This is a genomic window from Streptomyces cacaoi, from assembly GCF_006539165.1.
GTDB lineage: Bacteria > Actinomycetota > Actinomycetes > Streptomycetales > Streptomycetaceae > Streptomyces > Streptomyces cacaoi.
In genome coordinates this window covers 166,967-397,652 of record NZ_BJMM01000003.1, presented here as the reverse complement: position 1 = coordinate 397,652, position 230,686 = coordinate 166,967, and the positions used below count along the sequence as shown (strand labels likewise).

Genomic DNA, 230,686 nt, shown 5'->3' with positions numbered 1-230,686 from the left:
CGGGGAGGCCGACTCCGGGCCCTCCGGAGTGCCGGTCTCCCCGGCGAAAGCGGCGTACGCGGTGGACAGTTCGCGGCTGAAGATGTCGAGCGAGTCCCGGTCGAAGAGGATGTGGTGCACGGTGAGGCCGAGGATGTGCCGGTGCTCGCCCAGCCGTGCCAGCCAGGGCTTCAGCAGGGGCCCGGCGGCCAGGTCGAAGGCGGTGTCGGCGTAGCGTTCGGCGAGCCGGGCCGCCGCGGCCTCTGCGTCCTCTGCGTCCTGCGTGTTCGTCAGATCGTGCACGGCGGGCGGGATGTCGGCGGCGGAGAAGGCCGTCCGCAGCAGCGGTTCGCCCTCGGCGGTGGTGGTGACCCGGCTGCGCAGGATCTCGTGCCGCTCGACGACGAGGGCGAGGGCCCGCTCCAGGGCGGCGGTGTCCAGCGGGCCGTCGAGCCGGTAGGCGGCCGAGACGTTGTAGGCCAGATTGCCGGCGCCGAGCCGGTCGATGAACCACAGCCGGTGCTGGGCGGGGGCGAGCGGCACCGGGCCCGTGGCGGGCTGCGCCGATGCGGCCGGGCCGGTGGCGCCTGCGGTGGCCCGGGCAGTCGCCGCCCGGGCCGCGAGGCGCCTTCTGAGAAGTTCCCGCCCGGCGTCGGACAAGTTCTCAGCGGAAGCGTCCACCACAGCCAGAAACCCCCCGGTAAAGAGGACACGAAGGAGTACCGCTCAGGTATCGGCACTCCCGGTACGGCCAAAAAACTACTACGTTCGACGAAGCCCGGGCAAGGGCTTGAACAGGGGGTCGACCACGACGCGGTGAATGGTTATGCTCCTGCCTTCGGAGGTGGTCGGAATGGATATACCGGAGGAGCGCGAAAAGGATGGCGCGCCGGCTTTCCAGGTCGTCGTCAACCACGAGGAACAGTACTCGATCTGGCCCGTCGGGCGGGACGTTCCCGCAGGCTGGAGCGGTGTCGGCGTCGAGGGGGACAAGGAGTCCTGCCTGGCGCACATCGAGCGGGTGTGGACGGACATCACCCCGCTGAGCGTCCGCCGGCAGCTTTCGGAAAGCGCGTCCTAATTCGCCGCGCGGGCACGAATTCTTCACCGGAGAGCCCTCGGGCAATCCCCGGAAAAACCCTCCGGGGGCCGCCGTGCACCGCACGGCGGCCCTCCTTTTGTGAACATCCGGTGACCCGTCGGCCGGGAACCCGCACTAATTGTTCAGTTCGCGCGCGATTTCCTCCTCGGTCATTTCGGCAATCTCGGCGGCCGCCTGCCGCTCGATTTCGGCGCACTGGTCGGCGACGGTCCGGTGGTCGAAGACCGCGCGGACCGGGAAGGCGACACCGAGGGACTCCCTGACCCGGGCGGCGAGCCGGGAGGCCGTCATGGAGGTACCGCCCGCGGTGAAGAAGTCGGTGCTCACGCCGAGCGGCACGCCGGGGAAGACCTCCTGCCACAGCAGGAGCACCTCCTTCTCCAGGGGCCCGCGCGGCGCGAGCGGCGCCGCCGCGGTCTCCTGCGGGGCGGGCAGCCGGGCCCGGTCGACCTTTCCGCTGGCGGTCAGCGGCAGCGCGTCGAGCACCACGAAGGCCGCGGGCACCAGAGGGGACGGCAGCCGGGCACGCAGCTCGTCGCGCAGACCGTCCGCCGTGGGCGCCTGCCCGGCGGGCACGACGTACCCGGCGAGCAGGGCGCCGCCGGCCGGGCTGCGCGCCACCGTGACGACGGCCTCCCGTACGCCGTGGCAGCGCAGCAGCGCCTGCTCCACCTCGCCGGGTTCGATGCGGTAGCCGTTCACCTTGAGCTGGGCGTCCCGCCGGCCCAGGAAGTCGAGGGTGCCGTCGTCCCGCCGGCGGACGAGGTCGCCCGTGCGGTACATCCGCTCGCCGGGGTGCGGGGCGAACGGGTCCGGCACGAAGTGACCGGCCGTGAGCGCGGGCCGGCCGGCGTAGCCGCGGGCGAGGCCCGCACCGGCCAGCCACAGTTCGCCGGGGGCGCCGGGCGGCACCAACTGGAGGCCGTCGTCGAGCACATAGGCGCGGACACCGTCGATCGGACGGCCGATGGTGTTGTCGTGCCAGGGCGGGCCCAGGGCGTCGGTCGCGGTCGCCACCACGGTGTTCTCGGTCGGCCCGTAGTGGTTGTGCACCCCGATGCCGGGGGCGTCGTCCGGCCGGGGCCGGAAGAGGTCGCCGCCGGTCAGCAGCGCGGTCAGCGCGGTCCGGGTGCCCAGCGGGTGCCGGATCAGCTGCTCGGCGAGCGGCGTCGGCGCGAAGGCGGCGTCGGCCCCCGTGTCCGCGAGGTGCCGCACCAGCGCCTCGGGGTCGCGCACCACCGCGTCGGGGCAGATCTCCAGCCGGGCGCCGCCGGCCAGCGCCGGCCAGATCTCCCAGGCCGCGGCGTCGAACGAGACCCCGGCGACCTGGGCCACGACGGAGGCCCCCGGGCGCACCGGGTACCGCCGGTGGTGCCAGGCGGTCAGATGCGCGAGCCCGGCGTGCGTGACGGCGACCGCCTTGGGCCTGCCGGTGGACCCCGAGGTGTAGACGAGGTAGGCGAGATGCCCGGGCGCCGGGCCGGGAGGCGCCGGCTGCGTCCCGGCCGTCGCGGCCCCCTCCGCCACGGCCGTGGCGACGTCCAGCACCGGGGGCACCGCGCCGTCCCCCGGTACCGGCCGGCCGTCGGCGCCGGGCAGCCGTGGCCGGGTCGCGGCGTCGGTCAGGACGAGGCGGGCGCCGGAGTCGTCGAGCAGATAGGCGAGGCGCTCCGGCGGCTGCTCGGGGTCGATCAGCAGATAGCAGGATCCGGCCAGGACGGCGCCCAGCGCGGCGCACACCAGTTCCGCGCCGCGCGGCAGGCACACGGCGACGACGTCCTCCGGACCGCAGCCGCGCGCGGCCAGCAGCCGGGCCACCGCGCCCGCACGCTCGGCGAGCCGGGCGTAGGTCAGCCGCGTCACCCCGTCGGTGACGGCAGGGGCCGTGGGGTGTTCGGCGGCCCGGCGGGCGAAGAGCGCGGCCACGGTTCCCGCGGCGCCCGCGGCCTCCTGGGCCGGTCCCGTGCCCTGCCGGAGCACGGCCGCCTGTTCCGGCCCGTCGAGCAGCGGCAGCGCGGCCAGCGGGGTGTCCGGGGAGCGGGCGGCGGAGCCGAGCAACTGCGCGTAGTGGCGCAGGAACGTCCGCATCCGGGCCTCGTCGAACAGGTCGGTCGCGTACAGCAGCCGGCCGTGCAACTCCTCGCCCGCGGGCCGCAGATGCAGCTCCGTGTCGAAGCGGGTGACGGTCTCCGGGTACTCCACGGGCGCCACGTCGGCCCCGTCGAGGCGCAGCGGGCGCTCCGCCAGCGTCTCGTCGGTGATGTCGAACCAGTGCTGGACCAGCGGGGTGCGATCGAGGCCGCGGGCAGCCCCCAGCGCTTCGACGAGCATGTCGAAGGGCAGCTCCTGGTGGTCCATGGCGTCCCACACCTCGTCCCGGACGCGCTCGGTGAGTTCGCCGAGGGTGGGCCGGCCGCGCAGGTCGCCGGGGAGCGCGACGGTGTGGGTGAAGAAGCCGATGGCCTCCTCGGTGCCCGGCTCCGTGCGGCCGGCGAACGGCACCCCGCACAGCATCCGCCGGGTGCCCGCGTACCGTCCGAGCAGCTCCTGGTACCCGGCGAGCGCGACGGCGAACAGCGAGGCCCGGCGCTCCGCGGCGAGACGGCGCAGCGCCTCGGTGGTGGCGGCCGGGAGGGTGAAGTCGAGCTGGGCGCCCCGGCCCGTCGGCTGGGCGGGGCGGGGCCGGTCGGACGGCAGGGAGAGCACGGTGGGCACGTCGGCGAGCCGGCCGAGCCAGTGTTCCAGCAGCCGGTCGCGCTCCGGTCCGCGCAGTGCAGCGCGCTCTTCCCCGATGTATCCGAAGGGGTCGGCCGGCGGCTCGGGGAGCGCCGCGGGCCGCGCGTGGAGCCGGGCGGTGTAGGCCGCCGACAGCTCGCGCTCGAACACCGGCCGGGACAGCCCGTCGAAGGCCACATGGTGCACATGGACGTGGAGGAGCCAGGCGGCCGGGGCGAGCCGCAGCAGCACGGCACGCAGCGGCGGTCCGGCGGCCAGGTCGAGCGGGGTGCCGAGCAGGGTGCGCACCGACTCCTGTGCGGCGCGCTCGGGTTCGGGCCCGCCGGACAGATCGCGCCGCTCCAGGCGTAGGGCGTCGGCGGGTCCGACGACGGCGTAGGGCTCCCCGCCGTCGGAGCCGAACCGGCAGCGCAGCACGGGGTGGCGCCGTGCGACCTCGCGGAGCGCCGCTTCCAGGGCGGCGCCGTCCAGCTCGCCGGTGATCCGGTAGGTGAGCGGAGTGAGGTAGCCGACCTGTCCCGGCAGCAACTGGTCGAGGAACCACAGGCGTTCCTGGGCGAAGGAGAGCGGATGCCGCTGCCCGTGCTCCTCGGTCATGCCCGGCCCTCCCCCGCGCCGTCGCCCGCGCGCGCCGCGCGGACCGCGCGTACCTCCTCGGCCAGTTGGGCGGGCGTGGCGCGTTCGAAGACGGCCCGCAGCGGCAGTTGGACGCCGCAGGCGGTGCGCAGCCGGTGCACGAGCTGGGTGATCAGCAGGGAGTGGCCGCCCAGCCGGAAGAAGCTGTCCTCGACGCCGACCTTCTCCTTGCCGAGCACGTCGCAGAAGACCTCGGCGATGGCGGCCTCGTCCTCGTCCCGCGGGGCGAGGAAGCGCGGGCGCGCGGTGTCCACGGCGGGCAGCCGCTTGCGGTCGACCTTGCCGGTGGAGGTGAGCGGCAGTTCCGGCAGCGGGACGTACGCCTGCGGAACCATGTACGGGGGCAGCAGCCGGGCGAGGTGGTCGCGCAGCTCGTCGGCCTGCGGCGGGGTGCCGCCCGCGCTGGCCGTGTAGGCGGCGAGCATCGCCTCCTCCCCCTCCCCCGTCTTGAGGACGACGGCCTGGGAGATGTCCTCGCGTGCCCGCAGCAGCGACTCGATCTCGCCGGGTTCGATGCGGTAGCCGTGCAGCTTGATCTGGAAGTCGGCGCGGCCGAGGTACTCCAGGACGCCGTCGGTGCGCCACCGTCCGCGGTCGCCGGTGCGGTACATCCGGCTGCCGGGTGCCTTGGTGTACGGGTCGGGCAGGAAGGCGCGGGCGGTCTGCGCGGGGTCGCCGAGGTAGCCGCGGGCCGGCGGGCCGCCGCCCACGTAGATCTCGCCGGGCACGCCGGGCGGCACCGGCCGCAGACCGGCGTCCAGCACATAGATCCGCGCGTCGACGACGGGCCGGCCCACCGGGGGCCGCTCGGGCCACTCCTGTACGGGGGCCGTCAGCCGGGGCGCGGTGACGACGTTCAGCTCCGTCGAGCCGTAGTGGTTGTCCAGCAGGACGCCGGGCAGCCGGTCGCACAGCGCCCGGACGGCGGGGGTGACGACCTGCTGGTCGCCGGTGGTGATCAGCTCCCGCAACGTGCCGCAGCTGCCCGGGTGTTCGGCGGCGTGCGCCGCGAGCCGGTCCAGCGCGAGCACCGGCAGCAGGACCTTGTCGACCCGGTGCCGGTCGACGACCTCGGCGAGTGCGGGGATGTCGTGCCGCTGGTGCTCGGTGGCGACGACCGCGCAGCCGCCCAGCCACCAGGTGGACAGCAGCTCCAGGAAGCCGACGTCGGAGTTGAGCGGGAAGAACTGGAGGGCGACGGGGCGTTCGGCGTACCGGTCGCGGCACCAGTCGAGCAGGGTGATCTGTGGCCCGGCGTGCATGGCGATGCCCTTGGGGCGGCCGGTGGAGCCGGAGGTGTACAGCACGTACATCAGGTTGTGCGGCCCCGAGCCCGGCGCCGGTCCCGCGTCCGGACCGGCCGTGGTTCCGGCCGGGGCCTCCGGCCCGGTGGCGCCGTCCGCCGTGCCGGGCCCGCTGTCGGCCGGGGTGTCGGCCATGCCGGTCTCGGCGGGCAGCGCGTCGACGCCCGGCCCCCAGCCGTCCTCCGGCAGCGTGTCCTGGACGGACTTCTCCGTCACCACCAGCCGCACACCGGCGTCGGCGAGCAGTGCGCGGGTGCGCTCCAGCGGCTGGTCGGGGTCGACGGGCAGACAGGCGGCGCCCGCCTTGAGCACCCCGAGCACGGCGACGGACTGGGTGACCGAGCGCCGCAGCGCGATACCGACGAGCGTCTCGGGGCCGGCCCCGGCCGCGCGCAGCCGGTGCGCCAGCCGGCCGGCCGCCCGGTCGAGCTGCCGGTAGCTGAGGCTCCGCGGCCCGCAGACGACGGCGGGGGCCTCGGGGGTGCGGGCGGCCCACTCGGTGAACCCGTCCACGGGGGTGCGCGACGGGCCGACGGGTGCGGTGGCTGCGTCCTGAGCAGGGGTCATGCGTGGTCTCCGCGGGGTCGGGTGGGCGGACGGTGAGGGCCGGGTACGGCCGGCGGCGGCCTGGCCGGCACGGTGTTCAGTGCGCCGGGCGGAAGGTGACGGGAAGAGCGCGCGGGCCGCGCAGTGTGGGGCCGTAGGTCCACACGACGCGGTCGGCGGGAACGGCGAGGGTCAGATCCCGCAGCCGGGCGAAGAGTGCGGGCAGCGCGACCTCTCCCTCCAGCCGGGCCAGATGGGCGCCCAGGCACAGATGGGCGCCGTGTCCGAAGGCGAGGTTCGAGCGCACCGGACGGTCCACCCGGAACTCCTCCGGCTCGGGGACGAACTCCGGGTCGCGGTTGGCGGCGGCCAGGGACAGCACCACCGTGTCGCCCCGGGCGATGTGCTCGCCGGCCAGCTCCAGGTCCTCGGTGGCGTAGCGGTGGACGGAGCTCTGCACGGGCGAGTCGTAACGCAGGATCTCGTTGACGACACCGGCCCAGGCGACCTCGCCGGCGAGCACGGCCCGCAGCTGGCCGGGATGCTGGAGCAGCCGGTGGACGGCGGCGCCGAGGAACTGCACGGTCGTCATGTGGCCGGCGCCGAGCACGGAGAGGATCATCGCGGCCAGCTCGTCCTCGTCCCGCAGCTGTCCCGTCTCCAGACCCCGCACCAGGGTGGCGCCGACGGCCTCGGGGTGGCGGCGCATACGGACGGCCAACCGCCGGGTGTAGTCCAGCAGTTCCCCGAGCGCGCCGAGGTCGGGCGGGTCGGTGAGGCTGGCCTTGTGGAACAGCTCCACACAGCGGGCGGGCGCTTCGCGTTCGTCCTCCGGTATGCCGAGCACCTCGTGGATGACGGCGACGGGGACGGGCAGCGAGAACGACTCCACCAGGTCGCAGCGGCCCTCCCCGGCGACCGCCTCCAGCGCCTCGTCGGTGACGCGCTCGACCATGGGCCGCATGGCGCTCACCGCTCCCGCGCTGAACGCGCCGGCCACCAGACGGCGCAGCCGGGTGTGTTCGGGCCGGTCGAGGTCGAGCAGCCCGCGTGCCGGGTCCCACTGTCCGCTGCCGAAGGGCGCCGGCGGATCGGCCGAGTTGCGGTCGTCGTTGCTCAGCCGGGCGTCGGCCAGCCCCGCCCGCACCAGCGGGTAGGACGTCACCAGCCAGGTGCGGCCCGAGCGGTGCGGCGCGTAGATCTCGCTGACGGGCGCGTTCTCGCGCAGCCAGGCGTAGTTGGCGTACGGGTCGGGGTCCCCGGCGTCGTCGGGGTGGGGGGACGCGTGGGCGAGGCTGTCGGCGCCGCTGCCGCCGGCGGTCGTCATGCGTGCTCCTCGATACCGGCCGCCGGGTTCGGCGCGGCCTCCGGTTGTTCGGTCATGGTGCCGGCGAGGGCCGTGCGCAGCGCCTCGGGCGCCTGGAGGAAGGCGAAGTGGCCGCCCGGCAGCAGGCTGGTGCGGAAGCGGCCGGGGGCGGCATAGGCGTCCCAGCCGGTCATCTGCTCGGGGCGGATCTCGTGGTCGTCCGTCCAGGAGAGGGTGTGCACGGTGCACGGCAGCTGTACGGGGGCGGGCAGCCGGTAGGCGCGGTTGGCCGCGAGGTCGGCGCGCAGCACCCGCATACCCAGCTCGATCATGTCGGGCTGCGGCTCGTCGCCGCCCATCTCCCGTGCCATCTGCCGCAGTTCGTCCCGCAGCTGGTCATCGGACAGCGACAGGAACCGGCCGTACGGGCCGAGGTGCGGCGCGACCTGGGAGGAGACGAACAGCCAGGAGGGGGTGGGCAGTCCGCGTTCCGCCAGCAGCAGTGCCGTGGCGAAGCCGGGCAGGGCGCCGCCGCAGTGCCCGAAGAAGCCGAACGGCCGGTCCAGGTACGGCAGCAGGGCCTCGGCGAGCTGCCCGGCCAGCTGCGGGTAGGTGCCGTAGTGCTCCTCCCGTACCCGGTTCTCGCGGCCGGGCAGCTGGATCCGGCAGACCTCGGCGGGGCCGATCCGCTCCGGCCAGCGGTTGTACATCGAGGCGCCGACGCCGGAGTACGGCAGCAGGAACAGCCGGGCGGGCGCCTCGGTTCCGGGGCTGCGCAGCAGCCATTTGCGGGGGCGTTTCGGCTCAGCCATCGCACACCTCGGGTCGGGGGTGGTGGTCCGGGGTCACAGCACGGCCTCGGGGAGCGGCCCGCCCGCGGCGTGTGCCGCGCCGAGCCGTTCGGCGGCGCCGTCCAGGAGGCGGGCCGTGACCGGGAGATGTTTGATCCCGGCGACGAAGTTGGACGCCAGGTGCTCGACGGGCCCGGCCTGCTCGAACTGCCCGACGTTGGCGACGATTTCCTCGAACAGGATGCGCAGGGCGACGCGCGCGAGCGGGGCGCCGACGCAGTAGTGCGGGCCGAAGCCGAAGGCCACATGGCGGTTGGGCGACCGTCCGACGTCGAAGGCGAACGGCTCGGCGAACACCCGGCGGTCGCGGTTGGCCGAGCCGAGCCAGGCGACCACGGCCTCACCCGCGGGGATGCGCACCCCGCTCAGCTCGGTCTCACGCCTGGTGTAGCGCATGAAGTGGTTGGCGGGCGAGGACCAGCGCAGCCCCTCCTCGACGGCGCGGGTCAGCAGCGCCGGATCGGCCGTCAGCCGGGCGTACTGGCCGGGCTCCTCGATGAAGGCCAGCACGGTGCCGGCGATCGCGTGCGGGGTGGTGACGTTGGCGCCCAGCAGCAGGCTGTAGCAGTTGTAGACGATCTCGTCCTGGCGCAGCCGCCGGCCCTCGATCTCCATGCCGCGCAGGAAGCCGACGAGGGAGTCGTCCGCCGTGCCCGCGGTGGCGCGCAGATGGTCGGCGAAGTACTCGAACAGCTCGTGGTGTGCGGCGACGAGGGTGCCGCGGCCTTCCTGGAACTCGCTGTCGGTGGGCGCGACGGCCATCGAGGTCAGCCGGGTCAGCCGTGGCCAGTCCGGTTCGGGCAGCCCCATCAGGGTGCCGGTGAAGGCCATCGGGAACGAGGCGGCGGCCTCGGCCAGGTCCCAGGGCGTCCCCTCGGCGAGCGGGGCGAGCAGCCGGAGCACCATCTGCCTAATCCGCGGCTCCCAGCGGCGCATGGCGCGCATCGACATGGCCCGGGACAGCGGCTCGCGCAGCGCGGTGTGCCGGGGCGGGTCGCTCGCCGCCATCATCTTGCCGCCGGCCGGGTCGTCGACGGCCAGCGTGGACAGCAGCGTGCCGCGTTCGGAGGTGAAGCGGGTGTGGTCGCGCAGCACGTCGTTGACGTCGTGGTAGCGCACCACCGACCAGAAGGAGCGGCCGTCGGCGAGGGTCTGGCGCAGCACGGGCGCGTGTTCGCGCATGGTGAGCCAGATCGCGTGCGGGTCGCCCGTGGCGTACAGCCGCGGGTCGGCGAGGTCGGTCTCCGCCGGGTCGAGCGCGGGTGTCTGCGCGGGGCGGGTGAGTCTCATCGGTCCCCTCCCGGGTCGCTGTCTGCGGGGGCGCCGTCCGGCAGCTGCTCGGCGATGTACGCGGCGAGTTCGGCCACGGTGGGACGCTCGTAGAAGGCGCGGGCCGTGACCAGCACGTCGTAGGTCTCGGCGATCTCGCCGGTGATCTGGGTGGCCATCAGCGAGTGCCCGCCCAGCTCGAAGAAGTCGTCGTCCACGCCGACCTCCTCGTACTGGAGGGTGTCGGCCCACACCCGGGCGAGGTCGCGCTCCAACCCGCCCTCCGGGGGCCGGAATTCGGCGTCGCACTCCGGCCGCCTGCGGCTGCGCTGCTTGGCCAGCGTGCTGCGGTCGACCTTGCCGGTCTCCGTCAGCGGCAGCGCGTCCAGCTGCTGGAAGGTGGCGGGGACGAGATAGCCGGGCAGCTGCTCGGCCAGCCGGCGGCGCAGCCGGGGCACCCGGACGCGCTCCTCGGCCACGACGAACGCGGCGAGCTGCTTGGCCGCGCCCTCGCCCTGCACGACGACGGCGCAGTCGCCGATCTCGTCGCGGCGCCGCAGCACGGCCTCCACCTCGCCCGGTTCCACCCGGAACCCCCGCAGTTTGACCTGCGCGTCCGAGCGTCCCAGGAACTCCAGCGCGCCGCCGGGCAGGGCCCGGGCCAGATCGCCGGTGCGGTACAGCCGGGCGCCGGGTTCGGACGAGAAGGGGTCCGGCACGAAGCGTTGAGCGGTGAGCGCGGGATCGCCCGCGTAGCCGTGCGCGAGCCCGAGCCCGCCGGTGTACAGCTCGCCGGGTTCGCCGTCCGGCACGGGCTCCAGCGCGGCGTCCAGGAGGTGGGTGCGGGTGCCGGGCACGGCGGTGCCGATGGGCACGGTGGCGCCGCCGGGCGGCTCGGTCATCACATGGCAGCAGGTGAAGGTGGTGTTCTCCGTGGGGCCGTAGCCGTTGACCAGCCGCAGCCCGGGCAGCGCGGCCAGCACCCGGCCGACGTGCACGGGCGAGAGGACGTCGCCGCCCGCGAGGAGGTGGCGCAGCCCGGCCAGCCGGGCCGGGTCCCGCTCGGCGACCTGGTGGAAGAGGCCGGCGGTGAGCCACATCGCGGTGACGCCCTGCTCGGCGGCGAAGGCGACGACGGCGTCGGGCTCGGGGCGCGGCTCGGGGTACGGCACCAGCCGGGCGCCGTTGAGCAGCGGCGCCCAGATCTCCAGGGTGGACGCGTCGAAGGCGACGGGCGCGAGCTGGAGCACGGTGTCGTCCGGGCCCAGCGGCAGGAAACCGTCCGCGCCGGTGCCCGCGCACGCGAGGCGCACCACCGCCCGGTGCGGCACCGTCACCCCCTTGGGCACACCGGTGGAGCCGGAGGTGAACGCCGTGTAGGCGGGGGCCTCCGGGTCGGTGGGGTGCGGTGCGGCGACGGGCAGCGCGGCGTACTCGGCGCCGGTCGGGTCGAGTTCGGCGACGTCGCGGCCGGGGAACCGCCCGGCGCCGCCCGGCCCGGTGAGGACGAGCCGGGCCCGGGCGGTGTCGAGCATGCCGGCGGCGCGCTCGGCGGGTTCGTCCGGGTCGACGGCGACGTACCGGCCGCCGCATCTGAGGACCGCGAGGAGGGCGGTGATCAGCGCGGTGCCGCGCTCCATGGTGACGGCCACGGCGTCGCCCGGGCGCACGCCCAGTCCGCGCAGATGGTGGGCGAGCCGCCCGGCGGCGGCGTCCAGTCGCGCGTAGGTGAGGTGGTCGTCCCGGGTGCCCACGGCGGGGGCGTGCGGGGTCGCAGCCGCCTGCCGCGCGAAGAGGGCGTGCACCGGCTCCGGGTCCTCGCCGGCGGCGCCGTCCGCGTGCTGGTGCTCGGTCACGCTGGTGTCCCTTCCACAGCTGTTTCGGCCAGGGTTCCGGTGGGCGGGCCGACCGCGATCCAGGTGGCGGCGGCCCGGGCGAGCAGGGCGCCCGCGGCGTCGTACAGCGCCGTGACGTTCTCGGTGGTGCGCCCGTCGCGCCGCACGACGCGGCCGGTCAGCACGTACTCCCGGCCGGGGCACGGCAGTTGCTCGACACGCGCGGCCATCCGGTGCAGCACCATGGGCCGGTGCACCGGGTCGTCGGCCCAGCCGCCGGGGCAGTCGAGCGCCGCCCACACCAGTGCGGGCGGCACGCGCCCGGAGTCGTCCGGTCCGGGGCGCCACGGGCAGGCGACCGTGCCGGGCCGCCCCGGCACGGGGCCGGGACGCAGCCGGAGCCCGTCGGCACGGCGGGGCCCGCACACGAAGCAGTCGGGAAAGGGGTGCCCGTCCTCGCCCGTGAAGTGCTCGGCGCACGCCCGCGCGGCCTCGGGCGCGACCGGCTCGGGCGGCGGCGCGAGCTCCCGGGCGACGGCACCGGCGAGCGCGACGAGCCGGTCCCCGTCGTAGAGGCCGTACCGGCGGCCCGCCGGGCGCAGCTCCATCGGGGTGTCCAGCGGCGGTGGCGCGTGCAGCGTCACCGCGACCCGGGGCCCGAGGTGTTCTTCGGCCAGAGCGGCGAGCATGCCGCACGCCATGCCGCCCTGCGCGGAGTCGGCGGGCCCGTTGTACCGGCCGGGGACGGTGAGCCGGACGCCGCCGGCCGGCTCACCGCCGGGCACGGGAACCGCCTGGGGCACGCGCCGGGCCGACGGAGCCGCCGGCACCGTCCGGACGAGCCGCGACGAACTGCCCGTCCGGAGCGCCACGTTCGGCCGGGCGGGGCGAGCCGCCCGGCACCTCTGCACCTTCGGAACCGGCCGAGCCGCCCGGGCTCGGGGAGCCATCGGGACCGCCCGGGCTCGGGGAGTTTTCGGGACCGCCCGGCCCCGGGGAGGCTTCGGGACCGCCCGGGCCTCCCGGGCTGCGCGAGCCGTCTGGGTCCGCCGCCCCTTCGGGACCGCCCGAGCCGCCCGGGCTCGGGGAGCCTCCGGGACCGCCCGGACTCGGGGAGCCATCGGAACCGCCCGGGTTCCCCGGGCTGCGCGAGCCACCGGGGCCCCCGGGCCGCACCGTACCGACCGTGTTCGCCGGGTCCGCCGGGTCCGCGGTGTTCGTGCTGTCCGCCGGGTTTCCGGCCTCCCCGCCGGTGCGGGCGGCGGCGCCCGCCGGGGCCGTCGTTCCGGCGGCCTCGTCGACGGCGGCGGCGAACCGTTCGACGGTGGGTGCCGCGAACACCGTGCGTGCGGACAGCCGGACCCCGAACCTCCGGCGTATCCGGGCGAGCATCCGCATCGTCACCAGGGACTGGCCGCCCAGCTCGAACCAGTCGGACGCGCGGCCGAGTTCGCCGGTGGCCAGCAGCTCCCGCCACAGTCCGGCCACGGCCTCCTCGGTGGGCGTGCGCGGCGGCAGGTGCGCGGGCCGCGGCGGGGCGGACGCCTCGCGCTCCGGCAGCCGCGCGAGGGCGAGCCGGTCGATCTTGCCGCTGCTCAGCCGGGGAAGCGCGGTGTGCGCGTGGTAGACGGCGGGCAGCGCGGCGGGCGGCAGCCGGTCCAGCAGAAAGGTCCGCAGTTCGCTGGAGGACGGCACGCTGCCGTGCGCACGCTCGGAACCGCCGGCGGCGCCATGGCCGTCGGGGCTGCCGGAGCCGTCGGGGACGGCGGGACCGGCGGGGACGAGGTGGGCGACCAGGCGGGCGTCGCCCGACTCGTCGGGCACGGCGACCACCGCGGCCTGGGCGACGCCGGGGTGCCGCAGCAGGGCGTGCTCCGTCTCGGAGGGCTCCACCCGCACGCCGCGGATCTTGACCTGGTGATCGACCCGGCCGAGGAACTCGTGGACGCCGTCGCCCCGGTCGCGGACCAGGTCGCCGGTGCGGTAGAGCCGTTCGCCGGGGTGAGCCGGATCGTCGTCGGGGACGAACCGCGCCGCGGTCCCGGCCGCTTCGCCGTATCCCCAGGCGAGACAGACCCCGCCGAGGAGCAGTTCGCCGGTGCCGCCGGGCGGTACGGGGCTTCCGTCCTCGGGGTCGCGCACCACGGCGCGCACCCCGGTGATGGGCCGCCCGATGGGCACCGCGTCCGCCTCGGCGTCCCGCGCGGTCAGCTCGTGGTTGAGGACGTCGATGCACGCCTCGGTGGGTCCGTACTGGTTGATGACGCGGGCCGTGGTCGCGGCGCGGACCCGGCCGGCCAGTTCGCCGGGCAGCCGCTCCCCGGCGACGAGCAGATACCTCAGCCCCGCGAGTCCGTCCCCGGCGCCGGCGGCGAGGAACTCCCGCAGCAGGGACGGGACGAAGTGCATGACGGTGACGCGGTGCCGCCGGGCGAGTTCGGCGACGCGGTGCGGTTCGGCCTCCGCACCCTCGGGGGCGACCAGCAGTGTCGCGCCGTGGCACAGCGGCGCGAGGACGACCCACATCTGGCAGTCGAACACGAGGGATCCGGCGTAGAGCACGGTGTCGCCGGGCCCGATGGGATAGAGGCACTGGCCCCAGGCGAAGCGGTTGCGTACCGCGGAGTGCGGCACGTGCACGGCCTTGGGCCGGCCCGAGGAGCCGGAGGTGTGCAGCACATAGGCGAGGCCGTCCGCCTCCGCAGGCCCCGCGGCGGGACCGGGCCCGGCGGCGGGACCGGCTCCGGACCCGGCTCCCGGATCGGCGGCGGTGTCCAGCGGGAGCGCCTCGGGCAGCAGGGCGCGGGCGTCCTTGTCGCCGAGGACGAGCCGGGGCGCGAGCCGGGCGATCGCCTCCCGGGTGGCTCCGGCGGCCTGGTGCGCGGGGAACGGGGCGACGGCCCCGCCGGCCGCGAGGACACCGAGCACGGCCAGCACCTGTGCCACCGAGCGGCCGGCGCACAGCGCGACGGGCTCGGAGGGCGCCAGGCCGCGGGCGCGCAGCGCGGCGGCCCTGCGTGCGGCCTCGGTGACGAGCCGCCCGTAGCTGATTTCCTCGGCACCGTCGCTGAGCGCGATGCGGTCGGGATGTTTCTCGGCGGCTTTCCGCACCGCCTGCCATATGTCGTCGTGCCGGCCCGTCTCCGGGGAAGTCAAGCCACACCTCCACTGCACCGTCGAATACCGGCGCCATCCTTGTGGGACGACCGCCCGCGGACCGTGACAGAGCAATAGGAATTACTCAGTGAAATAGCATGGAATTCGGCGAGCGCAGAGCGCGCTCACCCCGCTCGGTTCCTCGTGTGACAGTGGCGAAAATGGAGCTGCATCAGAAAACCGTGACCCGGACGGCATGTCAAGCGGCCGTTCCCGCTGACATATGCGGGGCCAGGCCCGATCGGAAAGCGTGCCCATCCCCCACAGCCCCCAAACCGGACGCCTGCCCGGATTTTGTGAACGGGCCCCACCAGGGCTTCCGTCTCCGCGCGGGCACCTCTCGTTCCGGATTCCGTGGCTCCGCCCGAAGCCACTCGCGAAGGTCATCTGCCGCGTGGTACAAGGACGTTCGGCTTGAGCGCCCCTCCGCGCGCCCCCCACCGATCCCGAGGAGCGATCGCACACATGGCGACCCGTCCGAGTCCTCCCGTGCGCGGGGCCCTGAGACGCCTGGAAGTTCTCCGCGAGGCGAACTTCCGCATCTTCTTCGCCGGCTACACGACGTCGATGCTCGGCACCTCGATGGCGACGGTCGCGCTCTCCTTCGCCGTGCTGGAGGCCACCGGGTCGCTCTCCGACCTGAGTTTCGTGATGGCCGCGCGCATCGTGCCGATGGTCGTCTTCCTGCTGGGCGGCGGCATCCTGGGCGACCGGCTGCCCCGACGCATGATCATGCTGTGCTCGGACTGGCTGCGGGCGCTGACCCAGGGCAGCCTCGCCGTGCTGCTGATGACCGGCTCGGCACAGCTGTGGCAGCTGCTGTTGCTGGCCGCACTCGGCGGCGTCGGCGAGGCGTTCTTCAAGCCCTCCTTCGACGGACTCGTCCCGCATGTCGTCTCCGCCCCGCGGCTGCCGGACGCCAACACCATGCTGGGGCTGGGCAATTCGGTGGCCTCGGTGGCCGGACCGGCGCTCGCGGGCCTGCTCGTCACGCTGGTCTCGCCGGCCACCGTGCTGCTGGTGGACGCCGGCACCTACGCCCTGTGCGCCCTGTTCCTGATGCGTCTGCGCGTACCGGAGTCCCGGGCCGCCTCCACGCCCGGCCTGCTCAGCGAACTCCGGGCGGGCTGGGGCCTGTTCACCGGGCACCGGTGGCTGTGGATCGTCACGCTCCAGTTCACCATGTTCAACTTCGTGGTGTGGGCGCCCTATCTGGTCCTCGGGCCCGCGGCGGCGGACGCCACCTACACCGGGGCGAGTTCCTGGGGCACGATCGTGTCCGTCTACGGCGCCGGCTCCATCCTCGGCGCGCTGTTCCTGCTGGGCAGGCGTCCGAACCGCCCGCTGCTGATCACCACGCTGGTCACCGTGCTGTGGGCCGCGCCCTCCGCCGCCCTCGCCGCCCAGGCGCCGCTCGTCGTGGTGTGCGCGGGAGCGCTCAGCGCAGGCGTCGCCAACTCGGTGTTCAACGCGCTGTGGATGACCACCATTCAGCAGCACGTGCCGCAGGACGCCCTCTCCCGCGTCATGTCCTATGTGTCCTTCGGCGCCTACTCCATCGGCCCGCTCGGCCTCGCGCTCGCCGGACCGGTGGCCGAACACACCAGCATCTCCGCGGTGCTGGCCGTCGGGGTGTGCTGGCAGCTGGCGGCCAACGCCTTCATCCTGTGCCTGCCCTCGGTGCGGGGCGTCCGGCTGACCCACCGGGCCGCCGGCTCGGCCACCGAGCCGGCCGGGGAACGGGAGACGGCGGCCACCGGCGACGAGGACGATCCCGGCGCCACGGAGACCGAACCCGCCGGCACCCCCCGCCCCAGCTGAGCGACGCCGCCCGCGGAACAGCCCGGAAGCGGAATCTCCGGGACGCCGTATGCTTCCCGCTGGGGAGATACCGGGGGCGGCAAGTGGAGTTCACCGGGATTCCCGCGCACCGCGCCTTCCGCAGCTTTTTGCCCGGCCTGCACACACCGGGCACCGCTCCACCTTTCTGCCGACGCAATCACCCCTTCCCGACGACCGGGAAAACCGGACGGAAACCGGGCGACCATCCCGACGGCACGACGCGTGCGGCCCGTTCCCGGGGACGGGGCGGAGCCGCCGGGCACGCATGCCGCATTCCACCGGAAAACCCCTCGTCGCGCGACGGCCGGAGGAAGGGGCGAGCCGACGTGCGGAGGCGTTCCTTTTCCTCCCTCCGCCGGACCCGGGCGGCGGAAGGGCGAATTCCGTGCGGGGCGCGGAAAACGGTCACGCGGAAGGGGAGGAATAAGGGTGCCGCCCGTTCACACGAGCGCGCCGTACCGCAGCAGTGCCGCGGTGACGACCGGGTCCTGCGCGGCGCCGCATCCCCGGTACTCCCCCACCCGCTGGACGACCTCCAGGGACACCCGGCCGCCCAACGCGGGCGTGCACAGCCGGAAGTACGCCCCGGCCGCGTCCCGTTCGTACAGCACCGCGTGGTCCCGCAGCGCCGACGAGAGCGCGGGCGGCAGCCCCAGGCGCGCGTCGAGATCGTCGTGGTGGTTCACGGGCACGGGCAGCACGGGAGCGCCCGCGCGGCGCAGCGCGACGGCGGTGGCGAAGATGTCGTCCGAGGCGAAGGCGACGCGCTGGAACCCGTACGGCGCGGCGGACCCGGCACCCGGGCCGCGCCGGATCGATTGCAGTGCCAGGCGCACCCCGGCGGGCCCACGTCCCGGCGCGGCCAGCACCCGCCCGGTCAGCGGACCGGCCGGGGTGGCGGCCTCCGTCGGCGGTTGCGGTACGAGGCCGGGCACGGTGCGCCAGAAGAGCACCGCGGCGTCGAACCGGTCGAAGGGCAGGGCGAATCCGAGATGGTCGGTGCGGGTGAGGCCGGCCGACGGCACGGGCCCCTCCTCGGCCGGGACGAAGCCGTCCGGCAGGCGCTCCGCGTCCGCCGTGGAGCGGAACCGCACCAGCAGCCCGCCCGGCGCGACGACGGACGCCGGCTCCCCGGCGTCCTCGGGCCGCCCGGCCGCCGCCACGGGGGCGAGCAGCGCACGGGCCCGGGCGAGCGCCGCTTCGGGTGCCGCGCTCGTCAGCTCGCAGGCGACGAGCCGCGCACCGGCCGCGGTGTGCGGCGCGGCACCGCCGCCGGAACCGTCCAGCAGCACCCGGGCCGCTCCCTGCTCGAACAGCCGCAGGGGCTCGGTGCGGTGGGCCGCGGTGTGCGAGAAGCCGAGGGCGCGCAGGACGGCGGCGGCCCGCGGCCCCGCCCGGTCGTCCACCGCCAGCACGGTGCATCCGTGCCCGACGGGTTCCGGCGCCGCGGGTACGGTCCGGCCGCCCCGCTGCGGCCCCTCCCCCGCGTCGGCAGCGCGCCCCGGGTGTCCCACGTACGCCGCGTCCCCGACGGCGAGCAGGGAGCGCATGGCGTCGCGCGCGAGCTGCACTCCGCTGCCCTGGCGGAAGACGTCGTTGAAGACCTCCAGGGAGAGCGGCCCCCGGTAGCCGGCGGCGTCGGCCTCCGCGAGGAAGCCGGCCACGTCGAGCTCGCCCTGGCCGGGGAGGAGCCGGTGGTGCCGGCTCCACCGGCGCAGGCCCTCCTCCGGCCGGGGCGCGTCGGCCAGTTGGACGAAGAAGAGGCGCTCCGGGTCGATGTGGCGGATGCCCGAGGTGTCACCGGTGCGGGAGGTCAGCGCATGGAAACTGTCCAGGCACAGTCCGAGCGCGGGGTGCCCGGCGGCGCGGACGATCTCCCAGGCGCGCTGCCAGGTGTTCACGTGCCGGCCCCAGGCGAGGGCCTCGTAGGCCACCCGGAGCCCGGAGTCGGCGGCGCGCGCCGCCAGCTGATGCAGCTGCTCGGCGATCCGGTCGGTCTCCTCGGCCGCGTCGGGCGCCGTCGAGGAGCACACCAGGAGGGTGTCGCAGCCCAGTCGCGCGGTCAGTTCCGACTTGGCCGTGGCACGGCGCAGATTGTCGGCGAAGCGGGCCGGGTCCCGTGAGTCGAAGTCGCCGAGGGGCTGGTAGAGGTCGACGGCGAGTCCCAGGGCGCCGCAGAACGCACGCACGTGCTCGGGCGCCAGCGCACAGCCGAGCAGATCGGGTTCGAACAGCTCGACCCCGTCGAAGCCGGCGCCGGACGCCGCCCGCAGCTTCTCCTCCAGTGCGCCGGGCAGGCACACCGTCGCGAGGGTCCGGTGCCGGCTGCCCGGCGCGTGCGTGCCCTGTGCCGTCTCCCGGCCCGTGCCCGTGTTCCTGCCCGTGTTCCTGCCCGTGCCCATCGGCCCGCCTTCCCGGCGGACGGCGGTGGCGGCGTGCGCCCTGCCGGCCCGCCCTGCCCGTGCTGCCCGTCCTGCCCGTACTGCCCCCCGTACTGCCCTGCTGTCGGTGCCGTCCCGTCGGCATGGCTGCCCTGTTCGTCGGTGTGCCCTGTGCCGTGCCGTGCCGTGCGTGCTGCCCGCGCCGCCACATGCCGCCCTGCCGCCTCTCCCGCGCCGGCCGCCGAGTGTTCCGCACTCGCGGCGGCGGCCGGCGCAGGCAGGCGGTCAACTGCCGCTGCCCGCCCGTCCGGACGCGTCCAGCATCCGCGGCTCGTCCGCGCGGGCGGCCGGCACCTCCTCGTGCGGCCCGGGACCGTCGGGCCCGGGCGGGGGCTTCCGGCGGGACGGCCACCACCAGTTGGCGGCCCCGGCGAGCCGCATCAGGGCCGGGAGCAGCAGGACGCGGACCACCGTGGCGTCCACCAGCACGGCGAGCATCGTGCCCACGCCGACCATCTTCAGCTGGGACATCTGCGAGGTGCCCATGGCGGCGAAGACACAGGCGATCGTCAGCGCCGAGGCGGTGACGAGCCGGCCGCTGCGGGCGAGCCCCCAGGCGATGGCGTGCGTGCTGTCCCCGGTGGCGTCGTAGCGCTCGCGGATACGGGAGAAGACGAACAGCTCGTAGTCGGTGGCCAGCCCGAAGGCGACGCACAGCATGAGCGCCGGCAGGCTGCACTCGATGAAGCCGGTGACGGGGAAGTCGCCCACCAGACCGCGCAGATGGCCCTCCTGGAAGATCCAGACGAGGGCGCCGAACGAGGCGGTGAGGCTCAGCGCGGACAGGGCGAGCGCCTTGAGCGGGGCCAGCACACTGCGGGTGAACGGCAGCATGAGCGCCACCAGGCCGAGCGCGAGGACGGCCAGCGCCCACGGCAGCCGTTCGGCGAGCGCGCTTCTGGTGTCGGACAGCAGCGCCGCCGGCCCGCCCACCCACGCGGTCCGTTCGACCGGCACCTGCCGCAGCCGGCTCACCAGCCCCTCGCTGTCGGCCCCCGGAACGCCCAGCACCCGGACCCAGGCGCCCGCGGAACCGGCGTAGCCCTCGGCAGCGGCGGCGTCCCCGGCGCGCTTCCCCGACCGGTAGACGCCGGTGGCCGTCTCGGTGCGGGCGACGCCCTCGGCACGGGAGAGCCGCCGTGCGTACCGGTCGAGTTCCGCGGTACCGCCGGGGTCGGCGCGCAGCCCCGGCAGGGCGACGAAGACCGGGTCGGCCGCCTGGTCGCCGAACTGCCGGCGCACCTCCTCGGACGCCTGGCGTGCCGGGGTGCCCGCGGGGAGCATCCGGTCGTCGAAGTTGCCGAACCGGGCGTGGGTGAACGGCAGCGCCGCCAGCACCAGGAGCGTCGTCGTCAGCAGAGTGACGGTGAGCGGGCGGCGCATCACGGCCATGGCGGTGCGGTACCAGCGGTCCTCGTGGGCGGCGCGCGGTGCCGGGCCGGTCCGGCGCCGGGCCGCGTACCAGCGTTCGATGCGGCCGGGGCGGGCCAGGCGGGGTCCGCACAGGGCGAGCAGCGCGGGCACGGCGACGAGCGCGGCGACGGCGGCGCAGCCGACGACCCCCACGGAGGCGTAGCCGAGCGAGCGGAGGAAGGACGTGGGGAAGACGAGGAGGCCGGCGGCGCTGACGGCGACGGTCGCGGCCGAGGCGAGCACCGTGCGTCCGGCGGTGCGCACGGTGGTCGTCAACGCCTCGCGTGGACCGGCGCCCTGGCCGGTCTCCTCGCGGTAGCGGGCGAGCAGGAACAGGCTGTAGTCGACGGCGAGTCCGAAGCCGAGCGCTGTGGTGAGGTTCTGTGCGAAGACGGAGACGGGTGTCACCAGGGCGAGCAGCCGCAGCAGCGCCATCGCGGCGGTCACGGCCGTCACGCCGACGGCCACCGGCAGCAGGGCGGCGCCCACCGAGCGGAAGACCAGCAGGAGCAGCAGCACGACCACCGGCGCCGCGATCAGTTCGGCGCGTACCAGGTCTCCGCCCGTGATGTCCTCGGCCTCACGGGCCACTTGCGCCGGGCCGGTGACCCGCAGCCGGAACGCGCCGGACTCCTTCCGCAGTTCGGGCACCACGTGCTCCGCGACCGTCTGGGCCGCGCGCTGATCGCCGCGCAGTCGGAGCACCAGCAGTCCGGAACGCCCGTCCCGGGAGCGGAACGACCGGTCTCCCGTGGTCCAGTAGGAGCGGGCGGAGCGCACCCCGGACAGCTGTTCGGCCTTGCGGGTGAGGCGGGTTCCGGCCTGCTGCGTTGAGGCGTCGTCGACGCCGCCGGGGGCCCGGGCGAGGACGACGAGGTCGGGCGTGCCCGCGCGCAGATGCCGGTCGAGGAAGGCTTCGGCGCGTACGGAGTCCGCGCCGTCCGGGTCGTAGCCGTCCGACGAGAAGGGCGCTCCGATGCCGGCACCGAGCGCGGCGAGCAGCAGCACCACGGCTGCCAGCCCGCCGAGGAGATGACGCGGCCCGGCGTGGACACGAGCGGCCCAGCGTGTGAGGGCGGAATTCTCTTGGGAAAAAGGGGAATTGGCGGGCACGACGCCTGATCCTAGAGGGCGGAAAACTCTCGGAGATCTCCGTTCACCCGCCGATGATCACCATTCACTCATACGAATGGTCACGGCCCGGGACGGACATCCACCCTTCTGACCTGCGTCTGACGCCCCGGCGCCGCCTCCGGCCCGGTCGGCGCCGGGATTTTCCGGAGCCGCGCGGTGAACTTTCCGCCGCACCGCGGGAATTGTGCCGCCCGGTCGGCTACGGACGGGCATTCCCTGCCGTGCGCCCGGCGCGAATTCCCGCTTCACGGCGGACCACCCGGCGCCTCCCGCACCGCTGTGCCGCGTGCCCGTGCGGGCCCGGCGGCCCGGCCGGACCCGGGCCGTCGGCGCCGAGGTCGCGCCGAGTTGCGCCGAGAGGATCCGAACAGGAGACTTACACTCTCCGCGGTTGATCGCACACGAAGAGCGAGGGAAGGGGCGTTGTGCGTAAGCGACCGGCGCTCGCCGTCGTGCTCTCCGGCACCTTCCTCGCCAACCTCGATGTGTTCATCGTGGTCGTGGCCGTGCCCGCCATCGAGCGCGGACTCCACGCGAACGAGGGACAGCAGCAACTCGTCCTGGCCGGATACCAGTTGGTGTACGGCCTGGGCCTCGTCGCGGGCGGCCGCCTCGGAGACCACGTCGGCGCGTTCCGTATCTTCGGCATCGGCACCGCGCTGTTCACGGCGGCCTCGCTCGGCTGCGGCCTCGCCCCCACCGCCGGGGCCCTCGTGGCGGCCCGTCTGGTGCAGGGGCTGGGCACGGCGCTGGTCGTCCCGCAGGCGTACCGCACGGCGCAGACCCTCTTCGCGGGCGATGCCCGTCGCCAGGCGTTCGCGCTGACCGGCGCCGTGATGGGCAGCGGTGCCGTCTGCGGCCAACTGCTCGGCGGCTGGCTGCTGGCGGCCGACGTCCTCGGGCTCGGCTGGCGCGCCGTCTTCCTCGTCAACGTGCCGGTGGGCGTCGCCGCGCTGGCCGCGCTGCCCTGGGTCACCGGCACCCCACGCCGGCCCCGGCAGCCCGGCCACGGCCCGCTTCCGGAACCGGGACCGAAGCCGGAACGGGCAGGCGGACGGGGGCCCGAGGCGGAACCGGAACGGGGCCCGGGCCGGCGGTCCGCCGGGCCGCGCGTCCGGCTGGATCTGCCGGGCACCGCACTGGCCGCCCTCGCCCTCGGGCTCGTCACCGCGCCGCTGGTGACCGCCGGGGAGTCGGGGCCGCCCTGGTGGACCGTGCCGTGCGCGGTCGTCTCGCTGCCGGCCGCCGTCCTGTTCCTGCGCCACGAGCGCGCCGTGCAGCGGCGGGGCGGCGACCCGCTGCTGCCGCCGCATCTGCTGCGCCTGCCCGGTTTCCGGCCGGGCCTGGCGCTGGTGGCCCTGGTCAACAGCGGGCTCGGCGCGTTCATCCTGATCCTGGGGCTGCTGCTGCAACGCGGCCTGCGGCAGGGGCCCTGGGAGACGGGCCTGGGCATGCTCCCGACGGCCGGCGCGTTCGTCGTCACCTCGCTGCTGGGCCCGCGGCTGCCGGTGGCGCCGTTCCGGCTGCTGTGCGGGGCGGCGCTGCTGTCCACGGCCGGGTACCTGGGCTGCGTGGTGAGCGCCGTACGCGGGGACCTGCCCTGGCTGCTCGTCGGCCTGGGGGTGTCGGGCGCGGGCCTGGGGCTGTTCGTGACCCCGTCCCTCGCCGTCACCCTGCGGACGGTGCCGGCCCGGTTGTCGGGGGCGGCGTCGGGGGTGCTGTCCACGGTGCAGCAGCTCGCCGCCGCGCTCGGCGTGTGCGTGTTCGGCACGCTCTTCTTCGCGCTGGTGCACTCCGGGACGGGCCACCCGGGCGCGTTCGCGGCGGTGACGGCAGCGATCGCGACGACCACCGCGGCCGGCGGCGTCCTGGCCGCCGTCCTCCGGCCCGCCGCACCGTCCCCGGAAGCGGCCGCGCCGGCCGCCGCCGGGGAGGGTGCCGGCCGCCCGGAGGCCACTCACTGACACGGGGGCCGGCGGACGCGTCCGGCAACACCCCCGCGCGACAAGCGACTTGGAGACCACGTGACGACCAACCCGGTGCACTCCCTGACGCCGCGACGCCTCCCCGAGGCGGACGTGACCGCCGTCTTCCCCCGGGTCGACCGGTACCTCGACGAACTCCTGGCCGACTACGGCCCCGAGTACGTCCATCTGCGCTTCCCGCTGCGGCAGCTCATCGACCGCGGCCGCGGCACACCGCACGAGTTCTCGCTGCCGCTGCTGGTGCACGCGGCGCTGGACGGCGATCCCGGGCCCGCCGTCCCGATCGCCGCCGTGCACGCCCTGTGGTGGCGCGCGGCCAACGCCTTCGACGACGTCGCGGACGGCGACGCCGGGCCCGAGCTGTACGGCATGCCCAGCGGCACCGCGCTGACGGCCGCGCTCGAATGCGGGTACGCGCTGCCGCTGCGAGCGCTGGCCGGTATGCCCGTGCCCGAGCCGCAGCGCCGGCAGCTGGTCCGTGACTATCTGGAGGGGTGGACGGCGGCCAGCAACGGGCAGATCGGCGATCTCCTCAACGAGCCGTCCCGGGTGGACCCGGACGCGGTGCTCGGCGTCTACCGGCACAAGAGCGGCGCCGTGTACGCCATGGCCTGCGCAATGGCGGCCCGGCTGGCCACCGGCGAGGACGGCGCCCAGGACCCGCCCGGGCCGGTGGCCGAGTGGGGCCGGTTCGGCCAGGTGCTCGGCATGCTGGCGCAGTTGCGCAACGACGAGGACGACCTGCGCAGCGGCACGTTCGACGACCTCCGCAACGGCACCGCCACCTATCTGCTCGTCCACCTGCTGAACTCGGCGCCCGCCGACCGGCGTTCCCGGGCGCTGGAGCTGCTGGAGAAGGCCGCGGAGTGCCCGGCGAGCCGCGAGGAGCTGCACGGTCTGATGCGCTCCCCCGATGTCCAGCGCCCCTACCACGCCTATGTGGCCTCCCTGCACCAGGAGGCCCACACCCTGCTCGACACCCTGGCCCCGTCCTGCCCGTTCGGCGCTGCACTGCGGGACCGGGTGGACGCCGAGGTGTGCTTCCTGCCCGGCCAGCAGACGCACACCGCCCACCGCCCCGGCTGAGTCGTCCTCGAAGCGTCTTCGGAGTGTCTTCGAAGACCCGCCCGCGCCCCGGGGCTTCCGGGGCCGGCCGGACGCCCGCGGCCCCGGTCGGTCATCGCGAGGGCGGCACGCGCGGGCGGGGCGGTGGCGGGGGGACGTGCCCGACGCCGGGAGGGCATCCCCGGCAGGCCGCCGGCCGCCGGGGACGCCCGTGGTCAGCTTCCCTTGCCGGGCCGCCGGCCGGCCACCGGGACGGTGCGTCCGCCGGACGCTCTCCGGCCGGCGGCACGCCCCTGGTACCAGACGGCCGCGACGACGAGGACACAGCCGGACGCCTGGGTGAGGGTGGGGCGTTCGCCGATCAGAAGGCCCAGGCCGAAGGCCATGACGGGCTGGAGGAGCAGCAGTGCCGCGCCGGTCGCGGGGGCCAGCCCGGGCAGTGCCGAGGTGATGAACAGCCAGGCCAGCACCTGCCCGATGAAGGCGAGCGCGGCGAGCCAGCCCCAGGCGGGCCAGCCCGGGTCGAGGTCGATGCCGGTCCACAGGCCGCCCAGGATCCCGGCGGCAGCGGCGGCCGCCGCCGTGGAGACGCACACCGGTGCCACGGAGTGCCGTTGTCCGCCGCCGAGCCGCATGAGCAGGAGGTATCCCGCGTAGGCCAGTCCGGCGGCGGCGCCGTACACCACACCGGCGACGGCGTCGCTGCCGGGCTGGGCGTGCCCGATCGCGCCGCCGGCCAGTGCGACGCCCAGCAGCATGACCGGCGCCAGCAGCACGAACCGGCGGTCCAGCCGGACGCCGGAGACCAGCCGGGCGAGCAGCGGGAAGAAGACGACTTGGATGTTGAGCAGCACCGTGGCGACGGCGGCGCCGACGTTGAGGACGCTCGCCGCCCAGAAGACCATGTCGAGGCCGAGCAGAACGCCCGCGCCGATGTCCATCAGCAGATAGCGGCCGGGACGCGGGCCGGCGCGGCGTACCTCGCGCCAGGTGAGCGGGGCGAGAAGGACGAGGGCGAGGGCGCAGCGGAGGAAGGCGGCGGTGCCCGCGTTGGTGCCGGACAGCTTCATGAAGACGGCCGAGGCGGAGATGCAGGCGGAACCGGCGACGGCCATCGGCACCGGGCGGCCCCGGCGTGCGGGCGCCGGTGTGCTCGCGTCGGCTCTGGCGGACGCCGCGGCCGAACTGTTCTTCAGGGACATGGTGTTCACCGTGCCCGGAGCGAACCGGAAGGAAAAGCAACAGGTTCGAGCCATGATTCGGTAGCTTTCGTTGTGTGTTCAGCATCGACCGGCTGCGTGCCCTGTCCGCCGTCGCGGCCCACGGCTCCATCGCCCGCGCCGCTGAAGCCCTGCACATCACCCCCTCCGGGCTGTCGCAGAAGCTCGCCAAGCTGGAGCGCGAGGCAGGCCGCCGGCTGCTCGAACCGCACGGCCGCAGCATCCGGATCACCCACGCCGGGCGTGTGCTCGCCGGGCACGCGGACCGTCTCCTGGACCAGCTGTCGGCGGCGGAGGCCGATCTCGCCGACCTCGCCGACGAGGTCCTCGGCCCACTGCGCCTGGGCGGGGTGGGCAGCGCCGTCCGTACCCTGCTGCCCGGCGCACTCGACGCGCTGACCGCCGCGCATCCCCGGCTGCGGCCGACCGTGACGGACGGGGAGGCCGTGGATCTGCTGCCGCGGCTGCTGAGCGGGGAGCTGGATCTGCTGCTCATCGAGAGCTGGACCAACCGGCCGGTGTTCCTGCCCGCGGGGCCGGCGCTGCGCACCCTCGTCCGGGAGGAGGTGTGGGTGGCGCTCTCCGGCCGTCATCCCCTCGCGGACCGCCCGGAGATCGACCTCGCCGATCTGCGCGACACCCCGTGGGCCAGCTGCCCGCCGGGCACCGAGCCGTACGAGGCGCTGGTCCAGGCGCTGCGCGCACGCGGCCTCGAACCGGATGTGCGCTTCGCGCTGACCGAGCACCTCACCCAGCTCGCGATGGTCGAACGGAACCTGGCCGCCGCGCTGGTGCCCACGATGTCCCGCACGCCCGCCCCGCCCGGGGTGCGCTTCGTGCGGCTGCGGCCGGGGCTGCGCCGGGAGATCAAGGCGGCCTGGCCGGCCGGCCACGAGAACCCTCCGGTGCGTGCCTGTGTCGCCGCCGTCGAGCAGGCGGCCGCGGCACGGGACGAGGACGGGGACGCGCCCTGACCGCGCGGGCCGTTCGCGCCCCGTCAGGTGCCGGCCCGCTCCCCGGCTGCCAGCCGCTGCGGGCACTCTCCGTGGCGAGCGTCGACGGCCCGCCGCGCCCGGCCTCGCTCAGCCGGGCCGCGGGGCGTCGGGGGCTGACGGGGGTGCGTCGCCCGCTGCGTCGCGCAGCGCCAGCCACACCCGGTCGCGGGTGAGCGGAAGCCGGGTGAAGCGGATGCCGGTCGCCTCGCGGACAGCGTTGGCCAGGGCCGGGGCGACCGGGTTGAAGGGGCTCTCGCTCATCGACTTGGCACCGAGCGGGCCGATCGCGTCGGCGGTGCGCACGAAGTGGACCTCGGTGTGCGGAAAGTCGCCGTAGGCGGGCAACCGGTACCGGCGGAAGGAGTCGGTGCTCACCCTGCCCGCCTCGTCCAGGCGCACCTGCTCGAAGAGCGCGGCACCGAGCGCCTGCGCGACGCCGCCCTCCACCTGGCCGCGGCACTGGAGCGGGTTCACGACGGTGCCCGCGTCGGCCGCGTGCACGCTGCGCAGGATGCGGATCTCGCCGGTGCCGGGGTCGACGGCGACGCGGAACCACTGGACGTCGAAGGCCACCGAGCGCGGCGTACCGCCGAAGTGGCCCTCCGCGACGAGCTGCCCGCCCTCGGACCGCGCCTGCGCATACAGCTCCGCGAGCGGCACCCGGCGCCTCCCCGGCTCCGGCTCCCCCTCGGCCCCGCCCGCTTCCGCTCTCCCTCCTCTCCCTCCTCCCCTTTCCCTCCCTTCCACCGCGTCCGCTCCGGCGGCCCCGACCGTCCCGGCCGCCGGGTCCGTCTCGGCTGTCCCGGCCGCTGCGACGGCCTCGACCGCCGCGTCGACGAGCCGGCAGGCGTCCGCCTCGACGCCGAGGTACGCGGCCGCGTGCTCCAGCAGCGTGCGGGCCAGGGCTCGGGAGGCGCGGAGTGTCGCCTTGCCCGCCACGACGGTCCCGGTGGCGCCGAAGGCCCCGGTGTCGTGCGGGACGAGGTCGGTGTCGGACCGGCGGACGTGGATCCGCTCGGCCGTGGTGCCCAGCTCCCCGGCGGCGATCTGCTGATGGACGGTGGTGGTGCCGTTGCCGAACTCGGCCGTGCCGACGGCCAGATCGAAGCTGCCGTCCGGCAGCAGCGACACCCGTACATCGGCGAGATGGCCGCCGGGCGGGCTCGTGGCCATCATCGACAGCGCGGCACCGGCACCGGTCAGCCAGCCTTCGGGGACGTCCTCGGCGGGCGGTTCGGCCTGCGCCGCCCGGACGAGGTCCAGACAGCGGTCCAGACCGTAGCTGCCGATGTGCAGATCCTCCCCGCCGGTCGCGGCGTCCAGGGCCTCACCGGCGCGGACGATGTTCTTCTCCCGCAGCACGAGCGGGTCCGTGCCCAGCCGCACGGCCAGTTCGTCCAGGACGGACTCCACGGCGAAGACCGCCTGGCCCAGCCCGTATCCGCGGAAGGCGCCGGAGGGCACGGTGTGGGTGTAGACGGCGTAGCCGTCGGCCTTCTTGTTCGGGCAGCGGTAGACGGAGAGCGACTCCCCGCAGGCGTGGTGGAGCACGCCTGCCGCGTGGTTGCCGTAGGCGCCGGTGTCGGAGACCGCGTGCAACCGGAGCGCGGTCAGGGTGCCGTCCCGCCGGGCGCCGGCCTTGACGGTGACGGTGAACGGATGGCGGGTGGTGGCGCCGTGGAACTCCTCGGCGCGGGTGTACTCCAGCTTCACCGGACGCCGGAGGCGCAGCACGGCCAGGGCCACGATGTCCTCGACGAGCATCTCCTGCTTGCCGCCGAAGCCGCCGCCGACGCGTCCGGCGACGACGCGCACCCGCTCCGGCGGCAGTCCGAACAGTGTGCACAGGGCGCGCCGGGTGAGGAACGGGGCCTGGGTGCTGGAGCGCACCGTGAGCCGCTCGGTACCGCCCCGGCTCGCGCCCACGCCCACGCCCCCGTCCGCCGCGGCCCCACCGGCCGTACCGGGCGTACTGCCGCGACCGACACCGGTCCGCTCGGCCGTACCGGTCCCGTCGACGGCGCCGGCGGCGCCCGCAACACCCACCTCCCCTTCCCCGGTCCTCTCCAGCCAGCCGACGGCGCCGTGCGTCTCCAGGGCGGCGTGCTGCACCCGCTGGGTACGGAACGTCTCCTCGTACACGATGTCGGCCTCGGCGAACCCCGCGGCGACATCGCCGCATTCGCCGTGCACCTCGGCGGCGATGTTCCGCTCCGGCCGGGCGATGCCGGAGCGTGCGGCATCCTTGGCATGGACCACCGGAGCGCCCGGCCGCAGTGCCTCCTCGGGGTCCAGGACGCACGGCAGCACCTCGTAGCCGACCTCGATCCGGCGGCAGCCCTCCTCCGCCGCCCCCTCCGACTCGGCGACGACCGCCGCGACCCGCTGGCCCACATGGCGCACGACGTCGTCCAGCAGGCGCGTGTCGTCGGGGTCCTCCTCGGGGTGTTCGTGGCACGCGGTCGAGTAGGGCTTCCCGGGCACATCGCGGTCGCGGTGGGTGAAGACCGCGACGACCCCGGGCACCCGCAGCGCTGCCGAGGTGTCGATACCGGTGATGCGGGCGTGTGCGTGCGGGGAGCGCAGCAGCTTCATGTGCAGCAGTCCCGGTACGTCGACGTCGAAGGTGTAGCGGGCGGTGCCGGTGACCACCCGGGGCCCCGCGGGGGCGGGCAGGCTGCGGCCGACGGCGGCGCCTTCGGCGGGCGTCCCGGTGTGCCGGACGCCGCGTACCGCGTCCTCGACGGCCCGGTAGCCGGTGCAGCGGCACAGGTTGCCCTTCAACGCCCGGGGAAGGTCGGCCAGTTGGTCCTCGTCGAGTGCGGCCGCGGTCATCAGGAATCCGGCCGTGCAGAAGCCGCACTGGAAGCCCTGCGCGTCCAGGAAGCGCTGCTGCACGGGGTGCAGCCCACCGTCGGCGCCGGCCAGCCCCTCCACCGTGGTGACGCTGCGCCCCCGCGCCCGGACGGCCGGGTACAGACAGCTGTGCACCGGCTCACCGTCCACGTGCACCGTGCACGCGCCGCAGTCCCCGGCGTCGCAGCCCTTCTTCACGCCGAACCAGCCGCGCTCGCGCAGATAGGTGCGCAGACACTGGCCGGGGCGCGGTTCCGCCGTGCACCGGCGGCCGTTGACGTCGATCCGGTAGCTCATCGGGTGCCGCCCCTCCCGGCGCTGCCGGCTCCGCGCCCGCTGCCGCCGCCGGTCAGCTCCCGGCACACCTCCTCCGCCTGCCGCAGCGCCATGTGCCGCCGCCAGGCGGGGAGGCCGTGGATGTCGTCGAACCAGTCCCGCTCCCCCATCGCTGAGCCGACGGCCCGGCGCAGCTCAGCGGCCGAGGGCGGCTGCGGGAACCGGAACCGGTACGGGCGTACCGTCGCCGCGGTGACCGTGACCCGCAGCGAGGCGTCCCACGGGTCGAGCACCCCGATGACCAGCGACGCGGAGCGGCCCAGCCCGTACAGCGACGCCTGCCGGAAGGCGGTGCGGGCGGCGAGGGCACGCGCGGGCAGGGTGACGGAGCGCAGCAGCTCCCCCTCCTCCAGCACCGTGCGGCCCGCCCCGGTGACGAAGCCGGCCGCGGGCACACGGCGCCGGGTTCCGTCCTGCGCGCGGAGGAGGCAGACGCCGTCGAGGGCCGCGGTGAGAGAGATCATCGGGCCGGCGGGCAGGCCGTTGCACAGATTGCCGCCGACGGTCGCCATGTTCCAGACCTTGAAGGACGCCAGGAAGGCCCGGCAGCACTGCTCGAACAGCGGGGCCGCCGGGGCCGGGCTGTGCCGCGCGTAGCGGGACAGCTGTGCGACGGTGCAGGTCGCCGCGATCTCCAGCGAGCCGTCCGGCAGTTCGCGCAGCGGCTCCCAGCCCATCCGGCTCAGATCGAGCAACCGGCGTACGTGCGGCTGCGGTTCGGAGAACAGGGAGGTTCCGCCGCCGAGCCAGGCGTCGCCGGGACGCCAGGGGGGGCCGGGCACGCGGATCGCACACCTCCAGCACCGTGTCGAGATCCACGTCGCGCCTCCCGCTCCCGGCGTGCCCGGGTCGTCGTAGCCGTTGCTCGGAGGCTCAGTGAAGCAATGCGCACGGGCCCGGGACGGCTGATCCACCGCACGGAATGTCGCGGCCGGGGCGCCCCACCGGAACCGGATGACCGGTCAGGAGCCCGAGCGGGCGCTCACCTTGCGTGCACCGCGCTCACCCCGAATCCACCGCACATCCGCCGCCTGAACGGGGGCCGGGACCGACGGCCCCGCACACCGCCGTCATGGGGTGAGCGCTTCGTAGACGGCGCGTACGTAGGTCTCGGCACGGTCGGAGCCGAGCACTCCGGGAGCCATCCGGTTCATCATGTAGGCGATGGTGAGGCGTCGGCTCACGTCCATCACGACCAGTGACCCGCCCCAGCCGCCCCAGAAACAGACGCGGTCCTCGGGGATGTAGGGCAGGGTGCCCGGGTGCGGGAGGGCATAGCCGATCCCCCAGCGCAGGGGGATGCCGAGGGACAGATCGGTACCGCGGGCCTGTTCCCGGAAGACGAGATCGACGGTGGCGGGCGACAGCAGCCGGCGCCCGTCCATCTCGCCGCCCCGGGAGATCACCGACAGTGCCCGGGCCATCGAGCGGGCGTTGGAGTGCCCGTTGACGGCACCGAGTTCGGCGCGGCGCCAGGCGGGGGTACCGGCCGCTTCGACGGTGCCGGGCGAGCCGAGCAGCGCCTTGTACGCGGGTCCGTCGGGGTCGAGAGCGGTGAGGTCGAGCCCCGAGGGCGGCGGAGCCAGCTCGGCTGTCCGCGGCCAGTCCGCCTCCCGCGCGCCGATGTGCAGGTCGACGCCGAGCGGACGGGCCATCTCCTCGTCGACGAACTGTCTGAGGGAGCCTCCGGTGACGCGCCGGACGAGTTCTCCGATCAGCTGGCCCTGGGTCTGGAGGTGGTAGCCGGAGGCCGTGCCCGGCTTCCACCAGGGCGTCTGGGCGGCGAGCCGGGAGCTGGCCGTCGACCAGTCGTACAGGTCCTCGATGCCGAACGGCTGCTCCCAGCCCGACAGCCCGGAGGTGTGGGCCAGCACATGGCGGACCTCGATGTCCTGTTTCCCGCCCGCGGCGAACTCCGGCCAGTAGTCCGCCACCGGAGCGTGGACGTCGAGGGCGCCGCGGTCGACCAGCATCAGTGCCGCGAGGCTGGTGACGGTCTTGGTCGAGGACCACATGTTCACCAAGGTGTCGCGGGTCCAGGGCCGGGTCCGCGCCCGGTCGGCGAAGCCGCCCCACAGGTCGACCTCAAGGACGCCGTCGACATCGACGGCGAGCGACGCGCCGAGTTCCTCACCCGAGGCGAGGTGGTCGCGAAACGCCGCGCCGACCGCCCTGAAGCGGTCGCTGCACACTCCGTCTGTCTCCGTCATGTCGCCTTCTCTCGCACTTGTCGTCCGGTACGAGCCGGGTCCGGCCAGGCCGCTCGTGGGATCGGTGGGCTCGGGAACGCCCCGAGCGCCGACACCGGACACGCTAAAACCTGACACCGGCGTCAGGGGCAAGCCGGACGGGTGCACGCCAGGCCGCGGGCAGCGCGCCCCCGCGCCCGTACCGGCGCCCGCACTCCACCCGCGTCGCCCGTCGAACGGACTTCCCGAACCGCGGCATCGGCATCGGTGTCGGCATCGGCAGCACCGACGACCACGGCGCCTCCTCCCGTGCAATCGACCCGGCTGCGCCGGGACGTCAACGCCCAACTCCCGTTCCCCGTACGCTGAATGGCCACGACAGCCGTGACGGCCGTGAGGGTGCGGCGGCGCGACGAGGTGTACGGGAGAAGGGTGGTCCGCGATGGCCGGTGGTCCCGCAGTGGCGCGCGCCGAGATGCTGCTGAGCCGGGAGGTGTCCGAGGAACGGCGCGCGGACGCGGTCGGAGAACTGGTCCGGCGCGGCTACGAGGTGCGCGACCGCCGGGTACTGGCGCACCGGGGCCCTGCCGAGCTCCAGTGGGCGGTCCTCGTCGCACTGCCTCTGCACGCGTTCCTCACCGGCCTGGGCACCGAGGCGGTGAAGGACGCCTACGAGGGGCTGCGGCGGCTGGCGGGGCGCACGGTGCGCCGGGGCGGTGCGGACGACGAACGGCCGGGCGCCGACGGGCCGGACGGTGCGGACGAGGGCCGTCCGCTGGTGCTCCAGGACGAGCGGACCGGGTTGCGGATCGTCCTCGAAGCGGATCTGCCGCGCGCGGCATACGAACAGTTGCTGGGCTTGGAATTGTCGCGGTTCCGGCACGGCCCGTTGCACTACGATCGGGCCCGGCGACGCTGGCGGTCGGAGCTCGACGAGGCCGCGGGCCGGGACGACGCCGGACCGTCAACGGCCTGACTCCGTACGGGCGTTCGCCGCGAATCGGGGGCTATGGGCGTTGGGACCTGAGACGGAGCCGGGCCGAGCACATCCCGGGACCACGGAAGACCGCGCGGCGGACGCGCGTACCGCGGAACCCCGCGTGGTGGAAACGCGTACTGCCGAGCCCTGCGCCGCGGCAGCACGCACCGCCGAGCCCCGCGCGACGGAAGTCCGGGCGGTGGAGGGCGACCCGGTGGAGGGCGGGGCCGACGAAGCCGGGGGCGTGGAGCGCTGCGCGGTGGGAGGCGGGAGCGCGGCGTGCCGTGCCGTCGACGAAGGGGAAGCCGCGCTCGCCCGCGGTCGACCGGCGGAAGCGGAGCGGGAGTTCGGCCGCGCGCTGGGCGGCCCCGCGCCCGTCGCCTGCCGGGCCCGGGTGGGCCTGGGACGGGTACGGCTGAAGGAGCGCGCGCCCGGTGCCGCGGCTGCGGCTGCCGAGGAGTTCGACCGTGCGCGGCAGCTGTGCCCCGAAGCGTGGGAGCCCTGGTACTGGTCGGGGTGTGCCGCCGCGCACGAGGGCGCCTACGCACGTGCCGAGTCGCATCTGTCGACCGCGCTGGAGCGCACACGCGGCACCGTCGCACCGGGCCCGCCGCCGGGACAGGGCGAGGGGCACGCGGAACGGGAACGCCGGACCCGCGCGCAACGGGGCCTCGTCCGCGTACGGCTGGGACGGAACGCGGACGCCCGCGACGACCTGCGGTGGGCCGCCGCGCACGGCCCGCTGCATGACGATGACCAACTCGTCCTCGCCCGGCTGGAGTTGGAGAACGAGCGCTGGCAGGCCGCCGCCGACTCCCTGCACGGCCGGGTGCGCGACCGCCCGGAGGGCCTCGTCCTGCTGGCGTACGCGCGGGAGCGGCAGGGCCGATTCGAGGAGGCCCTGGACGCGTACACCCGGGCCCTGGACGGCGGGGACGACGGCGACCGCACGCTCTACCGGCACGGCCTCGTCGCCCACCGGCTGGGCCGCCACCGCCTCGCCCACCGCTCCTGGCAGACCCTCCGTCTGCGCCACCCGGACCGCGCGGACCTGGCGCGGCTCGCCGCGTGCGCACGCTACGCGAACGCCCGTGCCCTGGTGCGCCGCAAGGAGTTCGGGGACGCCGTCGAGGAACTCGTGCGCTGCACACCGTGGTGGCCGCCGGGCACCCTGGACGAGGCCGTCACCGAGCTGCGGCTGTACGCCGTCTGGCAGTTGGCGGTCCGTGGGGAACCCGGCGCCCGGGCACACGCACGCCGCCACCTGGAGGACGTACGGGCACGTCGGCCGCGGGACCACCGGGGCCATTCCTACGCGGCGCGGCTGGAGTTCACGGCCGGTGCCCACGCTCGGGCGGCGCAGCTGTGGTCCGAGGCGCTCCGGCTGCACCCGGACGACGGCGTACGGTTCCGCCACGCACTCGCCCTGTGCCGGTACCGTTCCGGCGAACACGTGGCGGCCGAGCGCGAGTTGGAGCTGCTGTGCGCGCCCGGCCGACCCGTCGGCGCGGACCCGCCCGGCACGGCGGAGGCGGCGCTCGCGCTGGCCGCGCTGCGGGTCCGGGACGGCCGGTGGGGAGAGGCGGCCGACACGCTCGCGCCGCTGGCGCCGGGCACCCCGCGCGACGAACTGCTCGCCGAATGCCGGTACCGGGCAGGGCGGCGCGCCGCCGCTGACATCGCCCCGGGGCCGTGGCGGGCGGTGGCCCACGCCCGGGCCGGACACCTCACCGAGGCGCTCAACCGTCTCGACGGGACGGACACGCCCGGCAGGCCGGAACGCGAACTGGCCCTGCTGCTGTGCAAGGCCGGACTGACGGCGCTGAGGGGACGGACGGCACGCCCCCGAGCCACGGACACCGACGGCCCGGACGTCCCCGGTCCGGACGGCTCCGGCTCGGACGGCTCCGGCCCCGACGGCCCCGGGCGGGACGGTCCCAGCCCGAACTCCCCCGGTGCGGGCGGCCCCGGCCGGGACGGCACGGCACACGGCGGCCGGCACGACAGCGGCACGCCCCGGTGGGAGCGGGCCGCGACCCTGCTGACCACGGCGTACCTCCTCTTCCCCGCCCTGGAGAGCCCCGAGGGCGGGCCCGAACCCGGGCCCGAGTCCGGGCCGGGCCGGGCGGTCGACGGCCCCGCCGGGGCACACCACACTCCGAACGCCTCCGGTTCCGACTCCGCCGCCGGTTCCGGTTCCGCTCTCGGTCCGTACTCCCGCTCCGGCTCCGGGAGCCCGGGGCACCGCCCCGCTCCCACCGACGCGGGCACGGCCGTGCCCCGGGGCTCCGTCGTCCCCGGCCCGCTCCGAGCCGTCGTCCTGGCCATGAGCGGCCGACGGGAAGCCGCCGCCGAGCTGCTCGCCGACTGTGTGCGCCGCGCGCCGACGGACCCGGAACTCAACCATCTCTACGCCGTCGTCCTGCTCAACGCGCTCCGCGCGGGCGGCTCGGGCGACACGGACGACGCGGACGGAGCGGCAGCGGGACCGGCCGCGGACCTCGGCGAGCGGTGCGCCGCCGCGTGGGCGGCACTGCTGCACGACGACACGTTCTGGGAGCGCTTCCGCACCGACGCCGAACGCCGGTACGCGACCGAGATACCCACCACACTGCTCGGCCAACTCCGCGAGTATGCCCGGGACTTGGTGACCTCTCTCCTCCCGGAACCGGAACCGGAACCGGAGCCGGACGACGGGCCCCTGGCCGGAGGCGCTCCCCCGCGCGGGGACACGGCCGACCACGCGAGGACGAACCCGGGCACGGACGCCCCTACGAGCACGAGCCCGGAGACACACGGAAGCCCGGACGCGCGCACCGGCACCGGCACAAGTGCTCCCGCGCATACGGACACAGGCGCAGGAACAGGTGCAGGGACCGGGGCGGGCCCCGTGTCTGCCGTCTTGCGGAGCGAGTGCGGGGGTGCCGAGGCGTTGGCGGCGGTCGGAGGATTTCCGGTCCCCGGTGGTGGCGTTCTGGTGTGCGGTCCGCTGCGCATCGTCGAGCTGGGACTGGAGCGGGAGTTCGGGGCGTTCGTCGCCGCGCTGGATGACGCGTCGGCGGGGCGGCGGCTGCGGCAGGCGTTCTCGCGGCTGGGCACCGTCCAGGGTTCGCCGGGCGGGGTGGCCGCGCCCCGGGTGGATCTGCGCTGTGTGCCCTGCCGGGTGTCGGGGGCCGGGAGCCCGGTGCGGGGGACCGACGGCCGGGAGGTGCCGGACGGGCCGCTGGTGTGCGCCGCGGGCTGCGGCCACTTCGCTCGGGCGAACCCCGGTTACGCCGGGTGGCCCGACGGGGCGCGGCTGCTGGCCGGGGACGCGCTCGCCCTGGCGCTCGACACGCTGCTCGACGAGGGCCGTGCCGCCCTGTCGGCGGCCGAGCCGGACGCGCGTGCCGCGTGGCACTCCTGGCGCAGGGCCTTCGTCCTCAGCAGGGCGCTGGGCCGCTACCGCGAGACCCAACGGGCCGTCGTGGAGCTGGCGTTGGGTTCGGCAACGGCGCTGCGCGGGGCCCGGCGGGCGGATGTCGCGGTGGCGGTGCTGGAGGCCGCGTACGCGATCGTCGGCGCCAACGACCGGGACCGGCTGGAGGGCAGGCTCGCGCTGGCCCTCACGGACCGGGGCATCGCCTCCGCGAACGCCGTGCTGGCGGGCGGCGCGCAGGCGTTGCGCGCGGCGGGCCCCGAGCGGCTGGAGCCGGCGGTGGCCGATCTGGGCCGGGCCGTCACGCTCAACCCGCATCTGTACCGGGCGCAGTTGAGCCTGGGCAGGCTGCTGCACGTGCTGGCCGTCCAGCGGCGGCGGGCGGGCAGCGCCCGGGCGGGGGTGCGCACGCTGCGCGAGGCGGTCGCGCGGCTGGACGCGGCGCTGGGCCGGCTCCCGGGCGATGCCGCGCTGGCCGGGCTGCGCGACGAGGTGCGGGCGGATCTCGACTCCGGCTGGGAGGACGGCGGATGACGCTCCAGGAGTACGAGGAGCTGCGGGTCAGGGCGTGCCCGGTGGGTGCGTCCCGCTATCTGCTGACCGCCTCGGGGCCCGCCTCGGCCGCCGAGGTGCGCCGGCTGGACGAGGCGGGGGCGGCGGGGTGTGCGGCGCGCTGGGAGAAGCTCGTCGAGGTGGAGTCGGGGCTGGCGCCGACCGGGGGCAGGGACACCGTGGTGGGTGTGCGGGAGCTGGGGCGGGAGGTGCACGGGCTGCTGTTCGGCGGTGCGCTGGGCCCCTGCCTGGAGCAGGCCGTGGAGCGGGTGAAGGGGCTTCGGACGCCGCGCCGGCTGCGGGTGCGGTTCGAACTGCCGCCGAGGATGCGGCAGTTGCCGGTGGAGGCGCTGTGCGCCCCGCCGCAGGAGCCGATGCAGGACATGGCGCTCAATCCGGAGCTGTCGCTGGTGCGTTCGCTGCCCGGGCAGCCGCCGTGGGGCCGGCTGCCCGGCCCGGAGTCGCCGCCGAGCCGTACCCGGCTGGTGGTGGCCGTCGCCTCGCCGGAGGCGGCGGATCTGCCGCCGCTGCACGCGGAGCCGGAGGTGGCGGCGTTGCTGCGGGGGCTGCCGGATGTGGCCTTCGAGGTGACCGTGCTGGAGCACGCGAGCCGGCGTTCGCTGGAGCGTGAGCTGGTGTCCGGCCCGGCGCTGCCCACCGCCGTCCTGCTGATCGCGCACGGTGCCTACGACCACGAGCGGCGGACGGGGCAGCTGTGTCTGGAGGACGACGGCCGCTGCGACTGGATGCCGGCGAGCAGCCTGAGCGGGCTGCTGCTCAGTGCGCCGCAGCTGCGGCTGGTCGCACTCAATGTCTGCTTCGGGGCCGACAGCACCGGCGCGGAGCCGTTCTCGGGGCTGGCGCAGGCACTGATCGGCAACGGGCTGCCGGCGGTGGTGGCGATGCGGGGGCGGGTGACCGGCGTCTCCGCCGGCCGGTTCACACCGGTGCTGTTCGAGCAGCTGGCGGCCAACCGGACGCTCGACGAGGCGGTGGCGGCGGCACGCGGCGGCATGGCGCATCTGCCCGGGCACACGGCGATCGAGTGGGCGACGCCCGCACTGTTCGTGCACGAGGAGTTCCGGCACGGCCGGCTGTTCCGTATGCGGGAGGTGCGCGACAGCCACGAGACGCCCCCGGACCCGGTGCAGGCGGGCGCCCGGGCGGTGCGGCTGGTGGAGAGCGACGACGGCAACGTCACCTCGGCCGATGTGATGGCCGCCGCGCGGCATCTGGGCACGCTGGGCGAGTGGGGCCAGGTGCTGCGGAAGCTGCGTATCGACACCGAGCGCTTCCAGGACGAGCAGCGCCGGATGTGCGAGGAGGCCCGGCTGGAACGGGCCTGGCCGGCGGTGCGGCAGCTGTGCGCGGTGCTGGCGGAGGCGGACGCCGAGGAGGCGGAGCGGCGGCTGGCGCGGCTGGCGGCCGAGCCGCAGGGCGGTCTGCCGGAGAGCTGGGCGGCCTGTCTGCGTGCCGAGGTGGCCGAACTGGGCACGCTGGCCGGGCTGTTCGGGGAGGCCCGCGCGGCGGCCGGGCGTGGCGAGTGGCGTACTGCGCTGGAGCGGTGCGAGGAGGTGCTCGCGGTCCGTCCCGCCGGGTTCGGCGGCGGTGCGGGCGTGACCGGGCTGCGGACCGCGGCCGAGCACCAGGTGCGGATCGACGCGCTGGTGGGTGAGGCGGCGCGGCTGCGTCAGGCGGGCGACTGGGACGCGGCGGAGCGTGTGTACGGGGAGGTGCTCGGTCACCGTCCGGACGACCCGGACCTGCTGGCCGGCGGCGCGTACGCCTCGGGTCGGGCCGCCGAGGCGCGTGGCCACTGGCGGCGCGCGGAGGCGGCGTACGTCCGCTGCCCGGCGGGCCGTCCCGCGTCCGCCGACGCGCCGGCGCGCGCCGCCCTGGTGCGGGGCCGTGCGGCCGCGGACGCGGGTGACTGGGCGGCGGCCTGCGCGGAGTTCGGCGCTGCCGCCCGGCTGGGCCTCGTGGACGCGGGCTGGTCGGGCTATGCGGCGGGCCGGGCGGCGGAGGCCGCGGGGCGGTGGGCGCAGGCCGCCGAGGCGTTCGCACCGCTGCGGGACGACGCCCGCTTCCCGGACGGCACGGCGCGGCTGCTGCTGGCGCGTGGCTGCGCCGCGGCCGTCGAGGCGGACTGGCCGCGGGCGTTGGCGGAGCTGGACGCCGCCGAGTCCCATGGCTGCGCCGTCGAACCGTGGCGGGGCCGGGCCCGTGCGCAGGTGTACGCGCGGGCGGTCGAGGCGGAGTCCGCCGGGGACTGGCCGGGGGCCGCCGGGCTGCTCGCGGCGCTGCCGGACGGGTACCGGGACGTGGCGGCGCGCGCCGCGTACACGGCGGGCCGGCTGGCCGCCGCCGCGGGCGACTGGGAGCGGGCGGCGGAGGCGCACGGGGCACACGGACGCGGAGGCGCGGCGCCGCTACGCGTCGGGCCGGTGCTGTGAGGAGCGCGGGGACTGGGCGGGGGCGGGCGAGCTGTACGCCGCGCTCGCGCGGGCGGCGCCGCCTCTGCCGGGCGCCGCCGAACGCGCGCGGTACGTGCGGGGCCGGCAGGCCGATGCCGAGGGCGACTGGGCCGGGGTCATCGACGGGTTCGGCGGGCTGCCCGACCGGTACGCCGGGGGCGAGGTCGGCGTCCGGCGCCAGTACGCGCGGGCCCGTGAGGCCATGGCGCGGGGCGAGAGGGGCGCGGTGCTGGGGCTGCTCGACGGGATCGCGGACGCCGGCCGGGAGGGCGGGGTGGGTCTGCTGCGGACGCTGGCGCGGGGCAGGCGGGCCGAGGACGTCGGCGACTGGCGGGGCGCCCTGGAGTGCTACGCGGCGCGGGCGGGCGACGAGGCCGGTCTGGGGCTGCGGCGCCGCTATGCGCGGGGCCGGGTGCACGCGCTCGACGGCCGCTGGGAGGAGGCGCTGGAGGCGTTCGCGGAACTGCCGGAGGGCCACCGGGACGTGGCCCTGTGGCGAGGGTACGCGCGGGCCCGGCTCGCCGAGCGGCAGGCCGAGCAGGAGACGGCGGAGCCCGGGGGTTCCGGCACGGACGCGGGAGTGCGCTGGCAGCGGGTGTGCACCGCGTTCCGCGCTCTGCCCGTGGACTTCGAGGACGTGCGGCCGCGTACCGGTTACGCCCGGGCCCGCTGTGCCGAGGAGGAGGCGGACTGGCCGGGTGCCGCCTCGTTCGCCGGGGCGCTCGGCGCGTACCGGGACGCGCCCGCCGTCGCCGGGTACGCGCGGGGCCGGGCGGCGGAGGCGCTCCAGCAGTGGGAGCGTGCCGCTGACGCCTTCGGGGAGGCGGGCGGCCGGCGGGACGCGGCGCAGCGGCTCGCCTACGCGCGGGGGCGGTCCCTGGAGGCGGCCGGCCGCTGGCGGGCGGCCGTCGAGGCGTACGGGCGTGCGCGCGGCGGCCACGAGGGCGCCGAGGTGCGCCGCAGCCGGCTGCTGCGGCTGCTGGAGCTGTTCCCGTGGGCGGAGGAGCTGACGCGTGCGGCGCTGGTGGCCGATCCGTTCGCGCTGGAGGACCCGGTGGAGAACCCGTACCGGGCGCTGCGGGACGCCGGTATCGGGCCGGGGTCCACCTGTGCGGAGGTGCGGGACGCCACGTACACGCTGATGGAGCGCGGCGTCACCATGTCGTGGCCGGAGCGGATCGCCTGGAAGGAGCTGCGGGCGACGCGGCGCAGGCTGCGGCTGGACGCGCTGCTGTACCGGGTGCACGAGCCGGAGACGCTGCGGGCCCGGCTGGCGGATCTGACGCCCGGCGGCGGGACGGACCTCCTGGGTGCGCTGTGCCGTCAACTCCCGCGCGACGCACCGCTGTTGCTGCTGTTGAGCCGGGGCAGGGAGGCGGCCGTCGCCGAGTGGGAGCGCATGCTGCGGGCCGCGCCCGGCGACACGGGCGTGCTGCACGGGCTGGCCGTGGCACGGCTGTGGCAGGCCAGGGAGCTGGAGGAGAGCGGGGCGTGGGAGCACGCCGTGACGGTGTGGGAGTACGCGCTGGCGTACTGGGCCACGCTCCTGACGGACGACGGGCACTGGGAGGGCTGGCGGCGGGAGCGGGCCGCCTGCTACGCGTGCGAGCTGTCCCCCGTGGACACCGACCGGTTGCGCTGGGAGCTGGGCCAGTTCCTCTCCGACCGGCTCGCCGCGTACGAGCAGCGGCACACCGAGGCGGGCCGTGCCGAACAGGCCGACGCCTACCGGGTGTTGGGCGAGACGCTGGAGGCGGAGCTGAGCGGGGCGCGGGAGCTGGGGGATGTGGGCGGGATCCTGGCGGGCGGCGCTTCGGGGTGCGGCGCGTCCGGGGGCGGGGAGCCGGTGCGCACGCTGGCCTGCGGGCCGGGCTATGTGCGGCTGCTGGGGCTGGAGCTGCCGCTGGCCGAACTGGTCGCCAGGCTGGACGAGTCGGCGCGGCGCGAGCGGGGACCGGGCCCGTACGCGGCGCGGGAGCTGCGGCTGGCCTTCTCCGAGCTGCGGCCCGCGCACGCCCTGCACCGGCTGCACAAGTTCGACCAGGCGCTGCGTGCGCTGCCGCCGCTGGATCCGGCGTCCGCGCTGTCGGCCGACTGCGCCGGCCCGGCACCCGGCGGTACGGGTGGTCATCTGCGGGAGTGCGGGCACTGTGCGGACTTCCTGCGCCGCAACCCGGCGTATCTGCGGCTGCCGGACCGGCGTGCCCGGCTGCTGGACGACGCGGTGGACCTCGCGGTGCAGGTGCGTCTCGCGCTGGCCCGGACGGCGCTGGCGTCCGGCGGGGCGGGCGGCGACGGGCCGGGGCTGGCGCTGGAGCAGTGGCGGGAGGCGATCGCCGTGGCGCGCTGCGCGGGCATGCAGGTGCGCACCAAGCGCGCCGTCGTACGGACCGCGCTGGGCCGGGCCAAGGCGCTCACCGAGGAGAACGACGCACAGCAGGGCGAGCGGCTGGACCAGGCGGTGCGGCTGGTGGAGCGGGTGCGTGAACTGGGCCCGTTCGACCAGGAGTCGGGCCAACAGCTGGAGACGACGTTCGCACAGCTGCTGTCGGCGCGGGGCGTGTGGCGGGGCAACCGCTGCGAGGACTTCGGTATCGCGCCGGACTTCCGTGCCGCCGAGTCGGACCTGCGCCGGGCCGTGCGGGTCAACCCGGATGCGCTGAACGCGCGCAGGAATCTGGCGAAGGCGCTGGTCTCGACGCTCGACGAGCGGCACAACGGGGCGTCGGGGAAGCTGGCGGAGCTGCTGGAGGTCCTGGAGATCCTGCACACCGGCCTGGAGCGGGCGCCGACCTACCGGCGGTTCCTGCCGGTGCTCAGGGAAGCGCTGGAGGCGCTGGAGGCGGCGGTGCTGGTGGGCGCCGACATCGAGGAGTTCCGGTCGATGATGCACAGGCTCGGTGACGAGCCGGGCGCCGGCAGCGATCTGCCGGGCTGGGCACGGTGGTTGGCGGGCCGGGCGGAGGAGGAGCGCCGGCGCGGCAACCGGCTGTGGGGGCTGCACTATCTGATCCGGGCCACCCGCGCCGACCCGGCGGACCCTGTCATCAGGGCGGCCCTGCTGGACGCCGCTGTCCGGTGGCGGGCGGAGGGCCCGGAAGGGGACGGCGCGAGGGAGGACGCACGGTGATCCACGATCCCTCGACGGCGTGGCGGGGGCCCTACCCGTACGAGGTGCTGGCCGGTGCGGGCGTCACACCGTCGACGACGCAGGCCGAGCTGCGGGACCTCACCTTCGAGCTGCTGGAGCGGCGGATGCTGACGCCGCGTTCGCAGCGCGCCTGGAGCGAACTGCGCTCGCTGCGCGGCCGGTTGACGGCAGATCTGCTGCTCTACCGCGTCGGGCTGCCGGAGGCGGTCGCGGGGGCGCTGGAGGAGACGGAGCGGGCGCTGGCCGCACCGGGCGTCCCGCCGTCGGCCGAGGCGTCTCTGGCGCTGCCGTGGGAGGGCGCCGTCCGGCTGGTGGACGAGCTGGACGGGGTGCCGCTGCCGGAGCCGCCCGTACCACCCGAGGTGCCCGGGTTCGGCGGGCCGCCGGGCGAGCCGGGCACCCATGTCCGCTTCGACGAGTGAGCCGGGACCAGTGAGCGAGGAGCCGGAAATGAGCGTGCGGGAACCGGATGCGGGGGCCTGTGCCCGGGCGCTGCGGCGTCAGGAGGACGCGCACCGGGCGCGGACGGAGCGGCTGATGTACGGGCTCATCGACGTCCTGGACTCCTTCGACCGGCTGCTGGCCGCGCCCGCGGCGGGGCAGGAGCCGGACGGCGGACCGGGTCCGGGAGTCGGGGCCATCGCACGCCAGTTGGAGCGTGCCGTGCGCGAGGAGGGCCTGGAGCCGCTCGGGCGCGTCGGCGAGGCCGCCGATCCGCTCACGCACCACGTCGTCGACGTCCGTCCGGTGCGTGGCGCGCGGCACGGCACGGGGATCGGAGCGGGGGCCGGGGCGCGGCCCCCGGACGCCGACGGCGAGCCGCCCGGCTCCGCGGAGCGCGCCGGGCCCGGTGCGGAGACGGTGGTCGAAGTGGTGCGGCGGGGCTACCGGTTCCACGGGCGGCTGCTGCGCCCCGCGTCCGTGGTGATCGCCGTGGACGGCGGAACCGAGCCGGGAGCGCGGGAGCCGTGACGGGCGGTGCGCCGGGGCGGGGACGGACGGAAAGGGACAGGAAGGGCCAGAAAGGGACGGAAAGGGTCGGGAAGGGACGGCGACAGGCAGTCATGGGAGAGGGCATGAGGGCGGTCGGTATCGATCTGGGCACGACCAACAGCGCGGTCGCGGCCTACGACGCCGCGCGCGGCGAGGCACGGATGCTGCCCGCCGAGGGCGGCAGGACGTGGACGCCGTCGGTGATCGGGCTGCGCCGCGCCGACGGCAAGGAGAAGCAGCTGGTCGGGGAGGTGGCCGTCAACTGGGCCGCTCGCGCGCCCCGGGACACGATCTTCTCGGTCAAGCGGCTGATGGGCAGGCACTTCGACGACGAGGTCGTCGCGAAGGCACGTGAGCGGCTCAACTACCGCATCGTGCGCGGCCCGCAGGACGATCCGCGCGCACACGTCGAGCTGGGCGACGAGACGTGTACGCCCGCCCAGCTGTCGGCCCTGCTGCTCCGGCAGCTGGCAGCCAACGCGTCGCGGTCGCTGGGCGAGGAGGTGACGCATGCGGTGATCACCGTCCCGGCGTACTTCCTGGACGCGCAGCGGGCCGCGACCCGGGAGGCGGCCGAGCGGGCCGGGCTGCACGTGAAGAAGATCATCGATGAGCCGACGGCCGCCGCCGTGGCGTTCTTCGGGCTGGACAAGAACCCCGGCGACCGCAGCCGCATCCTCGTCTACGACCTGGGCGGCGGCACGTTCGACATCTCCGTGCTGAACGCGGTCAAGGACGCCGAGGGGCACGGCCAGTTCCACATCCTCCAGTACAGCGGGGACAACTGGCTGGGCGGGGACGACTTCGACCTGGCCATCGTGGAGTACATCATCGCGTCGATGAAGCGCGAGCACGGCGTCGACCCCTCGCACGACAAGGGTTTCCTGATGACGGCGAAGGCGAAGGCCGAGCAGGCCAAGCGGACGCTGAACGAGGACACCGTGGCGTACATCGTGATCCCGGCCGCCTACCGGACCGGCGAAGGCCGGCCGCTGGACGTCGAACTGGTCCTGACGCGCGAGCAGTTCGACAAGATGATCGAACCGATGGTGCGGCGGACCATGGAGCTGGTGGAGCGGACGCTGGAGGAGCAGGACCTCACGCCCGACGACATCTCCGACGTCCTCCTCGTCGGCGGGGCCACCTACACCCGCAAGGTCTACGAGACCGTGGAGTCCCACTTCGGCCGGGAGAAGGTCCGCCGGAACATCAACCCCATGGAGTGCGTGGGGCTCGGCGCCGGCATCCTCGCGGGCACCCTGCACGGCGTCGAGTGCCCCGAGCCCGCCTGCCGCCGGCCCAACGACGACGCGGCCTCCCGGTGCACGGAGTGCGGTGCCAGCCTGGTGAACGCGCCCGTCTTCGGCGAGACGGGGCTCAACGAGGTGACGGGACCGTCGATGGGCATCGCCGCGGTCCGCGGGAACCGGCGCGACGTGTTCGTCCCGATCATCCCGCGCAACACCCCCTATCCGCTTCCCGAGCCCCAGCAGCGGTCCTTCGAGGCGACCGACAGCCGCTTCATCCGCGTCCCCGTGTACGAGGGCGACGACCCGGTGGCCAGCCGGAACGCGGAACAGGGCGTCATCGAGTTCGAACTGCCGGAGGAGATCGACCCGCACAGCCGGGTGGACGTGTCCTTCAACTACACGGTCAACCGGACGATCAATGTGCGGATCAGCGTGGCCGGCACGGACATGGTCAAGGTGGACACCCCACGCCGCCAGCTGCCGCCCACGCCCGCACCCGAGCCCACGCAGGAGACCGACAACGGCTGGAACGAACAGCTCCTCAGCTACGTCATGGGACACACGGAGGAGTTCCTCCAGTCCTACGAGGCGCACATCGAGCCGAACCAGCGGATGAAGGTCAACCGCGATCTGGAACAGGCACAGCGGGCCCTGGACCACGGCGAGACCGGCGAATACGAGCGGCTCACGGGGCTGCTGTACGACGACATGCTCCACCAGTGCGGGCTCGCCAGTAAGTTCGCACAGGCGGAGCGCGCCGCCGAGGGCGCCTCCCCGGAGCTGACCGGCCTGATCAACGAGGCCGTCCGGCTGGTGAAGGAGGCGCACGCACGCGGCAACCCGGAGCAGCTGAGCCAGCAGGAACGCAACCTCACCACGCTGGTGGCCCGCGCGCTGACCGAGGCGAACGTCGCCGAGGTGCCCACCGAGGAGGGCTTCGGCGGCGAGCTGCGCATCCCCGACCACCGCCTCGACACATGACGGGGACGGGCGGCCGGGGCCGCGTCAGCCTCGGGCTGGACCTCGGCAGCACGGGGCTGCGCGCCGCCTACGCACCGGCGGACCCGCCCGGTGCGGGACACGACCGCGTCCGCGTGCTGGAGGACTCGGACGCCGGGGTGCCCTGGCTGCTGTGCGAACGCACCGCGGCGGGCCGCCTCCCCGTCACCTTCCCCAGCCTCAAGAGCGCGCTGGGCAGCGGCCGTCCGGTCCGGGACGGCGGCGCGGAGGCGGCCCCGGAGGAGCTGATGGCCCGGGCGCTGCGCACGCTGCGCACCCGCGTGGAGGCGGCGGCCTCGGCCGAGGTGGTGCGCACGGTGCTCAGCGTCCCCGCCGGCTACGGCTCGGCGCAGCGTGCCGCGCTCCGGTCCGCGGCGCAGCGGGCAGGGCTGGCCGGGCCGCTGCTCATCAACGACTCGGCCGCCGCCGTCATCGGGCACACCGCGGGCGGCGGCAGCGGCACCTATCTCGTCCTCGGCACCGGCTACCGGGGCTTCGAACTGGGTCTGGTGCGTGCCGTGCGCCGGCACTACCGGGCCCTCGGCTACGAGGGCGCCGAGGCACCGGGGGCGCGAGCCTTCGGCGAGTGGGTGCTGGCCGTCGTCTTCCCGCTGCTGCGTGAGCACGCGCTGCTGCCCGGCGGTGCGGAGCCCGCACGCGCCGACTGGCACCGGATGCTCCGGGGCGCGTGCCGGCTGTGGGAGCGCCTCGACGCCCGGGCGGCGCCGTCGGGGCCGGTGGTGGAACTCGACCTGGGCTTCCCCCGGTTCCACTTCGGGCTGCCCCGTGCCGCGCTGGACGACTACCGGCAGCAGCAGGCCGCGCGGATACAAGACCGGGCCAGGACACTGTTCCAGCAGACCGGGGTGGAGCACTCGCACGTGGACGCGGTGCTGCTGGCCGGCCGGACCACCGGTATCGGGCGCTGCGCCCTCGCCCCGCTCGGCCTGCCGTTCGTGGAGCTGGACGAGGCCCATCTGGCCCACGGCGCACAGCTGTACGCCCAGCAGCTGGAGCGCACCCAGCAGTCCCCCGAGGAGGAGGGCGCACTGCTGCCGCCGGACCCGTCCGGCGACACACTCGGCGGCGAACCCCGGCTCACCGCCACCCTGCTGCCCGCACCGGGGCCGGACCCTGCCGCGGACCCGTCGCCCGCCACACCCGCACAGCCGGACCCGGCAGCCGCACCACCGTCCCCGCCCTCCGCCTCAGCGCCCCCGGCCCCACCGTCCCCGTCGTCGCCCGCGCACGGCCGGGAGTTCCTCGACGAGGCGCGCCGGCTCGCCGCCACGGGCCGCACCGACGAGGCGTGCGCACTGCTGCGGGAGGTCCTCGACGAGACGCGGGAAGTGCTCGACGAACTCCTCCGGCGGCAGGACGGCACCGTGTCCGTCCCGGAGCAGGACACGGCGCCGGTGCCGGAGCCGGAGCAGCAGACTCCGGTGCCGGAGCAGGAGCCGGGGGCCGCCCCGCCGGGGCCCGGGCCCGGCCCCACCGGCGAGGCGGCCCGGCGGCTGGCGCACGCACGCCTCCTGCTGGGCCAGCGGCGGTGGGGCCAGGCGGTGCACGCCTCGCACGCCGCGTGGGCAGGAGAGACCGCGCGCTCGGCGGGCGCCGCCGATGTGCTGGAGGCGATGATCGACGTGCACTGCGAGGCGGCCATGGCGGCCTCGGGGCCCGAGCACTTCGAACAGGCCGACAGCTGGCTGCGGTGCGCCTACCAGCACGACTCGACCAATGCACGGGTGCGCGGCCTGCTGGCCGAACGCACCTACCGGCACGCGGCCGAACTCCACCGGCGCGGCACCCGCCGGGAAGCCCTCGAAGCGCTCCGCGCCTGCCTGGGCTGGGATCCCGAACACCCGGGCGCCCAGGAGTTGTTGACGCTCCTTCAGGGACCCGGGATACGGCCCCGTGGGGGTGTGTAGCCCGGTACGCTGTGCCGGGTCGGAGCGGATCCAAGGGGGATGAGGATTGCCGCAGACACCGCCTCGGGCACATCGGCTGCCCGACAAGACCGCGCTCGTACGGCAGTTGAGAGAGCTGGCCGAGGCTCCCCCGCTGGCGCTGCGCCGGAACGAACTGCTCGCCCTCGCCGACGACCTCGACCAGGACGGACGGCTGGACCGCTGGGCCGAGGTCGATCTGCTGAACGCCTTCGTCCGCACCGAGTCGCTCGCCGCGAAACCGGCCGCGCCCGTACGCACCGGGCCGCTCCGGGCGCTCGCCGCCCTGCCCGCCGCGGTGGCCCGGGAGTACCGGTCCGGCGGTGTGCGCGGCCTGCTGCTGTGGGCACGGGAAGGCCTGCGGGAACGCCCGGTCCGCGACACCTTCCTGGAGGCGCTGCTGGGGATGCTGGTGTTCGTCCCGCTGCTGATCACCTGGTTCGGGCTGCGCGAGGCCGTCCGCGCCTACGGAGAGCTGAGCGTGGACGATCCGAAGGAGTCGACGCGTCCCTTCCTCCAGCTGTGGCAGTCCGGCTTCGGCGGCCATCTGGCCCCGCTCGGCCGCTTCGAGAACGTGGCGCTCGCCGCCGTCCTGCTGATCGCGCTGCTGGTGGTGCTCTCCGGCTGGCACACCCGGGTGCGCGCCAGGACCGAGCGGGACGAGGCCGAGTGGCACGAGGAACGCGAACATCTGCTGGGTAGGCTCGCCGCCACGCTCACCCCCGTACAAGTGCTCCTCGCGGCCCACCGGGGCGCCTCTCCCGGCCAGTTCGGTGCCGAACTGACCAAGGCGGCCCGGCGGATGGAACGGCTCGCGGCCAAGGCGGACAGCAGCCACCACACGCTGGTCACCTCGCTCCAGGCCGCGCACGACGCCACCTCGGCCCTGGAGTCGGCGGCGCTGCGGCTGACCGACGAGATGCCCCGGCTGAACGCCGCCGCCGACCGGATCGGTGACGCCGTACGCGACGGGCAGTCGGCCGCGGCCCGGATCGGCACCGAGAGCGCGGACACCGCACGCGCCGTCGCCGACCGGATCAAGGCCGCGGGCGACGCCGTCGAGTCGGCGCTCACCGGGCTGGCCGCCGGTCAGCAGGCGCTGACCGAGAAATCGGCGTCCGTCGCCGAGGCCACGGAACGCGCCTCGCAGGCCCTGGTCGCCAGTACGGCCCGCACCGGGGAGGCCATCGAGGGCATGCGGATGGCCACCGAACGCTGGGACGCCGCGGCGGCCCACTGGCAGGACGCGGCCCAGCGCCTGGACAACGGCCTCAGCACCCTGCGCGGCACCGGCGCCGATGTCCACGGGCGGGCCGACGGCCGGGCAGCCGTCCCGTACGGCGGCGCGGGCGGATACGGGGACGCGGACGGATACGGGAACGCCGAGGGGTACGGGAACGCCGAGGGGTACGGCCGGGCGAGCGGGTACACCGACGGCCCCGGGTACCCGGACAGCACACCGGGACGGACCGCCGCGGGGTACCCGGGCAGCGCCCCGGGGCACACTGCCGCCGGATACCCGGGCGGCACCACGACGCCCAACCGCCCCGGGAACTCCGGGCACTCGGGCAGCCCCGGGTACTCCCCCGGGGCCGGTGAAAGGGACGCCGGAGGGCAGGGCGCCGCAGGGCAGGAAGCCGAGGGAGCGGGTGCGGCCGGGGCGGGGGTGCCGCCGCCCCGGCCCCGCTGGTCGCCCGGCGCCGGGCCGCAGCGGCGGGACGGCACGGAGGCCGGCCCGTGAGCAGCCCGGGCCGGGCACGCCCGGCACCGGGCCGCAGGCCGGGGCCCCGGCGCCGGCTCGGCGTCGTCGTCCTCGCGGGCTGGCTGTTCGCCGATCTGCTGCTGGTGCTCGCCCTCGTGTCGATGGCCGACCGGCCCGACCCGCTGGCGGACGAGCGTCCCGGGAAGCACCACCGCGAGAAGCCCAGCGAGCGGCCCTCCGCCTCCCCGACCCCGAAGTTCCCGCGTGCGGTCGCACGCACCCCGCAGGAGTTCCGGGTGTCCGGCACCGACCGCAAGAGCCTGATCGCGCAGCTGAAGAAGGACACCGAACCGTGGAAGGGGCGCAGTGCCGCGCTGGTGCTGACCTTCGGCGGCACGGCGTCCGGGACGAAGTACGCGCACCTCGTCAACTCGCTGCTGGCGAAGGCCCGTCCGGACATGTTCGGCAAGGACACCGCCACCGACGACTTCTTCAAGGTGAGCGACCCGCCGTCCACGGCACTGCTGCGCGTGTACTTCTACACCGCGCCACGCTGACCACCGGCGCACCGGAACGAGACGAGAGGACCGACCGGCGTGGGGACATGGCAGCCGGGTCAGCCGGTGACGGCGGACAGCACGCCTCCGCTGCCCGCGCTGCCGCAGTCCCCCGCGATGCGCGGCTACGCCGAACTGGCCCGCCGCGTCGAGGCGTTGGGCTTCCGGCATCTGGCCGAGGTACTGCGCCCGCCGGCCGCGGCCACCGCCTCGCCGCTGTTCTCGTTCAGCCCGTCCGTCCAGGGCGACGACGGTTTCCTCGTCCTCGACGGCCTGTGGTTCCCCGCACGCGGTGGCCTGTGGCGCCGGATGGACCTGGGCTGTCTACGGGAGACGGGCCGCCGCTGGGCCGCCTCGGGCGACCCGCGCGCCGTCGACGTCGCCGCCGTCCTGGACACCCTGGAGACCGTGCTGCGGGACGACGCGGCGGGGCTGCGCCGCATCGTCCTGTGGCAGCTGTGCTGTCTGCTCCAGGACGGCGGGAAGCCGCCGGACGCCGAGCGGGCGGCGCAGCTCGGTGTGCACCGGCTGGAAGCCACGCTGCTGGCGCGTGCCGTGGCGGAAGGCTTTCCCGGGCCCGGCGCCGGGCGGGACGCGGCGGAGGAGATCTGCGAGGTGTGGCCCGGCCACCGGCTGCGGCACGCCCTGGCGCTGGCCGCCCGACTGCCCGCTGACCCGGCGGACCACGCGCTGGCCCGCGTCCTGCGGGGGCTGCGTGCCGAGGCGGACGAGACGGAACGGCTCCGGCGAGAGGCGGCGGCCCTGCGCTCGCAGGGGCGTGCGCGCGCGTGCGCCGCGGCCTGGCTGGCCGTCGCCCGGCGCGCGGCGGACGACCCGGCAGCCCGCACCGGACTGCTGGGCGCCGCAGCCGACGCCGACCCCGACACCGGTACCGACATCGACACCGGAACCGGCACCGTCTCCGATCCCGGCATCGGCACGGGAACCGGAATCGCGACCGCGACCGCGGCCGGAATCGCGGCCGGAGCCGGGACAGGCACCGGAACGGGGACCGGGAGCGGCACCAACTCGCCTCCTCCCAGGGCGCGTTCACGGGTGAGCGCCACGGTCGAGGACCGTACGGTCCGGCTGCGCTGGGATCCGCCGGTGGCGACGACGCCCGGCGCGCGCCGCCGGATCGCCGCGTTCACCTACCGCGTCTTCCGGTTCCCCGAGGGCGCGCCGCACGAGGCGGTCGAGGTACCGGTGACCGAGGGTGCGGCCACGGCGGTGGATCCGGCCGTGCCCGCCGGGTACTGGCGCTACGCCGTGCTCCCCGAGCTCGCGGGGCGCGCCGCCTGTGTGCCGAGGACGACGGCTCCGGTGGCGCTGGCGCCCCCGCCGGGGCAGCTGTCCGGGGTGGCGGTGCCCGACGGTGTCCGGCTGCGCTGGCGTGCCGACGAGGCGGCCGTGGAGGTCCGCGCGGTGCGGCTGGCGGGCCCCGGGCTCCCCGCCGCGGAGCTGCTCTGCGGCCGTGCCGGCGCGGTGGACCGTCCGCTGCCGCCCGGCATGTACCGGTACGCGGTCTCCTGCTGCTACCGGGCACCGGACGGCGGTCAGTTGTGGTCCGGGACGCGCACGGTGACGGTGCACGCGCCGGTGTGGCCGTCCCCCGTTCGGGAGCTGACCACCCGGCGGACCGCGGACGGTGTGCACATCAGCTGGAGCCCGCCGCCGCGCGGTCGTGGGCGGCTGGTGCGCTGGCGGGGACAGCCGGTCGCCGCGGGCGAGGACGTGACGGCGCTCCTCTTCCCCGACGGTCCGCGCGACGAACAGGACCACGGCAACGGCGACGGTCACGACCACGGCGACGGTCATGACCACGGCGACGGCAACCGGCCGGACGATCCGCCGCGGTGGCCCTCGCCCGGCACCCCGCACGGGAGTCCCCAGGAGAGCCCGGACGGCGTCCCCGAGGTGCACGGGCCGGACTGTGCCGAGATCACCGTTCCGCCGCGTGCCTGGGCGCGGATGACGGCGGTCAGCGTTCTGGAGGGGCGTGCCGTCGCGGGGGCGAGCGTCGTCGTCGAGCACCCGGGCACGGTCACGGGGCTGGTCGCGCGGCGGCTGGACGCGGGCCGCGCCGAGGTGCGGTTCGTCTGGCCGGAGCCGACGGTGCTCGTCGTGCTGCGTGCGCGGGCGACCGGGCCGGGCGGCGGGCACACCGAGCGCCGGGTGTCGCGCAGCCGCTTCCTCGCCGACGGGCGTGCCGCGTTGGCGGTGTCCGCGGACGAGCAGCACATCACCGTGGCGCCGCTGCCCCGGCCGGACGCGGTCGTCGTCGCCTCGGGCGCCGCCGAGGCGCTGCTGCCCGCGGTGCCGGCGGCGCCTCCGCCGCCGGTGGGGCCCGCACCGGCGGCGGGGAAGCTCCGCCGGCTGCGGGCACGCCTGGCGCGCGCCGTGCGGCCCCGCCGGTGGCGGAGGCACCGCCCGGCGGGCGCCCACCGCGCCCGACGTCGCATCTGACGGGGCGCGCCGCCCGCGGCTACACGCGGACCTGCGCTTCCGTGCCCCCGCCGAACTCCAGCAGCAGCCCCGGCCGGAGCGCCGCCGTGCGGCCGGGCGCCACGTCCTGCACCGTGCCGTCGTCCAGCCGCACGGTCCACACGGTGCCGGAGCGGTTGGTCAGCCCGTAGCGGCCGGGCTGCTTGGGGTGTTCGGTCACCTCGCCGACGACGTCGGTGAAGTCGTGCCGGGGCGGGTCGTCGGCCAGGTGGTGCGCGTACACCTTGGCCCGCGGGCCGAGCAGGACGGAGCGTGCGACGCGCAGCCGGCCCGTGGTGAGCGCCAGCGTCGGCGGCAGCCGCAGGGTGTCCCCGCAGTCCCAGCAGCGGGGCGGCCGGCCGCCGGGCTGGGTCATGTTCTGCTGGCCGCAGGTCGCGCACGGGGCGATGGAGTCGAGGACGGTGCTCAGCGCGTCCCGCCACTGCGTCTCGCGGACACGGGCTCCCGGGTCGGCCAGCCCCTGGGTGAACGTCTTGACGAACAGCGTGCGCAGGACCTCCGGCAGGAGCTCCCAGGCGTCGAGGACCCCGGGCTGCTCGTCGGGGTCGGGCCGGTTGTCGGAGCGGGACGGATCGAAGAGGAACACCGGTTCGCTGCCGTACAGCTGCCGTTTGGCGGCCTCGTCCATGCAGCGGATGCGCAACGCCCGTGCGCCCTCCAGCGGATGGTGGTTGACGAGCAGCAGGAACAGCAGCACCGCGAGGGAGTGCAGATCGCTCTGGATGCCGGGCTGTGCGCCCTTGTCGCCGCGTACCAGCTCGGGCGCCATGAAGTCCATCGTCCCGGCGACGGCGGCCGTCTCCCCCTCCACCACCGCGTTGTCGTTGTCGCAGACCAGCACGTCGCCCGTGGCGGGGTCGAAGAAGATGTTGCCCCAGTTGATGTCGCGGTAGGCGATGCCCTTGGAGTGCAGGGTGCGGTACGCCTCCACGGTGTGCAGCGCGGCCGTCACCAGGCTGCGCTGGGTGGTGGCGCGGACGGAGGCGTCGCGCCGGAACAGCGCCGGCAGGTCGCGGAAGCGGTCGGGGCGGACCTCCATGAGGTAGCCGAAGCCCTCGTGCGGCGTCCGCGGGTCGAGCACCACGGCACGCGGCCACAGGAATCTGTCGTCGTGCCAGCCGCGTCCGATCAGTCCTTCCAGGATCTGCCGCTGCCGGTCGTCGGCGAGCTGCGGGTAGTACCACTTCAGCGCGCGGTCGCCGTCGGGCGTCTCCACCCGGTAGACCTCGCCCTGCCCGCCCGAGCCGAAGAGTTCGGCGACCTTGACCTGCTCCCCCGACTCGGCCATCAGGATCTGCCCGGCCTCCAGCATGCCGTTCACCATCGTGTTCCTCTCGTGTTCCGGCCGGGCACCGCCTGCTGCCCGGGAATGCGCGCGCCGGCGCGGTGGGCGGAGGGCCGCCACCAGTGTCGTGTCGTCGCCGGAGTAGCCGGCCGCGCGGCCCAGCCACTCCGGGAGCTGTTCCTGGACGGTGCGGGCCCCGTGCTCGGCGGCCCGTTCGACGACTCCCTTGGCGAAGTCCTGGAACCCGGCGTCGTCGGCGAAGCTCTTGGCGAGCCCGTCCGTGGACAGCAGCACGGCCGGGGGTTCGGCGGCGCCGGGGAACGCCTGCCAGTGCAGCCGCACCAGCCGTCCTGCCTCCGGCTGGCACAGGGAGTCCGTCTCGTCGCCGAGGTCGGGTCCGGTGGACAGCGGGGTGCGGACGGTTCCGCGCTCGTCGACGAGGACCACGTCGCCGTCGCCGAGCTGCCAGCACACCAGCAGGTTCGCGGTGACGACGGCGCCGACGAGGGTGCTGCCGTAGGGCGTGAACCGGGCGGCGGGTGTGTGCCCGCTCTGTTCGGGGCGCGGCGGGAGCCGGCCGTCCGCCGGGGCGTTGCAGTCGGCCAGGAGGGCGCGGCGGCGCCAGCGGCCGACCAGCTGCCGGGGCAGGGCCCGGGCGGCGTCGCGCAGCTCGCGGTAGCCGGTGCCCGCGCCGTCCAGCGCGATCGCGCGGTGCGCGAACTCGCCCGCGCACCGTGCGAATTCCTCGACGGCCCAGCGTGCGCCCTGTTCGCTGCGGAAGTGTGCCGCCGAGCCGTGGCCGTCCGCGACGGCGAGCACGACGGCCTGCCCGCCCCCGGGGGACGAGACATGGCAGGCGTCCTGGTTGACCTTCTTGCCCAGGCCCTTGACCCGCTGGCGCAGCACGCACCAGTCGCCGGACGCTTCCCCGGCGGGTACGGTGGGCGGGCCGGGGGCCGCCTCGGCGGCGCTCACCAGACGACGCCGTCGTCGCTCTCGACCCGCGTCTTGGTCATCATGGGCGGCATGGCGGGCTGTTCGGTGCCCTGCTTGGGCGACGAGGCGGCCTTCACGGCGACGGTGGAGGCCCACCGGATGGCGCCCGCCAGCTGACGCGGGCTGTTGGCCTCCAGGATCGGCAGCTCGGGGTTGCCCAGGAACTCCTGGAGCATGGCCTTGTCGGCGTCCGCGCCGATCGCCACGGCGACGCGTACGGCGCGCTTGCCCCACGGGGTGGAGTTGAGCGCCCGCAGCCCGGCCCGCCAGTCGTCCATCGGCTGCCCGTCCGAGACGAGCGCGATCGCCGGGCGCATGGCGCGCTGCGGCATGGGCGGGGTCTCCAGCGCGCCGGCCGCCAGCCGGAAGGCCGCGCCCATGTCCGTGCCGCCGTAGGTGGTGAGGTCCCGCCAGGTGAAGTCCTCCACCGGCGTGGGCTCGTCGATGTGCCAGGTCGCCCCGCTCCCGAAGGAGATGGCGCGGACGAGCAGCGAGGCGGCGGCATTGTCCTTGGCGGCCTGCTGCATCTCGGGAATGGCTTCCCTGATGGCGAAGTTGAGCTCGCCGATCTTTCCGTTGACGCTCATGGAGCCGGAACAGTCCAGCAGCCAGATGAAGTGCACCTCACGCTTGGCCATCGGCCCCCCGGGAATCCCGGGGGTGTGTGACGTCCGGGTCTCCTGCGCGTCGTTGCTGTGGTCGGTCACGCTGATCTTCCCCCGATTGCGGTACGGGTCAGGTCCATGGGATGAGTGGGTGCCGTGGTCCGAACTCGACGCACAGCAAGCTTAGTTGAGCATGTCGGCGACCGGCTGTTCGTCGGCCGCGCTTCATCTGCGTATCCGGGCGAGCCACTTGTTCCATGCCTCTTCCCAGGTGTGCCCGTGGTCGTGGCGCAGCCGCGCGGCCACGGCGGCGAGCCGGGCGTCGTCCATGTGCCGTGCCGCGCGGCCGAGCACCTCCTCGCACAGGTTCTTCGCCATCCGCTCCCAGTGGGCCGTGCGCTGCTCGTCGGCGTGGAACCACAGGTGGAAGAGGGAGGCGGTCCGCACATGGTTGCCGGCGAGCGTGATCAGCTGGTCGGCCGAGTCGTAGTGCCGCCGGACACATCTGCCGTACTCGGTCACCACCGCCTCCTCCGCCTGGCACACGAGGTAGCGCATGGCCTGCGGCTCCCGGGCGAGGTCGGTGCGCGCCAGCCACACGGCGAGGTTCCGCGCGGTGTGCTCGTCCACCGCCGGTGTGAGGGGTGCCGCCTGGCGGCGCAGCCGTGGGACGGTGTGCACGGCCTCGCGCAGGGAGATCCGTCCTTCCGCCAACGCCGGTACGGCCACGAGGAGTTCGGCCGTGGCGCGTACCCGCGGGTCCAGTCCGAGTGCCGTACGCAGCCGGGTGGCGGTGTCGAGGAGCAGCGGGTCGAACCGGTCGGGGTCGGTCAGCCAGGCGCCGAGCGCTTCACCGCCGCCGGCCTGGAGCAGCAGCAGCGAGTCGCAGGCGCCCAGCAGCGTGGGCACCTCCGTCCTGTCGGGACCGCCGTCCGGCCAGACGAAGGCCCACAGCTCCCGTACGGTGCGCGCGTCACCCCGGCCGCCGGGCACGGCCTCCCGGGCGGCGAGCGCCGCGAACAGCTCACCGCCGGCCGGGCCGTCGCCGGGGGCCGGGTGCCGGGAGCGCAGCTGGACGGTGGCCACGGCGAACCGCACGGCGAGCGGCGCGTACTCCAGGCGGCGCTCCAGCCAGGTGCCCTGCGGCCGGGCGGCGGCGAGCGCGAGCAGATCCTCCACCCGGCGCCGGCGCTCGGGCCCGGGGCCGGACGCGGGCGCGCCGAGCCGGTCGAGCACCCGCCGGTCCAGCGCGGGGTCGGCCAGCCGGTCGAGCAGCGCGACGGCCTGTGCGCCCTGGCCGGGGTCGGGCAGCGCCGCCGCGACGGCGTCCGCGCCCCGGTCGACGACGTCCATGCCGAGGAAGAGCGCCAGTTCCAGCGGCCCCGCCCAGGCCGGGACCGGTCCGCTCAGACGCTGCGCGAGGTCCTTCTCGACCCGCGGGCCCCAGGTGTCGCGCAGTTCGGCGCGCAGCCGGCGGCGTGCGGCGTCCGACAGGGGGATGCCGCCGAGGTCCTCCTCGCGGGGGAGCACACCGTCCGCGTAGGCGCGCGCGTACCGGCGTCGGGCCAGCGCGAGGGCGAGCGGTTCCACGATCGCCTCGCCGGCGCCGCTGTCGTGCAACTCGCGGCACACCGTGGCCAGTTGGCGGATGCCGGGGCTGCCGCCGCCAGGTGCCGGCCCGGCCGCCCCGGTCAGCCGCTCGACGAGCGCGGCCAGCACGCCGGCCGCCGAGGCGGCCTGCCACAGCCCGGCGTCCCGGAGTACCTGCGGCGGCAGGACGTCCCCTTCGGCGGTGAACGGCTCGTCCAGTTCCAGCACCTGCCGCCACAGGGGTGCGAGGGCGAACGGTCCGGCGCCGTCCGCCGCCGGCTCCGGCGGGACGCCGGCCAGCCACAGCCGGGCGGTCAGCCGCGCCCACCAGTCGTCCCGGCCGTCGCCCGGCGGGCTGCCGGGGCCGCCGAGCCCGTCGTGCACGCGGTAGAGGTGGGCGAGGGTCTCGGGGTCCTCGCGGTCGAAGTCGGCCTCCGGGCCGATGCCGAGGATCTGCTGGGGCGCGTCGTGGGGCCGCGTGGTGCGGGTGACGAAGGTGAGGGCACGCGCGTACGGGCCGGGCAGTGAGGCGCAGGCGAGGGCGATCCAGTGCTCGACCGTGCGGGGGTCCGCCTCAGCGAGCACGAGCGGGCGCCCCGCGGGGGAGCCGAACAGCCGCCGCACGTCGGTGAGGAACGGGACGAGGCGCGCGGCGTTCCCGCGGGCGAGGTCCGCGCTCGCCGTACCGGCGCGCCGCGCGGTGTCCCTTCTGCCGCGCGCCGGTGTGTGCCAGGCGTCGACGGGCAGCGGCCCGTCCGCCGGCTCCGGGGCGCCGGCGGGCAGATGCAGCGCCTGCACGCGTCCGTCCCCAGCGCGGCACAGCAGCCGGCCGCCGTCGGGCAGCCGGCTGAAGCTCAGGGCGCCGGGCGCCGCGCTGACGCCGATCAACAGCTCGATCTCGTCGCGGAGTTCGTCCGGTACGTCCGGCGCCCCCGCTCCGGGGTCGGCGAAGACCTCATCCGTCGCGGCCCCTTCGCCGACGCGGTAACTCAACTGCCGGGTCTGCACGCCCATATGCCCCGTGAAGCCTCTCGCGTTCCCCCGGTGCGGCACACGGCGTACCGCTCCTGTCCGTCCGTGCGTGGCCGGGCGGCGCGCCGCCGGGCCCGCCGTCACGGAGCAGCATTGTCACCGACCGGACTCCCCCGGCGCAGCCGCTCGCCGACTTCGGCCACGGACGGCACGTGCCGCGTGCATACCGCGCGGCGCGCACCGCCGCCGGGGGCCGGGTGGGATCAGGGGATCCGCCAGTAGACCACGTACCGCTCGTGGTGGGTGCGGGCCACCGGGAGCAGGGTGACGGTCCGGCCGTCGGCGCGTGCGGTGAAGCGCAGCCGGTCCCCGTCTTGCGCGTGCACCGACGCGGGGTCGAGCACCGGCATGGGCATCTCCTCCTCGCCGGTGCGCGGTCCGTACTGTCCGGCCAGGACGACGGGCCCGTAGCAGACGGCACGCACCCGGGGGTCGTCCGGCGCCGCCTCCAGACGCAGCCGCATCGGCAGCCGCATCCGCACCCGGTCACCCGCGCGCCACTCGCGGGCGGGCACGGTGCACCAGCTCCCGGCGGGGACGGGCTGCTCCGGCTCGTCGTTCACCCGCACCCGTGCGCCCTCGGCCCAGCAGGGGACGCGCAGATGGAGGGCGTGCCGGGCGCTGCCGGAGCGCACGGTCAGGGTGGTGCCGGGCTCGTCGGGGAAGCGGGTGTGCTGTTCCCAGACGATGCCGTGGGCGCGCCAGGTGAGCCGCGCTGGCAGGAACAGGCCGACCAGCAGGGCGCTGTCGTCGGCCGCCCGGGAGAAGACGGTGTCGGCGAACTTGGCGTGGGTCTCCATGCCGGTGCCGTGGTCGCAGGAGAAGTTGTCGTAGTCCGTGGAGTACGCCTCGGGGTCGTCCCCCATGAAGTCGGGCTGTGCCTTGTAGGCGCCCGGCTGGAGGCCGGTGTAGTAGAGGTTGAACCCGTGGGCCGAGTCGGGGTCCTGTTCGCCGAGCATCTGGTTGAACAGGGTGCGCTCGTAGTGGTCGAGCAGGTGCGTGCGCCGCGGGGAGCGGAAGTGCAGCAGCCTGGTGAGCTTGAGCATGTTGTAGCTGTTGCAGTTCTCGCAGGTGGTGGGCCCGAGTTGGGACGCGATCGCGTCGGGCGCGTGGAACAGCTCCTCGTTGCTGTTGCCGCCGATGACATAGGTGTGGTGCGCGGTGACGATGTGCCAGAAGTTCTCCGCGATACGCCCGTAGGCGGCGCCCCGGCCCTCCTCGTGGAGCCGCTGCGCCCCGATCACCTTGGGTATCTGGGTGTTGGCGTGCAGCCCGTCGAGCCGGTCCGCACCGCGCTCCAGGGGACGCAGGACGGCCTCGTGGGTGAAGCGCTCGGCGACGTCCAGCCGGCGGCGCTTCCCGGTGACCGCCGCGAGGTCGGTCAACACCTCGTTCATGCCGCCGAATTCGGTCTCCAGGACGCGCTGCATGTGCGCGTGCCCGAGCCGTGCGGTACGCCGGTCGACCCAGTCGGCCAGGGCCTCCAGTACCCGGAGCGCCTCCGCGTCGCCCGCCAGCCGGTACTGGTCGAGCAGCCCGGCCATGATCTTGTGCAGGGTGTAGTAGGGCGCCCACACCTTCTCCCCGTTCTCCAGCCGGTCGAAGAAGCTCTCCGGGAAGGCGGACAGATAGCCCTCGCGGTAGCCGGCCTCGGGTGCGTGCGCCTGGCACTCGGCCAGCGCGCGGACGATCCGCGCGCCCTTCTCTCGCAGTTCCCCCTCGCCGGTGGCCGCGTGGGTGAGTGCGAGGCCGGACAGCAGATGCCCGAGGCTGTGCCCGCGCAGCTCGACGTCGGGCGCCTCCCAGCCGCCGCACGGCCGGGCGTCGCTGGGCAGGCCGACGTTGCGGCGGAAGGTGTGCAGCAGCCGGTCGATGTCGACGGCGCGCAGGTAGGCCGTGTTGCGCTCCTGGTTGTCGCGGAAGGGGCCGGGGCGCAGCTCCACGTCGGTCAGCGGGAAGGGAGCGGCGGCCGGGGGCACACCGGCCCGGCCCTCTCCTTCCGGTGCCTCACCGGAGCCGGAGCCCGGGGCGGGGTTGCGGGCCGCCGCGGCCTGGCCGGTGGCGAGTGCGGCGGCCGGCAGCCCGGCGGCCGCCGCCACGACGGTCCGCCGGTGCAGGGGGTGTGAGGGTTCCTTGGCGTCCATGGCGCTGCCTCCGGTACGGGAAGGTCGGCACGCCGGCGTCCTCCTCACCGACGTGGACGGGATCCGGCAGGCACAGCTCACCGTTCGATATCTCGCACGCCATCCGGTATCCCGTTCGCCGCGCAAGGTAGTCCGCTCCCCCGGCACGTCAAGGGCCCGCGCACCCCCGCACACCCGGACCGCCCACCGCCCCCACGGATTGATAGGCAAGTGCCGACTTGCCTATCGTGGGCACGTGACGGACGATGTCTTCAAGGCGCTGGCCGACCCGACCCGCAGGCGGATCCTCGACGAGCTCGCGGAGCGGGACGGACAGTCGCTGTTCGAGATCTGTACGCGGCTCACCACCCGGCACGGGCTGGGGCTGACGCGTCAGGCGGTCAGCCAGCACCTCGCCGTGCTGGAGTCCGCCGGCCTGGTCCGCACCCGGCGGGAGGGCCGCTACAAGTTCCACGACCTCGACATCCGGCCACTGGAGCGCGTCGTCGCCCGCTGGCTGGGGCACGACGAACCGGAGACCGGAGCATGAAGATCAATCTGACGAGCGTCTACGTCGACGACCAGGACAAGGCGCTGCGCTTCTACACCGAGGTGCTCGGCTTCCTGAAGAAGCACGAGATCCCGATCGGCACCGACAAGTGGCTCACGGTGGTGTCGCCCGAGGACCCGGACGGCACGGAACTCCTGCTGGAGCCGGACGGCCACCCCGCGGTCCGGCCGTACAAGGAGGCCCTCGTCCAGGACGGCATCCCGCTCGCCTCGTTCGCGGTGGACGATGTGCACTCCGAGTTCGTCCGGCTGCGCGAGCAGGGGGTCCGGTTCACCCAGGAACCGCTGAAGATGGGCCCGGTCACCACGGCCGTCTTCGACGACACCTGCGGCAACCTGATCCAGATCCAGCACAGCGCGTGACCGCCGCCGCACAGGCCCGCGGCACCGCGGCGGTGTCGGCGGGCCGTGCGACGCTGGACGGGTGAACCTGGACGACCTCGTCCGGCTGCGCCGGGCCCGCGACATGATGGACCGCGACTACGCGGCGCCGCTCGACGTCCCCGTGCTGGCCCGCTCGGCCCTCATGTCGCCCGGCCACTTCTCCCGCAGCTTCCGCGCCGCCTTCGGCGAGACGCCGTACAGCTATCTGATGACGCGGCGGATCGAGCGGGCCAAGGCGCTGCTGCGCCGGGGCGATCTGTCGGTGACGGAGGTCTGCTTCGCGGTCGGATGCAGCTCGCTGGGGTCGTTCAGCTCCCGGTTCACCGAGCTGGTCGGCGAGAGCCCCAGCGCCTACCGGGCCCGCCCGCACGACGAGAGCGCCGCCGTCCCGCCCTGTCTCGCCATGGTCCACACCCGGCCGGTCAGGATCGGAGAAGCGCGGCGGAGCCCCCGCCCGTAGCGTGAACCCCATGAACATCAAGGTTTCCACCTGCTTCATCGCCGTCGACGACCACGACAAGGCGCTCGCCTTCTACCGGGACGTGCTCGGCCTGGAGGTCCGCAACGACGTGGCCTACGAGGGGATGCGCTGGGTCACCCTCGGGGCGCCCGCACAGCCCGAGGTGAGCATCGTCCTCGAACCGCCCCTCGCGGATCCGAACGCCTCCCCCGCCGACCGGCAGGCCATGGCGGAGCTCCTGGCGAAGGGCCTGCTGCGTGCGGTCCTCTTCGACACCGACGACTGCGACGCCACCTTCGAACGCATCCGGGCGGCCGGCGGCGAGGTCCTCCAGGAGCCGGTCGACCAGCCCTACGGCGTCCGCGACTGCGCCTTCCGCGACCCGGCGGGGAACATGCTCCGGTTCATCCAGCGCTGAACGGCGCCCGCGCCGTTCATCCAGTGCTGGACGGCGTCCGCGCGGCGAGCACGTCGCGGGCGGCCCGCAGTCCGGACTCCACGGCCCCGTCGAAGTAGCCGTTCCCGTGGACGGCGGTCTCCGTGCCCGCCCAGTGCAGCCGCCCCTCCGGCGTGTGCAGCAGACCGCCGAACGCGGTCCGGCCGCCGGGCGCGAAGTGCGCCGAGAAGCAGCCGCGCGTCCACTCCTGGGCCAGCCAGTCGTGGGTGATGAACTCCTGCGGCTGCCGGGCGCGTTCACCGAAGAGCGCGCCGAGCCGCTCGGTGACCGCCGCCTGCCGTTCCTCGGGGCTGCTCCGGCGCAGGGCCACGGCCTCGTCGCCGTAGGCGAACGCGGTCAGTACCGCTCTCGGCGCTCCCGGCGGCGTGTTGTCGACGGTCTCGGTCAGCACACCGGAGTCCGACGTGGACAGCCCGGAGAGCCCGTCCGCACCCCAGAAGGGCTCCGGATAGACGGCGTGCACCTTCAACGCCGTGCCCGCGGCCTGCCGTTGCAGCGCCCCGGCACGCAGCGCGCTCAGCGGCGGGTCGTGGCGCAGCTGCCCCGCGAGGACCGGCGGCAGCGCGATGACGGCATGTGCGGCCGGGTACGCGGCGAGCCGGGTCACCACGCGCACACCGTCGGCGCCGTGCTCGACACCCACGACCGGTTCGCCCAACCGCAGTGCGCCCGGCGGCAGTTCGTCCGCCATGCGCTCCGCGATGTGCTGGGCCCCGCCGACGATCCGGGTCTCCTGTGCCCCGCCGCGGTAGCCGAGCAGCGCGTCGACGCCTCCGCCGGAGGCCACGTAGAACAGCGTCTCCAGGAGCGACGTCTCGGCGGGGCTGCCCGCGAGGAGCCCGCCCGAGATCACCCGTCCCACGTACCGCTGCGCCTGCTCCGGGTGGCCGGAGGCGGCCAGCCAGGACGCGAAGGTCTGCCGGTCGGCGGCGGTGGCCTGCTCCGCCGCCCAGGGGCGCTCCGGCGGGACCTGCCGGCTGAGGGCGTCGATCTCGGCGAGGAGCCGGCCGGCCTCGGCGGGCACGTCCGTGCGCCGTTCGCCGCCGTAGTCGACGACGGGGTCGCCGTGTTCCGGTGTGGGGTAGGTGTCGATGCCGAAGTGCCGGACGAGTTCCCCGATACGGGTCTGGGCGGGGCCGATCCACTGGCCGCCCAGGTCGAGCTGGGTACCGTCCGGCAGGAACCGGGTCAGCGCCCGCCCTCCGACCCGGCAGCGTGCCTCCAGCAGCAGGATGTCGCATCCGGCCGCGTGCAGTTCGCGGGCGGCCGTGAGCCCGGCGAATCCCGCTCCGACGATCACGACGTCATGTCCGGTGGTTCCCATCGCGCCCTTCTCCGCCCGGTGTGCCTCTCGCTCCTGCCTTCGGCGGAGGCAGGCACCGGAAGCTACAGCCGGGCGGCGGCACGGCTTCCGCGACACTCCGGCGCGCGGTCCGGCCGTGGAGCATGCTGCGGATCAGGCCGTGGGTGAGGCCGTGGGTCAGGCCCGTGGGTCGGGCCGTGGATCACCGGTACGGCGGGGCACCCGTCGGGGCGGGCCGCTCAGCTCACTCCCGCAGCCCGTAGAAGTGCACGGGTGTGTTCGGCACGAAGCCGATGCGCGGATAGACGGGCGCGCCCGCGGGCGTCGCGTGGAGCGTCGCCCTGGTCAGCCCCGTGGCCCGGCCGCCCTCGTACAGCGCCTTCCTGGTGACCGCCTCGCCGTACCCGCGGCGCTGCTGGTCCGGGTCGGTGACGACGAGCGCGACGAAGAGACGGCCGTCGGCCTCCAGCGTCGCGGCTCCGGCCACCGGAACGCCGTCCCGCACTCCCAGGTAGGCGTACGCACGCTCCGTCCACAGCCGGGTGCCGACGAGCCCGTCCCTGCCGTCCTCCAACGGCATCCCGTAGGCACGGGAGTTGAGGTCCGCGTACGCCCGCAGCTGCCGGTCGGTGGTGACCCGTTCGAAGGTCAGCTCCGGGTGGTGGGGCTCGGGAAGCGGCAGCAGGTCCCCGGCCATGCCGATGCCGCGGAAGCCGTGGGCGAGCCCTGCCTTCTCGGCGGCGGAGCCCAGTGCGGCGCGGGCCTCCTCACCCAGCAGGTCCTCGAAGACCAGCAGATAGCCCGGGTGCTGCTTCGCCCGCATGAGGTCCGCCGCCCGGCACAACCGCTGCTCGACGAGCGCGGCATCGGCGCCGGTCCCGGTGAGCGCGACACAGTTCCAGAAGGCGAACCGGCAGTCGGCCCACCGGACGGCGAGGCCGGGGAGGTCGCGGACATCCGCCTCCGGGTTCCGGTCGAGCACCGCGGCTCGCCAGACCGTGGTGAGCTGCTCCAGCGATTCGACGGACTGTGCAGTTCCCATTTCCGAACCCTCCGAGGCCGAGCGGCAGCGAACCGGCCGGCCCAGAGTACGGCCTCCGGCACGCCGTCCTCTGCGTCTCTCACCCACCGGAAGGAGCCAACTTCCGGCCGCGTGGGGGGTGTTGGGAGGCACGCGACGCATGGGACGCGGGGGAAGCGGGACGGGTCTACGGCGCCGTCGTCCGGCCGGTACCGCCCGTCGGCACCTCGACGCTCTCGCCCGGCAGGAGACGCCGGATCTCGGTGCCCGTCCGGTCCGCCTCCCGGGCGAGGACGCCGTCCAGGACGTGCAGCCCCCAGTCGCTCAAAAGACCGTCGTGGACGGCGTAGGCCCGGTCGGGTGCCGTGCGGCGCAGATAGTCGATCAGCGCGGGGACCGTCAGCCACGGCGCCTGTCCTGGCACCAGCAGGGTCGGCGCCTCGACGACGGTCAGCGCGTCTCCCGGGTGGAAGACCTCGCCGTCGACCAGGAAGCCGATGTTGTCGACCGGCGGCGCGTCCGGGTGGCTGTAGTGGTGCTTCTCGCCCTTCACCGTCACCTCGAAGCCCGCGGCGGAGAAGGTGTCGCCGTCCCCGACGACGTGCACCCGGTCCCCGAACCCGTCCAGGTGCCGGGCGACACCGGGGCAGGTGTAGACGTCGGCCTCGGTGCCGCGCAGCTGCTCCGGCTCGAAGTGGTCGAAGTGTTCGTGTGTGACGAGGACGGCCTCGGCCCCCGCGGTCACGCCGCGTTCGGGAGTCATGGCTCCCGGGTCGATGACGAGCGCCCGGCCGTTCCGCTCCAGCCGTACGCACGCATGACCGAACTTGGTGATCTTCATGGGCCCACCCTGCCAACGATCCCGGCACGCGGGGCCGCCTGTTCGCCGGCGGCAGAAGCGAACGCCCAGGTCAGACGGGGGCACCCACGGGCCGGTGCCGGTGCGGGCGGCCGATGGGCGCGGCGTGCGCGGCGGTGCCGGGTCGATACCCTGACCGCATGACCACGGCCTCCTCCTCACCGGCTCCTCGACGGCGCCCCGGCGGACGCACGGCACGGACCCGCGCGGCGGTGCACGAGGCGGTGCGCAGCCTGCTCGCCGACGGCAGGACGGACCTCACGGTGCGGGAGATCGCCGAGCTGTCCGGTGTGCACGAGGTCACGATCTACCGCCGCTGGGGATCGGTCGAGACGCTCGTGCTGGACGTGGCCACGGCCCGGCTGAACGAGCAGGCGCCGTTCCCGGACACCGGCGACCTCCGCGACGACCTGCTCACCTGGGCCGGGGCCGTCGCCTCGCAGCTGCGCCGGCCCGACGGCTTCGCCTTCTTCCGCGCGCTGACCGCCGCCTTCTCACCCGCGCTCGGCGACCACGCCGACGACGACCGGCTGCGCTCGGAGGACTACGTCAGCAGCCGTGTCCTGGAGCTGCAACGGGCGCTGGACCGCGAGGCGGAGCGGGGCGGCAGCCCGCCCACCGCCGAGATGGTGCTCGATCTCGTCCTCGCGCCGCTCTATCTGCGGGCGCTGTGGGACTACGCGCCCGCCGACGACGTCGAGGTCCTCGTCGACCGGGCGCTGGCCGCCGGGCGGTCCTCACCCGGCGCCGGGACCCCGGGCCCCTCCGGCGGACGGCCCCGGGGCTGAGCCGCCGGCCGCCTCAGCGGACGACCGGGGTGCGCTCGTCGAGCCAGTCGAGCATCCTGCCCGCCGCGTAGCGCTGCGCGCCGAAGTGGCAGTGCGCGTCGGCGCCCTCCTCCTCGGTGAACCGCAGCAGCGTCTTGTCCCGCGTGGTCAGCGCGTTGTACACCTGCTCGGGCTGCCCCTCGAAGAAGAGGTCGGCGACGGCCTCGCAGATCAGCACGGCGCAGGAGACCCGCTCCGCGATCCCGCGCAGGTGGTAGTCCAGGGACCGTGCCGCGAACGCGCGCGGGGTGTCGCCGCCCATCACGAACTGCCCGTTCTCGAACGCCCAGCGGGCGCCGGGGTGTTGCCGCATGGCGGCGGCGATGGCGGCATCGGCCTCCGGCGCCGACTCCGCACGCAGGGCCCGCTCGACGGTGTCCCGGTCCCCGCCGAGGAACCGCGCGCCGAGGGCACCGAGGTCGTAGACACCGTCGTTGGCGATGACCGCCTTCAGCCGCGGCTCGTAGGCGGCGGCGCGGACGCACAGCAGCCCGCCGAGGCTGGCGCCGTAGAGGCTGATCTTCTCCGGGTCGACCTCGGGCCGGCCCAGCGCGTGGTCGATCACGGGGCCGACGACGTTCTCCCAGTCGGGCCGGAACAGCAGCCCCTGGGTGTGCCGGGTGCCGGGCTGGCCGGGGCCGTCGAAGCAGAGCACGTGGTAGCCGCGCTCCTGCGCCGCGAGCGCACCCATGAAGCGCATCTCCTCGGCCGTGCCGTCGAATCCGTTGTGCATCACGATCAGCGGCTGCCGGCCCGGCAGCGGGCTCGGGTAGAAGTAGCCGGGCAGGGTGGTGTCCTCGTACGGCACCGCGATCCGTTCGATGGTGGGGCCGGCCAGGTCCACGTAGCGGTGGAACGCTTCGACGGACCGGTCGTAGGCCGTCCGGATGCGGGGGTCGTCCGGGTCGCCGTGCAGGAAGAACTCGGCGGTGCGGTAGTAGTTCGACACGCGCAGGTAGGTGTCCCGCGCGGTGACGGTGTGGCCGCCCCGCTCCGCCTCGTCGGCCACCTTTCCCAGGCGCTCCGCGGTGCCGGCCCACTCCTCGTACCAGCTGTCGTAGTCGCCGGACTTGATCCGCCCGGCCGTGTACAGCACCTCGCCCAGGTCGGCTCCGCCGTAGGCGATGTGCCCCAGCGAGCGGAGCGTTTCGAACCAGAAGTTGTCGTTGTCGTGGAAGAAGAGCTGCTGCACGGCCGCATCCTTAATGTAAGTACACCTGCGTTAAGTGCAGTGTGGCACCGGCCGCGAATTACTGCAAGACGAGTTGCATTTAGCGTCGAGGTGCCCGCCGCCCCGCCCGCCCGCCGCCGTCTCCCCCGGCGCGGCTACACTCCGACCGCCCGGACCGTCGGACGCCAGGAGGAGCCTTGTGAGCAGTGACATCGACCGGCGCGAGCGATACGCGAGGTCGCTGTACGGCACCCTCGGGTTCAGTGCCGAGCGGCACCCCTGGGAAGGGCTCGCCCCGGCCAGGCGGGAGATCTGGTACACCCGCGCCGAGGCCGCCATGGCCGTCGCGGACGAGGAGATCGCCGAAGCGCTGCGCCGGGCGCGGCACGGCTGAACTCCCCCGCGCGCCCCCGGCCGGCCACCGGGCCACGGCACCGGGCGCACCGGGCGGGCCACCGCCAGGCCGCACAATTGAGCGATGATCACCAGCTCCCGTAGCCCCTTCACGGCATCCGGCGAGCAGGGCCGAGGACTGTGGCGCGCGCTCGCGGAAGTGCTCGGCGGCGGCCTGCTGATGCTGCTCACCCAGCAACTCGTCCACGGACTGGGCGATCCGCCGCCCGACCTGGCGCTGCTGCCCCTCGGCGCCGTCACCCTCGCCCTGCTCGCCGTACGCCGTCGCTTCCCCGTCGTCAGCCTGCTGGGCCTCGCGGTCGTCCTGGGACTGCTGCCCGCCGCCGGGCTGCCGGCCGCGGCGGCCGCCTACACGGCGGCCCGGCAGCTCACGGCCCCGCGGCGCAGGACCGCCGTGCTGTCCGGCTCGGCCGCGGCCACGGTGCTGGTCTCCGTCGCCCTCGCCCCGTCCGTCGGGCTGGGCGGCCACTCCCTCGGGTTCGCGCTCGGTACCGTGCTCGCGGCCACCACGCTGGTGGTGCCGGGGCTCGTCGGCACCTCGCGGGGACAGCAGGAGCGGCTGCTGCGGGCGTTGCGGGAACGCGCCGCCGCCGCCGAGACGGCCCGGCGGCTCGCGGAGAGCGAGTCCCGGATGCACGAGCGGTCCCGGATCGCCGCCGAGATGCACGACCTCGTCGGCCACCGGCTCAGCCTGATCTCGCTGCACACCGGCGGTCTGGAGATGGCGCTGGAGAAGGAGTCGCCCGAACTGCGCGACGAGGCGGCCCTGGTACGGCGGGCCACCGGGGACGCCATGCGGGAGCTGCGCGAAGTGCTCGGCGTCCTCGGCCCGTTGGGGCAGGACACCGGGACGGGCGCGCTGACCGACACCACGGGCACCCGCTCCGACATCGAGGCGCTGGCCGAGGAGTCCCGGCGCGGCGGCGTCCCGGTCGAACTGGCCTGGGACGGCCCGGACCTGGACGACCGCCCGGCCCAGGTGCGCCGGGCCGTGCACCGCGTGGTACGCGAGGCCCTGACCAATGTGCACCGGTACGCCGCCGGGGCGCGGGTGACGGTGGCCGTCACCCACACCGGCGACCGGGTGGACGTGCGCGTACGCAACGGGGCGCCGCCCGACGGACCGGCGGCGACCGGGCTCGGCTCGGGGCGCGGCCTCGTCGGGCTGCGGGAGCGGGTGACGCTGCTCGGCGGGACGCTGGAGGCGGAGCCGACACCCGCCGGCGGCTTCGCGGTGACGGCGCACATACCGGCGCAGCCGGACCCGGGCGCTGGAGCGGCCGGTCCGGGCGACCCGGCGGCCGCGTCCCCCTCGGAGCCGGAGCCCGGCCGGGCGGCCGCCCGGGTCCAGCGGCGCGTGGCGGACGCGCTCACCGGCTTCCTCGGTCTGGCGGGGGTGGGCGTGCTGGCGGCACTCGGGCTGCTGCTCGTCAGCGAGGCGGCCCCGCAGCCGGACCGGCCCGGGCCCGAGAAGCCGCGGGTCGGGATGGCCCGCGAAAAGGTGCTGGAGTACACGCTGCCCGACGACGGGGTGCGGGCCGCGGCGACGGGGCACGAGCCGCCGCGCTCCAAGTCGGTCACCAGCTGCATGTACCCACCGACGGAGATGGACGACTTCCGCCCGCGGAGCGCGAGGAGGGACCGCGCCGACACCGGGTCCGCCGCCCGGCCGCCGGAGGACCGGCCCGGTCGTCTGACGCTCACCCGATACTGTTTCCGTGGCCAAGTGCTGGCCACGATCGACCGTTTCACCGTGCCGGTGGTGTCCAACGCGCCACCGTGGGAGTCCCCATGAGCGAGCCGTCCGAGCCGTCCGAGCCGTCCTCCTCCGACCACCGCCCGATCCGGGTCCTCCTCGCCGACGACGAGGAGATGATCCGGCACGGGGTCCGGCTGATCCTGCGCCACGCGGAGGGCATCGAGGTGGTCGGCGAGGCCGCGAACGGCGAGGAGGCCGCGGCGGTCGCGGCGGAGACGCTCCCGGACGTGGCGCTGATCGACATCCGGATGCCGGTGCTCGACGGGCTCGCGGCGATCGAGCGGCTGCTCCGGCTGCGGCCCCGTCCGCAGGTCGTCATGCTCACCACGTTCGGCGACGAGGAGAACGTGACCCGTGCGCTGCGCCGCGGCGCCACCGGCTTCCTCCTCAAGGACGAGGGCCCCCAGGAGCTGATCAGCGCGGTACGGTCCGCCGCCACGGGCGACGCCGTCCTCTCCCCCGGCGTCACCGGCACCGTCATCGAACGCATGCTGGACGGCGGCGCCGGCGCACCGGCCGGTGGCGCGGCGGCAGCTCCCGAGGACGGGCAGCGGCTGGCGGAGCTGACCGGCCGGGAGCGCGACGTCCTCACCCTGCTCGGCCAGGGGCTCGCCAACGGCGACATCGGCGACCGGCTGGGCATCGGCGTCGGCACGGTGAAGACCCATGTCAGCGCGATCCTGGAGAAGACGGGCACGGACAGCCGGGTGCAGGCGGCGGTGCTGGCCTACCGGACGGGGCTGCTGGCCTGATCCGGGTGGGCGTGCCGGCGCGTGCTGCTCCGGTGCACCGCCGCCGTGCCGCCGTGCCGCCGGTGCGGCCGATCGGGCGTACTGCCGCGAGGCGGTAACCGCCGCCGCCGTACTGCCCGTTGACGCCGCGACCCGATGCCCCGCTCGTGCCCCGCTCGGACGGCGTCCCCGGGGCGCGCCTCTGCCGGACGGCAGAGGCCGGCCGTCTGCCCCGAGAACGAGCGGGAGCGCCGGGCCCGACCTTCGACAGGTGCCCGATCCACGCCCTGGGGCCGACGGTTCGCGACGACGGCGCACCGAGGATGACAGGCAGTCACACCGCCTTCTCCGTACCTCTGGAGCCGTCATGCCGATGCAGGCAGCCGTATCCGCTCCCGGCCGTTCCCCGGCCGGACCCGCCGCCCGCGCCGAGGGGTTGAGCAAGATCTACGGGGCGGGAGAGACCCGGGTCGTCGCCCTGGACTCGGTCTCGGTGGAGTTCGCGCGCGGCCGCTTCACGGCGATCATGGGGCCGTCCGGTTCCGGCAAGTCGACGCTGATGCACTGCATGGCGGGCCTCGACACCGTCTCCGCCGGCTCGGCCCGGATCGGGGAGAGGGAGCTGTCCGGACTGACCGACCGGCAGCTCACCCGGCTGCGCCGGGACAGCGTCGGCTTCGTCTTCCAGTCGTTCCATCTGCTGCCCACGCTGACGGCCCTGGAGAACATCACGCTGCCCCTGGCCCTCGCGGGCCGCAGGCCGGACGAGCGGTGGCTGGAGACGGTGGTGGCGACCGTCGGCCTGTCCGCGCGGCTGCGCCACCGTCCCGCACAGCTCTCCGGCGGACAGCAGCAGCGGGTCGCCGTGGCCCGCGCTCTCGTGTCCCGGCCGGAGATCGTCTTCGCGGACGAGCCGACCGGCAATCTGGACTCCCGCTCCGGCTCGGAGATCCTCGGCTTTCTGCGGGAGTCCGTACGGGAGTTGGGCCACACCGTCGTGATGGTCACCCACGACCCGGTCGCCGCCGCCCGTGCCGACCGCGTCGTCTTCCTGGCCGACGGCCGGATCACCGACGAGCTGCACGCGCCCGCCCCCGAGGACGTGCTGGAGCGGATGCGGCGCTTCGACGCCGGCGCCCGCACCGGCTGACCGGCCGCCTGCCGCGCCGACCTTCCGCCACCACCGCACCCGAACCGGGATCTCCATGCTGCGTACAGCCCTGCGCAACGTCTTCGCGCACACCGCACGACTGCTCATGACCGTCCTCGCCGTCATGCTCGGCGTCGCCTTCGTCTCCGGCACGCTCGTCTTCGGCGACAGCGTCGGCCAGGCCCTCCGCGGGGCCTCCGCCGAGAACCTCCGCGACGTCGCCGTCTCCGTACAGGCCGAACCGCGGCCGGTGTCCGACGAGGCGGCGGACGAGGGCCGGACCACGGCGCTGACCGGCAAGCTCGTCGACGAGATCCGGTCGGTGCCCGGAGTCAGGGCCGTGCACCCCGGCGTCAAGGGCACCGCGACCCTGGCCGCCGAGGACGGCCGCCCGCTGAACGCCGACAACAGCTGGCAGAACCTCGCGACCAACTACACGCCGGACAGCCCGCACGGCGAGCGGGACAGCCGCTTCCCCCTGGTGTCCGGGCGCGGCCCGTCCGCCGCCGGTGAGATGGCGCTGGACCGCCGTACGGCCGAAGAGGCCGGCTACCACATCGGCGACACCGTCCGCTTCGCCACCGACGGGCCGGCCCTCACCAAGAAGCTGGTCGGCACCGTCGAGACGGACGACCCCCGGGTGACCGCCGGCGGCACCCTCGCGCTCTTCGACACGGCGACCGCACAGCGCCTCTTCCTCGCGCCGGACCGGTTCGACGAGGTGACCGTCGCCTCGGCGCCCGGCACCGACGAGGAGCGGCTCACCCACCGGGTCCGCGCGCTGCTGCCCGACGACGGCATCACCGTCACCAGCGGCACCCGGCTCGCCGACGAACAGGCCGAGCAGATCGTCAAGAGCACCGCGTGGCTCACCAGGCTGCTGCTCGTCTTCGCCGGGATCGCACTGTTCGTCGGTGTCTTCCTCATCGCCAACACCTTCACCATGCTCATCGCACAGCGCAGCCGGGAGACGGCGCTGCTGCGTGCGGTGGGTGCCGCACGCCGCCAGGTCGTCCGCGCGGTCCTGGCCGAGGCGGGGATCCTCGGGCTGATCGCCTCGGCGGCCGGGTTCGCGCTCGGGCTCGGTATCGCCGCGGTGCTGCGGCCGCTGCTCGACGTGGGAGGCGCGGGCCTGCCGGACGGGCCCCTGGTGATCTCCCCGAGCACCGTGGCCTGGTCCCTCGCGGTCGGCGTCGGTGTGACCGTGCTCGCGGCCTGGCTGCCGTCCCGCAAGGCGGCGAAGATCGCCCCGGTCGAGGCGCTCGGCAGCGTCGACCAGGCGCCGCCGAGGCGGGGCATGGTGCTGCGCAACAGCGTCGGCGGCCTTCTCGCCGTCCCCGGTGTCCTGATCATGCTGTACGTCTCCACGCTGGACGACGGCGCCGAGACCAACCTCATGATCGCCATGTGCGGCGCGGTGCTCACCATGACGGGCCTGATCGTCCTGGCGCCGCTGCTGTCCCGTCCGCTGATCACGCTCGCGGGCGCGCTCACCACCCGGCTCTTCGGTGTGAGCGGCAAGCTCGCCCGGGAGAACGCGCTGCGCAACCCGCGCCGCACCGCCGCCACCGCCTCGGCCCTGATGATCGGGCTCACCCTGATCACGGGCATGACCGTGGCCGGCAACTCCGTCAGGACCGCCCTCGAACGGGAGGCGGTGAGCGGTCTGACCGCGGACTACCAGGTGTCCAACGCGGGCTACGACGGCATCGAACCGGCGCTCGGCAGGAAGGTCGCCGAGGTGCCGGGCGTCGCGGACGCGACACCGGTGGCCACCGCACCACTGACGGCGCGCGGCGCGGACACCACGGTCACCGGCGCGGACCCCCGGCAGCTCGGCCACGTCACCGCTCTGCACTTCAGCGCCGGATCGCTCGACGCCCTCGGCCCGGGCAAGATCGCGCTGTCCGACGAACTCGCCCGCAGGACCGGCCTGTCCACGGGCGACACCTTCCGGGGCACGCTCGGCTTCGACGACGACCGCAGAGAACTCACCGTCGTCGGCGTCTACCGGCAGACCCACGCCGTCGAGGACGCCGTGGCCACCACGGCCGACGTCCTGCCCCACGCCGAAGGCGGGAAGTTCGACAGCCTGCTGGTCAAGGCGGCGCCCGGCACCGACCCGAGCACCCTGGAACGGGACATCCGCACGGCACTCGGCAACAGCCCGCTCCTCCGGGTGCAGAACAAGGAGCAGTTGACCAAGGCGGAGTCCGGCGAGATCGACACGATGCTCAACATGATGTACGGGCTGCTCGGCATGGCCGTCGTCATCGCGGTGCTCGGCGTCGTCAACACCCTGGCCATGTCCGTCTTCGAGCGCACCCGCGAGGTGGGGCTGCTGCGGGCGATCGGCCTCGACGACAAGGGCGTCCGGCGGATGGTGCGCCTGGAGTCGGTGGTGATCTCGCTGTTCGGCGCCGTCCTGGGCATCGGCACCGGCACCTTCCTGGCCTGGGCGTGCGGCAGCCTCGCCGGGGCCTCGCTCTCCACGTACGAGACGGTGCTGCCCTGGGGCCGGCTCGGCCTGTTCCTGCTGCTCGGCCTGGCGATCGGTGTGCTGGCCGCGATCTGGCCGGCCCGGCGCGCGGCCCGGCTGAACGTGCTGCGCGCCGTCAACAGCCAGTAGCCCGGCTCGCCCGGCAGCACGGTGGGCGGCGTCCCGACACGGCCGCCGCCCACCGGTCCCGCACCGCCTCGATGGCGTTCACTGACCGGAGTGGACGCGCCCGGCCGAGGCGGCGTCCGCACCCGCGGCGTCCCGCACGGCCCGCCCCCGCGGCCCCGTGCCGGACGCCCGCGCCGTCGTGTGCACCGGCCGACGAAGGTGAGGAATCGCAGGGTGGCTGACGAGAAGACGTCCCGGGACCGCGGTACGCGGCAGGACGAGCACCGGGAGCGGGTGCTGGGCGTGATCGCCGAACCGGGCCCCGCGGAACGGCTGGCGGACAGCCTGGCCTCCGAACTGCCCCGCGCACTGGAGTCGGCGCGGAACGCGAAGAGGTCCCGGGAGGCGGCGGGCACCCGGCACGGAGAAGACGCCGGGAGTTCTCAGGAGGCCGGGGAGACCGGGGAGAACGGGGAGGCCGGGGGCGGCTCGTGGCGGGTCGAGGTCGTCCGCCGCACACTGCCGCTGGACTCCAGCGGCACCGTTCCGCTGCTGGACATCGGACGGCGGGAGCGCAACGGCCGCGACTGGGAGGCGGTCGTGGTGCTGACGGAGCTGCCACGCCGTGCCGACCACCTTCCGGTCCTCGCCGACTGCGCGCCGGAGCACCGGGTGGGCCTGGTCTCGCTCGTCGCGATGGGGGCCGTCGCGGTCCGCCGGCGTACCCGGGAGATGCTCGTCCACCTCGTCGTCGACCACCTCGCCGACGACACGGGCGGCACCGGCGCCACGGACGGGACGGCGCGGAAGGGCCGGGAGGGGGCGGCGGGCGGTACCGCCCCCTCCCGCTGCCGGGTGATCGACGAGCGGGAGGCGCGGGAGTCCTCCGAGGAGGGCGGGGCGCAGCGCGCGGTGGACGCCAACGTCCAGCTGGAGGGCCAGGGTCTGCACTTCACGCTGCCGGGGTGGCGGGGGAAGCTCCGGCTGCTCGCCGGGATGGTGCGGACGAACCGGCCGTGGCGGCTGGTGCCGTCGCTGTCGCCCGCGCTGGCCGGTTCGACGGCCGGCGCGGCCTTCGGGGTCTTCTACTCCAGCATCTGGCAGTTGGCGGACGCGTTCAGCACCGGCCGGCTGCTGGCGGTCAGCCTGCTCGCCGTCGTCGCCATGATCGCCTGGCTGGTGCTGGCCCACAATCTGTGGGAGCGGCCCCAGAACGCGGGGCTGCGCGCTTTCACCGCGCTGTACAACGCCGCCACCGTGGCGACCGTCTCCTGCGGCGTGGTCATCATGTTCGTACTGCTGTTCACGGCCACGTTCCTGGCCGCGCTGGTGATCATTCCGCCCGCGTATCTGGCCAAGACCCTGAAGCACTCGGTCGGTCCGGTCGATGTCGTCACCGTCGCCTGGCTCGCCTCCTGCCTGGGCACCGTCGTCGGCGCGCTGGGCTCCGGCCTGGCGGACGAGGAGGCGGTGCGTGGGGCGGCGTTCAGCCGCGGGGAGCGCCGGCGTCAGGACTGGCGGGCGGAGGAGGAGGCCCGGCAGGAGCAGGAGGGCGAGACCACCGAGGAGAGCGGCGGAACCGGGTCCGGCGACGGCAGCGGGTCCGGCGGCTGAACCGGCGGGGCGCCCCGCCTCGGCCCCGCTCCCCACGCGGAGCGGGGCCGAGGCGTTGCGGCAGTGATCGCCCCGCTCGGTGAATTCAGCAGGGGGACCCGTTCTCATCGGACGCATACCGACCCGGCCGTCCCCGCACCATCCGACCGCGTCTCTTGTACGCGAACCCGATCCCGATTCCCGGCGATCCCGGGTGTACGAAAAAGATTCCGCACACGTGGCAGGACCCCTTCGCGAATCACGCGGTTGGTACGCTTTCCGAATTTGCGTACGCCCGGCGCACGACCGGTCTGCGCGGGCGCCGGGCAAGCGGACCGACAAAGCCCGGCGAAGGACCGGTGAACTGATGACGCATCAGGCGGGCCGAGGGGTATTCACCTCTCGCGGAAGACTCCGGGCCCACCCTGCGGACCGGGGCTGAGCTGCTGCTCGGCGCGGAGAAGCGGACGGAGTTCCGGCGCTCGGGCCGTTGGCGCGCCGGGTTTACCGCGTTTTTCCGCCGACCGGTACGGCCATAGCGCCGGTCTCCGCTGTTTTCAATAAGCACACAATAACCCTGCCCACAGGCGCCTTGACGAGTTACTGACACCTCTGCGACGTTTATCGAGTTACCGCCCAGAGCGAGTACACAGAAGCGTCCGGATGCATTCCGTAGAACGCCGATCGCTCCTCGGGCGGCTCTTTTATCCCCCAGTGTGGCGCCCTCGTGCGCCCACATTTCGGCACAGGCATCAGCGGGTTCTTCCGGAACGGAGAGCGACATGGCAGCACCCGGCATTCTTTCCTGGACTCCGGCGGCCGTGGTTTTCGACTGCGACGGCACACTCATGGACACGGAGCGGCACTGGCAGGACGCGCGCTCCCTCGTCCTGGAGGAGTTCGGGCTCGCCGCCGGCCCGGGCTTCGCGGAACGGGCGAAGGGCATGCACTACACCGAGTGCGCGCGGCTCATGGCCGACGAGGCGGGACGTCCGGACCTGACCGCCGAGATGACCGAGCGGCTCCTCGCCCACTTCACCCAGCTGGTGTCGGAGGACCCGGTGACCATGCCGGGCGCGGTCGAACTGGTCCACGGCGTGGGGAGGTTCGCACCGCTCACCGTCGCCAGCAACTGCCCGTTCGAGATCGTCGAGTCCTGTCTGCGCACGGCGGACCTGCTCGACTGCTTCGAGCACATCGTCGTTCCCGGCGACGGGGTCAGGCCCAAGCCGCACCCGGACCCGTATCTCACCGCGGCGCGGCTGTGCGGGGTGGCGCCCGCCGAGGCGCTGGCCGTCGAGGACTCGGAGGCCGGCATCAGGTCCGCCGTCGGCGCCGGGCTGCGGGTACTCGGCGTCGGCCCCTCCCCCAGCGCCGAGGCGGCCTCCCTGGCGGACCTGTGGGTGTCCTCGCTGGCCGAACCGAGCGTGCGCGGCTGGGCGGGTGACCGGATGCCGAGGCAACGGCCGGGCAGCAACGGCCGCGCGGCACGGACCGCACGCCGCCGGGACGCGGCGGCCGGCACGTCGGGCGACGACGCGGACGCCGACGGTCCGTGACGTCGGCGGGCCGCGGCACCGACGGTCCGCGGCACCGGCCGTGACGCCGTGACGCCGGCGATCCATGGCACCGGAGGTTCGCGACGGTGCCGGTCGGCGCCGTCCGCTGTAGGTCGGCGCCGTCCCGGTGTCGTCCGGTGCCGCCGGGTGAGGTGACGGCCGGTATCGGGACGCGCCGCCCCGGCCGGGGGGCGCAGCCGGGGGCGCAGCCGGGGGCGCAGCCGGGGGCGCAGCCGGGGGCGCAGCCGGGGGGGCCGGGGGGGGCGGTGGCCCCAGGGTCGGCGCAGCCCTGGCCGGGGGGCGGCGGACCGGCCGAACGTGGGGGACGCGGCGGGCCCCGGCGCGCCGTCGGCCCTTCGGCGGCCGGTCCGCCGGGGACGCGGGCGGCGGTCAGGCCGTCCCCGCCGACGGCGCACCCGTCCGGGCCGCCCGCCGCCGCACCCACCGGCCAACGAAAGGTCTGCCATGAGCAACGACGTGGACGTGACGGATGACGGCACGGGCGGCGGTTCGGGGAAGGTCGTCCTGGTCACCGGGGCGTCCAGCGGTATCGGTGCGCTGTCCGTGCGGGCGCTGGCCCGTGCGGGGCACCGGGTGTACGCGGGCATGCGGCGGACCGCGACCCGGAACGCGGCCGCGGTGGCCGATCTGACGCGCTACGCCGCCGAGCACCGGGTCGAGGCGCACGCCGTCGAGCTGGACGTGACCTCGCAGGAGTCCGTCGACGCGGCGGTCGACCGGATCCTCGCCGAGCACGGCCGGCTGGATGTGGTCGTGCACAACGCCGGGCACATGGTCCTGGGCGCTGCCGAGGCGTTCACCACCGCACAGCTCGCGGACCTGTACGACGTGAACGTCCTGGGCACCCAGCGGGTCAACCGCGCGGTCCTGCCGACGTTGCGTGCGCAGGGCTCGGGGCTGCTGCTCTGGATCGGCAGCTCCAGCACCCGCGGCGGCTGCCCGCCGTTCCTGGGCCCGTACTTCGCCGCCAAGGCCGCGATGGACGCCCTGGCCGTCAGCTATGCGGCCGAGGTGCTCCCGTTCGGCATCGACACCGCGATCGTGGTGCCCGGGGCGTTCACCTCCGGCACCCACCACTTCGCCCACGCGGGCGCCCCCGCCGACACCGACCGTGCGGCGGCCTACGACCGGCGGCACCGGCCCTCGGCGGACGAGCTGAGCGAGCGTCTGGCCGCGCTCGTCCCCGCGGGCGCCGATGTGGCCGAGGTCGCCGAAGCCGTCGCACGGCTCGTCGCGATGGAGCACGGCACCCGGCCGCTGCGCACCCATGTGGACCCCAGCAGGGACGGCAGCGAAGTCGTCTCCGCCGTGGCCGACCGTGTCCGCGCCGACTTCTTCCGCCGTATCGGCCTGGAGGAGCTGCTCACCGCCGGCAGCTCCCTGTGACGCCTCGTCGGGAGCGTGCGCGCCGCCTCGGCGGCCCGGCCGGCTCCTCGACGGCCGCGCTCAGCCGCCGCCCGGGCCGCCGCCGCTTCCGGACGCCTCCAGATACGGGGCCAGGCTCGTGACGGTGCCGCCCGCGGAGGCGAACAGCAGGCCGATCCCGACCGCGCCCGGGTCCGGGACGCCGGAGGCGCGCTCGCCCACATAGCTGGCCCGCCCGCGCCGGGCGCGCAGATCCGCGGTGCTGCGGACGCCCTGCCAGGCGGCGTCCGCTGCGACCGCGAGGGCGTTCGCCGGGCCGACGGATTCCTCGGCTGAGGCCAACGCCTCACATGCCGGGGCCAGCCCGTCGACGAGCGTCTTGTCCCCGGGAACCGCCTCGCCGACCCGCTGGATCGCCGCCAGCCCGGCCCGCGCGCCCCGCGCCAGCGCCGGGACGGTCAGCCGGTGCCCGGCCTCCTCGGCGGCCTGCGCCAGATCCTGGAGCAGCAGCCCGAACAGCGGACCGCTCGTGCCGCCGACCTCGTCGAGGAACGCGGTGGCGACGGCCCGCAGCGCCGGGACGTCATCTCCGGCGTCCCCGGCGTCCCTGGCCTCCCTGGCCTCCCTGGCCTCCCCGGCGTCCCTCGCGCCCCCGGTACTCCCGGCGTCCCCGGAGCCTCCGGCGGTCCCGGGGCTCCCGCCCCCGCCGGTGGCACCGGCGGCATCGAGACCCCCGGCAGCGGTGCCGCCCGCCGGTGCCGGCTCCAGAGCGCTCAGCGCCGCCTTCAGGCCGGCGTCGAGATTGGTGCCGAAGTCGCCGTCCCCGGCTTCCTGGTCGAGCGCCGTCAGCTCGGGCTCGGTCGCGGACACGGATGCGGCGAACCGTCGCATCCACTGCTCGGCGAAGGATCCGCTGTCGTCCATACGGCCGTCTCCCGTCTGCCGGTCACCGGGACCACGCCGGGGTGTGCGCCGGCGCGTCGTACAGGTCGAGCGTGGCCCCGTCCGCCTCCAGCAGGGTCACGGAGAACCCGCGCATGTCCAGCGCGGTGACGTAGTCGCCGGCCAGGGCCCGCTCGGTGGCCACCCCGTGCGCGTCGAGCACCCGGGTCACATCCCGCAGCGCCGCGTACAGCTCCAGCCGGGTCGCCGCGCCCAGCCCGTTCACCAGGAGGACGACGGAGGCCCCGCGGCGCAGCCCCAGCGCGCGGACGAGCGTCTCGGTCATCTCCCGCACCAGCTCGTCGGCCGTGCCGCGCTGCACGGTGCGGCCCGAGCGCTCCCCGTGGATGCCCACGCCGTACTCCAGCTCGTCCTCGCGCAGCGTGAAGGCGGGCAGCCCCGTCGCCGGCGCGGTGTGTGCCGCCGAGGCCACCGAGAGCGTGCGGGAGCGGCCCACCAGGTCGGCGCCCAGCTCGGCCAGCTCCTGCCGGCCGAGCCCGGTGTCGGCGGCGGCACCGAGCAGCTTCTCCACCAGGACGGTGGCGCCCGTGCCGCGGCGGCCCGCGGCGATCTCGGCGGAGTCGGACGCCACGTCGTCGTCGATCAGCACCGTCGAGCAGGGCAGCTGTTCGTGTGCCAGGCGTTCCGCCGCGATACCGAAGTTGATCCGGTCCCCCGTGTAGTTCTTCACCAGGTGGACGACGCCGTCCTCGCGGGCGACGGCCCGGGACGCCTCGAAGACCTGCCGGTTGTGCGGCGAGGAGAAGATCCTGCCCGGGCAGGCGGCGTCCAGCATGCCCGCGCCGACGAAGCCCACGTGCAGCGGCTCGTGCCCGCTCCCTCCGCCCGACACCAGGCCGACCCGCCGCGCCGGAGCACTGTGCCGGGCCGTGAGGAAGCCGTGCTCGCGCACATGCTCGACCGTGTCCGGATGGGCCCGCGCGAAGCCCTCCAAGGCGTCGGTGACCAGGGACTCCAGGGAGTTTCCGAAGGGCAGGGTCATACGGCCTCCCAGATCTCCCGGCCGCCCCCGCGGGGGCGGACCCCGTCTGCCGTCCGATCTCCCGACGAGTGTCGGTCACCGCCGGGAGGCGCACAACTCACGGGCGGGCGGACGGTGGACCGGGAGCCGTACGCGGCCCCGTCCCGTCCGGTGACCGGGCGGGACGCCGGGCCGCAGGCGCCGGGCCGGGGCGGGCCGGGGCGGGAAGGGCTACCGGTGCGCGGTGCGCGGCCGGGCGGCACGCAGATCGCGTACGAGGTCGTCCACCATCCGCAGCGAGGCGGCGTCCAGGACGTTGCCGAACTCGATCACCGGGACGCGGCCCGCGAGCCGCCGCTTCAGCTCGGGCGTCTCGCTGGGCACCACCACCAGGTCGACGCCGGCGAGGTCCGCGTCCGCCGTCCCGTGCAGCACCTCGGTGTTGGTGACCCCGGCCTGGGTGAGGGAGTCGCGGATGCTCACCGCCTGGTCGTCGGTCGAGTACCACAGCCCCACCGTGCGGTTCTTCGGCACCCGCGCGATCCGCAGCAGCGTTTGGATGTGCGGCGCGACGACGATCGCGACCACGTCCGTCGCGGGGCCGCGCAGCAGGCCGCGCACCTCGGCCAGGTGGAAGAAGGTCGTCAGGACCAGCTCGGGGTGTACCCCGGCCGGCTCGAAGTCGCCGAGGACGAGCGGCTCGACGGGGAGGCCCAGATGGGCGGCCAGCTCCTCGGAGAAGTAGGCGGCGCGGTCGGCGTTGCACTCGACGAAGGCGATCCTCGGGAAGTCGTCCGCCGTTCCCGCCGTGAGGTCGGCGATCAGCTCCCGGATCCGGGCGGGTGCCAGCCCGAGCCCGGCGCACTCGCGTACGGCGGTCTCCAGAATCGCGCGGGCCCGGTCCCGGACGGCGGACGCCGAGCGGGCCCGTTCGCCTCCGACCACGACCATGCCGTGGCGGCCCCGGGCCTCGACGAGCCCCTGGTCGCGCAGTTCGCGGTAGGCGTGCGCCACGGTGTTGCGGTTGATGCGCAGATTGTCCGCGAGCAGACGGGAGCCGGGCAGCCGCTCGCCGTCGCGCAGTTGCCCGGTTTCGATCATGAGCGTGAGCTGCATGACGATCTGTCGATAGATCGGCACATCCGAGTGCTGACTGACGCTGACGTCGGTGACCATGGCCCCCTGCCTCCCTGTTGTGGCCCGCACATTAGCGCATTCCAGTAGGCCGAATATCCGCAGGCCAGGGGTTTTCCGGGGCTTTCTGGCACAGTCGGCTGTGCCATAGACTCCCGGCGACGCGTCCGCCGTCGCCGACCGGTGACGCCGGGCCGTCCGGACGGAGGAGGCCCTGTGAGCACGGAAACCTTTTGGGACGATGTCGACCGCCATCTGATCCGGTACGGCGCCGGGTTCACCCCGCGGATCATCGAAAGCGCCGCCGGGACCCGCGTCCACGACAGCACCGGAGCGGCGATCCTCGACTTCACCTCCGGGCAGATGAGCGCCGTCCTCGGGCACGCGCACCCGGACATCGTCCGGGCCGTCTCCGGCTCGGTGGCCTCGCTCGACCATCTCTTCAGCGGCATGCTGAGCCGCCCGGTCGTCGACCTCGCCAAGCGGCTCGCCGGCACGCTGCCCCCGGAGTTGAGCAAGACGCTCCTGGTGACCACCGGAGCCGAGTCCAACGAAGCCGCCGTCAAGATGGCGAAGCTGTACACGGGCAAGTACGAGATCGTCTCCTTCGACCGCTCCTGGCACGGCATGACCTCCGGGGCGGCCGCGGCGACGTTCTCGGCCGGGCGTCGCGGCTACGGCCCGGTGCTGCCCGGAAACCTCACCCTGCCGACGCCCAACGGCTACCGTTCGCCGTTCCGGCACGCCGACGGCTCCTACGACTGGGAGGCCGAACTCCGGTACGGCTTCGGCCTCGTGGACCAGCAGTCGACGGGCTCCCTCGCCGCCTGTCTCGTCGAACCGATCCTCTCGTCGGGCGGGATCATCGACCTGCCGCCCGGCTACCTTGCCCTCCTGAAGGAACTGTGTGCCGAGCGCGGCATGCTCCTCGTCCTCGACGAGGCACAGACCGGGCTCGGCAGGACGGGCCACATGTACGCCTTCGAGCGCGACGGCGTCGCCCCCGACATCCTCACCCTCTCCAAGACGCTCGGCGCCGGGCTGCCGGTCGCGGCCGTGGTGACCGGCGCCGAGATCGAGGAGGTCTGCCGGGAGCGCGGATTCCTCTTCTTCACCACCCATGTCTCCGACCCCCTGGCCGCGACGGTCGCGCTGACCGTCCTCGACGTCATCGAACGCGACGGACTCGTCGCACGCGCGGCCGAACTGGGACACCAGCTCACGGCCCGGCTGCTGGGCCTGCGCGAGGAGTACGAGGTCGTGGGTGACGTACGGGGCCGCGGCCTGCTCCAGGGCATCGAGCTGGTGACCGACAAGGAGAGCAAGGCCCCGGCCGACGCGCTCGGCCAGGCCGTCACCGCGGCCTGCCTGGAGCGCGGCCTGCACCTCAACATCGTCCAACTCCCCGGCATGGGCGGCATATTCCGCATCGCCCCGCCCCTCACGACGAGCGACGACGAGCTCCACACCGGCGTCGACATCCTGGAAGCCTCCCTCAAGGCCGTCCTGGCCGACCGCCCCTGAACAGCGGCCCCCGGCAGGCGGATCGACGCGGCGTACGGCCCGGCAAGGGTGTGGCGACGGTGCGCTTGAGGGGCGGTACGCGCCGGGGACGGCGGGTGCGGGCGTCCACGTCCGTCCCCGGCCGGTACCGGCTCACGGCCGGGCGGCGGCGGGCGCGGCCAACTGCGGATACAGCAGGGCCGGGTCCTCGCCCAGCCGGGACTTCCACCGGGCCGTCCGCCCGTCGGCCAGCACTTCGAGGGAACCGGCCTCCAGGCCGTCCAGCGCCGCCCGGGCGATCACATCGGGGTCCGCCTTCTCGTCTTCGATGGCGGCCATCATGTCGGTGTCGACGCTCGCCATGGCCAGCGCCGTGACCTGAGTGCCCTGATCAGCGAGTTCGTACCGGATGCCGTTGGTCAGCGCCCAGGCGGCGGCCTTGGACGCCCCATAGCTGTTGGAGTGCTCGTACGCCATCCACGCCATGACCGACAGCACGTTCAGCACGGCACCGCCGCCGTGGGCGCTCAGCACCGGCGCGAAGGCCCGCACCATGCGCAGGGTGCCGAAGAAGTTCGTCTCCATCTCCCGCCGGATGTCCTCCTCCGCGCCGTCGGTGAGCCGGGCGAAGGTCGACACCCCCGCGTTGTTGACGAGCAGCGTCGTGTCGTCGGCCACGGCCGCGGCCCGGGTCACGGACGCGTCATCGGTGACGTCCAGCCTCAGCGGGACGACACCGGGCATCTCGGGGACGGTCTCCGGTCGGCGAGCGGCCGCGTAGACCTTGGTGACGCCCCGGCGCCGCAACTCGGTGACGAAGCTGTGCCCGATACCCCGGTTCGCGCCTGTGACCAGCGCGATCTCCTGTCGTATGTCCATGCCCGCTACGCTAAAACCTCACGCCGACGTGAGGGTCAAGCGCGGGAAGGGGAAACGAGGCGATGAAGATCGGAGAGCTGGCTCAGCGGGCCGGCGTGAGCGTGCGCGCGCTGCGCTACTACGAGGAACAGGGACTGCTCGCGCCGGAGCGCACCCCCTCGGGGCAGCGCCGCTACACCGAGGAGACCGTCGAAGTCGTACGCCTGTTCCAGCAGTTCTACGCGGCCGGCCTCAGCAGCCGCGCCATCGCGACCTTGCTGCCCTGCGTGAACAACGGGCGCACCACCGCCACCCAGCGCCGCATGCTGCGCGCCGAACGCGACCGCCTCGCGGACAGGGTCGAGGAGATGACCCACACGCTGCGCCGGCTCGACCAGCTCATCACGGCCGCCGACACCCGCGACGGGACGGCTCACGGCCATGCGACGAACACCGCGAGCAGCACGGACGCCTGAACGTTCGCGCAGGCAGGGCGCGGTGGTTCACGGTCGGCGGTCCGGGTGTCGGTCCCCGCGCCGGGGCGGCCGCCTGCCGACTCGGGCCACGCACGGTGCTGTTCGTGTCGGCGGGGCCGAAGAAGGCGTCGCTGACGGTGGCTCGCGCTCGCGGCGGCGGGCGGGCCGGTGGATGGCGTGGTGCCAGGCCCCGGTCAGGACGAGGCGGTCGTCAACGTCTGCAACTCGGTGTCCGACAGATGCAGGTCCTGCGCGGCGAAGAGCGCCGGCAGCTGCTCGACGGTGCGTGCGGAGGCGATCAGCGCGGTCACGGTCGGCTGTTGCGCGAGCCAGGCCAGCGCCACCGTGGCCATCTCCACCCCGCGTGCCGTCGCGATCTGCTCCAACGCGTCGAGCACCCGCACGCCGCGTTCGGTGTTTGCGTAGCCACCGGCGAGTCCGGGCACGTTGCGCTCGCTGTCCACGCTCTGTCCGGGGCGGTACTTGCCGGTGAGGAAGCCGGAGGCCAGTGCGAAGTACGGAACGCAGGCCAGCCCTTCACGCTGCACGATCTCCCGCCGCGGGCCCTCGTAGGTATCGCGTGAGACGAGGTTGTACTGCGGCTGGAGAGCCACGTAGCGGGCCAGCCCTTCGCGGTCGGAGAAGGCCAGCGATGCGGAGAGCCGTTCGGGGCTGATGTTGGAGGCGGCGATGGCACGCACCTTGCCGGCCTTCACGAGGTCGTCGAGCGCCGTGACGATCTCGTCCACGGGGAGGGACTCGTCCCGGTCGAAATGGGTGTAGTAGAGGTCGATGTGGTCGGTACGCAGTCGCCGCAAGGACGCGTCGGCAGCGGCCTTGATGGTGGCGGGCGCAAGGCCCAGGTAATCGGGGTGGTCACCGACCTTCGTCGCGACGACCACGTCGTCGCGGTTCCGGCGGGTGGCGAGCCAGTCGCCGATGATGCGCTCGGACTGTCCCGGCTCGTTGCCGGCGAAGTAGTTCATGTAGGAGTCGGAGGTGTCGATGAAGTTGCCGCCGCCGGCACGGTAGGCGTCGAGCACCGCGAGCGACTGGGTCTTGTCGGCTGTCCAGCCGAAGACGTTGCCGCCCAGGCAGAGGGGGGAGACGAGGAGATCGGACGAGCCGAGGGCGCGGAGTTCGGTCATGCCAGGACCAACGTGCGTTCGCTTACCGGTAGTTTCTGCGCTCTCCGCGCGTCTGCTCCAGCGGGCGGTGGAGGCGTACCGCGACGGGGCCGCGGTGAGCCCTCCCCCTGCCGGTCGGTCAGCCGGAGCGGACGAGGCATCAGGGGCGCACGGGTGCCGCGCACCCGGCCGGCGGCCGGGCTCAGTCGATCGTCTTGATCACCCGGGCGGGCACTCCCGCGACCACGGTGGCGGCAGGGACATCACGGGTGACCACCGCGCCGGCGGCGACCACCGCACCGGCACCGATGGTCACCCCCTGCGTGATCACCGCGGCCGTCCCGATCCAGACGTCGTCCTCGATGACGACCGGGGCGAAGGAGAGGTACTCGCGGCGCTCGGCCAGGGGCAGAGGATGTCCCCCGGTGATGAGGCTGACCTTCGGGGCGATCATGACGCCGTTGCCGATACGGATGCCTCCCTTGTCCATGAAGGTGCATCCCTGGTTGACGAAGACGTTCTCCCCGAACGTCGTGTTCAGTCCGTACTCGGTGAAGAACGGCGGATAGATCGTCACCGACGCGGGGAGCGGGCCACCGAACACAACGGAAAGTAGTTCCGCGCGGCCTTCGCTGTCGCTGAACGGCAGCACGTTCAGCCGGGACGTCGCGTCGGTCACCTCCGCGATGCGCTCCGCATGACGGGTGAACTCCGGCGACTGGACATGTATGACCTGCTCGGTGCGGGTGGACATGCGCTGATCCCACCACCGTGCGGAACACTCGATCAAACAACCCCGCACCACACCGGAAACAACCCGTGGTTGTAGACGTAGGGTGGAGGCGTGGATGTCGAAGCGCTGCGGACGTTCGTGGCCGTCGCACGGAACGGCCAGTTCCAGGCTGCGGCCGACGAGTTGGGGATCAGCCAGCAGGCGGTCTCCAAGCGGATCGCGGCCCTGGAGAGGCACGTCGAGGCCACGCTTCTGGTACGCGCCGCCCGGGGCTCCCGGCTGAGCCCGGACGGGCAGGTCCTCCTGCCGCACGCCAAGAAGGTCCTGGCGGCCGTCGAGCAGGCCGAGCAGGCCGTACGCCCCGGCAGCCGTCCGTTGCGCATCGACGTCCTCAATCGGCGCATCTCCCCCGCCCAGGCCGTCTACCGGTTCTACCGCTCCCACCCCGAAATGAACCTGGACACGGTCACGTTGAGCAAGGAGAACGCGGCCCAGGCCGCCGAGGCGGTGCTCGAAGGGAGCGTCGACGCGTCCTTCCGTGCCCTGCCGGCAGATCGGGTCCCGGCCGGGCTCAGTGCCGAACGGCTTCTGGACTCACCGATGGAGCTCCTGGTCGGCCCCGGCCACCCGCTGGCCGACGCGCCCCGGGTCAGCCCTGCGGACCTGGTCGGCCACCGCATCTGGATCCCCGGGATCAGGCCGGGCACGGAGTGGGCGGAGTTCTACCAGGAGATGTCCGAGGTCTTCGGTCTGAGCATCGACGCGCTCGGACCGCACTTCGGTGACGAGGCCCTGATGGACGCGCTGGCCGACTCGGCCTCGCTGGCCACCCTCGTCGGCAGCGGGGACCGGTACCTGTGGCCCCGGAACCACGACCTACGGCGCATCCCGTTGCACGACCCGACCCCGGTCTACCCGCACGCGCTGCTGTTCCGCAGCGGGGACCTGCACCCCGTGCTGACCGCGCTGCGCGACCATCTGCGTGCCACAGGACCGCGCGTTCCGCCCGACGTGTGGGTACCGGACTGGGCGGACCGCTGAGCAGCCGCGCCGAAGGAACAGCCGGGTCCCGGAAGCGGACGACCCGGCCGAGAGCCGCCGGACGCCGCAGGTGCGAGCGCGCCGGGACGCCGCCGGCCGGCCCCTCAGCCCCGCTGCCGGGCCTCCATCGTCACCGCCAGCGCGAAGAGCAGCCGCCGGTCCACGGCGTCCTCCCGCACGGTCAGGCGGTACCAGTCGTCGAACACCTTGGGCTTGTCGATGCTGAACACCGGCTCGCCGTCGCGGACGAAGTCGAAGTGGTACTTCACCAGGGCCCCGGCGATCTCACCGGCCGTGTCGAAGAGCGTCAGCAGCCGCCGGGCCCGCGCCGTCCGGACGCTGCGCTCGGCGCCGGTGAGCCGGCCGAGCCCGGGCTGCTCGAACTCCCACGTCGTGCGCCCGACCGACTTCTTCGGCAGCAGCCCGAACGAGCCCAGCAACCGCCCTTCGTCGTCGAACACTTCGTAGCCGGTGAGGGCGGCGAGCCAACCCCGGGAGCTCTCCCGGACGGTCGCCAGCTTCTGGCTGCGCCGGTCGTCGGCGAAGAGGTCCAGCTCGTCGGACATCTTCAGCTGCTTCTCCGCGTAGCCGAGCGGCTCGCCCGGTCTCCCCTTGCCGTCGTCCGCGGAGATCCGGTACTTGCGCTTGGGGCCGAGCGAGGTCTTGCGCACGTGGTAAAGGGAAGTCGGCACGCCGCACAGAATATCCCGCCTTGTGGTGACACCGGGCCCGGGAAGCACATGCCGTCGGCGCACGTCCGGGCGGCAACCGCCGTGCCCCGGACGGGACTTGCCCGGCACCGGGAACCGGGGTGCCGTTCCGGCGGATCACCGGCCGGGGCAGAGTAGGGGCGACGCCACCCGCTCCCAGGAGGGAATCCATGCAGCACCTGCCGGCCGTCCCGTACGGCACCTGGTTCCGCCGCTACCGCGCTCGACAGGCCCCGGAACGCAGACTCGTGTGCTTTCCCCACGCCGGTGGCTCCGCCAGCTTCTACCGGAACTGGCCGCACCATCTGCCGGCCGCCACCGAGCTGTTGGCGGTGCGCTACCCCGGCAGAGAGGACCGGTTCGACGAGCCGTACGCCACCCGGCTGACGGATGTCGCCGACGAGATCGGCACCGAACTCGCCGGGCTGCCCCCGCTGCCCGTGACCCTCTTCGGCCACAGCATGGGCGCGGCCATCGCCTACGAGGTGGCTGCCCGGCTCGAACACCGCCATGGCCTCGTTCCGCAGGTGCTGGTGGTGTCCGGGCGGCGGGCACCGCATCTGCCCCGGAACCGGGAGACGGTCCATCTGTGGAGCGACGACGACGTGGTGGCCGAGGTGCACCGGCTCGGCGGCGTCGGAGCGGACGTCCTGACCCACCCCGAACTGCGCGCCCTGTTCCTGCCGATGCTCCGCGCCGACTACCGCCTGATCGACACCTACCGGCCGGAGCCCCACCCTCCGCTCTCCGCTCCGCTGACGGCGCTGTCCGGCACCGACGATCCGTCCTGCCCCGTCGAGGACGCCCGCGGGTGGTCGCGTGTGACCACGGGAGCCTTCGCCCTGCACGCCCTGCCCGGCGACCACTTCTTCCTCATCCCCGCGGAGGCGGAGGTGGCCCGCCTGACCGCCCACGCCCACCGGCACACCGGCACCGCACAGCCCCCCGCCCGGTGAGCGCCGCCCCCGGACGGGCCCGCGCTCCGTGGTGCCGGCGCTGCTTCACCCCGCAGGTGCGCGGTCGTCCGCTGCGGCGGCGTAGGCGGCCAGGCCGTCGGCCATCCGCTGCATGAAGCGGGTCAGGTACCGGCTCCAGAGGGGCCCGGTGAGGCGCCACTTGGGCGTGAAGTCGGCCGTCCAGCTGATGGTGGTGCCGCCCTGTGGCGCCGGGGCGAGTTCGACCGTCCCGCGGTAGGAGCGGAACGGCCCGCCCACGTTCTCGTAGCCGAGCCGCTGGTCGGGAACCAGTTCGACGACGCGTTCCCGGGAGACGGCCCGGCCGGTGCGGAACAGCCGTGTGTCGCCGACGCGTTGCGGCTCTCCGGGGTCACCCCCGCCTTCGAGCGCGGCGGTGTCGATCGGTGACCACGCGGGCCAGGTCGCCGCGCGGACGAGCGCGGCGAAGACGGCGGCGGGCCGGGCAGGCGAGTGTGCGCAGACGGCGTAGTGGTACGGCATGCCGCCACGCTAGGGCGACGGGGCCGGGCGGGGCGATGCGCGCGATTGCGCACCTGGTTACGCGTTCTTGCGGTACGCCGACGGCCGGACCCCGACGTGCGCCAGGAACGCCGAGGACAGGCTCGCCGGTCCGGCGAAGCCGCAGCGGGCCGCGATCTGCGCGACGGTCAGACCGGTGTCGGCGAGCAGCTGCCGTGCCCGCTCGATCCGCAGCCGGGTGAGGTACCGGTGCGGTGTCTCGCCGGTGGCCGCGCGGAAGACGCGGACGAAGTGGTAGACGCTGAGGTGCACTTCGGCCGCGATGTCGGCGAGCGTCAGCGGCTCGGCGAGGCGCTCTCGCATGAGGGCGACGCCGTCCCGGACGGCCCGGTGCTCGGGTCCCGGCAGCCGGGTGTCCCGGCCGCGCGCCAGCAGGTGTGTGGCGAGGAAGGCGGCGGCGGATTCCGCGTACAGGTCGTCGGCGTCCGCTGCGGCCGGGAGCGTGCGCATGAGCTGTTCGACGAGCGGGTCGCCCGACGCCAGTGCGGCCCGGAGCGCTTCGAAGTCCGGTGCGGAGCCGCCGAGTTCGGCTGCGGTCCGCGCGACGGTACCGCTGGGGATGTGCACCTGGACGGTGTGCAGCGTGGACTCGGCCCGGTAGCTGCGCTCGGTCGCCCGGCCGGGGAGCACGAGTTCGAGCCGGCCCGGTGTCCACCGTCGCCGCGCGGTCCGGCCGCCGTCGCGGGTCCGCATCTCCGTCTGCCCGGCCGTGCAGAGCACGAGGTGCAGATCCGAGGCAGCGGGCAGCGGCAGGGACTCCGCCTCCCGGGCGTGGGTGAAGCGCTGTACGAGCATCGAGCGCCAGCCCGCGTCCTCCCAGCTGCAGTAGGTGCGGTGCACGAACTCGCCGGTGTCGAGGCCCGCGTACGGTGCCAGGTCGAAGTCGGACGAGGCGAACATCCCGCCACTGTACGTGGGGGCGCCCGCCGGTCTCCGGCCCCCGGACCGGGGCGGGAGCGGAGGATCAGGTTCCGGCCCCGTCGTCGCCGAGACGGGAGCGGAGGGTCGCGGCGAAGTCCTCGGCGCGGGACAGCTGTACCCGCAGTTCCTCGATCTTGGCGGCGGCCCGGGTCTCGAAGCCGCGCACGGTCTCCAGCAGGGCGTCCCGTTCGTCCCCGGTGAGCCCGGCGGAGGTGTCCAAGGCGTCGGTGGCGGCCAGCAGTTCGCGCATCTCGTCCAGGGAGAAGCCGAGCGGCTTCATCCGGCGGATGACCATCAGCCGTTCGACGTCCCGTTCGGTGTACAGCCGGAAGCCGCCCTGGGAGCGGGCGGAGGGGACGACCAGGCCCGCCTCCTCGTAGTGGCGGATGGTGCGCAGGGACAGCTCCGTCCGTGCGGCGACCTCGCCGATCTGCATGTGTGTGCCGTCCACGTCTGTGCCCTTCCGGCCCCGTCCGCTGTGCGGGCCGCGCACGGCCCCGTCGATCCCTACCCTAACGTTAGGGTAGGGTTTCACCGACAGTGCAGGTCACGGTCAGCCGTCCCCCGGCGGATTCCGGGCGGACGAGGCTGCCCGGGAGCAGACCCCGTCCGGCAGGAGAGAGCGTGCGCGAGCCCAGGTCGCCCCGCGCCGCCGCCTGCCCGCCGTAGCCTCCGCTTCCCCTTCGGGGAGCCGCGCTCCGCCGCCGCTCCCCGACGACCCATCGGTTCCGGCCCGGCACCAGGGCCGTCGGCGGGTGCCGTCCGGCAGCGCCGTCCCTTCCCGCACGTCCGGGCCATCGCCGGGGCGTGCCCGAGTACGACAGGTTCTGAGTTGTTGTCTTCCGCCACATCCGCACTCGCGCGGCTGCGTTCGGCCGGGCGCCCGGTCTGGCTGTCCTCCCCGAAGGTCGCCAGGACCGAGGTGCTGGCCGGGCTGGTCGTCGGCCTCGCCCTGATCCCCGAGGCGATCTCCTTCTCGGTGATCGCCGGCGTCGATCCGGCCGTGGGCCTGTACGCGGCCTGCGTCATGGCCATGGTCATCGCCTTCGTGGGCGGCCGTCCCGCCATGATCTCCGCGTCCACCGGCGCCGTCGCCCTGGTCGTCGCGCCCGTCGCCCGCCAGCACGGCCTCGGTCATCTGCTCGCCACCGTCGTCCTGGCGGGGATCTTCCAGATCGTCCTGGGCTCCCTCGGTGTGGCCAAGCTGATGCGGTTCGTACCCCGCTCGGTGATGGTCGGGTTCGTCAACGCGCTGGGCATCCTGCTGTTCACCGCCCAGATCCCCAATCTGCGCGATGTGCCCTGGCCGGTCTATCCGCTGGTGGCGGCCGGGCTGGGCCTGATGCTGCTCTTCCCGAAGATCACCAAGGCGGTTCCGGCCCCGCTGGTCTCCATCGTGGTGCTCACCGTGATCACGGTGGCCGCCGGGATCGCCGTCCCCACCGTCGGGGACAAGGGCGAGCTGCCCTCGCGCCTTCCCGTGCCGGGGCTGCCGGATGTGCCCTTCACGCCGCACACGCTCACCGTCATCGCCCCCTACGCGCTGGCGATGGCCCTGGTGGGCCTGATGGAGTCGATGATGACCGCGAAGCTCGTCGACGAACTCACCGACACCCGCTCGGGCAAGACCCGGGAGTGCGTCGGCCAGGGCATCGCCAACATCACCGCGGGCTTCTTCGGCGGCATGGGCGGCTGCGCGATGATCGGCCAGACGATGATCAACGTCAAGAACGGGGCCAGGACCCGGCTGTCCACCTTCCTGGCCGGGTTCTTCCTGCTCATCCTGTGCATCGTCCTGGGCCCGGTCGTCTCCGAGATCCCGATGGCCGCTCTCGTCGCCGTCATGGTGCTGGTCGCCGTCGGCACCTTCGACTGGCACTCGGTGCGGCCCGCCACCCTCAAGCGCATGCCGATCGGGGAGACGACCGTCATGGCGGTCACCGTCGTCGTGGTCGTCGCCACCGACAACCTGTCCATCGGCGTCATCACCGGCTCGGTCACCGCCATGGTCGTCTTCGCCCGGCGGGTGGCCCGGCTCGCCCGTGTCACCTCGGTCACCGACCCGGAGGGGACCCAGGTCGTCTACGCCGTCACCGGTGAGCTGTTCTTCGCCTCCACCAACGACCTCGTGTCCCAGTTCGACTACGCGGGCGACCCGGGCCATGTCGTCATCGACCTGTCCGAGGCCCACATCTGGGACGCCTCGTCCGTCGCCGCCCTCGACGCCATCGAGACCAAGTACGCACAGCGTGGCAAGACGGTGGAGATCACCGGGCTCAACGACGCCAGCGCCCGTCTGCACGGTCGGCTCAGCGGCGAACTCACGGCCGGACACTGAGCCCGCGGGGCCGGAAGGTCCTCACGCCGCCGTGGGACGCGGTGCCGACGGGGCCGGGGTCGTGCCGGGCGCGTACCCAGGACCGTCCGGCGCGTACCGGCGCCGGCCGGTGCCACGGCGGCGGGGGGAGGCGGAATCTACGAGACCAGCTGCTGCCGTGCGCCGTGGGCGGAACCGGTCCGCCCGGCGCTCCGGCCGGCCCCGCTGATCTCGGACCACACCGCGTCGAGCGAGAGGCCGAGGACATCGGCGATCGCCGCGATGGTCGGGAAGGCCGGGGTGGCCACCCGGCCCGACTCGATCTTTCGGAGGGTCTCCGGGGAGACCTGTGCGGCGAGTGCGACATCGAGCATCGAACGCTCTCCCCTGGCCCTGCGTAGGAGGGCACCGAGGCGCTGTCCGCGTTCGACCTCTTCGGGGGTGAGCGGCAACCTGACCATGGGTCCGATTCTAGTACCGGTATAGTATTGCCGGTATTGTTATTGGGAGCACGAGAAGGACGCGCCGTGATCGAGATCCTCAACCCCACGCAGCTGAGCCGAGCGAAGGGCTCGGGCGCCCTGGTCGCCCACATCCTGCACACGCTCAAGGGCCGCAGCACGATCGGTACGAACCTGCTGGACATCGACCGGTGGGCGAAGGAGATGATCGTCGAGGCGGGGGCGGAGTCCTGCTACGTCGACTACGCGCCCTCCTTCGGACGCGGCCCGTTCGGCCACTACATCTGCACCGCCGTCAACGACGCCGTGCTCCACGGCCGGCCCCGCGACTACGCGCTGGCCGACGGCGATCTGCTGACCCTCGATCTCGCCGTCTCCAAGGACGGGGTCGCCGCCGACGCGGCGATCAGCTTCACCGTGGGCGAGACCGTGTCGCCGGAGGACGCCCGGATGATCGACACGACCGAGCGCGCGCTGGCCGCGGGGATCGCCGCGGCCGTGCCCGGTGCCCGGGTCGGCGACATCTCCCACGCCATCGGCACGGTCCTCGACGAGGCGGGCTACCCGGTCAACACCCAGTTCGGGGGCCACGGCATCGGCTCGACGATGCACCAGGACCCGCACGTGGCCAACACCGGCCGGCCCGGCCGCGGATACAAGCTGCGCCCCGGGCTGCTGCTGGCGCTGGAGCCGTGGATCATGGCGGACACCGCCACGCTCGTCACCGACGCCGACGGGTGGACGCTCCGCAGCGCCACGGGCTGCCGGACGGCGCACAGCGAGCACACGATCGCCATCACCGACGACGGAGCCGAGATCCTCACCCTGCCGCAGCAGACCGGGCGGTGAGGCACCGCGCCCCACCACACTGCCGGGGCCCCGCTTCGGGGGCCTTCCGGGGCGTGCGGAGCCTCCGATTCCGCGAGCGGGGGACGCGCACCGGGCGCGAGGCGGCCGTCCCCGTCGGCGGAAGTCCCCTCGCAGGCAGGGGATTCGGGGGCGCGGCACGCCCGGTCGAACGCTAGAGTTTACCGTCATGCGGCTCACCGTTCTCGGCGGCTGCGGGGCATGGCCCACCGCGGCCCAGGCATGCAGCGGCTACCTCGTCGAGTACGCGGGCTTCCGCCTGCTCATCGACCCCGGATACGCCACGCTGCCACAGCTGTTCGTCCACCACCCGGCGGACGCCGTCGACGCCGTACTGCTCAGCCACGGCCACCCCGACCACTGCGCCGACCTCAACCCGCTGCTGCGCGCCCGCGGCCTCGCCGGAACACCGCCTCCCCCGCTCCCGGTGTACGCACCGCACGGAGCGGCCGACGCCGTGCTCGCGCTCGACGGGCGGCACATGCTCGCCGGGACGTACGACCTGCGGGAGTTCCGGCCCGGCGACCGGTTCACCCTCGGCCCCTTCCGGGTCGGCACCCGGCTCCTGCCGCACTTCGTGCCCAACGCCGGGATCCGGCTGACCACACCGGAGGGCGTGCTCGCCTACACCGGCGACACCGGCCCCAGCCCGGACATCCCGCGCCTCGCCCGGGACGCCGATCTGCTGCTGTCGGAGGCCACCCACGTCCACGAGGTGCCGGCCGCCGACGCACCGTACCTGCTGACGGCCCGGCTGGCCGGGCAGTACGCGAGCCGGGCCGGCGCCGCCCGGCTGCTGCTCACCCACCTGTGGCCGGGGACGGATCCGCGGGCGGCACGGGAGGCGGCCGCCGACGCCTGTACCGCCCCGCTCGACGTCGCCGCCCCGGGTCTCGTCGTCCAGCTCGGCTCCGGCGCCGGAGCAGCGGCCCCGGGCCGGGACGGCGCTCCCGCCGACCGTAAGGGAGGGTCGCGCCCATGACCGCCTCCGTGTCCGGTGACTTCGAGCTGACCATGGACGAACTCCGCGTCGTGGCCCGCTATGCGGCCGAGGCGGCGCGCGGGATCCTCCCCGTGTTCGAGGAGGCACACCCCGAGGATCCCCGGCCGCGCGCGGCACTCGACGCCGCCTTCGAGTTCGCCGACGGCGCGCGGCGGACCAGGCTCCAGCGTGTCACCTCGCTGGACGCGCACCGGGCGGCACGGGACGCCTCGACCGAGGCCGCACGGCTCGCCGCGCGTGCCGCCGGGGACGCCGCGTCCGCCGCCTACCTCCATCCCCTCGCCAAGGCCCACCAGGTGGGACACATCCTGCGCGCCTCGGCAAGTGCGGCGCGCACGGCGGAAATCCTGGCGGGGGAAGCGCCCGGAGCCGGCGAGGAGTCGATCGAGCGGGAGCGGCGGCGTGCCGTACCGGCCCTGGTGGATGTCCTGCGCCGCTACCCGCCGGCCCCGGCGGGCGGGAACCGCGTGGCCCGTCTGATGTCGGCCCTGGACGCCGCGCTGCGCGCGTCCGGTGGGGACACCTCCGGCTGAGGCGCCTCAGCGGGCCCGTACATCCGCCTCGATCCGGTCCAGATGGGCGGCGAGGATCTCCTCGAACGCGGCACGCCGGTCCGCGCCGAGCGGGCGGACGTCGCGGGCGAAGTGGGCGAGGGCGGGGAAGCGTTCGGGGTCGGCGCCGAGCACCGTGACGCGGAACAGTTCCATGCCCTGCTCGCGCTCCTCGGGGGCGACGGTGCCGACCCCGGCTTCGGCGGCGACCAACGCGGCGATGAGGACGGCGATCCGGTGGTAGCGCGCGGGGATCTCCTCGTCGGGCAGCCCCGACGCGCGCAGCGCCTGCAACACCTCTTCCACGACCAGCCGGGAACCGGCGCCGCCCGACGCGTACCGCCCCCAGACGGCGGCGAGTTGGGGCTGCCGGCCGAAGACCTCCCGCACCCGCAGGGCCAGCTGTGTGATGCGCTGCTTCCAGTCGCCCTCGGGGCGGTGACCGTCCATCGCCGCCAGGAGGACCCGGTCCGCGACCGCGCGCAGCAGTTCGGTCTTGCTGCGGAAGTGCCGGTAGAGGCTGGAGGAATCGGTCCCGAGGACCGCGGCCAGCTTGCGCACACTGAACGTGTCCGCCTCGCCGGTACGCAGCAACTCCGCCGCCGCGTCCAGGATCTCGTCGGTCGACCAACGCCTTCGGCCTGCCATCGTGCTCCTCTCGCCGATCCCACCCTACCTGTGCACTTGGCGTTGCACGCACCGCGTGCATAATGAGGGCACAGGTGCTCCGACGGGCCAACGCCCCGTATGCACCGGGCAGTTCAGGACCCCACCGGACCTCCCCGTCCGGGAAGGGCGGCCGATGCGGAGCGCACACCGGGGGAAGCGAGAGGACGGACGACGTGACGCACGACGTGCAGGACGACACGAGGAACCCACTGGACACCGCGGCGCTGGAGGCGGCCGTCGAGAACGTCCACCGCGCCGGGATGCCGGGCGTGTTCGCCGAGGTACGGGACGGCGCCCACCGCTGGCGCGGCGCCGCCGGGGTCGCGGATCTCGACACCGGCCGCCCCGTCACCGCCGGCCTGCGGCACCGCGTCGGCAGCGTCACCAAGACGTTCACGGCAGCGGCCGTTCTCCAGCAGGTCGACAGCGGCGTGATCGGCCTCGACGCACCGGTCGGCCGGTACCTTCCACGGCTGCTCCCCGGGGAGCGCGGGGCCGCCGTCACCGTCCGGATGCTGCTCAACCACACCAGCGGCCTCGCCGAGTACCTGCCGTACGCCTACCCCTCCCTCAGGGCGTTCCCCGTCCTCGCCGACACCCGGCCCGACAGCCTGGAGGACCTGCGGTTCACCCGGTTCGACCCCGTCGAACTGATCGAAATGGGCGTCGCCGCACCCGCCGTCGGCACCCCGGGCGGCACTCCGGGCGTCTACTCCAACACCAACTACCTGCTCCTCGGCCGGCTCCTGGAGCAGGTGACCGGCACCACGGCCGAGCGGTACATCACCCGGAACGTCATCGAGCGCGCCGGGCTCCGGGACACCGGGTTCCCCTCCGGGCCGACCGTCGAAGGGCCGCACTCCCGGCTCTACGAGGCGTGGTTCGGCATGATCGACCCGCCGCGCGACCACAGCGTCCACGACATGTCCTGGGTCGGCCCCGCGGCCTCGCTGATATCGACCGTCGCGGACCTCAACCGCTTCTACGGCAAGCTGCTGGCCGGGGAGATCGTCGGCCCCTCGTCGCTGGCGCAGATGCAGCGCACCGTCCCCGTCGTCTCCCACGAGGGACGGACCCTCGCCTACGGCCTCGGCCTGCACCCGATGGAAGGGGCGTCGTCCACGGAGCCGGGGCAGGGCACGTTCTGGGGCCACGGCGGCACCGTCTGGGGCGGCGGAACGCTGGCCATGACCCGTGCCGACGGCCGGCGGCAGATGGCCGTCGCCGTCAACACCCAGAGGTGGAACAGGCTCGACTCCTCCGGCAGGCCGCTCCCCCATCCCCTCGACGACGCGGTCGCGGCCCTGTACCGCGTCGCGATGCACGGCTGACCGGCCGGGCGGACGGCGCCGCCCCGCACGGCCGGTCCCGCCCGGCTACGCCGGTGTCACTGCTCCACGTCGGCGGCGACGTCCAGGCCCCGGGCGGTGACCACCCGGGCCGTGCCGTCCACCAGCCGGTACGACAGCCCCACCACCGCCACACGTCCGGCCTCGACCGCGTCCGCCAGGACGCGGGAGCGCTCCATCAGCAGATCGACGGTGTGCCGGATGTGCTCGGCGATGAAGTCCTCGTCCCGGGTACGCCCGGCGGCGCGCGCGGCCAGCACACTCGGGGTCACCCGCTCGATCACCTCCCGCACATAGCCGCCCGCCGCCGCGCCGTCCTCGACGGCGGACCGGGTGGCGGCGACGGCGCCGCACGCGTCGTGGCCGAGCACCACGACCAGCGGCGCACCGAGCACGCTCACCCCGTACTCGATGCTGCCCAGCACCTCGGGCCCCTGGACGTGCCCGGCGGTGCGGACGACGAACAGGTCGCCGAGCCCGCGGTCGAAGATGATCTCGGCGGCGAGCCGGGAGTCGGAGCAGCCGAACAGCACGGCGAACGGGCTCTGCGACGGGACGACCTCGGCCCGGCGGGCGGCGTCCTGGTTGGGGTGCTGGGGCGCACCGCCGACGAACCGCTGGTTGCCGGCCAGCAGCGTGTCGAAGGCTTCACGCGGCGTGGGTGTCTGTGCTTCGGCCATGCCAGCAGCTTACGACCGCCCGAGCCACCCGACCCCGCCAGGTCCGCCGCTCCCCCGCTCCCCCACCCCGCGCGCCGCCGCTGTCGCCTCCGGCACGGAACCGAGAGCGGAACCGTCCGCCGGGCCGCCCACCGACGGCGGAAGCAACCCTGCCGGCCGTGACGCGGTCCTACCGGGCGTCGCACCCGGGGGGCCGGCCCTCCGGCGACACAGCACGGCGAACCCACTCGAAAGGGCGTTGTTCCATGGCGATCGATCCCAACCTCTGCCTGGACGTTCCACAGGACTTCGACGACTCGGACGCCGAGACCCAGGTGCATCCCATCGCCAGGAAGCTCTTCCTCGCGACGACGGCAGCGGACGCTTTCCGGAAGGTCCAGGAGTGGCTGGCGGAGCAGCACGTCCGCGTGGTGGACGTGTCCTGGGACCGTCTGTACGGCGAGGACGAGCCCTATGTGCTGACCGTCTATTTCATCTTCGAGCTGGACCCCGAAGAGCCCTGAGCACACGGCCCGTTGCGGAAAACCCGACGACAGCCCGGGCCCGCGCGGGCTAGCGTCCGCCGACATGGCTGCTTCTCTCGAACGTCCCCCGTATCAGGCCGACGAGCGCACCGCACTTCTCGGCTGGCTGGACCTCCAGCGTCGGATCCTGCGCTGGAAGTGCGAGGGTCTCGGCGAGGCGGACGCACACCGCTCCGTCGTCCCGACCTCCCCGGCGATGACCATGGCCGGACTCATCAGCCATATGCGGTGGGTCGAACACGCCTGGCTGGAGGTGGTGTTCCTCGGCGGGGACGAGAAGCAGAACCCGTCTCTCGCCGGAGCCGACCCGGAGGCCAGCTGGCGGACGGACGGCGTCCCGCTGGGGCGGTTGCTCGCGGACTACGAGAAGCAGTGCGCCCGCAGCGACGAGATCGCGGCGGCGGCCTCCCTGGACGCCGTGGGCCGCCATCCCACTCGCCAGGACGGCAAGGCCAATCTCCGCTGGATCCTCATCCACCTCGTCGAGGAGACCGGCCGCCACGCGGGCCACGCGGACCTCGTGCGGGAGCTGCTCGACGGGACGAAGGGGTACTGGTGAGGGCCGTCGCGTCGCATGACGGCCCTCACCCGGCGTGCGGAGTCCCGGCACCTGCGCAGAACTCCGCACGCCCGTCACCGGATGTGCGGCCGCTCACATCGTGTTGACGATCAGGCCGATGTGCGTGAAGTAGTTCAGCGCCCCGAAGAGCAGGAACGCCAGCCCGGCGATCGTCCAGCACACTCCGGCCACCCAGGCGACCGGGCCGCCCCTGCGGCGCAGCACAGCCGGGAAGAGCAGCGCGCCGACGCCCGTCAGCACATAGAGCCCGGACATGAAGCTGGCTTCCAGCATGGGGAAATCGGCGAACTCGCCCGAGATCGGCTCCTCCGGCGGCGCGGCGAACAGGGTGTAGCGCCAGCCCGCCGCCGCGATGGCGAGGCACGCCAGCCCAAGTCCGAAGACCAGTACGGAAACGGGAGCGGAGAGCGCCGCGATGTCGCGGCCACGGTCGGCGGTCGTCCGCATCACATCGCCGCGCTTCCAGAGGAAGAACGCGGCGAACAGCAGCAAAGCCCCGAAGGCCAGCGACGGCTCGCCGAAGATGACGTTGTCGAAGGGGAAACCCTGGCCCGCCAGCGGCCAGGTGAGCGTCATGTGCAGCCCGGTCACGAAGAGGATGAGCCCCAGCGTGCCGAACCCCATGGCCCAGGCATCCGGCATCACTTGACGCCCCGACAGCAGCATCCAGCCGAGCGCCACCACCAGCAGCAGCCCCGCGCCCGCGCAGAGCGACATGATGGTGTTGTACGTGGGCATCCGCGCCCAGTCGATCTTCAGACCGCCTTGCGCGGCCAGCATCAGCATGTTCACGCCGGGAGGGTATGAGCGCGGGCCCCCCGGACCAGGACTGCCACCGGCGTGTTCACCCCACTCCGCCGGTTGGCGCAACGAGCGGACCGCGCAGGGTCCGGGAGGACGGCGGAGACCGGTCCCGGACGGGCTCGCGGACGCGCGAACGCCCGTTGCTGCACGGGGAATTCGGCGCATGCCCGTCGCCGCCCGGTGCCACGCAGACGCAGTTGGGGGCCTGGCTAGGCGAAGGCGATGTTCTCGCAGCGGGTGATGCTGCGTCGGATGGCGGCGTGGTCGAGGCCCAGCAGGGCCGTGAGCCACATGCCGTTCTGGATGACGTCGATGTCGGCAGCGCGCCTGTTCGACTCGGCCCGGGACAGGTCCGGCCGGGCGGCACGGATGAGCCCGGCCATCGCGTCCCGGTAGCGCTTCTGGGCCGCCGTGTTGATGTCCGCGAAGTCGGGGTGGGCCTGCGCGAGCGCCCACAGTTGCAGCCGGAGGGAGAGGTACCGCGTGGTGAGGAACTCCGCGTCGGCGACACGGCGGAGGGCCGCCCGGAGGTTGTCCTCGGGGCTCCTGGCCGGGTCCGGCTCGACCATGGCCATGTCCTGCTTCTCGATACGGCGCAGCGCGGCGCCGATGAGAGTGACCTTGTCGTCGTAGTAGTAGTTGACCAGCCCCAGTGACACGCCCGCTTGCCGCGACACCGCGCGCATGCTGATGCCCGAAATGCCGTGCTGCGACAGGAGAACGAGCACCGCGTCGAGGATCCGCTCCTCGCGGTCGGCCGTCTTCCCGGGCTCCGCCTTCCCTTCGCTCACCCGCCCGAGAGTAGCCGTGACCCGAGGTCGGCGGCGCGGCGGCCCGTCCTCCCGGCGGCCGGTACAGCGCGCCGGGCACTCGGGGGTGCTCCCGGGGCAGGCCGGGTTCGGCCGTGCGGGGCGGCGGTCTCAAGTGCGCCCAGTGTGGGGTCGGTTGGGGCGGTGGTCAGGCGGGGTCGCTCACCAGGGCGCGGTAGGCGTCGAGGACCAGGCCGTGGAAGTGGTGCACACCGTGCTCGGACAGCCCCGGCCTGCGCTCGGGGTCGTGGACGATCCGCCCCTGGTCGAACGCGGGTGTCTCCATGCCGCGCTGGACGCTCTCGACCAGCCGGATGTCCTGCACCTGGAGCACCTCGTCCAGGTACGCGACCGACTGCTTCTCGGCCTCGTTCGGCTCGGTGCTCTCCAGGAAGAAGTCGAGCGTCTCCCGCGTGCGCCCGGGCCCGGCCGGAATCATCTGAAGGACCATGAAGTTCCCCCGGCCGGGATAGCGCATCAGACAGGTGTTGGGCCACAGCCACCACACGGAGTGCTCGGTGACGGTCGCGCCGGACACGTCGTACGCGGCGTTCGCCGACCTGCCCGCTTCCGCGAAGTGGCTGGACCAGATGCCGTGCGTCCGCACGTCGTAGGTGTCCATGTCCACCAGGGACACGAACTCCTTGTGCGCGACATGGCAGTGGTAGCACTCCAGGAAGTTGTCGACGACGTTCTTCCAGTTGGTCCTGATGTCGTAGTGCAGCCGCTTCGCGTGGGTGAGCCGCTCGATGTCCGGCGCCCGCTCCATGATCTCGGCGGCGAGATCGGGAGCCTGCTGCGCCAGGGGCTGCGCGGCCGGGTCGAGGTTGACGTACACGAAGCCGCAGAACTCCTCGACCTGGACCCGGTCGAGACAGATCTCCGACTTCTCGAACGACTCCATGCGGTCGGTCCGGCGCGCTCCGACCAGCGCACCGGTCAGGTCGTAGGTCCAGGCGTGGTAGGGGCACACGAGGGTGCGTGTCGTCCCCGAGCCCGAAATCAGCTCGTGCGCCCGGTGTTTGCACACGTTGTAGAAGGCACGCAGGTTGCGGGAGCGGTCACGCACGATCAGCACCGGCATCTCCGCGACCGTGGCGGCGACATAGCTGCCCGGCTGCGCCAACTTCTCCGCGTGGCACACCCATTGCCAGGTGCGGGCGAAGATCCCCCGCTGGTCGGCGGTGTGCCACTTGGGGTCGGTGTACGCCTCCGCCCGGAGGGACATGGACTGCCCTGGATCTGCGTCGTAGCCGGAGGCGATCGCCCTGAACTCGTCTGCGGTGAGAGCAACCATGCCGACGACCATAGGCAGCTTTGGACGATCGTTCAATCCCGGATCCCATGATCGTCCGCGGCTGCCGACCGCACAGGAAGAGCTCGAAGGAGCCTTTTTCTGCGCCCCGTTGACGCCGGCGCGGCCGCTCGACCGTGTGACCGCTCCCCGGCACACCGTGGCCCGCACGGTCGCCTCGGTGATCACCGGTGGGCAGGGGTCTTCCCGCCGGTCACCGGAAGAAGAGCAGATCGATCAGACAGGTGACGATCAGGGCCCAGACGCCGGCGCCCAGCATCCACCAGTTGTCCGTGAGCGCACCTGCCGTCAGCAGGGCCACCGCGGCGCTCCCCAGCGCGCACTCCGTGCGGAGCAGCCCGCGATCGTACACCGGCAGCCTCATCCTGCGGACCCGAGCCGTGAGGAACCGGCGGAGGACCTTCCGGACACAGGGGGAGGCGGCGACGCGAAGGAGGCGCCCGGTTGTTTATCGTCTCCCAGTGCGAAGAAATCCGTTGGCGAAAAGCGCTCGATGACGCCCCGCAGGTGGCCGCGGCTGCGGCACCCGGCCCAGGTGGTGGTCCTGGGCTTCGCCGGGGCGATCGCCGTCGGGACGGCGCTGCTGATGCTGCCGGTGGCCAAGGCCGGGCCGGGCGGCGCGGACGCGTTGGAGGCCCTGTTCACCTCGACCTCCTCCGTCTGTGTGACCGGGCTGATCGTAGTGGACACCCCCGTGTACTGGACCACCTTCGGCCACGCGGTGATCCTGGCGCTGATCCAGCTCGGCGGGCTCGGCATCATGACCTTCGCCTCCGTACTGGTGCTGCTGGTCTCCCGCCGTATGGGGCTGCGTGCCCGTCTGACGGCCGCGACGGAGACCAAGACGCTCGGGCTGGGCGATGTCCGTTCGGTGGTCACCGGGGTCGTGAAGGTCAGTCTGCTCCTGGAGGCCCTCACCGCGCTGTTCCTGACGGTCAGATTCGCCACCGCCTACGACGAGTCCTGGCCACGGGCGGTCTGGCTGGGCGGCTTCCACGCCGTCTCGGCCTTCAACAACGCCGGATTCGCCCTCTTCTCCGACAGCCTGATGGGCTTCACCGGCGACCCGTGGATCTGCCTGCCCATCGCCTTCGCCGTCATCTGCGGTGGCCTGGGCTTCCCCGTCCTGTTCGAGCTGCGCCGCCGCTGGAACCGGCCGCGCACCTGGTCGCTGCACACCAAGATCGTGCTGTGGGCGACCGGTGTCTTCCTCGTCGGCGGTGCCGTGTTCGTCACCGCCCTGGAGTGGACCAATCCGCGGACGCTGGGCCCCCTGGCCCCGCCGGCCAAGCTGCTGGCCGGGTTCTTCCAGGGCGTCATGCCGCGCACCGCCGGTTTCAACAGCCTCGACATCGGCCAGATGAACCCGGCCACCTGGCTGGGGACGGATGTGCTGATGTTCATCGGTGGCGCCAGCGCCGGCACGGCCGGTGGCATCAAGGTCACCACCTTCGCGGTGTTGTTCTTCGTGATGAGCGCCGAGATCCGCGGCGAGGGCACGGTCACCATCTTCCGGCGCCGCCTGCACCACGACGTCCAGCGCCAGGCGCTCACCGTCGTCCTGCTCGCCGTGGCGGCGGTGGCCTGCTCCACGCTCTTCTTCATGGTGTTCTCCGACAACGGCCTGGACCGGTCCCTGTTCGAAGTGACCTCGGCGTTCGCCACCGTCGGCCTCTCCACGGGGATCACCGACGGGCTGCCGGGACCGGAACAGGTCCTGCTCATCGCGCTGATGTTCATCGGCCGGCTCGGCCCGATCACGGTGGCCTCCGCGCTCGCCCTGCGCCACCGCGTCCGTCTGTACGACCTGCCCGAGGAGCGACCCGTCATTGGCTAGAAAACGCGCATCCAGCACCCGGCGCAGCGCACGCGAGGACGCTGTCGTCGTCATCGGCATGGGCCGGTTCGGCAGGGCCCTGGCGCTCGAACTGGTCGACGAGGAGACGGAAGTCCTCGGGATCGACGAGGACGCGGAAGTCGTCCAGTCCCTCTCCGGATCGCTCACCCACGTCGTGCGCGCGGACTCCACCAAGGAGGACGCCATGCGTCAGCTGGGCGTCCACGAGTTCGACCGTGCCGTCGTCGGCATCGGCACGGATCTGGAAGCCAGCATCCTGACCGCCTCGTTGCTGATCTCGTTCGACATCCCCCACGTGTGGGCCAAGGCCATCAGCGAGGCACACGGGCGCATCCTCGAACAGCTGGGCGTCCACCACGTCGTCTACCCCGAGCACGACATGGGGCAGCGCGTCGCCCACCTCGTCCGCGGCCGGATGCTCGACTACATCGAGTTCGAGGAGGACTTCGCCATGGTGAAGACGAACCCTCCCGCCGACATCACCGGTGTGCCGCTGTCCCGAAGCTCCGTCCGTACCCGGCACGGCGTCACCGTCGTCGCCATCAAGCGCCCCGGTGAGGGCTTCACCTACGCCACGGCCGACGCCGTCGTCCACCCCGAGGACACCATCATCGTCGCCGGTCACACCCGGGCGACCGAACGCTTCAGCGAGCTGCGGTAACGCCGGGGGCCTCCTCCCCCGCTCTCCTCTCCGCGAGGTCCGGTTCCCCGCCCTCGGGTTCCCGGCGCGCACGGCTCCGCCCACCGGCCGTTGCCGCTGCCGGTGGGCGCCGCTACGGACGGAGGGCGAGCAGGCGGTCGAACACCTCCTCAAGGGTTTTCTCCGCCGTGGCCGGATCGGAGAGCGCGCGGGCCCGGAATCCCACGTGCCCGTCCGGCCGTACGACCACCGCGCCGCTCGGTTCGAGACCGTAGAGCGTCCGCCACGTCCCGGTCGGCTCGGTGTACTCGGCGCAGTCGCCGATCACCACGGCCCGCAGCTCGACGCCGTGGCTCGCGGCGGCTCGACGGGCGGCATCCACCCAGGGGCGGCCTTCCTCACCGGCGAGCACCGAGAAGTCCGTGTGCAGCAGATCCACCGTGGACACCCGCTCTCCCCCGGCCTTCTCCAGCCACACGTGGGGCGCCCGGGCGCCGGGGAAGCCGCTCGGGTGGTACTCGGTGACGGTCGAGGCGGGCGGCTCCGTCCCGTCCGGGACGAGCGCGCCGTCCCGGTAGACGAAACCGAACTGCCGGCCGGGCGACCAGTACTGCGGCTCCTGGCCGGGAACGGCGTCCACGATCCGGCGGCGGACCCGCTCACCGGCCGGGCCCGGGTCCTCGATCGCGGCCAACTGCCCCGGGTCCTCCATGATCCAGCCCACCTCGGTGGCCCGGCGTGCGTTCGCCAGCGTCTGCTCGATGGTCTCCTCGGCGATCGGCCGCCGCTCGGCCTCGTAGGTGTCCAGCAAGCCGTCGCCCGCCCGTCCCCGCAGTACGGCATGCAGCTTCCAGCCGAGGTTCTGGGCGTCCTGGAGCCCTACGTTCATGCCGAAGCCACCCGACGGCGGCACCCGGTGCGCGGCATCGCCCGCGAGCAGGAGCCGGCCTTCCCGGTAGCGGTCGGAGAGCGCCGATTCGACCCTCCAGAAGAAGATCCCGTCGATGTCGATGTCGACGTCCCGCTCCCCGATGGCGTTCTTGATGACCTCGGTGCAGTGCTCCGGCGTGAAGTCCTCCGCGGACATGACGGCGGGGTCGTAGCCCCAGCTGTAGGCCCAGCGGCGCTTTCCGTCGTAGGTGAGGAAGGCGCCCTGGGTATCGGCGTTGATGATCCAGTACAGGATGTGGGTGCGGCCGTGGAGGAACGGGGCCAGATCGGCTTCGAAGCACACGTTGATCTGGTGGCCCAGCGGCCGCGTCTCCCGCGAGGGATGCCCGCCTTCTCCCGCACCAGGCTCCGCCCGCCGTCCGCGCCCACGACGTACCGTGCCCGGACGGTCCGCTCGGCCCCGGAGTGCTCGTCGACGCCGGTCAGCGTCACGCCGTGGCGGTCCTGGACGACGTCGGTGACGCGTACGCCGTAGTGCACCGACACGGTCGGGTAGGCCCTCAGATGCCGGCGCAGCCGGGTCTCGAAGATGTCCTGCGCGCACCAGCCGATCAGTTCGGGCGAGATCTGCCGGGCCTGGGCCACCCGCTCCGCGGTCGCCAGCATGTCGACGGTGCCGAGGGAGGGATCCCGGAGCCGGGTCGAGTAGCCGGCGCTGCTCCACTGTTCGGCCGGAAGACCGCCCGCACGCCGGACGTCGTCGCTCAGGCCGATGTGGCGCAGCATCTCCATCGACCTGCCGTGGATCCCGATGGCCCGGGGGTGCCGCAGCCGGCTCTCCCGCCGCTCGACGAGCCGCACATCCACACCCCGGCGCCCCAGTTCGATCGCCAGCATCGTGCCTATCGGCCCGGCCCCGACGATCACCACTTCGTGCTGTTCCTGCATGTCCACGCCCTCTCACCACTGCGATGGGGGTTCGTTGCCGCCCCGGAAACGACGACCGCGCGGCCGGGCCGCAACCGAGGGCAGGGACGCTACGGGCCTGGTTGACTCCGAGTCAATCGTGGTTTTGAGTAAGCGTCATGGGCTTCGGGTGGGCAGCGCGGAGGGGGGCGGCTGCGGGTCACGGCGAACGGGGAGGGGATGAACGCGGGGGTGGGGGCGCGGCACTTGACGTCCGAGGGAGGCCCCGAAGCGCTGTTACGGGCTGAGAGCTCCTCACGGAATGCGGTCGGATCATGCCCTTCGGCCGGGTGGCCCGGTTGCTTCGGCATGAGGAAGCGTGGTCCTCAACGATTCTTCTGTGCATGTGAAGGAACCATCCGCCCAGGCTTCTCTTCGGGAATTCCGTTGGCGGTGCTGGGATTTAGCTGGCGGCCTGGGTGCCCTACCGTTCATCACAGGCATGATGAGCTCCGGTATCTACGCCCGCACGGAAAGTTTCAGACCAGCAGCGTTTCAGAGATCTGCCGCAGCCATCGGGACAGGGCTCATCGAGGGCGAGTTCCGAGGGAGATCACCGCAACGTCCAAGGGATTAAAGGGCGTTGGCTGGCGCAGCCGCACAACTCTTCAGTTGGTTACCTCTCTGCGCCACGCGAGATGACAGGCATGCGCCGTATACTTTGCCTCCAACAGCCAGGCCATGTGAGGGAGTTGCTTCTCATTGCTGCCGGACATACCCACCGCATCCTGGTGGGTCATCGACGTCGGAGCTGCTGCCGCATTCTGGGCGCTCATGGTCCCCTGGGTTCCCAAGCCGAAGGCGCGGCGCCAGATGAGCGCTGTCCCCCTGGCCGGCGTTCCGACGATGCTCGGAGCCTACTGGGCGAAAGGCTACACGGCGAGCTCCATTCTCGCGTTATATGCCCTCATCCTCATCGCCCTGGTAGTCGCAGTACGGCCGTTTCGCCAACCGCTGGCCAAGATGATTGCGAAAGATGAAGCGGCCGGGCGAGATATCCGCGACAGGAGACTTCGAGACGGACCTCGCGGGATGGCCGTATGGCTGATCTTCGTACTCGCCGCAGTGGTGGTGGTGAGCGTGATACTCCTGCAAGGAGAAGCGTCAAGGGATCCCTTTACTTGGTAATCGCAGGGAACGGGCAGACCGTGTACTACGCGCGGAGGCGGATGAGGGAAGAGGTGGTGCTTCGTGGCGGTAGAAAGCCGAGAAAGGAGGAGTAGAGACTAGTCGTGCCGGAGTTGGCAGCTCATAGGAGCCGAGGCGAGACGCGTCCGCGCGGGGAGGACGGGGCGGCGGCCGGTGAGAAGGCGTGTGACTGCGCGGCGGGACGGCCCCGTCGGGTCAGGAGGGATCGGCGGCCAGGACGGTCAGGCGGTTTGTTCGTGCAGTGCGGACAGGTCCGGGCCGGGGCCCGCCTCCAGCAGGGTGACCGAGCCCAGGATCGAGGTCAGCCCGGCGACCAGCACTTCGACCAACGCGGGCCGCGGGACGGGGCGTTCGAGGATCCACTGCACGAGCAGTTCGTCGTGGAAGGCGAGCCAGGAGCGCATCAGCAGCCGGATTCCTTCGGTCGGCTCGTCGATGCCGATGAGCCGCAGCACGGCGAGGGCGCCGTCCCAGCGGGTCTCCTCGAACACGTCGCGGACCCGCGAGTCGGTCACCAGATTGCTGCGGATCGGGCCCAGCAGGACGTGGGGCCGCTGTTCGAAGTAGTCGATGTGGCGGTTGATCGCGGCACGCAGCGCTTCGCCGTGCGGAAGCCCGTTCAGGTCGTCGTAGGCGATGCGCATCTCCTCGGCGAGCGACCGGACGACCTCGATGAAGAATCCGCGCTTGTTCTTGAAGTAGTGGAACGGCAGTCCGTGTGCCACCCCGGCCTCCTGAGCGACCTCGCTCAGCGACACCTCGTCGTAGGGCATACGCCCGAAGGCATCACGACCTGCGGCCAGCAGCAGCTCGCGACGGGTGGGTTCCGGCCTCCGTTCGTGCATGCCGATACGCTACGCCACCGCCGTACGCGGGGTTCGAGCAGATCGAACGCCGGGCGGGCCCGCTCGACGTGGCTCCCGGCGCCCGGTTGTCCTGGTGCCCGGTCTTGAGCGTCGTCGCACGGTCTTGAACGTTGTCGTCCCTGACCCTTTCCGGGGTTTCCGGAACGCCCCGGCGGTCGCCCTCCTCGCCGAACGCGCGTTCAGGACAGGTAGTCTCCGCTGATCGTCGGCCGTCGAACAGGGACGGTGTCTCCGCGACGGGGCGCGGGGCGGTCGTGGAACCGGGAACCGGGAGGGGAGAACGTGGTGCACAGCGCACGCATGTCCGGGCGCCGCCTCGTGCTCGTCGTGGCGCTGGCTCTCGCGGTGCTGGGCGGCGCGGCGTTGGCGACGCGGGCGGTGCGGGCCGGTCCGTTCGCGCCGGAGAGCCACTGCTGGGGCGCGTGGGCCGAGGACAGCGGCCCACGGGTGCTCGGCGCCGACTACGCGCGGGTGGCCGAGGAGTCCGGCTCGCCCCACCGTGGTGAACAGGCCGTCTGTGTCATGGCGTACGGCGTGCCCGGCACCGAGGAGATGCAGCACCCCGACACCAGCGTGACCGGCGACCGGGCCCGGGAGGGGACCGGCGGCGACCGGCTGGTCGCCCGCGTCGGCCCGCCGCCCCGCTCGACGGGCGGGCCGCGACGGGCGTGGCTGGCGGAGGCCCTCCATGGGAACACCGTGCCGTTGCCCGAGGGGCTGCCCGGCGTCGTGAGCACGGACCGCGGCACGCTCGTACTGCCCGAGGAGTGCGACAGCGGGGACGTGCCGCTGGTCGTCACCGTCCGGTCGGAGGGCCAGGTGCCGGAGCTGGACTCGGAGCGGGAGGTCACCGATCTGCTGCTGTCCCTGGCGGAGACGGCCCGGGAGAAGGCGGGCTGCGACGGCGGCCGGCCCACACAGCTCTCGGCCCCCGTACCGACCGTGCCGGACGGAAGGCCCCGCTCCGGAGGCGGGCCGGCGTGCCGGATTGCCGGGATGCGGTTCGCCCCACCGGCGCACGGCGAACTCGCCTGGTACGCGAGCGCCGTCGGGACGCGTCTCCAGTCCTGCTCCCTCGAACTGTCGGGGGACGGGGACGAGAGGGACGGAGGAAGCGAGGGGAACCCGGGGGACGGGGACGACGGGCAGCAGGGGCCGGGCGGGAAGGTCGCCGCGCGGGGGCAGTTCGTGGTGACGTCGCATCCGCGGCTGGTACGGCTCTTCGCGGGAATGGCGGGTGAGCGGTCCCCGGGCGACGGGTGGCGCGGCACGGGCCGGATCGAGCGCCGGGACGGGCTGGTCACCGCCGAGTGCCGGGGCCGGCCCACCGTCTTCTTCCTGCACCTGGACGGCCCGCTGGCCTCGTCCGCCGAACCGGACGTCCGGCATCTGTTCGCGCGGTCCGCCGACTCCGTGACCGAACGCCTCGGCTGTCCGGCCGTCGGACCGCGCTCATGACCGAGAAGAACTCCGAGAAGCACTCCGAGAAGCACCCCGGGGACAGCGCCGCGGGCAGTTCCACGGGAAGTTCCACGGGCAGTGCGACGGACTGCTGCCCCGGGGACGGCACCGAGGCCGGCACCGGAAACAGCTCCGGAAACAGCTCCGGAAACGACTGCGGGGACAGCTCCCCCGGGGGAAAGGACGACATGAACGACAACCCGGAGGAGCCGGGGGCCGCCGCCGCACCGTCTGCCACACCGCCGGCCGCGCCGAAGCAGCCCGGCCGGCTCCGGCGGATGGCCCGCAGCCGGGGCGGCATCGCCGTCGTCGGCGCACTCGTCGGGGCGCTGCTCGGCACCGGCGTCATGGCGTGGCGCTCCGGTGAACTCCCGTTCGTGGCACGGGACATGTGCTGGGGCTCGCTCTCCCCCGAGGTCGCGGAGGCCCTGTTCACCGACACGGATGTACGGAGCCGGGAGCTGCCGCTGCGCCGGGCGACGGAGGACCCCATGCACACGGAGTGCAGCATCCAGGGGTTCGGCGCGGACGAACTGGAGTCGGAGGTCACGGCTTCGGTACGGACGTTGGGTGAGCTGAAGGGCGCCCAGGCATGGGACTGGACGAGGCAGTACCTCTCCTCCCGGATGACGCCGCTGGGCGGCGGGATCACCGGCATGGCCTCCTCCCAGCGCGCCTGGGTGGCGCTGCCGACCAGCTGTCACGAACGCTCCTACGAACCGGGCGAGAACCCGCCGTTGCGGGTGGTCACGCTCGCCTCCGACGCATCCGACCCCGACTATGTGAACGAGGTCGACGCGCGGCGCGGCCTCGACGCGATGTCCCGCGCGGTCGTACGGCTGGCCGACGGGGTCATGGAGAAGTACGGCTGCGAGGGCCGGTACCCCGACCCGCCGAGACTTCCCGGCCCGCCGGAGGGCAAGAGCGTGCAGGCCGTGGACAACGAACGGCTGTGCGGTCTCCAGGGCGTGGCGCTCCCCGGCTGGGCGCGTGGCGAGGACGCCTCAGCGGTGCGCACCACGCCCGGCACCACATCGGACGGGCCGCTACGGGGCGGTGTCCACTCGTGCGACGTGGGGCGGCCGTTCGGCATGGACAGGATCCGGCTGACGACCGTGGCCGAACCCCGGCTCGCGCGCGTCGTCTCCAGAGCGCTCGGACAGCGCGCCGACCGTCTCGGCGGGGACGGCGAGGGAGCCCACGCGGGCGGCCTCAGCGTCTACACCGCCGACTGCCAGCGGGGCCGGACCGCGTTCGTGGCCTGGGAGAAGGACCCCGACAAGGATGACGACACGGCGTCCGAGCGCCGGTCGCTGGGGCTCGCCGTGCTGCCGTCGTACGTCAAGGCCGAGGCGAAGCGCGTCGGCTGCGGCGAGGTGAACGTCCAGGTGCCCCGCCTTCCCTCTCGGTGAGGACCGCCCTCTCGGTGAGGGACCGCTCCTTTCCTTCCGGTTGCGCTCCCGTCCGGACTCCTCCGGCCGGGAGCGCGCCCGCGGACCCGGACCCGTTCCCGCCTGCGGGCGCGGGCCCGTCTCCACGCACCGGGCGCGGGCCCGTCCCCGCCCGCGAGGGCGAGTGCGTCCCGACGCTGGCCGAGGGAACAGCGCCGTCGGCATAATCCCCTCGTGGATCTGGTGACTGCCGCGCTTCCCGTGGGTGCCACGGTTTTCGTCGCGATCCTGGGATATCTCCAGTGGCGGCGCAGCGAGCGGCGCCAGGCGGAGAACGAGACGGTCCGCCGTGAACTGGAACAGACGGACCGACGCCGGACGGCCCGCGAACCGTACGACCAACGGCGCCGGGAAGCCCTCCAGGAACTGCTCGACACCCTCCGCGAGTTGGAGATCCGGTCCCGCTGGAACGCCGGAGGACAGGACCTGCGCGCCGAAGTGCCCAAGGTGAACACCTTTCTGATCCGGCACAGCGAAGTGCTCGACGACGAAGAGCGCCGCCTGACGGGGGAATTCCTCGACGGGCTGACGTGGATCGACCACCACGAGGCCGACAACCGGCGCAGGTGGGAGGAGCGGCGGGAACGACAACGTGCCGCGCACGGCACCGACATCGGACCGTACGAGAGTTCCTGGGCGAGCACGGAACCTCTCCCGTGGCTCGACGGGGCCCAGGCAGCCGCGCGGAAATGGAACTCGGCGCGGGACGCCCTGGAGGAACGGCTGCGCAACGCTCCCCAGGGCGAGTGAGAACCCACTGAACACCTCGCCCGTCCGCAGAACCGCTCGCACATCCCCCGAGGTCTCCGCCCTCTCAGGCGTCTCCGTACGGCAATCGGTCGGCTCGCTCGGGTCACTCGGGTCACTCGGGTAGCTCGGGTAGCTCGGGGCCGTCCTCGGCAGGCGACTTGTGCAGCGAGACCCCGGTCGGCGACTTGACCAGCGAAACGCCGGGGCGCTCCCCCGCGGTTGCCCACTCCGCGGCGAGGGCGGTCGCACGCTGCTCCACCCGGCGGTCGGCCCGCCGCTGCACCACCCTGATCCCGCCTCCGACCGCTGCGCCCACGAGCAGCAGAAAACCCGCCGCCAGCAGGCCGTCGTTGACGGTGTTCGCGGTCGCGCCCTCCCACTCTGCGTTGTAGAGCTCGCCCTTCCACGGCCCGTACGACACGACCCAGCCGGTGTCCCAGTCGCTCAGCGACGGGTCCCGGTCGGGAGTGCACCGGAAGGGGCCCTTGCGAAGCCGGCCGTCGTCCGGGTCCTTCCATGTGACGGTGCAGTTGCCCGAGCTGTCCTCCTTGAGAACCGTCAGATCGATCTGCGGATCCCCGTCCGCCGCCACAATCCCGGCGATCCCGAGCCCCCCGGCCACCACACCGAGCAACGCGATCCACCGGAACACCGGCCGCCTGCGCGGTACCTGCGCGCCTGCGGCCCGCACCGCCGACGATCCGAGGGGCACCGGCTCTGCCTGCTGGGACCGCTCCGCCCGCTGGGGTTGCTGTGGGGAGGGTCGTCCCAAGCGGCCGGACGCCTCGGCAGCGCGCACCGCCTCCTGCCGTCTGCGGAGCGTACGGGTCGGACGTACCCACAGCAGCGTCTCGCCGCCCGGCTGCGCGAGGACGCCACCCCGCTGCGGGTCACCGCACCACCACAGCGCCCCCGACGGCCCCGGCTCCGCCCATTGCAGGCGCCGCCGCACAGCGACGACGGTGAAGACCCACAACTCGCCGGTGTCCGGGGCCCGCAGCACGACGCGTGGCGCCCACAGGGCCGAGGGAAGATCCACGGCGACGCACGCGACCCACGGCCCGGCCGACAGCGCCCGGCCCATCCGGGCCGCCATGCGTACGCTCCCCGCACCGATCACCCCCGCGACCGCACCGGCACCGAGTACCCGTGCCATCACGGAAGCCGCCCAGCCGACCCCCGACGCCTCGGCAACCGCCCCGATCACCAAGCCCGCCGCGCACGCCCCCGATCCGGCGCACAGCCACATCCACGCTCGCCGCCGGTAACGTCTCAGCGCCGCCTCGGTCCCGCCGAACGCAACGGCGGACGACGATATCCCCACAACCTGCCCCCTCTTCCCGAACACAAAATTTCCCGAGCACATAATTTCCCGAACTTCCCACCGGCACAGGGAAAGCCGCCCCCTCCGGCACCCGCCACGCCCTCCGTCAAGTACCGCGCATCACCCCGGTACCGGAAACGCGCCTCGGAACCGTCATTCGGGCCGTATGAGTTCGTGGACGGTTCGAAGATGGCGCGGATGCCCCAGATCCAGCTTCCGGTAGGTATGGGTGGGCCACAGCGGTTGTTCTCCCATCCAGGGAACGGCGAATTCGCCCGGCCGGAGAGCACCGGAGATCCGGGCGACGCCGACGGGCCCCGGGAGTTCACGGAACCGGTCACGGAGCGGGCCGTAAGGCAGCGGGATGATGCCCACGGGTTCGTCCTCGTCGGGATGGGGTGAGTCCTCGGGAAGCGGAAACAGGACGATCAGCGGTGCCTCCATGGCATAACTGTGCAGAAGCAGATAGCGCATACGGGTATGAGGCACCTGCCGAGCCACTCTGGCCAGCCGCCAGGCACGGAGCGAGCCCTTGGCAGCGAAACCGATCGCACCGAGGGCGAGAACGGGCAACACCCCGGCCCACGCCGGAACGCCGTCGGGGGACTCCTGCGCCTGCCACGCAGCCATGACATTCAACCCGAGCATTCCGGCGAGCGGCAGCAGTTCCCCTGCTCGCCACAGCCCGCGCACCCGCCACCACGTCACACGCCGCACATCGGCCTCGGGCCGCATCCCGGACTCCTCCAGCCCGCGATACCGGGCCTGACTGAGCGCTGCCTCCCGCATGGTGCGATAGCTCAGCTCGACTTCTTCATCCACAGCGGCGGCCTCTTCGTCCAGCCCTTTCACAAAATGCCGACCAGGACGGCATTTCGGTCCCAGCCGAGGCCGATGCCGACCGTCCCCATGGAGACGAAGACGACGAGAGAGCAGCACGCCCCGATCGGAGCATTGCGGCGCTGCGACATCGTCACCTCGCCCCGTCTGCGGGCCACTTGCGCTTCCCGGTCCAGCATCGATCCTCAGCAGACCGGCGCGCTCAGAGAACCTGCGCCACACGTTGAACAGGCAAGTCCGGCGTTCACTGACGTATCTCGCGGCGTCAGGTCCGGAGCGCTCGCCCTCGTGCGCATGGATCGGCCCCCCTTGTGCCCCTTTGGTCGGACGGTTGTGCGCCACTCCGGCGGGCTGTCGCGGTGCCGGTGTGCCGAGTCGGCCGGTGGTCGGGCTGCGGTGGGGGGCGAGCCGTCGGGCCGTGGCGTGGACGTGGCGGTAGGAAGTGTAGTGCCGAATGCGGTAGTTGGGGGAGATGGGGGTGCCGATGGCATACGTGACGTTTCTGCCCTCGGCTCGATGAAGGGAGCGCCACGACACCGAGGGCCGCGGGGCGTGCAGGGCAGGTCCGTCGCACAAGTGCACGCGATATTCCCGGGCGGTGTGGAGGGTGATCCGGGATGCTGGGCGGCATGGATGAAGTCGAGGTCGTCGTCGCTCATTCCGAGCGTGCCACCCTGCGCGTCGGCGACATGTTCTTGAAGGTGGACGCCGATCAGGCGCGCACCGGCGTCGAGGTGGAGGCGATGGCGCTGGCGCCGGTGCCGACGCCGGAGGTGCTGTGGCGCGAGCCGCCCGTGCTGGCGATCGCGGCGGTGCCGGGGAAGGCGCTGGGCCGCCTCGGCGAGCCGTCGGCCGCGTCACCGGCGGCGTGGGCCGCCGCGGGCGCCGCCGTCCGGAAGCTGCACGAGGCGCCGTTGCCGCCCTGGCCCGGCCGGGGCAGCGGCCGGGCGCTCGACAAGATGGAGGCGGAGCTCGACCACGAGTGCGAGCTGCTCGTGGCGAACGGTGTCCTGCCCGCCGACCTGGTGGCCCGCAACCGCCGGGTCGCCGAGGCCGCGCTCCGGCCGCGGCCTCCGGTGTTCATGCACGGGGACCTTCAGCTCACCCATGTGTTCGTCGACGGGGACGAGGTCACGGGCATCATCGACTGGTCCGAAGCGGGCCGGGGCGACGCCCTGTTCGACCTCGCCACGCTGACGCTCGGGCACGAGGAGCGCCTCGATGAGGTCCTCGCCGGCTACGGCACCGATGTCGACCTCGACGTCATCCACGCGTGGTGGTCGCTGCGCAGCCTGCTGGGGGTGCGCTGGCTGGTCGAACACGGCTTTGACCCGTTCGCACCGGGCTGTGAAGTCGACGTGCTGAAAGCCCGGATGTGAGGCGGCGCGGGCCGGTGGGAGCGAACGCCGCAGCCGTACGCCGCGCCCGCGCGTCTACCCGAAAGCGGTGACGTGCTCCGTGACGAAGGTGCGCAAGCTGCGGGGGCCGTGTCCGGTGAGGCCGGCGACGTCGTCGGACAGCCACGCGGCGTCTCCCTCGGCGATCAGCCCGAACACCTGGGCGTTGGAGGTGGCGACCGGCTCGGGAACCCCGTCCTGGACCATCAGCTCGCGGTGCCGGTCGGGGGTGAGCCGGCGGTATTCGATCTCCCGGCCGAGGGCGCGGGTCAGCTCGGCCGCCACGTCGGCGTAGGTGACGAGCTCGGGCCCTGTCAGCAGGTAGGTGCGCCCCCGATGGCCGGCGGGGGCGGCCGCGACGGCTGCCGCGGCCGCGGACACGTCCCGTGCGTCGATCATGCCGAACCGGCCGTCGCCGGCGGACATCACGAACCCGTGCGTCTGCTTGATCATCGGGGCCAGGAAGAACAGGTTCTGCATGAGCAGGTTCGGGGCGAGCAGGGTGTGTGCCATGCCGCTCGCTGCGAGGTGGGCCTCGATCCGGGCGTGGTCCCGGCGGCGGTCGACGGGTGAGTCCTCGGTCGCCTTGTGGTTCGTGATCTTGACGACGTGCCGCACGCCCTGGCGGACGGCACTGTCGAGGGCCGCGATCTCCTGGTCGGGGACGGCGGCGCTGATCAGGAGAAGGGTGTCGACGCCGGTCATGGCCGCGTCCAGCGTCTCCGGCCGGCCGAAGTCGCCCACCGCGGTCTCGACGCCGCTCCAGCTCCCGTCCTGTGGCGCACGTGCCGCATCCCGCACCAGCGCTCTGGTGGGAAGGCCCCGGCGGGCCAGGAGCCGAACCGCTTCGACGCCGATCTTTCCCGTCGCTCCCGTCACCAGAATCATGGCGCCTCCATCGTCGGCTCGGCTTCACAGGGGTGGTCTGCCCGCATCGCGCGCAGTCCGTCCAGCCTGCACAGCAGCCGTATCCCTTGTGAAGTAGGCACCTGATGGATATATAGGTACCTGATGGATACCGACTCGCAGATCGTATACGCGAAGGACTGCCCCTCACGCACGGTCGTGAGCGTGCTGGCGAACAAGTGGTCGCTCTACATCCTGGGCTTGCTCGGGCAGAGCGACCGCCCGCTCCGCTTCACCGAGCTGCGCCGGCACATCGAGGGCGTGACCCAGAAGTCCCTCACCCAGGCGCTGCGCAACCTCGAACGCGACGGCCTGGTCAGCCGCACCGTCTACCCGACCATTCCGCCGCGGGTCGAGTACGCCCTCACCGACCTCGGCCACGAAGCGGGAGCGCTCACCACGGCCATCGCGGACTGGTCCAGGACGAACGCGGCACGTGTGCAGGCAGCGCGCGCTGCCTACGACGCCCGTACCGCCGACGGGAGTTGAGGTTCCGCGAAGGCCCGTTGACCGTACGCCCCGGCCATCTGTCCGCCGGTCCATCTGCCCGCCGACCCGGCGAACTGTCCGGCCCGGCTCCCGCGTCCTCCCTCACGAGCGTCGCCGCATACGAGGGAGAGTGGGTCGTGACCGACGAGGACGTGGAGCAGACCGCTGGGCCGGAGAGCACGCCCGAGCAGGGCCGGCCGGCGCACCTGGTGGCCTGGGGCGCCGTCGCCTTGATCATCCTCGGGGCGTTCCTGGGGGCGTGGGCCTACTTGCGCTGGGAGGACACGCTGGACATTCCCCTGCTGACCCCTCTGGTCGCCAAGATCGGCGCTGTCGCACTGGTCTTCACCGGCGGTGCCCTGCTGAGCTCCGTCGGCGCGCGGACCACGGGCGTGGAGGACTCGAACGGGGCGAAGGAGTACTGAGGAGGACTGGGGGGGAGGTCCGAGGAGCAGCGACGCGGCGCGGGCGGGCCGGGTGCGGGGCCGTACCGCCCCGGCGAGCCCGGCCTGGGCAGCACGGGCACCGGCCGTCCACGGTCACCGACGGGCCGTCGACTCGCCTACTGTGCGGGGGTTTCGGGCCAGGGCGGGGCGGGAGGGGCCGCCGGTCCAGGGGCCCTCCAGGTCGGCCGCGGTGAGGGTGACTCCGGTCAGGACGCGGACGGCGAGGACGAGACGGCCGTCCGGCTCCTCGGTGCCGGCCTCGCCCGTGGGCTCGCAGTCGTCCGAGGCGTCGAAGCCGACGGCGGTGAGGGAGGCGACGACGGGGTGGGCGGTGTCCACGCTGCCGGAAGGGCCGCCGAAGTAGCCGCCGGACAGTTCGAGCCGGCCCAGTACGGCGCCGTCGTGGGCGAGGGTGGCCGTCCTGGTGTCGGGGTCGCGGTAGGCGCTGAGCGCGGTGCCGCCATCGGCGGTGAGGGCGCGCAGGACGTCGTCGTCGGAGCCGATCCAGCTGTCGCCTTCGAGGGCGAGGGTCCAGCCGCCGGGCACGTCGCGGCCGAGGACGAACCCGCCCCCGCCCCGGGGCTGTTGGAGGGCGTCCGCGGTCCGGCCCGGGCTCCCGGTGCGGGGGGCGGGGTCGGTGACTCCCATGAGGCGGAGGGTCTCGGTGAGCGGGTGGGGGGCGAGGGTGAGGCACCAGCCCTCGCCGAACATCTCGTCCAGGTCCACGGTGTGGTGCTCGCCTCCTCGAACTCCGTCTTCCGCACGTCGCGTTGTGGGTGCGGGTGCGATCCGGCCTCGCCGTGCGGGGCGGACGTCGTCGAGGCCGGACCGTGTGCGGTTCAGCGGGCGATCGAGATCGCGAAGGGGACGAATCCGCTGGACCGGATCACGTGGGGCACGAACAGTATCGCGGCCTCCGTGGCGCGGGCCGTCTCGATCCCGCCGAGATCGGTGATCCACTCCTGCCGCCAGCCCAGGTCGACGAGCAGGTCGCGGACGGTCTGCTTGGCCTGCGGGTCGTCGCCGGAGAGGAAGGCGTCGGGCGCAGTGGTGAGCGAGGCCGGCGCGGTCATCACCGGGAACAGCATGGTGTTGAGCGTCTTGACGACGTACGTCGCGGGCAGCGCTTCCTGGAGCTGCTCGGCGAGGCTCGAACCGGGGTGGATCAGCTCGGCGGGCAGCCCGTCCGGCCCGTCGACGGTGGCGTTGGAGACGTCGACGAGGATCTTGTCGCGCAGTTCCTCGCGCAGGGCGGCGAGCCGGTCCAGCGAGCCGTCCCCCGGGGTGGCGTTGATGACGATCCGGGCCGTCCGGGCGGCGTCGGCCGCGGCGCCCGGCTCGCGGCCCGCCACGGTCACCTCGTGTCCTGCCTCGCGGAGGGCTGCGGCCAGGCTGCCGCCGACGCGGCCGTTTCCGAGAACTGCGATCGCGGTCATGGTGAGTGGGTCCTTCCGTTGAGGGGGGTGGGCGGTCAGCGTGTGAGCGTGGCGACGGCCTGGGCGTGGACGCCGGGCGCCGCCGCCAGGAAGCTCGCGCTGTGCGGGGTCCAGGGGCGGCCCTCGGCGTCGGAGAGCCGTCCGCCGGCCTCGGTGACGAGCAGCGCCCCGGGCAGCAGATCGGCGCGGGCGCCGGCGAACTGCCAGAAGGCGTCGATCCGGCCGGCGGCCACGGCCAGCAGATGCAGGGTGGCGGGCACGGCGGCGCGGACGACGAGCGCGTCGAGCATCATGGCGGTGATCGAGGAGCCGATGCGCCGTACGACCTGCTCGTCCTCGTCCGGCCGGGCCTGGCTGGTGGCCACGATGCCGAGGCCGAGGTCCGCGGTCGGGGAGACGTGCAGTGGCCGGCCGTCGAGAAAGGCGCCGGCGCCGGTGAGCGCGGTGTACGTCTCGCCGGTCGACGGCAGGTGGACCGCGGTGAGCACCGGCTGGTTGTCGCGCACCAGGGTGGCGGTCACCGCCCAGTCCGGCAGCGCGTGCAGATGGTTGATGTTGCCCTCGGCCGGGTCCACGACCCACCAGGCGCCGGGCGGCAGCGCCCCGCCGTCCAGCTCGTCCTCGACCCAGCCGGCGTCCGGGCACAGGTCTGTGAGGCGCGGGCGCAGGATGTCGAGGGCCGTGGCGTCGTTGGCGGCGAGCGCGCGGGTCAGCTCTTCGCGGCTCCGGTGGTGGACCACCTCGCCGAAGCGCTCGCGCAGCGCCGAACCGGCCGCGCGGACGGCTTCCGCGGTCGGGCCGAGCAGTGCGCTGTCGGACGCGGCGGCATCGGGGGTCCGAAGGGTTGCAGACATGGTGGTGCTCCGTGTGACGAGGGGGATGCCCAGGGGGTGCCCCGGGTTGGCCAGGGGTGCCCAGGGGCGCCCAGGGGTGATGAGGCCGGTCGGCGCTGCGGTGCGTTCCGTTCCGCGCTCTCTGCCTGCACGGTATACAGCCCGTGAGCTGACTCCAAGTGCATGTCAAGCACGGCTAGGATTACTCAGATGCAATTGGATCTGAATCTGCTCGCCGTGCTCGATGCACTGCTGGAGGAGGGAAGCGTGGCCGGGGCGGCCGAGCGTCTGCACGTCACCGCTCCCGCGATGAGCCGGAGCCTGGGCCGGCTCCGCCGCACGACCGGGGACCAGATCCTGGTGCGCACCGGCCGCACGATGACCCCGACGCCGTACGCGCTCGCCGTCCGGGAGCAGGTGCACGCGCTGCTGCACCAGGTCCAGGAGGTGCTGGCACCGAGCGGCGCGCTCGATCTGGCCACGCTGGAGCGCACGTTCACGCTCCGCTGGCACGACTCCCTGGTCGCCATGAGCGGTCCCGCGCTGCTCGCGGCCGTGCGCGCGCAGGCGCCGGGCGTGCGTGTGCGCTTCGTCGCGGAATCGAGCCTCGACTCCCCCGGGCTGCGGCGCGGCGAGGTCGATCTGGAGGCGAACGCCGATCCCCCGAGCGCGCCGGACATCCGTACCGAGAGCGTGGTCGAGACCCGCCTCGTGGTCGTCGCGCGGCAGGGGCACCCGCTCGCCGACGCCGAGCCCCTCACCGTGGAGCGGTACGCCGCCGCCGAGCACGTCACCGTCTCGCGCCGCGGCAACCTGGGCAACGCCCTCGACGACGCGCTCGCTCGGCGCGGCCTCACCCGCCGCGTGGTGGCGTCCGCGCCGACGGAGGCGGCAGCGCTGGAGTTCGTGCGCGGCTCCGACCTGCTGACGTGCGTCCCGGAAGCCACGACGCGAACCGCGGTCGCCGACCTCGGTCTGGTCGCGCTCCCGCTGCCGCTCGAACTGCCGTCGGCCCCCGTCCATCTGTCCTGGCACCAGCGCTACGACTCCGACCCGGCCCACGCCTGGCTGCGTGAGCTGGCACGGACCGCGCTCACCCGGGGCGGCGCCCACCACGAGGACGCCGACCACGTCACCACCCGTATCCGGTAGTCGAGTTCGCCTCGTAGCGGGTGTCTCCTCGCACTGCGCCCCGCGGTCCCGAGGCGTTTCCCTCGGTGACCGTCAGGAGCCTTCCGCTGCGGTGGTCCCGTGCGCGCACGCCGGGTGCGCACGCCCTCGATCACGAGGTCCAGCAGCCGGTCCGCCCGGGGGGCCGTCGCTCAACCGCTCGTGGTGGCGTGCGGGTTGGCGGCCGTGCCCTCGGTGCTCAGCAGGACGACCGTCGAGGCCGGGCCCAGGTCCAGTGCGGCGCGCCGGTCCGCGGCGCCCTCGCCGGTGAGCGCGGCCCGGAGCCCGGCGAGCGGGGCCGCCCCGCACGGGCCCGAGGAGACCCCGAGGGCCGCGAGGTCGGCGGCGGCGTCGGCGCCGGCGGCGTCGGACACGGCGACCGCGGCGTCCAGCCCCCCGCTGAGGTCGGGCCAGGCGATGCTGGACGGGGTGCCGCAGTTGAGGCCGGCCATCGTGGTCGCGCCCGTGGCGACGCCGACGGGCTCCCCGCGGACGAGGCTCGCCAGGACGCAGGCGGCGCTCTCGGGCTCCACCGACAGCAGCGCCGGAGCAGCACGCGCGGTGCGGCTGCGGTAGTGGGTGACGACGGCCTGGGCCAGCGAGCCCACACCGACGGGCACCACGACGAGGCCGGGCCCCTCGCCCGCTCCCGCCGCCGCCAGCTGCTCGTCGATCTCGGCGCACAGGGTGGTGTAGCCCTCGACGATCCACCGCGGGATCTGCTCGTAGCCCGGCCAGGCGGTGTCCTGGACGAGGAGCGCGTCCGGGGCCGCGGCGGCCTCGGACGCCAGCCGCACGGCGGCGTCGTAGTCCCCGGCGACCTCCGTCACCTCCGCCTGCTCGGCGGCGATGGCGGCCACGGCCCCGGGATGGACGCCCCGCGGGACGAAGACCCGGGCGGGCCGGCCGAGCAGCCGGGCGGTGCGGGCCAGCGCACGGCCGTGGTTGCCGTCGGTGGCGGTCACCAGGGTCACCGGCTCCTGCGCGCTCCCGCTGCGCGCACGCTCGGCCAGGGCCCGGTGGACCGCCCAGGACGCGCCGAGCGCCTTGAACGCCGGCAGCCCCAGGCGGTGCGACTCGTCCTTGACGAAGACCCGGCCGACCCCCAGCTCCGCGGCCAGGGGCGGGAGTTCCCTCAGCGCGGTGGGCGCGTAGTCGGGCAGCGTGCGGTGGAAGTCCCGTACCTCGGCGGGCACGGGCGCACAGCGCCAGGCGCGGGCGCCGGAGCGGGAGAACCACGGCAGCGTACGGGGAGAGGAAGCGTTGTCGGACACCCGGCCAGGATCCGATGCGCTGCCCGGGTCGGTCCAGCGGGGTGTCCAGGGGGTGGGTCGTGACGGCGTCTGCCGTGCGTCCACGTCGCGAGCGGTCGCCTTCCTCCCCTCCGCTGTCCGGGCTCCGACCGTCTCCGGTCCGGCGGTTCCGCCGTCTGCCGGGACGGCGGTGATGCGGACGGGAGTTGGCCGGTTTCCGGCGGATCGTGGGGCGGGTCCGTGGGGCGACCGTCCCGTTGTCGATACGCTCTCCGGCACGACGGCGGTGCTGTGCCGAGCAACCGGGGGACGGTGGTCAGAGTGCTGTGGGCCGGGAGGTCACGTCCGGCGGGCCCCGGACCGGTGCCGGGGTGCGGCGCCGGGGCCTTCGCCGACGGCCGGAGCCCGTGCGCGCGCGCCGTCCGTGGGGTGGAGCGGTGAGCACCGCACCGGTCAGACGTCTGGTGGCCCAACCGCCGCTGCGGTACCTGAGTTCGGCAGAGCCGTGGTGGGCGCTCGCCTACGTCGCCACCGGCGCCGGGCTGGGTGCCGTCTCACTGCTGGTGCTCGGGGTGCTGATCGGGCTGGGGCTGCTGCTGTCGGTGATCGGCGTCGGGGTGCTGATGCCGGTCGGGGCCGTCCTGCTCAGCATTCCCCTGGCCGAGATCGAGCGGCGCAGACTGCGGATGCTGGAGGAGCCGGGGGCGCCCGCCGCCGAGGCGATGCACGCGCCCGTGGAGCAGCCGGGGCTGCGGCCCTGGCTGGCGGTCCGGCTCCGCGAGCAGGTCACCTGGCGGGAGTTCGCGTACGCGGTGGTCTTCGCCACCGTGTTCCTCGTGGTGAACCTGGCGCTGCTCGTCCCGACGGTGCTGCTGGGCGCGATGCTGGCCGTGCCGCCCTGGGTCGCGTACCGCACGGGGCAGCCCGAGGCACTGATCCTCACCGCGATCAGCCTGCCGGCGGTGCCCGTCGCCCTCTACGGCTACGGCGCCGTGGCGGCCCTCCAGGCGCGGTTGGCCCGGCTGTTGCTGTATCCGCCCGACGACGGGGGGCCCGAGCGGGACGCGCAGGTGGTCGAACTGACCCGGTCCAGGGCCCGGTTGGCGGACGCCTTCGAGACGGAGCGGCACCTCATCCAGCGGGATCTGCACGACGGCGCCCAGCAGCGCCTGGTGGCCCTGGTGATGACGCTGGGCCTGGCGGAGCTGGAGCTCGACGGGGCCGAGCGGGGCGGGGGCGAGGAGGCGGTACGGCAGGGTGCCGAGCTGGTGAAGCGGGCGCGGGGCGAGGCCAAGGAGGCGCTGACCGAACTGCGTGACCTGGTGCACGGCATCCATCCGCAGGTCCTCACCGACCGCGGACTGGCCGCCGCCGTGTCCGAGGTGGCGGTGCGCTGTCCCGTCCCCGTACGGGTCGAACTGGAGGTGGCCGAGCGGCTGCCGCGCCAGGTGGAGGCCACCGCGTACTTCGTGGTCAGCGAGGCGCTGACCAATGTCGCCAAGCACAGCGGCGCGAGCAGCGCCGTCGTCAGCGGCGGGTGGTCGGCGGGGAAGCTGACGGTCACGGTGCACGACGACGGTGTGGGGGGCGCGGCCCTGCGGGTCGGCAGCGGCCTCCAGGGACTCGCCGACCGGGCGGCCGTGGTCGGTGGGAGACTCGTGCTGTCCAGCCCGCCGGGCGGCCCCACCGCCCTCAATCTGGAGGTTCCGTGTCCGCCCAGCAGCTCCGCATCGTCCTAGCAGAAGACTCCGCCCTGGTGCGCGCCGGTATCGAGGAGCTGCTGGCCAAGTTCGGGCACCGGGTGGTGCGTTCGGTCGCCGACGCCGAGACGCTCATCACGGCCGCCGAGGAGTGCGGGCCCGATCTGGTCATCACCGACGTCCAGATGCCGCCCGGCCACGGTGACGACGGACTGCGTGCGGCGCTGCGGCTGCGCCAGGACCATCCGGGGCTGCCCGTCCTCGTCCTGTCCCAGTACGTCGCCAAGACCTACGCCAAGGAGCTGCTCTCGCTGGACGGTTCCGGTCCCGGCGCCTCCCGGGGCGGCCTCGGATATCTGCTCAAGGACCGTATCGGCGAACTGAGCGAGTTCGTGTCGGCGGTCAGCTCGGTCGCCGCCGGCGGCATCATCATCGACCCGCTGGTGGTCCGGCACCTGCTGACCGAGCGCGACCGCAACCACCACACGAAGGTGCTCTCCGCCCGGGAGTCCGAGGTGCTGGGCCTGATGGCGGCCGGCCACTCCAACGCGATGATCTGCGAGGAACTGCACCTGAGCGAGGGCGCGGTGGCCAAGCACTGCGGCAACATCTTCACCAAGCTGGGCCTCTCGCCGGACGACGGGAACCGCCGGGTGCTGGCGGTCCTCGCCTATCTGCGCGACACCTAGGCCGGCCGCGCTCCTCGCACCGCCCGCGGTTCACGGCGCACGGCGGGAGCTCTCGGGGGCGCGGGCCACGCCGTCGCCGGTCGCCCCGGGCACGTGCTCGCTCACCGTCCCCTCCCCCGGGCCGCCGTCCGGGCCGTCCGGTCCGTCGGCGTGGCCGTCCTCCCGCTTCGGCTCCGTGCCACCACCGGGCGGGGAGAAGCCGCGCAGTGTCGGGCTGAGGGTGGCGATCACGGCCGTCACCGCGGTGCCCACCGCTGCCGCGACGATCGCCCAGCGGGCGCCCATCCACTCCATCGCCAGGCCGCCGGCCATCGGGCCGAGCGCCGCCGAGACGCCCGACACCAAGCCGATGATCCCGCTCAGCCTGCCCCGCAACCGGTCGGGCGTCGCCAGCAGTTGGTAGGTGCTGACGGCCGTGTTCGCGGTCGGCGCGAAGAAGGCCATGCCCGTGAGGAAGAGGCCCAGCACGGGTCCGCTGCTCGCGGTCAGCGAGAGCGGCGCGAGCACCGCCATCGCCCAGAAGACCACCAGCACCGAGAGGCGCCGGCCGAACCACCCGTGGAGCCGGGGCGCCGCGAGGGCGCCGAGGATGCCGCCGACGCCGAACATGGCGGCCATCATGCCGATCTGGCCGGACGGCACCCCGTCCTGCTGGGCCGCCATGATGAGGACGAGGTAGACGATCTGGAAGAGGAAGTTCAGCGCCACGGCGCAGAGCGCCGTCACCCGGATCAGCCGGTGGCTCCAGACCCAGCGCAGCCCCTCCGCCGTCTCCCGCCAGAAGCCCCGCTCGAAGGCTCCGCCCCGGTCCCGTGCGGGCCGGGGCAGCCGTACGAAGAGCAGGAGGACGAAGGAGAAGGCGTGCGCCACGGCGTTGGCGGCGAAGGGCAGCACGTGTTTGATGCCGAAGAGCACGCCGCTGACGCCCGTGCCGAGCAGCTGCCCGATGTTGCTGCGGGCGTGGTTCATCGAGACGGCGGTGGCCAGCTGCCCCTCGGGGACCACATGGGGCAGCGACGCCTCCTCCGCCGGGTCGTAGAGCGCCGCGCACAGCCCGAGGACGGCGGCGGTGGCGACCATGTGCCACACCTCGACCGTGTCCCGCCAGACCGTCCAGACGAGCATCATCAGCACGGCGCCCCGGGCCACTTCGCAGCCCAGCATGACCGCCCTGCGGTTCCACCGGTCGAGCAGCGTCCCGGCGGGGACGCCCGCGACGAGCTGCGCCGCCGCGTTGACGCCGGTGACGAGCCCCGCCTGGGCGGGCGAGCCGGTCACGGCCAGCACCAGCAGCGGGAACGCCATGAGCGAGGCGTTGAACCCGGCCTCGGTGCACGTCCGGCTCATCCACAGCAGGTTGTAGTCGCGGTTGCGCCACAGCGGCCGGGTGCGCGGCCCGGCGGGCGGCTGCCGGGTGGCCATCACTCGGCCTTCCCTGCGGCGGCACCGGGCAGTTCGGCGCAGTGCCGGGCGAGGTCGCGCAGCAGCTCCTCGAAGCTCAGGGCGACCGCGTCGACGGTCCCCGGGCGGAAGGCGGCCGTGGAGTGGTACCAGGTGAAGCCGAGCCGGCCGTCCACGGCACTGCCCACCACCTCCAGGAGATGGGTCGGGCGCTCCTGCGGGCTCGCGTCCTCACCGAGCGCCCCGTGCTCCGCCCGGATCAGCCGGCCACCGGCGGGCCCCGCCGCTCCGGCCGCCGCGGTCCCGGCGGCCTCGCTCTCGTACCGGCCGAGGTAGTTGAAGACGATCCCGGGCTCGGGGAGGGAGCGCAGCAGGGCACCAGGGGAGCCGTCCGGCGCGAGGTGCCGCAGCACGCCGTACCCCAGTCCGTTGTCCCGTACGGCACGCAGATCGCGGCGGACGGACCTCATCAGCCGTGGCCAGTCGGGGCGCGGGCCGTCCCCTCCGGAGGCGGCGGGGGACGCGTCCGGTGGCACGGCGAGCGCCACGGGGTGGACGGTGGTGAACCAGCCGACCGTGCGGGAGAGATCGACGCCGTCGAAGATCTCCTCGCGGCCGTGGCTCTCCACCTCCAGCACGACCCGCTGCCGCCCCGTCCATCTGCCCACAGCCAGCGCCAGCACGCCCAGCAGCACGTCGGCGGCCCGGGCACGGAAGAGCGTGGGCGCCGTACGCAGGAGCAGCGCGCTCTCCGCACGGCCGAGGCGGACCTCGGTGGTGGCGGTGGGTGCCGGGGGCGCGGCGGCCGTGGGCCGGGGACCCGGTCCGTCCGTGGGCAGCGGCTCGACGGCGCGCAGGACGTCCGCCCAGTGCGGCAGTTCGTGGTCGGCGCCGCCGTCGGCGGCGTGCCGGTGCAGCAGTTCGGCCCACTCCTGGAAGGAGGTGGTACGCGCCGCGGGGACGATCTCCTCGCCCGCCCGTGCACGGTGGTAGCCGCGTTCCAGGTCATCCAGGAGGATGCGCCAGGAGACCGTGTCGACCACCAGATGGTGGACGGTGAGGAACAGGCGCTCCGGCTCGTCGTCCGCGGTGAACAGGACGGCCTTCAGCAGGGGGCCCTCGGCCAGGTCGAAGCCGCGCTGGGCCGCGACGGCCCGCTCTTCGACCGCCGCCGGCCGGGCCTCGGCGGCCAGCGGCGACAGATCGCAGTGGGCCAGGAGCGCCTCGGCGGACTCGGGGGCGTCGGCGGCGACGAACTGCCGGTGCCCGCCGCCGGGTTCGGGGACGAACCGGGTGCGCAGGGCGTCGTGGTGCGCCACCAGGGCCAGCAGCGTACGGCCCAGTGCGTCGCGGTCGACGGGCCCGGCGAGTTCCAGCAGGGTCGACTGGTTGAAGTGCGCGTGGTGCTCCCGGGTGGCGAAGAACCAGCGCTGGGACGGGGTGAGCAGGACGTCTCCGCTGACCGGGCCGCGCGCCGCGGAAGCCGCCGCACCGTCCTCGTCGGCCACGGCGACACGGGCCAGTTCGGCGACGGTCTGGTGCAGGAAGAGGTCCTCGGCGGTCATCCGCAGCCCCGCTTCCCGCGCCCTGGCCAGCACCTGGATGCTGAGGATGGAGTCGCCGCCGATGTCGAAGAAGCGGTCGGTGATGCCGACCCGCTCCAGGCCGAGCACCTCGGCCCAGATCCCGGCGAGCAGATGCTCAAGCGGCGTCCGGGGCGCGACATGACCGGTTCCGGGGCCCGCGACGGGGGCCGCCGCCGGCAGCGACCGGCGGTCCACCTTGCCGTTGGGGCCGAGCGGCAGCTCGTCCAGGACCGCATAGGCGGTCGGCACCATGTGCGCCGGGAGGGCTGCGGCGAGGAAGTCCCGGAGCGCCGCGGCGTCCGGCCGCCCGGCCCCCGGAGCGCCGGAGGGGGTCGCGTACGCCGCGAGGCGCTTGTCTCCGGAGGGGCCGGGGACGCCGACCACGGCTGCCTCGCCCACGTCCGGGTGGCCGCGCAGGGCCGCCTCGACCTCGCCCGTCTCGATCCGGAAGCCGCGGATCTTGACCTGGTCGTCCTGCCGTCCGGCGAAGTCGAGCGCCCCGTCGGCCTGGCGGCGGACGAGGTCGCCCGTGCGGTACATCCGCTCCCCCGGCACGCCGAACGGGCAGGCGACGAACCGCTCCCCGGTGAGCGCCGGATTGCGCAGATATCCCCGGCCCAGTCCCGGTCCGGCGATGTACAGCTCCCCGTAGCAGCCGTGCGGGACCGGCCGCAGCCGGCGGTCGAGCACATGGAGCCGCACGCCGGCCAGTGGCTCGCCGAGCGGCACGCTGGGGTTGTGTCCCGCGTAGCCGCCGGAGTGCACGGTGGCGACGAGGGTGGTCTCGCTGGGGCCGTAGATGTTGCGGAAGCGGCGGCCTTCGGCGGACCAGTCGCCGGCCAGCGCTGCGGGGCAGGCGTCGCCCGCCGCGCCGACGGTCCGCACCGTCGGCAGCTCGGCCGGGTCCAGCGCGGACAGCAGCGCCGGCGGCGTCATCAGCACGGTCGCCGCGAGCCGGCGGGCCTCGGCCGCCAGGTCCCCGCCGCCCTCGGACCGGCTGAAGACGAGGGTGGCGCCGGACATCAGGGTGCAGAAGATGTCGGAGACTCCGCCGTCGAAGCTGAGCGAGAGGTGCTGGAGCAGGCGGTCGCCGGGCCCGATGCCGAACCGTTCGGCGAAGTCGGCGACGGCGTGGCACAGCGAGCGGTGCGAGATCATGACGCCCTTCGGCCGTCCCGTCGAGCCCGAGGTGTAGACGACGTAGGCGAGGTGGTCGGGTGCCGTGGTGCGGGGCGGTTCGGTGGCGGGGTGCCGGTCGATCCGCTCCTGGTCGCGGTCGAGCAGCACGGTCCGGGCGGGGACTGCGGTGAGCCGCTCGCGCAGCCGCTCCCAGGTGAGCAGCACGGGCGTGCCGGTCTCCTCGGCCATGGCGGCGAGCCGCTCGGCCGGGTAGTCGGGGTCGAGCGGGACGTAGGCGCCACCCGCCCGGACCGTGGCCAGCGCCGCCACCACGGCCTCGGCGCTGCGCGGGAGGCAGACGCCCACCAGGACGTCCGGGCCGACGCCCAGGCCGCGCAAATGGTGCGCGAGCCGGTTGGCGCGGGCGTCCAACTCGCCGTAGTCGAGCGTGAGTTCGCCGTCGACGACGGCGGGGGCTCCGGGGTCCCGGCGGACCTGCGCGGCGAACCGTGCGTCGGCCACGAGGTGTTCGGGCGGCGCCGCCGGTGCGCCGCTGCCCTCGCGCAGCAGCGCCTCCTGTTCGTCCGCGGGGAGGAGCCGCGCCGTGTGCAGCGGGCGGTGCGGCGCCGCGGTCAGCGACTCCAGCAGGGTGCGCAGGTGCCGGGCCATCCGGTGCACCGTCGCGGCGTCGAAGAGGTCGGTGTTGTACTGGATGCCGCCGCTCAGCGCACCGTCCACCTGCTCGAACTGCACGGTCAGATCGAAGGCCGCCGTGCCGGAGGGCAGCGCGAACTCCTCGATGCGCAGGCCGTCCAGCTCCGCCCGCTGCTGCGGGGTGTTCTGGAGGACGACCATCGCCTGGAAGAGCGGCGATCTGCTCGGGTCACGGTCGGGCGCGAGCTCGTCCACCAGCTGCTCGAAGGGCGCCTCCTGGTGCGCGAGGCCCTCGGCCACCGTCCGCCGTACCTGGGCGAGCAGCGCGTCGAAGCTGTCCCCCTCGTCGATGTGCGAGCGGACGACGAGGGTGTTGACGAAGAAGCCGACCATGTCCTCCAGTTCGGCGCGGTCGCGGCCGGAGGAGACGGTGCCGACGGCGATGTCCCGCTGCCCGCTGTAGCGGGCGAGGAGCAGCTGGCAGGCGGCGATCAGCACGGTGAAGAGGGTGGTGCCGCGGTCGGTGGCCAGCCCGGTGATCCGGTCGGTGATCTCCTGGGGCATGTGGAAGCCGAGGGTGGCGCCGTTCCTGGTCTGCACGGGCGGGCGCGGGCGGTCGGTGGGCAGCTCCAGCGGCTCGATCCCGGCGAGCCGGGCACGCCAGTAGGCGAGGTGTTCCTCGCCTGCCGCACCGGCGAGCCGTGCCCGCTGCCAGCAGGCGAAGTCGGTGTACCGCAGGGGCAGCGGCGGCAGCCCGGCCTCGCCGCCGCCGAGCCGGGCCGCGTACAGGGCCCGCAGATCGCGGGCGATCACGGCGCTCGACCAGCCGTCGGTGACGATGTGGTGCACGCAGAGCGCCAGGACGTGGTCGTCCTCGGCCAGGCGTACCAGCGCCGCCCGCAGCAGCAGGCCGCGGCGCAGGTCGAAGGGGGTTCCCGTCTGTTCGGCCAGCAGCTCGTGCAGGGCCTCGTCCCGCCGGGAGCCGGTCAGTGCGCTCAGGTCGGTGAGCGGCAGCGGTACGCCGGCGGGTTCCCGGACGGTCTGCGCCGGCCGGCCGCGCTCCTCCTCGAAGACGGTGCGCAGCGCGGCGTGCCGGCTCACCAGGTCGCCCAGGGCGTGCCGCAGCGCGTCCGGGTCCAGCGGCCCGCGCATCCGCAGGCCCGTGGGTGAGACGTAGTCGGTGCCGCCCGGTGCGAACGCGTCGAGGAACCACAGGCGTTGCTGGGCGAAGGAGAGCGGGAAGCCCCCGGTGCCGGGCACCACGGGGATCGGTTCGGTGGCCGGCTGCCCGCCCGGCTCCGTCAGGGCCGCGGCGAGGGCGGCCACGGTGGGGTGGTCGAACAGCGCGCGGGGCGAGAGGTCGCGGTCGAAGGCGGCGCGGAGCCGGGAGGTGATCCGGATGCTGAGGATCGAGTCGCCGCCGAGTTCGAAGAAGTCGTCGTGGACGCCGACGCTTCCGGTGCCCAGCGTCTCCGCCCAGATGGCGGCGATCCGCTCCTCCGCGGGCGTACGCGGGGCCACCCGGTCCTCGCCGCCGGTTCCGGAGGCCGTCGCCGCGGCCAGGGCCCTGCGGTCCACCTTGCCGCTGGGCGTCAGCGGAAGGGCCGTGGTCACCGCGAACCTGGCCGGGACGAGGTACTCGGGGACCCGGGCGAGCAGGGCGGCACGCAGCTCGCTGCCGGTGCGCTGCCCGGCGCCCTCGGCGAGGACGACATGGCCGGTCAGCAGCGTGCGTCCGGCCTCCCGGCGGACGCTCACCGCCGCCTGCCGCACGGCGGACAGTGCGGCCAGCGCCGCCTCGATCTCGCCGAGTTCGACCCGGAATCCGCGCACCTTGACCTGGTCGTCGGCCCGCCCCAGGAACTCCAGGGCCCCGTCCGGCCGCAGCCTGGCGCGGTCTCCGGTGCGGTACAGGCGTGCGCCGGGGGTGAAGGGGTCGGCGACGAACCGGGCAGCGGTCAGCGCGGGCCGCGCCCAGTAGCCCCGCCCGACGCCTTCACCGCCGATGTACAGCTCGCCCTCGACGCCGGCCGGCACCGGGGAGAGCGTGTCGTCGAGGACGTGGACGCGGGTGTTGGCCAGCGGGCTGCCCACGGGGACGAACGCGGCCCCCGCCAGTGCGCCGGGCGTGGGGGTGAGCACCGTCGCGTCGATGGTCACCTCGGTCGAGCCGTAGGCGTTGACCACCTCGGTCTCCGGTGCGACGTGGTCCAGCAGCCGCCGGCAGTCCTGGGCGCGCCAGCCCTCGGAGCCGACGGAGAGGAGTTTCAGCGGCGGCAGGGCACGGCCGCGCACGGCGGCTTCCGCGACGAGCGCGTCGGCCAGCCCGGGGACCAGCTCCAGCCCGGTGCCGCCCACGCTCTCGATGAGGTCCAGCAGGCGCGGCGGGTCGGTGATCACGTCGTCCGGGCAGATGGTCAGGGAGCCGCCGAAGGGCACGGAGCGCAGCATGTCGGCGAGGAAGAGGTCCACCGAGAGGCTGGTCACCGAGACGAAGTCCAGCCGTTTCGCGGAGAGTCGGTAGCGCCGCTCCCAGGCGTCGAGGATGTAACCGAGCTGCCGGTGCTCGATCATGACGCCCTTGGGGCGGCCGGTGGAGCCCGAGGTGTGGATGACGTACGCGAGGTCGCGCGGGTCGGCCGGCACCGGGTCCGCGGTGGACGGTCCGGTCGCGTGGGCGGTGGTGCCGGGGCGCTCGGCCCGGCCGTCGGCGTCGCCGGGGCCGCCGCCCTCGTCCTCCGCGTCCAGGTCGAGGACGGCGGTGCGGGTCTCCCGGCCGTCCGCGATCCGGGTCCAGGCGTCGAGGTGCCGGGTACGGGTCAGCACGAGCGCGGGCGTGCTGTCGGCGACGATCCGGGCGAGCCGCTCGGCGGGGTGCGCCGGGTCCAACGGCACGTACGCGGCACCGGACTTGAGGATGCCGAGCACGCCGACGGCCATCTCCACGCCCCGCCCGGCCAGCAGCGCGACCAGCGTGCCGGGACGCGCTCCCCGCGCGGCCAGCCGCCGGGCCAGCCGGTCGGTGCGCTCGTCCAGCTCGCGGTGGGTGAGGACGGTGTCGCCGCAGCGCACGGCGGGCGCGTGCGGGGTGCGCCGGGCCTGTTCCGTGAACAGGACGTGCACCGGGCGGTCGGCGGGCCTGCGGTGGACCGGGTCGCTCCCCTGCCGCAGCAGTTCCTCGCGCTCGCCCTCGGGGAGCCACGGCAGCTGCACCGGCGTCCGGTCGGGCCCGTCGGCCACGCCGGTCAGCAGGGTCTCCAGACGCCGGGAGAGCGCCCGCGCGGTGGCCTCGTCGAACAGCTGCGGGTCGTAGGCGATCTCGCAGTGCAGCCGGTCGTCCTGGTGGGCGGTGAGGGCCAGCGGATAGGTGTTGACGTCGAGCGCGTCGACCTTCCCGATCCGCAGCCCGTGCTCGGCGCTGCCGCCGTCCTGGAGCGGGTAGTTCTCGAAGACCACGAGCGTCTCGAACAGCGGGGTGCCGGCGGGCACTTCGCTCAGGGACCGGATGCGGGAGAGCGCCGTGTGCTCGTGGCGCCGGGACTCCAGCTGCTCGGCCTGGAGGCCGCGCAGCCACTCCCCGAGCGGACGCCCCGGCTCGACACCGACCCGCACCGGAACGGTGTTGATGAAGAGGCCGACCATCGCCTCCACGCCGGGCAGTTCGGCGGGCCGGCCGGAGACGGTCGCGCCGAAGACCACGTCGCGGGTGCCGCCGTGGTGGGACAGGAGCAGCGCCCAGGCGCCCTGCACCACGGTGTTGAGGGTGACCCGGCACCGCCGGGCCACGGCCGTCAGCCGTCGGGTCAGCTCCGGCGTCAGGGCGAAGGAGACGGGCACGGAGGAGCGGGTGCGGTGCGCCTGGGACGGCCTGCGGTCGTAGGGCAGCGGGGTCGGCGCGGTGTATCCGGCCAGCCGTCCCCGCCAGTAGGTGTCGGCGGCGTCCGGGTCCTGCTCGGCCAGCCAGGCGAGGTAGTCCCGGAACGGCGGGGCGGTGTGCCGGGGCGGTTCCTCGCCGCGGCGGACGGCGGCGTAGGCGGTGCCCGCGGCGGCGAAGACGGCGGACGCGCTCCAACCGTCCAGCACGAGGTGGCTGAAGCTCCATACGAGCAGCACCGCGTCGTCGGCGGTCCGCACCACGGTGATCCGGCTCATCGGGGCCGTCGACAGGTCGATGCCGCGCGCCCGGTCCCGCTCCAGCAGGTCCGTCACGCGCCGCCCGCGCTCCTCGGCGCCGAGCGCCCGCCAGTCGTACAGCTCGACCGGGAGCCGCGCCGTGCCGTGTACCACCTGCACCGGCTCGTCCAGGCCCTCCCAGACGACGGCGGTGCGCAGCGCCGGGGTGGTGTCCACCACGTGCTGCCACGCTGCGGCGAAGGCCCCGGGGTCGTCGACCCCCTCGACCGGCAGCGCCAGTTGGTTGACGTACGCGTCCGAGTCCGGGTCCATCAGCCGGTGGAAGAGCATGCCCTGCTGCATGGGGGTCAGCCGCGCGATGTCCTCCGGCCAGGTGCCGGGCGGGCCGCTGCCCGCGATCCGGTCGACCTCGTCCTGGGTGAGCCCGGCCAGGGGGTAGTCGGACGGCGTGCGGCGGCCCGCGCCGGGCGTCAGGCAGTGCTCGACGATTTCGGCGAGCGCGGCGACGACCTCGGTGGCGAGCCGCTCCACGGTGGCGTCCTCGTGGACCCGGCCGGAGTAGAACCAGGTGAAGGCGAGGCGTCCGTCCTCCACGACGCCGACGATGTCCAGCAGATGCGGGCGCAGTTCGTCGTCGGCGGGGCGGTCCTCCAGGCCGTTCAGGCGCCCGCGCAGCAGCCCCTCGGAGGCGGCACCGGTCTCGAACCTGCCGTGGTAGTTGAACGAGACCTGCGGCAGCGGCTCACCGGCGAGGGCGCTGCCCGGGGCGTCGGGGCCGCTCAGCCAGCGCAGCGGCCCGTAGCCGAAGCCGTTCCGCGGGACGGCGCGCAACTGTTCCTTCACCGACGGGATCACCGACCGCCAGCCGTCCCGGGTGTCGGGGACGAGGGCGACGGGGTGCGGGGCCGTGAACCAGCCGACGGTGCCCGCGGGATCACAGCCGGGCACCGCGTCCTCGCGGCCGTGGCCCTCGACGGCGAGGACGACGCGGTCGCTGCCGCTCCAGCGGCCGAGGACGGTGCCGACGGCGCTCAGCAGGAGGTCGTTCACGCGTGTGCGGTAGGCGGCGGGCGCCCGGTGCAGCAGTGCCCGGGTGCGCTCCGCGTCCAGCGCGGCGTGCGCGGTGCGCAGCGAATCGGCGGTGTTGGGCCCGTCCCGGTCCACCGGCACGGTGCCGCCGGCGCCCGCGCAGACCCGCGTCCAGTGCCCGACCTCGTGGTCGAACGCGCCCGAGGCGACGTGGTCGCGCAGGGCGCGGGCCCACTGCCCGAACGGGACGGGCGGCTCTCCCAGGTCGGCGGTGCCGCCGCCGGTCACCTGCCGGTAGGCACGCTCCAGTTCGGCCAGCAGCAGCCGCCAGCTGACGCCGTCGACGACCATGTGGTGTGCGGTCAGCAGGAGTTGGCGCCCGTTGCCCGGCCCCTCGTCGAAGAGGACGGCGCCGAAGAGCGGCCCGGTCTCCAGCCGGAAGCCGTCCCGGACCCGGGCCGCCGCGCTCTCCCGCGCTTCCTGCCGCCCGGCCTCCGGGACCCGTGCGAGGTCGACGTGGGTGAGGACCTCGCCGGACGGGTGCTCCACCGGTTCCTGCACCCGCTCGCCGTCCCGCAGGACGAAGCGGGAGCGCAGCGCGGGGTGCCGCTCCAGCAGCGCGTGGACCGCCTCGCGCAGGGCGGCCACGTCGGCGTGCGGGTCCAGCCGGAGGTGGACGGACATGGTGAGGCGGTCGGGCGCCACCCGGTAGGTCTCGTGGAACCAGTGCTGGATGGGCGTCAGCGGCGCGGGGCCGGTGCCGTGCCGCGCCGCCTCGGGGCCGCCGCCGGTTCCGGGCGCGGCAGCGGTGGCGGCGGCGTTGTCGGCAGCGGTGTCGGCGGCAGCGGCGAGCTGCTCGACGGTCTGCCGCAGGAAGACGTCCCGCGAGGTCAGCGCGAGCCCGGCGGCGCGGGCCCTGGTGGCGGTCTGGATGCTCAGGATGGAGTCGCCGCCGAGGTCGAAGAAGTTGTCCTCCACGCCGACGTGTTCGACCCCGAGCAGCTCGCACCAGATGGCGGCCAGCGCCTTCTCGGTGGGCGTCCTGGGCGGGGTGCCGCCCCGCTCGGCCGACGGGTACGCGGGCGCGGGCAGGGCGGCCCGGTCGAGCTTGCCGTTGGCGGTCAGCGGCAGCGCGTCCAGCAGGACGACGGCGGCCGGCACCATGTGGTCGGGCAGGTGCGCGGCGACGTGCTCGCGCAGCGCCCTGGGCTCCGGCGCGGGACCGGGCGCCGGCACCACGTGAGCGACCAGCCGCCGGTGGCCGGCCCGGTCGCGGTGCACGGTCACGGCGGCCTGCGCCACCCCGGGATGACCGTGCAGCGCCGACTCGATCTCGCCCGGCTCGATACGGAAGCCACGGATCTTGACCTGCTGGTCGGAGCGGCCCGCGTACTCCAGGAGGCCGTCGGCGCGCAGCCGCACCAGGTCGCCCGAGCGGTACATGCGGGCGCCCGCGGGGCCGTAGGGGTCGGCGACGAACCGGCCGGCGGTCAGCCCGGTCCTGCCCAGGTAGCCGCAGGCCAGCCCGGGCCCGGCGACGTACAGCTCGCCGGTGACGCCCTCCGGGACGGGCCGCAGTCCGCCGTCCAGCACCCGCACCGAGAGATCCGGCAGGGGGCGGCCGATGACGCTGCGCCCGGCGAACCGGTGTGCCGAGCCGGCGTCCAGCGGGATCCGGGTGACGTGCACGGTGGTCTCGGTGATGCCGTACATGTTGACCAGGGCCGGCCCGTCGGGGTGCCGTGCGTACCAGGGCGCGAGACGGCCGAGGTCCAGCGCCTCCCCGCCGAAGACGACCAGCCGCAGCGCCGACAGGTCGGCGCCGTCCCCTTCGGCGGCGGACGCCTCGTCGGCCTCGGTCAACTGCTGGAAGGCGGACGGCGTCTGGTTGAGCACGGTGACCCGCTCCCGGGCCAGCAGGCGCAGGAGGTCCTGCGGGGACCGGGAGGTGGCGTGGTCGACGACGACCAGCCGCCCGCCGTGCAGCAGCGGGCCCCACAGCTCCCACACGGAGAAGTCGAACGCGTAGGAGTGGAAGAGGGTCCACACGTCGTCGGCGCCGAAGGCGAAGTCCCGCCGCGTCTCGGAGAACAGCCGCACCACGTTCCGGTGCGGGACGACCACGCCCTTGGGCCGGCCCGTCGAGCCGGAGGTGTGGATGACGTACGCGGGGTGTCCGGCGTGCAGCGGTGCCCGGCGCTCGCCGTCGGTCAGATCGGCGGGCGAGAGCCGGGCCACGGCGGCGCGCACCCGCGGCGCGTCCAGTTCCAGGACGGTGAGGTCGCCGGCGGGCAGCGCGGGGTGCGACCCGGCGGCCGTCAGCAGCGCTTCGGGCGCGGCGTCGGCGAGGATGTGGCGGATCCGTTCGGCCGGGTACTCGGGGTCGAGCGGGACGTAGGCGCCGCCCGCCTTGACCACCGCCAGCAGTGCGACCACCAGGTCGGCGCCGCGCGGCAGCGCCACCGCGACCCGGGACTCGGGGCCCACGCCGTGCTCCATGAGCAGCCTGGCCAGCCGGTTGGAGCGCTCGCCCAGTTCCCGGTAGGTGAGCCGGACGGGGCCGTCGCTCAGCGCCGGCGCCTCGGGGGTGCGGGCCGCCCGGCGTTCGAAGAGCACCGGAAGAGTGTCGGCGGCGCACCGGTCCGCCGGGCCGCCCGGAGCGGCGGAGGCGGCGGGCGCGGCGGAGGCGGCGGGCGCGGCGGAGGCGGCGGAGGCGGCGGGGTCCTGGCCGAGGCGGAGCACGCGCGCCTCGTCCTCGGCGTCCAGCAGCGGCAGCCGGGCGACGCGGGTGGCGGGGTCGGCGGCCACGGCGCCGAGGAGCGTCACCAGGTGGCCGGCCATCCGGCGGGCCGTGGCAGCGTCCAGCAGGTCGGTGGCGTACTCGACGGTGCAGCGCAGCGCGGCGTCGCCGAGGTCCTCGAACTCCACGGTCACATCGAAGTTGGCGGCGGCGCGCGGCACGGTGCACCGCTCCACCCGCAGCCCGGGCATCGCGGGCGCCTCGCCCGCGCCGCGCTGGAGCACCAGCAGGGTCTGCACCAGCGGGGTGCGGCCCGGGTCGCGCTCGGGCCGGAGAGCGGAGACGAGCTGGTCGAAGGGGACGTCCTGGTGGTCGAAGGCGTCCAGCACGGTCGCGTCGACGTCGGCGAGGAGGCGGGTGAAGGGCACGTTCTCGTCGACGGTCTGGCGCAGGACAACGGTGTTGACGAAGAACCCCGCCATGCGCTCCAGTTCGGGCCGGTCACGGCCGGAGGCGACGGTGCCCAGCGCGATGTCCCGGCGGCCCGTGTACCGGGCCAGCAGCACCTGGTAGGCGGCGACGAGGACGGTGTAGAGCGTGCAGCCGTGCTCCCGGGCGAGCCCGCGCAGCCCCCGGGTCACCTCGGCGGGCAGGTCGACGGAGCAGGAGGCGCCGGCCCCGGAGCGCACCTGCGGGCGGGGGCGGTCGGTGGGCAGGTCGAGCGGCTCCAGACCGGTGAGCTTCCGTTCCCAGTAGGCCAGGTGGGCCGCGCGCGCCGGGCTGTCCTGCCGGGCGCGCTGCCAGGCGGCGACGTCCGCGTACTGGAGGCGCTGTGCGGGCAGCCGGCTGCGCGCGCCCGTCAGCCTCGCGCGGTACAGCTCCGCCAAGTCGGTCAGGAGCACGCCCATGGACCAGCCGTCGGTGATGATGTGGTGCGCGCAGAGCACCAGCACATGGGAGCCGGCCGGCTCGCGGACGAGGAACGGCCGGAAGGGCGGTGCCTCGCGCAGGTCGAACGGCCTGCTGACCTCGGCCAGCAGCACGGCGTCGAGGCGCTCCGCCACCGGGCCCGGCCCGTCGGGCAGTTCGTGCACCGGGAGGGCGAGCGGCCCGGGCTCCGCCACCCGCTGCACGGGCTCGGCGCCGTCCGCGGTGAAGGTGGTGCGCAGCACCTCGTGGCGGGCGGCCAGGTCGGCGAGCGCTTCCGCGAGCGCCGCGGTGTCCAGCCGCCCGGTCAGGCGCAGCGCCGCCGCGCTGTTGTACTCGGCTCCGTCCTGGCCGAGTTCGCTCAGCATCCACAGGCGGCGCTGCGCGGTGGAGACGGGCAGCGGCGAGCCGTCCCTGGGCACGGTCGGGATCTCGTCGTCGGGCCGGGTGCCACCGCCCGCGAGCCTGAGGCGCAGTTGCTCGCGAAGGTGCGCGGGCAGGGCTGCGACGCGGTCGTTGTGCTGATCCGGGACAGTCACGTGAGCTCTCCGTGGGCTGTGGTACGGAAGGTTCCGGTACGGGCGGGCAGCGGCGGGTGGTGCGGGGCCGGCCGGGCGCCGCCGGGGCGCCGGCCGGCCGCTCAGTCGGACAGCGGCTCGTCCTCTCCCGCCTCAGCGGCGGCGGTGCGCTCCAGCTCGGCGATGATGCGCTCCTCGATCAGCTGGGCCAGCGCGGAGACGGTGGGCCTGCGCAGCACGTCGCGCGGGGAGAGGTCCAGGCCGAAGGCGACCTTCATCCGCAGCACGGACTGGAGGCTGAGCAGCGAGTCGCCGCCCAGCGCGAAGAAGTCGTCGTCGGCGCCGACCTGTTCGACTCCGAGCAGCGCGCCCCACAGGTCGGCGATCACCTCTTCGGTGGGTGTCGCGGGCGCGGTGCGGGCACCGCCGCCCTCGCCCGCAGGAGGGTCCGGGAGGGCGGCGTGGTCCAGCTTTCCGTTGCCGGTCAGCGGCAGCGCGTCCACCACGACGACGGCCGAGGGCACCATGGCGGCCGGGAGTTGGGCGCCCAGCGCGGCGCGCACCTCTCCCGCGTCGGGGCGCTGCCCGTCCGCGGGCACCACGTAGCCGACCAGCCGCAGACGCGGCTCCTCCTGCCCGGCGCCGCCGTCCCCGTCACCGAGGGCACGACCTGCGCTGTCTGCGCCGGGCCCGCCGGGGGCCTGCTCCGGTGCGGGCGGCGCCGGCAGGGCGAGGGCGGCGGCCTCCGAGACGGCCGGGTGCGCGGTCAACGCCGCCTCCACCTCGCCGAGTTCGATCCGGTGGCCCCGGATCTTCACCTGGTCGTCGGTGCGGCCGACGAACTCCAGATCGCCGTCCGCGCGCAGCCGCACCAGGTCCCCCGTCCGGTACATCCGGGTGCCGGAGGGGCCGTACGGATCGGCGACGAAGCGCTCGGCGGTCGGTCCCGGACGGCGGACGTAGCCGCGCGCCAGGCCGGTACCGGCCACGTACAGCTCACCGGGCACGCCCACCGGCACCGGGCGCAGCCGCGCGTCGAGGACACGCAGCCGGGTGCCGGCCCGCGCACGGCCGATCGGGACGGGGCCCGTGGGGACGGCGGCGCCGGGTGTCAGCCGGTACTCCGTGCAGCCGACGGTGGTCTCGGTGGGTCCGTACTCGTTGACGACGGTGGCCAGCGGGCGCTCCCGTCGCCAGTGCGCGACCGCCGGTCCGGGCAACTGGGAGCCGCCCAGGACCAGTTGGCCGGCACCCGGCAGCGGCCCGCCCAGCGCGGACAGCAGCGGCAGATGGGCCGGGGTGGCCTTCACGACCAGTGGCTCCCGGCGGCCGGCCGTGACCCGTGCCGCGTCCTCCAGCTCCGTGATGTGCACCCGGCCGCCGCTGACGAGCGGCGGGTAGAGCGACGTCACCGTCAGGTCGAAGGTGAGCGGCGAGTGGAGCACCGCGCCGCCGGCGGCGCCCGGGTAGGCCCCCGCGGCCCAGCGGACGTAGTCGGCGAGCGACCGGTGTTCGACGACGACGCCCTTGGGGCGGCCCGTGGAGCCGGAGGTGTAGAGGACGTACGCCGGGTGGCGGCCGTTCAGCGGCACGGTGCGCTCGCCGTCCCCGGCCGTGCCGGTGTACGGGCCCGCCGCCGCACCGTCCGCGTCGTCCGCCGGGTCGGCCCCGGCGTCCTCGACCGGCAGCGCGTGCGTGCCCCGCGGCAGGACGCCGAGCCCCGCGGAGTCGGCCAGGACCAGCGCGGGCGAGGCGTCCCGGAGGATCCAGGCGGTCCGCTCGGCCGGATGGTCGGGGGCGAGCGGCAGATACGCGGCGCCCGCCTTCAGCACGCCGATCAGCGCGACGACGAGGTCGGCGGAGGGCCCGGCCGCGACCGCGACCACGTCCTCGGGGCCGACGCCGCGCGCGACCAGGGCGCGTGCCAGCCGCCCGGAACGCTCGTCCAGCGCACGGTAGGTGAGGGTGCGGGCGCCGTCGTCCAGCGCGGGCGCGCCGGGGGTGTGGGCCACCTGGGCGGCGAGCAGGTCCACGACCGTACCGCTGCCCGCGACCGGCGCGGGGCCCTCGCCCGACGCCAGCAGCTGCCGCTCCTCCCCGGGGACGAGCCAGTCCAGTGCGCGCAGGGTGCTCAGCGGGCGGTGGGCGGCCGAGCCCAGGAGTGCTTCGAGACGGGCTGCCATCCGGGCCACCGTGGCCTCGTCGAACAGTTCCGGGTCGTAGGCGAAGCGGAACGTCAGCCGCTCCCCGGGATAGACGGTCACGGCGAGCGGGTAGTTGGTGGTCTCGACGTCGCCGTCCACCGCGCGGATCCGCAGCCCGTCGGGCCGGCCCTCCTGCTCGTCCACCGGATAGTTCTCGAAGATCAGCACGCTGTCGAAGAGCGGGGAGCCCGAGGCGACCGCTCCGGCCGCCTGGACCTCGGTGAGGGGCAGGTGCTCGTGCTCGCGCGCGGCGAGCTGCGCCTCCTGGAGCCCGGTGAGCCAGGGCATCAGTCGCGCGCCCTCGTCCACCGCCACCCGGACCGGCAGGGTGTTGATCAGCAGGCCCAGGATGGTCTCGGCGTCCGGGAGTTCCTGGGGCCGGACGGAGCGGGTCGCGCCGAAGCAGACGTCGCTCTCCGCGCTGTAGCGCGCAAGGAGCAGCGCCCAGGCGCCCTGGACCAGGGTGTTGAGGGTGATCCGGTGCTCGCGCGCCATCCGGGTCAGCCGTCCGGTGACGTCCGCCGGGAGGACGAGGCTCAGCCGTCCCGTCGAGCGGCTCCGGCGCCGGGCCGGTGGTCTGCGGTCCCACGGGAGCGGGGTGGGCGCGGTGAACCCGTCCAGCACCGCGCGCCAGTGGCGTACGGCCTCCCCGGTGTCCTGCGCGGCGAGCCACGCCACGTAGTCCCGGAAGGGCCGCCGCCGGACGGTGCCGGTGGGCGCCGACTCCCGTGCTCCGGGCGGCAGTCGGCGGGACGGCGGGGCGGCGGGCGGTGCGCCGGGCTCCCCCGTGCCCGACCGCAGCGCCGCACAGCCGTCCAGGACGTCGGTCAGCAGCTGGAAGGCGCTCCAGCCGTCCAGCAGCAGGTGGTGGAAGGTCCACAGCACCCGCACCCCGCCGCCGGTCAGCGGCGCGAGCGTGAGCCGCATCAGCGGCGGCCGGGACGTGTCCAGGCCCTGCGCGCGGTCCCGCCGCAGCACCTCGGCCCACGCGGCTTCGCTCTCCCACGTGGTGCCGTCGCCGCGGCCCAGGTGGGTGACGGGGAGCCGGGCCTCGGCGTGCACCGCCTGGAGCGGCTCGTCGAGGCCCTCCGTCAGCACGGCGGTGCGCAGCACCGGGGTGGCGGCGACCGCCCGGTGCCAGGCCGCCTCCAGCAGGTGGGGGTCGTCGACGCCGTCCACGGTGAAGGAGATCTGCTCCAGGTACAGGCTCTGATCGGCGTCGGCCATGCTGTGGTAGAGCATGCCGCTCTGCATCGCGGTGAGCGGGTAGAGGTCCTCGACGCCGGCGCCGCCCGCCGTGCCCAGCGCCCGGTCGAGGGCCGCCTGGCCGAGCCCGGCCAGCGGGAAGTCGGCGGGCGTCGCGCGCCCCGCGGCGGGCTCGGCGCAGTGCCGGACGATCTCGCGCAGGGCCGCGGCCGTCTCGTCGGCCAGCCGCCGTACGGTCTCCTCGCGGTGCACGCCGGGCGAGTGGACCCACTCCAGTGCGAGCCGCCCCTCAGCCACCCGGGCCACCACGTCGAGGAGGAACGGCCTGCGGCGCCGGGGGTCCTCGGTGAGCCGGATGCCCGAACTGCCGCGCACCAGGGCCCCGTCGGCGGCCGGTGCGGGGTCGAAGCGGCCGAGGTAGTTGAAGCTGACCTCCGGCAGTCCTCTCCCGGCGGGGCCCGTGCCGTCGGCCAGGTACCGCAGGGCCCCGAAGCCGACGCCCCGGCCGGGGACGGCGCGCAGCTGTTCCTTGACGGAGGGCAGCGTGGTCTCCCAGCCGTCCTCGGGGCCGACCGAGAGCTCCACGGGGAACAGCGAGGTGAACCAGCCGACGGTGCGGGTGAGATCGACGTCGTCGAACAGCTCCTCGCGTCCGTGGCCCTCCATGGCGAGGAGGACGCGCCGGTGCCCGGTCCAGCGGGCCAGCGCACGCCCGCAGGCGGCGGCCAGCAGGGTCTCGACGCCCGTGTGGTACGCGGCCGGTGCCTGCCGCAGCAGCGCCTCGGTCTCCTCGGTGGACAGCAGGACTTCGACGGTGCGGGCCGCGCCGGCCTCGCGGGTGCCCTCGCCGTCCCGGGGCAACGGGGCCCCGGCCGCCGAGGCGGCCTTCCGCCAGTGGTCGGCCTCCGCGTCGAAACCGCCCCGCCGGGTGTGCTCCGTCAGCCGGTGCGCCCAGGAGCGGAACGAGGTGGTGCGCGGCCCGAGTGCGACGGCGCGGCCGGCCGCCGCCTGGGCGTAGGCGGTCTCCAGGTCCTCGGTCAGGATGCGCCAGGAGACGCCGTCGACCACGAGGTGATGGGCGCTCAGCAGCAGCGCGGGCCCGCGTCCCGGGCCCCGCTCGAAGAGCACGGCGGCGAACTTCACCGGGTCCTCCAGGCGGAACCGCGCGTCCTCGGATCCGGGCCAGGCCCGCACGGCGGCGTCCTGTTCTGCGGGGGGAAGCGCCGAGAGGTCGACGGTGCGCAGCCGCGCCGTCCCGCCGGGCGCGGCCGGCTCGGTGTACTGCCGCCAGCCGTTCTCCTCGCGCACGCACCGGGTGCGCAGCGCGTCGTGCCGGGCGGGCAGCGCGGCGACGGCGGTGGCCAGCGCCGTCCGGTCCGTGTCCGCTCCGAGGTCGAGGACCACGTACTGGTCGAAGTGTCCGGGCCGCTCCTGCGGGGTGGCGAGGAACCAGTGCTGGACGGGCGTGACCGGTACGTCACCGACGGCCGGGATCCGCTCGCCGGCCGGTTTCCCGTCCGCTTCCCGGTCCATGGCGGCCAGCGCGGCCACGGTCTGCCCGCGGAAGATGTCCTGGGAGCGGAGCGGTATCCCGGCGGCCCGGGCCCGGGAGACCACCTGCATGCTGAGGATGGAGTCCCCTCCGAGGTCGAAGAAGTTGTCCCGGGCGCCGACCCTCGGCACGCCCAGCACCTCGGCCCAGATGGCGGCGAGGGCCTGCTCGGTCCCCGCACGCGGCGCGACGAAGGCCCCGGCGGCGGCCGTGAAGTCGGGCGCGGGCAGCGCCGCCCGGTCCAGCTTCCCCGCCGGGGTCAGCGGGAGCCGGTCGACGGCGGTGAAGGCCGCGGGCACCATGTGGGAGGGGAGCGTGGCCGCGAGGAAGTCGCGCAGCGCGGCGGGCGCCGGCTCCTCGGCGCCGGGGGCGTGGACGACGTAGGCCGCGAGCCGCTTGGGCCCCTCGGCCGGGCGGACGGCGACGACTGCCGCGTCGGCCAGCGCCGGGTGCCCCAGCAGCGCCGCCCGCACCTCTCCCGGCTCGACCCGGAAACCCCGGATCTTCACCTGGTCGTCGGCGCGTCCGAGGAACTCCAGGGCGCCGTCGTTGAGGCGCCGGGCCAGGTCCCCCGTCCGGTAGATCCGTTCGCCGGGGTGGAAGGGGGAGGCGACGAAGCGTTCCGCTGTCGCCGCCGGCTGGCCGAGGTAGCCGAGGGCGAGCCCGTCGCCGCCGATCCACACCTCGCCGGGCAGGCCGGGCGGCACCGCTCGCAGGCGGTCGTCCAGCAGATGGACGCGGGTGCGGGCGAGGGGCTCGCCGATCGGTACGGAGGGCCGCCGGGTGTCGTCGGCGCCGATGGTGCGGGCCGTGGCGAACACCATGCTCTCCACCGGCCCGTAGCCGTTGACCAGGGCCAGCCCGGGGAACGCCCGCTGGATCCGGGCCACATGGGCGGGCGAGGCGGCCTCGCCGCCGGTGAGGACCTGGCGGAGGGAGCCGAACACGTCCGGCTTCTCGTCCACGAGGACATTGAAGAGGCCGGCGGAGAGCCAGAGCGTGGTGACGCCGTGGGCCGGGACGAGCCGCGCGATCACCTCGGGGTCGGGGACCGGGCCGGGGTGCAGGACGCAGGTGCCGCCGTGCAGCAGCGCGCCCCACAGCTCCAGCGAGAAGGCGTCCCACGACACGGGCGCCGACTGCAACCACACGTGCCCGGGTCCGAAGTCGGCGAACTGCTGCCCGAGGACGACGCGTACGGCGGCGCCGTGCGGGGACAGCACGCCCTTGGGCCGGCCGGTGGAGCCGGAGGTGAACATGACGCACGCCGCATCGCGCGGGTCCGCGCCCGCGGCCGGGGCGTGCGGGGAGCAGGCCGCGACGACGGCGCGCTCCTCGTCCAGCGCGAGGACGCGCACGCCCGGCTCGCCGGCGAACCGCCCTGCCTGTGCGGAGTCGGTGACCAGCACCGGTGCCGCCGTCCGCCGCAGGATGTGCGCCAGCCGTTCGTCGGGGAACGCCGGGTCGAGCAGCGCGTAGGCGGCGCCGGACTTCAGGACCGCCAGCAGCGCGGTGATCAGTTCGGGCCCCCGCTCCAGGCAGACGGCCACCACCCGGCCGCGCCCCGCGCCCCGGGCGATCAGATGGTGGGCCAGCCGGTTGGCGGCCTCGTCGAGCTCGCGGTAGCCGGTCCGGCGCTCCTCGAAGGCGAGCGCCACCGCGTCCGGGGTACGGGCCGCCTGCCGCTGGAACGCCTCGTGCAGACACAGCTCGCCCGCGTCCTCGGTACCGCCCCGACTCCCGTTCGGCGGAGGGCTCTTGACGCCGCGCGCCGGGCCCGCGCCCGGTGCCCCGGCATCCGGTTCGGGCCGCCGGGCGTGCCCGCGCTCCGGCGCGGTCCGCTCCTCCGGGCCGGCCAGCGGCAGCGCGGCGAGCGGCTGCGCCGGCCGGGCCACGGCGCTGCGCAGCAGTGCCCGCAGCTGCTGCCCGAACCGCTCGGCCGTCGCCGCCTCGAACAGCGCGGTGCTGTACTCGACGGCGCAGGTCAGCGCCGGCCCCCGGGGGACGAACTCCACGAACAGGTCGAACCGGCAGCGACTGCGGGGCAGTGCGCACGGCTCGATCCGCAGGCCCGCGGCGTCCGCCACCGAGGGCAGCTCCTCCTGGAGCGCCACCACCGTCTGCACCAGCGGATGACGGCTCGGGTCGCGCTCGGGAGCGACCGCCTCGACCACCCGGTCGAAGGGCACGTCCTCGTCGTCGAACGCCGCCAGCACCGTGCCGCGTACCTCGCGCAGCAGCGCGCCGAAGTCCTCGTCGAGCCGTACGCGGCTGCGCAGCACCAGGGTGTTGACGAAGAAGCCCACCAGCCGCTCCAGTTCGGGGCGTGAGCGGCCCGAGGAGACGGTGCCGACCGCCACGTCCTCCTGGCCGGTGTACCGGGCGAGCAGCGCCTGCACGCCCGCGGTCAGCACCATGAAGAGCGTGGCGCCGTGTTCCCGGCCCAACCGGCGCAGTGCGGCGGTGAGTTCGGGCGGCAGCTCGAAGCGGTGCACGGCGCCGTCGCTGGAGCGCACCGGCGGCCGGACCCGGTCGGCGGGCAGCTCCACCACGGGCGCCCCCGCCAGCCGGGTCCGCCACCGGTCCAGCGCGGCGGCCCGCGCACCGGTGCCGGCGTGCTGCCGCTGCCAGAGGGCGAAGTCCGCGTACCGGGTCTCCAGCGCGGGCAGCCCGCACGCGGCGGCCGCGGCGGCCGGCGATGTGTCCTCCGGCCGGGCGCACAGGTGGGCGTACAGCTCGCCCAGCTCCTCGATGAGCAGACGCGTCGACCAGCCGTCCGTCACCAGGTGGTGGAGGGTGAGCACGAGCAGATGCCGCTCCGGCGCGAGGGCCAGCAGCAGCGCCCGGAACGGCGGGCCGGTGCCCAGGTCGAAGGGCAGCTCCGCGTCCTGCCGGATCCGCAGCCCGGCCGCCGCGTCCCGCTCGGCGTCGGGCAGCCCGGTCAGGTCGACCAGTTCGAGAGCGGGCCGCAGGACCTCGTGGACGGTCTGGGTGCCGACCCCGTCCACCGAGGCGAAGGTGGTGCGCAGCGGTTCGTGGCGGGCGGAGAGCGCGGCGAGCGCACCGCGCAGCGGGCCGGTGCGCAACGGACCGCTCAACCGCAGCCCCACGGGAGTGTTGTACTCGACGGCTCCGGAGCCCGACTCCTGGAGGAACCAGAGCCTGCGCTGGGCGTCGGAGAGGGGCAACGCCGTTGCGCCGGGCGCCGGTGGAAGGGGCCCGCCGGCGGCCTCGGTCCGTGCGGCGCCGGCCGGGAGCAGCTCAGCCATCGCGGCCACCGTGGGCGCGGTGAACAGGGTGCGCGGCGCCACCCGGGTGCCGAGCGCGGCGGCGGCCCTGGAGGCGATGCGTACGGCGGCGATGGAGTCGCCGCCCAGGTCGAAGAAGTCGTCGCGGGAGCCGACCCGGGGCAGCTCCAGCACCTCGGCCCAGATGCGGGCGAGGGCCTCCTCGACCGGGCCGCGCGGCGGGACGTACGTCTCCGGGTCGGCGGCCCGGTCGGGGGCGGGCAGCGCGCTGTGGTCGGCCTTCCCCGCCGCGTTGCGCGGCATCCGCTCCAGCGCCGTGAACACGCTGGGCACCATGTGGGCCGGGAGGTCCCGGGCGAGGAAGGCACGCAGCTCCGCCCGGCCGGGTGCCTCGACGCCGGGCAGGGGGACGACGTACGCGGCCAGCCTGGCCGGCCCGTCGCCGTGCCGTACGGCGACGACGGCGGCCTCGGCCAGCGCCGGGTGGCCCAGCAGCGCCGCCCGCACCTCCTCCGGCTCGATCCGGAAACCGCGGATCTTCACCTGGTCGTCGCTCCTGCCGACGAACTCCAGCACGCCGGAGGGCAGGACGCGCACCTGGTCCCCCGTGCGGTACAGCCGCTCCCCCCGGGGCGAAGGGCGAGGCGGTGAAGCGCTCGGCGGTCAGCCCGGGACGGCCGAGGTAGCCGCGGGCCAGCCCGTCGCCGCCGATCCACAACTCGCCCGTGCCGCCCGCCGGAACGGGCCGCAGCCGGCCGTCGAGCACGTGCACGCGGGTGTGCGCGACGGCGCGGCCGATCGGGACGGTGCGGCCCGCCACCTCGTCCGGCGTCACCCGGTGCCAGGTGGTGTAGACGCCGTTCTCCATCGGCCCGTAGGCGTGGACGAGGACCAGCTCCGGGTTGGCACGCAGCGCCTTCGCCATGTGGCGCGGGGAGGACGCCTCACCGCCCGTCATCACCTCGCGTACCCCGCCGAGCAACCGCGGGTACTCCTCGGCCACGGCGTTGAACAGGCTGGTCGACAGGAAGACGGTGGTGATGCCGTGCGCCTCCACCAGCTCGGCGAGCACCGCGGGGTCGGGCGTCGAACCCGGGTACAGCACACCGGTGCCGCCGTGCAGCAGCGCCCCCCACAGCTCCACGGCGAAGGCGTCCCAGGACATCGGTGCGGCCTGGAGCCAGGTCCGGTGCCCGGTGAAGTCCAGGAACTCCTGGCCGAAGAAGAGCCGGACGAGGGCGCGGTGCGGCAGGAGCACCCCCTTGGGGCGGCCCGTCGAGCCGGAGGTGAACATCACGCAGGCGATGTCGTCCGGCGCGGCGCGCCCCGGCAGGCCGTCCCCGCCGTACGCCGTCGCCGGCCCGTCGTCCTCGCCGTCCGGGTCCAGCCGCACCACGGTGGCGCCCGGCGCCGCCGCTCTCTCCGCGGTCGACGGGCCGGCGACGACGACGCGGACGCGGGCCTGGCGGGCCATCTCCGCCAGCCGCCGGTCGGGGAAGGCCGGGTCCATCAGTGCGTACCCGGCGCCGCACTTGAGCGCCGCCAGCAGTCCGGTGACCAGTTCGGGGCCGCGCTCCAGGCAGACCCCGACCAGCGTGCCGGGCCCGGCGCCCAGTTCGGCCAGCCGGCGGGCGAGCCGGTCGGCGCGGGCGTCGAGCGCGCCGTAGGAGATCCGGCGGTGGCCGAGGACGAGCGCGGTCGCCTCCGGGTCGCGGGCCGCCTGTGCCTCGAACAGCTCGTGCAGGCAGGCGTCCGCGGGATATCCGGTGCCCTCGGACGGGTGCGTCGGTCGCCGGGATGCCGTTCCGCGTTCCATGTCTTCCTGCCCCCTCTTCCGGATGGTTCGCTGCTCCCCCGCCCGTCGCGACGAGAGGTGTCCGGCGGGCGGACGCGGTGTCCGCCGCCGGGTGGCGGCACGCGGCCCGGGGCCGGGCGCGGGCCCGGGCGCTGTCCGCGGCCGCCCTTGGCACGGAAGGGCGGGCGGCCGCGGAGACCGTCAGACGCGCTGTGCGCGCCGCCCGGTCACCTGGATCTGCTCCAGGCGGCCGGTCCCGGGGGCGCGGAGGAACCGCCCCAGGTAGGCGAGTCGGTTGGCGGCCGTCTCGCGCATCGTGAAGGTGAGGTCGTCGCGGACGGTGAGGCGGGCGAACGGCTCTCCTCCCACCCGCAGCACCGCGCCTCCGTCGGCGGCCAGGTCGATCGTGTAGGCGGTGTCGCCGTTCTCGTAGCGGCCCGCGCACTCCGGCGGAGCGGGCACCTCGGGGCGCTGTCCGCGTCCGGTGCCCGAGTACGAGTAGCCCGCCAGGTCGAGCCCGCCGGCGGCGAGTTCGGCGGTCAGCTCCTCCCACAGCGCCATGCCCGTGTCGGCGTTGGTGGTCAGCGCCGCGACGGTGCCCGTCACCGGGTCGGCCCGCAGATGGCAGGAGGTGCCGTCGGAGGTGCCGTCGTGCCCCACCCGGCGGCTGCCGTCCCCGGCGAGGTAGCAGGAGAGCCCCAGCCCCCACCCGTCGGCGAGGCCGAACGGCTCGGCCCCCGGCACCGGCCTGCGCATCGGGGCCAGGGCGCCGGGCTCCACCAGCCCCGGGACACCCCGGGCTTCCTCGGTGTGCAGCAGGCCGAAGGCGAGCAGATCGGCGGCGCTCAGTGCGAGGGCGCCCGCCGCCGACTCCACCCGGGGAAGGGTCTGGCGTACGGGAAGTGCCGCGCCCTGTGCGGCGCGTGCGGCGTGGCCGGGAACGTACGGCCGGGTGGTGTGCCCCGTGACGGAGGCCGCCTCGATGCCGAGCGGAGCCAGCAGGATCGTCTCCAGCGCCTCCCACCAGTCCATCCGTGCGGCGTGCTCGATCAGGAATCCGGTGACGCAGTAGCCGATGTTGGAGTAGGAGAACGAGGTGCCGCACACCGGGATGGGGCGCATCCGGGCGCAGTCGGCGAGGTAGCGGCGCCCTGTGGTGTGCGCCAGGTCGTCGCTGTCCCGGCCGGGCGGCAGACCGCTGTTGTGCGAGAGGAGCTGCCGCAGCGTCTGCTTCTCGCCGAACGCGGCGTCGGGCACCCGCAGTCCGGGCAGCTCGTCGGCGAGCGGCCGGTCCAGATCGAGATCGCCCTCGTCCACCAGCACCATGGCCAGCGCGGCGGTGAACGCCTTGGTGACCGACCCGGTGGGGAATCTGCTGTCCTCCCGTACGGGCCGTCCGGTGCCGGCCTCCTCCTCGCCGAACACCACGGTGCGCGTGGCGCCTTCATGGCGCAGTGCGAACTGTCCGCCCGGTACGCCGTGTTTCCGGGCGAGTTCCGGCAGCCGTTGCGAGAGCGCGTCCACGTTCACCAAGTCCCCCTATGGCGCGGACGGGAGACCGTGGCGGCGCTCACCACCCGTGCGGCTCCCGGCGGAAACGGGCACGCCGCACGGAGACACTCCGTGACGGGGAGCGGGCCGTGACCGGCCGCCGCGTCCCCTGCGGCGCGACGCCGGCCCACCCTCGCCGAGGGCGCGGGCGCGCGCCACCTTCGGAAGCTGACGCCTAAAGTGCGCGTCCGGCGTTCCCCGGTCCGCCGCCACGCCCCCGGCCCGGCCCCGGCCCACCGAGGGACCGGGACCGGGCCGCGCCGTCTCCGGCGCCGGCAGGGGGCCGGCGCTCAGGAGCGGCTGTGCACCGGCGGCTCCACCGCCCGGGGAGCCGCCGGCTGCCCCGGTCCGGTCTGCGGCGACGGGGGCGCCGTGGACCGGGGCGTCCGGGTGGCACGGAGCTGGAGCACCGTGGGGACGAGCGAGGCGGTGACCGCCACCAGCAGGCAGCCGCCCAGCACACCGCCCATCTCGGCCCACGGCACGGGGAAGGAGGCTCCCCCGCCCGCGTCGGTGAGGGCGCGCCCCATGCCGAGCACGGTGACGCCGGCGGCGGCGAGGCCCAGGACGCCGCCGACCGCGACGACCGTCAGCGTCTCCCACAGGACGCTGCGCACGACCTGGCCGCCGGTGGCGCCCAGCCGGCGGAGCAGCAGCACCCCGGCGGCGCGCTGTTCGGCGGCCATCACCAGGGTGTTGGCGATGGCGATGCCCGTGTAGATCAGGGCCAGGCCCAGCAGGACGAGGACCAGGACGCGGCCCTCCTGTTCGGCGCTCCGGGCGCTGTCGTCCAGCCAGGCGTCGCGGCTGAGCGCCCCGCCGCCGTACTCGCGTGCCACGGCGTCGGCCCTGTGCGCGACGTCGTCGGGGCTCGCGCCGTCGGCCAGTGCGAGGTAGACCCGCCCGGCGCCGATCCCGGGGTCGGCGCGGTGCAGGGTCTCGCGGGGCAGCAGCACCCCGGGCAGCCCGGCCGAGGAGTCCAGCACCGCCGCCACCTTCAGCTTCAGCCGCGTGGTGTCGGACAGGCGCAGCGTCACGTCGTCCCCGGCCTTCCACCCCGCCTGGTCGGAGAGGGTGCGGCTGACCGCGACCGCGTCGCCCCGCAGCGCGGACAGGCTGCCTTCCGCCGTCCTCAGCCGGAAGCTGTCGTCGAGTGCGCCCGGGTCGACGGCGCCGATGTCGCCGGGGATCAGGGCGTTGAAGCCGACCAGTTGGCCGTCGGTCACCCCGACGGCGGCGGCGCTGCGCACTCCGGGCAGGCCGGACAGCTCCCGTACGCCGTCGACGGGGATGCCGGGCCCGCCGGAGGACTCGACGACGGCGCCGGCGCGCAGATGGGTCCGTTCGTCGTCGACGGAGGTGGCCGAGGTGGCGTTGCTCATGCTGACCAGCGATCCGGAGACGGCGACGGTGACCAGGATCGGCGCCGCGCAGGAGGCGGTCCTGCGGACGGCGGCCCGTGCGCTGTCGGCGGCCAGGGTGCCGGTGAACCGGGTCAGCGCGGCCAGCGGCCAGGCGGCGGCCCGTACCAGCGGCGGGACCAGCAGCGGGGCGAAGGCCACCATGGCGACGACCAGGATCTCGGTCAGCACGAGGGAGATGACGACGGCTCCGTCGCCGCCCGCGCCGGGCAGCAGGACGAGCAGGAGGAGGGCGAGCGCCAGGAAGATGCCGCCGGTGATCCACCGGCCGCGCGTCATCACCTTCGTCTCCACGTCGGATTCGCGCAGGGTCTCCGCCGGGCGGACCCGTGCCGCACGGCGCGAGGCGGCGAACACGCCCGCGAGGGCGACGGCGAGGCCCAGCACGAAGCTGATCACCAGGACCGGGACCGACACCGGCACCGCCATGTCGGCCGGGGCCATCCCGTAGTGCCGGAGGACCGCGGTGAGGGCTCCGCTGCCGTGGACGCCGAGGAAGCAGCCCACGGCGGAGGCGGCCAGCCCGAGGAGCGCCGCCTCGGCCGTCACCATCCGGGTCACCTGGGCGGGCGTGGCGCCGACGGTGCGCAGCAGCGCGAGTTCGCGGCGGCGCTGCGCGATGGAGAAGGCGAAGGTTCCGGAGACGACGAAGACGGACACGAAGCAGCCGATCAGCGCCATCACGGCGAGCAGCGTGGCCACTTCGTCGAGCGCCGCGGCACGGTGGGCGCCCTCGGTGCCGCTCTCCTTGCCCGCTCCGGTCCGCACCGTGAGCGGGGATTCGGGCAGTGCGGCGCGGACGCGTCCGGCGAGGGCCCCGGCGGCGACGCCGGGCTCGGCGACCACGGCGACGGCGTCGGCCCGTGAGGGGTCCGGGCTGTGCTGCCGCAGTGCGGCGTCGGTGAGGAAGACGGTCTCCGGGCCCTCGGGGTCGGCGGGCCCGGAGCGCCGGGCGACGCCGGCCACCCGTACCCGTGTGCGGCCCTCGGGGGTGACCAGCGTCAGCCGGTCGCCGGTACGGGCCGTCGGCTCGGCGCCGGGCGCGGGGGCCAGCACGACCTCGCGGGAGGTGCGGGGCGCGTTCCCCTCGCCGATCCGGAAGGGGGCCAGCGAGGCGCCGGACCAGCCGCGTGCCACGCTCTCGCCGGCGCCCTCGCCGTCCTCGTCGAGCAGTCGGGCGGGGACGGACCGGTCGACGACGGTCCGGTCGACGCCGTCCACGGCCGCGATCCTGCGGGCGGTCTCCTCGGCGTCGGCGAGGCGGTGCGTCCGGGTGCCGGTGCGCGTCTCGTCGTAGGCGCCGTCCCCGCTGCCGAACCGGACGGAGTAGGACTGCGGCGCGCGGACCACGACATCGGCCGCGTCGTACCGTCCGGGGCCCTGGGAGCCGGACTGCCGGCGGGTGGCGTCCAGCACCTGCCCGGTGCCGGCGATCAGTGCGACGCCGAGGGACAGGGCGATGAACGTGCCGATGAACAGGGTGAATCTGGTGCGCAGGGTCTGGGCGGCGATCGTCAGCATGGTTCAGCCACCCAGCCGTGCCATCTGCTCGGTGACGGCCTCGACGGACGGGGAGGCCAGCTCCCCGTACACCGCGCCGTCCCGGAGGAAGACGACGCGGTCGGCCCAGGCGGCGGCCACCGGGTCGTGGGTGACCATCACCACGGTCTGTCCGGCGGTGTCGACCAGGGTGCGCAGCAGCGTCAGCACCTCCCGGCTGGTGTTGGTGTCGAGGGCGCCCGTCGGCTCGTCGGCGAAGAGCACATCCGGCTGACTGATCAGGGCGCGCGCGATGGCGACCCGCTGCTGCTGGCCGCCGGACATCTCGGCGGGCCGGTGCCTGCCGCGGTCGCCGAGGCCCACCCGGTGCAGCACCTCGTCCACCTGGGCGCGGCTCGGGCGCCGGCCGGCCAGCCGCATGGGGAGCGCCACGTTCTTGCGGGCGTTGAGCGACGGCATGAGGTTGAAGGACTGGAAGACGAAGCCGATCCGCTCCCGCCGCAACCGGGTCAGCTCCGCCTCGCTGAGCGCGCCGATGTCGGTGTCCCCGATGAGCACCTGCCCGGCGGTGGACCGGTCGAGCCCGGCGGCGCACTGGAGGAGGGTGCTCTTGCCGGAGCCCGAGGGGCCCATCACCGCGGTGCAGGTGCCGCGGGCGAACGCGCAGTGGACATCGCGCAGGGCGGTGACCTGGCCGTCCCCGCGGCCGTAGAGTCGGCCGACCCCGCGCAAGGTGACGGCTTGGTCGATGGCGGCTCCGGGCACGAGATCTCCCCCTCGGACTGGTCGCACTCTCCGGTGCGCCGGGGCCACTCGCCCCGGTGCAACGCAGTAAAGCAACGGGCGTGAGAACGCCGCACTGGCCTTGAATGCCGACCTCGGGTAGAGAAAACTCCACCCGCGCGAGGGCCGGAGGTCGAGCCAACTCCCCACCTCATGCGGCGCCTTGAAATGCTCATCACGCCCTGCCTACAGTCACACGGCAGCAGCCGGATCACCGCCGCTTCGCCGTATGCGCAGATCGCCGGCGTTCGCAGAATGCACGCGTGAAGCCGCGCAGAGCGCGCAGGCGGAGGCGTACGGCATGAAAGCGTTCCGGTGTGCGTGCGTACCGGAAAAGCGGACGGTCACCCTCAACGGGAGGTAGGGCACATGCCGGAGCGGGCTCATACGTTGGCCGGGGCGCTGGGCGTCACGCTGCTCTGCTTTTCCGTGGTCGCCTGCGAGGGCCCCGGCATGGGATCGGAGAAGAAGGAGAACAAGTCGTTCACCTACTCCGGCGAGAAACTCACGATCAGCGCCGGCAACTCCGATGTGCGCCTGCGCGCCGGAGACAGCGGCAGGACGGTGCGGGCCGTACGCACGCTGAAGGGCAAGGCCGGCGAGGACGGCAACGCGACGTGGGAGCTGGCGGGTTCGACGCTGCGGCTGCGCACGGAGTGCAACGGCGTATCGGTGAGCTGCGCGGCGCGCTACACGATCACGGTTCCCGAGAACCTCCCCGTGGAGCTGCGCAGCACCAACGGGGCGATCTCCTCCGTCGGCCTGCCGCAGTCCCAGGACATCACGTCCTCCAACGCCACCGTGCGGGTGGAGAAGGCTTCGGGGACGGTCCGGCTGCACGTGCGCGACGGAAACACGGAAGCCATCGGAATCAACGCGGGCTCTTTTTCCGCCGACACCAGGAACGGTCGGCTGAAGGTCGTTTTCGACAAGGCGCCGAGGAAGGTGAAGGCGACCACGACCAACGGCAATCTCAACGTCACCCTACCCGCGGGCGACGAGCCGTACCGCACCCGCGTCAAGGCGGAGAACGGACAGGCGAATTCCTCGGTGCGCAACACCTCCGGTGCCGAACGCAGTCTCGATGTCCTCAGCCGCAACGGGAGTGTCCGCGTCGACCGCGCGAAGTGACGGCACCGGAACGGCACTTTCCGCCGACGGACACGGGAGCGGCCCGCGCCACGTAATCAAGGAAAGCCCGATCACCCTTATTCGGAGGATTCGGTTCTCCGTCCGGCACCTTTTGTGCACTTCGGGCTTGCTATACGTTCCCTGATATGACGGGGACCGACGCACCACTCACCAATGAACTCCTGCGCCTCTTACCCAGCTTGTTACCCGGCCTGGACGAACGCCAGCGGCGTCTCGCGCTGGGCGCCGTCGCCGAGGGACTGGGGCACGGCGGCATCCGCGCGGTCGCCCAGGCCGCGCGGGTCGCCGAATCCACCGTCTCCCGCGGCGTGCGGGAGCTGGCGAGCCGGAACGCCCTGCCGGCCGGGCAGATCCGCCGCCCGGGCGCGGGACCCAAACCGCTCACCGAGCGCGACCCGGCGCTGCTGCCCACCCTGCTCTCCCTGGTGCGGTCCGCCGGGCCGGCCCCCGGGGACCGCTCACCGATCGAGTGGACGCTGCTGTCCGTACGCGAACTCGCCGAGGCGCTGACCCGGCGCGGCCACCCGGTGGGGCCGGACACCGTCGCCGCCCTGCTCAAGGCGGAGGGCTTCACCCTCCAGCCGTCGGCCCACGCCTCCCTCCGGGGCAGCAGGCTGCACCGGCTCACCCGGCTGCGCCACGGTGCCGCGCGCCTGCGGGAGTTCACCGAGGCGAGCGAGCCCGCGCTCCGCGTGCGCACGGAGCCCGCCGCGGCGCCGGGCCCGCGACGGCCGGGCGTGTGCGCGGAGTGCGGCCGGGACCACACCGCCCCGCCCGTCCGGTCAGCGTCCGGCACGGAGAACGGCTCGCCTTCGCCCACCCGCGCGGGGCAGCGGTCGCCCGGGCAGAGCGCCGCCCGCGCCGCGGTCCCCTTCGACGACGACGGGACCGCCACCCTGATCGCCAACGCGCTCCGGCAGTGGTGGGCCCAGGAGGGCAGCGCCCTGCGCACCCGGTCCGGGCGGCTGCTCGTCGCCCTGGAGGCCGGGCCGACCACCACGCGGCCCGAGGCGCTGCGGCGGACGCTGGCGGATTTCGCCACCGCGTCCGGCACCGAGGTGACCGTCTGCCACCTCCCTCCCGCGACCCTGCGCTGGCGGAACACCGAACACCGCCTCACCTCCCGGGTCGTCATCCAGCGGGGCGGGCTCCCCACGACCGGTGAGCAGGTGCTGATCAGCACCGTCGGCCCGACGTCCGGCACCACCCGCGTCCGCCCCGCCACGACCACGCCGGTCCCGGTGGGGCTGGCGCAGTGGAACTACACACTGCGTCCCCGAACCGCCCTGCGCTCCTGAGCGAACAGCAGCACCCGGCCGGGGGCGGCGATGTCTCTCACCGGTTCCGACGCTGCCCGGCCGGACTCCGACCGCCCACCGGCGCGGCCTGAGCTCATGGCCGCCACGCCGCGCCTACGCGCGCTGCGGCCGGGCCGTACCGCTGTGCGCCCGATCGAGGAGCTGTGTTTCGACGCGTCTGAGCACCGCGATCACTTCGTCCGCTTCCGCGGCATCGGGGACGGCCTCGTCCAGCAGCCGGCTCCAGGTGTCCTGGAGGCGCCCCAGGTTCTCGCCTGCCTTTTCGGTCGGGTAGAGGCGCACACGCCGGGCATCGTCGGGATCGGCTTCGCGGCGCACCAGGCCCTTCTGTTCCAGCTTGCGCAGTGCCCGGCTGAAGTTGCTGGAGATCGTCCGGGTCGCCGCGGACGCCTGGGCCGCCGTGGCACCGGGCCGGTGATCGATGTAGCGCATCACCGCTGCTTCGAGCGGCGTCCACGGATCCGCCGTGTCCGCCTTGGCGGCGTGCAGATGGCGGCTGATCGCCAGGATCAGATCCGCGAGCTCGAACAGTCTGGCCTTCTGCTTCTCATCCACCTCCTCACCTTAATCCACTGTCCAACAATTGTTATCCTTTGACAGGTAAACTCGGCTCTGCCCGGCCTCGCTCCCGGACGACGGGAACCGACTCGTCCGCGACCGTCGAAGGTTCCACGGCTCCGCCGACCGCCGCCGGCACGCACCAGCGCGCCGCCACCCCCGGAGGAACACCGACCATGACCCTCATCGGCATCGAAGAACACTGGATGCCGCCGGAGCTGACCTCCGCGCTCAAAGCCGTCGACCGGCCGGACGAGAGCCTCCTCCTCAACGAACGGGGCGATACCGCACAGCGACTCGAAGACCTCGGCGCCGGGCGGATCGCCGCCATGGACGCCCAGGGCATCGACCTGGCCGTCCTCGCCCTCACCCCGCCCGGAACCCAGGCGCTGCCGCCCGGGGAAGCCGTCGCACTCAGCCGCCTGGCGAACGACATGGCCACCGAGGCGGTCCGCGCGCACCCGACCCGCTTCCGGTCCCTTTCCAGCCTGCCGATGTCGTCCCCGCGCCACGTCGCCGCCGAGCTCGAACGCGCCGCCGCCCAGGGCCACGTGGGCACGATGGTCTACGGCCGCTCCGGCGACCGGTTCCTCGACGATCCCGCCTACGACGACTTCTTCGCGGCAGCCGCGGACCTGGGCCAGCCGGTCTTCATCCACCCGCAGATCCCCTCCGACGCCCTGCGCGACGCCGCCTACCGCGGGTTCGACCCCCTGACCGACCTGGGCCTGGCCACCTTCGGCTGGGGCTGGCACCTCGAAGCGGCCACCGCCGCCCTACGGCTCATCCTGCGCGGCACCTTCGACCGCCACCCCGGACTGCGGATCGTGCTCGGACACTGGGGCGAACTGCTGCCCTTCTGGCTCGACCGCGCCGACAGCCTCTCCCGCCTCGCCGGACTCCGGCACCCGGTCTCCGACTACATCCGCACCCATGTCTTCCTGACCACCTCGGGCATGCTCAACCCGGCCCTCCTGCACCACGCCCTGACCGTCACCACCACCGACCGGCTGATCTTCTCGACCGACTACCCCTTCCAACGGCCCACCCGAGAAGACATCGACACCTTCTTCGGCCACCTCGCCACCGACACCGACCGGCACAGAGTCCGCTCGGCCAACGCAACCGCCCTCTTCGGCATCGGCCTCAGCGCACACTGACCGGGCCGGCCTTCCCTTCCACGGAGCTGAGACGACATGACGCAGTCCACCGCTCACGCACACACCCCCACCGCCCTGCTCGTCGGTGCCTCCCGCGGGCTCGGATACGCCATGACCGAGGAACTCGCCGGGCGAGGTTGGTCGGTCATCGGCACCGTCCGCGGCAGCGCCCGCACCCCGCTGCACGACCTCGCCGACCGGCACCCCGACCGCGTCCGCGTCGAACACCTCGACATCACCCGGCCCGAACACCTCGCGCCCCTGCACGAGCGGCTGACCGGAACCCCGCTCGATGTCCTGTTCGTCAACGCCGGCACCACCAACAACGAACAGACCTCCATCGGAGACGTCCCCACCCAGGACTTCATCGACGTCATGGTGACCAACGCCCTCAGCCCCCTGCGTGTCATCGAGGCACTCGACGACCTCGTCACTCCCGGCGGCCTCATCGGCGCCATGTCCTCGGGGCAGGGCAGCATCACCGACAACACCAGGGGAATGCGCGAGGTCTACCGCGGCAGCAAGGCCGCCCTCAACATGTTCATGCGCAGCTACGCGACCCGCCAGACCGACCCCGACCGTGCGCTGCTGCTCCTGGCCCCCGGCTGGATCCGCACCGAACTCGGGGGCGCCGACGCCCCGTACACCGTGGAAGAGAGCGCCCCTCTCCTGGTGGACGTCCTGCTCGCACACCTCGACGACAAGGGCCTGGCCTACCTGGACCGCAACGGCCGGACCGTCCCCTGGTGACCGGCGGCGTGCGGGCCCGGCGCCTCCGGGCGCACCGACGGCACGCCGATCGTCAGGTGTCCTGCCGGGGACCGACTGCCGCCGGCAGGAATCCGGAGGGCCTCGGATGGACGGCTCAGGAGGCGGACGGCTCGATCTCTCCCGCGAAGACGATGACCTGGTCGATGAGGCTCCGCCGCAGATGGACGACGTCCGTTCCCGCCAGGCGGGGACCCCCGCCCGGGGTGGTGAAGACCCACTGGTACCGCGCCCACTCGTCCGGCATGTCCACCGCCGAGCAGCGCACCATCGTGCCGGTCCCCGCAGGGTGGCGCCGGATGTCCAGCACGAACCGCTCGACCGCCGCGATTCCCTCGCTGCGACCCAACGGCCCCCAGAAGACCACGTCCGAGGTCAGAGCCTGGGAGAGCAGGGCAGTCACATAGATGTCGTCCGAGGCGTTGAACGCGGAGATGAACATGTCGATCGCGGAGCGTGCCGTCTCTTCCTGCATGCCCCAGTAATACCAGCCGTTTCGCGTGTGCTTGTCCCACGAGCCGCCCTCCGAGCACGGTGGACCATGCGGCCGGAGCGCTAGAGTCGGGCCGTGCCCGAGTTGCAGCGGCTGCATGCCGGCCATGCCCCCGCGGTCCTGGACTTCGAGCTGGCGAACCGCGCGTACTTCGCCGCCTCGGTCCCCGACCGCGGCGACGACTTCTTCGACCGGTTCGCCGACCGGTTCCACGCCTTGCTGGCGGAGCAGGAGGCCGGTGTCTGCGCCTTCCATGTGCTGATCGCCGAGGACGGCGCGGTACTCGGCCGGTTCAACCTGGTCGACATCGAAGACCGCACCGCGGAACTGGGCTACCGGGTCGCACAGTTCGCCGCCGGACGCGGCGTGGCGACCACGACCGTCCGGGAGCTGTGCCGACTGGCGGCGGACCGGTACCGGTTGCGGACACTGCGAGCGGCCGCCGTCCGCCGCAACACGGCGTCCCGGAAGGTGCTGACCAAAGCGGGGTTCGTCCCCGTCGGCCCCGCCGACCCGGACCGTCTCGGCGGTGAGCCGGGCACCTGGTACCAACGCGACCTGATGCACGCGCACTTGCCGGAGGACCTGCTGCGGGAGGGCCGCGTCCGCCCCTGAACACCGGTGCGTGCGGTCCGACGAGCACGCGGCGCCGACGGAGCACCGACCCCGCCCGCACGCGGAAGGCCGCCCGACGCCCCCATACGTGACGAGCAGGGGACCGCGCCCGGAGCGGCACCGCCCCTGCGCGACCGCCCGGCCCAACGGCGGTGCTAGAAAGTTCAAATGAACGCACTGACCGAACAGACCCGTTGGCTCGACGCGACCGACCAGGCCGCACTCGTCGCGTCGGGGGAGGTGAAGCCCGGCGAACTCCTCGACGCGGCGATCGAACGGATCGAGCGGTTCGACCCGGACCTCGGCGCCGTCACCTCGCGGTACTTCGACCAGGCGCACGCCGCCGCGGCGGCGCCCCCGACCGGGCCACTGGCCGGTGTTCCGTTCCTGATCAAGGACGTGTTCGCCGACGTCGCGGGGCAGGTCTGCACCGACGCCAACGTCGCGCTCAAGGCGCAGGCCCGGCCGGCCACGGCGGACAGCCCACTGGTGGCGCGCTACCGCGCCGCCGGCCTGATCTTCGCCGGACGGACGGCGAGCAGCGAGTTCGGTACCGTGCCCGCCGCCGAGTCCACCGCCTGGGGAGCCACCCGCAACCCGTGGAACACCGCGCTCTCGCCCGGCGGCTCCAGCGGTGGCTCAGCGGCCGCCGTGGCCGCCGGGATGGTGCCCGCCGCCCACGGCAACGACGCGGCCGGCTCGATACGCATCCCGGCCGCCTGCTGCGGACTTGTCGGCCTCAAGCGCTCCGGGGCGGGTGCGCGGACGGCCGTCGCATCCGTGCAGGACCTGTTCGCCGAGCTGGCCGTGACACGGTCGGTGCGCGACACCGCACTGCTGCTGGACATCGCACACGGCGACGAGGGGACGGCCCCCGCCGGCGGCTACCTCGCCGAGCTGGGCGCCGATCCGGGCCGGCTGCGCGTCGGCCTGCTCGACACCCGGCCCGACGGTGCACCGGTGCACCGGGACTGCGCCGAGGCCGCACGTTCGACGGCCCGGCTGATGGAGTCGCTCGGGCACCAGGTCGAGCCCGGCTTCCCGGCCGCGCTGAGCGCATCGGCGCTGGACCGGCTGCTCCCGGCGTTCTGGTCGTCCGGCATGGCCGACGTTCTTCGTGGCCTCGCCCGCCAGTTGGGGCGCGAGGCCACCGAGGCGGAGGTGGAGCCGCTCAACTGGGCTCTCGCCACGATGGGCGCCGAGGTGACCGCCGAGGAGCGGCAGGCCGCACAGGACGGTGTCGCCGACTTCGCCCGGTCCGTCGTCAGCTGGTGGGACGACCACGATCTGCTGCTCACCCCGACGGTGGCCGAGCCGCCGGTGCCGTCCGGCACGCTCGGGCCCGACCGGGCGAACCCGCTGGCCCCGCTCCAGCGCGCCGAGCAGTTCGCGCCGTTCACCCCGTTCGCCAACTTCGCCGGCCTGCCCGCGATCTCCCTGCCCCTGCACACCGACGCCGACGGCCTGCCGATCGGTGTCCACCTGGTGGCCGCTCCGGGCCGCGAGGACCTGCTGCTGCGGGTGGCCGCGCAGCTGGAGACCGCGGCGCCGTGGCAGGACCGCCGCCCGGCGCTGTAGTCCCCGCGGCGGGCCGGCCCCGGCGTGCCCCCGCGCGGTGCCGTGCACGGCACCGCGCGGGAATGTTCGCGTGAGCTTACGAAGGTGGCACGCGCTCCCGAGCCAGGTAACAGTGGCTTCCCATTGCGGTCCGGCGGTGAAATCCCCCGCGGGCCCCGCGAGAAGCGAGCCGCCCATCGGGGAGCGGCTCATCTCCACACGGGAACGGAGTCACTCCTCCATGAGCGACGGAGTCACCGAATTCGAGAAATCCGCGCAGCTCTTCAACTCGTCCATCGCCGGCTGGGCGGTGAGTGCGGCCTGGGACATCGATCTCTTCCAGGCGCTCACCGAGGCGGACGGGATCGACATACCGTGGTTCGCGAAGAAGGAGGAGATGCACGAGCCCTCGCTGCGTGCCCTCCTGCGTGCGCTGTCCTATGCCGAGGTCGTGACCGTGGACGCCGACCGGGTCTCCCGGGGACGCACCTTCGAGGAATTCGCCCGGTCCAAGGGGCTTTTCCAGTGGCTCACCAAGGGCTACGCCTCGCTTTTCCGGCGCATGGGCGAGGTCACCTACGACAGACACCGCACCGGCGATTTCATCCGGCGTGACAGCACCGCCGTGAGCATCGCCTGCCGGGACGTCAACGACGTCTTCATGGACGCCGCGTTCACCGAGGTGCTGGCGGGGCTCGACTTCTCCGTCGCCGCCGACCTCGGATGCGGCAGCGGCGAGCGGCTGATCCAGCTGGCCCGGCGCGATCCGTCGCTGAAGTGCGTGGGCATCGACATCGCGGCGGGGGCCGTCGAGGTCGGCACCGAGGCGGTGGCGGCGAACGGCCTCCAGGACCGTGTGACCCTCATCCAGGGTGACGCCCGACAGCTCGACGGCCACCCGGAGTTCGAGGACGTCGAGCTGATGACGTCCTTCCTCATGGGCCACGACTTCTGGCCGCGGGAGAGCTGCGTCGAACTCTTCCGGGGATTCCGCACACAACTCCCCGAGCTGAAGTATTTCCTGCTGTGCGACACCCACCGGAACCCGGACGACGAGACGGCCGATCTGCCGCTGTTCACCATGGGTTTCGAGACCGCACACGCACTCATGGGCCAGTACATTCCCACCCGCGAGGAATGGGAGTCGGTGTTCGAGGAATCCGGCTGGACATGTGTGAAGCGGCACCCTTACACCACTCCGGCGAACACGGTGATCTTCCTGCTGGAGCGGGCCGACCGTGCGTGAGCACAGGACCGGCGGCGCAGCGCACAGCGGCGCAACGCACAAAGGAAGGGTGAGATGACCGCCGTCGAAGAAAGGCCCCGCACTCTCCACCGACTGGCCCTCAACGAAACGCCGTATCCACCCCTGGAACCGGTTCGCAGGGCCATGGCGGGCTGCCTTCCCGGGATGCACAGATATCCGCAGTTCTACGCGGACGACCTCATGGCCCGGATCGCGGAATGGCGCGGCGTCCCGGTGGAATCCGTCGTCGTCGGCAGCGGCTCGGTGGGGGTGGCGTACCAGACCCTCCAGGCGTTCACGGACGGCCCGGACGACGAAGTCGTCTACGGCTGGCGCGCGTTCGACGCGTACCCGATCATCACCGACATGGCGGGGGCACGCCGCGTCGAGGTGCCGCTCACCCCGGACGGCGCACAGGACCTGCCGCGCCTCCTGGCAGCGGTCACGGACCGCACGCGCGTGGTGGTGCTGTGCAACCCGCACAATCCCACCGGCACCCCGGTGCCCGCCCGGGCGCTGGAGGAGTTCCTCACGGCGCTCCCCCGGGACGTGCTGGTCGTGCTCGACGAGGCGTACATGGAGTTCGCAGCGGACGACGCCCTGCCGCAGGGGCTCGACCTGCTGAGGTCCGGGCACGGCCGTCTCGTCGTCCTGCGCACGTTCTCCAAGGCGTACGGGCTGGCCGGACTGCGCATCGGCTACGGCGTGGCCGCGCCCGCGACAGCCCGGCGCATCCGGGCCAAGTCGGTCCCGTACTCCCTCACCGAGACCGCCCGGATCGCCGTCACCGCGTCGATCGCGGCCGAGGCGGAGCTCACCGCACGCATCGCCACCCTCTCCCGGGAGCGCGCCCGGCTCCAGACCGCACTGCGCGAACTGGGCTGGCGGGTGCCGGAGAGCCGCACCAATTTCCTCTGGCTGGACGAGCCGCAGCGGTGCGCCGCCTTCCACGACGCGTGCGCCGCGGCGGGCATCGAGGTCCGCCTCTACCGGGACGAGGGCATCCGCCTGACCGTCGGCGAGCCCCGCACCAACGACCTGGTGCTGGAGACCGCACGCCGGCTCTCCGCCTCCTGAGCACCGGACCCTCAGCTCCTGAGCCCACCGGCGGGACCGCCGGGCGACGGCACCACCGGACGAACACAGCGAACGGCAACGGCCCTCCGCGGGAGGGCGCCGGAAAGGACCATCATGGCCAATCCCTTCGACGACCCGGACGGCACCTTCAGGGTCCTGGTCAACGACGAGGGCCAGCACTCGCTCTGGCCGGACTTCATCGAGGTCCCCGACGGATGGACCACCGTCCACGGCCCGGCCGACCGGGACGCCTGCGTCGCGTACGTCGACACCCACTGGACCGACATGCGGCCGGCTTCGCTCGTCGCCGGCAGCGTCCCCGCTCACTCCTAGCTCACGGGGAGAAGAAGAATGCGCAGGCTGCAACTGACCGACGCCGAGCAGACGGAGATCGTCGAACTCGTCGACCGGTTCCTCGACGCCGGACACGACTGGGAGCCGCTCAACGCGGCGGAGGCCGCCACGCTGGCGGCACCCCGGCTGCCGCTCCGGCTGCGGGAGTTCCTCGCGGGCGCCAGATCCGGCGAGTCCGACATCACGGTGGTCTCCGGCGTGCCGCTCGACCCGGAGCTGGCCGCGACACCCACCGGCTGGGAGGCGGCGGCCAAGTCCGGCGCCGGACGCCGGGAAGAGATCGCCCTGCTGCTGTGCGGCGCGGCCATGGGCGACCCCTTCGGCTGGGAGAGCCAGCAGGAGGGCCGTATCGTCCACGACATCTGCCCGGCCCCGGGCATGGAGTCCTCGCTGACGAGCGCCAGCAGCGAGAAAACGCTCTCGCTGCACACCGAGGACGTCTTCCACCCCTGCCGGGCCGACTATGTGGCGCTGCTGTGCCTGCGGAACCCGGACGGCGTGGGCACCACCATGGCCAGCGTCGACGCGGTGGAGCTGCCCCCCGAGGTACGCGTCGCACTCGCCGAGCCGGGGTTCCGCTTCTTCCCGGACGACTCGCACAGCGCGCCCGTCCCCGGCGAGGAGCCCTCCGAACACCCCAACGAAAAGGTGCTGTTCGGGCCGGAGCAGGCGCCGTACCTGCGCTTCGACGTGGACTTCATGACGGCGACCGGCCCGGAGGCCGCCGCGGCGATGGACGCGGCCGACGAGCTGCTGCGGACCTCCGGCGGACGGGTCGTCCTGCGCCCCGGCGACCTCGTCTTCATCGACAACTACAAGGTGGTGCACGGCCGGGATCCGTTCACCCCGCGCTACGACGGCGCCGACCGGTGGCTGAAGCGGGTCAACCTGCTGCGGGACGTACGCCGCCTGTACGCGGAGAGCCGGGTACGCTCCCGGCTCGTCCCCGCCTGACCGGCGCCGCCCGACCGCCCGACCGGCACGGAGCCCGTGCCGCGCACCGGAGTTCCGGCGCGGGCACGGGCTCTGTCACGCCCGGCACCGATCGCGGTCGCCCCGCCACGACGAGCCGCGGGTTCACCGGCCCGCGGGCGAGCGGGCCGACGCCGCACCGGCCGGACGCCGCCCCGGGCAGGACGCCCTACCCCACCGTCGCGGGCGGCCGGCAGCCGCCCACGGCACCGGCCGGCCCCACGACGCCCGCCAGGTTGGTCAGCATCGCCCGGCCGAACGGCGTCAGCTCGTGCCAGGCCATGTTCCGTTCCCGGCGCGTGGTGATGAGTCCCACCTTCCGCAGCACCGTCGTGTGCTGGCTGGCGCCCGGCCCGGATATCCCGGCGAGCTGGGCCAATTGACCCGTCGTCCGTCTCTCCGTCAGTGCCTGGAGCACCCTCGCCCGGCCCGCGCCGATCAGCGCGGCGAGCTGCCCGTCCCCGCCCGTCGCCGCGCTCCAGATCACCGCGGCCTCCTCCTCCGCCAGCGGCGCGGGCAGATAGAGCGTGGGCCGGGCCTCCCCCTCGTTCCGCTGCAACAGCCTGCGGCCGCGGTGCTGGAGGAAGAACGACGAGGTGATCCGCACCCCCCGCCCGGCCAGCCGCACCTCCGCGGAGCGTTCGTCGGGCAGGCTCAGCACCTGCTGCTGCCAGCTCCCCCCGCCCGGCAGATGGGAGAGCAGATCCTCCACTCCCCCGCTCGCCAGTCTCCGTCTCAACTCCTCCTGACAGCGCCAGACATGCGTCACGATCTGTCTCCAGTACGGCTCCACCGCCGTCTGCCAGAAGCAGGCCACCGCTTCGCGCAGTTGCTCGCCGGAAGCTCCCGTGCGCAGCTGGGCGGCGGAGGTGTCACGGGCGCGGCCCCGGGTGAGCCCCAGCAGCACCGACGGAGAAGGCAGGCACTGCCCCAACGGCACGAGCAGCCGCAGCAGGGAACCCAGTTCGGGACGGACCACCGCCTGCCAGTCCGACAGCGCGGCGCCGGCGGGGCCGGAGAGGGCACGTAACGCGAAGAAGGTCTCCACATGCGGGAGCACCCCCTCGCTGATGCGTACCTTGAGCAGATCCTCGTAGGTGAAGTGCAGACGCTGGTACGAGGCATGACGTCCGTTCTCGGGCACGACCATCTCTGACTCCTTTTCCGGCTGGACGACAACAGCACGCCGTACGGCGGCCGTGAAGAAAAGGCGGAAGAGTGGCGCTTGAGATCAGCGCGGCAGAACAACGGCGTGACGTGGGCCGGTGGTTCGGCACCTCAGCCATGGACCCGCACCTGCGGCCGCCTCGCTCGACGGCATGATTCCGGGCATGCGGTCACCGGTCATTCTCTTCTCCCCCGTATGGTGAAAGCACCCTGTCCCCGCGGGGGCGATCGTCGCACCACCGCATCCGGGATATGGCTGCCCGGCGCCTATATTGCCCCCTCCCACCCCACCCGGCGACCTGTCGACAATTAAGTCAGCGACACGACCTTCCCCCTGCCCGGAACCGCTGGGAGTACGAGCGATGCCGAGGGCGAAAGATCAGCGCTCCCGAGAGGCATGGCCGCAGCCCATACCATCGCCACATTGAGGCGACCTCTCAGATCCGTCTCATCGATCACCTCGCGGCGAGGACAGCGCGGAGACACTCGTCGCCAGAGGGCGTCGTACCCTGACCGATCGGCGAAGATCTCGTCGCGGAAGCAGCGGAGGGGGCCGCGCGTGCGGTCGTCGAGGTCGGAGAGCGGTGGGACGAGGACGAGGAGGACGGGCTCGGACTCGTCCTTGAGGCTCCCGCCTGGCGGGCTCCGCTCGCGTGACGGGGAGACCCGCTCACCCCTCGCAGCCCGGCAACTGCCCCAAATCGGCGGCCACTTGGCGCACGGCCTGCACCAGTGTCCGCGTGGGCTCGCCGAGAGGCCCCGGTAGGCGGACCAGGCTGATGCGTCGTATCTCCTCGGCGACGCCTTCGACGGGGACGAGGCGTACCCCGGCGGGAACGGCCGGCAGCAGTGTCGGCGCGATGGTGGTGATGCCGGCGCCGGCCGCCACCAGGTGGAGCTTGGTCAGCCAGTCGCGCGCGGTGTGGCGGACCTCGGGCCGGCCGGGCAGGCCGGGCCAGACGCCGAGGACCGGCTCGTCCGGACTGCCGGGGCCGGCGATCCACGGCGCAGCCGCGATCTCGTCGACGTCGACGCTGCCTCGTTCGCCGAACGGACCGTCCGCCGGGACGGCCACGAGCAGCCGCCCTTCCAGCAACGGCTCGACGCTCAGGGGCGGATCGTCCGTGTCGGGCGAGCGGTGCGGTGGCCTGGAGGAGAGAAGCGCGAGATCCAGGGTGCCGGCACGCAGGGCGCGCGCCAGCGAGGGCGTGGTCCCCTCCCGTGTCGCCACGTGCAGGCGCGGGTGCTCCCGGCGCAGCGTCGCCAGGGTGCGGGGGATCATCACCGCTCCGGCAGCGGGGAAGAAGCCCAGCCTGACCCGGCCCCGCCCGGCCTCCTTAGCCCCGCTCAACTCCCGGTCGGCGGCCTCCAGGGCGTCCAGCGCGACGACGGCGTGACGCAGCAGGGCGCGGCCCGGTCCGGTCAGCCGGACGCCGCCGGGGTAGCGGTCGAACAGCCGGGATCCGGCCGCCTGTTCCAGCGCGGCGATCTGCCGGGAGACGGCGGACTGCGTGTATCCGAGCGCGTCCGCCGCGGCCGTGAAGGTGCCGCGCTCCGCCACCTCGCGCAGCAGCCGCAGCCCGATCAGCGTCATCTCCATCGAGCCTCCATGAGGATTCCGCATGCCCACCATGCCGAACATTCGTTGGAAGAATACCTGCGGCGGTCCTAGCGTGAAGAACACGGACGAGCGCCGCATCGGCGGGACTTCCGGCCGCACACGGGGGACCTTCATTGCGACACAGGCGCTGTGGCGTTCGGCACGGAAAAACAGAAACAGAGCACGACGGAAGGCCGGGATCAATGCCTCTGATCAATGTCCACCTGCGCCGGGGAACCTCCCCCGAACACCGCCGGAATGTGTCCTCGGCCCTGCACAAAGCCATGGTCGATGTACTGCGCATTCCCGACGACGACCAGTTCCACGTCTTCCACGAGGTCTCGCCCGACAACTTCCATATGCAGCCGGTCGTGTTCGGCCTGCGCCGCACCGAACGCACCATGTTCATCCAGCTGTCCTTCAACCACCGGCCCGCCGAGCAGAAAGCGGAACTGTTCCGGGCGATCGTCGAGAACCTCCGGCTGCTCGCCGGTGTCCCCGAAGAGGACATCCTGATGACGATCAACGAAACGGCCGGCGAGAACTGGTGGGCCGCCGGCCGCGTCGTCGATCCCGCCACCGGCTACGACGCCCGCATGAACGGCGTCCGCACGGACGGCACCTTCACGGACGGCGCCTGCACGGACGCCGAGGCCACGGGCTGAGACCGCCGCCGGCTGCTCCGTCCAGCAGGGAGGCGAGGACCGGCTCGGCGTGTGTCCACAGCAGGGCGCCGCCGATGCCCGGCACGACCCGGTGACGGGCCCCGGGCACCCGGGCGGCGAGCAGCGTTCCGTTGTCGGGCGAATGGCTGGTGTCCTGCTCGCCGTACCAGATGTCGACGGGGACCGCGATCTCGTCGAGCGCGAGGGGCCACCGCCCCATCGCGAGGACCGTGTCACGGGCGTAACCGGCGGTGCCCTGCGCGAATCCTTCCTTCAAGGCCCTGCGGTACGCGGCAGCGAATGCAGGATCCCGGTACACGGCGAGATCGCACGCCGGGCTGTGGGAAACGACCATGTTCCACATCGCCTCCGCGGTGAATCCGGCGAAGAACGCCTCGGCGCCTGCGGGATCGCTCTCGGTCCGCTCCACGAGTTCCCGCACTTCCGCGTCCAGAAGCGCGGTGAATTCCGGCCTGGCGACCTCGTCCGCACCGGAGACGACGGCCAGCGCCGAGGCCACCCCCTCCACGGCGCAGGAAAGGGCGAAGGGCGCGCCCTGTGAATTCCCGACCACGGCCGGGTGTCCCAGTCCGCGCAGCTCACAGAGGTGACGCAGATCTCCGGCGAAGTCGGAGAAGGTCCGCCCGGGGGCGGGTGTCGAGACTCCGAGCCCCGGACGGTCCACGGAGACGAGCCGCACCCCGAGTGCGTCGACCACTCCCCCGCCGAACCCGAGCCATCTGCTCGTGGCCGCGCCGGGACAGAGCAGCACGGGCACCCCGTCCACCGGCCCCCACTCGGCCCAGCCCAGCAGCCGCCCGTCGGGCAGAACGCTTGTGCCCAGCCGGGCCGGGACGTCGATGTATCCAGTCATGATCAGCATCATGGCCGGGCACGGAAGGGCCCGCACACCCCTTTCCCCGCGCCCCGGCCCGGCCCCTGCCGCGCCGGTCGCGAGCGTCCCTCCCCACCGGCCGTCCTCGGCGCTGGTGGCCGCCACGTCCTCTTCCGCCCACGGGCGATCCGCTCACGGAGATATGTGTGTCCCGCAACGGGTTACCGGCGTTTTCCTGCAACGTCCGCGTTACGTCACGGACACACGTCAGCCGAGACAGCCGGTCGGCAGGACGGCCGCTCGGTCAGCCGGTCGGTCGCTCGGTCAGCCGCTCGGTCAGCCGGTCGGTCAGCCGGGGAACGTGGGCAGGGTGAGGGCCGAGTGGGCCGGTCGTCCCGTGCGGGAGGGCACGGTGCCGAGCCGGCGCAGCCTGGCGTTGCGCTGCTCCAGGGCCCGGGCCGTGGTGGGGAAGAGGGTGGCCTCGCCCATGCCCGCCTGGTCCTGGTTCAAGGTCACGAACTCGCGGGTGGCGTGTTCATAGGCGGCGAAGCCTGCGGCGTGGTCCCGGCCGGCCAGGGAACCGGCGAGCATGTACGCGCCGACGAGCGCGAGGCTGGTGCCCTGGCCGGTCAGGAACGACGGGGCGTAGGCGGCGTCGCCCACCAGCGCGACCCTGCCCTGTGACCAGCGGGGCATCCGGATCTGGCTGACCACGTCGAGGAACAGGTCGTCCGCGTCGCGCAGGGCGGTGATCAGGCCGGGGACCTCCCAGCCCGCGTCCGCGAACTGCGCGGCGAACAGCTCCCGTTGACCTGCGGTGGTACGGAACGCCGCGGTACCGAAGGGCGGTTCGGGCCGGGCACAGGCCAGGAACGCGTGCACGTCGTCGCTGTCCCCCACGGCGTAGAGGGCCGCTGCCCTGCCCGGAGTGTTCCACATCGTCACCTCGTGGGAGAGGCCGAAGGTGTTGCGCAGGGTGAACACGGCGAAGCAGTAGCCGAGATACCGGTGGAACCGCTCCTCGGGGCCGAACAGGAACTCCCGGGTGCGCGAGTGCAGACCGTCCGCGCCGAAGACCATGTCGAACGTACGGCTGCCGCCCCTGCGGAAGGTGACATCGACCCCGTGGCCGGACTGGTCGAGGGCGTCGACGGAGTCGTCGAAGAGGAACTCCACCTCGTCACGGACCGCCGTGTGCAGGGCATCGGCCAGGTCCCCGCGCCGCACCTCCAGATCGTGTCCCTGGACACTTCCGGCGACGGCGTGCGGGCTGAGCGAGGCCACGTGGCCGCCGTCCCCGTCGAGAAAGGTGATCCGACGCGAGTCGACATGGGCGTCCCTCAGCCGGGGCAGGATCCCCATCCTCCGGACGACCTCCAGGGCGGTGCCCCGCACATCGACGGGGTAGCCCCCGCTCCGCGGCGTGCCGGCCTTCTCCACCACCGTCACGGCGTATCCGTAGCGGTTCAGCCAGAACGCCAGGGCGGGCCCGGCGATACCGGCCCCCGATATCAGGACCTTGCGCCTCGCGGCGGAGCGGGCGCCTGCCGACAGACCGGCGAATACCATGCGTTGACTCCTTTGTTTCCATGCTGCGGATGTGGCCGCGAAGGTCGTCATGCCGCGGGCTTGTGCACGGTGTCGTCGTGCCGCGGGCTTGGTCACGGTGTCGTCGTGCCGCGGGCTTGGTCACGGTGTCGTCATGCCGCGGGCCTGTTCACGGTGCGGACGGCGAGCAGGGAGAGGGCCGTGACGGCACCGGCGACGACGAAGCCGGTGACGAAGGCCGATTCGGCCGGGGTTTCCGTCCCGGGACGGGTCCCCGCGGTGAGGAAGGCACCGCTGACCTGTGCGCCGGCGGCGAAGCCGATCACGCGGGCCACCAGGACCAGGCCGGTGGCGGTGCCGGTGCTGCCCTGATCGACGGCGGTGGCGGTCCTGACGACCATCGCCGTGACGCAGACCCCGCCGGCCAGCGCGACCAGGGTCTTGCCGACGACGAGATGTCAGACCTCGGTGTGCACACACGCCATGGCGGCCAACGTGGCCGTCATGACGCCGATTCCGGTGGCGACGACGGCGTGCGAGCCGAACCGCCGCGCCGCGATCCCACCGAGCGGGCCGCTGACCGCGCCCGCGACGGCGGCGGGCAGCAGATACCGCCCGATGTCGGTGGCGCCGGCGGCGAAGCCGTATCCGTCGCCCGACACCGCGAACAGCTGCGGAACGAGATACATCGACGCCGAGGTGCCCACGCAGACGGCAAAGGTGACCACGTAGGAGCGCCACACCGCCGGCCTCGCCACCAGATCCGGATCGACCATCGGCGAGGCCGAACGGCGTTCGACGAGGACCCAGCCGGTCACGAGCAGAGCCAGCAGCACGGCGAGGGCACCGAGCACCAGCGGACGGCCGCCGATCTCGGGCGCCATCGAGAGCCCGAGCATGAGCGTCAGCAGAACGCCGCTCAGCAGCGCCAGGCCGGGCCAGTCGATCCGCGCCGTCGAGCCCGTCGGCGGATCGTCCGGCATCAGCCTGTGGACGCACAGCGTCGCCACGACGATCACGCACGTCGGTACCGCGAACATCCAGTGCCGGGACAGCCCTTCCGCGAGGGGTCCGGCGATCAACGTGCCCAGCATGCCGCCGCCCACGAACAGCCCGCTGACCACCCCGATGGCCACCTGGGACTCCCCCGTCGACAGGTGCCGGCGCACCAGGACGAACGAGAGCGGCATCGCCCCGACCATCGCGCCCTCCAGCACCTGACCGAGCAGCAGCACCGCCGGATTCGGCGCCAGCGACGACACCAGACCCCCGGCCGCAACCACCGTCATCAGCCGCAGCATGACGCGCTTCCCGCCGTAGCGGTCACCGAGGCTTCCCGCGACGGGGGTGACGAGGGCGCCGGTGACGAGCATCGCGATGCTGAGCATCGCCCCCTGGGCCGGGCTCATGGACAGTTCCCGCTGCAACAGCGGGAGCGTCGGCGCCACCACCGACTCCAGGGCCCCGGTGGCCGCCGCCAGCAGACCGAGAGCCCAGACGGCGCCCTTCCCGACACGGACCGGCCCTCCCGGCTCCACTCCCGAGCGGCCCAACTCCTGCCCCGCGCCTGTGCACTCGACCACGTGCGCCCTTTCGTCGAAGAGAGCCGCACGCTAGAGAGCGGGGGTTCCGCCACACATCACTCCCCGGAGCCAGGGTGTGGGCCATACCGAGGTGGGACGGGGGTGAGAGGAGCCGCTGCGGGGCGAGGCGTCCGTGGCACCGTCTGCGGGGGCCGCCGGGTTCCGGCAGCGCGCGGCCCGGCCCAACTGTGGTGCCATCAGGAGCCGATGGTCCGCACGCCGACCGCACATCCACCGCCACATGGCGGCTGCTCGTGCGGACTTCGGCGTCAGGCGTACCCGGCCGGTAGTGAGCCCTGGCAGAACCTCCGCTGAGCCGCAGTCCAGCAAGGGAGTTCCCTGCTGGGGCCCTGTGTCGCAGGCGTGCGTAAGCACAGTCGGCGAGTGTTCCCCCGGCGCGGGAACCTCCCGAAGGAGCCAGCCCCACCGCGCATCTGCCCAGCGCGCGGTGCGTGCCGCGGCTCCTTCCTCGCGCTCGGTCAGCACCGGCTCGGCGCGGGCGCCGGTTCCGGACACCGTGCCGCTGCCGGCGCTCCGCCCCGTCCCCATCCCGCTCCCCTCCCTGTCGGCGGCCCCTGGGACGCGCAGGTCCGGCAGAGCGCGCCGTCAGTCGAGGGCAGACAGGTGAGGCGGTCCGGAGCTCCCCGACAGCCCCTGGCACATGAGCCCGCAGTAGGGCCCCTACGCGGCGCGGCGCTCCGCCGCGAGCCTTCCTCGTGCTCCGACTTCGGCACGGGGGTGCCTGAACCGGCGCCACAGCACAGACCACGGCTGAAACGGAACGCGGCGCGCCCCGCGGACCTCCCCGCGGGGCGCCCCTCGTCGTCACGCACCACCTGCTCACCTGCGCCAGAACAGGTGGTGCGTCACCCCGCTCGGGCTGGGCACGACCTCCAGGTGGAACCGGTCCGACAGCTCCTCGGGGGACTCCCAGAGCCGTAGTCCGGACCCGAGCTTCACCGGCGAGACCGCCACGTGCAGGGTGTCGACCAGATCGGCGTCGAGGAACTGCCGGATGGTGGTGACCCCGCCGCCGAGCCGGACGTCCTTCCCCCGCGCCGCCTCCCGCGCACGCTCCAGAACCGCGGCCGGGGAGCCGTCGACGAAGTGGAACGTGGTGTCGGAGAGCGTGAACGACGGCCGCTCGTGGTGGGTCATGACGAACACCGGGGTGTGGAAAGGAGGTTCGTCACCCCACCAGCCGCGCCACTCGTGGTCCTGCCAGGGCCCGCGCTGGGGCCCGAACTTGTTGCGGCCCATGATCTCGGCACCGATGTTGCGTGCGAAGTCCCGCGTGAAGTAGTCATCGAGGCCCCGGCTCCCGCCGGGGTCGGTACGCCCCGGCCAGCTCGCCGTCGCACCGGCCCAGGCGAACAGCTCCCCGGGATCGACATGGCCGAACGGCCTCTCCGGACTCTGCTCCTCACCGGCACCGATCCCGTCACTTGAGACGGTGAAGTTCTGGACCCTCAGCAGCTGAGCCACCTGTTCCTCCTGTGTGGTCGACAACAGACGTAGGACTCCCCGACCACGAAAAACTCATCGCTGCCACCGAAACCGACACCGGGCACTCGCGGCTCCTCGCCCCGATCCCCACCAAGGCCGCCGAGATATCACCGCATCCAGCGGTTTTCCGGTTCCGTGCGCATTCGTACGCCGGTGCACAGGAGAGACCCTCTTCGGGCCGACGGGGCTCCGCCTTCCCAGAAGGGATGCATGTGGTGAAAGGGAAACCCGTACAGGTGTCGCTGGCGCTGGCTCTGTTGTCGGCCATTGCTCTGGCGGTGCAGCCGGCGACCGCGGCGCCGTCCCTCCAACAGAAGTTCAAGCACCGGCCCATCGTCTTCGTGCACGGCTACAACTCCGCGTCCGGCGTATGGGGAAACATGATCGACTACGCCGCCGACTACGGATACGACCGGGGCGAACTCCACGCCTTCAACTACAGCGACCTGACCTACAAGGGAAGCAGGACCGAGATCGAGGCCATCGCCAAGAACCGTCTCGCGCCGTACGTCACGGACCTGGCGAAGAAATCCCCCGACGGCAAGGTGGACATCGTCGCCCACTCGATGGGAGGACTGGTGGCCCGTGCCTATCTGCGCTGGTACGGCGGCGCAGCACTCACCAAGCACTACGTGGCCATGGGCACCCCTCAGCACGGGGCCGCCGTGGCCAATGCCCTCAAGATCCTGTGCGGGGCCGCCTTCGACGTCCAGTGCAAACAGATGCAGGTCGACTCCGACTTCATCAAGGCACTGAACAGCAAGGACGGGCCCGGTCCGACACCAGGGCCCACCAAGTACGCCACGTTCCGGTCCAACATCGGGGACGAGCCGTACGCCAGCGCGTGCGACGAGCTGCAACTCGGCTGGCCCTGGGCGACACTGGGCAACGCGACCAACAGGGTCAGCCCGTGCATCGCCCACGGGGACTTCTACCACGACCCGTGGACCCAGCGGCGGTCCCTGGATTTCCTCCAGGACAGCGCGAACACCCCGCAGTGGGTGAAAACCGAGTGCACCAACCTCACCCATGCGAAAGAGAAGGACAACTGGGTCGAGGCGTTCGTCGAAACCTGCCTGGTGGGCCGTAAGAAGAACAATCGCACGACGGTGGGCCCCGAGCTGAGCATCCGCGGCTGCGGCTACCGCCGCTACTTCTGGAAGCAATGGCACTACACGGGCCCGAACCAGTCGTGCTTCTTCCACGCCGTCGTGGATGTCGCCAAGAACGGCAACCCCGCCATTCAGGCCGGGGACAACGGACCGCGCCGCAGCCGAACCATCGACACCGACTTCAACAAGAGCGACGCCTACACCGGAGCGGCCGTCTACACCGACAGGTACAAGTCCCTGCACATCAGCGCGTTCCACGAAGGCAAATCGATCGACATGCCGGGCTGGCGGTCGCCGTCACTGGCCATGCCCTGAACCGATCGACGAGCCGCGCCCGCCCGGCGGGCCGATGCCGAATGGAACCCCGCCGCTCCCCATCGCCGGGAACGGCGGGGCATCGCCGGGAACGGCGGGACCGTTCGCAGACGGCTCAGAGGGGCCCGGGGCCCACGCCCGGCCGCTACGGCTTCACCACCGGTGCCCCGGCCGTCACCGGCGCCCCGGCCGTCGACGCACTGCGCCCGCTGCACGCCCCGGACCCGCCTGAGCCGGACGAGGCCGATGCCGATGCCGACACCGATGCCGTCACCGACGAGGAACAGCGCGACCCGGGCGGACCCCTGCGAGAGCAGGACAGGGAACGCCCGTGCGTCCTCACGCACCGGTCTTGAGGCCGTCCAGGAGAAGGTCGAGCAGGCGTTCCGCCTGCTGTCGGTGTTCCGCGCCCGCCGACGTGAGGGCGATGCCCTCCAGCGCCGCGCTGATGTCGGTGGGAGGGATGTCGGCCCGGATCGTCCCGGCCGCCACGCAGGCATCCATGAGGGTGGTGACGGCCGCCAGGATCATCTCCCTGCTGTGGCCGTAGGGGTTGCTTCCCGTGGCGGCGATGGCACGCAGGGCGTCGATCATCCCGTACTTCGTGGCGACGTAGTCCAGGAAGAGGCGCGTCCACGAACGCAGGGCCTCGTCGGGCGACTTCTGCTCCAGCAGGGAAGAGACGGCCTCGCACAGCTGGGCCACCTCGTTGCGGTAGACCGCCTCGACGAGCGCTTCCCGGGTGGGGAAGTTGCGGTACAGGGTCGCGCTGCCCACGCCCGCCTCCTTGGCGATGCGGTCCATCTGCGCACTCAGGCCCTCCGTGGTGAACACGCGTGCGGCAGCGGTGAGGATCTTGTCCCTGTTGCGCTGTGCGTCGGCACGCAACGGGCGGTGCGCTTCGGCGGCCATCCTTATCGGCTCTCCTTCCCGGGGTGCCCCGGACTTGCTAAGTGGGGGCGACCCCACTTAACGTTCAGGCAAGTGGGGGCGCCCCCAGTTTACTGCGGGTCACGCGACGCCCCGCCCACACGCACGCCTCTCGGAAGGAACTGATCATGCCGACCCTCCGGGGCAAGGTCATCGCGATCACGGGTGCCAGCAGCGGCATCGGTGAGGCGACCGCGCATCTCCTCGCCGACAAGGGAGCCCGGCTCGTGCTCGGAGCCCGGCGCGAGGACCGGCTGAGCGCCGTGGTGGACGGCATCACGGCCACGGGCGGAACCGCCACCGGCGTCCTCACCGACGTCACACGCCGCGCGGACCTCCGCCGCCTGACCGATACCGCCGTCGAGCAGTACGGGCGCCTCGACGTCCTCGTCTCCAACGCCGGCACCATGGCGGTGTCCCCGTTCGACGAACTGCGCCAGGACGACTGGGACGCCATGGTCTCCACACACATCACCGGCCTGCTCAACGGCATCGGAGCAGCCCTCCCCGTCTTCCGCCGGCAGGGCTCCGGCCACTTCGTCAACGTCAGCTCCACCGCCGCCCACGTCGTCAAATCCCCCCAAGCCGTCTACGCGGCCACCAAGACGGCGGTGAACGTGCTCTCCGAGGGCCTGCGCCAGGAATCGGGTCCCGACCTGAGCGTGACCGTCGTCTCGCCCGGCTTCACCCACACCGAGGGCGTCGGCAAGGGAGCCAGCCCCGAGGTCTCCTCGGCGATGACGCAGATGCGCGACGAGATCGCGATGCCGCCCTCCGCCGTCGCCTCCGCCATCGGCTACGCGATCGAGCAGCCCGCCGGCGTCGACATCAACGAGATCGTCGTCCGCCCCACCGTGCAAGCCTGACCCTGCCCCAAAACACCGCCGGGCCGGTCGCGGTGAAGGCGCCGCGTAAACGACAGGCGCGTGGACGGGGCGACGGGTCGAGCGGTTCGCGCTCGCCGAGGGGCCTCACGAGTCGACCGAGTCCTGTGCGGACGTGCCGCGCGACTGCCGCCGGCACGGCATACCGGATCCCGAACTCGTCGTCGGCGACGGCACGATGGGCGTGTGGCGGGCTCTCGCGGAGGTGTTTCCACAGGCCAGGCACCAAAGGTGCTGGGTCCAAAAGCCCGGAGCGTGATCAACGCCCTGCCGAAGACGGCTGAGTCCGGCGCGAAGAAGGCCCTCCGGGAAATCAACGCCCAGGACCACAACCACGCCGAGAAGGCTGTCCGCGACTTCGAGGGCGCCTACGGCGCGGAGTGGCCGAAGGCGGCGCAGAAGATCACCAGCGAGGTCGACGTGCTCCTCGCGTTCTGCGACTTCCCGGCCGAACACCGGTTGCACCTGCGCACGACAATCCCGATGGAGGGTACTTTCAGCACCGTGAAACGCCGGACGAAGGTCACCCACGGGAGCGGCAGCGCGGCTGCGTCCCTGGCCATGGTGTTCACGCTGACCGGGTCCGCCTTGGCTCGCCCACGCGCGATCACCGCGCCCCACCTCGTCGCCCTCGTCCGCAACGGCACCCGCTTCAAGAACGGTCACCTCGTCGAACATCCCGAGGGCACCGCAGCCTGAACACCTCTGCTGATCCGTGATGACAATTACTCACAGGAGTTCCTCGGCATGACTACCAAGTACGACGTCAAGCGCGAGCTCAAGAAGTGCTACTCACCCAAGAACACTGACTGGGAGCTCGTCGACATCCCCGAGCTCCATTTCCTCGCCATCGACGGGCACGGCGACCCCAACACCGCATCCGCGTACCGCCACGCGGTCGAGGCGCTCTACGCGGTCGCCTACACCACCAAGTTCGCGAGCAAAGGCGACCTCGGCAAGGACTTTGTCGTGGGCCCACTTGAGGGACTGTGGTGGGCGGACGACATGAACGACTTCCTGGCCAGGCTCAAAGACAACTGGCGATGGAGACTGCTCATCAACATCCCCGGCTGGATCACTGGCGACATGATCGAAGACGCCAAGCACACCGCCCTGACCAAGAAGACGCTTCCGGCCATCCAGGACGTTCGGTCAGAGACGCTGCACGAGGGCACCAGCGCCCAGGTCCTCCACATCGGCCCTTACGACGACGAGACACCGATCCTGACCAGGCTGCACCAGGACTACCTCCCTGCCAACAACTTGCAGGAGGCGGGGTTGCACCACGAGATCTACCTCAGCGACCCACGCAGGACTGACCCCGCCAAGCTCAGGACGATTCTGCGGCAACCCGTAGAAGCGCAATCCGGTTGAGGGACGTCGGCCTGTTCAGCGGAGCTCGATGCCCGCGAGCGAGTTTGCAGAACAGTGCTCTTCGAACGACCGGAAGAAATCAGAAGGAGACCGGCACGCCCCATCGCGCCGATCCGCAGGTCTTGACCATTCCTCTCCCACTCCTTCAGCGCCCCAACTCGCCCGCACGCGGCACAGCGCACGTCTCCGGCTGGCTCTGCTTCGTACGCGGCACGGCCACATCCTGGACGCGCCCCGCGAAGGGCACCCCGGGCCCGCTGCCGACGGGGAGGCCGGGGCCGCTGCGGGCGACCGCCAACACCCTGGCTGCCCGGCCCCCGCCGCAGCTCAGGACCGTCGGTGGATCGAGACCGCGTACGTTCCGCCCGTGTAGGGGTCTCGGGACCATGTCGCGTACCGGGTCTCCAGGGTGAGGCCCGCCGCGGCGCAGTGGGTGTCGTAGGCGTCCAGGCCGTAGCCGCGGTCCAGGGAGAAGCCCGCCACCAGGCGGCCGGCCGGTGCGACATGCGCTGCCACCCCGGCTACCAGGGCCGGTTCCGTTCCGGGCGGGGTGAACAGGGGGACGTTGCCCGCCATCACCACCACGTCGAAGGACCGTCCGAGGTCGAGGTCGGCCAGATCGCCCAGGTGCCAGGGGATGTCGGGGGCGAGGCGCTGAGCCGTGGCCAGCATCGACGCGTCGGCGTCGACGCCCACCACGTCGATCCCGTGCCGCGCCAGCTCGATCGCCACCCGGCCGGTGCCGCACCCCGCGTCGAGGACGCTGGACGGGCCCAGCGCACGCACCAGCGCGGCCTCGCCGTGCACATCGCCACCCCGGGCGGCGATGCCGTCGAATCGGGCCTGATACTCCTCACCGTCCCACGCCATGGGGACACCCTGGCACATGCCCGGACCGCGCTCGCTCGGGGGCTGTGGACGGGCCCGCGGGCGCCCCTCGTGCGTCCGTCACACGGGCAGCAGCTGCCACCGCCGCCGGCGGTGGTCGTCCCCCGCGCCGTACTGCTTGAGCGCCGTGCGGGCGTTGGTGTCGGCCTGGAGGAACAGCCCGCTGTTGCGGTTCGCGATCTCGTACACCTTCGTGTCACCTCCACCAGCCGCCACCGCTGATGGTCCCTGGGCGCGTCGCGGGACTGACCGGACCTCAGCCCCGTCCCGGAGGGGCTCACGCAGGGCTCCCGTGCGGCGCCGCCTGCGAGGGCGCCGTCACGGCTCCTCGGATGGATCGATCCCCACGGGCGGGGGGAGCGCCCGGCCGAAGCCGCTCACGCCGGCGGCCTGCCCACGGCGAGGAACAGGCGCATCGCCGTGTCCCGCACCGGGGCGACGCGCTTGCGGGTGTGTACGGCCCGGTTCATCAAGCGGGCGGCGCGGGCGAGGCGTTGGGTGGGACGGCGGCGGGTGGCGTCGTACGCCGACAGGGCGTCCTCCACCCGGTGTCGGGCCGCGAGTTCCCGGGCCAGGGTGACTCCGTCGATCAGCGCCTCGCACGCGCCACGGCCCAGGTCCGGCGTCATGGCGTGTGCGGCGTCGCCGACGAGGGCGACGCGTCCGCTGACGTAGCTCGGCAGGGGCTTCGCCAGGTCGTACAGGTCGTTGCGGTGCGGTGCGGCGGCTTCCGGGCCGTGGGTGGATTCCGTCTCGGCCAGGCGGTCGAGGACCTGGCGCACTCCCTCGTGCCAGGTGCCGAACCGGGCGCGCACCGCGGCGAGTTCGCCCTCGGGGTGGTGCGCCCGCGCCGGCGCTGGCGCGCAGGCGAACCAGTGCGCCTGTCCGCCCGTGCGCGGGGTGACACCGAACCGGGCGCGGTCTCCCCAGCTCTCGGTCATGTCCGGCACGTCGAGCGCGACGGTGCCGTGCCAGCAGCTCACCCCGGAGTAGCGGGGCCGGTGCGCGGGGCCGAACAGCGTGGTGCGCGCGCTGCTGCGCAGCCCGTCGGCGGCGACGACCACCTCGTGGTCGGCGGCGAGGGCGGCTGTGTCGGTCACCCGCTGCCCGTAGTGCACGCTCCCGTCACCGAGCGCGTCGGTGAGTACGGCGTGGAGCGCGGGGCGGGAGACGACGCGGACGGCATCTCCGGCGCGGCGGCGCAGCTCCGGCATGTCCACGGTGCCGATCAGCGTGCCGTCGGAGCGCACGAAGCGCCCGCGGGCCGCCTCCCGGGAGAGGCCGCGCACCGTGGCGCCGAGGCCCAGGGCGTCGAGCGCCCGCAGCCCGCCGGGCCACAGGCCGAGGGAGGTCCCGGTGGTGGGCCGCGCGGCGGCGCGCTCGCGCACCTCGACGTCCCACCCTTCCTGGCGCAGGGCGACGGCGGTGGCCAGGCCGCCTATTCCGGCCCCGATGACGATGGCTGTTCTGCTCATGGCCGGGACGCTACTACGTTCATAGTGGTTGGCACTATGTTTATAGTGGGGGCGGCTCCGGCGGGCACACCCGGGTGACGGGCGACCACCGAGAGAACGGACGAGTTCGGACATGGCAGGCAGGCGTGAACAAGTCCTGGACGCGGCCGTGGAGATCGTCGGCACCGGCGGCCTGCGGCGTCTGACCTACCAGGCCGTGGACACGGCCGCCGGCGTTCCGAGCGGCACCACGTCCAACCACTTCCGCAGCCGGGACCTGCTCGTGGAGGGAGTGGTGAACCATCTCGAAACCCTCGACGCCCGCGACTGGGAGCACTTCGCCACCCTCCCCTCCCCCGGCGGCCCGCAAGCGCTCGCCGAGACGCTGACCTCTCTGGTCCACCACGCCCTCGGCCCCGCCCGGCACCGCACCGCGGCCCGCTACACCCTGGCCCTGGAGGCCGCCCTCGCCCGCCCCGCCATCCAGGCGCCGCTCTCCCGCGCCCAGAAGTCGCTGATGACCCTGATGTCACCCTGGCTGGAGGCGCTCGGCTCAGCGACCCCGGCCGCGCACTGCCGGGTCCTGTTCGACTACCTCGACGGCCTGATCTTCCATCAGGTGTCGCTGCCCGACGAGGACTTCGACCCGGGCCCCGGCATCCGCACCGTACTCGACTCCACCCTGCCCTCGACCTGATGCGCCCCGCCCCGGACTGCGGCATGCTCCCTGCGGGCCTCGGGCGTCGGCGGGACGACCTGCTCAAGACGGTGTCCCGTCCGCCGCTCGAACAGCTTGCGCTTCCCTGGGATGCGCTCACCGACACGAAGGAGCCTTGTGTCCCGGGCCGTTGACCCCGTGGAGCTGAGGACGGCAGGTGTCCTGTGGCTGTGCACCGGCGCGACCGTCGAGCCGTACGACCGTTGCCCCCGGTGTGGCGACTTCCACGATGTACGGGCCGACCGCAACGGCCGCTACGACCTCAAGTGCGGCCCCGACCGGGCGGTCGAGACCACGCTGGTCACCAGCAGCGCGGCCGAGCGGAACCACCGTTCCTGGGAACCGTGCACGCAGGAGCGCGCGATGTCCGAGGTGGACCGGGGCTGGCACGTGGTCTTCGCGAGCACGGCGAAGGCCACGTACGCGGGTCGCAAAGGAAGCCCGCGCGAGGATGCACTGACCGTCATCGGTCCGGCGCTGGCCGAGCTGGAACGGCGCGGTGTGACCGGGTTCGGCCCCGGCACGGCCTGTATCGAGGAGCACTTCCACGGAAGGGGATGCCCGTACGGGATCCTGCGTGCTGCCGGGGCCCGCTTCGGATTTTCCGTGCCGAGCGAGGCGAGCACCGGCTTCGTCAGCGCCGGCCTGCTGACGGGGTACGACGAGATACCGGCCTTCGACCCGCACCAGTGGGCCAAGAAGGCCAGGAAGAATCAGCGGCAGGGGAAGCCCGCGCCGCCTTCTCCGGTCCCGGAGCCGCCCCGCACGGGCCCGGTGCACTGGTCGTGCGATCCGGGCTTCCTCGCCATGCTGGAGGAACGCCGGGCCGAGGACGAACGGAAGTGGGCGGACACGACGCGGGCGCTGTGGCCGGGTCGCCACACCGAAGCCGAACTGAGCGAACTGGCCCGCCGGGAGGTGAGCGGGCGGATCGCCCTGGCACGCTCCCTGACGTGGCGGGCTCCGCTGCCCACGACACCGCCTCCCGTTGCCGACGCCGATGGTGCGACGGAGCTGGTGGAGCTGCTGGAGGTCGAGTTCGGGCTCCACGGGGACCTGGCCGCGAAGCTCGACACGGCCCACGACCGCCCGCTCCGTGAGGTCTTCTTCTGGCTCACGTGGATGCGCTCTTCCGCATGGCGTCGGCTCGCCGGCTCCGGCCCGCTCCCCCGGCGTTCTCCGCACGTACCGGCCGGCGTCACCGGCGTCTGGGTCGGCTGCCTGCTGGATGAGACCTTCGTCCTGCACTGGGACCGCGACACGGGATGGACACGGCACCCGCTCCCGGACCCGCTGCCCGTCCCCGCGTTCCCCGGCTGTTCATGACCGCGTACCGAGCGGCTCCGTGGACTCCGCCCCTGGCTCCCTGCGCACCTGCGGCGTACGTCCGGGAGCGGGCCGACGCGTGCGAAGAAGGCCCGCCGCACCGTGTACACCGATGCCCGCGCCTTGGTAGACCTTCCGTCGAATGTCCGTGGCACCGTCTGCTGTGCGGGCATCCGGCCGGCGCTCCCGGGTGAACCGAGGCCACGGCAGGGACGGTCAGGGCACGTCAGCACGGGTACCGCCCCGGTGCGCCCCGAACCGCCATCAACCGCCGAGATCCCCGACCTGTCACATAGGCTCCGGCCAGCAACGATGCAGAGGGCAGCCGCACTTGCAGGCTTTTTTGGAGGTACCCGTGAAGATGCTCATCAACGTGCCGGAGTCGGTCGTCCCGGACGCGCTGCGCGGTATGGCGGCGGCGCACCCAGAGTTGACGGTGGACGTGGAGCGCCGGGTCGTGCTGCGGCGGGACGCACCCGTGGCGGGGAAGGTGGCCCTGGTGTCCGGGGGCGGGTCGGGGCACGAGCCGCTGCACGGCGGGTTCGTCGGGCCGGGCATGCTCGACGCGGCCTGTCCCGGGGAGATCTTCACCTCGCCGGTGCCCGACCAGATGGTCAGCGCGGCGGCGGCGGTGGACAGCGGCGAGGGTGTGCTGTTCGTCGTCAAGAACTACACCGGTGACGTCCTGAACTTCGACATGGCGGCCGAACTGGCCGAGGACGAGGGGGTGCGCGTCGCCAAGGTGCTGGTGGAGGACGATGTCGCCGTCACCGACAGCACGTTCACGGCGGGGCGCAGGGGTACGGGCGCGACGCTGTTCGTGGAGAAGATCGCCGGTGCGCTGGCGGCCGAGGGCGCACCGCTGGAGCGGGTGGAGGCCGTGGCACGCCAGGTGGCCGGGGACTCGCGCAGCTTCGGCGTCGCACTGAGCCCGTGCAGCACCCCGGACAAGGGCGGCCCGACCTTCGAACTGCCGCCCGGCGAGCTGGAGATGGGCGTCGGCATCCACGGCGAGCCCGGCCGGGAACGGCGGGCGATGATGACGTCCGGGGAGATCGCGGACGCGGCGCTGGACGCGATCCTGGACGATCTGCGGCCGGACGGCCCGGTGCTGGCACTGGTGAACGGCATGGGGTCGACGCCGCTGGTGGAGCTGTACGGCTTCTGCGCCGAGGTGCACCGGGTGCTGGGCGAACGCCGGATTCCGGTCGCCCGTACGCTCGTCGGCAACTATGTGACCTCGCTCGACATGGCCGGTGCCTCGGTGACGCTGTGCCGGGCCGACGAGGAGCTGCTCCGGCTGTGGGACGCCCCCGTGCGTACGCCCGGGCTGCGCTGGGGTGCGTGAGCGGCGGCCGGGGCGGACCGACGACGAGGACGCGACGACACACGGAAGGAGCGGTGATCAGCCGTGGTGAGCAGGGAGTTGACGGGGGACGACGGCCGGGACGGTCCGGGGGCCGGGCCCGGGCCGGGTCCGGCGGAGTCCGGCACGGAGGGCGGCCTGGACGGTGAGGTCTTCGTCCGCTGGCTGCGTCTGGCGGCGGACGAGGTGGAGCGCGCGGCGGACCGGCTCACGGAGCTGGACTCGGCGATCGGCGACGCGGACCACGGGGGCAATATGCGACGTGGTTTCCAGGCCGTGCGCGAGGGCCTGGCCGAGGACGGGCCGCGCTCCCCCGGCGCGGTGCTGACGACGGCGGGCCGCACCCTCGTCTCCACGGTCGGCGGCGCCTCCGGCCCGCTGTACGGGACGCTGCTGCGGCGCGCGGGCAAGGCCCTCGGGGACGCGGAGCGGGTGCCCGGCGCGGAGTTGGCGCGGGCGCTGCGCGCCGGGGTCGACGCCGTCGCCCAGCTGGGCGGTGCGGCACCCGGCGACAAGACCATGCTCGATGCGCTCGTCCCCGCGGTGGACGCGCTGGAGAAGAGCGGGGGCACCGACTTCGGCGCGGCGCGCACGGCGGCCGAGGAGGGCGCCGCCGCCACGGAGCCGCTCCGGGCGCGCAAGGGCAGAGCGAGTTATCTGGGCGAGCGCAGCATCGGGCACCGCGATCCGGGGGCGACGTCGTCGGCCCTGCTGATCGCCGCGCTGGACCGTGCCGTGTACGGCGACACCGAGGGGGACGACTGAGATGGCCGGGAGCACGAGCGGAGAGACAGCCGGGGCCTCGGGGCGCGTCGGCGTCGTCCTCGTCTCGCACAGCGCACAGGTCGCCGACTCCGTGGCGGCGCTGGCGGCGGCGCTCGCCGGAGTGCCGGACGCGCCGGTCGTCGGCGCGGGCGGACTGCCGGACGGCGAACTGGGCACCAGCGCGGACCTCATCACGGAGGCCGCACACCGGGTGGACGGCGGGGCGGGAGTGGCCCTGCTGGTGGACCTCGGCAGCGCCGTACTGACCGTCAAGGCGCTGCTGGCCGAGGGCGACGAACTGCCCGAGCCGGCCCGGCTGGTGAACGCCCCGCTGGTGGAGGGCGCGATCGCCGCCGTCGTGGCGGCCGCGGGCGGCGGCGACCTGGACGCGGTGGCCGCGGCGGCGGAGGAGGCATACGACTACCGGAAGGTGTGAACCGCCCTTCTCTCAGGGGCCGGGGCCGGACCGCCGGACGGGGACGACCGAAGGGTCTGCACGGCCCCGCTTCACTCCCTCTCGGTCCCCGGCCGCGCGTCCGCCGCGCGCGGCCGGGCCCGCAGATGAGCGCGCTCGCCCTGCTGCCCGGACAGGCTGAGCAACTCCACCGCCCGGGCATCGGCCGGACCGCACCAATGCGGTACACGAGTGTCGAACTCGGCCGCCTCACCGGGCGCAAGAACCAGACCGTGCTCACCGAGGACGAGCCGCGGCCGACCATGGAGAACGCGAGTCAGCGGCAGCATCGTCATGCCGTGCCGAGTGGCGGAGTGAGCCCGACGCCCCGTGGCGGCGCCGCCACGGGACGTCGGGTCCGGGTCAGTCGAGAGAGTCGAGGACCTTGCCGAGGTCGACGAACTTGAAGTTGGTCGAGGGCCGGTCGGCGTCGCCGGGGGCGTCGTGGCCGTCCTGGACGACGAGGAGCCCGTTCGGGTACTTCGAGCCGAGGGGCGCGTGGAGCGCGGCGGCGCCGTCGCACTCCTCGGAGCCGTCCAGGGTGGGTCCGGCGGGGGTGACCCGGAAGCTGCCCTCGTACTCGTTGTCGTCGCCGCGTTCCCGGTCGTAGGCGGCGAAGGTGTTGTCGCCCTGGCTGGAGGCGAGGACGTAGCCGTCGCCGTCGGACTCGGTGACCAGCGTCAGCCCCTCGACGTCCGCGGTGAGCTTCGTGCCGCCGTAGCCGGGGTCGTCGCCCAGGGTGCACTCCTCGGTCTGCTCGTCGTACGTGCCGGGGACGCCGTACTCACGGACCTTGTCGATCAGCTTCGGGGTGCCGGTCAGGTCGGCGCTCATGCGCCAGATTCCGACGTCCTCCTGTCCGGCGTACAGGGTGCCGTCGGCGGGATCGACCACCATGCCCTCCACCTGCGGCAGCTCTCCGGGCTCGGCGCACGGCGACCAGGAGGTGCCGTCGGGCAGGCGGAAGGTGTCGGGCAGGTCCAGGGTGCGGACCTTGCGGTAGGTGACCTTGCCGTCCGCGGCCGGGAGCAGTTCCAGCAGGGCGATGCTCGTGCGCTCGCGTCGGCTGACCAGCGCGTACCCCTTCCCCGACGACGGGTCCGTCCAGGTCGCCAGGCCGTAGGCGGTCCGCTGTTCGTCGACCTCGGCCTGGTCCTTGGCGAACACGGTCGGCGCGTCGGGGTCGGTGACGTCGGTGAGCGGGCCGCCGGCCCGGTCCCGGTCGATGCGGTAGAACCTCAGCTGATCGTGGCCGCGGTCGCTGGTGACGGCCAGGTCGGCCTCGCCCGTGGACAGGCGCAGGCGCTGGACCAGGTCCACGTTGTTGAACCGGCCCGGAGCCTCTCCGTCACCCGTGGCGGGCGGCGCGGGTATCGACTGCACCGGCCGGGCGTCCAGGTCGTAGGCACGCAGGCCGCCCTCCTTCGCGGTGGCGATGACCAGACTGCGGTCCGGGGCGGCGGCGTTGCGCCAGATCGCGGGGTCGTCCGCGTCCGCGTTACCGCCCGCGTCGTCGTCGTGCAGGGTCGGCGTCTCCGCGCGCGGCGGCACGGCGGGCAGGGCGTCACCGCTGGGCCGGTGGTCGGCCCGGGCCGGCAGGGCCAGGGCGGCTGCGGCGAAGACCGTGGTCACGGCCAGCACGGACATCCGGGCACGAGGGGAACGGCTCACTCACATCTCCTTGCATCGGGGCCGGTTCATCCCGCGTGAGTGTCCACACTCTCCATGTCGCCCGGGCAGCCGCCGGGGGATCGATACCTGTAAGGCCGGGTGTACGCGAGGTGAACGAGAAGGCGCGGCGCAAGGGTTGCGCGTGGTCGTACGACGTCCGGCCCGTCCAGCCGCCACGTCGTCGGAACGGGCTGTCGGTGACGGACCGGGCGGTGGAGGCGGTCGCCGCCGACCTGGGGAGAACGTGCGGTCGCGGTCCGGCCGCGAGGGGAGCTGTGACATGTATCACCGCTAGTTCACGCAAGTTGGAACATCTGTCCGCTCCGGCCCCTTTCGACCCCTGCCGCGCGCACCCGGAGTTCACCCGGAATCCAGAACCGGCTGCTCAGCTGGTCTCCCCACCCGACTGACCGCCTGGATCGCGCATGCCCACCCTTTCCGTCATCGTGCCGTGCCACAACGTGCAGGAGTTCGCGGAAGAAACCCTGCACAGCCTCGCCAACAACGCCGGGCCCACCACCGAGTTCATCCTCGTGGACGACTGCTCCACGGACACCACACCGGAGATCCTCCGCGCGTGGCAGGAGCGGATCCCGCACACCACCGTGGTCCGGCACGAGGAGAACCGCGGCATCGCCCAGAGCCGGAACAGCGGGATCGAGGCCGCGCGCGGCACGTACCTCACCTTCCTCGACGGAGACGACTGGTACGCCCGCGGACACCTCGACCGGCTCGTGCGCACCATCCAGGAGCTGGGCTGCGACTTCGTACGGACCGACCACGTGCGCGCCACCGGCACCCGGCGGACCGTGCACCGCGCCCCCGCGCCCGTGCGCGACACGGTCCTGTGCCCCCGCAGCACCATCGCACCGCCGCACGCGGAGACGATGGTGGACTACCCCTTCGTCTGGGCCGGCATCTACCACCGCGACCTGTTCGCCCATGGCGCGCTGCGCTTCGCGGCCGATCTCCGCACCGCCGAGGACCGCCTGTGGACCTGGCAACTGCACCTGGCGGCCCGCTCCTTCGCGGTGACCGGGCAGCTCGGCGTCTTCTACCGGCGCGGCGTGACCACCTCGCTCACCCAGATACCCGACGCCCGGCAGCTCGACTTCGTCCGCGCCTACGACACGCTGCTCGCACAGCTCGCCGCCGACCCCGAACGCGACCGCTTCCTGCCCAAGGCGGTGCGCACCTACTGCGCGATGCTCGCCTTCCACCTGCGCCAGATCGACCGCTACCACGCCCCCGTCGCCAGGCGTCTGAAGAAGCTGGTGGCCGGTGCCCTCGCCGGCATGCCCCAGGACGTACTCGTCCGGACCCTGGCGGGCATGGACGAGGAGCGGGCCGACACCCTGCGCCGCTTCCACTCGGCACGGAAGGCGGCCTGAGATGCCCGAACGCATACAGCTCTTCGAGGTCTCCACCCTCTACGGCGCCGCGACCCTGGCCGCTGCCCTGGACGCGGGCCGGTTCGGTCCGCCCGACACGGCCCGCCGGATCCTGCTGATGTCCAACAACGCCGCGACGCCCGAGGCCGCGACCCGGCTGCCCGACATGAACGGCTTCAAAGCGCTCGCCGCGCGTTTCGACGAGACCGTCGACTGGAACGAGGCCATCCGGCCGCACCACCCCGGCACTTGGACGCCCCGCCGGGAGGAGTCCCCCGTGTGGGAACGGCTCTTCCGGCACACGTGGCAGCTCGGCAGCGGGCCCGTCGAACTGATCGTCGAGTCCATCCAGGCCGGTCCCGCCAAGGCCCTGGCCACGGTCTTCGGCGGCAGCGCCCTCCACGTCTACGCCGACGGCCTGATGAGCTACGGCCCCACCCGCGAACGGCTCCCCCAGTGGCTGGGCTGCCGGATCCAGCGGCTGCTCCACCTCGACCTGGTGCCGGGGCTGCGCCCATTGCTCCTGGCCGAGCACGACGTCGAGCCCGAGACCGTCCCCGGCGACGCCTTCCTCGCCGTGCTCGGCGAACTGGCCGACGCCGCGGCCACGGAGCCGGAACTCGTCCGCGTCGCTGCGGACCGCCCGACCGCCGTGCTCCTCGGCCAGTACCTCGCGGCGCTCAACATCCTCACGCCCGAGGAAGAGGAAGAGCTGCACGTGCGCATGCTCCGCGGCGCCGTGGCGGCCGGGCACGAACGGGTGGTGTTCAAGCCGCACCCCACGGCCCCCGCCCGCTACTCCCAGGCCCTGGAGGAGGCCGCGGCACAGGCCGGTGTCCGGCTGCACGTGCTGAGGGCGCCCGTACTGGCCGAGGCCGTCTACGCCCACTGCCGGCCGACGCTGGTCGTCGGCTGCTTCTCCACCGCGCTGCTGACCGCCGCCACCTACTACGGCGTTCCCATCGCCCGGGTGGGCACCGAGCTGCTGCTCGACCGGCTCAGGCCGTACCAGAACAGCAACCGGATTCCGGTCACCATCGTCGACTTCGCGGTGCCGGACCTGGAGGCCGTCGAGGAGACCGGGCAGGCCCCCGCGGCGGCGCCGGAGTCCTCCGAGCAACTCCGGGCGCTGGTCCGGACCGTGGGCTTCTGCATGCAGGCGAAGCTCCACCCGCTGCTGCGCGAGGACGCCGCCGCCTGGCTGGCGGCCCACCTGGACGACAGCACTTCCCGCTACTTCAAGCGCCGCCGCCTGACCGCGCTGGCGCTGCCCGGCGGCGACCGGTCGCTGCGCGTGCAGCTGCGGCGCAGAAGCGCCTCCGCGCGCTGGGTGGCGCGGCGGATCCGTACGGTGCGGCGCAGGCTCCGCGACGCGGACGCCTGACCCCGCGCACGCCCCGGGTGGGCCCGTCGTCCGCCGTCGCCGGAACGACGGGCCCACCCGCGCTCTGCCCCCGCTGCCCCGGCTACCCCAGGTACTTCCGCAGCTTCAAACGGCCCCACAGCATGCTGAGGCCGAAGGAGGAGGCCAGCGTCACGATCCCCAGGGCCGCCGCCGCAGCCACCGCGCCCGGCCAGCCGCGGTCCGCGGAGATGAAGGACGGCCCGATCGTCTTCAGCAGCAGCACGTGGAACATGAAGGCCCCCAGCCCCGCGTCCGTCAGCTTCCCCAGCACCGGACGCAACCGGTCCGGTATGCGCAGCCCGTTGGCCGCGAACAGCACGCAGACGGTGAGGGCCGCGACGAAGATGCTGGCGTTGGGGATCACGAAGTGGATCCTGTCCTGGGACCACAGCACGACGGCCAGCGACACCACGGCCCCGGCGAGCCACCGGACGCGGTGCGTGCTCCGGGTGGCGGGGAGGCTGAGCAGCAGCGCTCCCACGACCGCGTACACCAGCGAATAGGTCCCGAACTGCCAGCCGAACTCCGGCACGTCGCACCCCGTCAGCGCGCCGATGTCGCTGAGCGCCGTCGGCCCCGCCGCGACCACCGCGAGCGCGGCGATCACACCCCAGGGGCGCTTGCCCGCCTTCAGCAGGATCACGCACCCCAGGAGCAGGATCAGGGGGACGTGCGCGTAGAAATACCAGAGGTGGAAGGCGGGCCGGACGCTCCCGAAGACGGCGTCGAGGGCGAGTTGGGAGGTCGGCTCGCCGTTCGTGTCCCGCAACCGGCCCCAGGCCAGATAGACCACCGACCAGATGCCCACCGGAATGATCATGCGCAGGGAGCGCTTGCGCAGGACCCCGCCGTTCCTGGGCGGCGCGCCCACCAGGACGGCCCACCCCGCGATCGCGAAGTACATCGGCACGGCCCACGCGGTCACGGAGTCGAGGAACAGGCCCGTCCAGTAGACCGCCCGGCCGTTCTGCGCACTCTGGCCGACCGCCTGCATGCACTCGCCGCCGACGTGTCCGAAGATGACCGAGCAGGCGCAGATGACGCGGAGGAGATCAATGTCGTCGCGGTGTCGGCGGCGCACCGGTGGGACGACCGGTTCCGCCGTAGCGTTGTCAGTAGCCATGGTGCTGCCATGCGATCAGCGCTTCCGGTGCGGAAGTCCGCACGGAGGGGAAACGGCAGTCGAACAAGCCGGAAATGCCTGGGCGTAGCCGGAGTTGGAGCTGGAGCCGGAGCCCGGAGACGGCCATGAGAGCCCGTGCGCCACCGGCGGCCTCCATGAGGCAGCGGCTCGCCGCGGGGTGTGCGTGACGGTCGGGCACGTCGAGGGATTCGCCGTCGTCGACCCGGACCCCGACCGCGGCGGCGGAGGAGGCATACGGCTACCGGAAGGTGTGAAACCGCACCCGGGGGCGGGGGCCGGACCGTCCGGCCCACGGCCCGGCACGGCCCCGCTTCACTCCTCCTCGGCCCTCGGCCGCGCGTCCGCCGCGCGCGGCCGGGCCCGCAGATGGGCGCGCTCGCCCTGCTGCCCGAACAGGCTGAGGAACTCCACAGCCCGGGCGTCGGCCGGACCGAACCAATGCGGTACACGGGTGTCGAACTCGGCGGCCTCACCGGGCGCGAGAACCAGATCGTGCTCACCGAGGACGAGCCGCAGCCGACCGTTGAGCACGTAGAGCCACTCGTAGCCCTCATGGGTCTGCGGATCGGGCTCCTTACGGCTGCCACCGGCAAGCACGAGCTTGTACGCCTGGATGCCACCGGCGCGGCGAGTCAGCGGCAGCATCGTCATCCCGTGCCGGGTGACGGGACGCAGATGGATACGCGGATCCCCGGTGGGCGGGGCGTCGACGAGTTCGTCGAGCGTGACGCCATGGGCCTTGGCCAGCGGAAGCAACAGTTCCAGCGTCGGCCGGCGGCTGCCGGACTCCAGCCGGGACAGGGTGCTGACGGAGATGCCGGTCGCCTCCGAGAGACGGGCCAGCGTGGTCTCGCGCTGCTTGCGCAGCGTGCGCAGCCGGGGGCCGACCGCGTCCAGCGCCTGGTCCAGATCGTCGTCCATGCCCGCCAGTTTGCCACGACAGCAAGGAACTTTGCCGCCCGGGGAATCGGCGCGCACGGTGGTGCGCGGAGGTGGTCGAGATGACCGACGAGTTGAGCAGGGCATACGACGCCGTGGTGATCGGCGGGGGCGCCGCCGGGCTGAGCGGCGCACTGACACTCGCCCGGGCACGGCGGACGGTGGCGGTGATCGACGCCGGGGCCCCGCGCAACGCCCCGGCGGCAGCCGTGCACGCGCTGTTCGCGCTGGACGGGACCAGCCCCGCCGAACTTCTGGAGCGCGGCCGGGCGGAGGTCCGCCGCTACGGCGGCCATGTGGTGTCCGGCGAGGTCGGCGCCGTCGCACGGAGCGAGCCGGAGCCGGGGGCCGGGGCCGGCTCGGGGCCCGGGTTCACCGTCGCCCTCGCCGACGGCCGGAGCGTCCGGGCGCGCCGGCTGCTGGTCGCGAGCGGACTGACCGACGAGCTGCCGGACGTTCCCGGGCTGCGCGAGCGCTGGGGCCGGGACGTCCTGCACTGCCCGTACTGCCACGGCTGGGAGGTACGGGACCAGGCCATCGGTGTGCTGGCGACCGGGCCGATGGCTCTGCACCAGGCCCAGCTGTTCCGGCAGTTGAGCAGGGACGTCGTGCTCTTCTCGCACACGGGCCCGGCCCCGGAGGGCGAGGAGGCCGACCATCTGGCCGCGCGCGGGATCCGCGTGGTGACCGGTGAGGTGGCCGCGCTGGAGACCGTGGACGACCGACTGGCGGGAGTGCGCCTCCGGGACGGCCGGGTGGTCGGCCGGGAGGCACTGGCGGTGGCGTCCCGGATGGTGGCGCGCGCCGGTTTCCTGGCGGAGCTGGGGCTGAAGACGCAGGAGCATCCGGCGGGCGTCGGCGAGTACGTCCCGTCCGGGCCGGGCGGGCGTACCGAGGTGCCCGGGGTGTGGGTCGCGGGCAATGTCACCGACCCGATCGCGCAGGTGGGCGCGGCGGCCGCGGCCGGCACCGGCGCAGCAGTGCAGATCAACGCCGACCTGATCGACGAGGAGACCCGCCGGGCCGTCGCCGCCCATCCGTTCTCACCGCGGGCCGAGGCCCGCGTCTCCGCCGCGGTCACCGCTGACAGCCGCCACGGACTGTGACCGGCCGCCCGGGCCGCAACGGTGTTGCCGCGCGGCCCGGCACGGCCCGGCGTGGACGAGCGGTGCGGCCCGGAGGGGGGACCGCCGTCGAGCCGTGGCGGTCGGGACGCGGCCGGTCCCTCCCGGGCCCGGGCCCTCTGGGTCCGTCGGGCCGGCTCCGTCGGGCCGAAGCCGTCAAGCCGGGCCGTCAGGCCGGGGCCGTTTCCGCTGTGCCGAACCAGGCGGGGCCCTCCGTCTCGGCGGCCTGCTCGATCCGGAAGCGGGCGAACCGCTTCAGGTCCGGCAGTTCGTCGAGGCCGAACCAGCCGACGTCGAGGGACTCGTCGTCGTTGACCCGGGCCTCGGCCGCGGCGAGGGCCGTCGCCCGGCAGCGGAAGGTGATGTCCATGTACTGGCAGATGTCGCCGTTCGGGTAGACGACCGGCTTCTCCCGGGTGTGCACCAGCACGACCCGCTCGGGGGTGCACCGCACATGGGTCTCCTCGAAGACCTCCCGCACGGCGCAGTCGGCGGGCTGCTCCCCCGGCTCGGGAATGCCGCCGATCACCGACCACGCGCCGTTGTCGGCACGTCTGCCGAGGAGCACTCGGCGCTGGTCGTCGAAGACGACCGCGCTGACGCCGGGGAGGAACAGCAACTGGTGTCCCGCGGTGGCCCGTAGGTCGCGGATGAAGTCGGGTGTAGCCATGCATCGACCCTACGTGGCACGCGCCGGCAGGGCCCCGCACCGCCGGCCGGGGGCCGGGGGCCGGGCGGAGACGGTCGGCGCGAGGCCGGTGCGGCGCGTGCTCACCGGCAGCGAAAAGGTGAAGCTGGCTACACCGACCGGCACCGGCCCGCTCGCCTAGGCTGCCCGCCATGCGCCAGGCACTCCGGAAAGCGGGCCTCGCCACGCTCCATCTGCTGACCGGGGCTGCGCTCGGTCTCGTGTGCTACGTGACCATCGGGCTGATGCTGTTCGCCGTCGCGGCGACCGTCGTGGTGGTCGGCGCGGGGATGCTGCCGGAGGCCGTCCGTCTGCTGCACCTGCTCGCCGGGTTCGAGCGGCGCAGGACCGGCGCGTGGACGGGCGTGACCGTCGAGGCGGCCCATCTGCCGCTCGACCGGGGCCGGTTGGCCGAGCGGGTCCGCACGGTCGCGACCGACCCGGGCACCTACCGCGAACTGGGCTGGCTGTGCGCTCAGCTGCTCTACGGGCTGCTGCTGTGCTATCTCGCGCTGGTGCTGTGGCCGCTCGCCCTCCTCGTGGACGGGGCGCTCGGGCTGCTGGGCCGCCGCCCGGCCGTGCTGCCGCTGATCGTCGCGCTGGCGTCCCTGGAGGCGTCGTTCTCGCACGCGCTGCTGCGGCCCTCCCCCAGCGCCCGGCTGGCGGACCGGGTGGCCCAGCTGTCCGCCACCAGGGCCGGGGCCGTGGCGGCGCACGGTGACGAACTGCGGCGCATCGAACGGGATCTGCACGACGGGACACAGGCGCGGCTCGTCGCGCTGTCGATGCGGCTCGGCCTGGCGCTGCGGGCCTACGACCGCGATCAGGGGAATGTGCGCCCGCTGCTGGACGAGGCGCGCCGACAGGCCGAGGAGGCGCTCACGGAGCTGCGGCACGTGGTCCGCGGCATCCATCCCCCGGTGCTCTCCGACCGCGGTCTGGCCGGTGCGGTACGGGCGTTGGCGGCGGACAGCGGCCTGGAGGTGCGGGTGACCGTCGAGGGGCTCGCGGACGGCGCCGAGGACCGCAGCCGGGCGCCGGCCCCGGTCGAGGCGGCGGCGTACTTCGTCGTCGCCGAGGCGCTGACGAACGCGGCGAAGCACAGCGGCGCCGCGCGTGCGGTGGTGGAGCTGGTGCGCACGGAGGGGCAGGTGCGGGTCCGGATACGGGACGACGGGGCGGGCGGTGCGGACGAGTCGCGCGGCACGGGCCTGCTCGGCGTGCGGCGCAGGGTGGCGGCGCTGGACGGCGCCGTCCGGCTGTCCAGCCCGCCGGGCGGCCCCACGGAACTGGAGGCGCTGCTGCCGTGCGCCTAGCGCCGCCGGGGCCCGGCGCCCCGGGCTGTCGCCGGGGCGCGGGGAGACGCGGAGTGTCAGCCGCGGACGGCGGCGAGGCGGGAGCGGATGTGCCGCACCGCTGTCTCGGCGTCGTCGACGGTGACGGTGAAGACCCGGCCGTCGCCGAGGCGCAGCACGAGGCCCTCGCCGCGGCGCACGATGACGGCGGTGCCCTTCTCCGGCCGCCAGCGGTAGCCCCAGCCGCCCCAGTGGCAGGGCGTCACGCTGGGTGCGTGATCGGCGGCGACGACGTCCCGCAGGGGGATGCGGCGCCGGGGCAGACCGGCGTGGCCGCAGCGGATCTCCAGGGTGTCCCGGTGGAGCTTCACCTCGACGTGCACGAAGGCCAGGGTGCCGAAGAGGATGAGCAGCCCCGCGCCGAGACAGCCGACGACGGCCATGACGAGCGGTGCCACCGTGGCGGACCACGCCGCGTCCACGGCGAGGTCGATGCCCAGCGCCAGACAGCCGGCGCCGAGCGCCGCGAGCAGCCACTGGACTCTGCCGGTGGCGCGCCCCTTCCAGACCTCGGTGCGGCCGCGGGGAGCGGATTCGGCGGCGGGAGCCCCCTCGCCCTCGGCGAGCGGAGCGCCGTCGCGGGGATAGTCCCTCATGTCCCGAAGAGTACCCCGGGCGGGCGGACGGGGCAGCCCGTCTCCGGGATGGACAGCGGAACCGGATCGTCTACGTACGGAGGGTGGACGACTGCCGCCGGACGGGCCCGTCGCGAGGCCCCGGCGGGCGGGTGCGGTCAGTGCGCCGCCGGGCTGGGGGCGGCCAGCAGGCGGCCCTCGGCGTAGGTGAGCGCGGCGGGCGGCAGCCCGGGCGCGTGCCGTCCGCTGTGCAGGACGGTCAGCCCGCCGACGGGCGCGGCCTGCGGCCGGGGCGCGGAGCCCGCGCGGCGCAGCGCCTGGGCGCAGACGGCCTGGGCGGAGCCGTGCAGCACCGGCCCGGCGGGGCGGTCGCCGCGCAGTGCCTCGCGGATGCGGGTGCCGACGAGTTCGTAGTGGGTGCAGCCGAGGACGACGGCGGCGACGCCGTCGGGAGTGCGGGCGGCGGCCTGTTCGACGGCCGCGTCGATGAGGTCCTCGTCGCCGCTCTCGATGGCGTCGGCGAGGCCGTGGCAGGGCACACCGGTGATGTCCGCGCCGTTGCCGAACTGCTCGATGAGGCGCCGCTGGTAGGGGCTGCCGGTGGTGGCGGGCGTGGCCCAGATCGCGACGGGCCCGCCGTGCTCGGCGGCGGCAGCCGCGGCCGGTTTGACGGCGGGCACGGTGCCGACCACGGGCAGTGCGGGCTCCAGTTCGGCGCGCAGCGCGGGCAGCGCGTGCACGGAAGCGGTGTTGCAGGCGACGAGGAGCGCGTCGGGGCCGTGCGCGGCGGCGGCGCGGGCGCAGTCCAGTGCGCGGGCGGTGATGTCGTCCGCGGTGCGCGGGCCCCAGGGCAGGCCGTCGGGGTCGGAGGAGAGCACGAGGTCGGCGTCGGGCCGTGCGCGGCGCACCGCCGCGGCCGCCGCGAGCAGGCCGATTCCGGAGTCCATCAGCGCGATCTTCACGGAGAGCAACTGTAATCGATCGGGCATACGGGCCGGTGTCCGCACGGACCGCCCCGGCCCGATCGCTGCCCCGGTACGGCGCCGTGCGGCAGACTGCCGCCGATGAACGCGCTGATCTCCTCGCCGGTCCAGGTCGTTCCCCTCGTCTCGCTCGCCGCCTGGCTGTGGCTGCTGCTGTGTCACGGCTTCTTCTGGCGTACCGATGTGCGGCTGCCGCCGGGCGCCGGCGGGGAGCCCGCACGGTGGCCCTCGGTCACGGCGGTGGTGCCGGCGCGGGACGAGGCGGAGGTGCTGCCGGTCAGCCTGCCCTCGCTGCTGGGCCAGGAGTACCCGGGGCGGCTGGAGATCGTGCTGGTGGACGACGGGTCGACGGACGGCACCGGGGCGCTGGCCCGCGAGCTGGCCGCCGCCTCCGGGAGCGGGCCGCGGCTGACGGTGCTGGACCCGGGGCCGCCCGAACCGGGCTGGACGGGGAAGCTGTGGGCGGTCCGGTGCGGTATCGCCCGTGCCCGCGCCGAGGGCGGCGGGCCGGACTTCCTGCTGCTGACGGACGCCGACATCGCGCACTCCCCCGGCACACTGCGTGCGCTGGTGGCCGGGGCGGAGGCCGGGGGGCTCGACCTGGTCTCGCAGATGGCGCGGCTGCGGGTGGTCACCGCCTGGGAGCGGCTGATCGTCCCCGCCTTCGTCTACTTCTTCGCGAAGCTGTATCCGTTCCGCCGCGTCAACAGGCCGGGGGCGCGCACCGCGGCGGCGGCCGGCGGCTGTGCGCTGGTGCGTACGGAGGCGGCCGTACGGGCGCGGCTGCCGGAGAGCATCAAGGACGCGGTGATCGACGATGTGAACCTGGGCCGGGCCGTGCAGCGTTCGGGCGGCCGGATCTGGCTGGGCCTGGCCGAGGGGGTCACCAGTGTGCGGCCCTACACCGGGCTGCGTCCCCTGTGGCGGATGGTCTCGCGCAGCGCCTACGCACAGCTGCGCAACAATCCGCTGCTGCTGGCCGGCACCGTCGTCGGGCTCGCGCTGGTGTATCTGGTGCCGCCGGTGTGGGCGTGCGCGGGCTCGCCGGTGGGCGGCGCCGCCTGGCTGGTGATGACGCTGAGCTATCTGCCGATGCTGCGCTACTACCGGCAGCCGCTGTGGCTGGCGCCGCTGTTGCCGGTCACGGCCGCGCTGTACACGGCGATGACGGTGGACTCGGCCGTTCAGCACCACCGGGGCCGGGGCGCGGCCTGGAAGGGGCGGACCTACGGGTGATCCGCCCGGCTCCCGCGGCCCGCCCCGGCCCGGCGGTCACTTGCGGCCGGGCGTCCACTGCATGCCCCAGCCGTACTCCTGGTCGACGGTGCGCTGGGGGCTGACGCCCTGCTTCGGCACGAGGTAACGGGCCTCGCGGCGGACCATCAGTTCGCCGTTGTCGTTGGTGATGAGCGCGAGGGCGCAGACCGTCGAGGGCACCGTGCACTCGTCGAGGGAGAAGTCGACGGGGGCGCCGTGCTGGGGGCGCAGCGTGACGGTGGCGTGCAGCCCGGCGAAGCTGCGGGCGCCCTCGTAGATGGTGACGAAGATGAGGATGCGCCGCAGCTGTGCCGTGTGGTCCAGGTTGATGGTGAGGTTCTCGCCGGTCTCGACGGCGCCGGTGCGGTCGTCGCCGTCGAGGTGGATCCAGGGCGGCTGGTGCAGCGAGCCGAAGGAGTTGCCGAGTGCCTGCACGACGCCCTTGCGTCCGTCGGAGAGTTCGTAGAGCGCGCACAGGTCGAGGTCGGGGCCGGTCAGTGCGCCCATGGCGCGGCTGAACTTGCCGAGCAGGCCCTTGGGCTGGTCGATCTGCGTCGTCCAGTTGAGGTTGACGCGCATGGCGCCGGAGGTGCCGCCCTGCTTGGTCAGGGAGACGGACGGCGACTCCTTGGTGAGCGTCACCTTGCTGAGCCGTACGGGCCCGGACGACTGCGGCGCCGCCGGGGACGGGGTGGGCGGCGGGGTGGGTCCCGGCGGCGGTGCCGGGTCGGTGCCGGGCGGTCCCGGAAGGGTGGGCGGGCCCGGCAGGGTGGGCGCGTCGGGGAGCGTGGGCGCGGCCGGCATGTCGGGCGGGGGCGGTGCGCCGGGGCCGGCGGGGCCGCCGGGTGCGGGTGGCGCGGCGGCCGCCGAGGGGCCGGCGTCGGCTGCGGGTTCGTCGACGCTGATGCCGAAGTCGGTGGCCAGTCCGGCCAGTCCGGTGTCGTAGCCCTGGCCGACGGCGCGGAACTTCCAGGCGCCCTGGCGCCGGTACAGCTCGCCGAGCAGGAAAGCGGTCTCCGGCCCGGCGTCGGCCGGTTCGAAGCGGGCGATCTCGGTGCCGGCGGTGCCCTGACCGCCGCCGGGGCCCGCGTCGGTGACGCTGATGTAGAGGCCGGGCACCTGGCCGAAGGTGCCGCCGTCGGCGGAGGCCGCGACGACGATGCGGTCGATCTCCGGCTCGACGCCGGTCAGTTCGACGGTGAGCGCGTCGACGTGGGCGCCGCCGGCCGGTCCGCCCTGCCGGTGGCCCTCGTGCCGCACGGTCTGCGACGGGTGCCGGGGCTGGTTGTAGAAGACGAAGTCGGCGTCCGAGCGCACTCTTCCGCGCTCGGTGAGCAGCAGGGCCGAGGCGTCGACGTCGGGTACGCCGGCGCCCGTGCGCCATCCGATCTCGATGCGGACGTTCGCCGCAGCCACCGGGACGTTGGCCCCCTTGCGCATCGTCATGCCTCTCCCCCTCGGGCTCGGTTCCGTACTGCGGGCAAGCAAACAGCCGTCTCCAACCTATTGCACGGGGGCGCGCACTCCCACGCCGTCCGGGGACGGTGCCGCGGAACGGGCGGTTGCGGGGGCCGGACGGACCGGAGCGAACGGTCGCGGACGCTCCGTCACATGTCCCGAACACCTGGACGCAGCAGGGGCGTTCTCCTGCCCCATCTGTGGGCTTATGCTTCTGTCAGCTTCCCTCTCGCGCGCCCGCAACCGGGACAGGCGGGAACCAGCCACGCTCGCGTGCCCGGTCGGGGGACGGCTCCGGTCGACACGGGGGTGTTCGTCCGGTTCGCACTCCCCGGCGTGCACCTCCCGGCACGTGCTGCACAACCGGGGAAAACCGGCTCCCGTCTGCAGGGACGCGGGTGGGACGGGCGTTCCCCAGTACCTCTCTGGTCTCGATGCCGATTGTGGGCTTACCTTATGAGCATGACCTCCCCCCGCAGTTCCTACGGCGGCGGCTACTACGCTGCTCCGTCCTATCCCGAGACGCCGATCTACGACATGCTCGTCGCCGAGCGGGGTACTCCGCAGATCGCTCCCATCCGGGTGCCGTCCGCGTACGACACGGGGGGCGGCAGCGCGCTGCCGGCACTGCCCGCCGCGCTGCCGGCCGGGCCCGACCCCCGGCAGGCGCCGCAGCCCGCGCCGCTGCACAGCACCCCCGCGCAGGCCCCTTCCTACGGCTACCAGGCGCCGGTTCCGCAGCCGCACGCGCCGCAGCCCGCGCCGCCGCAGCCGGCCCCCGCGCCGATGCAGCAGCAGGCGCCCGCCGCGCTGCCGCCCGGTCCCGCCGCGCTGCCGCAGGGCTCAGGGCCGCTCCAGCCGACGCCCGCGCCGCACATTCCGCAGCAGGCCCCGGCGCGCGGCTACCCCGGCCAGGGCATGCAGGGCCAGTACCCGCAACAGCCCCAGCCGCAGCAGCAGTACGCGCCGCCCGCGCACCAGCAGCCCACCCAGCACATGCGCCCGGTCGCCCCGCGCCCGGCCGCGCCCCGTCAGATGCCCACGCCGTACGAGGAGCAGTACGGCCAGCACCCGTACCCGGGCCGGGGGTACTGAGCCGGTACTGAGCCGGGGCGCCGGCGCCCAACCGCCGGGGCGGGCCGGGGAGTCGGGGAGCGACCGGGTCGCGCAGCCGTGGGGGACGGAGCGTGGGATCGGCCGCGGGGCCGGGCGAAGGGGCATGTACGGGTGTGTGCCCCGAGGATGACAGGATGTCCACATGTCGACACCTGTGCTCGGTTCCCTGCATGTCTATCCGGTGAAGTCCCTCGCGGGAACCGCACTGCGGGAGATGACGGTGGAGCCCTGGGGTGCCGTCGGTGACCGCCGCTGGCTGCTGGTCGGCGCTGATCACGGCGCGCTGACCCAGCGCGAGCATCCACGCCTCGCGCTGGTCTCCGCGCGGCAACTGCCGGGCGGCGGGCTGCGGCTGGAGGCCGCGGGAACGGAACCGCTGGAGGTCGCGGTGCCGGACCCGGCCGCCGGGCACCTCACCGTGCGGATCTTCCGCAGCAAGCCGGAGGCCGTCCCCGCCGGTCCGCAGGCGGACGCATGGTTCTCGGCGTACCTGGGATGCGAGGTGCGGCTGGTGCACATGGACGCACCCGAGCACGCCCGGCCGATCACGTCCTCGCACGGACGGGAGGGCGAGACGGTCTCGTTCGCGGACAGCCTTCCCTTCCTGCTCACCACCTCGGCGTCGCTGGAGGGCCTCAACTCCCTCATCGCGGAGGGCGATCGGGCCGCGGAGGGGCCGCTGCCGATGAACCGGTTCCGGCCCGGCCTCGTCGTCGACGGCACCCGCCCCTGGGAGGAGGACGGGTGGCGCAGGGTGCGGGTCGGCGCGGTCTCCTTCCGGGTCGCCAAGCCCTGCGCGCGGTGTGTGATCACGACGACGGACCAGCAGACGGCCGTCCGCGGCAGGGAGCCGCTGCGCACGCTGGGCCGGCACCGGCGGGACGGCAACAAGCTGCTGTTCGGGCAGCTGTTGGTGCCCGAACAGCGGGGCACGCTGCGTATCGGCGACACCGTCGAGGTGCTGGAGCGGGCGGACTGAGGCCGGGCCCCGCGGCGGGTGCGGGACCGGTGCCGCGGGGCCGGCGGGCCGTCAGGTCTCCAGCAGTCGGGAGCGGATGAGGAAGCGCACGCCCTCGGGTGCCTCGACGGAGAACCCGCTGCCGCGCCCCGGGACGACATCGACCGTCAGATGGGTGTGGCTCCAGTAGGCGTACTGGCTCGCGGAGATCCAGAACGGCACCGGGTCGGGCACGCCCTCGATCTCCAGCTCGCCCAGCAGGACATCGGAGTCGCCGGTGCGGAACTCGCCGCGCTCGTAGCACATGGGGCTGCTGCCGTCGCAGCAGCCGCCGGACTGGTGGAACATCAGCGGGCCGTGTGTGCCGGTCAGCCGGCGCAGCAGCACTGCGGCTTCGGGGGTGACGTCCACGCGGGCGCCGGGGGCGCTCTCGGGTGCGTCCATCAGAACAGCCCGACCTTCTTCGGCGCATAGCTGACCAGCAGGTTCTTCGTCTGCTGGTAGTGCTCCAGCATCATGCGGTGGTTCTCGCGGCCGATGCCGGACTGCTTGTAGCCGCCGAACGCGGCGTGTGCGGGGTAGGCGTGATAGCAGTTCGTCCACACCCGTCCGGCCTGGATGGCGCGGCCCGCGCGGTAGGCGAGGGTGCCGTTGCGGGTCCACACGCCGGCGCCGAGGCCGTAGAGGGTGTCGTTGGCCAGCTCCATCGCGTCGTCGAAGTCGGTGAAGCCGGTGACGGCGACGACCGGGCCGAAGATCTCCTCCTGGAAGACGCGCATCCGGTTGCCGCCCTCCAGGATGGTCGGCCGCACATAGTAGCCGCCCGCCAACTCCCCGCCGAGGTCGGCGCGTTCACCTCCGGTCAGGACGCGGGCGCCCTCCTGCCGGCCGATGTCGAGGTAGGAGAGGATCTTCTCCAGCTGGTCGTTGGACGCCTGGGCCCCGACCATCGTGGCGGTGTCCAGCGGATGGCCCTGGACGATGGTCTCGGTGCGGGCGACGCACGCGTCGAGGAAGCTGCGGTAGTGGCTGCGCTGGATGAGGGCGCGGGAGGGGCAGGTGCACACCTCGCCCTGGTTGAGCGCGAAGAGGGTGAAGCCCTCCAGCGCCTTGTCGTAGAAGTCGTCCCCGTCGTCGGAGACGTCCTCGAAGAAGATGTTGGGGCTCTTGCCGCCCAGCTCCAGGGTGACCGGCTTGAGGTTCTCCGAGGCGTACTGCATGATCAGCCGGCCCGTGGTGGTCTCACCGGTGAAGGCGATCTTGGCGACGCGCGGGCTGGCCGCGAGCGGCTTGCCCGCCTCGGCGCCGAAGCCGTTGACGATGTTCACGACGCCGGGCGGCAGCAGATCGGACACCAGGCTCATCCAGTAGTGGATCGAAGCGGGCGTCTGCTCGGCCGGTTTGAGGACGACGGCGTTGCCCGCGGCGAGCGCGGGGGCCAGCTTCCAGGCGGCCATCAGGATCGGGAAGTTCCACGGGATGATCTGGGCGACGACACCGAGCGGCTCGTGGAAGTGGTAGGCGACGGTGTCCTCGTCGAGCTGCGAGAGGGAGCCCTCCTGGGCGCGCAGCGCGCCGGCGAAGTACCGGAAGTGGTCGACGGCGAGCGGGATGTCGGCGGCCAGCGTCTCGCGGACGGGCTTGCCGTTCTCCCAGCTCTCGGCGACCGCGAGCGCCTCCAGGTGCTCCTCCATCCGGTCCGCGATCCGGTTGAGCACCTGGGCGCGTTCGGCGGGCGCCGTGCGGCCCCACGGGCCCGCGGCCGCGTGCGCGGCGTCGATGGCGCGCTCGACGTCGGCGGCGGTGCCGCGGGCGATCTCGGTGAACGGCGCCCCGTTGACGGGCGTCGGGTTCTCGAAGTAGCCGCCCTTCTCGGGTGCCACGTAGGCGCCGCCGATCCAGTGGTCGTAGCGGGCCTGGTACGCCATCACGGCGCCCTCGCTGCCCGGTGCGGCGTAGCGGCTCATGCTGTGCCTCCCCTGTGCCGAGGTTCCCCGCCGCGGGGGCGGCGGGGCGCGGTGCGGTCCTGTTCCGGGCCGGTCCCGGTCCGGGGCCCTTCCTGATCGGGGGCCTTTCCTGATCCGGGGCCCTTCCTGATCCGGTGCGCTCCGGGTCGGGGCCCGTCAGGTCCCGTCTCGTTCGGTCCGGTCCAGTTCGGTCCGGTCCGGTCCGGTCCGGGGAAGCTAGCGCGCGGAACGTTGCGCGGACGTTGCGTGCCGGCCGCCCGTGCGCCTGCCGCTGTGCGCGCTCCTGCCGCCGTCCGCCGGCGGCAGCCCGTAGGCGGAGCGCAGCGCGGCCACCCGCCCGGCGGTGTGCGGCCCGGGCCGCACGGCGTGCAGGGCCTCCCACGCCTCCAGGTCGTCCTCCCCGGCGCCGGTGCCCAGCCACGTCTCCAGCAGACCCGGGTCCGCCTCCTGGAGCAGCCGGCGGCGCAGCCGGTTCTCCAGCACACGGCGCAGCCGGACGACGCCGGGCGCCTCGGACGACGGCAGCAGCGGCCCGGCGTAGGCGGCGAGCGCCGAGGCGGTGTCCGAGGCGGCGAGCGCGTCGGTGACGGTGTCGTAGTCGGTGACCGGGCGGCGCACCAGTCGGTACGGCCGGGAGGCCAGCAGCGGCCCCAACAGCTGCCGCAGCCGGGAGAGTTCGGCGCGCAGCGTGACGGGCGTGACCTCCCGCTCCCCGTACAGCTCGCGGGCGAGCGCCTCACCGCCGAGCCCGTCGGGGTGCGCGGCCAGCAGCAGCACGATCTCGCTGTGCCGGCGGCCGAGGCGCAGCGGGCCGCCGGCCGCCCGCGTCCCCGGGGTGTGCAGCAGCGCCTCGTCGCGGCCGAGCACGGCCAGCCCGTCGCCGGTGGCGGGGCCGCCGGGCCCGGGCGGGGCAGCGGCGAGCCGGGCCTCGGCGGCGCGGGCCGTGGCCTGGACGAGGGCGAGGCTGTGCGGGGAGGCGAGATGGTCGCCGCCGGTGAGGTCGACGGCGCCGACGATACGGCCGGTGTGCGGGTCGTGGACGGGCGCTGCGGCGCAGGTCCACGACTGGACGGGCCGGCAGTAGTGCTCCGCGGCGAAGATCTGCACGGCGTGTCCGACGGCGAGCGCGGTGCCGGGCGCGTTGGTGCCGCTGTCCCGCTCGGACCAGTGGGCGCCGGGGACGAAGTTCATCGCCTCGGCCCTGCGCCGTACCTGGGAGTGGCCCTCGACCCAGAGCATGGTGCCGCGCTCGTCGCAGACGGACAGCAGATGGGCGCCGTCGTCCGCGATGCTGCCGAGCAGTTCCCGGAACAGCGGCATCACCCGGGCCAGCGGATGGCAGGCGCGGCGCGCGGTGAGCCGCTCGTCGTCCAGGTCGACCCGGGCGAGGCTCTCGGGGCCGAGCCGGGCCCCGGCGCACCGGCGCCAGGAGTCGGCCACCACGTCCCGGACGGGGCCGCCGAGCGTCCCGCCGGTGAGGAACCGCTCGTGGGCGCGGCGCATCTGCCCGGCCCGGGCGGCCGGGTCCGCTCCTGCTTCGAGCGCCAGCCATGGATTGCGCACCCCGTCATCGTGCCGCCGTTCGCGTGCCGGGACAACGCCGTGCGCACGCCGTACCGGCGCGGAAAGACCGCCGGGACGCCGGGTGTCGGCCGCGGGGCTGCCTGGTACCCATCCGGCATGCCGGAACACGATCACCTCACCGACCACGAGGCGGACCAGCTCGACGCGCACTGGCGCGCCCTCAACTACCTCTCGGCCGCACAGCTGTATCTGCGGGCCAACCCGCTGCTCGACGAACCGCTGCGGCCCGAGCACATCAAGCCGCGGCTGCTGGGGCACTGGGGCACCTGCCCGGGCCTCGGGCTGATGTACACCCACCTCAACCGGATGATCCGGCGCACCGGGCGGCGCACCATGGCGGTGTGGGGGCCGGGGCACGGCGCGGCGGCCGTACTGGCGGGCGCGTGGCTGGAGGGCACCTACGGGGAGCTGGATCCGGACGCGTCCCGGGACCGGGCGGGCATGCTGCGGCTGTTCCGGGACTTCTCCCAGCCGGGCGGCGTCCCCAGCCACACCGCGCCGGACGTGCCCGGCTCCATCCAGGAGGGAGGCGAGCTGGGCTACTCCCTCGCGCACGCCTACGGCGCCGCCTTCGACCACCCGGATCTGCTGGTGTGCGCCGTCATCGGGGACGGCGAGGCGGAGACCGGTCCGCTGGCGGCCTCCTGGCACTCGAACACGTTCCTCGACCCGGTGCACGACGGTGCCGTGCTGCCGGTGCTGCATCTGAACGGCTACAAGATCGCCAACCCGACGGTGCTCTCCCGGCTGCCGCGCGAGGAGCTGGAGTTGCTGCTGCGCGGCTACGGCTACGAGCCGGTGTTCGTCACCGCCGACACCGGCACACCGCCCGCGCAGGCGCACCGCGAGCTGGCCGCCGCGCTCGACGGCGCGGTGGAGCGGATCGACGCGCTCCAGCAGGCGGCGCGCTCCGCCGACGGCCCGCCCGCCGGGCAGGCGGAGGACCGCCCGCACTGGCCGATGATCGTGCTGCGTACCCCGAAGGGCTGGTCGGGGCCGCGGGAGCTGGACGGGCTGCCGGTGGAGGGCACCTGGCGCGCGCACCAGGTGCCGCTGCCCGCGGTGCGCGAGGACGCCGAGCAGCTGCGCGCGCTGGAGCGGTGGCTGCGCTCCTACCGGCCCGACGATCTGTTCGACGAGGACGGCAGGCCGCGCGGGCAGGTGCTGGAGTGGGTCCCCGAGGGTTCGCTGCGGCTCGGCTCGGTGCCGGAGGCGAACGGCGGCCGGCTGCTGCGGAGGCTGCCGCTGCCCGCGCTGGAGCCGCACGCCGTCCCGGTGGAGCGCCCGGGCGGGGACGCGCACGAGCCGACCCGGGTGCTGGGCGGAATGCTCGCCGAGCTGATGGAGGCCACCCGGGAGCGCCGCGACTTCCGGCTGTTCGGGCCGGACGAGACGGACTCCAACCATCTGGACGGCGTCTACGAGGGCTCGCCGCGCGGCTGGCAGGCCGGATACAAGCCGACGGACGAACACCTGGGCCGGCACGGCCGGGTGCTGGAGGTCCTCTCGGAGCACATGTGCCAGGGCTGGCTGGAGGGGTATGTGCTGACCGGCCGGCACGGGCTGTTCGCCTCCTACGAGGCGTTCGCCAATCTGGTGGCGAGCATGGTGGCGCAGCACGTGAAGTGGGTGCACAGCGCCCGCGAGGTGACCTGGCGCCGCCCGGTGGCCTCCCTCAACTATCTGCTGACGTCGCACGCCTGGCGCCAGGACCACAACGGCTTCTCGCACCAGGACCCGGGCTTCATCGACCATGTGCTGAACAAGAGCCCCGACGTCGTCCGGGTCTATCTGCCGCCGGACACCAACACCCTGCTGTGCGTCACCGACCACGCGCTGCGCACCAAGGACACGGTGAACCTGATCGTGGCGGCCAAGCACGGCTGCTTCGACTGGCTGGACCTGGAGCAGGCCCGCGCACACTGCGCCCGGGGCCTGGGCGTGTGGGAGTGGGCGGGGACCGAACGCGCCAGCGAGGAGCCGGACGTGGTGCTGGCGTGCGCGGGCGACGTGCCCACCCAGGAGGTGCTCGCGGCGGCCTCCCTGCTGCGGTCGTGGCTGCCGCGGCTGGCGGTGCGGGTGGTGAACGTGGTGGACATCGCGCGGCTGACACAGCCCTCGCAGCATCCGCACGGGCTGCCGGACCCCGACTTCGACGCGGTGTTCACCCGGGACCGTCCGGTGGTCTTCGCCTACCACGGCTACCCGTGGCTGGTGCACCGGCTGGCCTACCGGCGCGCGGTCCACGAGCTGATGTCGGTGCGCGGGTACCGCGAGGCCGGGTCGACGACGACGCCGTTCGACATGGTGGTGCGCAACGGCATGGACCGCTACAGCCTCGTCATGGACGTCATCGACCGGGTTCCGGGCCTGGCGACGCGTGCCGCGCGGGTGCGGCAGGCCGCCGCGGACCTGCGGGAGCGGCACCACTGGTACATCAGGGAACACGGCGTCGACATGCCGGAGGTCGTCAACTGGCGCTGGCCCGGCCGGTGATCGGACGCGGCACGTCCTGCCGGGTGGACGGCGGCGGGCGGACCCGGCAGCGCACCGGCCGGGGCCGCCAGTAAACTCGGGCCATCGCGAGGGAGCGCAACCGGGCCCGGCACCAGGCACGACGCTGTCCGGAACCCCGTGCGGCCCCGGACCAGGGCCCACCGCTCCGGCATGCGCCGGAGTGCTCGGCGCCGCCTCGTGGAACACCGCCCCCGCGGGCACGTGCACGGGGAGAAGGGGGTGAGCGGCGGTGCGTACGATCGTCGGCCTGTGGCGCTGGCGCGGCAATCCGCTGTGCCGCCGCACCGACCGCGGCGAGGCGTGGCTGACGCTGTGGGCCACGGTGCTCATCGTCGTCGGGGCGCCGCTGGCGGGTCTGCTGACCGCCCAGGCGACGCACGAGACGCTGCTGCGCTCGGCCCAGGAGCAGCAGCGGGAGCGGCAGCGGGTCTGGGCCACGGCCGAACGGGTCGCCGTACGGCCCTCGTTCGACAACTCCGACCCGGAGTCGGTGTCCCGGCGGCCCACCAGGGCCCGGGTGACGGCCCGTTGGACGGCCCCGGACGGCCGGCAGCACAGCGCTACGTTCACCGTGCGGCACCACGTACGGCAGGGCGGCCGGATCCCGGTGTGGATCGACCGGGCGGGCCGGCTGACGTCCCGGCCGATGAGCACCCGCGGCGCCTCCTCGCACGCCCTGCTGGCCGGGGCCGCGGTGGGCGCCTGCGCGGGCGGCGGCCTGGAGGTGGCGCGCCGGCTGGGGGTGCGGCTGCTGCTGCGCCGGCGCTACGCACGCTGGGACGAGGAGTGGGCCCGTATCGGGCCGGACTGGGGACGCGCGGGCACCGGCCCCTGAGCCCGGGCCGTGTCCTGTCCGGGTCCTGTCCGGCGCGCGGAGGCCCGGCGGTGCGGGGCCGGCGCCGCCCACCTCGAAGGACCCGTCAACCGGGGTCGGCGGCGCACGCTACGGTGGTGCGGCCGGCAGGTCCGCGCCGTGGCGCGGAGCAGCAGCGCAGGCACAACACATCCGCGCACGCACGAGGTTGGGGCACAGCACTCCATGGCACAGGGCTCGGTCCAGGTGACACACAGCGGCTCGTCGCGCTGGCGACGGCGCACCGGCGAATACGCCTCGCTGGCCGCCGCGTTGGAAGCGGCGGGCGAGGGCGACGTGGTCACCGTCGCGCCCGGAACCTATCGGGAGAACCTCGTCGTCGACCGTCCGGTGACGCTGCGCGGCCCCGAGCGCTCGGGCAGCGGCTCGGTGCGGATCGCGCCCGCCGACGGCGTCGGGCTCACCCTGCGCGCCGCCGCGCTGGTGCAGGACATCCAGGTGGAGGGCCAGGACTCGGCGGTGCCCGCCGTGCTGGTGGAGGACACGGCGCCGGAGCTGGTCGGGCTGCGGGTGATGACGCGCTCGGCGGCGGGCATAGAGGTGCGCGGCGCGGCACGGCCGACCGTGCGGCGCTGCACCGTCGACAACCCGGCGGGGGTCGGCATCAGCGTGGCCGGGGGCGGCGGCATCTACGAGGAGTGCGAAGTGGTCGCCGCCGGGCAGGCCGGTGTCGCGGTGCGGGACGGCGGTACGGCCCGGCTGGCCAACTGCCGGGTGCACCACGCCTCCGGTGCGGGCATCTCGCTCCAGGGCGAGGGCACGACGGCCGAGGCGCTCGGCTGCGAGGTGTACGAGATCAAGGGCAGCGGGCTGCGGGTGGCGGCCCGGGCCGGCGGGCACTTCACGGACTGCCGGGTGCACCGCACCACGGCCGACGGCGTCACTCTGGAGTCGGACGCGGTGCTCACCCTGGCCGACTGCGACATCCACGACATCCCGGAGAACGCCATCGATCTGCGGTCGCGTTCGGTGCTGACGCTGACCCGCGCGAAGGTGCGCCGCTTCGGGCGCAACGGCCTGTCGGTGTGGGATCCGGGCACCCGTGCCGACGCCAACGGCTGCGAGATCCACGACAGTACGGGCGACTACCCGGCGGTGTGGATCAGCGACGGGGCGACCGTCGTCCTCGACAGCTGCCGTGTCCACACCGTGCCCGACGCGCTGTTCGTCCTGGACCGCGGCTCGCGCGCCGATGTGCTCGACACGGATCTGACCCAGGTGCGCGGCACCGCGGTCTCGGTCAGCGACGGCGCCACCGTGCAGCTGGACGACTGCCGGATCGCCAAGGCGGCCACCGGCGCCTGGTTCCGCGACCACGGCAGCGGCGGTGTGCTCAACGAGTGCACGGTCGACGGCGCGGCCACCGGCGTCATCGTCACCAAGGGCGCGGATCCCACGGTCGAGCGCTGCACGGTGACCGGCCCGGCCGAGGCGGGCTTCTACGTCTCCGCCGAGGGCCGCGGCACCTTCCACAACTGCCGGGTGACCGGCTCGCGCGGCTTCGGCTTCCACATCATCGACGGCTGCCGGACGACGCTGCGCCGCTGCCGTACCGAGCGCTGCTCGCGCGGGGGTTACGAGTTCGCCGAGGACGGCCCGGTCGTCGAGGACTGCTCCTCGGACGAGAGCGGCCCCGTGGGCCCGGCGGGCTCAGCGCCCGACCAGGCCGTCCCGCCGGCCGCGGCGCCGGCGCCCGCGCAGGGCCGCGCGGGGCTGCTGACGGCCGCCGTTCCCGCCCAGCGCAGCGCCGAGCCGGCCGCCGAGCAGGCGCCCGCGCCCTCCGCCTCGGCACCGGCCGAGCAGCAGCCCGGGCAGGACGGCCCGCGCGACGCGAAGGACGTGCTGGGCGAACTCGACGCGCTCGTCGGGCTGGAGAGCGTCAAGCGGGAGGTGCGGGCGCTCACGGACATGCTGGAGGTGGGCCGCCGCCGGCAGGAGGCCGGGCTCAAGGCGGCCTCCGTGCGCCGGCATCTGGTCTTCACCGGCTCCCCCGGCACCGGCAAGACGACGGTGGCCCGGCTGTACGGGGAGATCCTGCGCTCGCTCGGGGTGCTGGAGCGGGGCCATCTGGTGGAGGTCTCCCGCGTCGATCTGGTGGGCGAGCACATCGGTTCGACGGCGATCCGCACCCAGGAGGCGTTCGAACGGGCCCGCGGGGGCGTGCTGTTCATCGACGAGGCGTACGCGCTCTCCCCGCAGGACTCCTCCGGCCGGGACTTCGGCCGGGAGGCCATCGACACGCTGGTGAAGCTGATGGAGGACCAGCGCGACGAGGTCGTCGTCATCGTCGCCGGGTACACGGCCGAGATGGAGCGCTTCCTGGCCGTCAACCCCGGTGTGGCCTCCCGGTTCTCGCGCACCATCACCTTCGGCGACTACGCGCCCGAGCAGCTGCTGCACATCGTCCAGCAGCAGGCCGACGACCAGGAGTACCACCTGGGCGAGGGCACCCGGCAGGCGCTGCTGGCGTACTTCGCGCAGCTCCCGAAGGGCCCCTCGTTCGGCAACGGCCGTACCGCGCGGCAGACCTTCGAGGCGATGGTCGAGCGGCACGCGGGCCGGGTCGCCCAGCTTCCCGACCCGAGCACCGACGACCTCACCCTGCTCTACCCGGAGGACCTGCCCGGCCTCGCCTGACGGGCCGCCGTGCCGGGCCCGCGCCGTCGGACGGCGCCTCGGCCGGGTGCGGGCGGTCCGCTCCGTCCGGCACCGGCCGCTCCGGCGTGTCCCGCGCCGGGTGTCTGCTGCGGGGCAGGGAGCGGGTGCCCGGCCCCGAGCGGGCGGCGCCCAGCCGGTCGAGCAGACCGTCGCGCTCCTCGTCGAAGGCCGGGTCGGCCTGGTAGTCGCTGTGCGCCAGGATCGGCTCGGGCAGCGGCAGTTCGAGGGTGCGGCCGTAGGCGAGCGGGTCCAGCAGCGGGCCGCGGTCGACGCCGTCGCGGCCGGTGCCCCGCCGGTCGGCGGCGCCCGGGTGAACCGGGCCGCCGATCGGGTCGGTGAGCCGCCACAGGTTGCGCCAGCCCTCCAGGTCGCCGTCGAGCGCGGACAGCTGCCGCGGCCCGAAGTAGGCGGGGAACCAGCGCCCGTAGAGCCGCTCCAGCGGTGAGCCGTAGGTGAGCAGCGCGACCTGGCGGCGGGTGTCGCGGTCCAGCTGCCAGACGGCGGCGGCGGCCAGCACGCTGCCCTGCGAGTGCCCGGAGATCACCAGCCTGCGGTCGGGCTGCTCGTCCGTCCAGGTGGCCATCCGCCAGGCCAGATCGGGCACGGCCCGCTCCGCGTAGCAGGGCGGCGCGAAGGGGTGCGCGGCGCGCGGCCAGAAGGTGCCGACGTCCCACAGGATGCCGACGGTGCGGCGGGCCGACTGGTCCCGGTAGGCCCGGCGTCCCCAGGTGAGGAACAGCAGGAACCCGAGGCCGATCAGCCAGGAGCCCATGGCCTGCACGGTGTCGGCGAAGCCGTCGACGAACGCGGGCGCGCCGTCCGCCGCGGCACCCGGCGCCCGGTGCGTGAGCAGGGTGCCGACGACGGCGACCCCGCCGAGGACGAGGGTGGCGACCGCGATCGTGGCCACCAGCCAGGGCGCCTCGTCGGTGATCCCGGCGCGGGCGACCGCCCCGGCGATCCGCCGCGAGCGGGAGGCGTCCGGCACGGTGCCCGGATAGCCGGCGGCCACGTCGTCGGTCAGACCGCGGGCGGTGCGCCACACCCGGAAGGCGAACCAGCTCACCAGCGCGAGCACCAGGACCAGCAGCACCGGAATGATCGAGGACTGCCAGGTGAGGATCGTGGGCGGGCCGGGCAGCCGGCTGTCGGGCCCGGAGCCGTTCAGCCAGTCCCCGACGCGCTGGGCCACTCCCCCGGACAGCACGGCGCCCAGCGCGCAGCCGAGCATCGCGACGGCGGCGGGCGCGGTACCGGCGAGCGCGGTGCGCGGCAGCTCCCGCACCCGGTGCAGCCGCAGCCCGACCAGGGCGAGCGCCACCACGAGGGCGCCCTGGAGCACCGCGAGCACCCCGAAGGTCTCGTCGCCCGGCAGCGAGCCGACGGCCCGCCAGCCCGGCCGGCTCCAGGCGCTGTGGACCGCGGCGAGCACCGTCAGCGCCAGCGCCGTGCCGGGCAGCAGCCGCACGGCCAGCCGGTCCAGCCGGTCGTCCGGTGTGCTCTCCTTGCGGCCCCTGCGGCAGACGACGTACACGACGCACACGGCGGCGGCGACGATCGCGACGAGCAGCGCCCAGCCGAGCACGTCGAGCAGGGCGCTGCCGCCGGGCCTGCGGTCGTAGCGGGTGGTGGCGGCGGTCAGCGCGGCGGCGACCGTCAGGAAACCGGCCGCCGTGTGCGCGGCCCGCAGCCGCGCGACCAGCCGCTTGCCGTACCAGAAGCCGGGCAGCGAGAGCGGAGGCCGGCCGTCGGCTGCCGGATCCTCCTCGGCGATGCCGCGCTGGAGCGGCGGCTGCGACTCGTACGCGTTCCAGGTGCGGTGCGAGAGCCACCACAGCAGCAGCGTCCCGGCGACGGGCAGCACCGCGGCCAGCGCCAGGCGGCGGCCCGGCAGGCTCCACCAGCCGTCCTGCCCTCCCATGAACGCGAGCCAGGTGTGCTCGGCGGTACAGCCCGACGTGCCGGCGCACTGCCAGGCGATGAGGTCGAGCGCCACCTCGCAGACGGCCGCGATCAGCAGGACCGTCAGCGACAGCGCGAGCAGCCGCACCAGCAGGCCGTGCAGCCGGACGGCCCTGCCCCGGTGCGGTCCTGCCGCGCGCATCCAGTGGGCGAGGTTGACGACCATGAACGGCAGCAGGATCAGCCACAGGGCACGCGACCCGTTGCCGGACGTCAGGTTCGACCAGCAGTACGCCTCGACGACGGGCTCGTCCCGGTACCGCTCCGGGTGTTCCTCGGCCTTCTCGTCGTCGGTCCTGCGGTAGACGGCGGCTGTGCTGTCGCCGGTGACCCGGCAGGTGCGCGGATCCCCGAGCATCTTCTCCGGGGTCGTCCCCCCGACCCCGTGGACGAGCAGTTCCATCGACAGACCGGCACCCGGGCCACGGGCCGGGCCCGCCGACGCCGCGGACGGCCCGGCCTCGGACGACGACGGCGCTCCCGGCGCCGTCGGTGGTGCGGCTGACGGTGCGGCGGCGCGCTGCGGCGCAGCGGTGCCCGCATGATCTGACGGCACGGTGCTTCCCCCCGAGATTCCCCCGAACTGTCGTTGCGTGCTCCCCCCAGGATTCCCGCAGAAACCGCCGCTGTGCAGCCCCCGCCGGGTGAACGTGGTGTGCACGGGGCCGAATCGTGACCCCGGCGTACCCCACGGGGCGCATGGGAGGATTGCCCGGGCCGGTACACACGCGCGTGGGAGGCAGGGCGGCGCGGGTGTGCTGACGGGGCGGAGAAGCGAGCGGAGAGATCTGCGAGCGACGCACCTGCGGCTGCCGGGCCGCAGACATAACGCAACGCGCGGAATGCCGCGGGGGCGGAGAAGCGAGCGGAGAGATGCATCAGTGAGCGACAACCAGAACCTTCTCGCCGAGCAGCGGCGCGCGCTGATCCTGGAGGAGGTGCGGCGGCGCGGGGGCGCGCGGGTGAACGAGCTGACCCGGAAGCTCAACGTCTCGGACATGACGGTGCGCCGGGACCTGGACGCGCTGGCCCGGCAGGGCGCGCTGGAGAAGGTGCACGGCGGTGCCGTGCCGGTGGCGGAGGCCAGTACGCACGAGCCGGGGTTCGAGGCGAAGTCGTCGCTGGAGCTGAGCGCGAAGGAGGACATCGCGCGGACGGCGGCGCGGATGGCGCAGCCGGGCAGCGCCATCGCCCTGTCCGGCGGGACGACGACGTTCGCGCTGGCGCAGCAGCTGCTGGACGTGCCGAATCTGACGGTGGTGACCAACTCGGTGCGGGTCGCGGATGTCTTCCATGCCGCGCAGCGTTCGGCGGGCGGCCTTCCGCCGGGCCGGCCGGGTGCGGCGACGGTGGTGCTGACGGGCGGGGTGCGCACGCCCTCGGATTCCCTGGTGGGTTCGGTGGCGGACGCGGCGATCCGTTCGCTGCACTTCGATGTGCTGTTCCTGGGCGTGCACGGGATATCCGTCGAGGCGGGCCTGTCGACGCCGAACCTCGCGGAGGCCGAGACGAACCGGCGGTTCGTGGAGTCGGCCCGGCGGGTGGTCGTCGTCGCGGACCACACCAAGTGGGGCACGGTGGGCCTGAGTTCGTTCGCCTCGCTGGACCAGGTGGACACCCTGGTCACGGACGGGGCGCTGACCGCGGGGGCGCGTGCGGAGATCGAGGAGCATCTGCCGCGGCTGGTGGTCGCGGGTGAGCCCGCGGGGGACGAGGCGGACGGCCGGGAGGGACCGGCGGGCGATCCGGGTACGGGAGCCGGCGGCGAGGGCTGAGGGCCGCCGGGCGCGGTGGCGGGCGGGTCAGGCGGCGGTCTCGGTCCACTCCCCCGTTTCGAGGAAGCGTTCCAGGGTCCGGGTGCACGGTGCGATGCTCAGGCCCTGTTCGGCGAGCCAGGCGTCGGAGTAGTACTTGTCGAGGTACCGGTCGCCGGGGTCGCACAGCAGGGTGACGACGCTGCCGTGCTCGCCCCGCTCCCGCATTCCGGCGACGATGCGCAGCGCCGCCCACAGCCCCGTGCCGGTGGAGCCGCCGGCCTTGCGGCCGAGCACCCGCTCCAGCAGGCGCACGGCGGCGACGCTGGCCGCGTCGGGGACCTTCATCATGCGGTCGACGGCCCCGGCCATGAAGCTGGGTTCCATCCGGGGCCGGCCGATGCCCTCGATGCGGGAGGCGGCGTCGCTGTGCGCGTCGGGGTCGGCGTACCGCCAGCCGTCGAAGAAGCAGGAGTTCTCCGGGTCGGGGACGCACACCCGGGTGTCGTACTGCTGGTAGCGGATGTAGCGCGCGAACGTCGCCGAGGTGCCGCCGGTGCCGGCGGTGGCGACGATCCAGGCGGGCTCCGGGTAGCGCTCCCTGCTGAGCTGCGCGTAGACGGATTCGGCGATGTTGTTGTTGCCGCGCCAGTCGGTGGCGCGTTCGGCGTAGGTGAACTGGTCCATGAAGTGGCCCCCGCTCTCGGCGGCGAGGGCGGCGGAGACCTCGTACACGCTGCGCGGGTCGTCCACGAGGTGGCACCGGCCGCCGTGGAACTCGATGAGCCGGGTCTTCTCGCTGCTCGTCGTGCGCGGCATCACCGCGATGAAGGGCAGCCCGATCAGCTTGGCGAAGTACGCCTCGCTCACGGCTGTCGAGCCGCTGGACGCCTCGATGACGGGCCGGCCCGGCCTGATCCAGCCGTTGCACAGGGCGTGCAGGAAGAGGGACCTGGCCAGGCGGTGTTTGAGGCTGCCGGTGGGGTGGGTCGACTCGTCCTTGAGGTAGAGGTCGATGCCCCACTCCTCGGGCAGCGGGAAGGCCAGCAGATGGGTGTCGGCGCTGCGCCCGCTCTCGGCTCTGACCTTGCGGACGGCTTCCTTGAGCCAGGCGCGGTAGGCGTCGTCGCTGCGGTCGACGTCGACGGTCGGGACCGCTGTGACGTGCGGGGTTGGTTCGGTGGTGCTCACAGGGCCGATCATAGGGCGGCGAAGGTAGAGGGGCCCCGACATGGGCATGCTCCCCGCAGGAGGGGTGGCCGGGGTGTGTGGAAACCGCGCGAGGGTACCCCTGCTGGGACGATCCGGTGGGAGGCGGTTTGTTGTGACGGAGCCGGAGTTCGATGCGGGCGGGGTGGGGATACGCCGGATGCTGCGCTCCCTCACCCGGGCCGGTCACGTGCTGGTGCGGGATGGCCGGCTGGTGCTGATGACCAGCTACGGCAGTGAGATCGACAGCGCACCGGTGGAGCAGGCGCGGGTCAGCCGCTACGGGCCCTGGGGCCAGGCCGTGGCGACGCTGGGCGGTACGCGGTATCTGCTCCAGTTCGCGCTGGAGCACCGGGAGGCGCTGCTGAACGCGCTCCAGACGGCACGGGCGAAGGCCGCCGCCGAACGCGGCGTACTCGGTGGGTGACCAGCCGGTCGCACCCGGTTTGCGGACGCGCTCGACCGCTCTCATCCTGGACCTGGCGTTCCGTCACACGTGAACCGCTCCCCCGCCCTTCGGGCAGCACCTCGTCAGGGAGTCGCAGTCGTGATCAGTCCACCGAGCAGCACGAGCACCCGTCCCCTCCCCGCACGCCACTGCACCGTGGAGTTCCAGGCGCTGGCCTCCCGCATCGGAGTCGTCCGCAGAATCCTGACGGCACAACTGCGGTACTGGCGGCTGGATCCGCTCATCGACGCGGCGACGCTCGGCGCGGGCGAGCTGCTGGCCAACGTCCATCAGCATGCGCGGCCCGGGCCGGCCCACTGCGCCGACCGGCACGGCGCCGGGGGCGGCAGGCACCGCACGGGCCCCGGCGGTCACCCCGACGAGCGCCCCGACGAGCACCCCGACAAGCACTGCACGGTGGAGCTCTCCCTGGATGAGCACCGGCTGACGGTCGCCGTGCACGACCACGATCCGCGGCTGCCGTCCGCACGCCCGGCGCCGAGGGGCCGGACGGCCACGCACGGGCGGGGGCTGGCGCTGGTGGCCTCGGTGAGCGAGAGCTGGGGCGTGCGTGCCCGGGAGGACGGCTCGGGCAAGACGGTGTGGTTCTCGCTGCCCGTGACTCCGGCGCCGCAGCCGGAGGCGGCCCCCGCCGCGCCCGGGCGGGCGCAGGCCGTCCCGGGGCCGAGCGTCCCGGAGGGCCCCGGGGAGCGGGTGCCCGCCTCTCCCGCGTCCACGGCGGCCGGCTGAGCCTCCGACGGCGGGCCCGGTGCCGCGCGGGCGTGCCGTGCCGGGTCAGCTCCCGGGCCCGTGCGGGGGCGAGCCGTCGTCGGCACGGCGTCCGGCGGTCTCCCGGGCGCGCGGCAGGACCAGCCCCGACTCGTAGGCGATGACGACGAGTTGGGCCCGGTCGCGGGCGTGCAGCTTGGTCATCGCGCGGCTGACGTGGGTCTTCGCCGTGGTCGGGCTGATGACCATGCGTGCGGCGATCTCGTCGTTGGACAGACCGCGCGCGACGAGGGCCACGACCTCCCGCTCCCGGTTGGTGAGCGCCCGGAGCGCCTCGCCGCCCCCGGTGGTGGCGTCCAGCGGCCGGGAGACGTACTCGGCGACGAGTTTGCGGGTGATCGCCGGGGAGAGCAGGGCGTCGCCGCGGGCCGCCGTGCGTACCGCGTGCAGCAGGTCGGCGGGTTCGATGTCCTTGACGAGGAAGCCGCACGCGCCGGCCCGCAGGGCGTTGAACACATAGGCGTCCAGGCCGTAGTTGGTGAGGATGACGACGTGGGTGCCGGACAGTCCGGGTTCGGCGGCGATCCGCCGGGTGGTCTCGATGCCGTCCATGACGGGCATCTGGATGTCGACGAGGGCGACGTCCGGCCGGGTCGCGGCGGCGAGCCGCACCCCTTCGCGCCCGTCGGCCGCCTCGCCGGTCACCTCGATGTCGTCCTCCGCCTCCAGCAGGGCGCGGAAGCCGCCCCGGATGAGGGCCTGGTCGTCGACGAGCAGTGCGCGGATCACGGTCCGGCCTCCTGTGGCAGCGGTGCGGACACGGGCGCGGCCGGCCGGTCCGCCGGGCGCCCGGGCGGCATCGGCAGCGGCATCGGCAGCGGCAGGACGGCCTCGACGGCGAAGCCGCCGTCCGGTCGGGCGCCCGCCGAGAGCTGTCCGGCGAGTGCGGTGACGCGCTCCCGCATGCCGATCAGGCCGGTGCCGGGCACGTGCGGGGAGCCGGGCGCGGCCCGCCCGTCGTCCTCGATCCGCAGGGTGAGCCGTTCCGGGCCGTGCCGCACGAGCACCCGCGCGGTCGCCGAAGGGCCCGCGTGGCGTGCGGCGTTGGTGAGGGCCTCCTGGACGATGCGGTAGGCGGCCCGGTCCGTCTCCTCCGGCAGCGGGCCCGCTCCGCCCTCGACGGTCAGGAACACCCGCAGCCCGGCGGAGCGGGCCCGCTCGACGAGCACGTCCAGCCGGTCGAGGCCGCTGACCACCGGGCCGCCGCCGCCCGCCGGGTCGTCGGAGCGCAACACCCCCAGCGTGGACCGCAGTTCGCGTGAGGCGTCCGTTCCGGCCTCCTGGATGGCGAGCAGCGCCGCCGGCACCTCCTCGCCGCGTTTGCGCGCCAGGTGGACGGCGACGCCCGCCTGCACCTTGATGACGGAGATGCTGTGGGTGAGGGAGTCGTGCAACTCCCGTGCGATACGCAGGCGTTCCTCACCGGCGCGGCGCAACGCGGCCTCCTCGCGGCCGCGTTCGGCCTCGGCGGCCCGCTGCTCGACCTGCTCCAGGTACGCCTCCCAGTTGCTGGCGGCCTGGCCCACCGTCGCCGCCGCCACCAGCCAGCCCGCCAGCAGGAAGCGGGCCTCCAGCGCCGCGTGCACGCCCGAGCCGCCCGCCACGTCGGAGGCGACGGCCGCCGCCAGCGCCAGGACGGGCGCGCAGAGTGCGGCCCTGCGTCCGCGCCGCACCGCGGAGTAGACGGCGGCCATCACGGGGAACGCGAGCACGTCACCGGGCTCGGCCAGCAGCTCGTAGCCGGCCATGCAGGCGCTGACCAGCAGCAGCACGGTGGCGGGCAGCCGCCGCGCCAGGCACAGGGCCAGGCCGGAGCCCACGATGAGCGCCGCGCCGGCCGCGCCCAGCGGCGCCCCGGAGCCGTCGGTGAGCGCGGCACCGAGTTGCAGCACGGTGATGCCCACCGCCGGCGCACCGGCCCGCCCGCACTCCCGCCACACCCGTCGCCCGCCCATGGCGGCACGGTAGCGGGCGCAGCGGGCCCGCGGCGTGGGGTCGGAGAAGGAGATCGCCGCTACTCCGCGGGGAGTAGCCGCACCCTCACTCGGCGGGGAGCAGCCGCGCCCTCTCCTGGCCTGCCCCTCCCTCGCGCTCTCCCCGCTGCCGGGACGGAGCGCGTCCGCCGGTCTCCCGGCGCATGCACACCCGGGGCCAGCGGTCGAGGCCGTGCTCCTGTTCCGACCGGCGGATGCGCCGCAGCCCCGGCGGGAGCGTCTCCTCGGGCAGTTCGCGGAAGCCGAGCCGCCGGTAGTACGGCCCGTTCCAGGGGACGTCGGCGAACGTGGTCAGCGTCAGGGCCGGCAGCCCGTCGGCGGCGGCCCGCCGGTCGAGATGGTCCAGCAGCCGCCGGCCGATGCCGCGCCGCGACCGGGAGGGGTGCACGGAGATCTGCTCGATGTGCAGACAGCCGTCGACGGGTTCGGTCAGCGCGTAGGCGACCGGGCCCGTCCGGTCCCCGGTGTCCTCCTCGTCGTCCACGACCCACAGTCCGCCGGCCCGCGCGTATCCGCGCAGCATCCGGTCGCCCGGCGGCTCGTCGTCCGCGATCGCGGCCATCCCGACATCCCGGAAGCACTGTCCGGCCGCCCGCTCGATCTCCTGCAAGGCGGCGAACTCGCCGTCCTGTCCGGCTCTGATCTTCATGGGACCATTCTCCGGCCACCGGGGCCGGGCCGGGAAGGCTTTTCGCCCGCGGCCCGGCCCGGTGGCACCCGACGGGAATCGCCGGCTGCGGCCCGCGGGTTCAGGCGGCGAGCGCCGAGAGCGGGTCGTCCAGCACCGGCTGCCAGGCCAGTTCGGCGGCGCCGACGAGGGCGTTGTGGTCCAGGGCGCTCGGGACGACCGGGACGCTGCCGCTGCGGCCCCACAGGCTCTCGTCGGCGACGACACCGCGCAGCCGTTCGCCGTCCGCCTCGACGAGGGCCCGGTGCAGCCCGGTGAGCACGATGCGGTCCGGGTTGAGGATGTTGACGAGCCCGGCGAGGCCGAGGCCGAGACGGTCGATGAGCAGGGCCGCGGCCTCCCGTACGGCGGGGTCGGTGGTGTACTCGTCGCGGACGAGGTCGCCGGCCTGGGTGAGCGCCGAGGCGTCCGGGGCGGGGCTGCGGCCGGCCGCTGCGAAGAGGGCGGCGGGGTCGGTCTCGACGTCGAGGCAGCCGCGGCTGCCGCAGTGGCAGAGGCGCCCGCCGGGGTGGACGGTCAGATGGCCGACCTCCAGCGCGAGCCCCGAACTCCCGGTGTGCAGGCGGCCGTCGAGGACGAGGGCGCCGCCCACGCCGTGGTGTCCGGTGCCGACGACGAGGAGGTGGCGCGCGCCCCGGCCGGCGCCGTGCCGGTGTTCGGCGAGCGCGGCCACGTTGATGTCGTTGGCGGCGAAACCGCCGGCGGGTCCGTCGGCGGAGAGGATCCGGGCGTCGGCGAGGCAGGCGCGGAAGGTGTCGCGCACCGGCGCCCCGGCCTGCCAGGCGAGGTGCAGCGGATTGAGCGCGGTGCCCTCGGGTTCGGCGACGGCTGAGGGCACGGCGAGTCCGGCACCGACACAGCGCCGCCCGGTGGTGCGCAGCAACTCGGCGCCGGCGGCGACGACTTCGCTGAGGACCTGGGCGGGGTCGGCGTCCACGGTGCCGCAGCCGGGTGCGGTGGCGACGATGCGGCCGCCGAGTCCGACGAGTGCGGCGCGGTACCCGTCGGAGTGCACCTGGGCCGCCAGGACGACGGGCCCGGAGGGGTTCACGTCCAGCCGGTGGGAGGGGCGGCCCTGGCTGCCGACCGGCGCCGTGGGATGGGCGTCGACGGTGATGAGCCCGAGCGCCTCCAGTTCGGCGGCGACCGCTCCGGCCGTCGCACGGGTCACCCCCAGTTCGGCGGTGAGCACGGCGCGGGTGGGCGCCTGCCCGGTGTGGACGAGTTCCAGTGCGGGTCCGAGTGCCGAGCGCCCTCGCTCCAGCCTTGTTGTACGCGTCTGGGTCACGCCTCTATTCTCTCTTTGTGCCGACACTGAACAAAATACGGTCGGCGCTCGCCGGCGCGAAGGGGCGCGGCAGCGGTTCACCGTCCGCGCCCCCTCCGTCGGAGCTGCGCCGCCTCCGCATCGCACTGACCGTCTACTTCGCCCTCGACGGCTTCGTCTTCGCCGGCTGGGTGGTCCGCATCCCCGCCGTCAAGGCGCAGACCGGCGCCTCGTCCAGCGCGCTGGGGCTCGCCCTGCTCGGGGTGTCGGCCGGGGCCGTCGCCACGATGATGCTCACCGGGAGGCTGTGCGCCCGGTTCGGCAATCAGCCGGTCGTGGTCGCCTCGGGCGTCCTGCTGCCGCTGAGCGTGGCACTGCCGCCGTTGACCCACTCCGCGCTCGCGCTCGGCCTCGTCCTGCTGGTCTTCGGTGCGACCTACGGCGGCATCAACGTCGCCATGAACAGCGCGGCGGTCGACCTCGTCGCCGCGCTGCGCCGGCCGGTCATGCCGAGCTTCCACGCCGCGTTCAGCCTCGGCGGCATGCTGGGCGCCGCACTCGGCGGCGTCGTCGCCGGGCATCTGACGCCGACCCGGCATCTGACGCTGCTGGCGGCCCTCGGTCTGGTCGTCGCACTGCTGGCCGCCCCCACCTTGCTGCGGCACCACCTCCCGCGCGCCGAGCGCTCGGCACCGCGCACGCGCCCCGCGCAGCCCGCTCAGCCGGCGCGGCGGACGGCGCCGACGGGCCGGGCCCGGCTGCTGGTCGCCGTGCTGGGCCTGATCGCCCTGTGCACGGCCTACGGCGAGGGCGCCCTCGCCGACTGGAGCGCCCTGCATCTGACCGATGACCTCGGCGCGGGTGCGGGCGTCGCCGCGGCCGGCTACTCGGTGTTCGCGGGAGCGATGACGGTGGGCCGCCTCTCCGGGACGACGCTGCTGGAGCGGCTCGGCCCCGGCCGGGTGCTCATCGGAGGCGGGGCGCTGGGCTGCGCGGGGATGCTGCTCGGCTCGCTGGCGCCCTCGGTGTGGGCCGCGCTCGCCGGGTTCGTGGTCACCGGGCTGGGGCTGGCCAACGTCTTCCCGATCGCGATCGGCCGGGCCGGGGACCTGGCGGGCCCCTCGGGCGTGGCCGCGGCCTCGACCTTCGGGTACGGCGGCATCCTGCTCGGCCCCGTCGCCATCGGCTTCCTCGCCGACTGGCTCTCGCTGACGGCGGCGCTGCTCACCGTCTCCCTGCTCGCGGCCTTCGCCGCCGCCGTCGCCTGGGCCACCCGGCACGCCGTCCTGCCGGAACACTGACCCGCCCGACGACCGGCCGGACGGACCGGTATCGGTACCGGTACGGGCACCGGCACCGGCACCGGCAGCGACGGGCCCATCTGATGGCCGGATCCTGACGGTTGTGGTCCGTCCGGCCAGTGTTCGGCGTCCGGCCCGGCGGCCAGCATGGTGCCCATGCACAACGACAACTGGACGCTGGAGCACACCTACGACAGCCCGCAGGGGACCGTGCGCTGGGCGCGCCTCGGCGCACCCGGGCTGCCGCCCGTCGTCCTGCTGCACGGCACCCCCTGGTCCTCGTACGTCTGGCGGAGCCTCGCGCGCGCCCTCGCGGCGCGCCACCAGGTGTACGTCTGGGACATGCCGGGCTACGGCGCCTCCGCCAAGTACGAGGGGCAGGACGTCTCGCTGGGCGCGCAGGGCCGGCTGTTCGCCGGACTGCTGGAGCACTGGGGGCTGGAGAGCCCGGCGGTGGTGGCGCACGACTTCGGCGGCGCCGTGGCCCTGCGGGCCCATCTGCTCCACGGGGCACGCTTCTCCCGGCTCGCGCTCACCGATGTCGTCACGCTCGCCCCCTGGGGCTCGCCCACCTACCGGCTGATCGCCGAGCACGCCGAGGTCTTCGCCCGGCTCCCGGACAACCTGCACGCGGCGCTCGTCCGCGAGTACATCGCGACCGTCGGCGGGCCGGGGCTGCATCCCGAGGTGCTCACCCGGCTGACGGCACCGTGGCTGGGCGAGGAGGGCCGCCCGGCCTTCTACCGGCAGATCGCCCAGAACGACCGGCGGTGGACGGACGACATCGAGCAGCGCCTGGGCGAGGTCGTCCCGCCGGTGCTGGTGTGCTGGGGCACCGACGACCGGTGGATCCCGGTGGACCGCGCACACCGGCTGGCGGCGGCGCTGCCCGATGCCCGGCTGCATCTGATCGAGGGCGCCGGACACCTGGTCCAGGAGGACGCCCCGGCCGAACTGCTCGCCCCGCTGGCCGGGTTCCTGGATGCCTGAGGCACGGCTCCCCGGGCGGCACCACCTCCGGTTACCCGCAAGTAATAAGCGTGGTAGGTTCCCCGGCATGAACAAGGCGCTGCGCACCCCGCGCGGACTGCGACGGGCCCTGAGCTGGTGGCCGCCCCTCCGGTTCGCCGGAATCCGGGTCCTCCACATCGCCGACGACTGGAGCCACGCCCGGGTACGGCTCCGCCTCGGCCGCCTCAACCGGAACTACTTCGGCACCCAGTTCGGCGGCTCCCTCTACTCGATGAACGACCCGTTCTGGGTGCTCCTGGCCGTCAACCGGCTGGGCCGGGACTACGTGGTGTGGGACAAGGCCGCCGAGATCGAGTACGTCTCCCCCGGACGGGGCGACGTCTACGCCGAGTTCACCCTGACCGAGGAACGGCTGGCGGAGATCCGGGGGGCGACGGCGGACGGCTCGAAGGCCCTGCCCTGGTTCGAGTCCACGGTCGTCGCCGAGGACGGCACGGTCGTCGCCCGGGTACGCAAACAGCTCTACGTGCGCCGCAAGCGGGACCGCGCGTAGGTTCCGCCGTGCTCGAAAGCCGCCGCTCCCTGCTCAGCGCCCGCCCGTGCAGCCGTTTCCTCACCCCTCGACCTGGTGGACACAACCGTTGGGAGGACCGGCCAGGGCCGCCTTCGCCGCTCGGCTCTCGGAGTCGACGAGCACCTCGGTCCTGTCGTCCTCCAGGCCCTGGAGAGAGGCGCTCACCACGTCGCCCGGAGCGATCTTCGGCCCGGTGTACCCGGCGGCGAAGTCCGTGTCCACCGCGCCGAAGTGCAGGCCCTGCACCAGCACCCCGGAGGGGGCGAGTTCCCTCCGGAGCCCGTTGGTGAGGCTCCACGCCGCGGACTTCGTGGCAGCGTAGGCGCCGTTCTGCGGGGGCGAGAACCACGCGATCGCGGAGAGCACGTTCACGACGGCGCCCCGCCGTTCCCTGAGCGCGGGGGCGAACGCCCGGGTCGTCTCCCAGACTCCGAACACATTCGTGTCGAACAGTGCGCGGGCCGACTCCAGCGATCCGGACAGCAGTGACTCGAACGTGACGACACCGGCGTTGTTGACGAGGACGGAGACGTCCTTCGCCGTCTCGGCGGCATCGGCGATCCGAGCCGAGTCGGTGATGTCCAGGCGCACGATCTCCACTCGCGGGTCGCGGGCCAACTCCCCGTCCACCGACCGTGGATCGCGCACCCCGGCGTACACCTTCCCGGCGCCGCGGGCCAGGAGCCCCGAGACGAAGGCGCGTCCGATCCCTCGGTTCGCACCGGTCACGAAGGCGGTCTGCTCGCTGATCCTCATTGCACGTCCTCTCTCGGGAATCAACCCGGCGTCGAGATCGCTGCCGACCGTAGGACCTCACACGGGTGTGAGGGGCAACCGTCCCGGAGGAGCTGTGCATGAGAATCGGGGAACTCTCCCGTGCGACGGGCGTCAGCGTGCGGTCGCTGCGCTACTACGACGAGCAGGGGCTGCTCGAAGCGGACCGCTCCCCGACGGGGCAGCGCGTGTACGGCGGGGACGCGCCGGAGCGGGTCCGACTGATCCAGTGCCTCTACTCCGCCGGGCTGCCGAGCAGGACGGTCGCCCTTCTCCTGCGGTGCGAGTCCACCCGGCACGTCAGCGCCGACATGATCGACGAGGTGCGCGGTCAGCGGCTCCGGATCGAGCAGCGACGCGCACAGCTGGCCGAGGCCCACGCCAAGCTCGACCTGCTGCTGGAGACGATGGTCTCCTCGGCCGCCGCGCCGCCCGCCACCAGCGGCCCGTGAACGTGGGGACTTCGGCCGGCCACGCGCGCGGTCGAGGCGGCGACACGACGCACACGAAGGGGAGAACAGGTCGGCACCCGGGCGTTCATGTTCGTCGTGCGGGCAGGGCCGGATCCTGGTCTGTCAGCGTCCGGGCGCCGACGACCTCCAGCAGCCGCAGGCGTTCGGCGGTCCCGCTGCCCTCCGCCACGCTGAAGACCATGATCCGCAGGTCGGTCCCGAGCGCCGCGAGGATGTCGCAGTCGAGAGTCAGCTCACCGATGCCCGCATGCCGGACCGTCTTGGTCAGGGGCGCGTGCACACCCACGGCGCCGGAGTCCCACAGCGCGGCGAAGTCACCGCTTCGGTACCGGAGTTCATCGATGAGCGCGGCCGGCCCGGCGTCCTGCGGGTAACGCGCCGACGCCGCGCGCAGGTCGGAAACGAAGGCCGCGCGGTCCCCCTCTCCCCGGCTCACCGCCTGCGGGTATCCGGCGGGCGGTTCGACGAAGGACCACCACACCGCGTTCCTCGCGAAGCCGCGTGGCGCGGGCGGGTCACCGAACAGCGCGGCCCACAACGGATTCCACGTGATGAGGTTCCACGCGGCGTCGTACACGCTCAGCGGCGTACCGGCCAGCCGGTCCAGCACGCGCTGGACGCCCGCCGGCACATGAGCGGAAACCTGCCCGGGGCCCGGCACCGGCTGACCGGCGAGCACGAAGAGGTGCTCACGCTCCGCCGTCGCCAGCCGCAACGCCCGAGCCAACGCGGCCAGCACCTGCGGGGACGGATGCGTCGACCTGCCCTGTTCGAGCCGCACCAGGTAATCGACGGACAAGCCGGCGAGCAGGGCGAGTTCCTCGCGCCGTAGGCCCGGGGCGCGTCGGCGTCCGTCGCCCGGGAGGCCGACCTCGGCCGGTGTCGTGCGATCCCGCCACGCGTGCAGGGCCCTGCCGAGCTCCGTGGTTGCGCTCATCCGCCCAGTATCGGCACTCGGACGCGTCCCGTCCTGGTACTCCGGGTCCACTGGCTGCGGCAGGCACTGGCCCGGTATCCGCGGCCCGCGAAGGGTGGACGCGCCGGCCGACCGCCGGTGACCGGTGGGAGCCCGCCGGTGTGCGCCGAAGGAGCACGTTCATGAAGTACCGCAACCTCGGGCGGACCGGGATCAAGGTCAGCCCCTACGCACTCGGCACGTTGATGTTCGCCGGCAGCATGGGCAACGCCCCCGACGAGTCGGTCCGGATCATCCACAAGGCGATCGACGCAGGGATCAACCTCATCGACACCGCCGACCGCTACGGCGACTCCGAAGAGGTCGTCGGGAAGGCCCTGGCGGGCCGTCGCGACGAGGTGGTCCTGGCCACCAAGGCCGGCATGCCCATGGGCGAGGGCCCCAACGAGAGGGGTGCCTCCCGCCGTTGGATCACCACCGCGGTCGAGAACTCCCTGCGCCGGCTCGGCACCGACCACATCGACGTCTACCAGCTGCACCGGCCCGACCCGGACACCGCTCTGGAGGAGACCCTGTCCGTCCTGACCGACCTCGTCAGGGCCGGCAAGGTACGCGCGATCGGTTCCTCGACGACGCCCGCCTCCACGCTCGTCCAGGCCCAGTGGGTCGCGGAACGCGCCGGGCTCCAGCGGTTCCGCACCGAGCAGCCGCCGTACTCGGTCCTGAACCGCGGCATCGAGCGGGAGGTCCTGCCGGTCGCGCAGGAGTACGGCATGGGCGTCCTGGTGTGGGGGCCGTTCGGCCAGGGCCTGCTGACCGGCCGGGTGCGCAGGGGCAGCGAGAACGGCCTCAAGCGCGCCCCGTTCTCCCGCCACCTCACCGATGAGCGCCGCATCGACGTCGTCGAACAGCTCGTCCCGCTCGCGCGGGAGGCAGGTCTGCCCCTGACCCACCTGGCCATGGCGTTCGCCGTCGCGCACCCGGGCGTCACCGCCGCGCTCCTCGGCCCGCGCACCATGGAGCACCTCGACGACCTGCTCGCCGGCGCCGACGTCGAGCTGTCCGACGACCTCCTCGACCGGATCGACGAGATCGTCCCGCCGGGCACCGACGTCAGCGCGCTCGACCAGGAGTACCGGCCCCCGGCACTGATCGATACGGCTCTCCGGCGTCGCCCCGCCGGGCGCCGGTCGGCGGCCTGAGCCGGGGGCCGGTCGGCGGCCTGAGCCGGGGGCCGGACCCCGAGCCGGGGCCGCGCCGCACCGCGCTTCCGGCCCGGGCCGCACTCCGTACGCGGGCCCGGGGGCTCATCGCACGCCGGGGGACGGGGCTAGGCCGACCCGGGTGGCGAGCCCGGCCGCCGCGTGGTCGAACAGTGCGTCCCGGGCGTCCACCACACCGTGGAACTGGCCGAACAGCTCGAAGCTCACCAGGCCGGACAGCTGCGCCCAGGCGATCAGCACCTCGACCGTCGCCGCCGCCGGGACCGCGATCTCCAGCAGCACGGCGAGCTGTTCGGCCTGCGCCAGCAGCTCCTCCGTGGGCGCGGGGCCGCCGGATACGGGCTCGCGCAGCTCACCGGCCGCGTGGGCGTCCCGCACGATCCGCAGCAGTGCCGACGGCATCCGCGACGCCGGGCCCGTCGTCGTCTGCGGGGCCGCGTACCCCGGGACGGGCGTGCCGTACAGCAGCGCGTACTCGTGCGGATGGTCGAGCGCCCAGGCCCGTACGGTGCGGCAGACCGCGAGCCAGCGCGCCCCGAAGGGCTCGCCCGCCTGTTCGGCCTCGGCCAGGGCCCGTTCGGCGGCCGCGCCCACGGCGTCGTACGCGTCGATGATCAGCGCGGTCAACAGCTCGTCCCGGCTGGGGAAGTAGCGGTACAGCGCCGAGGAGACCATGCCCACCTCGCGCGCCACCGCACGCAGCGAGAGCCGGCTCGCGCCCTCGGCGGCGAGCTGCCGGCGCGCCTCGTCCTTGATCGCCGCGGTGAGTTCACCGCGTGCCCGTTCCCGCGCGTTCCGCGCCTGTCGCACCATGCCGGCCAGTGTCCCAGCAGAGAGAGCACTGCTCAACTCCGAGAGCACCGCTCTTGCCGAAGGGTGCCGCGCGTGCGACAGTGGAACGGCGGACGAGAGCACTGCTCTCGAAAGTGGGCACCGCTCTCGTCCAGCGCCGGGCCCCGCCCTGCCGGGTTCCGTCGCCCCCGTGACCTGCCCTGCCACCGCGCCAGGGCCCCGCCCCCCCTCACCGAAGGAGCACCGCCGATGCCGACCACGAGCGACGCCCCGGCCCATGTCCGCACGCCGGGATGGCTCACCAGGAACGTGCTCAACCGGGCCATCGCCTGGCTCTCCCGGCGCGGGATCGCCGTGGCCGGCTCCCGGGTGCTGGTGGTCGAGGGCCGCAGCACGGGCCAGTGGCGGCGCACCCCCGTCAACCCGCTCAGGCACGCGGGCGCCGACCATCTGGTGGCGGCGCGCGGCCACGTCCAGTGGACGCACAACATGCGGGCGGCCGGCGGCGGCCTGCTCGAACACGGCAGGCGGGCACGGTCGTTCACCGCCGTCGAGGTGCCGGAGGAGGAGCGGCCGGAGATCCTGCGGGCCTATCTGCGCCGCTGGGGCTGGGAGGTCGGCGCCTTCTTCGACGGGCTCGGCCCCGACTCCTCCACGGAGGAACTGCGCGCCGCGGCGGCCCGGCACCCGGTCTTCCGCCTCACCTACACCGACTGACCCGGCACACCGACCGAATCCGGCCGGGACCGTCCGGCCACCGGGCCGGAGACCGGGACCGCGGGTGCGCGCGTCAGGCGGACCGTCCGGCCGCCGGGCCGCCCCGCTCCCCGCCTTCGCCTCCGCCGCCCGGCGTCCCGGCGGGCTCCCCGCTCTCCTGCTCACCGGCCGCCGTCTCCGCGCCCTCGCCGTCCCGGCCCGCCTCGCGGCGGTCGAAGGCGTCGAGCGCGCGCCGGGCGACGGGATGCACCCGCACGACCTCGGCGAGGGAGGTGGCACCCCGGGTGAACCGGGCGAAGACGTTCCAGGCCGGCCGGAATCCGGTGAGCGCGGCGTGGAAGAGCCCCGGTCGGCGCGAGTAGATGCCCAGCAGCCGGCGGCCGACGCCCATCTCCACGCCGAGGCCCGCCTTGACGGCGAACGCGTAGTTGAGCGCCTGGCGCCGGGCGTCCACGGCGTCGTGCGACTCGGCGATCCGCACGGCCCACTCCCCCGCCAGCCGCCCGGAGCGCAGCGCGAAGGAGATGCCCTCGCGGGTCCAGGGCTCCAGCAGGCCCGCGGCGTCACCGCAGACGAGGACGCGGCCGCGGGAGAGCGGGGAGTCGTCGGCGCGGCAGCGGGTCAAATGGCCGGTGGACACGCTCGGTTCGAAGCCGGCGAGGCCCAGCCGTGCGATGAAGTCCTCCAGGTACCGCTTGGTCGAGGCGCCCTCGCCGCGCGCGGAGATGACGCCGACGGTCAGCGTGTCGCCCTTGGGGAAGACCCATCCGTAACTGCCCGGCAGCGGGCCCCAGTCGACGAGGACGCGCCCCGCCCAGTCCTCCGCGACGCTCGGCGGAACGGGGATCTCCGCCTCCAGACCGAGATCGACCTGCTCCGTCTTCACCCCGACGTGCGCGCCTATCCGGCTCGCGCTGCCGTCGGCCCCGACCACGGCACGGGCCAGCACCGGCCGCTCCTCGCCGGCCAGGACGACGGCCACGGTCCGCCGGTCGGGCACGGCGGGCCCGTGCTGCTCGACCCGGGAGACGGTGACGCCGGTGCGCACATCGGCACCGGCCTTGAGCG

Annotated in this window: 176 protein-coding genes and 5 pseudogenes (2 of these 181 cut by a window edge); 91 read left to right on the top strand and 90 right to left on the bottom strand. The window is 74.0% G+C overall.

Going from position 1 to position 230,686, the window contains the following annotated elements:
- Positions 1-522, bottom strand: partial view of a condensation domain-containing protein gene (locus SCA03_RS04990; RefSeq protein WP_158102300.1) — the 5' end (the start) only. Its footprint begins 888 nt before the window's first position; 522 of the gene's 1,410 nt are visible here — the first part of the coding sequence; its start codon is at positions 520-522; the stop codon falls past the left edge of the window.
- A gap of 310 nt (positions 523-832) precedes the next feature.
- On the opposite strand from SCA03_RS04990, the gene SCA03_RS04985 reads away from it, so the two are divergent.
- Complete coding sequence (locus SCA03_RS04985) at positions 833-1,060, top strand: MbtH family protein (protein ID WP_051845950.1); 228 nt, start codon at positions 833-835, stop codon at positions 1,058-1,060.
- A 135-nt stretch (positions 1,061-1,195) separates the two neighbouring features.
- On the opposite strand, the gene SCA03_RS04980 is transcribed toward SCA03_RS04985, so the two are convergent.
- The 8 genes from SCA03_RS04980 to SCA03_RS04945 form a co-directional block, all read right to left on the bottom strand.
- Positions 1,196-4,414 carry a non-ribosomal peptide synthetase gene (locus SCA03_RS04980; protein WP_086815636.1) on the bottom strand — a complete coding sequence of 1,073 codons (3,219 nt, stop codon included), beginning with the start codon at positions 4,412-4,414 and terminating at the stop codon, positions 1,196-1,198.
- Positions 4,411-6,324: a non-ribosomal peptide synthetase gene (locus SCA03_RS04975; protein ID WP_086815635.1), complete on the bottom strand. Its 1,914-nt coding sequence runs from the start codon at positions 6,322-6,324 to the stop codon at positions 4,411-4,413. The genes SCA03_RS04980 and SCA03_RS04975 overlap by 4 nt, the downstream gene beginning before the upstream one ends.
- 76 nt (positions 6,325-6,400) lie before the next feature.
- The gene (locus tag SCA03_RS04970; protein WP_086815634.1) at positions 6,401-7,630 is read right to left on the bottom strand and encodes a cytochrome P450 family protein; all 1,230 of its coding nucleotides are present in this window, start codon (positions 7,628-7,630) and stop codon (positions 6,401-6,403) included.
- Entirely contained in the window at positions 7,627-8,421 is a 795-nt protein-coding gene (locus SCA03_RS04965; RefSeq protein WP_086815633.1) for a thioesterase II family protein, read from the bottom strand. Before SCA03_RS04965 ends, SCA03_RS04970 begins: the two co-directional genes overlap by 4 nt.
- Before the next feature lie 33 nt (positions 8,422-8,454).
- Positions 8,455-9,750, bottom strand: coding sequence for a cytochrome P450 (locus tag SCA03_RS04960; protein WP_086815632.1), 1,296 nt, complete (start codon positions 9,748-9,750; stop codon positions 8,455-8,457).
- Complete coding sequence (locus SCA03_RS04955; RefSeq protein WP_230988484.1) at positions 9,747-11,585, bottom strand: non-ribosomal peptide synthetase; 1,839 nt, start codon at positions 11,583-11,585, stop codon at positions 9,747-9,749. The genes SCA03_RS04960 and SCA03_RS04955 overlap by 4 nt, the downstream gene beginning before the upstream one ends.
- Positions 11,582-12,349, bottom strand: a complete 768-nt coding sequence (locus tag SCA03_RS04950) for a hypothetical protein (RefSeq protein WP_086815642.1) — start codon at positions 12,347-12,349, stop codon at positions 11,582-11,584. Before SCA03_RS04950 ends, SCA03_RS04955 begins: the two co-directional genes overlap by 4 nt.
- Positions 12,336-14,720 carry a non-ribosomal peptide synthetase gene (locus SCA03_RS04945; RefSeq protein WP_158102299.1) on the bottom strand — a complete coding sequence of 795 codons (2,385 nt, stop codon included), beginning with the start codon at positions 14,718-14,720 and terminating at the stop codon, positions 12,336-12,338. Before SCA03_RS04945 ends, SCA03_RS04950 begins: the two co-directional genes overlap by 14 nt.
- A 465-nt stretch (positions 14,721-15,185) precedes the next feature.
- On the opposite strand from SCA03_RS04945, the gene SCA03_RS04940 reads away from it, so the two are divergent.
- The gene (locus tag SCA03_RS04940; protein WP_086815630.1) at positions 15,186-16,541 is read left to right on the top strand and encodes an MFS transporter; all 1,356 of its coding nucleotides are present in this window, start codon (positions 15,186-15,188) and stop codon (positions 16,539-16,541) included.
- Positions 16,542-17,002: 461 nt separating this feature from the next.
- Here the strand turns inward: SCA03_RS04940 and SCA03_RS04935 are convergent, their stop codons facing one another.
- Both SCA03_RS04935 and SCA03_RS04930 read right to left on the bottom strand, forming a co-directional pair.
- On the bottom strand, positions 17,003-18,964 hold the full coding sequence (locus SCA03_RS04935) for a sugar phosphate isomerase/epimerase and 4-hydroxyphenylpyruvate domain-containing protein (protein WP_086815629.1): 1,962 nt from the start codon (positions 18,962-18,964) through the stop codon (positions 17,003-17,005).
- A gap of 264 nt (positions 18,965-19,228) precedes the next feature.
- Entirely contained in the window at positions 19,229-21,529 is a 2,301-nt protein-coding gene (locus SCA03_RS04930; protein WP_086815628.1) for an MMPL family transporter, read from the bottom strand.
- Between the two features lie 446 nt (positions 21,530-21,975).
- On the opposite strand from SCA03_RS04930, the gene SCA03_RS04925 reads away from it, so the two are divergent.
- Together SCA03_RS04925 and SCA03_RS04920 are read left to right on the top strand one after the other, a co-directional pair.
- A complete protein-coding gene (locus tag SCA03_RS04925; protein WP_086815627.1) occupies positions 21,976-23,514 on the top strand; it encodes an MFS transporter in 1,539 nt (512 codons plus the stop codon).
- A gap of 60 nt (positions 23,515-23,574) precedes the next feature.
- Positions 23,575-24,621, top strand: a complete 1,047-nt coding sequence (locus SCA03_RS04920) for a polyprenyl synthetase family protein (RefSeq protein ID WP_230988483.1) — start codon at positions 23,575-23,577, stop codon at positions 24,619-24,621.
- Positions 24,622-24,815: 194 nt separating this feature from the next.
- Here the strand turns inward: SCA03_RS04920 and SCA03_RS04915 are convergent, their stop codons facing one another.
- Positions 24,816-25,802, bottom strand: coding sequence for a DMT family transporter (locus SCA03_RS04915; RefSeq protein WP_230988482.1), 987 nt, complete (start codon positions 25,800-25,802; stop codon positions 24,816-24,818).
- Positions 25,803-25,876: 74 nt separating this feature from the next.
- On the opposite strand from SCA03_RS04915, the gene SCA03_RS04910 reads away from it, so the two are divergent.
- Positions 25,877-26,794 carry a LysR family transcriptional regulator gene (locus SCA03_RS04910; RefSeq protein ID WP_141275222.1) on the top strand — a complete coding sequence of 306 codons (918 nt, stop codon included), beginning with the start codon at positions 25,877-25,879 and terminating at the stop codon, positions 26,792-26,794.
- Between the two features lie 108 nt (positions 26,795-26,902).
- Here SCA03_RS04910 and SCA03_RS35670 read toward each other — a convergent pair whose 3' ends face one another.
- From SCA03_RS35670 to SCA03_RS04895, 3 genes and pseudogenes are all read right to left on the bottom strand, one after another.
- Positions 26,903-29,968: a molybdopterin-dependent oxidoreductase gene (locus SCA03_RS35670; protein ID WP_230988481.1), complete on the bottom strand. Its 3,066-nt coding sequence runs from the start codon at positions 29,966-29,968 to the stop codon at positions 26,903-26,905.
- A pseudogene (locus tag SCA03_RS04900) lies at positions 29,965-30,826 on the bottom strand (FAD binding domain-containing protein). The gene SCA03_RS35670 and the pseudogene SCA03_RS04900 overlap by 4 nt, the downstream one beginning before the upstream one ends.
- 251 nt (positions 30,827-31,077) lie before the next feature.
- Entirely contained in the window at positions 31,078-32,217 is a 1,140-nt protein-coding gene (locus tag SCA03_RS04895; RefSeq protein WP_086815774.1) for a serine hydrolase domain-containing protein, read from the bottom strand.
- 421 nt (positions 32,218-32,638) lie between these two features.
- Here SCA03_RS04895 and SCA03_RS04890 point away from each other — a divergent pair, with 421 nt between their 5' ends.
- The 11 genes from SCA03_RS04890 (at position 32,639) to SCA03_RS04845 (ending at position 52,683) form a co-directional block, all read left to right on the top strand.
- A complete protein-coding gene (locus SCA03_RS04890) occupies positions 32,639-33,172 on the top strand; it encodes a hypothetical protein (RefSeq protein WP_174864480.1) in 534 nt (177 codons plus the stop codon).
- Positions 33,173-33,299: 127 nt separating this feature from the next.
- Positions 33,300-37,127, top strand: a complete 3,828-nt coding sequence (locus SCA03_RS04885) for a tetratricopeptide repeat protein (protein ID WP_141275221.1) — start codon at positions 33,300-33,302, stop codon at positions 37,125-37,127.
- Positions 37,124-39,598, top strand: a complete 2,475-nt coding sequence (locus tag SCA03_RS04880) for a CHAT domain-containing protein (RefSeq protein WP_086815770.1) — start codon at positions 37,124-37,126, stop codon at positions 39,596-39,598. The genes SCA03_RS04885 and SCA03_RS04880 overlap by 4 nt, the downstream gene beginning before the upstream one ends.
- Positions 39,599-39,692: 94 nt before the next feature.
- Positions 39,693-42,749, top strand: coding sequence for a hypothetical protein (locus SCA03_RS34985; RefSeq protein ID WP_170223830.1), 3,057 nt, complete (start codon positions 39,693-39,695; stop codon positions 42,747-42,749).
- Entirely contained in the window at positions 42,746-43,192 is a 447-nt protein-coding gene (locus SCA03_RS34980) for a hypothetical protein (protein WP_030881885.1), read from the top strand. Before SCA03_RS34985 ends, SCA03_RS34980 begins: the two co-directional genes overlap by 4 nt.
- A gap of 28 nt (positions 43,193-43,220) precedes the next feature.
- Positions 43,221-43,742, top strand: coding sequence for a nucleotide exchange factor GrpE (locus SCA03_RS04870; protein WP_158102346.1), 522 nt, complete (start codon positions 43,221-43,223; stop codon positions 43,740-43,742).
- Between the two features lie 104 nt (positions 43,743-43,846).
- Positions 43,847-45,994, top strand: a complete 2,148-nt coding sequence (locus tag SCA03_RS04865) for an Hsp70 family protein (RefSeq protein WP_086817688.1) — start codon at positions 43,847-43,849, stop codon at positions 45,992-45,994.
- Complete coding sequence (locus tag SCA03_RS04860) at positions 45,991-47,940, top strand: Hsp70 family protein (RefSeq protein WP_086817667.1); 1,950 nt, start codon at positions 45,991-45,993, stop codon at positions 47,938-47,940. The genes SCA03_RS04865 and SCA03_RS04860 overlap by 4 nt, the downstream gene beginning before the upstream one ends.
- Before the next feature lie 46 nt (positions 47,941-47,986).
- Positions 47,987-49,699, top strand: a complete 1,713-nt coding sequence (locus SCA03_RS04855) for a methyl-accepting chemotaxis protein (RefSeq protein ID WP_086817669.1) — start codon at positions 47,987-47,989, stop codon at positions 49,697-49,699.
- Positions 49,696-50,217, top strand: coding sequence for a hypothetical protein (locus SCA03_RS04850; protein WP_030878341.1), 522 nt, complete (start codon positions 49,696-49,698; stop codon positions 50,215-50,217). Before SCA03_RS04855 ends, SCA03_RS04850 begins: the two co-directional genes overlap by 4 nt.
- 39 nt (positions 50,218-50,256) lie before the next feature.
- Positions 50,257-52,683 (top strand): hypothetical protein, encoded by a 2,427-nt coding sequence (locus tag SCA03_RS04845; protein ID WP_141275220.1) that lies wholly within the window; start codon positions 50,257-50,259, stop codon positions 52,681-52,683.
- Between the two features lie 19 nt (positions 52,684-52,702).
- On the opposite strand, the gene SCA03_RS36945 is transcribed toward SCA03_RS04845, so the two are convergent.
- The 4 genes from SCA03_RS36945 to SCA03_RS04825 form a co-directional block, all read right to left on the bottom strand.
- Positions 52,703-54,982 (bottom strand): protein phosphatase 2C domain-containing protein, encoded by a 2,280-nt coding sequence (locus tag SCA03_RS36945; protein ID WP_158102347.1) that lies wholly within the window; start codon positions 54,980-54,982, stop codon positions 52,703-52,705.
- Positions 54,979-55,641, bottom strand: a complete 663-nt coding sequence (locus tag SCA03_RS04835) for a vWA domain-containing protein (RefSeq protein WP_230988496.1) — start codon at positions 55,639-55,641, stop codon at positions 54,979-54,981. Before SCA03_RS04835 ends, SCA03_RS36945 begins: the two co-directional genes overlap by 4 nt.
- Positions 55,642-55,833: 192 nt before the next feature.
- Positions 55,834-58,212, bottom strand: a complete 2,379-nt coding sequence (locus tag SCA03_RS04830) for a GTPase-associated protein 1-related protein (protein WP_086817677.1) — start codon at positions 58,210-58,212, stop codon at positions 55,834-55,836.
- Positions 58,213-58,433: 221 nt separating this feature from the next.
- Positions 58,434-60,374, bottom strand: coding sequence for a glycoside hydrolase family 127 protein (locus SCA03_RS04825; protein ID WP_169729681.1), 1,941 nt, complete (start codon positions 60,372-60,374; stop codon positions 58,434-58,436).
- Positions 60,375-60,609: 235 nt separating this feature from the next.
- Between SCA03_RS04825 and SCA03_RS04820 the strand changes: the two genes are divergently transcribed.
- The 4 genes from SCA03_RS04820 (at position 60,610) to SCA03_RS04805 (ending at position 62,185) form a co-directional block, all read left to right on the top strand.
- Complete coding sequence (locus SCA03_RS04820; RefSeq protein ID WP_030885099.1) at positions 60,610-60,903, top strand: ArsR/SmtB family transcription factor; 294 nt, start codon at positions 60,610-60,612, stop codon at positions 60,901-60,903.
- Positions 60,900-61,286 carry a VOC family protein gene (locus SCA03_RS04815; protein ID WP_086817679.1) on the top strand — a complete coding sequence of 129 codons (387 nt, stop codon included), beginning with the start codon at positions 60,900-60,902 and terminating at the stop codon, positions 61,284-61,286. The genes SCA03_RS04820 and SCA03_RS04815 overlap by 4 nt, the downstream gene beginning before the upstream one ends.
- Positions 61,287-61,347: 61 nt before the next feature.
- On the top strand, positions 61,348-61,767 hold the full coding sequence (locus tag SCA03_RS04810; RefSeq protein WP_230988480.1) for a helix-turn-helix transcriptional regulator: 420 nt from the start codon (positions 61,348-61,350) through the stop codon (positions 61,765-61,767).
- A 10-nt stretch (positions 61,768-61,777) separates the two neighbouring features.
- Positions 61,778-62,185 (top strand): VOC family protein, encoded by a 408-nt coding sequence (locus SCA03_RS04805; RefSeq protein WP_030878370.1) that lies wholly within the window; start codon positions 61,778-61,780, stop codon positions 62,183-62,185.
- A gap of 16 nt (positions 62,186-62,201) precedes the next feature.
- Here the strand turns inward: SCA03_RS04805 and SCA03_RS04800 are convergent, their stop codons facing one another.
- From SCA03_RS04800 to SCA03_RS04790, 3 genes are all read right to left on the bottom strand, one after another.
- Positions 62,202-63,548 carry a flavin monoamine oxidase family protein gene (locus tag SCA03_RS04800; RefSeq protein WP_086817681.1) on the bottom strand — a complete coding sequence of 449 codons (1,347 nt, stop codon included), beginning with the start codon at positions 63,546-63,548 and terminating at the stop codon, positions 62,202-62,204.
- A gap of 223 nt (positions 63,549-63,771) precedes the next feature.
- A complete protein-coding gene (locus tag SCA03_RS04795; protein ID WP_211293557.1) occupies positions 63,772-64,569 on the bottom strand; it encodes a GNAT family N-acetyltransferase in 798 nt (265 codons plus the stop codon).
- A gap of 166 nt (positions 64,570-64,735) precedes the next feature.
- The gene (locus tag SCA03_RS04790; RefSeq protein ID WP_086817685.1) at positions 64,736-65,389 is read right to left on the bottom strand and encodes an MBL fold metallo-hydrolase; all 654 of its coding nucleotides are present in this window, start codon (positions 65,387-65,389) and stop codon (positions 64,736-64,738) included.
- Positions 65,390-65,547: 158 nt separating this feature from the next.
- On the opposite strand from SCA03_RS04790, the gene SCA03_RS04785 reads away from it, so the two are divergent.
- Complete coding sequence (locus tag SCA03_RS04785) at positions 65,548-66,195, top strand: TetR-like C-terminal domain-containing protein (protein ID WP_051845915.1); 648 nt, start codon at positions 65,548-65,550, stop codon at positions 66,193-66,195.
- A gap of 13 nt (positions 66,196-66,208) precedes the next feature.
- On the opposite strand, the gene SCA03_RS04780 is transcribed toward SCA03_RS04785, so the two are convergent.
- Positions 66,209-67,426 carry an alpha/beta hydrolase family protein gene (locus tag SCA03_RS04780; protein ID WP_086817686.1) on the bottom strand — a complete coding sequence of 406 codons (1,218 nt, stop codon included), beginning with the start codon at positions 67,424-67,426 and terminating at the stop codon, positions 66,209-66,211.
- Positions 67,427-67,604: 178 nt separating this feature from the next.
- On the opposite strand from SCA03_RS04780, the gene SCA03_RS04775 reads away from it, so the two are divergent.
- The 8 genes from SCA03_RS04775 (at position 67,605) to SCA03_RS04735 (ending at position 78,626) form a co-directional block, all read left to right on the top strand.
- Positions 67,605-67,799, top strand: coding sequence for a hypothetical protein (locus SCA03_RS04775; protein WP_030878386.1), 195 nt, complete (start codon positions 67,605-67,607; stop codon positions 67,797-67,799).
- Between the two features lie 84 nt (positions 67,800-67,883).
- A complete protein-coding gene (locus SCA03_RS04770; RefSeq protein ID WP_141275219.1) occupies positions 67,884-69,614 on the top strand; it encodes a sensor histidine kinase in 1,731 nt (576 codons plus the stop codon).
- A complete protein-coding gene (locus SCA03_RS04765) occupies positions 69,611-70,330 on the top strand; it encodes a response regulator (protein WP_030885078.1) in 720 nt (239 codons plus the stop codon). The genes SCA03_RS04770 and SCA03_RS04765 overlap by 4 nt, the downstream gene beginning before the upstream one ends.
- 346 nt (positions 70,331-70,676) lie before the next feature.
- The gene (locus SCA03_RS04760) at positions 70,677-71,459 is read left to right on the top strand and encodes an ABC transporter ATP-binding protein (RefSeq protein WP_030878394.1); all 783 of its coding nucleotides are present in this window, start codon (positions 70,677-70,679) and stop codon (positions 71,457-71,459) included.
- 55 nt (positions 71,460-71,514) lie between these two features.
- Positions 71,515-74,088, top strand: a complete 2,574-nt coding sequence (locus SCA03_RS04755) for an ABC transporter permease (protein WP_141275218.1) — start codon at positions 71,515-71,517, stop codon at positions 74,086-74,088.
- A gap of 213 nt (positions 74,089-74,301) precedes the next feature.
- Positions 74,302-75,681: a hypothetical protein gene (locus tag SCA03_RS04750; RefSeq protein ID WP_174864479.1), complete on the top strand. Its 1,380-nt coding sequence runs from the start codon at positions 74,302-74,304 to the stop codon at positions 75,679-75,681.
- Positions 75,682-76,442: 761 nt separating this feature from the next.
- The gene (locus tag SCA03_RS04745; RefSeq protein WP_063764586.1) at positions 76,443-77,219 is read left to right on the top strand and encodes an HAD family hydrolase; all 777 of its coding nucleotides are present in this window, start codon (positions 76,443-76,445) and stop codon (positions 77,217-77,219) included.
- 465 nt (positions 77,220-77,684) lie between these two features.
- Positions 77,685-78,626: an SDR family oxidoreductase gene (locus SCA03_RS04735; RefSeq protein WP_086814860.1), complete on the top strand. Its 942-nt coding sequence runs from the start codon at positions 77,685-77,687 to the stop codon at positions 78,624-78,626.
- 60 nt (positions 78,627-78,686) lie between these two features.
- Here the strand turns inward: SCA03_RS04735 and SCA03_RS04730 are convergent, their stop codons facing one another.
- From SCA03_RS04730 to SCA03_RS04720, 3 genes are all read right to left on the bottom strand, one after another.
- Positions 78,687-79,529 (bottom strand): DAK2 domain-containing protein, encoded by an 843-nt coding sequence (locus tag SCA03_RS04730; RefSeq protein WP_086814859.1) that lies wholly within the window; start codon positions 79,527-79,529, stop codon positions 78,687-78,689.
- A gap of 22 nt (positions 79,530-79,551) precedes the next feature.
- Positions 79,552-80,550: a dihydroxyacetone kinase subunit DhaK gene (locus SCA03_RS04725; RefSeq protein ID WP_030885059.1), complete on the bottom strand. Its 999-nt coding sequence runs from the start codon at positions 80,548-80,550 to the stop codon at positions 79,552-79,554.
- Positions 80,551-80,760: 210 nt separating this feature from the next.
- Positions 80,761-81,705 carry a GntR family transcriptional regulator gene (locus SCA03_RS04720; protein WP_030885056.1) on the bottom strand — a complete coding sequence of 315 codons (945 nt, stop codon included), beginning with the start codon at positions 81,703-81,705 and terminating at the stop codon, positions 80,761-80,763.
- Between the two features lie 174 nt (positions 81,706-81,879).
- Between SCA03_RS04720 and SCA03_RS04715 the strand changes: the two genes are divergently transcribed.
- The gene (locus SCA03_RS04715) at positions 81,880-83,187 is read left to right on the top strand and encodes an aspartate aminotransferase family protein (RefSeq protein WP_030878419.1); all 1,308 of its coding nucleotides are present in this window, start codon (positions 81,880-81,882) and stop codon (positions 83,185-83,187) included.
- 132 nt (positions 83,188-83,319) lie between these two features.
- On the opposite strand, the gene SCA03_RS04710 is transcribed toward SCA03_RS04715, so the two are convergent.
- Positions 83,320-84,045 carry an SDR family oxidoreductase gene (locus tag SCA03_RS04710; RefSeq protein WP_030878422.1) on the bottom strand — a complete coding sequence of 242 codons (726 nt, stop codon included), beginning with the start codon at positions 84,043-84,045 and terminating at the stop codon, positions 83,320-83,322.
- Positions 84,046-84,107: 62 nt separating this feature from the next.
- On the opposite strand from SCA03_RS04710, the gene SCA03_RS04705 reads away from it, so the two are divergent.
- On the top strand, positions 84,108-84,500 hold the full coding sequence (locus SCA03_RS04705; protein ID WP_086814858.1) for a MerR family transcriptional regulator: 393 nt from the start codon (positions 84,108-84,110) through the stop codon (positions 84,498-84,500).
- Between the two features lie 194 nt (positions 84,501-84,694).
- Here SCA03_RS04705 and SCA03_RS04700 read toward each other — a convergent pair whose 3' ends face one another.
- Together SCA03_RS04700 and SCA03_RS04695 are read right to left on the bottom strand one after the other, a co-directional pair.
- Positions 84,695-85,648: an aldo/keto reductase gene (locus SCA03_RS04700; RefSeq protein ID WP_086814857.1), complete on the bottom strand. Its 954-nt coding sequence runs from the start codon at positions 85,646-85,648 to the stop codon at positions 84,695-84,697.
- Positions 85,649-85,829: 181 nt separating this feature from the next.
- Positions 85,830-86,381 carry a sugar O-acetyltransferase gene (locus tag SCA03_RS04695; protein WP_201453794.1) on the bottom strand — a complete coding sequence of 184 codons (552 nt, stop codon included), beginning with the start codon at positions 86,379-86,381 and terminating at the stop codon, positions 85,830-85,832.
- 90 nt (positions 86,382-86,471) lie between these two features.
- On the opposite strand from SCA03_RS04695, the gene SCA03_RS04690 reads away from it, so the two are divergent.
- Positions 86,472-87,401 carry a LysR family transcriptional regulator gene (locus tag SCA03_RS04690; RefSeq protein ID WP_030885038.1) on the top strand — a complete coding sequence of 310 codons (930 nt, stop codon included), beginning with the start codon at positions 86,472-86,474 and terminating at the stop codon, positions 87,399-87,401.
- 104 nt (positions 87,402-87,505) lie between these two features.
- Here the strand turns inward: SCA03_RS04690 and SCA03_RS04685 are convergent, their stop codons facing one another.
- On the bottom strand, positions 87,506-88,093 hold the full coding sequence (locus tag SCA03_RS04685) for an LURP-one-related/scramblase family protein (protein ID WP_141275217.1): 588 nt from the start codon (positions 88,091-88,093) through the stop codon (positions 87,506-87,508).
- A gap of 188 nt (positions 88,094-88,281) precedes the next feature.
- Between SCA03_RS04685 and SCA03_RS04680 the strand changes: the two genes are divergently transcribed.
- Entirely contained in the window at positions 88,282-89,067 is a 786-nt protein-coding gene (locus tag SCA03_RS04680) for a thioesterase II family protein (RefSeq protein ID WP_051845911.1), read from the top strand.
- Positions 89,068-89,112: 45 nt separating this feature from the next.
- Here the strand turns inward: SCA03_RS04680 and SCA03_RS04675 are convergent, their stop codons facing one another.
- The 3 genes from SCA03_RS04675 to SCA03_RS04665 all read right to left on the bottom strand — a co-directional run bounded on the left by SCA03_RS04675 (position 89,113) and on the right by SCA03_RS04665 (position 90,979).
- Positions 89,113-89,568 carry an SRPBCC family protein gene (locus tag SCA03_RS04675; RefSeq protein ID WP_086814856.1) on the bottom strand — a complete coding sequence of 152 codons (456 nt, stop codon included), beginning with the start codon at positions 89,566-89,568 and terminating at the stop codon, positions 89,113-89,115.
- Positions 89,569-89,625: 57 nt separating this feature from the next.
- Complete coding sequence (locus SCA03_RS04670) at positions 89,626-90,507, bottom strand: AraC family transcriptional regulator (RefSeq protein ID WP_030885027.1); 882 nt, start codon at positions 90,505-90,507, stop codon at positions 89,626-89,628.
- A 64-nt stretch (positions 90,508-90,571) separates the two neighbouring features.
- The gene (locus tag SCA03_RS04665; RefSeq protein ID WP_030878446.1) at positions 90,572-90,979 is read right to left on the bottom strand and encodes a MerR family transcriptional regulator; all 408 of its coding nucleotides are present in this window, start codon (positions 90,977-90,979) and stop codon (positions 90,572-90,574) included.
- Between the two features lie 384 nt (positions 90,980-91,363).
- On the opposite strand from SCA03_RS04665, the gene SCA03_RS04660 reads away from it, so the two are divergent.
- On the top strand, positions 91,364-92,866 hold the full coding sequence (locus SCA03_RS04660; RefSeq protein ID WP_030885021.1) for a SulP family inorganic anion transporter: 1,503 nt from the start codon (positions 91,364-91,366) through the stop codon (positions 92,864-92,866).
- A 137-nt stretch (positions 92,867-93,003) separates the two neighbouring features.
- Here SCA03_RS04660 and SCA03_RS04655 read toward each other — a convergent pair whose 3' ends face one another.
- Positions 93,004-93,306, bottom strand: coding sequence for a helix-turn-helix transcriptional regulator (locus SCA03_RS04655; protein WP_030885019.1), 303 nt, complete (start codon positions 93,304-93,306; stop codon positions 93,004-93,006).
- Between the two features lie 66 nt (positions 93,307-93,372).
- Here SCA03_RS04655 and map point away from each other — a divergent pair, with 66 nt between their 5' ends.
- The 3 genes from map (at position 93,373) to SCA03_RS04640 (ending at position 95,709) form a co-directional block, all read left to right on the top strand.
- Entirely contained in the window at positions 93,373-94,155 is a 783-nt protein-coding gene (gene map / locus SCA03_RS04650; RefSeq protein WP_030885016.1) for a type I methionyl aminopeptidase, read from the top strand.
- A gap of 187 nt (positions 94,156-94,342) precedes the next feature.
- Positions 94,343-95,155: an MBL fold metallo-hydrolase gene (locus SCA03_RS04645; protein ID WP_086814855.1), complete on the top strand. Its 813-nt coding sequence runs from the start codon at positions 94,343-94,345 to the stop codon at positions 95,153-95,155.
- Positions 95,152-95,709 (top strand): putative immunity protein, encoded by a 558-nt coding sequence (locus SCA03_RS04640; RefSeq protein ID WP_086814854.1) that lies wholly within the window; start codon positions 95,152-95,154, stop codon positions 95,707-95,709. The genes SCA03_RS04645 and SCA03_RS04640 overlap by 4 nt, the downstream gene beginning before the upstream one ends.
- Before the next feature lie 6 nt (positions 95,710-95,715).
- Here SCA03_RS04640 and SCA03_RS04635 read toward each other — a convergent pair whose 3' ends face one another.
- Positions 95,716-96,375: a TetR/AcrR family transcriptional regulator gene (locus tag SCA03_RS04635; protein WP_086814853.1), complete on the bottom strand. Its 660-nt coding sequence runs from the start codon at positions 96,373-96,375 to the stop codon at positions 95,716-95,718.
- Between the two features lie 281 nt (positions 96,376-96,656).
- Here SCA03_RS04635 and SCA03_RS04630 point away from each other — a divergent pair, with 281 nt between their 5' ends.
- Positions 96,657-97,727: a serine hydrolase domain-containing protein gene (locus SCA03_RS04630; RefSeq protein ID WP_086814861.1), complete on the top strand. Its 1,071-nt coding sequence runs from the start codon at positions 96,657-96,659 to the stop codon at positions 97,725-97,727.
- A gap of 56 nt (positions 97,728-97,783) precedes the next feature.
- Here the strand turns inward: SCA03_RS04630 and SCA03_RS04625 are convergent, their stop codons facing one another.
- Positions 97,784-98,425 (bottom strand): carbonic anhydrase, encoded by a 642-nt coding sequence (locus SCA03_RS04625; protein WP_141275216.1) that lies wholly within the window; start codon positions 98,423-98,425, stop codon positions 97,784-97,786.
- Between the two features lie 245 nt (positions 98,426-98,670).
- Between SCA03_RS04625 and SCA03_RS04620 the strand changes: the two genes are divergently transcribed.
- Together SCA03_RS04620 and SCA03_RS04615 are read left to right on the top strand one after the other, a co-directional pair.
- Positions 98,671-98,928 carry a hypothetical protein gene (locus SCA03_RS04620; RefSeq protein WP_030878472.1) on the top strand — a complete coding sequence of 86 codons (258 nt, stop codon included), beginning with the start codon at positions 98,671-98,673 and terminating at the stop codon, positions 98,926-98,928.
- Positions 98,929-98,992: 64 nt separating this feature from the next.
- Positions 98,993-99,508 (top strand): DinB family protein, encoded by a 516-nt coding sequence (locus tag SCA03_RS04615; RefSeq protein ID WP_030878476.1) that lies wholly within the window; start codon positions 98,993-98,995, stop codon positions 99,506-99,508.
- A gap of 93 nt (positions 99,509-99,601) precedes the next feature.
- On the opposite strand, the gene SCA03_RS04610 is transcribed toward SCA03_RS04615, so the two are convergent.
- The 4 genes from SCA03_RS04610 to SCA03_RS34975 form a co-directional block, all read right to left on the bottom strand.
- Positions 99,602-100,315, bottom strand: a complete 714-nt coding sequence (locus SCA03_RS04610) for a DUF981 family protein (RefSeq protein WP_230988495.1) — start codon at positions 100,313-100,315, stop codon at positions 99,602-99,604.
- Positions 100,316-100,542: 227 nt separating this feature from the next.
- Positions 100,543-101,124 (bottom strand): TetR/AcrR family transcriptional regulator, encoded by a 582-nt coding sequence (locus SCA03_RS04605; protein ID WP_030884997.1) that lies wholly within the window; start codon positions 101,122-101,124, stop codon positions 100,543-100,545.
- A 166-nt stretch (positions 101,125-101,290) separates the two neighbouring features.
- The gene (locus SCA03_RS04600) at positions 101,291-102,439 is read right to left on the bottom strand and encodes an aromatic ring-hydroxylating oxygenase subunit alpha (protein WP_169729611.1); all 1,149 of its coding nucleotides are present in this window, start codon (positions 102,437-102,439) and stop codon (positions 101,291-101,293) included.
- Between the two features lie 211 nt (positions 102,440-102,650).
- A complete protein-coding gene (locus SCA03_RS34975; RefSeq protein WP_170223829.1) occupies positions 102,651-102,821 on the bottom strand; it encodes a hypothetical protein in 171 nt (56 codons plus the stop codon).
- A 129-nt stretch (positions 102,822-102,950) separates the two neighbouring features.
- On the opposite strand from SCA03_RS34975, the gene SCA03_RS04595 reads away from it, so the two are divergent.
- Together SCA03_RS04595 and SCA03_RS04590 are read left to right on the top strand one after the other, a co-directional pair.
- Positions 102,951-104,294: a TrkH family potassium uptake protein gene (locus tag SCA03_RS04595; RefSeq protein ID WP_086814693.1), complete on the top strand. Its 1,344-nt coding sequence runs from the start codon at positions 102,951-102,953 to the stop codon at positions 104,292-104,294.
- On the top strand, positions 104,287-104,976 hold the full coding sequence (locus SCA03_RS04590) for a potassium channel family protein (protein ID WP_230988478.1): 690 nt from the start codon (positions 104,287-104,289) through the stop codon (positions 104,974-104,976). Before SCA03_RS04595 ends, SCA03_RS04590 begins: the two co-directional genes overlap by 8 nt.
- 112 nt (positions 104,977-105,088) lie before the next feature.
- Here the strand turns inward: SCA03_RS04590 and SCA03_RS04585 are convergent, their stop codons facing one another.
- Positions 105,089-106,195, bottom strand: coding sequence for an FAD-dependent monooxygenase (locus SCA03_RS04585; protein WP_371863893.1), 1,107 nt, complete (start codon positions 106,193-106,195; stop codon positions 105,089-105,091).
- An 83-nt stretch (positions 106,196-106,278) separates the two neighbouring features.
- A pseudogene (locus SCA03_RS37155) lies at positions 106,279-106,743 on the bottom strand (FAD-dependent monooxygenase); the annotation flags it as partial.
- A gap of 771 nt (positions 106,744-107,514) precedes the next feature.
- Between SCA03_RS37155 and SCA03_RS04575 the strand changes: the two are divergent.
- On the top strand, positions 107,515-107,940 hold the full coding sequence (locus SCA03_RS04575; protein WP_141275214.1) for a hypothetical protein: 426 nt from the start codon (positions 107,515-107,517) through the stop codon (positions 107,938-107,940).
- Between the two features lie 242 nt (positions 107,941-108,182).
- On the opposite strand, the gene SCA03_RS04570 is transcribed toward SCA03_RS04575, so the two are convergent.
- Positions 108,183-108,806, bottom strand: coding sequence for a TetR/AcrR family transcriptional regulator (locus SCA03_RS04570; RefSeq protein ID WP_086818208.1), 624 nt, complete (start codon positions 108,804-108,806; stop codon positions 108,183-108,185).
- Between the two features lie 306 nt (positions 108,807-109,112).
- On the opposite strand from SCA03_RS04570, the gene SCA03_RS04565 reads away from it, so the two are divergent.
- The 3 genes from SCA03_RS04565 to SCA03_RS04555 all read left to right on the top strand — a co-directional run bounded on the left by SCA03_RS04565 (position 109,113) and on the right by SCA03_RS04555 (position 112,489).
- On the top strand, positions 109,113-110,285 hold the full coding sequence (locus tag SCA03_RS04565) for a hypothetical protein (protein ID WP_141275213.1): 1,173 nt from the start codon (positions 109,113-109,115) through the stop codon (positions 110,283-110,285).
- Positions 110,282-111,700 carry a hypothetical protein gene (locus tag SCA03_RS04560; protein ID WP_086818259.1) on the top strand — a complete coding sequence of 473 codons (1,419 nt, stop codon included), beginning with the start codon at positions 110,282-110,284 and terminating at the stop codon, positions 111,698-111,700. The genes SCA03_RS04565 and SCA03_RS04560 overlap by 4 nt, the downstream gene beginning before the upstream one ends.
- 213 nt (positions 111,701-111,913) lie before the next feature.
- On the top strand, positions 111,914-112,489 hold the full coding sequence (locus SCA03_RS04555; RefSeq protein ID WP_086818260.1) for a hypothetical protein: 576 nt from the start codon (positions 111,914-111,916) through the stop codon (positions 112,487-112,489).
- Between the two features lie 112 nt (positions 112,490-112,601).
- Here the strand turns inward: SCA03_RS04555 and SCA03_RS04550 are convergent, their stop codons facing one another.
- The 3 genes from SCA03_RS04550 to SCA03_RS34970 all read right to left on the bottom strand — a co-directional run bounded on the left by SCA03_RS04550 (position 112,602) and on the right by SCA03_RS34970 (position 114,832).
- Positions 112,602-113,585 carry a hypothetical protein gene (locus SCA03_RS04550; protein WP_141275212.1) on the bottom strand — a complete coding sequence of 328 codons (984 nt, stop codon included), beginning with the start codon at positions 113,583-113,585 and terminating at the stop codon, positions 112,602-112,604.
- A gap of 381 nt (positions 113,586-113,966) precedes the next feature.
- The gene (locus SCA03_RS04545) at positions 113,967-114,635 is read right to left on the bottom strand and encodes a hypothetical protein (protein WP_141275211.1); all 669 of its coding nucleotides are present in this window, start codon (positions 114,633-114,635) and stop codon (positions 113,967-113,969) included.
- A 26-nt stretch (positions 114,636-114,661) separates the two neighbouring features.
- Positions 114,662-114,832: a hypothetical protein gene (locus SCA03_RS34970; protein WP_158102364.1), complete on the bottom strand. Its 171-nt coding sequence runs from the start codon at positions 114,830-114,832 to the stop codon at positions 114,662-114,664.
- A 450-nt stretch (positions 114,833-115,282) separates the two neighbouring features.
- On the opposite strand from SCA03_RS34970, the gene SCA03_RS04540 reads away from it, so the two are divergent.
- Positions 115,283-116,032 (top strand): phosphotransferase family protein, encoded by a 750-nt coding sequence (locus tag SCA03_RS04540; protein WP_086818265.1) that lies wholly within the window; start codon positions 115,283-115,285, stop codon positions 116,030-116,032.
- 54 nt (positions 116,033-116,086) lie between these two features.
- Here SCA03_RS04540 and SCA03_RS04535 read toward each other — a convergent pair whose 3' ends face one another.
- A complete protein-coding gene (locus tag SCA03_RS04535; RefSeq protein WP_086818263.1) occupies positions 116,087-116,938 on the bottom strand; it encodes an SDR family oxidoreductase in 852 nt (283 codons plus the stop codon).
- A 123-nt stretch (positions 116,939-117,061) separates the two neighbouring features.
- Here SCA03_RS04535 and SCA03_RS04530 point away from each other — a divergent pair, with 123 nt between their 5' ends.
- Both SCA03_RS04530 and SCA03_RS04525 read left to right on the top strand, forming a co-directional pair.
- Positions 117,062-117,445 carry a winged helix-turn-helix transcriptional regulator gene (locus SCA03_RS04530; protein WP_030878518.1) on the top strand — a complete coding sequence of 128 codons (384 nt, stop codon included), beginning with the start codon at positions 117,062-117,064 and terminating at the stop codon, positions 117,443-117,445.
- Between the two features lie 137 nt (positions 117,446-117,582).
- Positions 117,583-117,870: a hypothetical protein gene (locus tag SCA03_RS04525; RefSeq protein WP_141275210.1), complete on the top strand. Its 288-nt coding sequence runs from the start codon at positions 117,583-117,585 to the stop codon at positions 117,868-117,870.
- Positions 117,871-117,984: 114 nt separating this feature from the next.
- Here the strand turns inward: SCA03_RS04525 and SCA03_RS04520 are convergent, their stop codons facing one another.
- The 3 genes from SCA03_RS04520 to SCA03_RS04510 all read right to left on the bottom strand — a co-directional run bounded on the left by SCA03_RS04520 (position 117,985) and on the right by SCA03_RS04510 (position 120,181).
- Entirely contained in the window at positions 117,985-118,617 is a 633-nt protein-coding gene (locus SCA03_RS04520; protein WP_141275209.1) for a DUF6461 domain-containing protein, read from the bottom strand.
- Between the two features lie 113 nt (positions 118,618-118,730).
- Complete coding sequence (locus SCA03_RS04515; RefSeq protein WP_030884965.1) at positions 118,731-119,327, bottom strand: NADPH-dependent F420 reductase; 597 nt, start codon at positions 119,325-119,327, stop codon at positions 118,731-118,733.
- A gap of 35 nt (positions 119,328-119,362) precedes the next feature.
- Entirely contained in the window at positions 119,363-120,181 is an 819-nt protein-coding gene (locus tag SCA03_RS04510; protein ID WP_030878528.1) for an inositol monophosphatase family protein, read from the bottom strand.
- Between the two features lie 189 nt (positions 120,182-120,370).
- Between SCA03_RS04510 and SCA03_RS04505 the strand changes: the two genes are divergently transcribed.
- Entirely contained in the window at positions 120,371-121,312 is a 942-nt protein-coding gene (locus tag SCA03_RS04505; protein WP_086815189.1) for a LysR family transcriptional regulator, read from the top strand.
- Positions 121,313-121,482: 170 nt separating this feature from the next.
- On the opposite strand, the gene SCA03_RS04500 is transcribed toward SCA03_RS04505, so the two are convergent.
- Positions 121,483-122,604 (bottom strand): diaminopropionate ammonia-lyase, encoded by a 1,122-nt coding sequence (locus tag SCA03_RS04500; RefSeq protein WP_086815188.1) that lies wholly within the window; start codon positions 122,602-122,604, stop codon positions 121,483-121,485.
- A 416-nt stretch (positions 122,605-123,020) separates the two neighbouring features.
- On the opposite strand from SCA03_RS04500, the gene SCA03_RS04495 reads away from it, so the two are divergent.
- Both SCA03_RS04495 and SCA03_RS04490 read left to right on the top strand, forming a co-directional pair.
- The gene (locus SCA03_RS04495; RefSeq protein ID WP_212766777.1) at positions 123,021-124,322 is read left to right on the top strand and encodes a sensor histidine kinase; all 1,302 of its coding nucleotides are present in this window, start codon (positions 123,021-123,023) and stop codon (positions 124,320-124,322) included.
- Entirely contained in the window at positions 124,292-124,972 is a 681-nt protein-coding gene (locus SCA03_RS04490) for a response regulator transcription factor (RefSeq protein WP_030878539.1), read from the top strand. The genes SCA03_RS04495 and SCA03_RS04490 overlap by 31 nt, the downstream gene beginning before the upstream one ends.
- Positions 124,973-125,002: 30 nt before the next feature.
- On the opposite strand, the gene SCA03_RS04485 is transcribed toward SCA03_RS04490, so the two are convergent.
- From SCA03_RS04485 to SCA03_RS04430, 7 genes and pseudogenes are all read right to left on the bottom strand, one after another.
- Positions 125,003-126,394 carry an MFS transporter gene (locus SCA03_RS04485; RefSeq protein ID WP_086815187.1) on the bottom strand — a complete coding sequence of 464 codons (1,392 nt, stop codon included), beginning with the start codon at positions 126,392-126,394 and terminating at the stop codon, positions 125,003-125,005.
- Positions 126,394-139,101 (bottom strand): non-ribosomal peptide synthetase, encoded by a 12,708-nt coding sequence (locus tag SCA03_RS04480; protein WP_141275208.1) that lies wholly within the window; start codon positions 139,099-139,101, stop codon positions 126,394-126,396. The genes SCA03_RS04485 and SCA03_RS04480 overlap by 1 nt, the downstream gene beginning before the upstream one ends.
- A gap of 101 nt (positions 139,102-139,202) precedes the next feature.
- The gene (locus SCA03_RS35665; RefSeq protein WP_211293512.1) at positions 139,203-147,833 is read right to left on the bottom strand and encodes a non-ribosomal peptide synthetase; all 8,631 of its coding nucleotides are present in this window, start codon (positions 147,831-147,833) and stop codon (positions 139,203-139,205) included.
- Between the two features lie 196 nt (positions 147,834-148,029).
- A pseudogene (locus SCA03_RS35940) lies at positions 148,030-149,106 on the bottom strand (AMP-binding protein); the annotation flags it as partial.
- 180 nt (positions 149,107-149,286) lie between these two features.
- Positions 149,287-150,615 carry a serine hydrolase domain-containing protein gene (locus SCA03_RS04440; RefSeq protein ID WP_158102265.1) on the bottom strand — a complete coding sequence of 443 codons (1,329 nt, stop codon included), beginning with the start codon at positions 150,613-150,615 and terminating at the stop codon, positions 149,287-149,289.
- Between the two features lie 311 nt (positions 150,616-150,926).
- Positions 150,927-153,578 (bottom strand): ABC transporter permease, encoded by a 2,652-nt coding sequence (locus SCA03_RS04435; protein WP_086814915.1) that lies wholly within the window; start codon positions 153,576-153,578, stop codon positions 150,927-150,929.
- A gap of 3 nt (positions 153,579-153,581) precedes the next feature.
- Positions 153,582-154,322 (bottom strand): ABC transporter ATP-binding protein, encoded by a 741-nt coding sequence (locus tag SCA03_RS04430; RefSeq protein WP_170297882.1) that lies wholly within the window; start codon positions 154,320-154,322, stop codon positions 153,582-153,584.
- A 387-nt stretch (positions 154,323-154,709) separates the two neighbouring features.
- On the opposite strand from SCA03_RS04430, the gene SCA03_RS04425 reads away from it, so the two are divergent.
- Together SCA03_RS04425 and SCA03_RS04420 are read left to right on the top strand one after the other, a co-directional pair.
- Positions 154,710-155,471, top strand: coding sequence for a DUF4097 family beta strand repeat-containing protein (locus tag SCA03_RS04425; protein WP_141275207.1), 762 nt, complete (start codon positions 154,710-154,712; stop codon positions 155,469-155,471).
- Positions 155,472-155,617: 146 nt separating this feature from the next.
- Positions 155,618-156,790: an ISAzo13-like element transposase-related protein gene (locus SCA03_RS04420; protein WP_086814913.1), complete on the top strand. Its 1,173-nt coding sequence runs from the start codon at positions 155,618-155,620 to the stop codon at positions 156,788-156,790.
- Positions 156,791-156,904: 114 nt separating this feature from the next.
- Here the strand turns inward: SCA03_RS04420 and SCA03_RS04415 are convergent, their stop codons facing one another.
- Positions 156,905-157,366 carry a MarR family winged helix-turn-helix transcriptional regulator gene (locus SCA03_RS04415; protein ID WP_030878562.1) on the bottom strand — a complete coding sequence of 154 codons (462 nt, stop codon included), beginning with the start codon at positions 157,364-157,366 and terminating at the stop codon, positions 156,905-156,907.
- Between the two features lie 179 nt (positions 157,367-157,545).
- Between SCA03_RS04415 and SCA03_RS04410 the strand changes: the two genes are divergently transcribed.
- Together SCA03_RS04410 and SCA03_RS04405 are read left to right on the top strand one after the other, a co-directional pair.
- The gene (locus tag SCA03_RS04410) at positions 157,546-158,529 is read left to right on the top strand and encodes an amidohydrolase family protein (protein ID WP_086814912.1); all 984 of its coding nucleotides are present in this window, start codon (positions 157,546-157,548) and stop codon (positions 158,527-158,529) included.
- A gap of 36 nt (positions 158,530-158,565) precedes the next feature.
- Positions 158,566-159,279, top strand: coding sequence for an SDR family oxidoreductase (locus SCA03_RS04405; protein ID WP_086814911.1), 714 nt, complete (start codon positions 158,566-158,568; stop codon positions 159,277-159,279).
- 115 nt (positions 159,280-159,394) lie between these two features.
- Here the strand turns inward: SCA03_RS04405 and SCA03_RS04400 are convergent, their stop codons facing one another.
- Positions 159,395-159,772: a nuclear transport factor 2 family protein gene (locus tag SCA03_RS04400; protein ID WP_030878571.1), complete on the bottom strand. Its 378-nt coding sequence runs from the start codon at positions 159,770-159,772 to the stop codon at positions 159,395-159,397.
- A 93-nt stretch (positions 159,773-159,865) separates the two neighbouring features.
- On the opposite strand from SCA03_RS04400, the gene SCA03_RS04395 reads away from it, so the two are divergent.
- The 6 genes from SCA03_RS04395 to SCA03_RS04370 all read left to right on the top strand — a co-directional run bounded on the left by SCA03_RS04395 (position 159,866) and on the right by SCA03_RS04370 (position 165,593).
- Positions 159,866-160,405 (top strand): GNAT family N-acetyltransferase, encoded by a 540-nt coding sequence (locus SCA03_RS04395; RefSeq protein WP_086814910.1) that lies wholly within the window; start codon positions 159,866-159,868, stop codon positions 160,403-160,405.
- A 168-nt stretch (positions 160,406-160,573) separates the two neighbouring features.
- Positions 160,574-161,983: an amidase gene (locus SCA03_RS04390; RefSeq protein ID WP_086814909.1), complete on the top strand. Its 1,410-nt coding sequence runs from the start codon at positions 160,574-160,576 to the stop codon at positions 161,981-161,983.
- 220 nt (positions 161,984-162,203) lie between these two features.
- The gene (locus tag SCA03_RS04385) at positions 162,204-163,208 is read left to right on the top strand and encodes a methyltransferase domain-containing protein (RefSeq protein ID WP_086814908.1); all 1,005 of its coding nucleotides are present in this window, start codon (positions 162,204-162,206) and stop codon (positions 163,206-163,208) included.
- A gap of 54 nt (positions 163,209-163,262) precedes the next feature.
- Complete coding sequence (locus tag SCA03_RS04380) at positions 163,263-164,285, top strand: histidinol-phosphate transaminase (protein ID WP_037849204.1); 1,023 nt, start codon at positions 163,263-163,265, stop codon at positions 164,283-164,285.
- A 114-nt stretch (positions 164,286-164,399) separates the two neighbouring features.
- Positions 164,400-164,618: an MbtH family protein gene (locus tag SCA03_RS04375; RefSeq protein WP_030878579.1), complete on the top strand. Its 219-nt coding sequence runs from the start codon at positions 164,400-164,402 to the stop codon at positions 164,616-164,618.
- Between the two features lie 18 nt (positions 164,619-164,636).
- Entirely contained in the window at positions 164,637-165,593 is a 957-nt protein-coding gene (locus SCA03_RS04370; protein WP_230988477.1) for a TauD/TfdA family dioxygenase, read from the top strand.
- Between the two features lie 187 nt (positions 165,594-165,780).
- Here the strand turns inward: SCA03_RS04370 and SCA03_RS04365 are convergent, their stop codons facing one another.
- Together SCA03_RS04365 and SCA03_RS04360 are read right to left on the bottom strand one after the other, a co-directional pair.
- Complete coding sequence (locus SCA03_RS04365) at positions 165,781-166,761, bottom strand: ArsR/SmtB family transcription factor (RefSeq protein ID WP_086814907.1); 981 nt, start codon at positions 166,759-166,761, stop codon at positions 165,781-165,783.
- A gap of 687 nt (positions 166,762-167,448) precedes the next feature.
- Positions 167,449-168,372 carry a LysR family transcriptional regulator gene (locus SCA03_RS04360; RefSeq protein ID WP_086817737.1) on the bottom strand — a complete coding sequence of 308 codons (924 nt, stop codon included), beginning with the start codon at positions 168,370-168,372 and terminating at the stop codon, positions 167,449-167,451.
- 209 nt (positions 168,373-168,581) lie between these two features.
- On the opposite strand from SCA03_RS04360, the gene SCA03_RS04355 reads away from it, so the two are divergent.
- Complete coding sequence (locus SCA03_RS04355; RefSeq protein ID WP_086817735.1) at positions 168,582-169,043, top strand: tautomerase family protein; 462 nt, start codon at positions 168,582-168,584, stop codon at positions 169,041-169,043.
- Here SCA03_RS04355 and SCA03_RS04350 read toward each other — a convergent pair.
- The 4 genes and pseudogenes from SCA03_RS04350 to SCA03_RS04330 form a co-directional block, all read right to left on the bottom strand.
- On the bottom strand, positions 169,003-169,917 hold the full coding sequence (locus tag SCA03_RS04350; RefSeq protein ID WP_086817736.1) for an alpha/beta fold hydrolase: 915 nt from the start codon (positions 169,915-169,917) through the stop codon (positions 169,003-169,005). The two genes, SCA03_RS04355 and SCA03_RS04350, sit on opposite strands and share 41 nt — an antisense overlap.
- Positions 169,918-170,226: 309 nt before the next feature.
- A complete protein-coding gene (locus SCA03_RS04340; RefSeq protein ID WP_086815617.1) occupies positions 170,227-171,447 on the bottom strand; it encodes an FAD-dependent monooxygenase in 1,221 nt (406 codons plus the stop codon).
- Positions 171,448-171,578: 131 nt separating this feature from the next.
- Positions 171,579-172,964, bottom strand: a pseudogene (locus SCA03_RS04335) (MFS transporter).
- Between the two features lie 885 nt (positions 172,965-173,849).
- Positions 173,850-174,494 (bottom strand): dihydrofolate reductase family protein, encoded by a 645-nt coding sequence (locus SCA03_RS04330; protein ID WP_030884889.1) that lies wholly within the window; start codon positions 174,492-174,494, stop codon positions 173,850-173,852.
- Between the two features lie 236 nt (positions 174,495-174,730).
- Here SCA03_RS04330 and SCA03_RS04325 point away from each other — a divergent pair, with 236 nt between their 5' ends.
- Positions 174,731-175,942, top strand: coding sequence for an esterase/lipase family protein (locus tag SCA03_RS04325; RefSeq protein WP_158102297.1), 1,212 nt, complete (start codon positions 174,731-174,733; stop codon positions 175,940-175,942).
- A 339-nt stretch (positions 175,943-176,281) separates the two neighbouring features.
- On the opposite strand, the gene SCA03_RS04320 is transcribed toward SCA03_RS04325, so the two are convergent.
- A complete protein-coding gene (locus SCA03_RS04320) occupies positions 176,282-176,854 on the bottom strand; it encodes a TetR/AcrR family transcriptional regulator (protein WP_030884886.1) in 573 nt (190 codons plus the stop codon).
- A 146-nt stretch (positions 176,855-177,000) separates the two neighbouring features.
- On the opposite strand from SCA03_RS04320, the gene SCA03_RS04315 reads away from it, so the two are divergent.
- From SCA03_RS04315 to SCA03_RS04305, 3 genes and pseudogenes are all read left to right on the top strand, one after another.
- Positions 177,001-177,738, top strand: coding sequence for an SDR family oxidoreductase (locus tag SCA03_RS04315; protein ID WP_030884883.1), 738 nt, complete (start codon positions 177,001-177,003; stop codon positions 177,736-177,738).
- A 79-nt stretch (positions 177,739-177,817) separates the two neighbouring features.
- Positions 177,818-178,455 (top strand): annotated as a pseudogene (locus SCA03_RS04310) (transposase); the annotation flags it as partial.
- A gap of 48 nt (positions 178,456-178,503) precedes the next feature.
- Positions 178,504-179,130 (top strand): GyrI-like domain-containing protein, encoded by a 627-nt coding sequence (locus SCA03_RS04305; protein WP_086815613.1) that lies wholly within the window; start codon positions 178,504-178,506, stop codon positions 179,128-179,130.
- A 327-nt stretch (positions 179,131-179,457) separates the two neighbouring features.
- Here SCA03_RS04305 and SCA03_RS04300 read toward each other — a convergent pair whose 3' ends face one another.
- From SCA03_RS04300 to SCA03_RS04295, 3 genes are all read right to left on the bottom strand, one after another.
- Positions 179,458-180,000 carry a class I SAM-dependent DNA methyltransferase gene (locus SCA03_RS04300; RefSeq protein WP_086815612.1) on the bottom strand — a complete coding sequence of 181 codons (543 nt, stop codon included), beginning with the start codon at positions 179,998-180,000 and terminating at the stop codon, positions 179,458-179,460.
- A gap of 78 nt (positions 180,001-180,078) precedes the next feature.
- On the bottom strand, positions 180,079-180,207 hold the full coding sequence (locus SCA03_RS36730; RefSeq protein ID WP_268932852.1) for a ricin-type beta-trefoil lectin domain protein: 129 nt from the start codon (positions 180,205-180,207) through the stop codon (positions 180,079-180,081).
- A 188-nt stretch (positions 180,208-180,395) separates the two neighbouring features.
- Complete coding sequence (locus SCA03_RS04295; RefSeq protein WP_086815611.1) at positions 180,396-181,493, bottom strand: FAD-dependent oxidoreductase; 1,098 nt, start codon at positions 181,491-181,493, stop codon at positions 180,396-180,398.
- A 112-nt stretch (positions 181,494-181,605) separates the two neighbouring features.
- Here SCA03_RS04295 and SCA03_RS04290 point away from each other — a divergent pair, with 112 nt between their 5' ends.
- From SCA03_RS04290 to SCA03_RS04270, 5 genes are all read left to right on the top strand, one after another.
- Positions 181,606-182,169 (top strand): TetR/AcrR family transcriptional regulator, encoded by a 564-nt coding sequence (locus SCA03_RS04290; protein WP_030878622.1) that lies wholly within the window; start codon positions 181,606-181,608, stop codon positions 182,167-182,169.
- 138 nt (positions 182,170-182,307) lie between these two features.
- A complete protein-coding gene (locus SCA03_RS04285) occupies positions 182,308-183,516 on the top strand; it encodes a hypothetical protein (protein ID WP_141275206.1) in 1,209 nt (402 codons plus the stop codon).
- 355 nt (positions 183,517-183,871) lie between these two features.
- Positions 183,872-184,864: a dihydroxyacetone kinase subunit DhaK gene (gene dhaK / locus SCA03_RS04280; RefSeq protein WP_030878626.1), complete on the top strand. Its 993-nt coding sequence runs from the start codon at positions 183,872-183,874 to the stop codon at positions 184,862-184,864.
- A gap of 156 nt (positions 184,865-185,020) precedes the next feature.
- Positions 185,021-185,647, top strand: a complete 627-nt coding sequence (gene dhaL / locus SCA03_RS04275) for a dihydroxyacetone kinase subunit DhaL (RefSeq protein ID WP_230988494.1) — start codon at positions 185,021-185,023, stop codon at positions 185,645-185,647.
- A 1-nt stretch (position 185,648) separates the two neighbouring features.
- Entirely contained in the window at positions 185,649-186,083 is a 435-nt protein-coding gene (locus tag SCA03_RS04270) for a PTS-dependent dihydroxyacetone kinase phosphotransferase subunit DhaM (protein ID WP_030884863.1), read from the top strand.
- A gap of 381 nt (positions 186,084-186,464) precedes the next feature.
- On the opposite strand, the gene SCA03_RS04260 is transcribed toward SCA03_RS04270, so the two are convergent.
- Positions 186,465-187,748: a phytase gene (locus SCA03_RS04260; protein WP_086815609.1), complete on the bottom strand. Its 1,284-nt coding sequence runs from the start codon at positions 187,746-187,748 to the stop codon at positions 186,465-186,467.
- Between the two features lie 449 nt (positions 187,749-188,197).
- Here SCA03_RS04260 and SCA03_RS04255 point away from each other — a divergent pair, with 449 nt between their 5' ends.
- Positions 188,198-189,163, top strand: a complete 966-nt coding sequence (locus SCA03_RS04255; RefSeq protein WP_086815608.1) for a glycosyltransferase family 2 protein — start codon at positions 188,198-188,200, stop codon at positions 189,161-189,163.
- A 1-nt stretch (position 189,164) separates the two neighbouring features.
- Positions 189,165-190,547: a polysialyltransferase family glycosyltransferase gene (locus tag SCA03_RS04250; protein ID WP_141275205.1), complete on the top strand. Its 1,383-nt coding sequence runs from the start codon at positions 189,165-189,167 to the stop codon at positions 190,545-190,547.
- 82 nt (positions 190,548-190,629) lie between these two features.
- Here SCA03_RS04250 and SCA03_RS04245 read toward each other — a convergent pair whose 3' ends face one another.
- Both SCA03_RS04245 and SCA03_RS04240 read right to left on the bottom strand, forming a co-directional pair.
- A complete protein-coding gene (locus SCA03_RS04245) occupies positions 190,630-191,691 on the bottom strand; it encodes an acyltransferase (RefSeq protein WP_086815197.1) in 1,062 nt (353 codons plus the stop codon).
- A 333-nt stretch (positions 191,692-192,024) separates the two neighbouring features.
- On the bottom strand, positions 192,025-192,633 hold the full coding sequence (locus SCA03_RS04240; RefSeq protein ID WP_030884840.1) for a helix-turn-helix domain-containing protein: 609 nt from the start codon (positions 192,631-192,633) through the stop codon (positions 192,025-192,027).
- An 80-nt stretch (positions 192,634-192,713) separates the two neighbouring features.
- Here SCA03_RS04240 and SCA03_RS04235 point away from each other — a divergent pair, with 80 nt between their 5' ends.
- Complete coding sequence (locus SCA03_RS04235) at positions 192,714-193,757, top strand: NAD(P)/FAD-dependent oxidoreductase (protein WP_086815198.1); 1,044 nt, start codon at positions 192,714-192,716, stop codon at positions 193,755-193,757.
- A 187-nt stretch (positions 193,758-193,944) separates the two neighbouring features.
- Here SCA03_RS04235 and SCA03_RS04230 read toward each other — a convergent pair whose 3' ends face one another.
- A complete protein-coding gene (locus tag SCA03_RS04230) occupies positions 193,945-194,445 on the bottom strand; it encodes an NUDIX hydrolase (RefSeq protein ID WP_086815196.1) in 501 nt (166 codons plus the stop codon).
- Positions 194,446-194,615: 170 nt separating this feature from the next.
- On the opposite strand from SCA03_RS04230, the gene SCA03_RS04225 reads away from it, so the two are divergent.
- Positions 194,616-195,779: a sensor histidine kinase gene (locus tag SCA03_RS04225; RefSeq protein WP_030878810.1), complete on the top strand. Its 1,164-nt coding sequence runs from the start codon at positions 194,616-194,618 to the stop codon at positions 195,777-195,779.
- 56 nt (positions 195,780-195,835) lie between these two features.
- Here the strand turns inward: SCA03_RS04225 and SCA03_RS04220 are convergent, their stop codons facing one another.
- Positions 195,836-196,414: a hypothetical protein gene (locus SCA03_RS04220; RefSeq protein ID WP_030878813.1), complete on the bottom strand. Its 579-nt coding sequence runs from the start codon at positions 196,412-196,414 to the stop codon at positions 195,836-195,838.
- A 137-nt stretch (positions 196,415-196,551) separates the two neighbouring features.
- Positions 196,552-197,355: a glutamate racemase gene (locus SCA03_RS04215; protein ID WP_170297883.1), complete on the bottom strand. Its 804-nt coding sequence runs from the start codon at positions 197,353-197,355 to the stop codon at positions 196,552-196,554.
- Between the two features lie 102 nt (positions 197,356-197,457).
- Between SCA03_RS04215 and SCA03_RS04210 the strand changes: the two genes are divergently transcribed.
- Positions 197,458-198,612 (top strand): glycosyltransferase, encoded by a 1,155-nt coding sequence (locus tag SCA03_RS04210; protein WP_086815194.1) that lies wholly within the window; start codon positions 197,458-197,460, stop codon positions 198,610-198,612.
- 36 nt (positions 198,613-198,648) lie between these two features.
- Here the strand turns inward: SCA03_RS04210 and SCA03_RS04205 are convergent, their stop codons facing one another.
- Positions 198,649-200,079, bottom strand: coding sequence for a TerD family protein (locus SCA03_RS04205; protein WP_030884829.1), 1,431 nt, complete (start codon positions 200,077-200,079; stop codon positions 198,649-198,651).
- A gap of 474 nt (positions 200,080-200,553) precedes the next feature.
- Here SCA03_RS04205 and SCA03_RS04200 point away from each other — a divergent pair, with 474 nt between their 5' ends.
- Positions 200,554-201,186 carry a DUF6643 family protein gene (locus SCA03_RS04200; protein WP_030884827.1) on the top strand — a complete coding sequence of 211 codons (633 nt, stop codon included), beginning with the start codon at positions 200,554-200,556 and terminating at the stop codon, positions 201,184-201,186.
- 163 nt (positions 201,187-201,349) lie between these two features.
- Positions 201,350-202,186: an MOSC domain-containing protein gene (locus SCA03_RS04195; protein WP_086815996.1), complete on the top strand. Its 837-nt coding sequence runs from the start codon at positions 201,350-201,352 to the stop codon at positions 202,184-202,186.
- A 51-nt stretch (positions 202,187-202,237) separates the two neighbouring features.
- On the opposite strand, the gene SCA03_RS04190 is transcribed toward SCA03_RS04195, so the two are convergent.
- From SCA03_RS04190 to SCA03_RS04180, 3 genes are all read right to left on the bottom strand, one after another.
- Positions 202,238-202,609: a DUF779 domain-containing protein gene (locus SCA03_RS04190; RefSeq protein ID WP_030890336.1), complete on the bottom strand. Its 372-nt coding sequence runs from the start codon at positions 202,607-202,609 to the stop codon at positions 202,238-202,240.
- Positions 202,609-204,132, bottom strand: coding sequence for an acetaldehyde dehydrogenase ExaC (gene exaC, locus SCA03_RS04185; protein WP_086815994.1), 1,524 nt, complete (start codon positions 204,130-204,132; stop codon positions 202,609-202,611). Before exaC ends, SCA03_RS04190 begins: the two co-directional genes overlap by 1 nt.
- 216 nt (positions 204,133-204,348) lie before the next feature.
- Positions 204,349-205,695 (bottom strand): helix-turn-helix domain-containing protein, encoded by a 1,347-nt coding sequence (locus tag SCA03_RS04180; protein ID WP_030890342.1) that lies wholly within the window; start codon positions 205,693-205,695, stop codon positions 204,349-204,351.
- Between the two features lie 117 nt (positions 205,696-205,812).
- On the opposite strand from SCA03_RS04180, the gene SCA03_RS04175 reads away from it, so the two are divergent.
- From SCA03_RS04175 to SCA03_RS04165, 3 genes are all read left to right on the top strand, one after another.
- The gene (locus SCA03_RS04175) at positions 205,813-208,212 is read left to right on the top strand and encodes a phosphoketolase family protein (protein ID WP_086815992.1); all 2,400 of its coding nucleotides are present in this window, start codon (positions 205,813-205,815) and stop codon (positions 208,210-208,212) included.
- Between the two features lie 250 nt (positions 208,213-208,462).
- Positions 208,463-209,068, top strand: coding sequence for an Rv1733c family protein (locus tag SCA03_RS04170; RefSeq protein ID WP_030884810.1), 606 nt, complete (start codon positions 208,463-208,465; stop codon positions 209,066-209,068).
- Positions 209,069-209,272: 204 nt separating this feature from the next.
- Entirely contained in the window at positions 209,273-211,744 is a 2,472-nt protein-coding gene (locus tag SCA03_RS04165) for a right-handed parallel beta-helix repeat-containing protein (protein WP_086815990.1), read from the top strand.
- Here the strand turns inward: SCA03_RS04165 and SCA03_RS04160 are convergent.
- Complete coding sequence (locus SCA03_RS04160) at positions 211,704-214,130, bottom strand: hypothetical protein (protein ID WP_230988476.1); 2,427 nt, start codon at positions 214,128-214,130, stop codon at positions 211,704-211,706. The two genes, SCA03_RS04165 and SCA03_RS04160, sit on opposite strands and share 41 nt — an antisense overlap.
- Positions 214,131-214,608: 478 nt before the next feature.
- Here SCA03_RS04160 and SCA03_RS04155 point away from each other — a divergent pair, with 478 nt between their 5' ends.
- Positions 214,609-215,502 (top strand): DeoR/GlpR family DNA-binding transcription regulator, encoded by an 894-nt coding sequence (locus tag SCA03_RS04155; RefSeq protein ID WP_051845901.1) that lies wholly within the window; start codon positions 214,609-214,611, stop codon positions 215,500-215,502.
- Positions 215,503-215,529: 27 nt separating this feature from the next.
- Here SCA03_RS04155 and SCA03_RS04150 read toward each other — a convergent pair whose 3' ends face one another.
- Entirely contained in the window at positions 215,530-216,684 is a 1,155-nt protein-coding gene (locus SCA03_RS04150; RefSeq protein WP_051845900.1) for a PLP-dependent cysteine synthase family protein, read from the bottom strand.
- A 121-nt stretch (positions 216,685-216,805) separates the two neighbouring features.
- On the opposite strand from SCA03_RS04150, the gene SCA03_RS04145 reads away from it, so the two are divergent.
- Positions 216,806-217,117 (top strand): hypothetical protein, encoded by a 312-nt coding sequence (locus SCA03_RS04145; RefSeq protein WP_030884800.1) that lies wholly within the window; start codon positions 216,806-216,808, stop codon positions 217,115-217,117.
- 120 nt (positions 217,118-217,237) lie between these two features.
- Entirely contained in the window at positions 217,238-217,888 is a 651-nt protein-coding gene (locus SCA03_RS04140) for an ATP-binding protein (RefSeq protein WP_086815988.1), read from the top strand.
- A 45-nt stretch (positions 217,889-217,933) separates the two neighbouring features.
- Here the strand turns inward: SCA03_RS04140 and SCA03_RS04135 are convergent, their stop codons facing one another.
- From SCA03_RS04135 to SCA03_RS04120, 4 genes are all read right to left on the bottom strand, one after another.
- Positions 217,934-218,656: a response regulator gene (locus SCA03_RS04135; RefSeq protein ID WP_051845899.1), complete on the bottom strand. Its 723-nt coding sequence runs from the start codon at positions 218,654-218,656 to the stop codon at positions 217,934-217,936.
- Positions 218,653-219,882 (bottom strand): sensor histidine kinase, encoded by a 1,230-nt coding sequence (locus SCA03_RS04130; protein ID WP_086815986.1) that lies wholly within the window; start codon positions 219,880-219,882, stop codon positions 218,653-218,655. The genes SCA03_RS04135 and SCA03_RS04130 overlap by 4 nt, the downstream gene beginning before the upstream one ends.
- An 85-nt stretch (positions 219,883-219,967) precedes the next feature.
- Positions 219,968-220,570: a GNAT family N-acetyltransferase gene (locus SCA03_RS04125; protein WP_086815984.1), complete on the bottom strand. Its 603-nt coding sequence runs from the start codon at positions 220,568-220,570 to the stop codon at positions 219,968-219,970.
- Positions 220,571-220,670: 100 nt separating this feature from the next.
- Entirely contained in the window at positions 220,671-221,897 is a 1,227-nt protein-coding gene (locus SCA03_RS04120; protein ID WP_030884788.1) for an ROK family protein, read from the bottom strand.
- Positions 221,898-221,914: 17 nt separating this feature from the next.
- Between SCA03_RS04120 and SCA03_RS04115 the strand changes: the two genes are divergently transcribed.
- The 3 genes from SCA03_RS04115 to SCA03_RS04105 all read left to right on the top strand — a co-directional run bounded on the left by SCA03_RS04115 (position 221,915) and on the right by SCA03_RS04105 (position 224,702).
- On the top strand, positions 221,915-223,177 hold the full coding sequence (locus tag SCA03_RS04115) for an MFS transporter (protein WP_030890364.1): 1,263 nt from the start codon (positions 221,915-221,917) through the stop codon (positions 223,175-223,177).
- A gap of 156 nt (positions 223,178-223,333) precedes the next feature.
- On the top strand, positions 223,334-224,167 hold the full coding sequence (locus SCA03_RS04110) for an alpha/beta fold hydrolase (protein WP_086815981.1): 834 nt from the start codon (positions 223,334-223,336) through the stop codon (positions 224,165-224,167).
- A gap of 67 nt (positions 224,168-224,234) precedes the next feature.
- Complete coding sequence (locus SCA03_RS04105) at positions 224,235-224,702, top strand: DUF4442 domain-containing protein (protein ID WP_030890370.1); 468 nt, start codon at positions 224,235-224,237, stop codon at positions 224,700-224,702.
- A gap of 60 nt (positions 224,703-224,762) precedes the next feature.
- On the opposite strand, the gene SCA03_RS04100 is transcribed toward SCA03_RS04105, so the two are convergent.
- Entirely contained in the window at positions 224,763-225,479 is a 717-nt protein-coding gene (locus tag SCA03_RS04100; RefSeq protein WP_086815979.1) for an SDR family oxidoreductase, read from the bottom strand.
- 98 nt (positions 225,480-225,577) lie between these two features.
- Here SCA03_RS04100 and SCA03_RS04095 point away from each other — a divergent pair, with 98 nt between their 5' ends.
- Positions 225,578-225,949, top strand: a complete 372-nt coding sequence (locus SCA03_RS04095; protein ID WP_086815977.1) for a MerR family transcriptional regulator — start codon at positions 225,578-225,580, stop codon at positions 225,947-225,949.
- Between the two features lie 85 nt (positions 225,950-226,034).
- Here the strand turns inward: SCA03_RS04095 and SCA03_RS04090 are convergent, their stop codons facing one another.
- A complete protein-coding gene (locus SCA03_RS04090; protein ID WP_086815975.1) occupies positions 226,035-226,907 on the bottom strand; it encodes a helix-turn-helix domain-containing protein in 873 nt (290 codons plus the stop codon).
- A 161-nt stretch (positions 226,908-227,068) separates the two neighbouring features.
- On the opposite strand from SCA03_RS04090, the gene SCA03_RS04085 reads away from it, so the two are divergent.
- Entirely contained in the window at positions 227,069-228,088 is a 1,020-nt protein-coding gene (locus tag SCA03_RS04085) for an aldo/keto reductase (RefSeq protein ID WP_086815974.1), read from the top strand.
- A gap of 105 nt (positions 228,089-228,193) precedes the next feature.
- Here the strand turns inward: SCA03_RS04085 and SCA03_RS04080 are convergent, their stop codons facing one another.
- The gene (locus tag SCA03_RS04080; protein WP_030890384.1) at positions 228,194-228,922 is read right to left on the bottom strand and encodes a TetR/AcrR family transcriptional regulator; all 729 of its coding nucleotides are present in this window, start codon (positions 228,920-228,922) and stop codon (positions 228,194-228,196) included.
- A gap of 228 nt (positions 228,923-229,150) precedes the next feature.
- On the opposite strand from SCA03_RS04080, the gene SCA03_RS04075 reads away from it, so the two are divergent.
- Positions 229,151-229,618: a nitroreductase family deazaflavin-dependent oxidoreductase gene (locus SCA03_RS04075; RefSeq protein ID WP_086815954.1), complete on the top strand. Its 468-nt coding sequence runs from the start codon at positions 229,151-229,153 to the stop codon at positions 229,616-229,618.
- A 73-nt stretch (positions 229,619-229,691) separates the two neighbouring features.
- On the opposite strand, the gene SCA03_RS04070 is transcribed toward SCA03_RS04075, so the two are convergent.
- On the bottom strand, positions 229,692-230,686 hold the 3' portion of the coding sequence (locus SCA03_RS04070) for a geranylgeranyl reductase family protein (protein ID WP_030890388.1). The gene runs 382 nt beyond the window's last position; only the last 995 of its 1,377 coding nucleotides appear in the window; its start codon lies off the right edge, out of view — the gene reads right to left on this strand; the stop codon is at positions 229,692-229,694.

Coding starts and splice junctions, on each gene's coding strand:
- SCA03_RS04985 (WP_051845950.1), top strand. CDS start 833: ATGGATATACCGGAGGAGCGCGAAAAGGATGGCGCGCCGGCTTTCCAG.
- SCA03_RS04980 (WP_086815636.1), bottom strand. CDS start 4,414: ATGACCGAGGAGCACGGGCAGCGGCATCCGCTCTCCTTCGCCCAGGAA.
- SCA03_RS04975 (WP_086815635.1), bottom strand. CDS start 6,324: ATGACCCCTGCTCAGGACGCAGCCACCGCACCCGTCGGCCCGTCGCGC.
- SCA03_RS04970 (WP_086815634.1), bottom strand. CDS start 7,630: ATGACGACCGCCGGCGGCAGCGGCGCCGACAGCCTCGCCCACGCGTCC.
- SCA03_RS04965 (WP_086815633.1), bottom strand. CDS start 8,421: ATGGCTGAGCCGAAACGCCCCCGCAAATGGCTGCTGCGCAGCCCCGGA.
- SCA03_RS04960 (WP_086815632.1), bottom strand. CDS start 9,750: ATGAGACTCACCCGCCCCGCGCAGACACCCGCGCTCGACCCGGCGGAG.
- SCA03_RS04940 (WP_086815630.1), top strand. CDS start 15,186: ATGGCGACCCGTCCGAGTCCTCCCGTGCGCGGGGCCCTGAGACGCCTG.
- SCA03_RS04935 (WP_086815629.1), bottom strand. CDS start 18,964: ATGGGCACGGGCAGGAACACGGGCAGGAACACGGGCACGGGCCGGGAG.
- SCA03_RS04915 (WP_230988482.1), bottom strand. CDS start 25,802: ATGTCCCTGAAGAACAGTTCGGCCGCGGCGTCCGCCAGAGCCGACGCG.
- SCA03_RS35670 (WP_230988481.1), bottom strand. CDS start 29,968: ATGAGCTACCGGATCGACGTCAACGGCCGCCGGTGCACGGCGGAACCG.
- SCA03_RS04895 (WP_086815774.1), bottom strand. CDS start 32,217: ATGACGGAGACAGACGGAGTGTGCAGCGACCGCTTCAGGGCGGTCGGC.
- SCA03_RS04890 (WP_174864480.1), top strand. CDS start 32,639: ATGGCCGGTGGTCCCGCAGTGGCGCGCGCCGAGATGCTGCTGAGCCGG.
- SCA03_RS04880 (WP_086815770.1), top strand. CDS start 37,124: ATGACGCTCCAGGAGTACGAGGAGCTGCGGGTCAGGGCGTGCCCGGTG.
- SCA03_RS04870 (WP_158102346.1), top strand. CDS start 43,221: ATGAGCGTGCGGGAACCGGATGCGGGGGCCTGTGCCCGGGCGCTGCGG.
- SCA03_RS04865 (WP_086817688.1), top strand. CDS start 43,847: ATGAGGGCGGTCGGTATCGATCTGGGCACGACCAACAGCGCGGTCGCG.
- SCA03_RS04860 (WP_086817667.1), top strand. CDS start 45,991: ATGACGGGGACGGGCGGCCGGGGCCGCGTCAGCCTCGGGCTGGACCTC.
- SCA03_RS04835 (WP_230988496.1), bottom strand. CDS start 55,641: ATGGCCAAGCGTGAGGTGCACTTCATCTGGCTGCTGGACTGTTCCGGC.
- SCA03_RS04830 (WP_086817677.1), bottom strand. CDS start 58,212: ATGGGCGTGCAGACCCGGCAGTTGAGTTACCGCGTCGGCGAAGGGGCC.
- SCA03_RS04825 (WP_169729681.1), bottom strand. CDS start 60,374: ATGGACGCCAAGGAACCCTCACACCCCCTGCACCGGCGGACCGTCGTG.
- SCA03_RS04815 (WP_086817679.1), top strand. CDS start 60,900: ATGAAGATCAATCTGACGAGCGTCTACGTCGACGACCAGGACAAGGCG.
- SCA03_RS04805 (WP_030878370.1), top strand. CDS start 61,778: ATGAACATCAAGGTTTCCACCTGCTTCATCGCCGTCGACGACCACGAC.
- SCA03_RS04800 (WP_086817681.1), bottom strand. CDS start 63,548: ATGGGAACCACCGGACATGACGTCGTGATCGTCGGAGCGGGATTCGCC.
- SCA03_RS04795 (WP_211293557.1), bottom strand. CDS start 64,569: ATGGGAACTGCACAGTCCGTCGAATCGCTGGAGCAGCTCACCACGGTC.
- SCA03_RS04790 (WP_086817685.1), bottom strand. CDS start 65,389: ATGAAGATCACCAAGTTCGGTCATGCGTGCGTACGGCTGGAGCGGAAC.
- SCA03_RS04785 (WP_051845915.1), top strand. CDS start 65,548: ATGACCACGGCCTCCTCCTCACCGGCTCCTCGACGGCGCCCCGGCGGA.
- SCA03_RS04770 (WP_141275219.1), top strand. CDS start 67,884: ATGATCACCAGCTCCCGTAGCCCCTTCACGGCATCCGGCGAGCAGGGC.
- SCA03_RS04765 (WP_030885078.1), top strand. CDS start 69,611: ATGAGCGAGCCGTCCGAGCCGTCCGAGCCGTCCTCCTCCGACCACCGC.
- SCA03_RS04760 (WP_030878394.1), top strand. CDS start 70,677: ATGCCGATGCAGGCAGCCGTATCCGCTCCCGGCCGTTCCCCGGCCGGA.
- SCA03_RS04755 (WP_141275218.1), top strand. CDS start 71,515: ATGCTGCGTACAGCCCTGCGCAACGTCTTCGCGCACACCGCACGACTG.
- SCA03_RS04745 (WP_063764586.1), top strand. CDS start 76,443: ATGGCAGCACCCGGCATTCTTTCCTGGACTCCGGCGGCCGTGGTTTTC.
- SCA03_RS04735 (WP_086814860.1), top strand. CDS start 77,685: ATGAGCAACGACGTGGACGTGACGGATGACGGCACGGGCGGCGGTTCG.
- SCA03_RS04730 (WP_086814859.1), bottom strand. CDS start 79,529: ATGGACGACAGCGGATCCTTCGCCGAGCAGTGGATGCGACGGTTCGCC.
- SCA03_RS04725 (WP_030885059.1), bottom strand. CDS start 80,550: ATGACCCTGCCCTTCGGAAACTCCCTGGAGTCCCTGGTCACCGACGCC.
- SCA03_RS04720 (WP_030885056.1), bottom strand. CDS start 81,705: ATGGTCACCGACGTCAGCGTCAGTCAGCACTCGGATGTGCCGATCTAT.
- SCA03_RS04710 (WP_030878422.1), bottom strand. CDS start 84,045: ATGGACATACGACAGGAGATCGCGCTGGTCACAGGCGCGAACCGGGGT.
- SCA03_RS04705 (WP_086814858.1), top strand. CDS start 84,108: ATGAAGATCGGAGAGCTGGCTCAGCGGGCCGGCGTGAGCGTGCGCGCG.
- SCA03_RS04700 (WP_086814857.1), bottom strand. CDS start 85,648: ATGACCGAACTCCGCGCCCTCGGCTCGTCCGATCTCCTCGTCTCCCCC.
- SCA03_RS04695 (WP_201453794.1), bottom strand. CDS start 86,381: ATGTCCACCCGCACCGAGCAGGTCATACATGTCCAGTCGCCGGAGTTC.
- SCA03_RS04680 (WP_051845911.1), top strand. CDS start 88,282: ATGCAGCACCTGCCGGCCGTCCCGTACGGCACCTGGTTCCGCCGCTAC.
- SCA03_RS04675 (WP_086814856.1), bottom strand. CDS start 89,568: ATGCCGTACCACTACGCCGTCTGCGCACACTCGCCTGCCCGGCCCGCC.
- SCA03_RS04670 (WP_030885027.1), bottom strand. CDS start 90,507: ATGTTCGCCTCGTCCGACTTCGACCTGGCACCGTACGCGGGCCTCGAC.
- SCA03_RS04655 (WP_030885019.1), bottom strand. CDS start 93,306: ATGGTCAGGTTGCCGCTCACCCCCGAAGAGGTCGAACGCGGACAGCGC.
- SCA03_RS04645 (WP_086814855.1), top strand. CDS start 94,343: ATGCGGCTCACCGTTCTCGGCGGCTGCGGGGCATGGCCCACCGCGGCC.
- SCA03_RS04640 (WP_086814854.1), top strand. CDS start 95,152: ATGACCGCCTCCGTGTCCGGTGACTTCGAGCTGACCATGGACGAACTC.
- SCA03_RS04635 (WP_086814853.1), bottom strand. CDS start 96,375: ATGGCAGGCCGAAGGCGTTGGTCGACCGACGAGATCCTGGACGCGGCG.
- SCA03_RS04630 (WP_086814861.1), top strand. CDS start 96,657: ATGCCGGGCGTGTTCGCCGAGGTACGGGACGGCGCCCACCGCTGGCGC.
- SCA03_RS04625 (WP_141275216.1), bottom strand. CDS start 98,425: ATGGCCGAAGCACAGACACCCACGCCGCGTGAAGCCTTCGACACGCTG.
- SCA03_RS04620 (WP_030878472.1), top strand. CDS start 98,671: ATGGCGATCGATCCCAACCTCTGCCTGGACGTTCCACAGGACTTCGAC.
- SCA03_RS04615 (WP_030878476.1), top strand. CDS start 98,993: ATGGCTGCTTCTCTCGAACGTCCCCCGTATCAGGCCGACGAGCGCACC.
- SCA03_RS04610 (WP_230988495.1), bottom strand. CDS start 100,315: ATGCTGATGCTGGCCGCGCAAGGCGGTCTGAAGATCGACTGGGCGCGG.
- SCA03_RS04600 (WP_169729611.1), bottom strand. CDS start 102,439: ATGGTTGCTCTCACCGCAGACGAGTTCAGGGCGATCGCCTCCGGCTAC.
- SCA03_RS34975 (WP_170223829.1), bottom strand. CDS start 102,821: ATGAGGCTGCCGGTGTACGATCGCGGGCTGCTCCGCACGGAGTGCGCG.
- SCA03_RS04595 (WP_086814693.1), top strand. CDS start 102,951: ATGACGCCCCGCAGGTGGCCGCGGCTGCGGCACCCGGCCCAGGTGGTG.
- SCA03_RS04570 (WP_086818208.1), bottom strand. CDS start 108,806: ATGCACGAACGGAGGCCGGAACCCACCCGTCGCGAGCTGCTGCTGGCC.
- SCA03_RS04560 (WP_086818259.1), top strand. CDS start 110,282: ATGACCGAGAAGAACTCCGAGAAGCACTCCGAGAAGCACCCCGGGGAC.
- SCA03_RS04550 (WP_141275212.1), bottom strand. CDS start 113,585: ATGGCGGCCCGGATGGGCCGGGCGCTGTCGGCCGGGCCGTGGGTCGCG.
- SCA03_RS34970 (WP_158102364.1), bottom strand. CDS start 114,832: ATGCTGGACCGGGAAGCGCAAGTGGCCCGCAGACGGGGCGAGGTGACG.
- SCA03_RS04540 (WP_086818265.1), top strand. CDS start 115,283: ATGGATGAAGTCGAGGTCGTCGTCGCTCATTCCGAGCGTGCCACCCTG.
- SCA03_RS04535 (WP_086818263.1), bottom strand. CDS start 116,938: ATGATTCTGGTGACGGGAGCGACGGGAAAGATCGGCGTCGAAGCGGTT.
- SCA03_RS04530 (WP_030878518.1), top strand. CDS start 117,062: ATGGATACCGACTCGCAGATCGTATACGCGAAGGACTGCCCCTCACGC.
- SCA03_RS04515 (WP_030884965.1), bottom strand. CDS start 119,327: ATGACCGCGATCGCAGTTCTCGGAAACGGCCGCGTCGGCGGCAGCCTG.
- SCA03_RS04510 (WP_030878528.1), bottom strand. CDS start 120,181: ATGTCTGCAACCCTTCGGACCCCCGATGCCGCCGCGTCCGACAGCGCA.
- SCA03_RS04505 (WP_086815189.1), top strand. CDS start 120,371: ATGCAATTGGATCTGAATCTGCTCGCCGTGCTCGATGCACTGCTGGAG.
- SCA03_RS04485 (WP_086815187.1), bottom strand. CDS start 126,394: ATGGCCACCCGGCAGCCGCCCGCCGGGCCGCGCACCCGGCCGCTGTGG.
- SCA03_RS04435 (WP_086814915.1), bottom strand. CDS start 153,578: ATGCTGACGATCGCCGCCCAGACCCTGCGCACCAGATTCACCCTGTTC.
- SCA03_RS04425 (WP_141275207.1), top strand. CDS start 154,710: ATGCCGGAGCGGGCTCATACGTTGGCCGGGGCGCTGGGCGTCACGCTG.
- SCA03_RS04420 (WP_086814913.1), top strand. CDS start 155,618: ATGACGGGGACCGACGCACCACTCACCAATGAACTCCTGCGCCTCTTA.
- SCA03_RS04410 (WP_086814912.1), top strand. CDS start 157,546: ATGACCCTCATCGGCATCGAAGAACACTGGATGCCGCCGGAGCTGACC.
- SCA03_RS04405 (WP_086814911.1), top strand. CDS start 158,566: ATGACGCAGTCCACCGCTCACGCACACACCCCCACCGCCCTGCTCGTC.
- SCA03_RS04400 (WP_030878571.1), bottom strand. CDS start 159,772: ATGCAGGAAGAGACGGCACGCTCCGCGATCGACATGTTCATCTCCGCG.
- SCA03_RS04390 (WP_086814909.1), top strand. CDS start 160,574: ATGAACGCACTGACCGAACAGACCCGTTGGCTCGACGCGACCGACCAG.
- SCA03_RS04385 (WP_086814908.1), top strand. CDS start 162,204: ATGAGCGACGGAGTCACCGAATTCGAGAAATCCGCGCAGCTCTTCAAC.
- SCA03_RS04380 (WP_037849204.1), top strand. CDS start 163,263: ATGACCGCCGTCGAAGAAAGGCCCCGCACTCTCCACCGACTGGCCCTC.
- SCA03_RS04375 (WP_030878579.1), top strand. CDS start 164,400: ATGGCCAATCCCTTCGACGACCCGGACGGCACCTTCAGGGTCCTGGTC.
- SCA03_RS04370 (WP_230988477.1), top strand. CDS start 164,637: ATGCGCAGGCTGCAACTGACCGACGCCGAGCAGACGGAGATCGTCGAA.
- SCA03_RS04365 (WP_086814907.1), bottom strand. CDS start 166,761: ATGGTCGTGCCCGAGAACGGACGTCATGCCTCGTACCAGCGTCTGCAC.
- SCA03_RS04360 (WP_086817737.1), bottom strand. CDS start 168,372: ATGACGCTGATCGGGCTGCGGCTGCTGCGCGAGGTGGCGGAGCGCGGC.
- SCA03_RS04355 (WP_086817735.1), top strand. CDS start 168,582: ATGCCTCTGATCAATGTCCACCTGCGCCGGGGAACCTCCCCCGAACAC.
- SCA03_RS04350 (WP_086817736.1), bottom strand. CDS start 169,917: ATGACTGGATACATCGACGTCCCGGCCCGGCTGGGCACAAGCGTTCTG.
- SCA03_RS04340 (WP_086815617.1), bottom strand. CDS start 171,447: ATGGTATTCGCCGGTCTGTCGGCAGGCGCCCGCTCCGCCGCGAGGCGC.
- SCA03_RS04320 (WP_030884886.1), bottom strand. CDS start 176,854: ATGGCCGCCGAAGCGCACCGCCCGTTGCGTGCCGACGCACAGCGCAAC.
- SCA03_RS04315 (WP_030884883.1), top strand. CDS start 177,001: ATGCCGACCCTCCGGGGCAAGGTCATCGCGATCACGGGTGCCAGCAGC.
- SCA03_RS04305 (WP_086815613.1), top strand. CDS start 178,504: ATGACTACCAAGTACGACGTCAAGCGCGAGCTCAAGAAGTGCTACTCA.
- SCA03_RS04300 (WP_086815612.1), bottom strand. CDS start 180,000: ATGGCGTGGGACGGTGAGGAGTATCAGGCCCGATTCGACGGCATCGCC.
- SCA03_RS04295 (WP_086815611.1), bottom strand. CDS start 181,493: ATGAGCAGAACAGCCATCGTCATCGGGGCCGGAATAGGCGGCCTGGCC.
- SCA03_RS04290 (WP_030878622.1), top strand. CDS start 181,606: ATGGCAGGCAGGCGTGAACAAGTCCTGGACGCGGCCGTGGAGATCGTC.
- SCA03_RS04270 (WP_030884863.1), top strand. CDS start 185,649: ATGGCCGGGAGCACGAGCGGAGAGACAGCCGGGGCCTCGGGGCGCGTC.
- SCA03_RS04260 (WP_086815609.1), bottom strand. CDS start 187,748: ATGTCCGTGCTGGCCGTGACCACGGTCTTCGCCGCAGCCGCCCTGGCC.
- SCA03_RS04255 (WP_086815608.1), top strand. CDS start 188,198: ATGCCCACCCTTTCCGTCATCGTGCCGTGCCACAACGTGCAGGAGTTC.
- SCA03_RS04250 (WP_141275205.1), top strand. CDS start 189,165: ATGCCCGAACGCATACAGCTCTTCGAGGTCTCCACCCTCTACGGCGCC.
- SCA03_RS04245 (WP_086815197.1), bottom strand. CDS start 191,691: ATGGCTACTGACAACGCTACGGCGGAACCGGTCGTCCCACCGGTGCGC.
- SCA03_RS04240 (WP_030884840.1), bottom strand. CDS start 192,633: ATGGACGACGATCTGGACCAGGCGCTGGACGCGGTCGGCCCCCGGCTG.
- SCA03_RS04235 (WP_086815198.1), top strand. CDS start 192,714: ATGACCGACGAGTTGAGCAGGGCATACGACGCCGTGGTGATCGGCGGG.
- SCA03_RS04230 (WP_086815196.1), bottom strand. CDS start 194,445: ATGGCTACACCCGACTTCATCCGCGACCTACGGGCCACCGCGGGACAC.
- SCA03_RS04225 (WP_030878810.1), top strand. CDS start 194,616: ATGCGCCAGGCACTCCGGAAAGCGGGCCTCGCCACGCTCCATCTGCTG.
- SCA03_RS04220 (WP_030878813.1), bottom strand. CDS start 196,414: ATGAGGGACTATCCCCGCGACGGCGCTCCGCTCGCCGAGGGCGAGGGG.
- SCA03_RS04210 (WP_086815194.1), top strand. CDS start 197,458: ATGAACGCGCTGATCTCCTCGCCGGTCCAGGTCGTTCCCCTCGTCTCG.
- SCA03_RS04205 (WP_030884829.1), bottom strand. CDS start 200,079: ATGACGATGCGCAAGGGGGCCAACGTCCCGGTGGCTGCGGCGAACGTC.
- SCA03_RS04200 (WP_030884827.1), top strand. CDS start 200,554: ATGACCTCCCCCCGCAGTTCCTACGGCGGCGGCTACTACGCTGCTCCG.
- SCA03_RS04195 (WP_086815996.1), top strand. CDS start 201,350: ATGTCGACACCTGTGCTCGGTTCCCTGCATGTCTATCCGGTGAAGTCC.
- SCA03_RS04190 (WP_030890336.1), bottom strand. CDS start 202,609: ATGGACGCACCCGAGAGCGCCCCCGGCGCCCGCGTGGACGTCACCCCC.
- exaC (WP_086815994.1), bottom strand. CDS start 204,132: ATGAGCCGCTACGCCGCACCGGGCAGCGAGGGCGCCGTGATGGCGTAC.
- SCA03_RS04175 (WP_086815992.1), top strand. CDS start 205,813: ATGCCGGAACACGATCACCTCACCGACCACGAGGCGGACCAGCTCGAC.
- SCA03_RS04165 (WP_086815990.1), top strand. CDS start 209,273: ATGGCACAGGGCTCGGTCCAGGTGACACACAGCGGCTCGTCGCGCTGG.
- SCA03_RS04160 (WP_230988476.1), bottom strand. CDS start 214,130: ATGGAACTGCTCGTCCACGGGGTCGGGGGGACGACCCCGGAGAAGATG.
- SCA03_RS04150 (WP_051845900.1), bottom strand. CDS start 216,684: ATGATCGGCCCTGTGAGCACCACCGAACCAACCCCGCACGTCACAGCG.
- SCA03_RS04130 (WP_086815986.1), bottom strand. CDS start 219,882: ATGGGCGGGCGACGGGTGTGGCGGGAGTGCGGGCGGGCCGGTGCGCCG.
- SCA03_RS04125 (WP_086815984.1), bottom strand. CDS start 220,570: ATGAAGATCAGAGCCGGACAGGACGGCGAGTTCGCCGCCTTGCAGGAG.
- SCA03_RS04110 (WP_086815981.1), top strand. CDS start 223,334: ATGCACAACGACAACTGGACGCTGGAGCACACCTACGACAGCCCGCAG.
- SCA03_RS04105 (WP_030890370.1), top strand. CDS start 224,235: ATGAACAAGGCGCTGCGCACCCCGCGCGGACTGCGACGGGCCCTGAGC.
- SCA03_RS04100 (WP_086815979.1), bottom strand. CDS start 225,479: ATGAGGATCAGCGAGCAGACCGCCTTCGTGACCGGTGCGAACCGAGGG.
- SCA03_RS04095 (WP_086815977.1), top strand. CDS start 225,578: ATGAGAATCGGGGAACTCTCCCGTGCGACGGGCGTCAGCGTGCGGTCG.
- SCA03_RS04090 (WP_086815975.1), bottom strand. CDS start 226,907: ATGAGCGCAACCACGGAGCTCGGCAGGGCCCTGCACGCGTGGCGGGAT.
- SCA03_RS04085 (WP_086815974.1), top strand. CDS start 227,069: ATGAAGTACCGCAACCTCGGGCGGACCGGGATCAAGGTCAGCCCCTAC.
- SCA03_RS04080 (WP_030890384.1), bottom strand. CDS start 228,922: ATGGTGCGACAGGCGCGGAACGCGCGGGAACGGGCACGCGGTGAACTC.
- SCA03_RS04075 (WP_086815954.1), top strand. CDS start 229,151: ATGCCGACCACGAGCGACGCCCCGGCCCATGTCCGCACGCCGGGATGG.